Consider the following 230686-nt stretch of genomic DNA (forward strand, 5'->3'; position numbering starts at 1 on the left):
ATGCGCCAGATCTGGTAGCCGACCGGCGTCGCCCCGGCGACCACCACGATCGCCGCGCGCCGCGCCCACGACTGCGGCACCGCGACCACCATGAGCAGCGCGAGCGCACCGACCAAGACCAACTCCGGACGCACCAGCGGCGACAGTCCGCCCCAAAAGGCCAGGAACAGCACCGACCCGAGGCCGGGCCGAGTGGACCGGTCCGCCCACCGCAGCATCGCCCACCACAGCACGGCGATCCAGAAGATCACCAGGCACGTCTCGAGTCCCGACGTCGCGAAGTCGCGAGCCGGGGGAACCGCGATGTAGACGACGGCGCCGGCGGGCAGCAGCACCACCGCGCGACCGGTGTACAACCGCATGGTGCCGAGCATCGCGACGACCACCGCGGCCGTGGTCAACACCAGGGCGATGCTCAACACCACGTACTCGAGGCGCACGTCGGTGAGCCAGGAGAAGAACCACACCACGTAGGTCCACGCGGTGCTGGTGTTCGCCTCGACCCGCTCGCCCGCGTTGAAGACCGGTCCGTTGCCGGCCAGCAGGTTGCGCACGGTCCGCAGCACGATCAGACCGTCGTCGGCGATCCAGCGTCGCTCCCACGCACCGAGGAACGCCACGACGCCGACGACCAGCACGCCGACGAACCCGATGACGCGCGCCCAGCGCGGCCCCGAGGTCTCGTCGGGGTCGGCCGACTCCGTGTGCGTCGTCCCCCTAGGCGAGGTAGACAGCGACACCCACCACTCCGATCCACGCGATGGCGAGCAACTGGAGCACTCGATCGCCGAGGGCGATCTCCTCGGGCTCGCCGGCTTCACCGCCGTCGACGTCGACGGCGTATCGAAGGATAGCGACGGTGAACGGAACCATCGAGATGGCGAACAGGGTGCTGTCGTTCTTCGCGTCCTGGTCGAAGGCCCACAGCCCGTAGCAGATCACGACGGCGGTGGCGCTCAGCGTCCAGACGAAGCGCAGGTAGGTGGTGGTGTAGTTCTCGAGCGACCGGCGGATCTTGGCGCCGGTGCGTTCGGCGAGCTGCAGTTCGGCGTAGCGCTTGCCGGCCGCCATGAACAGCGACCCGAAAGCCATGATGAGCAGGAACCACTGCGAGAGCGGGATGTCCGCGGCCACACCGCCGGCGATCGCCCGCAGCAGGAAGCCCGACGAGACGATGCAGATGTCGAGCACGGCCTGGTGCTTGAGCCCGAAGCAGTACGCGAGCTGCACCCCGATGTAGACGGCCATCACCACGGCGAGGTTCCAGTTGGCAAGGAACGACAGCGCGATCGACCCGCCGAGCAGCACGACCGCCATGGCGTAGGCCAGCTGTACCGGCAGGACACCGGCCGCGATCGGCCGGAAACGCTTGGTCGGGTGAGCGCGGTCGGCCTCGACGTCCATCGCGTCGTTGACCAGGTAGATGCCCGACGCCGCCATGCAGAACACCACGAACGCGAGGGCGACGGGCACCAGCACCGACCCCTCGGTGACCGACCCCGCGGCCAGCGGTGCCGCCAGCACCAGGACGTTCTTCACCCACTGACGGGGCCGCACCGCCTTGACGATGCCGGCCGCCAGATTCGCCGGCGGGCGGCCGACCTCGGTGGGTTCCTCGCTCATGACGCCGCCTTCTCGAGTCGAACCGCGACCGCTGCGCTCACGGCGCCGAGAGCGGCACCGCTGAGTACGTCGGACGGGTAGTGCACGCCCAGGACCAGCCGCGAGAGCAGCATGGTGGGCACCAGAACCGGGGCGACCGGGAGCCCGGAGGCTCGCCCGATCAGCACCGCGGCCGCCGTCGTCGACGTCGCGTGCGACGACGGGAAACTGAACTTGCTCGGGACGCCGACGCCAATCCGGACGTCGGGATGCGTCGGCCGGCGACGCCGTACGACACGCTTGACCGCGATGGAGGCCGCGTGCGCTCCGACGGCCCCGACGACGACGGTCGTCCACTGCGGGCGTCGGGACCGGTCGAGTGCCGCGCCGAGACCGCCGACGGCTATCCAGCCGAGAGCGTGTTCGCCGAGATGCGACAGACCGCGCGCGGTGCGCACGGCGCCCGGCAGCGCGCCGACGGTCCGCTGGACCGCGAGCAGCGTGCGGACGTCGGCGTTCGGAGTCGGCAGCGTCACCTGTGGCGAGCCGGCCGCGTCGTCAGCCGACCGGGGTAGAGAAGACACGTTCCCACCGCTCCTTGCTGGTCAGTTCGGGGACGGCGCGACGATACTGCTCCGACACCTCGGGGAAGCGGCGGAGCAGCTCCCGGCGCAGCGCGAGCGCCTCGCGGCCCAACGTCGCGGCGACGGCCCGATCCCGCTTGCGGTAGACCACTCCGCGGCCGTCCGCGGTGGTGACCGTGACGCCGTCGACCTGCGAGAGCAGGAACCAGCGCGAATCCATGGTCGGCACGTTCAGCTGGGGCGTCTCGTGATGCCCGTCCTTGGCCGGGCGCAGGCCGTGGACCAGGCCGCGGGCGAGTCGAGAGACCTTCGCGACCGCGCCGACGGGCATGCTCACGTCGGGCACGTCGGCACCGCTCGCGGGCGGCAGCGCCGTCGACGACGGCAGCACCACGGCGTCCGGGTACTCCCGTCGCGCGCGGTGCACGTCGCCGAGTGCGGTCGGCAGGATGTCCACCAGATGGTCGGGCCCGGCCAGGAAATCGCGGACGGCCATGTTCTGGATCGCGACGGTGGAGTACTCCAAGCACAGCAGGTGCTTCGTGGTCGCCTTGAGGGTGTCGAGGACCAGTCCGCGCGCGGACTCCGGCGAGTGCAGGGCGGCGACGACCAACCGGTTGCGCAGGTGGAAGTACGCCTGCCAGTCGATGGCGTCGTCCTTGTCGCTCCACGCCATGTGCCAGATGGCGGCACCGGGCAGCGTCACCGTGGGGAAGCCGGCCGCGCGAGCACGCAGGCCGTACTCGGCGTCGTCCCACTTGATGAACAGCGGCAGCGGTTGCCCGATGGTCTCCGCGACGACGCGCGGGATGAGGCACATCCACCAGCCGTTGTAGTCGACGTCGATGCGGCGATGCAGGAGCGCCGACTCACGCAGCGGCTTCTCGGCGAAATCATGGTCGTACTCGACGTTGTCGGCGCCGCCCCACATGAAACGGGACCGGTCGATGCGCTCGCCCATGACGTGCAGGTGGCTGCGCGCCTGCAGGTTGAGCATCTGCCCGCCGACGAGGGTCGGCACGGTGGCGAAGCGCGCCAGGGCGAGTGCCCGCAGGATCGAGTCGGGCTCGATCTCGATGTCGTCGTCCATGAACAGGATGTGATCGGCGTCGGTCGTGGTCAGCGCCTCGTACATGATGCGGCTGTATCCGCCGGACCCGCCGAGATTGGCCTGGTCGTGGATGCGGAGGCGGTCACCGAAGTGCGCGGCCACGTCGTCGAAGTCGGGCCGATCGCGCACCTTGCGCGTGCCCTGGTCCGGCACGATCACCGCGTCGACGACGTCCATTACCAGTGGGTCGGACGCGATCGCGGCCAGGGCGGCGACGCAGTCGGCGGGACGGTTGAACGTCGGGATCCCGACGGCGACACGGCCGGCTCCCGGTGCGGGCACCGTCGCGTACCACCCGGCGGCGTCGACGCGCACGTCGTCGTAGGTGGTGACGTCGAACCAGATCCATCCGCCGTCCTCGAACGGCCCCAGGTCGATCTCGAACTCGAGCGCGGTCGCGCCGTCGGTGGCGGCGCCGTCGACGTGGATACGAGAGCCGTCGGCCTTCGAGCGGTAGACGTCGATCCGGCACTCGCCGGCCAGTTCCACCCGCAGCACGACGGAGGTGAGCACGCTCCACCGTCGCCAGTAGCCGGCCGGGAACGCGTTGAAGTAGGTGCCGAAGGACACCTCGGACTCGGCGCCGATGGCCACCGAGGTCCGTGAGAGCGAGTGTGCCCGACGGGGGTTGGTGACGGCCTCGTCGGTGTAGAGCGATCGCACGTCGAGCGGTTCCCCGGCCCGCGGCAGCAGGATCCGGTGCAGCAGTGCGCGATCGGTCACGACGCGCCGTCCGCCGTCGCCCCCAGCGGGGCGCCGGACTCGAGGTGCGGACGCAATGTGTTCTCGAAGGTGGTCAGCGCGCTGGCGATGGCCATGTGCATGTCGAGGTACTGGTAGGTGCCCAGGCGACCGCCGAAGATCACCCGGTTCTCCGCCGTCTCGCGCTTGGCCCGCTCGCGGTACGCGGTGAGCTTGCTGCGATCGTCGGGCGTGTTGATCGGGTAGTAGGGCTCGTCACCGGACTCGGCGAACCGCGAGTACTCGCGCATGATCACCGTCTTGTCCGCGGGGTAGGACCGCTCGGGGTGGAAGTGCCGGAACTCGTGGATGCGAGTGAACGGAACGTCCGCGTCGTTGTAGTTCATGACCGGCGTGCCCTGGAAATCACCCGTCGGCAGCACCTCGGTCTCGAAATCGAGCGTGCGCCACCCCAATTCGCCCTCCGCGTAGTCGAAGTAGCGGTCCAGCGGGCCGGTGTAGACGACGGGCGCCGACGGGCTCTCCGCACGCAGGGCGTCCCGCACGTCGAACCAGTCGGTGTCCAGGCGCACCTCGACGAGCTCGTGCGACGCCATGTTCTCGAGCCACGCCGTGTAGCCGTCGACCGGCAGACCCTCGTACGTGTCGTTGAAGTACCGGTTGTCGAAGGTGTAGCGCACGGGCAGCCGCGTGATGTTGCCCGCGGGCAGATCCTTGGGGTCCGTCTGCCACTGCTTGGCGGTGTAGTCGCGGACGAACGCCTCGTAGAGCGGTCGGCCGATCAGTGCGATCGCCTTCTCCTCGAGGTTGGCCGCGTCGTCGACCGAGATCTCGCTGGACTGCTCCTCGATCAGCGCTCGCGCCTCCGCCGGCGTGAAGTAACGGCCGAAGAACTGCGACACCAACCCGAGGCCCATCGGGAACTGGTAGGCCTGGCCCTGGTGCAGTGCGAACACCCGGTGCTGGTAGTCGGTGAAGTCGGTGAACCTGTTGACGTACTCCCACACCTTCGTGTTCGAGGTGTGGAACAGGTGCGCGCCGTACTTGTGCACCTCGATGCCCGTCTCGGGCTCGGGTTCGGAGTACGCGTTGCCGCCGAGGTGCGAGCGCCGGTCGAGAACGAGCACGCGCTTGCCCAGTTCGGTGGCGCTTCGCTCGGCGATGGTCAAGCCGTAGAAGCCGGACCCGACAACGATGAGGTCGTACCGGCCGTGCGAAGAATCGGTCACGGGTGATCAGGGTATCCGACGCCCTGTAGTGGAGCCGCAACGCGCAGTTCGGCCGCGCGGGAGAGCGTCGTTCGAACACCTGGCCGAACCCTCTAGTAGAGGTTGATGGTTGACGGTTCTGTGGTTACTGTGACGCATGTTGCGCACCAGAAGCCACTTCCGTCACATCCGTGACAGCGATGACCGGTGCGCAGCGACGTCTACCAGGGGAGTACAGCAGTGCACCGTCGCCCGAAGCCCGCGCTCGTCATGGGTGTCGTCGCCGCGCTGGCGGTGACCACCCCCGTTGCCGTCCATCTCGTGCGGCAGCAACACACCGACGTGCAGACCGCCACCGATTCGGCCGTCGTGGTCCCCACACAGATCGCCAAGCTCGCGCTGGCCAGCGCGCCCGACATCGTCATTCCGCTCGAGGAGCTCACCGGTCTCCCGCTGCCCGACATCGACCTCGGCTCGCTACGCGACCTGCCGATCCCGGACAACCTCGAGATCCCGGCCATTCCCGGCCTCACCGCGCCCGTCGCTCCGGCCCCGCTCGCACCGGGCGACGTCGCAGGGGCCGTGGAGATCCCGGCCAACGGGGCCGTGGTCAAGGAAGTCGCGCAGGACACCCCGTTCAGCATGGTCGCGCTCACCGCCGAGCAGCTCGGCAACGCCGTCGCTCGCGTGCGCGCCCAGCTCGAGGACGGCTCGTGGGGTCCGTGGAACGAGACGCAGCCCATCGACACCGGCCGCTCCGATTCCGACGTCCCCACCGCCGCCGCGGGCACGGAGCCGATCTACGTCGGCGAGACGAAGCGCGTGCAGTTCCTGCTCACCCCCACGGTGCCCACCCCGGCCGCGAATCCGGCCGATCCCGCTTTCCCGGTGCCGCCGGCTCCCGCGCCCGCAGACCCCGTGCCCGCTCCCGCCGAGCCCGCTCGGCCCGCCGCAGACCTCGGCTACATCCCCGCGTCGTCGTCGAGCCCCCTGCGGACGCAGCCGGCCGACCAGTCCGCACAGACTCTCGCCGACGCGGCAGCCGTCCTCATCACCCCGGGGACGTCGGCCGCCGACGCGACGCTGACGGACATCGCGACGCCGCTCGCCGGATCCGGCCCCGCGGTCATCTCCCGCGCCCAGTGGGGAGCCGACGAGTCGATTCGCTGCGGCAGCCCCACCTACGACGACTCGTTGGGCGGCGCGACCATTCATCACACCGCCGGCAGCAACGACTACACCCGCCAGGAATCCGCGGGCATCGTCCGCGCGATCTACGCCTACCACGCGAAGACGTTGGGGTGGTGCGACATCGGCTACAACGTGCTGGTCGACAAGTACGGCCAGATTTTCGAGGGGCGCGCCGGCGGACTCGACCGCAACGTCGAGGGTGCCCACGCGGGCGGGTTCAACGAGAACACCATGGGTCTCGCGCTGATGGGCGACTACAGCCGCGTCGCCCCGACGCAGGAGTCCATCGACGCGGCCGGGCGGTTCCTCGGCTGGCGGCTCGGCAAGGCCGGCCTCGACCCGATGGGTCGGACGACGATGTACTCCGAGGGCACGCAGTACACCTTCGTCCCGCAGGGCAACGCCATCGATCTGCCGGTGATCTTCGCGCACCGCGACGTCGGCAACACCGAATGCCCGGGTGACGCCGCCTACGCCCGGCTGGGCGACATCCGCACCATCGCGGCCGCCAACCTCGGGGGCGGCACGACGACATCCCCCGTCACCTCGCCCGACACCGTCGTCGGCGGCGGCACCGTCCCCGCGCCGCCGAGCACCGACGCCTCCGGCCGGGACAGCAGCGCCGCCCTGCGCGGCCTGGTGTCCGACCTCCTGCGCATGGGCGTGCAGAACCCGGTGGTCCAGAAGTGGGTCGCCGAGGGCGGCGAGAGCGGACGCCTCGGCGCCGCGCTGACCGGGCTTCTGCCCATCGCCGACGGACTCGAGAAGGCGGACTTCGTCAACGGCTCGATCTACACGACGCCGACCGGCCAGGTGGTCTCGGTGCTGGGCAAGATCTACCAGCAGTTCGTCGCGCAGGGCTCGGAGTCCGGTTCGCTCGGCCTGCCCACCACCGACGAGTACGACATCCCCGGTGGAAAGCAGACCGACTTCACCAACGGCTCGCTGATCTTCGATCAGGTCACCGGCATCGTGACGACGGTGATGAAGACGTTCGTCGACACCTACACGACGGAGATGAACGCCGGCGCCCCGGCGGCTCCGGCACCCGAGGCAGCTCCCGCTCCGGAGGCAGCTCCCGCACCGGAGGCCGCCCCGGCCCCCGAGCCGGCCCCGGTGGGCTGACCCGGCCTCATCCCCACCAACGTTCGACGACGCGGGCCACCCCGTCGTCGACGTTGGTCGCGGTGACCTCGTCGGCCGCGGCGATCGCATCCGGATGGGCATTGCCCATCGCGACGCCGTGGCCGACGGCCGTCAGCATCGGAACGTCGTTGGGCATGTCTCCGAACGCCACCATCTCCGACGCCTCGATGCCCAGCGTCCGGCCCACCTCGAGCAATCCCGACGCCTTCGACACCCCGGGCGCGCTGAGTTCGATCAGCCCGTTGTCGGTGGAGAACGTGACGTCGGCCAGATGCTCGACGTGCGTGGTGATCGCCGCCGCCATCGCCCCGCTCGTCATCGACGACTGGCGAACCAGGAGCTTCACCGCCGGCGCCGACAGCACGTCCTCGGCCGAGGTCTCGGTGTTGTCGGGATTGAGCCAGGCGTGCTCGTAGCCGGGCTCGCTGACGAACTGCGGCGTCGCGGAATCGTGTGCGGATTCGCCCACGCGCTCCACCGCGAGACCGCATCCGGGCAGCAGGTCCCCGACGACGGCGGCGATCTCCGCCAGTGCCGTGACCCCGAGCGTCCGGGCGGAGATCACCCGGTCGGCCTCGCTGTCGTAGAGCACCGCACCGTTCGCGCACACCGCCCGCGGAGCCAGGCCCAGCTGCTCGACGACGGGGGTGATCCACCGCGGCGGTCGACCGGTCGCGAGGACGAACACGTCTCCCGCCGCCACGACCGCGTGGACGGCGTCGCGGGTGCGGGCACTGACGCGCTCGTGCCGGTCGAGAAGCGTTCCGTCGACGTCGGAGGCGACGAGGCGCGGTCGGTTGGGCTGCATCGTTCGAGTCTGCCCGACCGCACCGACGCGCCCGAATATCGGGTGACTCCTGCCGGGGTGCCGCCGTACGCTGATCGCCCGTGGCTCATCTCGAACTGGTCGACGTCGACCTCGCGCTTCCCGACGGTCGGCCGCTCCTGAACGGTGTCTCGTTCCGGGTGGGAGACGGCGCGAAGACCGCCCTGATCGGTCCCAACGGAGCCGGAAAGACCACCGTCACACGACTTGTCGCGGGGGAGATCGAGCCCGATTCCGGGACGGTGACGCGATCGGGCTCGCTCGCGGTGATGCGCCAGTTCGTGGGCAAGGTCCGAGACGAGACGACGGTCCGCGATCTCCTGCTCTCCGTGTGCGCCCCCGGGGTACGGACCGCCGCACGCGCCCTCGACGACGCGGAGAACGCCATGATCGAGCGGGACGACGAACGCACCCAGATGGCCTATGCCACAGCCCTGTCCGACTGGGGTGACGCCGGCGGCTACGACCTCGAGCCCTTCTGGGACGAGGTCACCACGGCCGCTCTCGGCATGCCCTACGACCGCGCGAAGTGGCGGGCGGCCGCGTCGCTCAGCGGCGGCGAGCAGAAGCGGCTCGTGCTCGAGGCTTTGTTCGCCGGGTCCGACCGACTGCTGTTGCTCGACGAGCCCGACAACTATCTGGACGTGCCGGGCAAGCGGTGGCTCGAACGCACCATCGCCGCGTCCGACAAGTCGATCCTGTTCATCAGTCACGACCGAGAGTTGTTGTCCCATGCGGCGACTCGCGTGGTCACGCTCGAGCCGGGTGCGGCCGGGGCGTCGGCGTGGGTGCACGGCGGCGGGTTCGGCACCTACGCCGATGCGCGAATCCGACGCACCGAGCGTCTCGACGAACTCCGCGCACGGTGGGACGAGGAGCGCGCCAAACTGCAGGCACTCGTGCTCCGGCTGCGCGAGAAGGCGAAGTTCAACGACGGTGTCGCCTCGCGGTACCAGGCGGCGCGAACCAGGCTCGCGAAGTTCGAGGAGGCCGGCCCACCGGAGGCGGTTCCGTTGCGGCAGAACGTGTCCGTGCGCCTGACGGGTGGGCGCACCGCCAAGCGGGCCGTCGTCTGCACCGGGCTCGAGCTGACGGGCCTGATGGCGCCGTTCGACACCGAGATCTGGTACGGCGACCGCGTCGCGGTGCTGGGCTCGAACGGATCGGGCAAGTCGCACTTCCTGCGTCTCCTGGCCGGCGGGGGATCGGATCCCGCACCCGAGCACCGTCCGGTCGACGAGCTCGACCTCGCGGCCGTCTCGCACACCGGCACCGCCGTCCTCGGTTCTCGGGTGCGGCCCGGTCTGTTCGCGCAGACCCACACCCGACCGGACCTCGAGGGGGCGACCCTGCTCGAGATCCTTCATCTCGGAACCGCGCATCGGCCGGGGATGGGACGGGAAGCGGCGTCGCGCGCGCTCGATCGCTACGGGCTGTCGCGACAGGCCGAGCAGAAGTACGACGACCTGTCCGGCGGCCAGCAGGCACGCCTGCAGATCCTGCTGCTGGAGCTGTCCGGGGCGACCCTGCTTCTGCTCGACGAGCCGACCGACAACCTGGACCTGGAGTCGGCGGACTCGCTTCAGGATGCCATCGCCGCGTTCGACGGCACCGTGATCGCGGTGACGCACGATCGGTGGTTCGCCCGGAGCTTCGACCGGTTCCTCGTGTTCCGCTCGGACGGACGTGTCACCGAGTCGGACGAGCCGGTGTGGGAGGAGGCGCGAGTGCAACGGCAACGGTAGGTCGCCGGTGGGTCCTTCCGTTCCGCTGGGCGGACGGAACGTGACGATTGGGACACGGTGCCCGTGCGTTCGACTCGGGTGCCGACCACCGGACCTTAGGGTCGGGTCACACCGAGGAGAGGAGTGACCGCGTGGACATCATGGAACCGGCGTACGGAACCGCGTACCTGCTGACCGTCGCGGCCGTCGCCGTCGCCGTATTGCTCGTCCTCATCATGAAGGTGCGACTGCACCCGTTCCTCGCCCTCGTGCTCGTCAGCATGGTCACGGCCGTCGCGGCCGGTATTCCGCTCGCCGATGTCCCGGACACCCTGCTGGCCGGATTCGGCGGCACGCTCGGCAGCGTGGCGTTGCTGGTCGCCCTCGGCGTCATGCTGGGGCGCTTGCTCGAGAAGACCGGCGGCGCACAGGTACTCGCGAACACCCTGATCGCGCGCTTCGGCGAGAAGCGAGCGCCGCTGGCGCTCGGTATCGCAGCCCTGATCTTCGGCTTCCCCATCTTCTTCGACGCCGGACTGGTCATCTTCCTGCCCATCATCTTCTCTGTGGCGCGGCAGTTCGGGGGCTCGGTGTTGCTGTACGCGCTGCCCACGGCCGGCGCGTTCGCCGCCATGCACGCCATCGTGCCGCCGCATCCCGGACCCGTCGCCGCGGCCGACCTGATGGGTGGCGACATCGGACTCACCCTGATCGTCGGCGTCCCGGTGGCCGTCGTCGCTTGGTTCGTCGGCGCCTACCTTGTCGGTACCCGACTCGGTCGACGCATCGTCACCTCGCCCGCCGCGATGTTCGGGGACGCGTCGGACGGCGACGATCGCATCGCCGCGGATCCCCCGAAGTTCGTGGCCGTCCTGGGTCTGCTGCTGTTCCCCCTCATCCTGATCTGCTTGAACACCGGGATCTCGACCCTGCAGACGTCCGGCACGGTCCCCGAGGACGCGGCCTGGGCGGACGCGCTCGTTCTCCTCGGTCAGACTCCGGTGGCTCTTCTGCTCACCGTGCTGTTGTCACTTGTGGTGCTCGCACCCGGCCGGTTCTCCATGCAGCGAGCCACGGCGCTCATGGACGACGCGCTGGGCCCGATCTGCGCGATCATCCTCATCACCGGGGCCGGCGGCATGTTCGGCGGCGTGCTCCGCGCCAGCGGCATCGGAACGTCGCTGACGGAGTCCCTGTCGGGACTCGGCTTCTCGCTCATCGTCCAGGCCTTCCTCATCGCGACGGCTCTCCGCGTGGCGCAGGGAAGCGCGACGGTGGCGCTCACCACCACGGCGGGCCTGGTGTCGGCGCAGGTCGCAGCGCAGGAACTCGACGATTTCCACGTTGCCCTGCTGGTGTTCGCCATCGCCGCAGGCTCGACCGTGTTGTCCCACGTCAACGATTCCGGCTTCTGGCTGGTCGGCCGATTCTTCGGCATGGACGTCAAGACCACCCTGAAGACGTGGACGGTGTTGGAGACCACCCTCGGTCTCGCCGTCTTCCTGCTCGCTGCACTGCTCTGGGTAGTGTTCTGAGGTGATCACCGATACCGGCGCCGCCGACACGGACGCCTCGACCGGCCCACCTCGCCACATCGTCGTGATGGGGGTGTCGGGCACCGGGAAGACCACGGTGGGGAAGCGCGTCGCCGCCGAGCTGGGAGCGACCTTCGTCGAGGGTGACGCCCTGCACCCGAAGACCAACATCGACAAGATGTCGGCCGGCCATCCGCTGACCGACGAGGATCGGGCTCCCTGGCTCGCCGCGATCGCCGACGAAATCCGGCGGATCGCCGATGCGGGGGGAACCTCGGTCACCGCGTGCTCGGCGTTGCGGGTGACGTACCGGAATCAGTTGCGCACCGGATTTCCGGACCTGTTCTTTCTTCATCTGCAGGCGGATTACGACACGCTGTTGACGCGGATGACCCGTCGCAAGCACTTCATGCCGCCGTCGCTGCTGCAGTCGCAGTTCGACACGCTCGAAGAGCTTCAGACCGGCGAGCACGGCGCCGGCATTCAGGACGTGGACGGCATCGACACGGTGGTCGCGGCCGCGCTCGAAGCTCTGGGCGTTCGGCGCTGACGTGGGCCCCTTCGGCCGATCGGCACTGCGAGACAAGCAAATTCGATGACCGGGCCTGAAAAGCACGACACCCCCCGACCGGGTGGTCGGGGGGTGTCGTGGAATGGTTGTTCGGCGGTGTCCTACTCTCCCACACCCTGTCGGGTGCAGTACCATCGGCGCTGGAGGGCTTAGCTTCCGGGTTCGGAATGGGTCCGGGCGTTTCCCGCTCCGCTATGGCCGCCGTAACTCTGTGAAACTGTCACATCCCCCCGTGCTGATGGGGGCGGTGTGTTGTTTCAGATACTGCACAGTGGACGCGTAGCTTCTTCGTGGTAAGTCCTCGGCCTATTAGTACCAGTCACCTGCACCCATTGCTGGGCTTCCAGTTCTGGCCTATCAACCCGGTGGTCTGCCGGGGGCCTTACCCCCTCTGGGGGGTGAGAAACCTCATCTTGGAACAGGCTTCCCGCTTAGATGCTTTCAGCGGTTATCCCTTCCGAACGTAGCCAACCAGCAGTGCTCCTGGTGGAACAACTGGCACACCAGAGGTTCGTCCGTCCCGGTCCTCTCGTACTAGGGACAGCCTTCCTCAAGTTTCTTCACGCGCGCGGCGGATAGAGACCGAACTGTCTCACGACGTTCTAAACCCAGCTCGCGTGCCGCTTTAATGGGCGAACAGCCCAACCCTTGGGACCTACTCCAGCCCCAGGATGCGACGAGCCGACATCGAGGTGCCAAACCATCCCGTCGATATGGACTCTTGGGGAAGATCAGCCTGTTATCCCCGGGGTACCTTTTATCCGTTGAGCGACACCGCTTCCACTTGCCGGTGCCGGATCACTAGTCCCGACTTTCGTCCCTGCTCGACCTGTCAGTCTCACAGTCAAGCTCCCTTGTGCACTTGCACTCGACACCTGATTGCCAACCAGGCTGAGGGAACCTTTGGGCGCCTCCGTTACATTTTGGGAGGCAACCGCCCCAGTTAAACTACCCACCAGGCACTGTCCCTGAACCAGATCATGGTCCGAGGTTGAGGTATCCAATACGATCAGAGTGGTATTTCAACAACGACTCCACACACACTGGCGTGCATGCTTCACAGTCTCCCACCTATCCTACACAAACCGAACCGAACACCAATACCAAGCTGTAGTGAAGGTCCCGGGGTCTTTTCGTCCTGCCGCGCGTAACGAGCATCTTTACTCGTAATGCAATTTCGCCGAGTCTATGGTTGAGACAGCTGAGAAGTCGTTACGCCATTCGTGCAGGTCGGAACTTACCCGACAAGGAATTTCGCTACCTTAGGATGGTTATAGTTACCACCGCCGTTTACTGGGGCTTAAATTCTCAGCTTCGCCACCACAAGGGTGGCTGACCGGTCCTCTTAACCTTCCAGCACCGGGCAGGCGTCAGTCCGTATACATCGTCTTACGACTTCGCACGGACCTGTGTTTTTAGTAAACAGTCGCTTCTCACTGGTCTCTGCGACCCACACCAGCTCGGGAGGAAAACTCCGTCACCAGCAGGGGTCCCCCTTCTCCCGAAGTTACGGGGGCATTTTGCCGAGTTCCTTAACCATAGTTCTCTCGATCGCCTTGGTATTCTCTACCTGACCACCTGTGTCGGTTTGGGGTACGGGCCGTGTACCAACTCACTAGAGGCTTTTCTCGGCAGCATAGGATCACTGAATTCGCCTCATTCGGCTACGCATCACCTCTCAGGCTCATGTGAACGGCGGATTTGCCTACCGTTCGCCCTACAGGCTTACACCAGTACAACCACTGACTGGCCCAGCTACCTTCCTGCGTCACCCCATCGCTTGACTACTACCAGGAAAGGTCCCGTGCATCACTCCACCAGGCACCCGAAGGTGCTCACGGAAGATCTGGACGGTTAGTACTCCTGATTCGTCATGGGCGCGGATACACGGGTACGGGAATATCAACCCGTTGTCCATCGACTACGCCTGTCGGCCTCGCCTTAGGTCCCGACTCACCCTGGGCGGATTAACCTGGCCCAGGAACCCTTGGTCATTCGGCGGACGAGTTTCTCACTCGTCTTTCGCTACTCATGCCTGCATTCTCACTCGCGTGGCCTCCACACCTGGATCACTCCGGCGCTTCCCCGGCCACACGACGCTCCCCTACCCACCCACACACCTGGCCCACCATCCGCAGACGATGGACGGGATACATGTGAGTGCCGCGGCTTCGGCGGTGTACTTGAGCCCCGCTACATTGTCGGCGCAAAATCACTTGACCAGTGAGCTATTACGCACTCTTTCAAGGGTGGCTGCTTCTAAGCCAACCTCCTGGTTGTCTTCGCGACTTCACATCCTTTTCCACTTAGTACACGCTTAGGGGCCTTAGCCGGCGATCTGGGCTGTTTCCCTCTCGACTACGAACCTTATCGCCCGCAGTCTCACTGCCGCGCTCTCACATCCTGGCATTCGGAGTTTGGCTGATTTCGGTAAGCTTGTGGGCCCCCTAGACCATCCAGTAGCTCTACCTCCAGGATGAAACACGCGACGCTGCACCTAAATGCATTTCGGGGAGAACCAGCTATCACGGAGTTTGATTGGCCTTTCACCCCTACCCACAACTCATCCCCTCAGTTTTCAACCTAAGTGGGTTCGGGCCTCCACGACGTCTTACCGTCGCTTCACCCTGGCCATGGGTAGATCACTCCGCTTCGGGTCCAGAGCATGCGACTGATGATCGCCCTATTCGGACTCGCTTTCGCTACGGCTACCCCACACGGGTTAACCTCGCCACATACCACTGACTCGCAGGCTCATTCTTCAAAAGGCACGCCATCACCCACCACACCGAAATGTGCACAGGCTCTGACGGATTGTAAGCGCACGGTTTCAGGTACTATTTCACTCCCCTCCCGGGGTACTTTTCACCTTTCCCTCACGGTACTAGTCCGCTATCGGTCACCAGGGAGTATTCAGGCTTATCGGGTGGTCCCGACAGATTCACAGCAGATTTCACGGGCCCGCTGCTACTTGGGCATTCATCACGACAGTCGCACAGTTTTCGTCTACAGGACTCTCACCCTCTACGGCAGGCCATCCCAGACCACTTCGACTAACCACACGATTTCTCACTGTCGGCCGATCCGGCAGAATCGACAAGACAAACCCCACAACCCCACACGCACAACCCCTGCCGGGTATCACATGCACATGGTTTGGCCTCTTCCGCGTTCGCTCGCCACTACTGACGGAATCACTGTTGTTTTCTCTTCCTGTGGGTACTGAGATGTTTCACTTCCCCACGTTCCCTCCACACACCCTATATATTCAGATGCGGGTAACACGACATCACTCGTGCTGGGTTTCCCCATTCGGACACCCTCGGATCTCAGCTCGGTTGACAGCTCCCCGAGGCTTATCGCAGCCTCCTACGTCCTTCATCGGCTCCTGGTGCCAAGGCATCCACCGTACGCTCTTACACACTTACAACAAAGATGCTCGCGTCCACTGTGCAGTTCTCAAACAACACACCCTCATCGAACCAACCTCGGCACCATGCCCACCCGAAAGTGCGGTATGCCCGACATCCGACAAGAATCGTCCTTCAACCAGAGAAGAAACACTCGCGTGTTCTCTCAGGACCCAACAGTGCATCGATATAACCCTCGACCCCACCGGCACACGGGCCGGCAGTCAACGTCGAAGATGAGTTGTCAGTGTTCCACCCATGAGCTCCCACCCGACCCGCGAACGGGGCCGGCGTGGTCTCTGCGTCGTTTCCCTCCCACCTGTGCGAGTGGTACTCCGACGAGACATGCTCCTTAGAAAGGAGGTGATCCAGCCGCACCTTCCGGTACGGCTACCTTGTTACGACTTCGTCCCAATCGCCGATCCCACCTTCGACGGCTCCCTCCACAAGGGTTAGGCCACCGGCTTCGGGTGTTACCGACTTTCATGACGTGACGGGCGGTGTGTACAAGGCCCGGGAACGTATTCACCGCAGCGTTGCTGATCTGCGATTACTAGCGACTCCGACTTCACGGGGTCGAGTTGCAGACCCCGATCCGAACTGAGACCGGCTTTAAGGGATTCGCTCCACCTCACGGTATCGCAGCCCTCTGTACCGGCCATTGTAGCATGTGTGAAGCCCTGGACATAAGGGGCATGATGACTTGACGTCGTCCCCACCTTCCTCCGAGTTGACCCCGGCAGTCTCCTGCGAGTCCCCACCATTACGTGCTGGCAACACAGGACAAGGGTTGCGCTCGTTGCGGGACTTAACCCAACATCTCACGACACGAGCTGACGACAGCCATGCACCACCTGTACACCGACCACAAGGGGGGCCGTGTCTCCACGGCTTTCCGGTGTATGTCAAACCCAGGTAAGGTTCTTCGCGTTGCATCGAATTAATCCACATGCTCCGCCGCTTGTGCGGGCCCCCGTCAATTCCTTTGAGTTTTAGCCTTGCGGCCGTACTCCCCAGGCGGGGCGCTTAATGCGTTAGCTACGGCACGGATCCCGTGGAAGGAAACCCACACCTAGCGCCCACCGTTTACGGCGTGGACTACCAGGGTATCTAATCCTGTTCGCTACCCACGCTTTCGCTCCTCAGCGTCAGTTATTTCCCAGAGACCCGCCTTCGCCACCGGTGTTCCTCCTGATATCTGCGCATTTCACCGCTACACCAGGAATTCCAGTCTCCCCTGAAATACTCAAGTCTGCCCGTATCGCCTGCAAGCCAACAGTTGAGCTGCTGGTTTTCACAGACGACGCGACAAACCGCCTACGAGCTCTTTACGCCCAGTAATTCCGGACAACGCTTGCACCCTACGTATTACCGCGGCTGCTGGCACGTAGTTGGCCGGTGCTTCTTCTGCAGGTACCGTCACTCACGCTTCGTCCCTGCTGAAAGAGGTTTACAACCCGAAGGCCGTCATCCCTCACGCGGCGTCGCTGCATCAGGCTTGCGCCCATTGTGCAATATTCCCCACTGCTGCCTCCCGTAGGAGTCTGGGCCGTGTCTCAGTCCCAGTGTGGCCGGTCGCCCTCTCAGGCCGGCTACCCGTCGTCGCCTTGGTAGGCCATTACCCCACCAACAAGCTGATAGGCCGCGGGCCCATCCTGCACCGATAAATCTTTCCACCACACGGCATGCACCGCGCAGTCCTATCCGGTATTAGACCCAGTTTCCCGGGCTTATCCCGAAGTGCAGGGCAGATCACCCACGTGTTACTCACCCGTTCGCCACTCGTGTACCCCGAAGGGCCTTACCGTTCGACTTGCATGTGTTAAGCACGCCGCCAGCGTTCGTCCTGAGCCAGGATCAAACTCTCCGTTGAAGACTCTTATCAACCCCACCCCAGAAAGAGCGGAGTCAATGAAAACTAGAGAGCCGAATCCAGCAATAAAACTCACGCCAGCACACAAAAAATGTACTGACAAAGCCGATCCTCCTCCGACGGGAAGAAGGAGAAGAACCGGAACCAAAAAAAAATTTGGCACTGACATTCATCGACACACTGTTGAGTTCTCAAAGAACACACGCACACCACCACCAGCCACACAATGTGAACCGGATCCGGGGCAACCGTTCCAGACTAACCACCACCCGACACCGCAGTCAAACCACACCGCCGGGAAGGCTTCGAACCAGAAGTTCTGGACTGTACGCTCAGCCTACACCACGTGCAGACGAACCTTTTCTGTCCGAATCAGGCGACCCCGTACTGCCTCGTTCACCCCAGCCTCTCGGCTCCGGGTCGGCGTCCGTGTCGCTCTGACTCGACAAAAGTTACGCACCCGAACCCCACAACGCAAATCGCCTGGTCAGACGCGGTGTTTCTGCGTCCACGCGTCGGCATCGCTCACATGCACCGCTCCGAATACGGGTTGTGCGCGTCCGCGGCCCGACCGTCGGGCGGCCCGCGCACGGAGAGCGAGCAACCCGTGCCCATCGCAGCGACCGACTACAACCACGTTCGGCTGACGGTTCGAGACATCGACGTCTCCCGCAAGTTCTACGACGACGTCTTCGGATTCGAGGTGGCGTTCGAGCTTCCGCCCAACCCCGACGCCGAGACCCGAGAAGCACTGGGCTTCCTCTTCGGTGGGGTGATCTACAAGTTCGCCGGTGGCCTGCTCGGACTGCGTCCGGTGGCGCCGGCCGGCGACACCTTCGCCGAGGACAGCGTCGGACTCGATCACCTGAGCTTCACGGTGGCCAGCCTGCAGGACGTGCACGATGCCGCGGCCGTCCTCGACGAACTGGGGATCGACCACGAGCCCGTCAAGGACCTGGGCGACGCCGGCATGGCGATCCTGGAATTCCGCGACCCCGACAACATCGCGTTGGAGATCGCCGGCCCCAACAGCTGACGGACCGGACAGGCGGGGCCGCCGGTCGGGAGTTCGTCCCGACCGGCGCGTGCGGAGGGCGCTGTTCTCAGGCGCCGTCGAGTCCCTGGCCACGCGCTTCACGTGCGGCGTTCCTGGCCTCGACGTCGGCGGCGTCGAGTGCATCTGCTTCCTCGAGCGTCGGAGCGCTACCACCGAGACGCGCGGGAACCCAGTACGCGCCGGCGGGGTGCTCGTAGTTCTTCTGCGCGTCGAGCAACAGCGCCTGCATCGTCGAGCGGAGACGCTCGGTCAGTTCGGCGGCGGGCAGGTCCGGCTGGATCGGCTCCCCGACACGGATGGTGATGGGGGTCTTGGTGCGCCCCAACCGTTTCGGATGCCCCTTGGTCCACACCCGCTGCGCTCCCCAGATGGCGATCGGCACCAGCGGCACGCCGGCCTCGATCGCCATGCGGGCGGCACCCGACTTGAACTGCTTGATCTCGAAGCTGCGGCTGATGGTCGCTTCGGGGTAGACCCCGACCAACTCACCGCGGGACAACGCATCGACTGCGGCGCGGTACGACTCGGCACCGTCCGCGCGGTCGACGGGGATGTGCTTCAGGGCCCGCATGATCGGACCCGACTTCGAGTTGTCGAACACTTCCTTCTTCGCCATGAAACGGATGTACCGCTTGTGACGGCGAGCCGGCAGGCCCGCGTAGGTGAAGTCCAGGTACCCCGTGTGGTTGATGGCGATCACCGCCCCACCACGTGCCGGGATGTTGTCGGCGCCCGTGACGTCGAACTTCAGTCCCTGAGCGGCGAAAACCGTGCGCGCGATGCCGATGACGGTGCGATAGACGGGGTCCACGAACCGCAGCCTATCGGCTCACGACGCCGATCCGACGTCGTGAGCCGGATCGGGTCAGGAGCCGGTGCCGACGCGGACGACCATCTTGCCGGTGTTCTCGCCGCGCAACATGCCGAGGAAGGCATCGACGGTGTTCTCGATGCCGTCGACGACGGTCTCGTCGAACTGCACGCGGCCCTCTCGCAGCCACGTCCCCATCTCCTGCGCGAACGACGGGAATCGATCGAGGTAGTTGCCGACCGTGAACCCGACCAGGGACAGCCCGCGCGTGACGATGTTGGCCATGTTGTTCGGCCCGGGCGTCGGGCCCTCGGTGTTGTACTGCGAGATCGCGCCGCAGAGGGCCGCCCGACCGCCGTCGCGGAACTCGGCGAGCGCCGCCTCGAGGTGGTCACCGCCAACGTTGTCGAAGTAGACGTCGATGCCGTCGGGTGCGGCCTCGGCCAACTGCTCACGGACCGATCCCTGCTTGTAATCGAAGGCCGCGTCGAAGCCGTACTTGCTGGTGAGCAGCTCGACCTTCTCGGCCGATCCCGCGGACCCGATGACCCGGCTCGCGCCGAGGATGCGGGCGATCTGACCGACGGCCGACCCGACCGCGCCGGCGGCACCGGAGACGAAGACGACGTCGCCGTCGCGGAGGTGCGCGATGTCCTGCAGGCCGACGTACGCCGTCAGCGCGGTCATACCGAGAATGCCCAGGTAAGCGGACGACGGCACCCCGTCGAGGGCCTCCATCACGCGGAACTGTGCGGCGTCGGCCTGCGCGACGTCACGCCACCCGAGTTGGTGCGAGACGAGGCTGCCCACGGGGTGTTCGTCGGAGGTGCTCTCCACGACACGGCCGACGGCCCCGCCCGTCATGGTCTCGTTCAGAGCGAAGGGCGGAACGTAGGACTTCACGTCGTTCATCCGGCCGCGCATGTAGGGATCGACGGACACGAATTCGTTGACCACCCGCACCTGTCCGGGCTCGAGCTCGGGCAGCTCGACGGTCACGGTGCGAAAGTTCTCGTGCGTCGGCCACCCCGTGGGACGGGACACCAGCTGAATCTGCGTGCTCTGCACTGCGGTCACCTCTCGGTTCGTCTGGAACGACGGTTTTGGATCGTTCGGTACACTAAACCGTACGCTTCGACTCCGGGAGGTGTCACACCATGGGCAGACGCCCGACGTTCGACACGGCGGACGTGGTTCGCGCGTCGCGAGACCTGTTCTGGGACAAGGGGTTGGACGGCACGTCCCTCCCCGACCTCGAAGCGGCGACGGGACTCGCCCGATCGAGCCTCTACCACGCGTTCGGCAGCAAACGGGGCCTGTTCGACGCCGCGGTGGACGACTACCTGTCGGAAATCGTCGCCCCGCGCCTCGCCCTTCTCGCGGGCCCCGGCGGACCGGACGCCTACTTCGCCTCCCTGGCTCGCGATCTCGCCGCAGCCGACGATCGCCGACGCGGGTGCCTGCTCGTCGACACCACCGCCGGCCCCGCGGCACGTGACGACGCTCTCGCGGCCGTCGTCACGTCGTACCGCCGTCGGCTGTTCGACGCCTTCTGCGCCGCACTGACCGCGCGGGGCGACCGCGATGTCGAGACAACTGCCCGCGTCCTGACCACGATGAACATCGGCGCACTCGCCCTCGCGCGCGTCGACCGCGACGAGGCCGTCGCCGTCGCCCTGGCTGCCCGCCGCATCGCCGCGCCGTCCGACGTCAGCGAGGCTCGCGCGCCAGAACGATGAGCAGGACCGTCGCCACCGCGAGCAGCGCGGTCGCTGTCACCGGGGACGGCCCGACCGCGTACCAGCCGACCACGAGCAACCCCGCGCCCTCCGACGCCACACCGGCGACCGACATGACCGTGGCGCGGGACCTCCCCGTGATCGCGTCCTGCAGGCGAGCTTCGGCGACGATCGAGAGCGCCCACAGAATGCCGGTGGCGACACCCAGAGCGACGAACGCCCCGATCGACCCCACCCACGACACCACCGCCAACCCCGCGGCGGCCACGACCGGCAACGCGGCGATCGTGCGCGACGAGGCCCGTGCCGCCCGTCCGGCGAGCGCGGTCCCGACGATTTGTCCCACCATCGGAATCGCCAGGAGAAGCGGGATGGTCTCCGTCGGCGCACCCAGATCGTCCGCGATCAAGGGGGCGTACTCGTCGACCACGAGCACCCCCGCCACCGCCGCGACCAGCATCACCCCGCGGGCCACCGCCCGAGACGCGACGACTTCCGCCGTTCCGGAGCGCAGGGCGTCGAGCCATCCCGGCTGGTCCTCCGCATCCTCGTCCGACGTGCCGCGCGGCGGGTCCGGCAGGCGTCGGGCCACCAGAGCGGTGATCAGAGCGGCACCGACGCTGGCCCAGCCGACCAGCTCGAACGATCCGGTGGCGAGCAGCGGGCTCGCCACCAGGAGGGCCACGAGGGTCGATGTGGTCGAGGCAGCCTCGGCCGTTCCGGCCAGGCCTGCGTAGGACGACGTCCGCCCGTCGCGAGCCAACGCGTCGTAGATCAGGGCCTCGAACGTCCCCGACTGCAGAGCTCCGCCGATGCCCCAGAGCACGAACCCGACGGCGAATCCGAGATAGGTCGGAACGAGGATCCACGTCGCGAACGACGCGGCCGCGAGAAGGGCGGCGAGCACGAGCAACAGACGTCGGGACACGACGTCGGCCAACGCACCGGACGGCACCTCGAGCACGAACGAGACGAGCGTCCAGATCGCGAACAGCGAGGAGATCTGGGCGACCGACAGGCCGGAGTCGCGGAACAGCAGCGCATAAACCGCGTACAGCGGCACGAATTCACGCGATGCGGCGTACAGCACCACGGACACGTCGAGGGCGGGTGGGCGTCGTCAAAGCATGCCGGGATGCTACGACGGAGTCGGCGGCGGCGCACCCGGAATCGGTACCGTCGGCGCAGTGGACATCGATCGCTGGCGCAGTCGCCTCCCCGTCACCCGCGCGTCCGACGGCGAATTGGTCGGGTGGACCGTGTCCGACCTCGCGGCCGACGACGGCGAGCTTGTCGACGCCGTCAACCCGGTGGGGCACGTGATCGCCGCCGACGTCCGGCTCGACCGTGCCGTCGACGTGTTGGAGTCGCAGGGACTGTCCTCGCTGTCGCGGCCGTACTGGGCGCGCGCTCCGCTCCCGGTGGCGAGCGAACTCGATCTTCGTCGGCCGCAGCACGATTGGCGGTGGCGACGCATGGTCATGACCCAGCTCGACGACACGCGAGTGTGGATTCGACCGGCGTACCCGTCCTACCCGGAGCGCATGGTCGAAGTGGCACTGTCCCTGCCCGCCGACGACGTGCTGGTCACCGAGCCACCGTCACCGGGCGAGTGAGGGCCCGCTACTTCTTTCCGCGGCCGACTCCGAACAACCCGCCCTCCTGGCGAGTGCCGCTTCGCGGCCCGACGGACGCAGCGCGTTGCGCGAACGCCTCGGCCGGGATGCGACCACTCGATGCTGCCTCGGCCGCCTTCGCCGATCTGCTCCCACGTCCGGTGTTCTTGGGCATCGGTCCTCCTTGTGGAAAAGCTTACGCCCGAAACAGGCCGACGGAGCTCAGGCGATACGAAACGAATAGAGATAGACGACGGTGACCGTCAGTACTGCGAGTGCCACACAGAGAACCACGGTGCTGCGCACCCGCAGACGAGAACCCAATGTGGATTGCTCTCGGCCGACGAGAACGGACGCGGCCAGTGCCGCCGGCCCTCCCAGGAGCGCCAGTGTTCGAAGGTCGAGATCCGGCGTGGCCATCAGAGCCAACGACAACAGGACGACGGACCCTGCAGCGAAAAACGGTACGAGCTCCAGACGTCGGAGGAGCGCGAGGCGGAGGTCCACTCGGACGCGGTAGTCACGGTTGGGGTCGTGACTGTAGAACGCGACGAACTGATCGTTCCGTCGTGTGACCGACGTACCGACCGCGAGCTCGGAATCCCCGGCCCGGAATGCGTCCGCTCGGGAGATCCTCACGTTCGGGTCACGGACCGTCACCGTCACATGGTTGCTCCGTGCATCGGCGATGACGAGATCCTGATGACCGGTGTTGCGCCTGCTGTCGAGCCGGAGGTCACGCCGCTCGGAACACTTCACGACGAACGGCTCGTCCAGCGGAATCCTCACCGCCGCCATCAGGTCGTAAGTGTCGGCGTAGTCGCCCAACGCAGCGAGGAATTCGCCGGCGATCGGAGCACGATCGTCCCGGCCGAAGGCCGTCTGCGTTGCCACTCGCACCAGGTCGCGATAACCCGCGAGCATCGCCGAACCCTCGGACTCGCTCTGCCAGAAGCCCATTCGGGCCAGGGCGGACATGGCGACCGCCGGGTTCGTGACAGCCGTCTCACCCAGCGCCGCCACATACGGTCCGAGCATGCGGCCGCAGTCAGCAGAAACACGAAGCCATTCCCGCCGAGCCGCTGGTCCGACGCTGTCCAGCACCGGGTCGTCGAACAGGTCCGCGTGGTCCGTCTCCGCGTCCGCCCAGCCGAGCACCTCGACGAGAAGGGCACGCACCGACTCGGTCACCGTGACGCCGAGCTGAGTCGCGAGACCCTCCAAGTACAGCGCCTCGCGTGTGGCGGTTTCCGCGCGAGGGATGAGTGACGCCGGGCCCGACGGACCGTCGATGTCGAAGTCGAGCAGAGGTCCGCGGGGAAACGGGGCGATGGGGAGACCCACCACGGCGTGCGTCCACGGTCCTGCCTTCTCCACACGTGGCAGGTGAGGCGCGAGGAGCGCGCGCATCGGTGCAATCTGGAGAGACCGTGGACGAAGGCACGTACTGGCCGCGTCCAGGACGACGGATTCGACGGCGCGCACCCTCCACTCGAGCTGGTTCGCCATGAGGTGAACCGTCAACGCACGTACGTCGATCGCCAGTGCAGTTCTGTCCCCCACGACGCCCCCGACCATCCGGCAGCGCCCCCCGACGCCACATCGGCGGTGACGGTACGGGAGGGCACCGACACCGCGGACGAACGGCCGATCAGGCGGGGCGGAGCACGTCCGTTCCGACGAAGGGAACGAGCGCTTCGGGCACCCGGACACTGCCGTCGGGCTGCTGGTGGTTCTCGAGAATCGCGGAGATCCAGCGGGTGGTGGCGAGGGTGCCGTTGAGCGTCGCGGCGATCTTCGGCTTGCCGTTCTCGTCGCGGTACCGCACGCCGAGGCGTCGTGCCTGGAACGTGGTGCAGTTCGAGGTCGACGTCAGCTCACGGTAGGTGTTCTGCGTGGGAAGCCATGCCTCGCAGTCGAATTTGCGGGCGGCCGACGAGCCGAGGTCGCCGCCGGCGACGTCGATCACGCGGTAGGGAACGTCGATCGCGGCCAGCATCTCCCGCTCCCAGGCGAGCAGGCGCTGATGCTCGGCGTCCGCGTCCTCGGGCCGGCAGTAGACGAACATCTCGACCTTGTCGAACTGATGCACCCGGATGATGCCGCGGGTGTCCTTGCCGTAGCTGCCCGCCTCGCGGCGGAAGCAGGACGACCAGCCGGCGTACCGCTTCGGCCCGGCCGAGAGGTCGAGGATCTCACCCGAGTGGTAGCCGGCCAGCGGGACCTCGGAGGTACCGACGAGGTAGAGGTCGTCCTCCTCGAGGTGGTAGATCTCCGACGCGTGCGCACCCAGGAAACCCGTGCCCGCCATGATCTCCGGGCGCACCAGCACCGGGGGGATCATCATCGTGAAACCGTTGGCGACGGCTTTCTGCGCCGCGAGCTGCAGCATGCCGAGCTGGAGCAGAGCGCCGTGGCCGGTGAGGAAGTAGAAGCGCGCACCGGACACCTTTGCCCCGCGCTCCATGTCGATCAGACCGAGAGCCTCACCGAGCTCGAGGTGATCCTTCGGGTTCTCGATCGCGGTCGGCTCACCGACGGTCTCGAGGGTGACGAAATCGTCCTCGCCGCCGGCCGGAGCGCCGTCCTGGACCAGATTCGAGAGCGCGCGATGAGCGGCGTCCAGGCGGGCGTCGGCCTCGTTCTGCGCCGCCTCAGCCGCCTTCACGCGATCGGCCAGCTCGGACGCACCGGCGAGCAGCTCCGTCCGCTCCTCCGGCGTCGCCTTCCCGATCCGCTTGCCCAGCGCCTTCTGCTCGGCCCGCAGGTCGTCGGCAGCCCCGACGGCGGCGCGACGAGCAGCGTCGGCCTCGAGCAACGCATCGACCAGGGACGGGTCCTCGCCACGGGTGCGCTGCGACTGACGGACGGCGTCGGGGTCCTCACGGACGATTCTGAGGTCGATCACGGGACGTCAGCCTACTGGGCCGGACGTGTCCGATCGGCCGAGGAGGTCCAGGTAGTCGTCGCGGCCGAACATCCGAGCGGCGTCCAGGGCGGACGGGTGACCGGCCCGCGGGTCGGCGCCGGCGTCGACGAGCGCCCGCACCACGTCGTCCTCGCCCTTGAAGACCGCCCCGGCGAGGGGCGTCTGGCCCCGGTCGTTGGCGCGCCCGACGTCGGCACCGCGATGGATCAGCGCGGTGACGGTCTCGGGATGGCCGTGATAGGCGGCGAGCATGAGGAGGGTGTCCCCGGCCTCGTTGGTGAGGTCGACGGGGACGCCGGCGTCGACGTACGCGGCGAGGGTGGTCGCCTCACCCGTGCGCGCCATGTCGAACACACGCGTCGCCAGGTCCGTGACGTCGGCCGGGATCGCGGCCTCCGGGGAGTCCGGTTCCCCGGGATTCGCACCACTCATACCGTCGGAACCTACCTGCAGGCATGATGGTGCCGATGTCTCCGAAGCCCGACGACTCCTCGTCTCCGCAGCCCGGCGACCCCGCGACCCCCCCGTCGACGGAGTCGACCGACTCGAACGCTGCGTCGACGGAGTCGACCGACTCGCCTACTGCATCGACCGAGGGCAGCGAGCCGACGGTGGAATCCTCGGCGGTGAGCAGTGAGGCTGCATCCACCGACGCCCCGACCACCGAGGTACCGCCCACCGAGCCCGGACCGTCCCGACGCACCGTGCAGGCCGCCAAGGCCCGCCGCCTGTTGGCCCTGGTCGCGATCGGGGCCGTGGGAGCGGCGGCGGTGACCATCGGCGTGTCCGGTGGCTTCGACCGCAGCGAGAACCTCCCCGCGCCGACAGCGGCGGGCTCGTCGGCGGGCACCGTGTCCTTCGACTCCTCCGACGCCGGCGACTGCCTCCAGTGGACCCCGACGGACGACCCGGACACGGACCGTCAGGACCTGGCCGAGGTGTCCTGCGCGGAACCGCACCGATTCGAGGTGGCGCGGACGGTGAACCTGGCGACGTTCCCCGTCGCCGAGTTCGCGACCGGGTCGCCGTACCCCGACGCGTCGCGTTTCGCCGCGCTGCGCGACGAACACTGCGTCGCGGCGGTCCAGGACTACACGGGCGGTCGATTCGACCCGACCGGCCGCTACTCCGTGGGCCTGATGTTCCCCAGCCAGGCCGGGTGGGCCAACGGTGAACGCTCCATTCGCTGCGGGATCCAGCAGACGGGCGCCACTAGTGCGCTGCAGGAGATGGTCGGACGCGTCGCCGACCAGGATCAGTCGACGGTGTGGGACGCCGGGACCTGCGTGGGCGTCGAATCGGGCGTGCCCACCGATCCCGTCGACTGCGGCACGGCACACGCCTTCGAGGTGGTCTCGGTGGTCGATCTCGGGGCGCAGTTCCCGGGTGGACTGCCGTCGGTCGACGATCAGGACCGCTACCTCGAACCCACGTGTACACAGGCCGCCGAGGCGTACCTCGGTGGTCCCGACGTCCTGCGCGACAAGACCCTGACCTTGTTCTGGGACAACGTGGACGCCTCGAGCTGGATGGCGGGCAGCCGACGGGTCAGTTGCTCGGTGGGCAAGGAAGTCGAGTCCGGTGGATTCGCGGCGATCGTCGGCTCGGCGAAGGGCGACATCACCATCGACGGTGTCGCGCCGGTGCCGCCGCCGCCCGTGCCGGACGGCCGCAGTCTGCCGACGCCGCTTCCGGGTGCGGCCCCGCTGCCCGGAGCCTGACGTGCCGGTCTCGATGACCGACGCGGAGTTCGACGAGGCGGTGAACGACGCCCTCGACTCCCTGCCCGACGAGCTGATGTCGCGGCTGGACAACGTCGTGGTGCTGGTGGAGGACGAACACCCCACCGAGGACCTGCTGGGGCTCTACGAGGGCGTTGCCCTGACCGAGCGGTTCGAGTACAGCGGGCACCTTCCCGACGTCATCCACATCTATCGCCTGCCGATTCTCGACCTCGCCGAGGACGAGGACGACGCGCGGCACGAGATCGCGGTGACCGTCGCGCACGAGATCGGCCACCACTTCGGCATCGACGACGAGCGGTTGCACGAGCTCGGCTTCGGCTGAGCGACCTGCCCGAACCGGAGCAGCTCGAGTCACACCCCCGTTGACCTGCGGGGAACCGCCGGGGCCGTCCGTGCGTCCAACACGACGTCCCCCTGCTCGTCCGCCAGCCCGCCGCGCCCCGGCCCCGGTTCACCGGAGGCCGCCCGACGCGGGGAACGGAGAAACGTCGTGGCCGGTCACGTGATCGTCGACCCCGCCGCCCTGCTCGCCGCGGCCGCCGAACTCGAGGCGGCGGCGTCCCGGCTCGGCGGTGCGATGGCCGGCGTGGACGCCGCGTTGCGGCCCGTTCCGGCCGGCGCCGAGGAGGTCTCGGTCCTCGCCGCCCACCACTTCTGGTTCGCGGCCGAGTCGGTCTCCGCGGTGGCCGCAGCCTGTTCAGCGGAGCTGCACCGCACCGCGACGGCACTACGGGTGCAGGCGGAGGCGTATCGCGCGACGGACGCCGGCTTCGGCGCCGCGCTCACGGACGGCGGGCCGCGATGACCGCCGGGCCCACCGGGGTGGTCTGGCTGCCCCGCACCGCAGCGGTCAACTCGGCGGCGTTGCTCGCCGGGCCCGGGCCGGTTCCCGCCACGGCGGCGGCCACGGCCTGGTCCGGCGCCGCCGGCGCGTTCGCGGACGTGGCCGCCACGCTCTCCCGCGTCGGACTCGCACTGGGCGCGGCGTGGGACGGAGTCGCCGCGGACGCCGCGACGGGGGGCCTGACGGCGACGGCCGGCTGGGCGTCCGTCGTCGCCGACCGGTGCGCGGTGACGGCCACCCGCGCCGGTGCCCACGCCGCCGCCGTGTCCGCGGCGCGCCTGACTATGCCGACGCCCGTCGAGATCGCGGCGGTGGAAGGCACGAGGGCAGCGGCCTACTCCACCGGCGGCGCGGCCACCGGTGCCGCGCAGGCCGCCGATGCGGCGCGGCTGGCCCTCGACGTGCGCGCCGCGGCCGTGATGGAGGTGTACGAGGCGGCAACGGCGACGCTCGCGGCACCCGAGGTGTTCGACCCACCGCCGCCGGTCACGTCAGGGGCACCGGGGGTCGCGCCGACGTCCGTCACCGCAGTGCCGCCGTGGCTCGTGGACGCCGGCCGGGACGCGCATCCCGGATCCCCGGCGCGGGGCGACGACCGGGAATTGCCGCGGGGCGACGACCGGGAATTGCCGCGGGGCGACGACCGGGAATTGCCGCGGGGCGACGACGGTGGGTCTGCACCCGACTCGGAGGAACTCGAGCCGGCGAGCACCCGACCCGAGGACCACCGGGTACTGCCGACCGATGGCGAGGAGCCGGCGCTGACCCGCGCCGCGTCGAGCGCGCTGCAGAGCGGCGGCCAGACCGGCCATCAGATGCTGCAGCAGGTCGGACAGGCGGCCCTCGGGGGAGTCGGCGATCGTCCCGGTCTCGGCACGGGCGGCGTCGGCAGCGGTGTGCTCGGCGGCGGCTCGGGGTTCGCCGGGCCGATCGGAGCCGGCGGACCGGCGTTCACCGCACCCGCCGGCCGCGGCGGCGTCGGGCTCGGGGAGTTTCGGCCGGTTCCGTGGGCGGGCGACGGGGCGGTGGGCCGCGTCGCCGAGTCCGCGGGCGGGGGACCCGCGGAGACCAGCACCGCCGGGACCGACCGGTCCGGCCACCGCGCGCCGTTCGGTACCGTGCCGACGGCGATGCGGCCGGCCGAGGAGGACACCCCACCGGACCGGCCCGCACGCCCGGGCCGCCCGAGCATCCTCGACGATCGTGACGGACTTCCGGCCGTGCTGCCCGTCATCGGGGAGGCCCCTACCCAGTAAGCGGCCTACGCGACGGGCGGCGGACCCGACGGGCGCGGACCCGCTCTAGCCCATCGGATCGTCCGGCGTCCGACTGCCTTTCGCCTCGAACGGGGGTGTGTAGCTGCCCCACCGGACGCACTCCCACGTCCCGTCGGCGCGGGGGTGCAACTCGATCGACCCGGTGTTGTCCAAGTGGTTGTCGGCGGCGAAGTCCGCATCGACGTCCGACACCGCTGCCGTGACCAGACGGATCGCCGCGCCGTGGCTGACGACGTGCACGGACGCGTCGTCGTCGGTCAGGTATTCCCGGCGCAGATCTTCGAGCACCGGGACGTACCGGGCGAGCACCTCGTCGGCGGACTCGCCACCCGGAATGCGAGCGCCGGTGTCGCCGTGCAACCACCGCTGGTAGACCTCGGTGAAGCGGGCGTGGTCCTCGTCGCCGGTCCGGTCCTCGAGTTCCCCGACGTGCGTCTCCTGGAGACCATCGCGCACGAGGTGCGGTGCGCCGGTGATCTCGGCGATGTGCGCCGCGGTCTGTCGTGCCCGCACCGCCACCGACGACACCACGACGGTCGGCGACGTCGTCAGCGCCGTCGCGTACTCGCGGGCCTGCCGGTGGCCGAGCTCGGTCAGTTCCGCTCCCGGCGGCCGGGTGTCGAGCCGACGGGCGACGTTGGAATGGGTCTGACCGTGCCGCACCAGAATCAGTCGAGAAGTCACGAGGTGCCTTCGCCGCGGCGGATGTCCTCGAGCCAGCGCGCGCTGTCCTCGCCCGCGACCGACCCGGAGGTTGCGGAGACGTGGTGGCTGGGCCAGGACCCGAGGAACCGTGTGTCCATCTGCTCGTGCAGCACCCGGAGGGCGTCGGCCACCGCCAGGTCGTCGAGGTGCCCGACGCAATCCAGGTAGAACCGATACGTTCCGAAATGTGTTCGCAGGGGGCGTGATTCGATGAAGGTGAGATCGATCCCCCGCGTCGCGAAGACGCTCAGCGCTGCCACCAGCGTGCCGGGTCGATTGTCCGGCGTGAGGACGACGGCGGTGCGGTCCGACCCCGTGCGCGCCGGAGGCGGGCACGGGCGAGTCACCAGAACGAAGCGAGTCCGGGCGTTCCCCACGTCCGCGACGCCGTCCGCGAGCACCGGCAGGCCGAACCGCTCTCCGGCGAGACCGGTGGAGACGGCCGCATCGGCCAGTCCCGACGCAACGTCCTCGGCCGCAGCGGCATTCGAGGCGGCGAACTCCACCTGCGCCTCGGGCATCTCGCGCTCGATCCAGCTCTGCACCTGCGCCGCCGCGTGCGGGTAGGCCCGCACCGTGCGGACCTCGGGCAGCACGACCCCCGGCCGACCGAGAATGGTGAACGCGACGTCGAGTTCGGTCTCCGCCACGATCTGCAATCGGTCCCCGATCGCGAGCGCGTCGAGCGTCGGCGGCACCGACCCCTGCACGGAGTTCTCGATGGGAACGACGGCTCCGTCCGCCTCGCCGCGGCGCACCGCCTCCAGAGTCGCGGGAGGACTCGACGCCGACACCCGCTCGACGCCGGGGCCGACGACACCGTCGGATTCCAGCTTGGCGAGGGCCATCTCGGTGAAGGTTCCCGACGGGCCGAAATAGGCGATACGCACGCCGCCAGGCTACTCGAGCGATCCGTCCCCGCGACCGGTTCCGGCGTCGGCCCACTCGGGGACGCGGCGTGAGAGGTCGGCGATCACCTCGGCCGGACGGGGCACCTCGACACCGAGCAGCACCGATCGGGTGGCCTCCACGGCGTCGGGGTGCAGGCGCAGCAGGGCCGGAACGTCCGGGGCGGCCAGGGCGTCCCGCACGTCGTCGCCACGCAACGACGCCACGACGCCGGCGAGCGCCGCGACGACCTGATCGGCGGTCTCGGCGATCACGTAGACCCCGTGCGCGACGTGGGCGGCGAGGGAGAGGGCGTCGGCCGCGCGGTCCGCGGCACCGCCGGGTGCGGTGTCCGCCAGATCGACGACGTCGACGGCACCGTGGTGCCCGGCCGCGTCGACAGCCTGCGCGACCTCGACCACGTCACCGCCGGTGCATCGGACGATCAGTGGGGACGGCAGCGTCAGCGCGAGCGCGTCGTCGAGGTGCTCACGGGGAACGTCGACCCGGTACGCACGCGCGGCGGGCGCGGGGTCCGGCAGTTGGACGTCGAGACGGACGATCGTGTCGGCGGCCGGCGGCTCGGGATCGCGGATCACACTGCTCGCCGACACGGTCCTGCCGCCGATCCAGGGGTGGTCCGGGACGGGGTCCGCGTTCTCGGACACCCCGGCGATCAGCAGACCGGTGAGGAGGGCGCGCGGATCGCGTCGCGGACGCGGCCCGGACAGCACGAGGGGGACCGAGGGCACCGCCGAAGTCTAGTTCCGCCACCTGTTGCACAACCCTCGCCGTACTGGTTAGCTAACCCTTACCTAATTCGAACAGCTCCACCACACCGAGGGGGGACCGAGATGGCCGGCGCCACCACCACCGCCACCGCACCGTCGACCGCCGAGCGGGTGCGCAGCGTCTGCCTGCGCAGCGACACGTCGGTTCTGGCCGCATCGGGCAGCGCCCCCGTCGCCACCTCGATGCATTTCCTGCGCGAGCCCGGTGAGGTGGTCGTCGTGGTTCCCGCCGACAGCACCGTCGGTGCCCTTGCCTTCCAAGCCGGACGCGCCGGCATCCCGGCCGTCCTCGAACTCACCGACCACGCCCCGCTCGAGCTGGGCGAACGCGTTCGGTCGCTGGTGTGGCTGCGGGGCGAGCTGCGCCGCGTCCCCGAGACCGCAGAGCGGTCGGTGGCGGCCGCCGTCGCGTCACAATTCCCGCATCCCGGCCTGCTCGACGTCGGCCACGGGGGTGTGCTGCTGCGGCTGATCCTCGATTCCGTGGTCGCGGCGGACTCCACCGGCGCGGAACCGGTCCCGGTCCGAGACCTCCTGCGCGCGGACCCGGATCCGTTCTGGGAGATCGAGGGCGACTGGCTTCGTCACCTCGACACCGACCACGCCGAGATGATCGCCGCCATCGCGCGTCGTCTGCCGCCGTCGCTGCGGGTGGGACGTCCGCGTCCGCTGAGCCTCGACCGCTTCGGCATCGGTCTGCGCATCGAGAGCGAGACCGGTGACCAGGACGTGCGCGTGCCGTTCCCCCATCCCGTGGCCGACAGCACCGAGCTGAGCCGGGCCCTGCGGATCCTCGTCGGGTGCCCGTTCATGAACGGACTGCGCGCTCGCGACGGCAGCTGACTGCTGCACAATCGATCCGGTGACCACCCGCCCGCCGGATCCGAACTCTCCCCGCGCGATCCGGTGGGAGATCGCCGTCGTCCTGCTGGTCACGTTCGGGCTCAGTGGATTGTCGTCGATCCTCTCGCTGATCGAGAGCTCGCTCGAATCGGGCGCGCTGTCCGAGCAGAGCGTCGCGATCAACGTGCCGCAGTCCACGCTCGGACCCATCGACTTCCTGCGCCAACTGCTGTCGGTGCTGCGCCTTCTCGCGTGGAGCGGTCTCGGCCTGTACTTCCTCTGGCGCAGCGGACTCGGATCGCGCGCCATCGGATTCGCCCGTGCCCGGTGGCGACCCGACGTGCTGCACGGTGTCGGGCTCGCCGCCCTGATCGGCCTCCCCGGCCTGCTGTTCTACCTCGCCGCCGTAGCCCTGGACCTCAACGTCACCGTCCTGCCGAGCACCCTGAACGACGTCTGGTGGCGGCCGATCACCCTGATCCTCTCCGCGATCGCGAACTCGGCCGCGGAGGAAGTGCTGGTGGTGGCGTGGCTGCTCTCCCGGCTGCGCGCACTGGGGTGGAGCGACAACCGGTCCCTGGTGGCGTCGGCCCTGCTCCGCGGCAGTTACCACCTGTACCAGGGCTTCGGCGCCGGACTGGGCAACGTGGTCATGGGCCTGATCTTCGGCCGGTACTACCAGCGCACCACGCGGCTCTGGCCGCTGGTGATCGCCCACGCCCTCATCGACGTCGTCGCCTTCGTCGGGTACTCGACGCTGCGCGGCCATCTGTCCTGGCTTCCCGGCTAGAGTCGCGTCGTGAGTCAGCAGCCTCCGTTCGACCCCCGGCGGCGGCCGCCTCCCGATCCGCGCCGGTCGCGATCGGAGGAGCCGCCGGTGGTACGACGGCGGTCGGGAACGCCCCCGGACTGGACCCCGCGCCAACCTCCGCGCCGGCAACCCCCGCCACCCCCGCAGGGTGACCCGCGCGCCTGGTCGGCGGTTCCCGACACGCGCCGCGACGACCGGTACCGCACCACCGACCGTCCTCGCGACGACCGACGTCCCCCACCACCCCCGCGTCGTCCCGCGCCGCCGGCACCGGTCGGTCCCCCGCCCCGCCCCCGTCGTCGACCTCGGTGGGGACGACGGATCGCCCTGACGCTCGGACTCGTCGTGGTGCTGCTGCTCGGCGGACTGGTCTGGGCCGACACGTCCCTGAACCGCGTGCCCGCGCTGGCGAACTACGACGGCCGCCCGGCCGCGACGCCCGGCACCACCTGGCTGCTGGTGGGATCGGACAGCCGTACCGGCCTGACCCCCGAGCAGGAAGCGCAACTGGCCACCGGCGGCGACATCGGGACCGGCCGTACCGACACGATCCTCCTGATCCACGTGCCGTCGTCCGGCCCGACGACCGTGGTCTCGCTCCCCCGCGACTGGTACGTGCCTATCCCCGGCTACGGCAGCGACAAGCTCAACGCGTCCTTCTCCCTCGGCGGAGCGCCGCTGCTGACGCGCACGGTCGAGGAGGTCACGGGCGTACGCATCGATCACTACGCCGAGGTGGGCTTCGGCGGATTCGCGGACATGGTCGACGGGCTCGGCGGGGTCGACCTGTGCGTGCCGTACGACATCGACGATCCCCTCGCCGGTCTCACCGTCTCCGCGGGATGTCAGGAGCTGACCGGGGCGCAGGCCCTCGGCTTCGTGCGCACGCGCGCGACACCGCTCGGCGACCTCGACCGGATGAACAACCAGCGGCTGTTCCTGTCGTCGTTGTTGTCGAAGGCGACGAGCCCGACGACGTTCCTCAACCCGTTCCGCGTGGTGCCCCTGACCCGCGCGCTGGTCTCGTCGCTCCAGGTGGACGAGGGCGACCACATCTGGAATCTCGCGTCGCTCGGCTGGGCGCTGCGCGGCGAGACGGTGACCACGACGATTCCCATCGCCGGATTCGAGGACGTCGAGGGCTCGGGGAACGTGGTGCTCACCGACCGGGAGCGGGCGAGCCGGTTCTTCGACCTGATCGCGCAGGATCAGCCGCTGCCCCCGGATCTGCTCAGCGGAGGGTGACCTGCCGGCTGCGCAGTCCGTCGCGGGCGCGTCGCTGGTCGGGCGTGAGGTCGGAGGTGTCGGCGAGCGTCTCGTCGAGACGGCGACCGAGCTCGGCGGTGGCCTCGGCCCACTCGTCGGGATGACGCTCCGGATCGAGGTCGAACACGGGCACCAGCAGACCGTGGGTGCGGAACGATCCGGCGAACCGCGAGCCCTCCCCGACGTGCAGCTCTCCCCGCGCCGACAACCGCGCGAGGGCGATCATCAGGGCGTCCTCGTCCTCCGGGCGGACCCAGCGGATGTGGGCCTTGTCGCCCGCGTCGACCCACCACGCGGCGGACACACCGTCGGCCGACAGCCGCGCCGACGGCAGGATGGCGCCGTTCGCGCGCTCGATGGTGGCGGCCACCTCGGCGTCGGGTTCGACGCCCTCGGGAACCCACCAGGAGAAGTCCTTGTGGACGGTGATCTCGAGCGGCGTGTCGGCGACGACGACGTCGCGCAGCGCGGGGGTCTCGCCGGTCGGCGACGACGCCTGGAGAGATGTGCCCGGTTCGGCCGTCCGCGTCCACTCCACCGACGCGGCGAGGTCCGCCGACAGATCGGCGGAGAACGTCTGCACCTGCATCGCGACGAAGGCGTGGCGCGCCTCGTCGTCACGGACGAGCGCACCGACGGCGCCGGGCAGCACCGTGGCGATCGTGGTGGGACGGTCGCCGTCCGTCAGCGGTAGCGGCGCGGTCGCCGAGGCGACGAACTCGCGCATCGCCACCAGGTCGCACTCGAACGCCAGCCCCTCGAACGGCCGCGTCGGCGTCGCCGCCAGCGCCTCCCGCTCGGCCCGGCGCTGCGCCGTCAGCTCCGCGCGACGACTGTTCGGCTTCGGTCCACTGTTCCGCTTGCTCTTGCCCACGACCGCTGAACCTACCGTGCCCGGGCGTCAACCCCGCCGAGGCACCGGGCTCTCGTCGAGCCACGCCAGCACCTGACCGGGGTGGTCGGTCGCGATCCACCGCACCCCGAGGTCCTGGCACAGGTGCGCGTCCTCGGCCGTGTTGACCGTCCAGCAGTAGGTGGCCCGGCCGGCCGCCGCCGCGCGGTCGACCAACGCGGGTCGATCCCGCAGCGTGCGAATCGACGGGCCGATCGCCGTCGCCCCCACCGTCGTCGCCGCACCACCCCCGATGTAGCGAGATGCGTTGCCCAGCAACACCGTCGGCAGCATCGGCGCCGCTCGGCGAACCCGCCACACGGCCGTCGGCGCGAAGGACATGACCACCGCCCGCGACATCGACGCGGACGGCGGCCGGCCGATGCCGAAGCGATGCAGCTCGGCCAACACCGCGTTCTCGATGAGACCGCCGTAGCGCACCGGGTGCTTCGTCTCGACGAAGATCCGCGCGGGCTTGGCCTTCCACTGCAGCACCAGATCCAGCAGGTCGGAGAACAGCAGGACCTCCGCCGGATCGTCGACCGTGCCGTAGTCGTGTCCCGCCATCGCCTCGTAGGTCAGGGTGCTGACGATGCCGGACCCGCTCGAGGTGCGGTCGATGCGGCGGTCGTGCACGCACACCACACGCCCGTCGCGGGTCAGACGCACGTCGCATTCCACGCCGTCGGCGCCCTCCCGCAGGGCCTGCTCGTAGGCGACGAGGGTGTGTTCCGGCCGCATGCCCGACGCCCCGCGGTGCGCCACGACCAACGGTGCCAGGCTCATCGGACTGCCTCCGCCTTCTCGGTTCGCTCGGCATCTCCCGTCGCGAGAACCCACCGGGTCGGCACGCGCCGGTCGCCGCGCGTCGTGCGGTCCTCCGCGCGGCGCATGACGACGAGCGTGATCGCGGCGAGTCCGGCGGCGACGACGTCGGTCAGGGCCGCGGCGACGACGCCGTTGGCCTGCGCCTGGATGCCGTCGCCGAAGCGGAAGGCGGTGGCGATCGCCAGCATCGCCCAGTTGGCGATCCACACCGTCCACCACCACGGGACGACCGGCGTCACCCTCGGCCCGTGCCGCGACACGCGCGCGAGCTCGGTGAGGAAGATCCCCGGCATCACGAGGTTGACCAGCGGGATCAGTGATCCGGCGTACAGGGTTCGCAGTCGGCGTGGATCGGCGGCACCGACGGCGGCGTAGGCGTCGGACCGGGCCCGACGCAGCCAGGCGACCGAGGCGACGGCGGCGGCAATGCCGACGCCGGTCCCGATGACGGCGAGACACCAGACGGCGGCGTCGGACAGCGCGAGCACCGCGGGGGCGATCAGCCGCTCCCGATTGACGAGCAGTACGCCGTACCGGCCGAACTCGGCGAGCGCCGCAGCGGCGAAGAGGACGACGGCGGCCGCGAGCAGCCGCGGGGCACGGCCGGCCAGGCGGTCCGCCCTGTCCGGCACCTCCACGGGCGGCGGCACCTCGGTGGGCAGACCCCAGCGCGGGATCTCGGCGTACGACGGGGTGGGACCGGGCGGCGCGACGCGGAGGATCGGACGCCGACCGCCCGGCCGGGTGGCCACCCAGCGGAAGTTCCGACGGACCGCACCGGGCGGGGCTCCGACCGGAATCGGGGAGAGCAGGACCCCGCGGCACAGCGGGCACCACTGCAACGGTCGGGCTCCAACGTCGATGCGGTGGCGGCACCGCGCGCAGATCTGGAAGTAGATCATCGGGACCGTCTCGTCCGGGTCCTAGTAGACGGTGGCCGGTCGGCCGGCGTCGTCGACCACCGGCAGCCCGGCCTGCTGCCAGGCCACCATGCCGCCGTCGACGTTCACCGCGTCGATGCCCGCGTGCTGCAGGTACTCGACGACCCGCGCCGACCGCCCGCCCTGGCGGCACACGACGTACAACTCGCCGTCGACACTGATCTCGGCGAGCCGCGACGGGACGTCACCCATCGGAACGTGGACGGCGCCGGGGGCGTGGCCCTGCTGCCATTCGTCGTCCTCGCGGACGTCGAGCAGCGTGGCCTCGGCCCGGCCGGGCACGTCGGCGACCGACACGGACGGTATCCCCTGGCTCACGCCGTCGATCCTGTCACGCCGCGCAGGGCTGTGCCACGGTCCGTCGTTGGGCCGGCCGCCGAGCGGCGGGTGACGACCGACCCGGGCCCCGACCTACGCACCAAAGCCAAGCCCGAGCGCCAGTGGTCGAACAGCCGTCGAGTCACAACCGGACGTCGCAATGGCGTATTGGCCCGATCTCCCCCGGCTCACTTGCGCAGTGCGGACCTCAGGCGCGTTCGGCCAGAACCTCACGGGACGCGCGCAGCCACCGGCGCAGATAGGCCGAGGAAGATGCGAGGTCAGGGTGGTCCGCGAGGTAGTCGATGAACCAGCTCGACAGGCCATCCCAATGCTGGACATCACCGGCATCGTGCAAGCTCCATCCCAGTTCACTCAGTGTCCAGTGCGCCTTGGCGGAGTTGCGCAGCATCGAAGTGGTAACCCAGTTCGAGGCGTCGTCTGCGCCCCCGCGTGCGACCGGGTGGAGATGGTCGATCGTCGGGAACAGCTCCCACAGCGCGAAGTGGGTCTCCGTCAATTTCCCGTTGGGGTGTGCAGGGAACTCCCTTGGCATCACTATCGACAGGGTGCGGAGCGCGCCGGGATGGACCAGCCGAGTGCCGGAGTATCGGTCGAGGAAACCGTCGCGGTAGAACGTGCGCATCGCCTCGGTGAGGGTGTACTTGCGTTGCGCTTTCGTACCGATGGACAGGGGATAGTCGGTGTCGATGATCGCCTTGGCCGTGTCGGCGTCACCAGCGCTGAGTGCGGCGCACGCCCGCGCCAGGACGTCCGCTTTGTGCGGCGGCTCGGCAGGGCCGGTGGCCATCGTCATCTCCTCCGTCGCGGGGACAAGGCGCGGCCGGCCTGCCAGATTGCGTGATCGACTTCCCATGCGGTGGTGCGCAGTCGCCTGCCAGGGGCGTCGTTGATGCGGTCGAACAATTCGTGAACGATGGCGGTGGCGTCGGCCATGACTGCACGATCGTGGTCGATGGTGTCGATGCCCGCGCTTCGGAATATATCGATGTGCTCGAGTGTGGCATGAGCCTTGGTGGTGCCGCCGCGGGTGGAGGTCCGCTGGCGGTTGGTGCGGGCAGTGAGCGAATCCAGGTCGAGTCGCGCCCGGAAGCGGCCCAAGTGGCGACCCGGCGACTGCTACGCCGAGGATGCGCCGAACCTTCATGGCAGCGTCGTCGAGGTCGGAGCGCGGGTCACGCGTCCGGTCTGTGTTGCCGAAGACAGTGCACCTAGTGTCCTTTACCGCCCCTATGGGACCTCTGCCATAGAACTCCATAATTGCCTAAACTGGCCATATGGACCCCGCCCTGAATCCGTTCAAGCCCGGCTCCGGTCTTCGACCACCCGCTCTGGAGGGGCGCACACGGCAACGCGAGGAGTTCGATCTACTCGTCGCGCGCAGCAAGAACCGCATCTACGACCGAGGCATGGTGTTGTCCGGGCTACGCGGGGTCGGCAAGACCACCCTGCTCAACAGTCTGGCCGAGCACGCCGAGCGGCAGGGATGGCTCGCGATCGGCATCGAAGCGCGACCGAACGAAGCGGGTATCGCCGCCGTCCGGGCCAAGCTGGGTAACGAACTCGCATCCGGGTTGCGCCGATACAGCCGCAGACGGCGCATGCAGAAGGTCGCCGACGAGCTGATCGCACTCGCCCGGGGCTTCACCCTCGGAGTGGGTCTGGGACCGGCGAAGGTCGAGCTCGCCCTGGACCGCCCCGCCGCCAGCGGCGACATCGACATCGACCTCGAGGAACTCGTCGAGGCGATCAGCGACGCCATGAAGAAGGACGGCACTGCCTTCGGCCTGTTCATCGACGAGATGCAGGACCTCGACAGCGACCTGCTCGGTGCCCTGCTCGCCGTCCAACACCGCGCCAGTCAACGAGAGTGGCCGTTCTTCGTGATCGGCGCCGGCCTCCCCAGCCTCCCCGCAGTGCTCGCGGAGAACCGCTCGTACGCCGAGCGGCAATTCACCTACAGCACCATCGGCCCCCTCTCCCCCGCCGACGCCGCCGACGCCCTCGACGTCCCGGTCCGCAACCACGGAGGCTCGTTCACGCCGGAAGCGCTGGAGATCCTGGTCGACGCCAGCGGCGGCTACCCCTACTTCCTGCAGGAGTTCGGCAAAGCCGTCTGGAACGTTGCCCCGAGAGCACCGTTCGACGACGAAGACGCCCACATCGCCGTCGACGAAGGTCGGCGCGCCCTCGACGACGGCTTCTTCCCCTCTCGATGGAACCGCTCCAGCGAACGCGAACGCCGCTACCTACGCGCCATCGCCGACACCGGCGAGGACCAACCACGATCCGGACGCGTCGCCGCCGCCATGGGTTCGACCACCACCGCGGTCAGCGACGTGCGCGACTCCACCATCCGCAAAGGCCTCGTGTGGTCCCCCGAACACGGACGCGTGGCATTCACCGTCCCGGGCATGGCGGACTTCATCCGCCGGCAACCCACCGACTGACCGCGGACCTGCACCGCATACTGGGGCCGTGGCACCGAACTCGAAGCGATCAGTGGTCAGCAACGGTGAGGACTGGGTGTCCCTCTTTCACGACGGCCGCGTCAAAGTCGCCTCCCGCACGCACCTCTGGGACATCGTCGCCGTCGAACGGCACAACGCTCTCGGGCAGGCGGTGACACTCGCGCCCGGACGCACCATCGACGACGGCGGCAGAACAGCCAGCGCCGTGACTCCGGACCACTGCGTCGCCCTCACCCCCGCTCGAGGAGACGCCGTGGCAGGTGTCGTCGCCGCGACCAATGGCACTTTCGTCGACTTCCTGCACAACGGCACTGTCGTGGTCGGCAACGACGGACGAGACATTGCCGAGACGTTCAACACCGCACGCGAGGGCCTCGAAGGGGGCGCCTCGGGCCGAGGCGGCGCCGTCATGGTGACCTTCCAGGGAAGCTACCGACCCCGAATCCAGCGCCGCTGCGACTTTCTCGTCGAGATCCCCGAGCCCGAACGCCCGGCCCACAACCGCCTGTACCCCGGTGAATACGAGGTCATCGACGGGAAGATCGGCGGCTGAGCCACATCCCGCTCCATCCGGTCGACCCGGACGGGCGGTGGGTCTCGCATCTCCGTCCACACCCCGGTGGATGCGCGACCGCACGCGTGCCGGATCTGCCAGGAGGAATGCGGCGGGGCCACGTGCGATGTCGTCGACAGATGACCCTGCCGCCCACTGGGAAGGGCACAGCCCGTGGGTGCGCGGCCTGTTTCGTTGGCGCGCTCACGCGCTGCGCAGGGCTGTGCCACGGTCCGTCCCGGGGCCGACCGCACGACCAGCCCGCGCGCCGAGTTATCCACATTCTCCACAGAAACATCCACAGAAACCGACCCGAAACCCGTTCCGTCCTGGATTCCGGACGGAGGAACGCCCCGGCGCTTCGTGCGCCGTCCAACCCGACGTCTCCTACAGTCGAGGCATGGACCTCCGCATCTTCACCGAACCGCAGCAGGGCGCGACCTACGACGACCTTCTTCGAGTCGCCCGCGCGGCCGAGGACCTCGGATTCGATGCATTCTTCCGGTCGGATCACTACCTCCCGATGAACGTCGACGGTCGCCCCGGGCCCACCGACGCCTGGGTCACCCTGGCCGGGCTGGCCCGTGAGACGTCGACCATCCGCCTGGGGACGCTGGTCACCTCGGCGACCTTCCGCTATCCCGGCCCCCTCGCGGTGTCCGTCGCACAGGTCGACGCGATGAGCGGTGGCCGCGTCGAACTCGGACTCGGTGCCGGCTGGTACGCGGAGGAGCACGCGGCGGGGGCCATCCCGTTCCCGCCGGTCGGGGAACGTTTCGATCGCTTCGAGGACACCCTGGCCATCGTGACCGGCATGTGGGCCACGCCCGAGGGCGAGACCTTCGACCACCAGGGCCACCACTTCTCGGTCACCGGGTCGCCCGGTCTGCCGAAGCCCGCGCAGGACTCGGTGCCGATCGTCATCGGCGGCGGCGGCAAGAAGCGGACGCCGGCGTTGGCCGCGCGCTACGCCAGCGAGTTCAACCTGCCCTTCGCCGACGCCGAGACCACGGCCACGCAGTTCGACCGCGTCCGGGCGGCCTGCGCCGAGGCCGGGCGCGACCCGTCGTCGATGACCTTCTCCAACGCCCTCGTCCTGTGCTGCGGGTCGTCCGAGGCCGAGGTGGCCCGACGGGCCGGGGCGATCGGGCGCGAGGTCGACGAGGTGATCCGCAACGGTGCGGCCGGATCACCTGATCAGGTGGTGGACACCCTCGGACGGTTCGCCGAACTCGGCTCGACCCGCGTCTACCTGCAGGTGCTCGACCTGCACGACCTCGATCACCTGGCGCTGGTGGCCGAGCAGGTCATGCCGCAGGTGGCGTGACCTTCGGATCCGCGGCGGGCGTCCCGCTGCCGGCGAAGCGCTTGGCGATCCACGCCGAGGCCGGCGTTTCGACGTAGCGGTACACCACGTCGGACAGGATGCCGACGACGAGAGCGAAGACGGCGACCGCGGCGGTGGGGCCGAGGTGCGGCTCCACCCACTCGTAGATCCGATAGAGCACCAGCGTGTGCACCAGATAGATGGTGTAGCTGCGCGTCGCCAACCAGTGCACGACGCGGCTGCGGCCGAACGCGGTGTCGGTCGGCGCGACGAGCACGACCGCGACGATGAGGACCAGCACCGTCCACAGGTGGCCGCGTTGACCGACGTGGAACGCGTCGACGGTCATCGCGAACTGGATGACCGCGAACTGCGCCAGTGCCGCGCCGACCAGAACGCGCCACGACGCGATCCGTACGAACGCGAAGTAGGCGATCTGACCGAGGAAGACCGTCGGCAGCGTCGCGGCGACCTTGTCGAGCATCGGGATCGTCCAGTCGTACGGCACCAGGTCCGTGTAGAGCAGGACCAACCAGCACAGCGCGGCGCCGAGGGTCGGCACCAGAACCGGTCTGGTCATGAGAAGACGACGCAGCGCGACCGCGTAGCCGTAGAACACGAACTGCACGATCAGCGTCCAGGTGACGCCGAGGACCACCACTTCGGGACGCAGGAAGAACCCGCCGAGCACGAAACTCATCGCGGCTTCGGCGTTACTGATCCCGACGGTCTGGGAGAACATGCCGTTCACCCCGAGTCGAACCAGCACGACGGCCGCGAGGATCGACAACCAGAACACCGGGAGCAGGCGCGCCGCGCGACCCACCAGGAACGAGCGCGGCGAGTTCCGCGCCACCGACGCCGTCGACACCAGGCCGGTCAGCATCATGAAGAACGCCACCCCGACGAACGAGAGGTGGTGATTGAGCCCGCCGACGTCGATCAGGGTCGCGGTGACGGCGTCGATTACCCACCAGGTCCCGCCCACGTCGTCGACCAGGTAGTACGAGATGTGGGAGTACACGACGGCGAGGACCGCGACCGCGCGCAGCACGTTCAGGCCGGGGAACCGCACGCTCCGCAGACCGGCGGCGCGCGCGGGGGCGGCCACCTCGTCGGAGTCGCGGGCGGGAGACATGGCACCCGATCGTAAGGTCCGGTTCACCTGTGGGTCGAATTCAGCGGCCCGCTGGTCCGGGTCGAATTCGACGACGAGGCAGGTCGGCATCTGGTAACGGGCCGTCGGGTGCGCGGGCCGGTGCGAGGTGTACGAATGACGGGGTCAGGGTAGGCCAGACCCCGACGGGTCCGTCCGACCGACGGGCCGAAACCCATCGTCGGCTCCGACGTGCGAGTCGACGGACAGCATGAGAAGGGAACATTCGTGTCCGAGTACACATTGCCCGACCTCGACTACGACTACGCCGCTCTGGAGCCCCACATCTCGGGCGAGATCAACGAGCTGCATCACTCGAAGCACCACGCCACCTACGTCGCCGGCGTGAACACCGCCCTCGAGAAGCTGGCCGACGCCCGCGACAAGGAGGATCACGGCTCGATCTTCCTGCTCGAGAAGAACCTGGCCTTCCACCTCGGCGGCCACGTGAACCACTCCATCTGGTGGAAGAACCTCTCCCCCAACGGTGGCGACAAGCCCGAGGGCGAGCTCGCCGCGGCGATCGACGACCAGTTCGGCTCGTTCGACAAGTTCCGTGCGCAGTTCACCGCGGCCGCCAACGGCCTGCAGGGATCCGGCTGGGCCGTCCTCGGTTGGGACACTCTCGGCAAGAAGCTGCTCACGTTCCAGCTGTACGACCAGCAGGCCAACGTGCCGCTCGGCATCATCCCGCTGCTGCAGGTCGACATGTGGGAGCACGCCTTCTACCTGCAGTACAAGAACGTCAAGGCCGACTACGTGAAGGCGTTCTGGAACGTCGTCAACTGGGCCGACGTCCAGCAGCGCTTCGCCGCCGCCACCTCGCAGACCTCGGGCCTGATCTTCCCCTGATCGTGCCCCGGCCCCGTGAGGGGTCACTCGGAACGCCGTCCTCGCCTGCGCGGGGGCGGCGTTCTCGCGTGCGAGGGCCCAGCCCGCGCCTGGCACTCGATCCCTCTTGTGTGCCAGATGGGGCGCGTGGTGTTCTTCCCTCCCCGGACCGGAGGTGCAGTCATGGACGTACATCGCGGACCCATCGCCGTCGCGCCGTTCCAGGCAGGCGGGACGCTGCGCGGCTTCGTGGTCTCGGGCCGATGGCCCGACACCACCAAGGAGTGGGCGCAACTGCTCGCCTTCACCGTGCGGGTGGCGTCGACACCCGGCCTGCTCGGCACCACGACCGTGTTCGGCGTTCGCGAGGAACTACCCGACGATCCCGCCGAGGGCACCGTGGGCCTCGTCGTCGCCGAGGGACCGGTGGTCGGCGACGCCGCGGTCACCCCGGAACGCTTCGCCCACCACTCGCCCGCCGCGCTGATGATGCTGCATCCGCCGTCGGAAACCATGCCCACGCTGCCCGAATGCGCCGGCGCCGCCTCCGGGTGCGTGCTGCTGCCCGGCCTGCCGCACCTCGGGCTCGACCATCGCGCGGCCTGGGTGGAGGCCGAGGCCGACGGCACGGTGACCTCGCTCATCAGCCGCGTCGGGCTCGACCCCGGCAGCGATCCCGACACCGCCGTCCTGGCAATGCTGCTGGCCGCCTGACCCGGTCGGAGCCGGCGGATACAGTCGAGGTCACACGCTCCCGCCGGAAGGATCTCCGATGATCGACACCCGCGCCGCCCTCGATCTCGCCGGGATCGACGACCTGCTCTCCGCCGACGAGAAGGCGGTGCGCGACTCGGTGCGGTCCCTGTGCGAACGCCGCGTGGAGCCCTACGTCGGCGACTGGTTCGAACGCGGGGAGATCGACGACATCCGCGGGTTGGCGAAGGAGCTCGGCGCCCTCGGCGTGCTCGGCATGCACCTCACGGGGTACGGCTGCGCCGGCATGAGCGCGACGGAGTACGGACTGGCCTGCCTCGAACTGGAAGCGACGGACTCCGGGCTGCGGTCGCTGGTCTCGGTCCAGGGATCGCTCGCGATGTACTCGATCTGGAAGTACGGCTCCGAGGAGCAGAAGACCGAGTGGCTCCCGCGCCTGGCCGCCGGCGAGGCACTCGGCTGCTTCGGCCTCACCGAGCCCGACGCCGGATCGGACCCGTCGTCGATGCTGACGCGGGCCCGTCGGGACGGCGACGACTGGATTCTCGACGGACGCAAGATGTGGATCACCAACGGCAGCGTCGCCGACGTGGCCGTGGTGTGGGCGAAGACCGACGACGGCGTGAACGGCTTCGTCGTTCCGACGTCGACGCCGGGCTTCTCCGCCCCCCGCATCGAGCACAAGATGTCGCTGCGCGCGTCGGTGACCAGCGAACTGGTGCTCGAGGGAGTGCGGCTGCCGGCCTCGGCGGTGCTCCCCGAGGCGCGCGGGCTCAAGGCTCCGCTGGGGGCGCTCAACGAGGCGCGGTACGGCATCGTCTGGGGCTCGCTCGGTGCGGCGCGATCGTCCCTGCAGGCGGCGCTGAGCTACGCCTCCGAGCGCACCCAGTTCGGCCGGCCCCTCTCCGGGTTCCAGCTGACCCAGCAGAAGCTGGTGGACATGAACCTCGAGCTGACCAAGGGGCTGCTGCTCGCACTGCACCTCGGCCGCCGCAAGGACGCGGGCACCCTGCGCACCGAGGAGATCAGCCTGGGCAAGCTCAACAACGTCCGCGAGGCGCTCGACATCTGCCGCACGTCCCGCACGATTCTGGGCGCCAACGGAATCTCGCTCGAGTATCCGGTGATCCGCCACATGAACAACCTCGAGTCGGTGCTCACCTACGAGGGCACCGTCGAGATGCACACCCTCATCCTGGGACAGGCGATGACCGGGGAGAACGCGTTCCGCTGACGGGCCGCCGGAGAGCCACGCGGCGGGGTCCGACACGGTTTTCTTCGGCCCGCCGAACTGCGATTTAGGAAGTTGCACACACCTGACCAGCACTTTAGCGTGGTGGGCAGCGAAGGGGAGTAGCCCCCAATCGTCGAGTCGACATACTGGCGCGGCGCCCGTACGGGCCGCTCCCGGCTCGGCGAACCGGCCGTCCGGCGGGTGGGCGAGACCTTCGGTCCGATGACCGTACGGCGCCGCACCCCGGCGCCGAGCGCCGGCCGATCTCTCCCCTCGCGGAGGCCGACGCGCCTGCCCACGGAGGTATCAGTGCTCGCCGCCCTGCTGCTCAGTTTCGGCGTCATCTTCGTCGCCGAGCTCGGTGACAAGTCCCAGCTGATGGCGATGACGTTCGCCCTCAAGTACCGCTGGTGGGTCGTCATCGGCGGCATCACCCTCGCCACCACCGTCGTGCACCTGGTGTCCGTGGCCGTCGGTCACTCCCTCGGCGTCGCGCTGCCCACCCACCTCATCGGCATCGTCGGCGGCGTCGCGTTCCTCGTGTTCGGCCTGTGGACCCTGCGCGGGGACAGCCTCGACGAGGAGGAGAAGAGCAAGGCCGACCGCGTCACCAAGTCCGCGTTCATCGCCGTCGCGTCGGCGTTCTTCCTGGCCGAGCTCGGCGACAAGACCATGCTCGCCACCGTCACGCTCGCCTCCGACAACGACTGGGTGGGCGTCTGGATCGGCTCGACCCTCGGCATGGTCGCCGCCGACGCGCTGGCCATCGTCGTCGGCGCCACGCTGGGCAAGCGCCTCCCGGAGCGGCTCATCACGCTCGGTGCCGCCACCCTGTTCTTCGTCTTCGGTGTCTGGCTGATCCTCGAGGGCGTCTTCCCGACGTCGTCCATCGGCATCGTCGGCGCCGTGGTGGTGCTGGCCGTGGGCAGCGCGCTCACCACCTGGCGGATGCGCAAGCCCGCGCCGGCCGCGGAAGCGGCACAGCCCGGTTCCCGCTGACGCTGCGCGCGTTCACGGACGGTGCACCGTCAGCACACGGAGGAGCGATCAGCGGGAAGCGCCCCGGTGGTGCAGCTCCCGCATCACGGGGACCAACTCGTCGGCCGGACCGTCCACCTCCAGGCCCGGGGCGACCTGCTGGATCGACAGCGGCGTCACCGGCGCGGCGGGCACGCCCCACTCGCGCTGCCAGGCCCCGAGCTGCGCTCCCGACACCGCGTAGACGATGCGCCCCAGCCCCACCCAGGCGTGCGCGGCCGAGCACATCGCGCAGTGCTCCCCCGAGGTGTAGACGGTCGAGGCGGCGCGCTCGGCCGGCGTCAGGTGGTCCGTCGCCCACTGCGTGATGGTGAACTCGGGATGCAGGGTGCGGTTGCCGCCGCTCACCCGGTTCCGGTCCTCGAACAGCACCGTGCCGTCGGCACCGACCAGGACGGAGCCGAACGGCTCGTCGCCCGCGTCGAGCGCCTCCCGGGCCAGGGCGACACAGCGGCGCAGGAGGACCAGATCGTCGGCAGTCGGGGTCATGACCCGAGTGTGCCCCAACCGACTAGGGTGCATTTCGGTAAGTCGTCACTAACTCGGGTGGCGGCTGCACGACGAGAGGACCGACTCATGGAGATGGCAGGATCCGCAGCACTGGTCACCGGCGGCGCATCGGGACTGGGTGCCGCCACCGCGAAGCGCTTCGCCGAGAACGGGGTCACCGTCTTCGGTCTGGACCTGCAGTCCTCCATCGACAAGGCCGGCGACTCGGTGCCCGACGGCGTCACGCTGATCGCCGCGGACGTCACCAGCGACGAGGAGGTCCGCGCGGCCCTGAAGACCATCGGCGAGGCCGGAGTACCGCTGCGCATCGTCGTCAACTGCGCCGGTGTGGGCTGGGCGGGCCGCATCCTGTCGAAGAAGGGTGCGCACGATCTCGAGCTGTTCCGCACCGTCATCACCATCAACCTGCTCGGCACGTTCAACGTCATGCGTCTGGCCGCCGAGCACATGCAGTCCCTCCCCACCGTCGACGACGCCGGTCAGCGCGGCGTGGTCATCAACACCGCGTCGGTCGCGGCGTTCGAGGGCCAGATCGGCCAGATCGCCTACTCCGCGTCCAAGGGCGGCGTGCACGGCATGACCGTTCCGGCGGCACGTGACCTCGCGCAGGTCGGTATCCGCGTCAACACCATCGCCCCCGGCATCGTGGACACCCCGATGCTCGCCGGCGTCACCGAGGAGTACCGCCACGGCCTCGAGGCCGGTGTGCCCTTCCCGTCGCGCCTGGCCCAGCCGACCGAATACGCGCAGCTCGCGCAGATGATCGTCGAGCACGATTACCTCAACGGCGAGACCATCCGCATGGACGGCGCGCTGCGTATGGCCCCGCGCTGATCTTCTCGGAAAGTTTTCGCGCCGCCACCCATCCATGGGTGCCGTAGGCCCGAAGACACCCTGAGGCGTCCCCTCGCTGCCGACCCCCGACTCGCAGCGAGAGGGCGCCTCTCTCGTGTTCGGGGGTCCCACTCAGCGGTACGCGCGGGCCAGATCCGCCGCCGTCGGGAGCCGGAGCACGTCCTCGCCGGCCATCCACACCCGCAGCGCGTGGGTGGCGCGGACGTCGTCCTCGTTGTACTCGAGCAGGCGCTCGCGCTGGGAGAGGTCCGTCGTGATCAAGGCGCCGTCGGATTCGGGCGCATCGTCGTACCCGACGGCCGCGCGGTACCAGGCCATCGACGCCTCGCCGCCCGCCTCGTCGTCACGCCAGGTGAACCCGGCGACGGGCGCCACCTTCTTCAGACCCTTGCCGTCCGGACAGACGAAGTTCTGAGACACCGCGATGTACATGTCGACCCACTCCGGGCCGTCGATGAACTCCCGCACCTGCGCCTCGGTGGGCACGCCGTCCATCCCGGCGAATCGCCGCGCGGACCCGATCAGCCACTTGTCCTCCGCCGCACGGGAGTAGCAGTAGGCGGCGAAGGTCCGGCCCGACTCGTGCGCCTCCGCGCGGACGCCCATGAGCCACGTCCAGAACTCGCCGAACGAGCGGGCCTCGTCCATGGTCGGCACCGGCTCCCACGTGGTGAACGCCCGGTACCGCGGGGCGGATCCGTCCCGCCGGTCGAGCAGCGTCCCCCACATGTACGCGCCGTGCTCCTGGTAGCTCTCCATGTCGACGTCCACCTCGACATCGGCGCGCTGCACCGCGACGGTCTCCGTACGCCGCACCAACGGGGCCTGCGCCAACCACGCCTGCGCGACGACGACGGCTTCCGCGAAATCCCCGTGCGGCCACTCCTCGGGTGGGGCGTCGGAAGTCCACGCGGCGAGCTCGTCGATGGTACGAATCCCCGCGGCGTACAACGCGTCCGCTCGTGACCCCGCGGCGACGAGGCTGACGTCACGCGTCCGGCGCAGCGTCTCCCCGCACTCGGACCACCACGGACAGGACCGGCACTCGGACACCTTGACCGGCGCGGTGACCGCCTCCCCACGCGCGATCGCGAGACGGTCGGCGAACCGCGCGTCGTACGTGGGGCCGACGGCGAGCAGATCGTGCACCAGGATCACGTCCCCGCCGAAGCCGATCGCACCGCCGACGGCGGACCTCCCGTCCTGGCCGAGGGAGGCGAGCAGGCGGTGCACGTGGACCGCGCCGAGCTGGTCCCGAAGCTGCGGACGGACCTTCCGCGCCACGTCGGCATCGGGCTCCCACCGACCGAACGGGCTGGTCATGGCCCCGGAACCGGGGTCGGTGACCTTGTGGTTGACCACCAGCACCGGGATGTACCCCCCGGCGGGATCCGCGATCAGCAGATCGCAGCGGCCGCGCCGGCCTGCCTCGGCGTCGTCGGCGAACGTGGCGTTCCAGACGTACCGGGCCCCGTCCTCCAGCGCCCGCGTGGTCCGCCGTACCCGCTCGGCATGCGACAACTCCGACGGGACGACCACCCAGCCCACGGGATCGGCCGCCATCAGCGCGTCCTTGACCACCAGCCGGTGCACCGCGGCCGCTTCCCGCCGCATCTGCACCCCCGTGTCCTCCGGCACGTCGGCGATCAGGGACCGGTACGCGGTGTCGAGGTACACGCGGTGACGGCACCGCGTCAGCGTGGCGGCGTCGATCATGGCGGAAGGGGACACTCTCGCAGCGTAGATCCACCCGCCGACACGGCAGTCCGGACCGATAGGCTGGGCTGCACGAGGCGCCGTCGCGGCGCCGCAGGTGGGCGCCCGGCGCGCCGTCGGACACGAAGGGGCAGGATCGACCATGGGTCTGCTGACGAAGAAGTCACGACGCGCCACTCGGAAGGCCACCCGTAAAGCGGAGGCGAAGGCCCTCCGGCACAAGGCCGGACTGGAAGCGAAGTACTCCGCCCGCAACGAGCGCAAGCATCTGAAGAAGCTGGCCAAGAACGACGCCAAGGCGCTCGCGAGCCAGCAGAAGACCGACGAGGCATACCGCAAGGCCCTCGCCGCCCGTGAACAGCGCGCCCGCGAGGGCAAGGTCAACCCGGCCAAGGTGCGCAAGTGGGTCGGCATCGGCCGCGTGCTCGCGCCCGTCCTGGTCCCCATCGCCTACCGAGCGGCGACGGCCGTCCGTGGGCAGCTCGACCAGTCCCGCGCGGCGCGTCTGGGTGTCGACGTCAAGGAACTCGGCCAGTACACCGGGCACGGCGCGAAGCTGAGCGCGCGCATCGTCGGCGCCGAGAAGTCGCTGAAGGAACTCGAGACCACCCACCGCGACACCGAGACCGGCCGCTTCGTCGAGGCGTCCCGCGCCCGGCTGTCCGACCTCACCACCGCCGTGCACGCGGCCGAGCAGATGCCGCCCAAGCGGCGCAGCCTCGCCCACGGCGCCATCTCCGACGAGATCGACGGCATCGAAGCCGACATCCTCGCGCGCCTCGGCGTCCGCTAGGACCGCTGTGACCGAGCGACGACGCGCGTTCCGGGGGGCCGCCGTCGGCGCCCTCACCGGGGCCCTCGCCGTCGCCGCCCACGCCACCGCCGACGGCGGGACGCCCGACTCCACGTCCCTGACCCTCGTGGCCCTGGTGTCCGTCGCGCTCGGGCTGACGGCGTCGACCGTCGGGACCCGGCGCGACGGCCGGATCCCCATCGCCGGCTGGCTCGCCGCCGGCCAGGCGATCGCCCACCTCGTCCTGGTCCTGGCCACGGGGCACGCCCACCCGGTGGGTGCCCCCATGCTGGCGGCGCACGCGGCCGCGGTCGTGGTCGGTGCCGTCCTCGTCGCGTCGTCGGAACGCCTGGCCGCGGTGGTGGGTTCGGTGCTGCGGGCCGTCCGCTTCGTCCCCCTGGTTCCGGCCCCGGCCGCGGGACCGCCACTCCCCGGCCACCTCTCCGCCGTGGTGCCGGTGCCCCTGCTGCCCGCTCTCTCGAGGCGCGGACCGCCGAGCGCCTGACGCTCCCGGTCCTTTCCCTTCCTCACTCAGAGAGACAACCTCATGAACCGCACTGTCACGCGTGCCCTCGGCACGGGTGCCCTGTCCGCCGCCGCGATGATCGCCGCCGCGGGCGTCGCCTCCGCTCACGTCACCGTCGTCGCTCCCGGCGCGGCGCAGGGCGGGTACACCGTCCTCACCGTCCGGGTGCCCACGGAGTCCGACACCGCGTCGACGGCGTCGGTGACGGTCGACCTTCCGAACCTCACGTCCGCGCGCACCGAGCCCATGCCGGGCTGGACCGCCACCGTGGAGCGCTCCGCGGACGACAAGGCCACCGGCGTCACGTGGACGGCCGACCCCGGCAACCCCGGCGTCGGACCGGGCCAGTTCCAGCAGTTCGTCCTGTCCGCCGGCCCGCTGCCGGAGGAGGACACCGTGTCCTTCCCGGCACGGCAGACCTACAGCGACGGGCAGGTCGTCGCGTGGGATCAACCCGCCACCGACGGCGCCGAGCCCGAATACCCGGCGCCCACACTGGAACTCGCCGCCGCGAGCGCCGACGATCACGCCGGACACGGTGGGCATTCCGCCGCCGCGTCCGACACCGCGACGACCACGGCCGCCGCTGAATCGTCGTCGTCCGACGACACCGCGCTGTGGGTGGCGGGCGTCGCCCTGGTGCTCGGTGCGCTCGGCGCGGCGCTCGGACTCGGCAGCGTGCTGCGGGGTCGACGCTCGTGAGTCGGATCCGCACGGTGCTGCTTCTCCTCGCCGCGCTGCTGTTCGTCGGAATGCCCACGGCGGCTGCGCATTCCGTGGTGGTCGGGAGTTCGCCGGAGAACGAGAGCTCGGTCGACGCCGGTCCCGCGACCGCGTCGGTGACGTTCAACGAGGCGGTGCAGGAGCAGTTCGCCTCCCTCACCGTCGTCGGGCCGGACGGCAATCTGTGGTCCGAGGGCGACCCGCGGGTCGAGGGTCCGACGGTGACCGTCGACCTGCGCGAGCTCGGCCCGGCCGGGACGTACACCATCGCGTACCGCGTCACCTCGGCCGACGGCCATCCGGTGAGCGGCACGCGCACGTTCGAGTTGACGACGGCCGGAGCGGGCACCCCCGGTCCCGCCGCGAACGCGTCGGCGTCGTCCGAGTCGGGGGGCGGAATCCCGTTGTGGCCGTTCCTCGTCGCGGCGGGCGTGGTATTCGTCGGCGCGCTCGGATTCTCGCTCCGCTCGCGTCGGTGACGCGAGCATGACGGGAGCCGGGACGACGGAGGGCGCCCGCGAGCGGTGGTTGCCTCTCGCCGTCGTCCCGGCTGCCGCGCTCGGGGTCCTGGTGGCGGTGATCCTCGCGCGAGGGGACACCGATCCGCCGGACAGCGGCCTGCGCGCGGTGGCCGATCTCGCCGCCGCGACCACCCTCGGTCTGGGCGTGGTGCTGCTCGTCGGCGCCACCTCCCGGCACGTCGACGACCCCCGTGCATGGCGGGCCGTGGTGGTCACCGCCGCGACGTGGTGCGTCACCGAGGCGGCGTTGCTCCTGCTCGGCGCGGCGCGGTCCCAGGGCGTCGTCGCGTCGGACCTCACGACGGCCGGATTCGCGGACTATATCGGCGGCGTCGTCGGGGGTCGGCTCGGAGCGGCCGTCGTCCTGATCACCGCTCTGCTCGCGGCGGGGGCCGTCGCGGTGGTGCGGACCGGCGCCGACGTCTCGGGGGTGCTCGTGGTGGTGCCCGTGGGCGTCGCCGTGGTGATGCGCCCCATCACGGGCCATCTCGGGCAGCAGGCGTTCGGGGCACCGATGATCGCCCTGCACGTGCTGGCCGCCTCCGTCTGGCTGGGCGTGCTGCTGGCCCTCGCCCTCACCCTGCAGAGTCGGGGCGGATGGGCGGAGATGCTGCCGCGCTACTCGCGGTCCGCCGGATGGTGCGTGGGCGTCGTCGTGATCACCGGGGTGGTCGCCGCCGCCGGTCGACTCGGCTCGGTGTCCGCGCTGGTGGCCGACGGCTACGGGCGGCTGGTCCTGGCCAAGGCCGCACTGGCGGTCCTGCTGGTCGCGGGCGGGTGGTGGCGTCGTCGCAACTGGGTGGCCACGATCGGCGATCACCGAACGCCGGCCCCGGTGTCGGTGCGCCGCGCGGTGGCCGAGTGCGCGCTCATGGCCGTGGCCTTCGGAGTCGCCTCGACCCTGGCGACCACGGGCTGACCCCGGCCGAGACGAACGCGAATGGCTCCCGCGTTCCGGTCCGGCACCCCCGATCGGAGGCGCCGGACCGAATCCGGGGTGCAGGTCGCGTCAGGCGCGCGCGGGTTCCGGCGACGGCTCCGCGCTGGGCAGCAGCCGCACGAGCACGTCGGACAGGGTGATCACACCGAGCACCGCCCCGCCGCCGTCCCGCACCACCGCGAGGTGGTTGCGCGTCGAGCGCATCTCGGCCAACGCCGTGTACACGGTGCGGTCGGCGGCGAGCTCGAACGCCGGACGCACGAACTCCTCGATCGGCCGAGTGTCCTCCGCCTGCAACGTGTCTCGCACGTGCACCACGCCCACGACGTCGTCCTGCGAGCGCACCAGGATCCGTAGGTGACCCGTTCGGAGCGACGCGGCACGGACGTCCGCGACCGTGGCACCGACGGACACAGCGGTAGGGTCACCGCCGCGCAGCAGGTCCGCGACCGTGAGGCTTTCGAGCTCGAGCGCCCGGGTGATCTGGTCCGAATACTCTCGGTTCAGCGACCCCACGCTCACGGAATGAGCGACCAATTGCGCCAGATCGTCGGGGTTCTGACCCGACACCACCTGATTGGCCGGCTCCACGCCCGCCTTGACCAGCAGCCAGTTCGCCATGTTGTTCAGCGACACCAGGATCGGGCGGGTGAACCACATGAAGACGCGCATCGGCACCGCCAACAGCGTGGCCGAGCGCTCGGGGTGCGCGATGGCCCAGGACTTCGGGGCCATCTCACCCACCACCAGGTGCAGGAACGTGATGATCACCAGCGCGAACACGAACCCCAGCACGTCCGCCGCCCAGTAGGGCAGGCCGGTCGAGGTGAACAGCGGCCGCAGCCAGTAGTGCACCGTCGGCTTGGAGAACGCACCGAGAGCCAACGCGCACAGCGTGATGCCGAGCTGCGAACCGGCCAGCAGCACCGTCAGTTCCGCCGAGCTGCGCAGCGCGGCGCGGGCCGAGCGGCTGGTGGCGGCCGCGTCCTCGAGCCGGTGACGCTTGGCCGCCAGCAGCGCGAACTCGACGGCCACGAAGAACGCGCTGAGCGCGACGAGCGCCGTGGTGACCACGAGGAAGACCAAGGGATTGCTCATCGGTTGTGCTCCGTTCCGGTCGCCGGGGCCGCGACCTCGTCGGCGTCGCGCTCCCCGAGCTCGAGCGTCACCTGCGACGGCACGTGGTTGTCGATGTCGCGCACCGTGGCCACGAGGTACCGGCTCACCGGCTCGTCGTCACCGGCCAGCTCACCGTGATCCATGGGCAGGTCGATCTCGACGGTGTCGCCCACCTCCGGCAGGGACCCGTACTCGGCGATCACCAGACCGGCGACCGTCTCGTAGTCGCCGGACGGCAGATCGCGGCCCAGTGACCGCTCCACCTCGTCGAGGTGGACGTCGCCGGCCACGGTCCACACGCCGTCGGCGTCCTGAACGGGGTCGACGGACAACTCGTCGTCGTGCTCGTCGGTGATCTCGCCGACCAGTTCCTCGGCCAGATCCTCGATGGTGACGACGCCGGTGAAGGAACCGTATTCGTCCACCACGCACGCCATCTGGTTCTTCGACGTCCGCAGCTCACCCATCGCATCGGGCAGCAGCTGCGATTCCGGCAGCACCAGCGCGGGCCTGACCAGCTCGGTCACCGGCGTGTGTGCCGGCAGGTCGGTCTGCATCACGTCACGCAGGTGTACGACGCCGAGGATGGAGTCGTCCGCAGCCATCACCGGGTACCGCGAGTGCTCGACACTCATCAGCGCCCGGACCTCGGCGATCGTCGCGTCGTCCCGCACGGTGGCGACGCGGGACCGCGGGATCATCGCGTGGCCCGCGGTGCGCGTCGGGAAGTCGAGGATCCGGTCGAGCAGCGTGGAGAGCTCCTCCGGGAGATCGCCGGTGTCGCGGCTCTCGGCCACGATGTGCTCGAGGTCGCGGGCCGTCGCGGAGTGTTCCACGTCGTGCACCGGCTCGATCTTCAGCGCGCGCAACAGGGCGTTGGACGACGCGTCGAAGATGCGGATGAGCCACCCGAAGAGCTTGAGGTAGATCGTCGTCGACAGCGAGAGCCAGCGCGCGACCGGTTCCGGACGGGCGATCGAGTAGTTCTTCGGGAACAGCTCGCCGAAGAGCATCTGGACGAACGTCGAGACCACCAGGGCCGTGACCGCGCCGACGGCGATGCCGATTCCGGCCGGCACCCCGACGCCGCCGAGCAGCGTGCCCAGCGACTGTCCGATCAGGGGCTCGGCGAAGTTGCCGACCAGCAGGGCCGTGACGGTGATGCCGAGTTGGGCGCCCGAGAGCATGAACGACGTCCGCCGGGTCACACCCAGCGTGCGGGCGGCCGTGGCGTCACCGGCCTTGGCGCGGGCCTCGAGCCGGGACCGGTCCACGGTCATGTACGAGAATTCCTGCGCCACGAAGTAGCCCGTGGCGACAGTGATGCCGACGACCACGACGATGCCCAGCAGCAGGGTCAGGAAAGCTTCGATCATGTGCCGGTCACCTCCCTGGTCGTATCCGTCGATACGCGGGGAGCCGTGACCGGCCCGGGTCTGTCGCTGTCCATTCGTCCTCTGTCGGTTCGGGTGTTTCGCCCGAATCTACCGGATGCCCGCGCCGCAGGCACAGCGCGGAACGTCAGCGTCCGGGGTAGTACTTCATGGCTCGGATGAACACCGGCAGCGCCTTCGCCCACAGCTTCGGCGGGAGACGCCGACCACCGAGGTTGATCAGACGCGTGGTCGAGACCGTCTGCGACTCGGTGAACTTGAGGATGCCGTCGACCCCGTGGCGGCGGCCCACACCGGAGACGCCCATGCCGCCCATCGGGGCGCCCGTGCTGCCCCAGGTCGGCGCGTAGCCCTCGTCGACGTTGACCGTGCCGGCACGCAGGCGCGCGGCGATGGCCTCGCCCTCGGCCTTGGTCCGTGCCCACACGCTGGCGTTGAGGCCGTACTCGGTGGCGTTGGCGCGCTCGACGGCCTCGTCGACACTGTCGACGGGATAGATCGAGACCAGCGGGCCGAACGTCTCGGTGGCGGCGCACTCCATGTCGTCGGTGACGTCGGTCAGCACGGTCGGCTCGTAGAACATCGGTCCGATGTCCGGCCGCGCGCGGCCGCCCGCGAGCACCGTCGCGCCCTTGACCTTGGCGTCGTCGACGTGGTTCGAGATGGCCTTGACCTGGTCCTCGGAGATGAGGCTGCCCATCTCGACGCCGAACTCGTACGTCGCGGCCAGCGTCATCCTCTTCACACGCTCGGCGAACGCGGCCGTGAACTTCTCCGCGATGGCCTTCTCGACGTAGATGCGCTCGATCGAGATGCACAGCTGGCCGGAGTTGGAGAAGCAGGCGCGCACGGCGGCGTCGACCACCTCGGGGATCTTGACACCCTTGGTGACGACCATCGCGTTCTTGCCGCCCAGCTCCGCGGAGAAGCCGATGAGCCGGCGGCCGGTCTGCTCGGCGAGCAGCTGGCCCGTCGCGGTCGATCCCGTGAACATGAGGTAGTCGGTGGTGTCGACGATCGCGGTGCCGACCACCGAGCCAGGTCCGGGCACGACGGCGAACAGGTCCCGCGTGACACCGGCCTGATACAGCAGCTCCACGCAGGCCAGGGCGCAGTACGGCGTCTGGCTGTCGGGCTTGAGCACCACGCCGTTGCCGGCGAGCAGCGCGGGGATGGCGTCGGACACCGCGAGCGTCATGGGGTAATTCCACGGCGAGATGATGCCGATGACGCCCTTGGGCTGATAGTTGATGCGCGTCTTGGTCAGCACCGGGAGCATGCCGGGCACCCGCTTGCTCTTCAGCAGGTCGGCTGCGGTGCGCGCGTAGTGCCGCGACGTCATCGCGATGTCGAGCACTTCCTCCTGGGCCGCGGACCGCGACTTGCCCGTCTCCGCCTGTGCCATGTCGATGAGCGACGCGCGATGCTTCAGCACCAGGTCCCGGTACTTGTGGAAGACCTTGGCCCGTTCCGAGACCGGCGTGGCGGCCCACGCCTTCTGGGCGGCGCGCACGGTCTCGACGGCGGCCAGGACGTCGTCCCGAGTGCCCACCGGAACGGTCGCCATCTCGCGTCCGGTGAAGACCTCGACGACCGGCCGGGTCTCGCGACCTGCGGCGACGTCGACGAAAGCAAGGGCGACCAGGCGGTCGAAGGTGGCGGCGGTCGGCGCAGGCATCGTTCTCCCCGGGAGACTCGGTTCACGGCTCACGTCGAGCTGTGTGTGACGGGCGTTGACAAGTACCGGACCACGGTACTCCACCAGTGCGTCACGTCACAGCCCCGAACCGGGTGCCGAGGACGGAACGGCCTTGACCCTCACGCGACGGGAGGAATCACAGTGAGCAGCGTGAACGATGCACACGGACACCGCACCGTCGGCGCGGACGCGCGACAGTTCCGCACCGTCGGCGCGGAGGCGCGACAGTTCCGCACCGTCGGCGCGGAGGCGCGACAGTTCCGCACCGTCGGCGCGGTCGCCCGACTCGCCGATGTCAGTGTCCGCACGCTCCACCATTACGACGCGGTGGGGTTGGTGGTGCCGTCGGGCCGGACGGGCGCGGGCTACCGCACCTATTCGGACGACGACGTCGAGCGGCTCTTCGCCGTGCTCGCCTACCGCGAGCTCGGGTTTCCGCTGGACGAGATCAGGACGATTCTCGACGATCCGGACGCGGATGCCCTCACGCATCTGCGGCGTCAACGGGACCTGCTTGCCGAGCGCATCGATCACCTGCACGCGATGGCGACCGCCGTCGACACACTGATCGAGGAGAGAACCATGGGAAACGAGGTCACACCCGAGCAGTTGCGCGAGATCTGGGGCGACGACTGGACGGGTGAAAAGTACGAGGACGAGGCCCGCGAGCGGTGGGGGGACACGGACGCGTGGGCGCAGAGCCGCGAGCGCACCGCGCGGTTCACCGCCGAGGACTGGACGGCCGTGAAGGTCGAGTCCGAGACGCTGGAGGCGGACCTCGCGGCGGCGATGGCCGCGGGGGTCCGGCCGGGCGACCCCGCCGCGAACGCCCTGGCCGAACGCCACCGGCTGTCCATCGACCGGTTCTACGACTGCGACCACGCGATGCAGGTGTGCGTATCGGCCATGTACGTCACCGACGAGCGGTTCCGCGCGCACTACGACGAGCGGGCCGAGGGTCTGGCGCAGTGGTTGGTGGACGTGATCGCCGCGAACGCGGCCGAGCACGGCGGGTAAGCGCTCGGGATTTCTGCTCCCGGTGCGTCCTCGGTAGGCGGGATCCTGCTCCTCGACGGCGCGAGGGGAGCAGGAATCCTGCGCCGCGCTACCCGAAGAATCCGGCGATGCGCCCGATCAGGCCGAGGGCCACGAGCACGACGATGATGCCGACGACGGCCAGAAAGATGACGGCCGGGGTTCGGGTGCGTTGCGGCGGTTCGTGATTGGGTCCGCCCGCGGACGTGGAAACGGGTGGGGTGTCGCCGGGGGCGACTCCCCCGCCCTTCTCCAGTCCTGCGACTTCGGTGGGCTCGGGGTTCTGGCCGGACATCGGTGATTCTCCTCCGGGCTGTCGGCGCGTTCCGTCGTCGCCGCTGCTTTCCTGACTCGTTGTCATCGGTCACGTATTCCCCCGCTGCGGCAGGTCCAACCGAGCGACACGTCTCACACCCGGTCCCACACCCGGCCGCCCTATCCTGTGCAGCCATGAGCACCTTCATCGCCACGGCCGATCTGGCCGACGCCATCGGTCCGGACATCCGCAGCTGCGACACCCAGTTCCGCCAGCTCGGTGCCGTCACCGAGTTCTGCGGTCCGATCACCACGATCCGGTGCTTCCAGGACAACCTGCTGGTCAAGCAGACCCTCTCGGAGCCGGGTCACGGGGGCGTCCTCGTGGTCGACGGTGACGCGTCGATCCACACGGCCCTGGTGGGCGACATCATCGCCGGCCGCGGCGTCGAGAACGGGTGGGCCGGCGTGATCGTCCACGGCGCGGTCCGCGACTCGGCCATCCTGCGAACGCTGTCCATCGGGGTGAAGGCCCTCGGCACCAACCCCCGCAAGAGCACGCAGACGGGATCGGGCGAGAGGAACGTGCCCGTCGAGATCGGCGGGGTCACGTTCACGCCCGGCGAGTTCGTCTACAGCGACGACGACGGCGTGGTCGTCACCGCGGAGCCGCTGCCGGCACAGGACTGACGGTCGGGGCGGTGACGGTCACTCGGCGATGACGCGCGCGGACTGCCCGCCGACGGTCACGACGTCGTCGACGCGCAGTTGGCGTCCGCGCCGCGTCTCCACCTCGCCGTTGACCTGGACCGACCCGTCGGCGATCACCGCCTTGGCCTCCGACCCGGAGTCGATGAGGTTCGCGAGTTTGAGGAACTGTCCGAGGCGGATGACCTCGTCGCGAATCGGGATGTCCATCATCGAGCGGAGCCTGCGGAGCGAGCGGGGGACCCGAAGGTCACCCCCTGGGCGAGAGGAAGCTCCGAGCTGTAGTTGACGGTGTTGGTGGTGCGGCGCATGTAGGCCTTCCAGGCGTCGGAGCCGGACTCGCGCCCGCCACCGGTCTCCTTCTCGCCGCCGAAGGCCCCACCGATCTCGGCGCCGGACGGCCCGATGTTGACGTTCGCGATGCCACAGTCCGATCCGGACGGCGACAGGAAGCGTTCCGCCTCGCGCAGGTCGGTGGTGAAGATCGACGACGACAGGCCCTGCGGGACGTCGTTGTGGACGGCGATGGCGTCGCCGAGGTCGGTGTAGGTCACGACGTACAGGATGGGCCCGAAGGTTTCCCGACGCATCACCGCGGTCTGCGCCGGCATGCGGACGACGGCCGGGCGCACATAGACGCCGCCGGCGGCGCCATCGGCGCTGCCGACGCCGGGGCCGTCGACGCGCTCGCCTCCCGTCACGACGATCCCGCCGTCCGCACGGGCCTCGTCGAGGGCGGCGGCGAACGCCGTGTACGCGTCCTCGTCGATCAGGGGTCCGACGAGGGTGTCCGGGTCGAGCGGGGAGCCAATGGGCAGCGTCGCGTACGCGGCTGCGAGGCGATCCACGAGGTCGTCGGCCACCGATTCGTGCACGATCGCCCGGCGCAGCGACGTGCAGCGTTGGCCCGCCGTACCGACCGCGGAGAACACGATTCCGCGGACCGTGAGGTCGAGATCCGCACTGGGACAGACGATCGCGGCATTGTTGCCGCCGAGTTCGAGGAGAACCCGGCCGAAGCGCGCGGCGACGCGAGGCGCGACCTCGCGGCCCATGCGGGTGGAGCCGGTGGCCGAGACGAGCGCGACGCGCAGATCGTCGACCAGCGCCTCCCCGGCGTCCCGCTCACCGAGGACGAGCTGGGTGACGGGGAGGTCGACGCCGGCACGTCGGGCAGCCTCGTCGGCGAGGGCCTGCACCGCGATCGCGGTGACGGGCGTCTTCTCGGACGGCTTCCACACCACGGTGTCCCCGGCGACCAGGGCGAGCACGGTGTTCCACGACCACACCGCCACCGGGAAATTGAAGGCCGTGATCACGGCGACCACGCCCAGCGGGTGCCACTGTTCCATCATGCGGTGGCCGGGTCGCTCCGTCGCGATGGTCGACCCGTGCAGTTGGCGGGACAGGCCCACCCCGAAATCGCAGATGTCGATCATCTCCTGGACCTCGCCGAGGCCTTCGCTGACGATCTTGCCGGCCTCGATGCTGACGAGCTCGCCCAGCGCGGACTTGTGCTCGCGCAACAATTCTCCGAGTTCGCGCACCACCGCTCCGCGCACCGGGGCGGGAACCGTCGACCACTCGGCGAACGCCGACGCCGCGGCCGTGACGGCCTCCTCGGCGGTCACGGTGACAGGCACGAGTCCCAGCGTCTCCCCCGTCACGGGGCTGCGCGCGGCCCGGGCCTCGCCGGAGTTCGGCGCAGACGGCAGAAGCGGCTCGGCGCCGAGAGAGCGTAGAAGCTCGGAGGTGCGGTCGGCCAGGCCGGCGGTGGTCGTGGCGGTCATATGTCGAGTCTCCCTCATGGCCATGTCAGGATATTTTCCGTTTTAGTACCGTCTTGACAGGATTTTATCGCATAGACTGACCTTCATGACCCGGGTACTGCCGCCTCCGGCCCCTCAGAGTGCGCTGTCCGTCCAGGACAGCCTGGCCCGTCACCTGCTCGTCGACGGCTTCGATCTGGTGCTCGATCTGCAGCGATCACGCGGCGCCACGCTCGTCGACGAACGCGACGGGGCGACGTACCTCGACATGTTCACGTTCTTCGCCTCGAACGCCCTGGGCATGAACCACCCGGCGCTGACCGAGGACGAGCAGTTCCGCGACGACCTCCTCACCGCCGCGTTGCACAAGCCGAGCAATTCCGACGTCTACACCGAACCGATGGCGCGCTTCGTCGACACTTTCGCCCGCGTCCTCGGCATCCCGGAACTGCCGCACCTGTTCTTCGTGGAGGGCGGCGCGCTCGCCGTGGAGAACGCACTCAAGGTCGCCTTCGACTGGAAGAGTCGGCGGAACGAGGAGGCGGGGCGCGATCCCCGGCTCGGCACCCGAATCCTGCACCTGGAGCACGCCTTCCACGGCAGGTCGGGGTACACACTGTCGCTCACCAACACCGATCCGATCAAGGTGGCGCGCTTCCCCGCGTTCGACTGGCCGCGCATTCCCTCCGCCTACGTCCGAGACGGCGCGGACATGGACGCGCTCGAGGGCCGGTCCCTCGCGGCCGCGCGCGAGCACTTCGACCGTCACCCCCACGACATCGCCGCCCTCGTCCTCGAGCCGATCCAGGGCGAGGGCGGCGATCACCACTTCCGGCCGGCGTATCTCCGCGCCCTGCAGGATCTCTGTCACGAGTACGACGCCCTGGTCGTCGTCGACGAGGTCCAGACAGGCGTCGGCATCACCGGAACCGCCTGGGCGCACACGCAACTCGGCCTCGAGCCCGACGTCGTGGCGTTCGGCAAGAAGACCCAGGTCTGCGGCATCATGGCGGGCCGCAGAGTCGACCTGGTGCGCGACAACGTCTTTCGTGTCGGATCCCGCATCAACTCGACGTGGGGCGGCGGGTTGGCCGACATGGTGCGCGCGCGGCGCATCCTCGAGGTGATCGAGCGGGACGGCCTCGTCGAGTGTGCCGCGCAGCTGGGCGAGGTCCTGGGCGACGAGCTCTCGACGCTGGCCGTGCGTCATCCCGTGGTGTCCGAGGTGCGCGGTCGCGGCCTCATGAGGGCGATCTCGTTGCCCGACACCGAGACCAGGGACGCCGTCGTCACCGACCTGCGCGAGCGCGAGCACGTCCTCATGCTCGGCTGCGGCTCGCGGAGCATTCGATTCCGCCCGGCCCTCACCGTCACCGAGGGCGAGCTCCGCGGCGCCGTCGACGCCCTGGACCGCGTTCTCTCGGAGCAGCACACCCGGCACCCCTGACCGTGCGGGACGCGCGTCGGTGTGTGACCGTGGGTCCGGTGACGCCCACTGCGCCTCCCACCACGACGACGCCGCCCACCCTCGCCGACGACCACGTCTCCGACATCGACGCCCGGCACGTCTGGCACCCGTACAGCGGGTTCGACGTGCCCGGCCGCCCCGTCGCCCGTCCGTGGGTCGTGCGGGAAGCGTCCGGCGTCCGCCTCCATCTCGCCGACGGCCGCTCCCTGATCGACGGCATGAGTTCCTGGTGGGCGGCGGTGCACGGCTACCGCCACCCGGTGCTGGATGCGGCGGTCACGGACCAGCTCGGCCGCATGAGCCACGTGATGTTCGGCGGTCTGACACACGAGCCCGCAGCACGGTTGGCCGAGCTCCTCGTGACCGTCACCCCCGACGGCCTGGACCGCGTGTTCTTCTGCGACTCCGGTTCCGTCTCCGTCGAGGTGGCCGTCAAGATGTGCCTGCAGTACTGGCGTGCCCGCGGTCGGCCGGAGAAACGGCGGCTGCTGACGTGGCGGGGTGGGTACCACGGCGACACGTTCACCCCGATGAGCGTGTGCGATCCCGAGGGTGGGATGCACGCGGCGTGGTCGGGCGTGCTGACCGAGCAGATCTTCGTCGACGCTCCACCACCCCACCGCGACGACACCTACGCCGACCTTCTCACTCGCGCCGTCCACGACCGCCGTGACGAGATCGCCGCGGTGATCGTCGAACCCGTGGTGCAGGGCGCGGGCGGCATGAGGTTCCACGACCCGTCGTACCTCGCCACGCTCCGACGGGCCTGCGACGACGCCGGCGTCCTGCTGATCTTCGACGAGATCGCCACCGGATTCGGCCGGACGGGGACACTGTTCGCGGCCGACGCGGCCGGCGTGACTCCCGACGTCCTGTGCGTCGGCAAGGCTCTCACCGGCGGGTACCTGTCCCTGGCCGCGACGCTGTGCACCGCCGAGGTGGCGACGACGATCAGCGCGGGCCCGGCCGGCGGCCTGATGCACGGGCCGACGTTCATGGCCAACCCGCTCGCGTGCGCGGTGGCGGTCGCATCCACCGAGCTGCTGCTGAGCCGTGACTGGCGGTCGGAGGTGGCGCTCGCGGAATCGGAGCTGCGGACCGGGCTCGAACCCGCGCTCGCCCTCGCCGGGGTGCGCGACGTTCGGGTACAGGGTGCCATCGCGGTCGTCGAGATGGAGACGGCCGTCGACGTCGGGCGGGCTGCCGCGGCCGCTGCCGCGGACGGGGTGTGGCTGCGGCCGTTCCGCAACCTGGTGTACGCGATGCCGCCGTACGTCTGCACGCGCGCCGAGGTCCGGGCGATCGCCGGCGCGATGGTGCGGGCAGCGGCGGTGGAATCGGAGGCTGCGGAGAGCTGACCCGGACAGGCACTTGAACAATGTTCAAGTTGGTGCGTAAGCTGCGTCGACGTGACCGCTTCCGTACACACCTCCACGGCGCTGTCGTGGTTGGACGGCGACGCGCAGCGCCGACGCGATGCCGGTCTGCAACGCGTGATCCGGCCGCGGACGGACACCACGGCGCTCCTCGACGTCGCGTCGAACGACTATCTGGGGCTTGCCCACCACCCGGCGGTGCGCGCCGGCGCCCATGCCGCGATCGACGGGTGGGGGTGCGGAAGCACGGGCTCACGGTTGGTGACGGGAACGACCACCGATCACGAGGCCCTCGAGGACGAGCTCGCCGAGTTCGTCGGCGCCCGGTCCGGGTTGGTGTTCTCCAGCGGTTACACGGCCAATCTCGGCGCGGTGACCGCGCTGGCCGGCGCCGGGTCGCTGATCGTCTCGGACGCCCTCGTCCACGCCTCGATCGTCGACGCCGCCCGGCTGTCCCGCGCGCGGGTCAGCGTGGCTCCGCACCGGGACGTCGCCGCGGTGGTCGACGCGCTCGCGAGCAGGAGCGAAGCCAGGGCACTCGTGGTCGTCGATTCGGTGTTCAGCGCCGACGGCGACCTCGCCCCCCTGCGGGAGTTGTACGCCGCCGCTCGACGGTTCGGCGCCGTCCTCCTCGTCGACGAGGCGCACGGCCTCGGGGTTCGCGGCCGAGGCGGCCGCGGCCTCGTCGAGGAATGCGGCCTGGCCGGCGCCCCCGACCTGGTGGTGACCGCGACGCTCTCGAAGGCCCTGGGCTCCCAGGGCGGCGTGGTCCTCGCCGAACCTGCTGTGCGCGAGCACCTTCTGCACGCCGCGCGGACTTTCGTCTTCGACACCGCACTGGCACCCGCCGCCGTCGGCGCCGCGCGCGCCGCCCTCCGCGTCCTGCGTGCGGAACCCGACCGGGCGCACGCCGTGCTGCGCCACGCCGACCGTCTGGCCCGCGCCCTCGGTCGGAGCGAGGTGCCCGAGTCCGCCGTCGTTCCCGTCGTGCTCGGTGATCCCGATGCCGCCGTGCGCGCGGCCGAGCGCTGCCGGGCGAACGGAGTGCTGGTCGGCTGCTTCCGCCCGCCGTCCGTTCCGCGGGGTGAGTCGCGATTGCGCCTGACCGCACGCGCCGACCTCACGGACGACGACATCGCCACGGTGGGGGACGTCGTCACGTCGGCGGTCGCGGCCGTATGACCGTCATCGTGGTGACCGGCACCTCGACCGACGTGGGGAAGACCGTGGTGACCGCCGCCGTCGCCGTCGGATACGAGCGAGCGGGCGCGAGCGTCGCGGTGTGCAAGCCGGCCCAGACGGGGGTGGCCGCCGACGAGGACGGCGATCTCGCCGTCGTCGCCCGACTGTCGGACCCGCAGCGCCGCAGAGAGTATCGAGAATGCGCCCGCTACCCCGACCCCCTGGCACCGTCGGTCGCCGCCCGTCGCTCCGGACTTGCATTCGTCACTGTCGCGGAGATCGTGGACGCGGTCGACGATCTCCGGTCGCGCTCCGACGTCGTGCTGGTGGAAGGCGCGGGCGGAGTGGCGGTCCCGTTCGACGACGTCGGCACCACCCTGCTGGACGTCGTGACCGCGCTGACGGCGTCGGTCGTCGTCGTCACCCACCCCGGCCTGGGCGCGCTGAACCACGCCGCACTCACCGTCGGCGCTGTGCGACAACGGGATTCGTGCCTCCTCGGTCTCGTCCTCGGATCGTGGCCCGACGCGCCGGATCTCGCGGCCGCCACCAATCGAACGGAGCTACCGGCGGTCACGGGCGTGCCGATCATCGGCGCGGTGCCGTGCGGCGCCGGCACCCTCGACGCCGCGATGTTCGTCGACCGTGCGCCCGACTGGATCGACCGCTCGTTCCTGCCCCTCGATCCCACCCCCGACCTCAGGAGTGCCCCGTGACCATCCTCGACGACGTCGACCGCATCGTGCTGCAGAACGGTGACCCACTCACCGCTGAGCAGGTTCTGGCCGTGCTCGAACTCCCCGACGAGGCCGTGGCCGACGCGCTCGACCTCGCGCATCGCGTCCGATTGCGCTGGTGTGGCGAGGAAGTCGAGGTCGAAAGCATCATCAGCGTCAAGACCGGTGGCTGCCCGGAGGACTGTCACTTCTGTTCGCAGTCCGGGTTGTTCGCCTCCCCGGTACGCGCGGCGCGCCTCGACATTCCCCAGCTCGTGGCAGCGGCCAAGGACACCGCCCGCTCCGGCGCGAGCGAGTTCTGCATCGTCGCCGCGGTCCGCGGACCCGACGCGCGCCTGATGGACCAGATCCGACTCGGCATCGACGCGATCCGCGCCGAGGTCGACATCGACATCGCCTGTTCCCTCGGCATGCTCACTCGCGACCAGGCGGCGACGTTGGCGGGCTGGGGCGTGCACCGCTACAACCACAATCTCGAGACGGCGCGGTCCTACTTTCCGCAGGTGGTGACCACGCACACCTGGGAGGAGCGGGTGCAGACCCTGCGGCTGGTCTCCGAGTTCGGCATGCAGGTGTGCTGCGGCGGCATTCTGGGGATGGGCGAAAGTCTGCGCCAGCGAGCGGAATTCGCAGTGGAACTGGCCGCCGTGGCGCCGCACGAAGTGCCGCTGAACTTCTTCGACCCCCGTCCGGGCACCCCGTTCGCCCATCTCGACGTCCTGCCCGCGGTCGACGCCCTGCGCGCGATCGCCGCCTTCCGCTTCGCCCTGCCGCGCACGGTCCTCCGCTACGCCGGCGGTCGGGAGATCACCCTGGGCGATCTCGGTGCACGACAAGGCATTCTGGGTGGAATCAACGCGATCATCGTCGGCAACTACCTGACCACGCTGGGTCGACCGGTCGCGTCGGACCTCGACATGCTGAAGGACCTGTCGATGCCGGTGAAGGCGCTCGATGCCGCGATCTGAGACCGCTCGCTTCGATCACCGGACCGGCGCATCCGTCGGTGCAGAGACGGTGAGGGCGCCGCTCGGGTACGAGCCACCGCGGTTCTGCGCGCTGTGCGGTCGGCGCATGGTGGTGCAGGTCTTCCCGACGGGGTGGACGGCGGCGTGCTCGCGACACCCGCTGCTCCGGGGTTGACCCCGACATCCTGTGACCACCCGTCACAGGAATTGTTCGGGCCCGTCTACGATCACCAGCCATGACGCTGAAGTACGACGTGGCCGGTCGCGGCCCCACCCTCGTCCTGGTCCACGGTGTGGTCCATCGTCGCCAGGCGTGGGACGCCGTACTGGACCGGCTCACTCCGCACCGGCGCGTCATCACCGTCGATCTGCCCGGCCACGGAGAGTCGGACCCCCTGCCCGAGGACGGGGAGGACGCGATCGAGTACATGGTGTCGGAACTCATCGCCTTCGTGCGCGAGGTGGAGGAGCCCGGTCAGCAGGTGCACATCGCGGGCAATTCCCTGGGTGGCTACCTCTCGCTCGTCCTCGCCGCCCACGGCGAGGTGGCGTCCGCGACGGCGCTGTCCCCCGCCGGGTTCTTCCTGGGTCACGCCGATCAGGCGCGCACCATCAACACCTTCAAGGCGATCCGGCAGGTCGCCCGCGCCTTCGGCGATCGTGCCCCGGCCGCCATGCGGTACCGCGCCGTGCGCTACCCGTCGCTGCTGCCGTTCTTCGCCCACCCGTCGCGCGTGGCGTACGAGGCGGCGGTACACGACGTGCACTCCCTCACGACGAATCCCATGATCGACGCGGGCATCGAGGCCGACTTCGCGTTCCCGCAGGCGACGGAACCGCGCGTCCCGGTCACCGTCGCGTGGGGCACGCGAGACCTGATCCTCCCGTACTACCAGTCGCGACGCGTGCGGTCGGTGTTCCCGAACGCCACGGTGATCCCCGTGCCCGGCGTGGGCCACGTTCCGATGACGGACAACCCCGCGCTGATCGCGTCGATTCTGTTGGCGGGCAGCGAACTACCGGCCTGAGCGCGCTACCGGGTCGACGTACCCGGGGCTCAGGCCGTCTCCATCTCCGCCACCACGCGGCGCACGATGTCCGCGGCGGGTGCCGCGGTGACGGCCCGCCAGCCGGTCCCGGCCCACAGGTTGGGGACGTCGGCGCGGCCGGCCTTGGTGGCGGCGGTCCGTAGCGGCCCCGTCAGCGCGTTGACCTCCGGATAGCCCGCGGGTGCCGACGCCGTGTGCGACGCTGCGAACTCGTTCTCGAGTCCGCGGGCGGGGCGGCCGGAGAAGGACCGCGTGACGACGGTCCGCGAGTAGGTCCGGTCGAGCAGCGCGCGGCGGTGCACGGCGGACGTGCCGGCCTCGTCGGCGCAGAGGAACGCGGTTCCCATCTGCGCGGCGACCGCGCCGAGACCCAGCGCTGCGACCACACCGGAGCCGTCCATGATGCCGCCCGCGGCGATGAGCGGGACATCGACGGACAACCCGACGGCCACGAGCAACGACGGCAGGGACATGGCCTCGCCGCCGCGGGGCGACGTCGGATCGTCGGCGAACACGCCGCGATGACCACCCGCCTCGCTGCCCTGCACCACCAGCAGGTCCGCGCCGTCCTCGGCCGCCATCTCGGCTTCGGCGACCGACGTGACGGTGCCGATCATCAGCGCACCGATGTCGTGCACCCGCCGGGTCAACTCGCGACCGGGACGCCCGAACGTCACCGACACCGCGGCGGGACGGTGACGAAGGACGATCTCGATCTTCTCCTCGATCGCGTCGTCGCCGTGGACGGCCTCGCCCGGGGTCACGCCGAGTTCGGCCGCGAGCGGTTCCAGACCGCGGCGGTAGTCGGCGAGCGCGGCCTCGGACGCGATGCGCGCGGACGGCAGGAAGAGGTTGACACCCCAGGGCCCGTCGGTCGAACGTTCCAGTTCGGTCAGGTTCGCCTCGAGCGCGTCCGGGGTGGAGATCGCGCCCGCGAGAATGCCGAGGCCGCCGGCCGAGCTGACCGCCGCGGCGAGCGCGGGAGTGGAGGGTCCGCCCGCCATCGGGGCGCAGACGACGGGTAGGGACGCGGGATAGACGGCCATGGAACCGAGGGTATCGACGTGAAGCGGGTGGGTCAGGTGTCACAGAAGCACGTTCGCAGTTGCGCAGGTTCCGGTCACCCTCACCGGTTGCAGCCCGTGCAGGTGGCGGGAACCCGTGCACCCAACGAGAACCCGCGCGGGTGGCGGAACGCTGCGCAGATCGCGGTGCGCTGCGCAGCCGGGCGGTGCCCCGGCCCCCACAACCTGCCGGACCCGAAGCAGGTTCACAGCAACCCGGGTTACACCCCGACCTGCGTAGATCACCGGCCGCAGCCGACACCGACCCCGCCCACTGGGACGGGAACCGACGACAAGTCGGCTTTCTCGGGACGAAGCACCACCGATGCCGGTTATCATCGTCGTCGCAGTGAGAATGACGGCGTCGGGGCCGTACCGAGTCCGGGAGTACACCCATGCACGTCGACCCCTGTTCCACGCCGCGGCGATCGTCCCCAACGTGAGCCCGTCCGACCATCGGCAGCGTTCCGCCACGCCCCCGCAGGACCTCCGCGGTCGTCGGGCTCGGCGCGGTGAGCCGCATCCCTGGCAGGGCCCGGGACGCCACTCCTCGCCGGAGCAGCGCGCGGCCGACGCCCGACGGGGTCGTCGCGCCGCCGCCTTCGGTGGCCGCATCGCGACGGGACCGGTCGCCGTCTTCCGTCGCTGGTTGACCACCCCACACGACTTCGACTGGATCTTCGTCCACCGCTCGACCCGGCCACTGCACGGTCTGATCAAGGGCGTCGTGGTGTTCGGGGTCGGACTCAACGCGCTCGTGTCGATGCTCATGCTCGGCTCGCCCTACGGACCGTCGGGAACCGCCGAGGTCACCTGGGTGATGATCGTGTTCGCTGCGCAGATCTCCGTGATCGCGTGGGTGATCTTCGCGCCCACCCCGACCAAGAAGGCGCAGTTCCTGGGACTGCTGCTGTTCGGAGATCTGGGCATCACCTCGGTGATCCTCCTGGACACACCGACCAGCGCCCTGATCGGCACGTTCCTCTTCGCCCTCAACGGTGCCCTCTGCACGTTCTTCCTCAGTGCGCGCATCCTGCTCGCGCACCTCGCCTTCGTGAACGTCGTCATCGCCTGGATCGGGGTGCAGGCGTATCTGCAGGGACTCTGGGGCGTCAACGACGCGGTGGCGGCCGTGCTGGTCGCGAGCGGCTCCGTCAGCGGCGTTCCCGTGTTCGCCCACATCGCCTGGTCGCTGGTCTCGGCGGACGCCCGCGCATCGGAATTCGACGAACTCACCGGGGTCGCCAACCGTCGGGGCCTGCAGAACGCGGTCGACGAACTGTGGGACGTCGCCCGGTCGCGCGGGGTGCCCGTCGCGGTTCTCCTGGTCGACATCGACCGGTTCAAGGCCGTGAACGACCGCTACGGCCACGACCGCGGTGATGCCGTCATCAAGACCGTCGCCTCCCGGCTCCACGCGCTGCTCGGTTCTCACGGCATCCTGGCCCGCACCGGAGGCGAGGAGTTCGTCGGCGTCGTCGTCGACACGGACGGCGACCTCCCCGACCTCGTGAATCGCGTCACCGCGACGGTCCACGACCCCGCCGACGACGTTCCCGTGACGGCCAGTGTCGGCGTCGCCGTCATGACGCCCGATTCACCGTCGTGGCAGGTCGGACCGGCCGCGGTCACCCGCGCGACCCGCGCGGCGGACTCCATGATGTATCGGGCGAAGGCCGCCGGCGGCGACCGTGTGCTCACGACGCGGGTCTGACGGACCGGGCAGACTCGATTCCCATGACCTCCGTGTTCCATGGCCTCGTCGCGATGAATTCGCTCTTCGCGGCGTCGGCGTGGTGCCTCGCTCGCCCCACGCGCCTGTCCGCGGCCGCCGCCGCCGTCGCGTCCGTGGGGTGGCTGTTCTTCAACGGTCCGATCGAAGGACGCGTCCTGGTCGTGTTCTCCCCCCAGCACGGCATCACCGAGTCCGACCTGCTGTCGGTGGTCGGCGTCGCGATCGCGGCGACCGGGTGGTGGCGATGGCGACGCGCGAGGGACCGCGCGTCCTCCTCCCGCTGACCCGGGCGCACGCACAATCCGCGCGCGAACTGCGTGGACGGCGCATAGTGTTCCCATGTCGATCCAGGAACATCCGCGCCCGACGACGCCGTCGGCGACGCGAGAGGTGCCGTCCGACACACCGTCGCAGAGTGGTCGAGCCGCGGGCCGACCCGCACGTCGGTCCGGTACCTCGACGGAATTCCGCCACGAGGTCCCGCACTATCTCGGCCTGGCGGTCGGGATCTACTCGGCGGTGGTCTTCCTGTGGTCGCTCTCGCCCGCCCTGCGCGCGCTCACGCACCACCCCCGCGAGTGGCTCGACGACTACGTCCTCGACGCGCCGGACACCAGCCTCTCCTTCGCCCTCGTCGTCGCCCTGCTGGCGGCGGCGCTGTCGACTCGCAAGCGGGTCGCGTGGTGGATCGCGACGGTGTACGTGGCGGCGTCGATCGTGGTCAACGCGCTGATCCTCGTCGACGATCCGGGCACCCCGGGGTCCTGGATCGGCGGTGCGCTGCAGCTCGCCGCGCTGGCGCTGCTCCTGTGGTCCCGCCGCGAGTTCGACACCCGGGTGCGGCCGGGCGCGGTGTGGAAGGCCCTCGGCGTGCTGCTCCTCGGCCTCACCGTCGGCGTGATCGCGGGCTGGGGACTCCTCGAGGCGTTCCCCGGGTCCCTCGATCGCAGCGAGACGATCTTCTGGTCGCTCAACCGCGTCGCCGGGCTCGCGGTGATCGACAACGAGCAGTTCGACGGACGTCCCCACGGCTTCGTGAACTTCCTGCTCGGCCTGTTCGCGTTCCTGGCTCTCGCCGCGGCGGTGCTGACGTTGTTCCGGTCGCAGCGAGCGGTCAACGCGCTCACCGGCACCGACGAGTCCGCCCTCCGCGGTCTCGTGGCCGCCTCCCCCGACGACTCCCTGGCGTACTTCGCCACCCGCCGGGACAAGGCCGTCGTCTTCGCGCCGTCGGGACGAGCGGCGGTGACCTACCGCGTCGAGATCGGGGTGTGTCTGGCCAGCGGTGATCCGGTCGGCGTCCGGTCGGCGTGGCCGCAGGCCATCGAGGCCTGGCTCGACCTGGCGTCGCGGTACGGCTGGGCACCGGCCGTGATGGGGGCGAGCGAGGCGGGTGCCGCGGCCTACCGCGCGGCGGGGCTCGGCGTGCTCGAGCTGGGCGACGAGGCCGTGCTGCAGACCCGTTCCTTCGGGCTCGGTGGCCCCGACATGCGTCCCGTCCGGCAGGCGGTCACCCGCGCGAAGGCGAAGGGCGTGTCCGTCCGGATCCGTCGGCATCGGGACATCGGGGCGGACGAGTGGCCGGCCATCGAGAAGCGTGCCGACGACTGGCGGGACACCGAGACCGAACGTGGGTTCTCGATGGCCCTCGGCCGACTCGGTGATCCGCTGGACGGCGACTGCCTGCTGGTCGAGGCGGTCCACGACGAGACCGGCAATGTGGGCGGCGGCGGGGTGGGGGACAACCCGGGCGGCGGGGTGGGGGACAACCCTGTCGGCGGGGTGGGGGGAACCGTCGTCGGCATGCTCTCCCTCGTGCCGTGGGGGCCGGCGGCCGCGTCGCTGGATCTGATGCGTCGCGCGCGGACCGCACCGAACGGCACCGTGGAGTTGATGGTCGCGGAGCTGGCCACGCGGTCCGACACGGTGGGCATCACCAAGATCTCGCTGAACTTCGCGGTGTTCCGATCCGTCTTCGAGGAAGGCGGGCGACTCGGCGCCGGACCGGTGCTGCGCCTCTGGCGGGCCCTGTTGGTGTTCTTCTCCCGATGGTGGCAGCTCGAGGCGCTGTACCGGTCGAACCTCAAGTACCAGCCGGAATGGGTGCCGAGGTACCTCTGCTTCGGGGACGGACGCGACCTGCCGAAGGTGGGCACCGCGTCCGCGATCGCGGAGGGCTTCCTCAGCCTGCCGGGCCGACGCGGCATCACCGATCCCGGTGGCCGCGGCGTCGTCGACCACACCGGCACCCACACCGCGGTGCCGGCTGCGGTCGCCGCGCACGGGCTGCTGCACGCCGACGGCAGCGAGCCGGACGGACTGGTGACCGCGACGGGCCCCGAGCGCCGCCGACCCGAACAGGTCCGGGTCCGCCTGGCCAAGTTCGATCGGCTGGAAGCCGAGGGCGTCGATCCGTACCCCGTCGCGTACCCGCCGACGCACACCGTCGCGGAGGCGACGGCGTCCCCCGACGGCACGACGGTCCGCGTGTCCGGCCGCATCCTGCGCATCCGCGACTACGGCGGTGTGGTGTTCTGCCTGTTGCGCGACTGGAGCGGGGACCTGCAGCTCCTCCTCGAGCGCGACCGCGTCGGGACGGAGCTGTTGTCACGCTTCGCCACCGACGTCGATCTCGGCGACCTCGTCTCGTGCAGTGGCACCCTCGGCCGATCGCGTGCCGGAGCTCAGGCGCTGCTGGTGTCCGACTGGCGGATGAACGGCAAGTCACTGCACCCGTTGCCGGACAAGTACCGCGGCCTGACGGACCCCGAGGCGCGGGTGCGGCAGCGCTACGTCGACATGGCGATCAACCCGCAGGCGCGGGAGCTGATGCGGGCGCGCAGCGCGATCGTGACGTCGCTGCGCGACACCCTGGGCGGCCGCGGCTTCCTCGAGGTGGAGACCCCGATCCTCCAGCAGGTGCACGGCGGCGCCAACGCGGCGCCGTTCCTCACCCACATCAACGCGTACAACCTCGATCTGTACCTGCGCATCGCGCCGGAGCTCTACCTCAAGCGCCTCTGTGTCGGCGGCATGGAGAAGGTCTTCGAAATCGGCCGGGTGTTCCGCAACGAGGGCGCGGACTTCAAGCACAACCCGGAGTTCACGATCCTCGAGGCCTACGAGGCACACAGCGACTACGAGCGCTGCATGGTGCTGTGCCGCGAACTCATCCAGAAAGCCGCGGTGGCCGCGCACGGCCGCGAGGTCATCCACCGACCGGACGAGAACGGCACGCTCGTCGAGATCGACATCTCGGGTGAGTGGCCGGTCAAGACCATGCACGGCGCCGTCGCCGAGAAGATCGGGGCGGACGTCTCCCCCGCGACCCCGCTCGCCGAGCTGCAGCGGCTCTGCGACCTGCACGGTGTGCCGTACCAGTCCACGTGGGGCGCCGGCGCGGTCGCGCAGGAGATGTACGAGCACCTGGTGGAGGACTTCACCGAGTTCCCGACGTTCTACACCGACTTCCCGACGTCGATGTCGCCGCTGACGAGGCCGCACCGGTCGATCCCGGGCGTCGCCGAGAAGTGGGACCTGGTGGCGTGGGGCGTGGAACTCGGCACCGCGTACAGCGAGCTGACCGACCCCGTCGACCAGCGACGACGGCTCACCGAGCAGTCCATGCTGGCGGCGGGCGGCGACCCCGAGGCCATGGAACTCGACGAGGACTTCCTCCAGGCTCTCGAGCACGGTATGCCGCCGACGGGCGGCCTGGGCATGGGTGTCGACCGCGTGGTCATGCTCATCACCGGTGGCAGCATCCGCGAAACACTGGCCTTCCCGCTGGCGAAGCCGCGCGGAGAATGACGACGGGCGGAGCGTCGGTCACTGTTTCACATGAAACCGTCACCGTGCTCGGGAGCGCGGTCCACGTGGCGCGGGTGCACGGCGACTCCGCGCCGGTGGTGCTCTGCGGCGGGCTCGGCAGTTCCTGGCACGACTGGGTGGACGTGCTCACCCTCCTCGGCGACGCCGGGTGCAGCGCGTTCGCTCTCGATCGCCCCGGCTTCGGAGACAGCGAGCCACGACCGGGAGACGTGCCCACCGTCGCCGGCGAGGCCCGCCGCATCGTCGCGGTGCTCGATGCGCTGGGACTGACGCGGCCGGCCGTGCTGGTCGGCCACTCCATGGCCGGGTTCTACGTCGAGGGCGCCGCGCGCCTCGAGCCGGACCGCGTCGGCGGCCTCGTCCTGCTCGACTCCAGCGTCGAGAAGTCTCCGGGCGCCTTGATACCCCGCCGCCTGCGCATGCCCGCGGCGCGCGCCCTCGCCCGCACGTCCTCGGCGGTGGGGCTGCAAGCGCTGGGCGCCGACGCCGTGCGCCACCTGGTGGTGCAGGCGGTCCCGCCCGGCGGCTACCCGCCCGAGCGCATCGACGAGCTCCGACGCCTCTACCGCGAACCCGCCTACCTCGAAGCCGCGACGGTCGAGTACTTCGCCTACGCCGATCTCGCCGTCGAACTGAACCGACTGCGGCGAGCCACTCCCCTCCCGGCCCTGCCCGTCGTGGTCGCCGCCGCCCACACCTCCCACCGGACCCCCTGGGGCGCGCGGTGGATCAGGAAGCAGCGGCGGCTCGCGTCGTATCTCGGGGGACGGTTCGTCGTCGTCTCGCCCTCGCACCATCACGTGATGATCGACCAGCCGGCGGTGGTGGTTCGAACCGTCGACGCGGTGCTGCGGGACGCTTCCGGCCGGGCATAGTCCGGAAACCGGAAAAAGCGGACATTTCTGTGCGACGTCCACACAGAGAGCGCTCCGGTTGGGACCGACGACGGGGATCCCGTGAAAACGCGGTAGAAAACTCGCTCGAACACGAACATCACGCGAACTCCATGTGAACACGACGGCATTTCGTGCATTGTTTTCGTTCCGACCGAACCGTACGTTTGTGATCGACGACTCGAAAAATTGCGGGGTCGGGAATTGTCCGGAAGATCGAATACATGACGTCCCCGTACTCGATCGACCGAGAAACCGCCGTCGGCGCCGAAGCGCGGCTGTCCTGGATCCTCGCCGGGGTCGCCGGGATGCTCGGCGCGGTGGCCTTCCTGCATTCCGCGGGGTACTTCGTCACCTTCATGACGGGCAACACCGAACGCGCCGTGGTCGGCTGGTTCGGTCACCCCCAGGGCAAGGAAGTCGCGCCTGGCGCAACACCTTTCGTGGCCCTGACGCTCATCATCGCATTCGTGGCCGGCGTCGTCCTCGCCTCGTTCTGCCGTCGTCGCTACTGGGACAATCACCCGCACGGTGCCACCGTGGTCACCACGATCGCGTTGGCCCTGGCCGGGATCATCGACATCGCCGTGTCCGGATGGTCGTCGGCGGACGTCAATTTCTACCCGATTCTTCTGGTCGCATTCGCACTCGGCGCTCTGAACACGGCATTCACCAAGAAAGAAGAGACGTACATCCCGCTGAGTTACGTTACCGGCACCGTCGTGAAACTCGGCCAGGGAATCGAACGGCACCTGACCGGCGGCGGGACCAAGTACGACTGGCTCTGCTATCTGCTGCTGCTCGGGTCCTTCTCCCTCGGCGGCGCGGTGGGCGCGGCCGTGGGCGTGCTCATCACCGGTCCGCAGGTGCTCCTGCTCGCCGCCCTGCTCAGCTTCGGGGCCACGATCTTCACCTTCACCCACACCGAACGGCGCACGGTGTTCGGCTGATCCGGTCTCACAGCAGGACCGGTCTCACAGCAGGGCCGATCTCACAGCAGGGCCGATCTGGTCGCAGGATCGAATCCGTTGCAGTACTGACGATTCGTCGATTCCGAACGCGATTGACAGCGCCGCACCCCCAAACCGACGATTCCGTCGACAACAGGGGGCCCGCTGCGTGACCACCTTCGATGTGAAGGGTGTCGGGCACCGCCCCGACCACCCACCGGCTCTTCGGAGAGGTTCATGAGCGACGGCGACAACACCCGGTCCTCGACCACGGACGATGTGGACGTCCTGATCGTCGGACTCGGACCCACCGGTGCGACGGCAGCGAATCTATTGGGACGAGCGGGAATTCGCACGATGGTCGTGGAGCGCGACATCGACATCTATCCCCGCCAGCGAGCGATCGCCTCCGACGAGGATGCCCACCGGATCTGGCAGGGACTCGGCCTCTTCGATCGGATGCTCGAGACCATGTCCACCGACGTTCGCGTGCATCTGCGGCACCGCGACCGCACCTTCCTGACCACCTACTCCGCGCAGAGCTACGACCAGGGCGTCCCGGGTATGGCGTTCTATCACCAGCCGGAGCTGGAACGCATTCTCCGCGAGGGCATCTCCCGCTTTCCCTGTGTCACCGTGGCCGCGGGCCTGGACGCGGTGGGGATCACCCAGGACGCCGAGGGCGTCGAGGTCACGTTGCGACCGGTGGACGGGGGCGGCGAGCGGACCGTGCGCGCCCGGTACGTGATCGGTGCGGACGGCGGTTCGAGCCCGGTGCGCAAGATGCTCGGTATCGCACTGCCCGGCAGGCACATTCAGGAGCAGTGGTTCGACATTCAACTGCGCGCCTGGTACGACCTGCCCACCGAGGCGCCACTGGACTTCACCTTCTTGTCCGACCCCTACCGACCGGGTGTCGACTGCCCGTGTCCGATGGGCTACCACCGCATCGAGTTCCGCGTCAACGAGGGTGAGACGATCGACTACTTGCAGTCCGAGGCGGGTCTCCGGGCCCTGTTGGCCGAGCGCGGAATCGATTACGACCGGGTCGAGATCCACCGCAGCTGGGCGTACACCTTCCACATCCGCCAAGCCGAGCACTGGAGTCGAGGCCGCGTGTTCCTCGCGGGCGACGCCGCCCACATCATGCCCCCGTTCGCCGGCCAAGGCGTGTCGTCGGGAGTCCGCGACGTCGCCAACCTGTGCTGGAAGCTCGACGCCGTCATCACCGGGGGCGCCGACCCGTCGCTGCTGGAAACCTACGAGCCCGAGCGGCGTCCGAACGTCGTCGCCCTGACCAGATTCTCCCTGCGTATCGGCCGCATAGTGATGCTGCGGAACCCCACTGCGGCTCGGGTGCGGGACGCGATGTTCCTCGCGGCGTCGAGGACCCCGGGCTTGCGGTCCTGGCTGTCGCGGATGGGCATCAAACCGATGTACGCACTCGGCACCCGTCGCGGGTTCTTCACCGAGAACCCCGGCCGCGGAAGCCTGGCCGGAGCCTTCGTCAAGCAACCGTGGGTGGTGGTGTCGGGCTCGACACCGGTACGCCTGGACACCCTGACGGGTGGCCGCTGGACCTGGATCGGCTTCCCGGACGCGCCGATACCGCCTGCCCTGGCTCGCGCCGGCGTCGCGGAGATCGTGCTGGAACCCGCGTCCGCTCTGGCGACGCATCGCGTGCCGACCGGTCACGTGGTCGACGGCGAAGGCATCCTCGAGCGGCAGTTCCGCCGCGCCGGCGCGGCGGGCGTGCTCGTGCGCCCGGACGGGTTCGTCTTCGGCAGCGACCGTGAGCTCACAGCGTCCGATCACGACCGCGTCGCGCGCGTAGTCGTCGCCGCGACCGCGGGAGATTCCACCCACCCGGCACTGACACTGCTTGCAACCGACGGGACCACCGCATCATGACGCTTCTTCTCTCATCCGACTCCGACGCGGCGCAGTGGGGTGACCGCGTGACGGCACTGGTCGGTTACGGCCGCGCCGCCATCGGGATCGCGCACATGATCGCCCCGACGCGTGCCAACGACCTCATCGCCGGGACCGATGCGGCGTTGCCGACGACCCGCGCATCCGCGCGCACGTTCGGTATTCGGGAGATCTACATCGGCGGAGGGCTGATCGCGGCCCAGCGCGCGTACCCGGCCGCCGTCGGCCCGCTGCTCTGCGCCGGGGTGGCGGTCGACATCTGGGACACCGCCGCGTTCGCCCTCACCGCCCAGCTGCCCGCTCGCACCCGCGTCGCCGGATGCCTGGTCGCGGGGGGTTTCGCCGTCGCCGGTGCACCTTGACCTCGTTGGCGAAGACGTACCAGGAAGCGAAACGGATTCTCGCCGTCGACGCGCCCTACCCCGGCATCCGGGGAACCCTGCGATTCGAGAACCCCCTGGGTGCCTATCTGCCGAACCAGGACGAACCTCGGTGGTTCGACGACCGCGGGCCCTCGTGCTACGACACCGTCACCGAGCCCGGCACATTCTTTCCCGCCGACCCGGGCAGCGGGCGCAACGACGGTTCGTACCAACCGCCCAGCCGTAACCAGGGGCCGGCCCACCTGGTTCCCGCAACCCCTGCCCAGAACTCACCGGCCCCGGGTTACGCCGGGTCGAGCGTGGAACGAGACACCCTCGCCGTCGTGTACGGACGGGGCAGCGGACTCGACCCCGCGGACGTTCCGGCGTGGACGACCCTCGTCGGGGCGCCCGCACTGCGAGGCCACGACGTCGACGTCGAGTGAACGAGGTCAGATCGACGTGGCCATGCGCCGCAGGAGGCCGACCGCTTTCCTGATCCCATATGCCACGACGGTCTTTCGTCCGTCGTCATGGCGCCATTCGAGGAGTGCGGACCCGTCCTCGACCGATCCTTCGAGCACCGTGGGCGCGCCGGCGAGAGGCAGGGGTCCGACCACCTTGATCGCCAGACCGGCCACCTCCGTCCAGAAGTAGTCGTCCGTCGGTTCGCACCGCGGCGCAACTCCCAGAGCCGACGCCGCCGCGACCTTGCCCTGCGCGATCGCGTTGGACCAGAACGGACTTCGGCCCGGCGCGCCGTCCCCGTCACGGAAGCAGGTGACGTCCCCGGCGGCGTAGATGCCGGGCAGCGAGGTGGCACACCGTGTGTCGATGCGGATGCCGGACCGGTCGGCGAGTCCGGTGCCGGCCAGCCAGTCCGTGCCGGGCACCTCGCCGGCGCACGTGACCACCAGATCGGCCGTCAGCACGTCGCCGTCGATCCGGACCCCCTCCACCGGATCGCCGACGAGCTCCACCGGAGAGCCGGCCCGCCGGAACGCCACCGAGCGCTCCGTCGCCCGCGCGAGGATCGCCTCGGACAGGTACGGCCCGAGCAGGCGCTGCAACGGCGGGTCGACGTCGACCACCGTGGTCGGCACCCCGTGCGCCACGCAGGCACTGGCCACCTCCATTCCGAGGAAGCCTCCTCCCACGACGATCGCGGATTGCGCGGCAGCGATACGTTCCCGCACCGAGGCGGCGTCGGCGAGGGTGCGGACCACGTTCTCGCCGCTCTGCCCGGGGGCCGCGAGCCGGCGAGCGTCCGCACCGGTCGCCACGATCAGAACGTCGAAGGACACGGACTCACCACGGTCGATCGTGACCACGCGAGCGTCGGGGTCGAGACCGACCGCGCGGGCGGCGATCGTCGTCACCGACAGGTCGGACAGATCCCACCGGTCCGACGACTCGACCCCCTCCGCGAGAACACGTTTAGACAGCGGAGGTCGTGCGTAGGCACCGTCCGGGTCGCCGGCGATCATCGTGATGCGCCCGTCGTGACCGAGCGCCCGCAGTTCGCGCACGGCGGTGCAACCGGCGATCGAGTCGCCGACGATCACGATGTGCCGGTTCGTCGCGGCAGCGTCGATCGTCACGATGCAGTCCCCTCTGCGGCGACCAGTCTCAGGGGGAGCCGGTCGAATCGATGGATCACGTTGTTGACGGCGTAGGACGCGGGTCCGGCCGGCTCGATGCGCTCGACCCGCGTCGCGAGAACCTCGAGGATCGTCCGGGTCTCCAGTCGCGCGAGCCCCTGGCCGGCGCAGCCGTGAACTCCGGATCCGAATCCGAGTTGGGCCGAGGCATCCCGGGTGATGTCGAACTCGTCGGGGTCCTGCCACTGCCGACGATCTCGGTTCGCGGAGGCGTAGATCACCAGCACGCGCGCGTTCCGGGGAAGGGTGACCCCGCCGACCTCGACGTCCCTCGCGGCGCGGCGGGAGAACGCGCGCAGCGGGGAGGTGTACCGCACGACCTCGTTGACGGCGTTCGGGAGCAGGCCGGGATCCTGCCGCACCGCCTGCCACTGGTCGGGATGGCGAGAGAAGAGATGCAGCGCACCGGAAATGGCGCCGATGGTCGTGTCCAGCGACGGCGCGAGGTAGTCGATCATCAGGGCGGGGCACTGCGAGCGCTCGATCCTGTTCTCGTCCGCGGCGGCGAGGACGTCGGCACCCATGCTGCCGGGCAGCACCGACCGCTCACGAACGACGCGGCGCGAGAAGGCCATCATCTCGGCGGAGGCCTTCGCCGACCCGAGGGCGTGCCGATTGAACGGGCCGAGGGAGTCGAACGTCGCGCCCGCCCACCGCAGCAGATTCTCGCGCCCGTCCTTCGGCCACCCCACCAGATCGGGCACGATCGACGTCGGGAGCGCGGTGGCGAGATCCTGCACGCCGTCGACCCACTGTTTCGCGATCGCGGCGTCGACGATCCGTTCGGCCTCGTCCTGCACGGCCCGCCCCATCGTCCGCAGGGCTTTCGGGGTCAGGCGATGCGCCAGAACCGAGCGCTTGAGGGCGTGCTCGTCGCCGTCGCTGTTCAACGTCGTTCCTCGGCCCAGACGGTTCGCCAGCGCGTTCAGCGCGACACCGTCGCCCGAGACGAACGTCTCGTCGTCGAGCAGCACCTGCTTGCACTCGGCGTACCGGGCGACGGCGTACACCTTCTGCTTCGTGAGCCACACCACCGGACCGAGCTCCCGCAGCTCCGCGTAATGCGGATAGGGGTCGAGAATCGCTGCGGTGGAATAGATGTCGGCCCCGTAGCGGGGAACGGTGATGCTCATCTCGGCGCTGCTCTCCTCGGGCCCGTGACGTTGCCTGACGATATCGTCACCTATGACAACTTCGACAGTCAAGGGTCGGTCGATCGTCCGAGCACCTCGGCCCGCACGGACTCGATCGCCCCCGTGACGAACCCTGGCACCATGGCGTCGGTGAAGCGCACCGTCTCGGCCGCCCTCGAGGTCACCGTCACCGATCCGACGAGTCTCGAGTTCCAGATCGCCGCCGCCCGCGTCCCCGGCCTGGTCATCGACGAGCAGTTGACGTTCGAACTCGACGGCCGCGCCCTCGCACCGGTGGAGATCACCGCGGAGCACGGCAGCCGCATCCACGGCTTCGACTGCGATCGCGGCCACCTCAGCGTCCGCTACCGCGCGACGGTCGACGGTCACGCCGAGCCGCCGGACGTCGTCGATCGGGACCTGTCGGTGTACCTGCGCCCGTCGCGCTACGCCGAGTCGGACACGCTGACCGGTTTCGCCGCACGGGAATTCGGCCACCTGCGGTCCGACGGCGAGGTCCTCGCCGCCGTGACGACCTGGGTCGCTCGGCGGCTGCGGTACGTGCCCGGCAGCAGCGACCCGATCGACGGCGCATCGGACACGCTCCTCGCCGGGGCCGGCGTCTGTCGGGACTACACCCACCTCGTCGTGGCTCTGCTCCGGGCGCGGCAGATCCCCGCCCGCCTCGTCGCCGTGTACGCGCCGGGGTGCGACCCCATGGACTTCCACGCCGTCGCCGAGGCCTGCATCGACGGGGTGTGGCGCGTCGTCGACGCGACCCGCCTCGCCCCCCGGCAGTCGCTGGTCCGTATCGCCACGGGACGAGACGCCGCGGACACCGCCTTCCTGGACAACCATGACGGCTATCTCACCCTCGACCGGTTGGACGTCCTCGCCGTCGTGGACGGCGACCTCCCCGTCGACGACGTCACCCGCGAGGTCTCGATTTCCTGACCCGGCAGGGCTACCTTCTGCTGGCATGGCCCACCCCGTGCGGTTCGACGACGACGACGCGTTGCTGCGACGTGTGCGGGAGCTGGCGCTGGGGTTCCCGGGGGCCGCGGAGAAGGTGAGCCACGGTCGGCCGCAGTTCTTCACCACGAAGACGTTCGCCGTGTACGGGGCGACGGTGAAGGGCGACCATCACTCGTCGCGGTGGGCGCGCTCCCTGCAGTTCCTCCCCGACCCCGACGAACACGACGCCCTGGTGGGCGACACCCGGTTCTTCGTTCCCGCGTACTGGGGGCCGGCCGGATGGCTCGGCCTCGACCTCACCGTCGCCGAGCCCGACTGGGACGAGGTCCGCGAACTGATCGACATGTCCTACCGACGCACGGCCACGAGGCGGCTGGTCGCCGAGCTCGACGCCCGCTCGTGACAGCATCGACCCCGTGCAGCTGCTCCTGATCCGTCACGCACTTCCGCTCCCGTCCACCGACGGAGCCGACCCGGATCTGTCCGATCTCGGCCGGGACCAGGCCGCCCGCCTCCCCGACGCCCTTGCGCCGCACGGCATCGTGCGCATCGTGTCGAGCCCCCAGCGCCGCGCACTCGACACCGCTGCGCCGCTCGCGGCCGCGCGCGGACTGGACGTCGACGTCCGGGACGGTCTGGCCGAGTACGACCGCGACCATGCCGGTTACCTGCCCATCGAGCAGGCCCGCGAGCAGTTCCCCGAGCAGTACGCACGCATCAAGGCCGGGTATCTGCCCGACGGCGTCGACGCGGACGCGTTCGCCGGCCGCGTCGAGGACGCACTCGCCCGGGTGATCGGCGAGACCGACCCCGACGCGTCCGTCGCCGTCGTCGCGCACGGCGGCGTCGTGAACGCCGTGCTGCATCGGCTGCTCGGCACCGCCACGCCCCTGACGTTCCCGATCGACTACTGCTCGATCACCCGCGTGCTCGTCTCACGGAGCGGTCACCGCACCGTCGCGTCGGTCAACGAGACCCAGCACGTGGTGGACCTGCTTCCCCGGTACCGGATGCGATCCTCATCGACTTCTCAATGAGCCTGATCAGGGACAATTTTCGGCGTTCCCGAGCCCTCGGCGCGTCCGCGTGTGTCCGAGGGTGTCCGCGGCGACCGTTAGCCTGAGCCCTACTATGTCTGCTCCCTCCGCGCACGGCGCGCCGCGGTCCGGCCCGCTCGCCGTCCTGTCCCGGCCTCTCGTGGCGCTCCTCGCGATCGTCCTGCCGCTACTGATCGCCGGCGGATACGCCGTGGCCAGCGGGCACGACGTCGATCCCGTCGCGTCCTCGAGCACGTCCACCACCGGTGCGGCGGGCGGCGAGGGCGGCGACGATGCCGCCGCGCAGCCCGGAGCGGACCCGCTCGCGAAGACGCGCTCGGCGCTGACCCAGACCCAGCTCCCGCTCAGTCTCCTCTCGGGCGGACTGACCCAGCTCACCGACGGTGCGCCGCTGCTCTCGGGCGGAGTGAACCAGCTCTCCGACGGGCTGGGGCAGGCCCGCGACGGTGCGCAGCAGCTCGCCGACGGCAACGGCCAGCTCGCCGGCGGTCTCGGTCAGCTCCAGGGCGGCGTCGTTCAGCTCGGCGACGGGGCCACGCAGATCAGCGGCGGAGTGAACCAACTGACGACGCCCCTGCTCGCCCTCGGCGAGAAGCAGGCGTCCGCCACGGCGGCCATCGCCGACGTCGCGAACCGCATCGAGACGCTGAACAACCCGATCACCACCGACGCCGCGCGCCAGCTGCGGGAGCTGATCGACACCCTGAACGCCCAGGGCCTCGGCCCCGACACGGTCTCACAGATCAACCAGCTGCGCGACGGTGCCGAACTGCTCGCCTACCAGTTGAGCGACCCGTCCAGCGAGTTCGTCACCGGCGTCGCCACGGCGGTCGACGGCTCGAACCAGCTGGCCACCGGCTCGGCGCAGCTGCGTGACGGTCTCGTCCAGCTCGACGACGGCGGCCGCCAGCTCCGTGCGGGCACCGACCAGCTGTCCTCTGGCATCGAACCCATCGAGGGCGTGGTGACCAGCCTGCAGAACGGCGTGCGCAACGCCACGACGTCGCTGCCCGGCGCCACCAACGTCACCGCGACCACCACGACGTCCGACGACGGCACCGTCTCCACCACCGTCGTCGCCTCAAGCCGGGACACCACCACGTACTACGTCATCGCGGCACTCGTCGCGGTGGCCGCCGTCGCCGCGGTGAGCCTGCTGCGCCGTCTCCGACCGGGTGCCCGCGTGGTCCCGGTGGTGGCCGTCGTCGCCATCGCCGCGGCCGCCTCGCTCGTCTACTGGGTGGTCGGCGACGGCCGGTCCGTCGGGACCCTCGTCGGCGGCGTCGCCTTCCTGCTGCTGGCCTCGGCGGCCTTCGTCGCGGCCGCCGGAGCGGTGCAGATGGCGTTCGGCCGCGTCGCGGGGCAGTCGGTGAACCTCGTGGCGCTGCTGGTCCAGCTCGCGGTGGCCGGCGCGGCACTCGTCGCCGCCCCCGACAGCCCGGTCTTCGGCCGCCTCGCCTCGTTCACGCCCGTTGGATGGCTCGCCACCGGCCTCGACCGCATCGGAGCCGACGCGATGGACGCCACCGGCTGGCTCGCCGTCGTCGTCACGGTGGCGCTGCTCGGAGTCGCCGGCATCGTCTGGTCCGTCGTGGCCCGGTCGCACCCGGCCGGAACCGTCGACGACCGCGCGTACGCGGGAGCCTGAGCGTCCCGATCGAGAGCGTCGAGGCTCAGGCGGGTGGGGTGAACGCGTCGATCACCGACGCCATGTCGTCCGATCCATGGCCTCGCTCGCTCGCGTCGGCGAACGCCGATCGCACCGCGCCGAGGAGACGTCCCGCGCCGGTGTTCCTGCCGTCGGCGTCCGTCGCGTCGGTGGCGTCGATCATGAGGTCGAGATCCTTGACCACGCCGTCCACGCCGAACGACGGGGCGAACTCGCGCTCGATCATCGCGGTGCCCTTGAGCTGGGTGTAGGGCGCGCCGATCGGGCCGCCGTCGAGTGCCTGCAGGAACAGCGCCGGGTCCACGCCGAGGTGCCGCGCGATCGCCACGGACTGCGCGGTGGCGGCCGTCAGCGTCGCGACCATCGCATTGCACGCGAGCTTGAGGGCGCTGGCCGCACCGGGCTCCGTGCCCGCCCACACCGTCTTCACGGCGATCGCCTCCACGACCGGTCGCACGGTGTCGAGGAGCGACTCGGGGCCGGAGATCAGCGCGGTGAGCTTCCCCTGCTCGGCCGGGGCCTTCGTGCCCAGAACGGGCGCGTCCAGCGTCGCGACGCCGTGCCGGCCGGCCAGGTCGGCCAACCGCACCGCTCCCGCCGGCCCGACGGTGGCGCTCTGCATCCACACCGCGCCGTCGCGCATCGCGGGCAGGAACGCGGCCGCGGCGTCGGTGGTGGCCGCCTCGTCGTAGAGCATCGTGACGACCACGTCGGCGTCGCGCACGCAGTCCGCCGGGTCGGTGGACCCCCGCGCCCCGGAATTCACGAGATCCACCGTGCGCTCCGCGGTACGGTTCCAGACGGACACGTCGTGGCCCGCCCGCAGGATCGACGCGGCCATGCCCGCGCCCATGGTGCCGGTTCCGATCACTGCCACTCGCACGTGCGACCTCCCTCACGATGACGACGACGCATTTCGTCCCGCCCGTGCCGGTGTGTTCCCATCGAGGGTCGAGATCAATCGTGACTAACGGTAAGGACCGCGCATGACCAGCCCACACGCCGCTGCATCACCCCGAGCCGGGCTTCGGGAGTGGGTGGGGCTGGCCGTTCTGGTCATGCCCATCCTGGTGGTGTCGATGGACATGTCGGTCCTCTATCTCGCCCTGCCGTCGCTCACCGTCGACCTCCAGCCGAGCAGCGCCGAACAGCTGTGGATCCTCGACATCTACAGCTTCATGCTGGCCGGCCTCCTGGTGACCATGGGCTCGCTCGGCGACCGCATCGGCACCCGGCGCCTGCTCATGATCGGATCGGTCGTCTTCGGCGTCGCCTCCGTGCTGGCCGCGTTCTCGCAGAACCCCGAATCGCTCATCGCCTCCCGCGTGCTGCTGGGTATCGGCGGCGCCACCCTCGCACCGTCGACGCTGTCCCTGCTGCGCAAGCTGTTCGTCGACCCGGTGCAGCGCGGCATGGCCGTCGGCGTGTGGACGGCCGGGTTCGCCGGCGGCGGATCCTTCGGGCCCGTGGTCGCCGGATTTCTGCTCGAGCACTTCTGGTGGGGGTCGGTGTTCCTGATCAACCTGCCGATCATGGCCCTGCTGCTCGTCGCCGCGCCGCTGATCCTGCCCGAGGCGAAGAACCCCGACCCCGGCCGCTTCGACCTGCTCGCCGTCGCGGGATCGATCGTGACCATGCTGGCCCTCGTCTTCGCTCTCAAGCACACCGCACAGGACGGCGTCGACTGGCAGGCCGGTGCCGCGCTCGTGGTCGCCGCCGTCGTCGGCACGTGGTTCGTCCGTCGTCAGCGGGCGAGCACCCACCCGATCATCGACTTCCCGCTGTTCCGCAATCCCGCGTTCTCGGTCGCCGTCATCGTGATCCTGGTGTCCGTCTTCGTCATCGCCGGGTTCAACCTGCTGCTCTCGCAGTTCCTGCAGCTCGTCATGGGCTTCAGCACCCTCGAGGCCGGACTGTGGTCGCTGATCCCGGCCGTCGCGACCGCGGTCGCCTCGCTCACGGCACCGTTCGTCATGAAGCGGCGGCCGCCGTCGGTGATCCTGCTCGGGTCCATCTGTGTCGCGGCCGTGGGCGCGGCCGTGGTCGGCCTCGTCGGGCTGCCGGGGTCGGTGACCACCGGGGCCGCTCTGGCCGTGCTGTTGTGCGGCATGGTGATCGCCTCGCTCGGCGTCGGAACGGGCACCACGCTCGGCTCGGACCGCGTGCTGGCCACCGCTGCACCGGAGAAGGCCGGGGCTGCGGGCGCCGTCTCCGAGACCGGCGCCGAACTCGGCGGCGCCCTGGGTATCGCCGTACTCGGATCGATCAACCTCGCCACCTACCGCCTGGCCCTCGGCGGCGACGTACCGCCGGACAGCACGCTCGCCGGTGTGCTGTCGGACCCGACCACCGGCCCCACCGTGGCCGACCGCGCCCGTGAGGCGTACGTGGACGGCATGGTCGCCGCGGCCGGGGCGACCGTCGGGATGCTGGTGGTCGCGGGTCTGGTGTCGGCCTACCTGTTCCGCCGAGCGGCTCGGACCGCCGCGGCCGAACCCGAGCGCCTGCCCGCAGCCTGACCCCCGCGAGTTTTCCCACACGATCGGCGCCCGTTCCGCGGATTCGCGGTTCTCGGCGCAATCGTGTGGAAGAACTCGCAAAGGACACCCGACACACGTCAGCACCCCCTCCCATGACGACGGGAGGGGGTGCTGACGGTGGTTCTCGCTAGCGCTGCGCCATCTGCGTCGGCGTGATCGGCGCCGGCAGGGCGGTCTTGCCCATGAGGAAGCTGTCCACCGCGGAGGCGGCGGAACGGCCCTCGGCAATGGCCCACACGATCAGGGACTGGCCGCGGCCCATGTCACCGGCCACGAACACGCCCTCGACGTTGGTGTTCCACTTGTCCGTGCGGGCGACGTTGCCGCGCTCGTTGAGGTTCACACCGAGGTCGGTGAGCAGACCGGGCTTCTCCGGACCGGTGAAGCCCATCGCGAGCAACACCAGGTCGGCCTCGAGGTGGAAGTCTGACCCCTCCACCTTGTGGAAGCGACCGTCCTTGAACTCGACCTCGTGCGCGTCGAGCCCGGTGACGATGCCGTTCTCGCCGGTGAACTTCTCGGTGTTGACCGAGAACACCCGCTCGCCACCCTCCTCGTGAGCCGAGGACACGCGGTACACCAACGGGTACGTCGGCCACGGCGTGGAGTCGGCACGCTCCTCGGGCGGGCGCGGCATGATCTCGAACTGGTGGACGCTGGCCGCACCCTGACGGTGCGACGTGCCCAGGCAGTCCGCGCCGGTGTCGCCGCCGCCGATGATGACGACCTTCTTGCCCCGCGCGGTGATCGGCGGCTGGCCGTTGGCGTCGGTGACGGCATCGCCGAGCTGCACCCGGTTGGCCCACGGCAGGAACTCCATGGCCTGGTGGATGCCGCCGTACTCGCGGCCGGGCACCTCCAGATCACGGGCCTTGGTGGCACCGCCGGAGAGGACGACGGCGTCGAACTGCGCCCGCAGGTCCGCGGCCGTGATGTCGACACCGACGTTCACGCCGGTGCGGAAGATGGTGCCCTCGGCCTCCATCTGCGCGATGCGGCGATCGATGTGCCGCTTCTCCATCTTGAACTCGGGGATGCCGTAGCGGAGCAGACCGCCGATGCGGTCGGCGCGCTCGAAGACCGTGACCGTGTGACCGGCCCGCGTGAGCTGCTGCGCCGCAGCGAGTCCCGCCGGACCCGAGCCGACCACAGCCACCGTCTTGCCGGTGAGGTACGTCGGGTAGACGGGCTGGACCCAACCCTCGTCGAAGGCGCGGTCGATGATCTCGACCTCGACCTGCTTGATGGTCACCGGATCCTGGTTGATGCCCAGGACGCACGACGCCTCGCACGGCGCCGGGCACAACCGCCCGGTGAACTCCGGGAAGTTGTTCGTGGCGTGCAGCCGGTCGATGGACTCGCGCCACCGGTCCTTGTACACCAGGTCGTTCCACTCGGGAATGAGGTTCCCCAGCGGACACCCGTTGTGGCAGAACGGGATACCGCAGTCCATGCAGCGGCTGGCCTGCGTCCGCAGCGTGTCCGTCGAGAAGTCCTCGTAGACCTCTTTCCAGTCCATGAGACGCAGGTCGACGGGACGGCGCTTCGGCAGTTCCCTGGACGTGTTCTTCAGAAATCCCTGCGGGTCACCCACGAGCTGCCTCCATGATCGCCTCGTCCACGTCGGCGCCGTTCTTCTCGGCTTCCGAAATGGCGAGCAGTACCTTCTTGTAATCCCGCGGCATCACCTTCACGAAGTGATTCACCTGCTGCGACCAATCGGCGAGGATGCGCTCCGCGACCTCGGATCCGGTCTGGTCGCGGTGGCGGGTGACCGCGTCCTTGAGCCACGCGAACTCGTCGCCCTCGAGGGCTTCGATGTCCACCAGCTCGGTGTTCAAGTTGGCCTCGAAGGTCGAGTTCGGATCGAACACGAACGCCACGCCGCCGGACATGCCGGCACCGAAGTTGCGGCCGGTCTCGCCGAGAATGACCACCTTGCCACCGGTCATGTACTCGCAGCCGTGGTCACCCACACCCTCGACGACGGCGGTGGCGCCGGAGTTGCGCACCGCGAACCGCTCGCCGACGACACCGCGAATCAGCGCCTCGCCCTCGGTGGCCCCGAAGAGAATGACGTTGCCGGCGATGATGTTGTTCTCCGCGACGAAGTCCGGGTTGGCGTCGCGCGACGGGCGCACGACGATCCGTCCGCCCGACAGACCCTTGCCGACGAAGTCGTTGGCGTCACCCTCGAGGCGCAGCGTCATGCCCTTCGGCACGAACGCACCGAAGCTGTTGCCGGCGGACCCGGTGAAGGTGATGTCGATGGTGTCGTCGGGCAGGCCGTCGGCACCGTACTTCTTGGTCAGCTCGTGGCCGAGCATCGTGCCCACCGTGCGGTTGACGTTGGTGATCCGCGTGGTGAACTGCACCTTCTCGCCCGAGTCCAGGGCCTCCCGGCTCTGGGTGATGAGCTGCTGGTCCAGCGCCTTGTCCAGCGAATGATCCTGGGTGCCCGTGCAGTACAGGTCCTGGTTCATGAACGCCGACTCGGGCTGGTCCAGGATCGGCGACAGGTCGAGCTTCGACGCCTTCCAGTGCTCCTTGGCCGCGGTGGTGTCGAGCAGGCCGACCTGACCGACGGCCTCGTCCAGCGTGCGGAAGCCGAACTCCGCCAGGTACTCCCGGACCTCCTCGGCGATGTAGAGGAAGAAGTTCTCGACGAACTCCGGCTGGCCCGCGAACCGCTTGCGCAGCACCGGGTTCTGCGTGGCGACGCCCACCGGGCAGGTGTCGAGGTGGCAGACGCGCATCATGATGCAGCCCGAGACCACCAGCGGGGCGGTGGCGAAACCGAACTCCTCGCCGCCGAGCAGGGCGGCGACCATGACGTCGCGGCCGGTCTTGAGCTGGCCGTCCACCTGCACCACGATGCGATCGCGAAGTCCGTTGAGCAGCAACGTCTGCTGGGTCTCGGCCAGGCCGAGCTCCCACGGCGCACCCGCGTGCTTGACGGAGGTGAGCGGCGTCGCGCCCGTGCCGCCGTCGTGGCCCGAGATGAGGACGACGTCCGCGTGAGCCTTCGACACGCCGGCGGCGACCGTGCCCACGCCGATCTCGGAGACGAGCTTGACGTGGATGCGTGCCGACGGGTTCGCGTTCTTCAGGTCGTGGATCAGCTGCGCGAGATCCTCGATCGAGTAGATGTCGTGGTGCGGGGGCGGCGAGATCAGACCCACGCCCGGCGTGGAGTGCCTGACCTCGGCCACCCACGGGTACACCTTGTGCGCCGGAAGCTGGCCGCCCTCACCGGGCTTGGCTCCCTGCGCCATCTTGATCTGGATGTCGGTGCAGTTGGTCAGGTAGTTCGAGGTGACGCCGAAACGGCCCGACGCGACCTGCTTGATCGCCGACCGCCGCGAGTCGCCGTTCTCGTCCGGCGTGAAACGCGCGACGTCCTCGCCGCCCTCGCCGGAGTTCGACCGACCGCCGAGGCGGTTCATCGCGATGGCGAGCGTCTCGTGAGCCTCGGCGGAGATCGATCCGTAGCTCATCGCACCGGTGGAGAAGCGCTTGACGATCTCGCGCGCCGACTCGACTTCCTCGAGGGGAATCGGGTTCCGACCCTCGGTACGGAAGCGGAACAACCCGCGCAGCGACGCCAGTCGCTCCGACTGGTCGTCCACCATCTGCGTGTACTCCTTGAACACGCGGTACTGACCGGTGCGCGTCGCGTGCTGGAGCTTGAACACGGTGTCCGGGTTGAACAGGTGGTACTCGCCCTCGCGACGCCACTGGTATTCGCCACCCGTCTCGAGCTCGCGATGGGCGCGCTCGAACTTGTTGTCCAGGTAAGCAATACCGTGGCGTGCCGCCACGTCGGCGGCGATCTGGTCGAGGTCGATGCCGCCGAGCGGCGAGGTGACACCGTGGAAGTACTCGTCGACCAGGTCCTGCGACAGACCGATGACCTGGAAGAGCTGCGCACCGGTGTACGACGCGAGCGTGGAGATGCCCATCTTCGACATCACCTTGAGCACACCCTTGCCGGCGGCCTTGATGTAGTTGCGCACGGCGGCGTCGTACTCGACGCCCTGCAGGTTGCCGCGCTCGATCATGTCCTCGATGGACTCGAACGCCATGTACGGATTGACCGCGGCCGCACCGAATCCGACGAGCGTGGCCATGTGGTGCACCTCGCGGGCGTCACCGGCCTCGACGATCAGACCGACCTTGGTGCGCGTCTTCTCGCGCACCAGGTGATGGTGGACCGCCGAGGTGAGCAGCAGCGACGGGATCGGCGCCAGCTTCTCGTTGGACTCGCGGTCCGAGAGGATCACGATGCGGGCGCCCCCGGCGATGGCCGCGGACACCTGCGCACGGATGATCTCGAGCGAACGACGCAGTCCCTCACCGCCTTCCGCGACCGGATAGAGCCCGCGGACGACGACCGAGCGCAGCTCGTCGAGGTTGCCGTCGTCGTTGATGTGGACGAGCTTGGCCAGCTCGTCGTTGTGCAGGATTGGCGAGTTGAGCACGATCTGGCGGCACGCCTCGGCGGTGGGCTGCAACAGATCCCGTTCCGGACCGATGGTGCCGCCGAGGCTGGTCACCACTTCCTCGCGGATGGCATCCAGCGGCGGGTTGGTCACCTGCGCGAAGAGCTGCGAGAAGTAGTCGAAGAGCATGCGGGGGCGAGCCGAGAGCACCGCGACGGGCGTGTCGGTGCCCATCGAACCGACGGCCTCGGCACCCGTCTTCGCCATGGGAGCGAGGAGAACGTTCAACTCCTCGGTGGTGTAGCCGAAGATCTGCTGACGGATGAGCACGCGATCGTGCGACATGTGCACGTGCGGCCGCTCGGGCAGCTCGTCGACCGTGAGCAGTCCCTGGTCCAGCCACTCCTGGTACGGGTGCTCCGCCGCGAGTTCGTCCTTGATCTCGTCGTCGCTGACGATGCGGCCCTGCGCGGTGTCCACGAGGAACATGCGGCCGGGCTGCAGACGGACCTTCTTCACGATGCGCGACGGCTCGATGTCGAGCACGCCGACCTCGGACGCCATGACGACCAGGCCGTCGTCGGTGACCCACAGTCGCGAGGGACGCAGGCCGTTGCGGTCGAGCACGGCGCCGATGACGGTGCCGTCGGTGAAGCACACCGATGCGGGGCCGTCCCACGGCTCCATCAGCGTCGAGTGGAACTGGTAGAACGCCCGACGGGCGGGGTCCATGGTCTCGTGATGTTCCCAGGCCTCCGGGATCATCATGAGCACCGCGTGCGGCAGGCTGCGGCCACCCAGGTGCAGGAACTCGAGCACCTCGTCGAACCGCGCGGTATCGGAGGCGCCGCGCGTGCACACGGGGAAGATCGCGTCGAGCTTCTCCCGGCCGCCGAAGGCGTCCGAGTCGATCAGCGCCTCCCGAGCGCGCATCCAGTTCTCGTTGCCGGTGACGGTGTTGATCTCACCGTTGTGCGCGACACGACGGAACGGGTGCGCGAGCGGCCACGAGGGGAACGTGTTGGTGGAGAAGCGGGAGTGCACCAGACCCAGGGCGCTCTCGACGCGCTCGTCCTGCAGGTCGAGGTAGAAACCCTTGAGCTGCGGCGTCGTCAGCATGCCCTTGTAGACGATCGTCGACGGGGACAGCGACGGGAAGTAGACCGACTCGCGGCCGGGACCGTCCTTGCCCGGGCCCTCGGTCCCGAGCTCGTGCTCGACGCGCTTGCGGGCGACGAATGCCCGGCGCTCGAGGTCGAGCCCGGTGAGCGACCGATCCGGTGCGGCGACGAAGATCTGCCGGAACGTCGGCATCGCGTCGCGGGCCAGCGCGCCGAGCGACGTGTCGTCGGTCTCGAGCGTGCGCCACCCCAGGACCTCGAGGCCCTCCTCGACGACGATGCGCTCGACGCCCTCGACCGCCTCCTGCACCGCGGCGCGCGCCTGCGGGAGGAAGGCGATACCGGTGGCGTAGGCACCCTCGGCGGGCAGCTCGAAGTCCACGACGGCGCGGTAGAACGCGTCGGGCACCTGGATCAGGATGCCGGCGCCGTCACCGGTGTTGGGCTCGGCGCCGGCCGCGCCGCGGTGTTCGAGATTGACCAGTGCGGTGATCGCCTTGTCGACGATGTCGCGGCTGCGACGGCCGTACATGTCGACGACGAACGCGACGCCACAGGAGTCGTGTTCGTGGGCGGGGTCGTAGAGGCCCTGTGCTGCTGGGTACCGGTGACCGGGAATCTGCATGGTGTCTTGCCTCACTGCGAGTCGAGCCAGAATCCGCGTCGTCGTCCTGGACTCCTCCGGCACGCTCGTCGAGACGAGAGGGAGCGCACGAGGCGATCGGGAGCCGCCGCGGGGCGGTTCGAGAGCGGGTTCGCCGTTGAACACACACTCGGATCGGGCTGTCGGCCGGCGCGAACGCCCCGCTCGATGATGGTGCTCGAGCAGCGCGCCGAACGCTCGGCCGGGTGTTTCCGGGCAGGGGGGAGTGCTTGTGGGTCCACCCCGCGAGGAAAACGATAGGTCAGCACCCCGACGAATTCACAAACAAGGGTTACCTTCACGGCCCTCACCTGCGACGACGTCGAAAGCTACGACGGTACGTGGGCCGCCGGGCGTCGTTGCACGGCGTCGTGACCATTCGGTCCACCCGCCGACGTGGGCGGTCCGGGTGGCCGACCCGGTCTGCACGGCCCGGGAATCGGGCGAATGCGGACACGGTCACGCAACACCGACGATACCGGGACGACACGCAGCGCAACAGAGAGAAGAGCGCCACAACGCAGAGCGAACGAGAGCAACCGAGAACGGGACCGCCGGATACACCCGGAAACGACTACTGGCCGCAGCGATGAGAATCAGCTACGGCCAGCGTGGTGGGCGAAGGGGGACTTGAACCCCCACGTCCCGAAGGACACTGGCACCTGAAGCCAGCGCGTCTGCCATTCCGCCACTCGCCCGAGCGACCCGAGAACGGTAGCACGGCCGTCGTCGCGGGCCGAAATCGCCGGGAGCCGCGGTGGTCCGTCCGGACCGTTCGCCCGTTTCTCGGGGTCGCGGCCGGGTCGACCGACGGATTCCGGCGTATAGCATGAATGTGCCGTCCCGGACCGCCGGGACACGCAGCCGTGTCCGAAGCACAGCCGTGACCGAGAAACAATCGGCCCGAGCACGATCGAGGGAGGGTGACGTGGGAGTGGTTCAGCGGTTCGAGCGGAAACTGCAGAGCGCCGTCGGCGACGCCTTCGCGCGCGTGTTCGGCGGCGGGGTGGTGCCGGCGGAGGTCGAGGCCGCGCTGCGGCAGGAAGCCCTGAGCGGTGTGCGCACCCTCGACGGTGGTCACGTGCTCGCCCCCAACGACTTCGTCATCACCATCAGCCCGGCCGATCACGAGCGCCTCGCCTCCGATCAGGATCTGACCACGCGCGCCTTCTCCCGGCACCTACAGGACTACATCACCGAGCAGGGGTGGCAGACGTACGGCACCGTCGCCGTGCATTTCGAGGCCGCACCGACCCTCCACACCGGCCAGTTCCGCACCGCCGGCCGCGTGAATCCGGATGCGGGGACCGACCACGGCCCCGCCGCCGACGCACGTCAGACTCGAGACCGACCCCACCGCCCCACCCCGTCGACATCAGGAGCCGTCTCCATGACTCAGAATCCCGGGAATCGCACCGAGGGCGACGAGCCCGACCGCGAGGCCGGATCCGTCACCCACGGCCCACGCAACGGCAGCGCCTACCCGGGCGAGACCGCGTCGGGCGTTGAGTCGGAGAACCGCGTTCGCCCGCCGGCCGGCTACCCCGGTCGGCCCGCGGCGGATGCGCGTCCCCGCGGTGGCGTTCAGCCTCCACACGGCGCACCGGGTCCGGACCGCGGCGATCGCGGCGGTCACGAACAGGGTGCCTACGACCAGGGCGGCTACGAGCGGGATCCGCGCGGTTACCGGCCGGGCGGGTACGAGCAGGGCGGCTACCCGCCGCCACGCGGTCACGAGCAGGGCGGCTACGACCAGCGCGGCTACGAGCACGGTGGCTACGACCAGCGCGGCTACGAGCACGGTGGCTACGACCAGCGCGGCTACGAGCAGGGCGGCTACGACCAGCGCGGCTACGAGCAGGGCGGCTACGGTCGTCCGGGTCCCGATCCTCGCCCGTACGGCCGGCCCGATCAGGGTTACGGCCAGCAGGGTTACGGCCAGCAGGGTTACGGCCAGCAGGGTTACGGCCAGCAGGGCTACGGGCAGGACTACGGCCGGCCCGACTACGGACAGCAGGGGTACGGCCGGCAGGGTTACGGGCAGGACCACGGCCGGCCCGACTACGACCGGCAGGGTTACGGCCCGGGCTACGGCCGGCCCGACACCGACGACCGCGACTGGGACCGGCAGGCGTACGACCGGCCGGGGCACGACCAGCGTGCGTACGGCGCCGCCTACGACGCAGCCGCCGCGGACGAGGGTCCGTCGACGCAGGGATACCGGGCTCCCGACCTGCACGACGCCCCCGCCGGGACCGCTACGGCGACCCTGTCGCTCGAGGACGGCAGCGGCCGGCAGTTCCAGTTGCGCGACGGGGCCAACATCGTCGGCCGCGGTCAGGACGCCCACTTCCGCCTGCCCGACACCGGGGTGTCGCGTCGCCACTTCGAGGTGCGCTGGGACGGTCGCGTGGCGACGTTGTCCGATCTTGGTTCCACCAACGGCACCACCGTCAACGGTTCGCCGGTGCAGGACTGGCAGCTCGCGGACGGCGACGTCGTGCGGGCCGGTCACTCCGAGATCCTGGTGCGCATCGTCTGATCCGGTGCACGGGGAACGCCACCGCGTCCCGGTGCGCGTGTGACCTCGCTGTCACCCCCTGCCCCTATGATGCTGCGAGATGGCACACGTGACGCGTGCGCCGGAACGTCCGTGTCGGCGCATTGCCGTCGACGTCGCCCGCGCCGACGGCACACCGTCGGCCGACCCACCGGTGGAACGAGGAGGTGATCGCTGTGCAAGGACTCGTTCTACAACTCACGCGTGCGGGTTTCCTGGTGGTGCTGTGGCTGTTCGTCTGGGCAGTCCTGCGCACCCTGCGCTCGGACATCTACGCCGCGTCCGGACTCCGCGTTCCCCCTCGGTCGCGGAAGACACCGGTCTCCCTGCCGGGCCGTAAGCAGAAGGTGGCCAAGTACCTGGTGGTCACTCAGGGCTCGCTCGCCGGTACCCGCATCACCCTCGGCACGCAGCCGGTGCTCATGGGGCGGGCGGACGATTCCACGCTGGTACTCACCGACGACTACGCGTCCACGCGCCACGCCCGTCTGTCGCCGCGCGGGAGCGACTGGTACGTCGAGGATCTCGGATCGACCAACGGCACGTACCTGGACCGCGTGAAGGTGACGACGGCCGTGCGGGTACCGCTGGGAACGCCCGTCCGCGTGGGCAAGACCGTGATCGAGTTGCGCCCGTGACCCTCGTTCTCCGCTACGCCGCACGCAGCGACCGGGGCCTCGTACGGTCCAACAACGAGGACTCGGTGTACGCCGGCGCGCGCCTGCTGGCCCTGGCCGACGGCATGGGCGGCCACGCCGCGGGCGAGGTCGCCTCGCAGCTGATGATCGCCGCGCTGGCGCATCTCGACGACGACGAGCCCGGCGACGACCTGCTGGGCAAGCTCGAGCGCGCGACCCGCGAGGGCAACGCCACCATCGCCGAGCAGGTCGAGGAGGACCCCGAACTCGACGGCATGGGCACCACCCTGACCGCGATCCTGTTCGGCGGACGCAAGATCGGCCTGGTCCACATCGGCGACTCGCGCGCCTACCTGTTGCGGGACGATGAGCTGACCCAGATCACGCGCGACGACACCTTCGTCCAGTCGCTCGTCGACGAGGGTCGTATCACCGCCGAGCAGGCCCACTCGCACCCGCAGCGCTCGCTCATCATGCGGGCGTTGACGGGCAACGAGATCGAACCCACGCTGACCGTCCGTGAGGCGCGTGCGGGCGACCGCTACCTGCTGTGCTCGGACGGTCTGTCCGACGTGGTGAGCAGCGAGACCATCGCGGACACCCTGCGCGAGGGCGAGAACGACGTGTGCGCCGACCGGCTCATCGAGCTCGCGCTGCGCAGTGGCGGGCCGGACAACGTCACGGTCGTCGTCGCCGATGTCATCGACCTCGACTACGGCCAGTCGCACCCGATTCTCGCCGGCGCGGCGTCGATGGACGACGACGAGGACGCTCCGCCGCCCAACACCGCCGCCGGCCGCGCAGCGGCGATGCGCCCCCCGCGGTCGACGCCGAAGCGGGTCGCGCCGGCCCCGCCGCCGGAACCGGAGAAGAAGTCGCACAAGCTCCGGTGGATCCTGACGTCGGTCGCGCTGGTGGCCCTGCTCGCCGCCGGCGCCATCGTCGGTTGGTCACTGCTGCAACGCAATTACTACGTCGGCACGGACGACGGACGGGTCGCGGTCATGCGCGGCGTGCCCGGTTCCGTGCTGGGGTACTCGCTCCAGACCGTGGACCTGGTCGGCTGCGTGCGCGAGTCGCCCACCGAATCGTCGTCCTCGGCCACCACCACGACGACCCCGACGCCGACCACGCCGGCCCCGGTGCCGGGTGCCGCAGCACCGACCGACGCGGCCCCGACCGGCGAACCGACGCCCGCGCCGGAACCCGAACCGGAACCGGAGCCCGCGACCGTCGAACTGCGGTCGCCGTCCGATGCGGGCGACTGCCGCATCCTCGGTGTGGACGATCTGCAGCCGTCGGCCCGCGAGCAGGTGCGGTCCGGACTGCCGTCCGGCACGCTGGACGACGCGCGTTCCCAGGTCACTCGCCTGGTGTCGACGGATCTGCTGCCGGTGTGCGAGGAATCGCCCACCACCTCCACCGTCCCCACCACGACCGGCCTTCCGACGCCGGCCCCGGGTGACCCGGCGGCCCCGCCCACGGAGACCGCACCGCCCACGGAGACGGTCACGCCCACGCCGACCCCCACCCCCGTGGTGGGCCAGACGTGCCGGGTGGGCACTCGATGACGGCACCCTCGCAGTCCTCGCCGTCCTTCCCCAGCCCTCCCGGTGGATTCGCGCCGGCACCGCCGCAGTCCACGCGGCGTGGTGTCGAGGCCGCACTCCTCGCGGCGGCGACTTTGATCACCACGCTGTCCTTCGTGCTGGTCGAGGCCAGCCAAGAGCAGGCCGTGACCTGGGACCTGGCGAAGTACGGTCTGGCGTACCTCGCGATGTTCGTCGTCGCCCACGCCGCGGTGCGCCGGTTCGCCACGCACGCTGATCCGCTGCTGTTGCCCATCGTGGCGCTGCTCAACGGACTCGGCCTGGTGCTCATCCACCGACTCGACCTCGCCGCGGAAGAATCCGCGCGGTACCTCGGCACGGATGCGCCGTCACCGGACGCGAACCAGCAGGTCCTGTGGACGGCCCTCGGTATCGCGTGCTTCGTCGCGGTGCTGGTCCTCGTCCGCGACTACCGCACCCTCGCGCGCTACGGCTACACCCTCGGCCTCGGCGGCCTGCTCTTCCTGGCGCTGCCCGCCGTCCTGCCGGCTTCTCTCTCCGAGGTCAACGGGTCCAAGATCTGGATCCGGCTGCCCGGCTTCAGCATTCAGCCCGGTGAGTTCGCCAAGATCGCGCTGTTGATCTTCTTCGCCTCCGTCCTGGTGGCCAAACGTGAGCTCTTCACGACCGCCGGCAAGCACGTGTTGGGCATGGATCTGCCCCGAGCGCGCGATCTCGGTCCGATCGTGGTCGCCTGGATCGTCTCCATCGGGGTCCTCGTGTTCCAGAAGGACCTCGGCACGTCGTTGCTCATCTACTCGACGGTGCTGGTGATGATCTACATCGCCACCGAGCGCGTCGGGTGGATCGTCGTGGGGTTGACGCTGCTGCTGGCCGGATTCGTGCTCGCCTACAACACCTTCGGGCACGTGAAGATCCGTACGGACACCTGGCTCGACCCGTTCGCGGACTACAACGACACCGGGTACCAGATCTCGCAGTCGCTGTTCGGTCTCGCCACCGGGGGCATGGGCGGCACCGGTCTCGGCAGCGGTCGCCCGTCGCAGGTGCCGTTCGCCAACACCGACTTCATCATCGCGACCGTCGGCGAGGAGCTGGGCCTGATCGGGCTCGCCGCCGTGCTCATGCTGTACCTGTTGTTCGTCCTGCGCGGCGTCCGCACCGCCCTGGCCGTGCGCGACAGCTTCGGCAAGCTGCTCGCGGCCGGACTGTCCGTCATCATCGCCGTGCAGCTGTTCGTCGTGGTGGGCGGGGTGACCAAGCTGATCCCGCTGACCGGTCTCACCACCCCCTTCATGTCCTACGGAGGCTCGTCCCTGCTCGCCAACTACGTTCTCGTGGCCCTGCTGATCAAGATCTCCGACGCTGCCCGCGCGCCCGTCGTTCCGCAGAAGCGCGGACCGACCGGCCCGCAGATCGGTGACGCACCCACCCAGGTGGTGAAGCGCCCGTGAACACACCCCTGCGCCGCGTCGCGATCGGCATCATGGCCATGGTCGTCGTGCTGCTCGCCAATGCCACCTACGTCCAGGTGATCAAGGCCGACGATCTCCGGACCGATCCGCGGAACTCGCGTGTTCTGTTGGACGAGTACGCCCGTCAGCGCGGACAGATCTCGAGCGGCGGCCAGGTCCTGGCCGCGTCCGTCGCGACGGACGATCGGTACAAGTACCTGCGGACCTACCCGTCCAACCCCGCAGCGCCGTCGAGCGCACTGGCCAACGCGCCGGTCACCGGCTTCTACTCGATGCTCTACTCGAGCACGGGGCTCGAGCGGGCGGAGGACCCCATCCTCAACGGGTCGGACAACCGGCTGTTCGGCAAACGGTTCTTCGACCTGCTGGCCGGCCGCGACCCCCGCGGTGGCAACGTGGTCACCACCATCGACCCCGTGATGCAGCAGGTCGCCTACGACCAGCTGACCAGCAAGGGCTACACCGGATCCGTGGTGGCCATCGAGCCGTCCACGGGCAAGATCCTCACGATGGTCTCGACGCCGAGTTACGACCCCAACGAACTGGCGTCGCACGACGGTGAACAGACGGCCGCAGCCTGGGAACGGCTCAGCCAGGACCCCACCAACCCCCTGGTGAACCGGGCGATCTCGCAGACCTACCCGCCGGGCTCGACGTTCAAGGTGGTCGTCACCGCAGCCGCCCTCGCGGACGGCGCGTCCCCCGACACGCAGCTGACGGCGGCACCGGACATCACGCTGCCCGGTACCTCGACGACGCTCGAGAACTACAACGGAGCGACCTGCGGCGGCGGCGCCACCGCGTCTCTGCGCGAGGCTTTCGCGCGATCGTGCAACACCGCCTTCGTCGAGCTCGGCATCGACGCCGGTGCGGGCGCCGTGTCCGACACCGCGGCGGCGTTCGGCGTGGGCGAGAGCCAGTCCGTGCCCCTGCCGGTCGCGCCCAGCACCGTCGGGGACATTCCCGACGACGCCGCGCTCGGGCAGTCGAGCATCGGCCAGCGGGACGTCGCCCTCACGCCGCTGCAGAACGCCGAGATCGCCGCGACCATCGCGAATCGTGGTGTGCGCATGGCCCCGCATCTCGTCGCGCAGCTCCAGGCACCCGATCTGTCCACGCTCGACACCACCGAACCGACGTCGCTGGGCCAGGCCGTCTCACCGGAGGTCGCCGGCACCCTCACCGACCTGATGATCGGAGCGGAGAACAACTCCGGTTCCGAGGGCCGGATCCCCGGGGTGCAGATCGCGTCGAAGACAGGCACCGCCGAGCACGGCAGCGACCCGCGCAACACCCCGCCGCACGCCTGGTACATCGCGTTCGCACCCGCGGAGGATCCGAAGATCGCGATCGCCGTCATCGTCGAGGACGGCGGTGACCGCGCCCTCGCGGCCACCGGCGGGTCGGTCGCGGCTCCGGTGGCGCGGGCCGTACTCGGCGCCGGATTGCAGGGGAGGTGAGCCACGGGATGAACGGTGGACTGAACAACGGTGCCCTCGTGGCGGACCGCTACCGGTTGATCCGACTCATCGCCACCGGCGGTATGGGCCAGGTGTGGGAGGCGACGGACAACCGTCTCGATCGTCGGGTCGCGGTGAAGATTCTCAAGCCCGAGTTCTCCGACGATCCGGAGTTCGTGGAGCGGTTCCGCATCGAGGCACGCACGACCGCGCTGCTCAATCACCCCGGCATCGCCAACATCTTCGACTACGGCGAGGTGCGCGACCCGAGCGGTCAGTCGCTGGCGTACCTGGTCATGGAACTCGTGATCGGTGAGCCGCTGAACGCGGTGCTCGGACGCATGGGGCGGCTGCCGCTGGTGCACGCCCTGGACATGCTCGAACAGACGGGCCGCGCCCTGCAGGCGGCCCACCGAGCGGGCATCGTGCACCGCGACGTCAAGCCGGGCAACATCATGATCACGCCCGACGGCACGGTGAAGATCACCGACTTCGGCATCGCGAAGGCGGTCGACGCCTCCCCGGTCACACGCACCGGCATGGTGATGGGGACCGCGCAGTACATCGCGCCCGAGCAGGCGTTGGGTCAGGACGCCACCTCGGCGTCCGACGTCTACAGCCTGGGTGTCGTGGGATACGAGGCGGTCTCGGGTCACCGTCCCTTCGTCGGGGACGGCGCACTCACGGTGGCCATGAAACACGTCCGCGACGCCGCCCCGCCGTTGCCGGCGGACCTGCCTCCGCAGGTGCGCGAGCTGGTCGAGATCACCATGACCAAGGACCCGGCGGCGCGGTACGCGAACGGCGGCGAGTTCGCCGACGCGGTCGCCGCGGTGCGGGCCGGTCGTCGCCCCCCGGCGCCGGGCACGCCCCGGTCCGCCACCGGAACCACCCGCGTGGTGCCGCCGGTCGCCGCGGGCGGTCCGAGCAGCACCCGGATGATGAGCACCGCGGCCGGTCGGTACGGGGCCGCGGCTCCGCGTGACCCGGAGCCCGATCGTGGCGGCATGTCGCCCGGCCAGAAGGCGCTGGCCTGGGCGGCAGCCGGACTCCTGCTTCTCGCGGCCATCGTCGCGTTCGGCTTGTTCGTGTTCTCCGAGAGCGGCGGCGGACCCACCGTCCCGGTGACCACGTCGACCACCACGGTGGCACCGACGACGACCGAGCCGACCACCACCACGACCCGGCCGACGACCACGACCACCACCACCACGACGACCACGACGACCACCACCGAGCCCACCACCACGGAGCCGACCACCACCGAGCCCACCACCACGACCACCACCACGACCACCCCGGGCGGACTGTTCGACATCCCCGGACTCGGCGGCATCGGCAACGGCGGCGGGAACGGCAACGGCAACGGGAACGGCAACGGACCGGGAGGGGGACGGTGACGACCCCTCGCAAGCTGTCCGCCCGGTACGACCTGGGCGAAATCCTCGGCTTCGGCGGCATGTCCGAAGTGCATCTCGCCCGGGACGGACGCCTGGACCGCGATGTCGCCATCAAGGTGTTGCGTCAGGATCTCGCGCGTGACCCCACGTTCTACCTGCGGTTCCGGCGCGAGGCGCAGAACGCGGCCGCGCTGAACCATCCCGCCATCGTCGCGGTGTACGACACGGGCGAGGCCGAGACCGAGACGGGCCCGCTGCCGTACATCGTCATGGAGTACGTCGACGGCGAGACCCTGCGGGACATCGTCCGATCCGAGGGACCCATGGCGCCCAAGCGCGCGATGGAAGTCATCGCCGACGTCTGTGCGGCGCTCGACTTCAGCCACCGCAACGGCATCGTGCACCGGGACGTCAAACCGGCGAACGTCATGATCAACCGCGCCGGTGCCGTGAAGGTGATGGACTTCGGCATCGCCCGGGCCATCGCCGACAGCTCGAGCCCCATGACGCAGACCGCCGCCGTGATCGGCACGGCGCAGTACCTCTCGCCCGAGCAGGCGCGCGGCGAACAGGTGGACGCTCGATCCGACGTGTACTCCCTCGGCTGCGTGCTCTTCGAGATCCTCACCGGCGAGCCGCCGTTCACCGGTGATTCCCCGGTCGCCGTGGCGTACCAGCACGTGCGCGAGGACCCGCGCCTGCCGTCGTCGGTGAACACGGAGGTTCCGGGGGCACTCGACTCGATCATCCTCAAGGCGATGAGCAAGAACCCGGCCAACCGCTACCAGAGTGCGGCGGACATGCGGTCGGACCTGATCCGCGTCCTCGGCGGGCAGCGCCCCAGCGCTCCGGTCGTCATGAGCGACGAGGATCGCACCACCATCTTCGGCGGCTCGGACACCGGGCGCGCGCCGGACCGCGGGCCGACCGACGCACCGCCGCCCCGCGCGACGGGTCGCCACGCCGAGCCGGAGCCCGACGACGGGCCGCGTAGCCGCGTCAAGGTCGTGCTCGCCGCGGTGGCCGCCATCGTCGTCGTCGGCATCGTCGGGTTGTTCCTGTGGAACCTCGGCCCCGGCGCCGATCCCCGCTCGGTGACCGTCCCGGACGTCTCGGCCCTCTCCCCGGACGACGCGCGCACCACACTGGAGAACGCGGGCTTCCGCGTGGACGTGCAGCAGCGCACCGATCCGACGGTGCCCGAGGGCGCCGTCATCGGGACCCGGCCGGTCTCCGGCACCACCGTCGACGAGAACAGCACTCTCGTCCTCGAGCTCTCGACCGGCCCCGAGCAGATCCAGGTTCCCTCGCTGACCGGGCTGACCAGCGACGCCGCGGCCGCAGCTCTCGATCAGGCGGGCCTGACGCTCGATCCCGACGTCGGGCGGGCGGCGTCGTCGCGCGACCAGATCGACAAGGTGGTCTCCCAGGAGCCCGCCCGCGGGTCGACGATGGTGCAGGGGTCGGCCGTGCGCATCACGCTGGGGTCCGGCCCGCGGCAGATTCGGGTGCCCGACGTGGTCGGTCAGAACATCGAGGTGGCGCAGCCGAACCTCGCCGGCGCGGGCTTCGTCGTGGATCGCCGCAGCGTCGACTCGGCCCGCCCCGCCGGTGAGGTGGTCTCGACCTCGCCGGCCGGTGGCGGTACGGCGAGCGAAGGCGACACGGTCTCGGTGTCGGTGTCCAATGGGAGCCAGTTCACGGTTCCGGACATCACCGGGCAGACACCGGTGCAAGCCGTCGACACCCTGCGTGCCGCCGGGTGGCAGGGCACGGTGTCCGACCTCGACCAGGTGGACGTGCCGACCCTCGACACCGGTCAGGTCAATCGCATTCAGCAGCAGGCGGTTCCGGAGGGACAGCCGCTAGGGAAGACCGCGCGGATCGGGGTGTCGATCGGTCGGTTCGGCATCTGAGGCTCGTTTTTTCGCACGGCCTCAGATCCGGACGGCCCCCTCGAGGGTGTCGACCAGCGTGTCGGACGGGCCCTCGCCGCAGACGGCGAGCCAGTTGGCCAGCATGCGGTGACCGCCCTCGGTCATGACCGACTCCGGATGGAACTGCACACCGTGGACGGGCAGTTCGCGGTGCCGCATGGCCATGACGATGCCGGTCTCGGTGGTTCCGGTGACCTCCAGCTCGTCGGGGATCGTGTCCGGACGCACCGTCAGCGAGTGGTAGCGGGTGGCGGTGAACGGGTCCGGCAGGCCTGCCAACACGCCGAGACCCGTGTGGTGGACCCGGCTGGTCTTCCCGTGCAGCAACTCGGGAGCGCGCTCGACGACTCCGCCGAACGAGGCTCCGATCGCCTGGTGGCCGAGGCACACCCCGAGCACCGGCGTCGCGGTTCGTGCGCACGCCTGGACCATGTCCATCGTGACGCCGGCCCGATCGGGCGTTCCCGGCCCGGGGCTGAGCAGAACGCCGTCGGCCCGCGCGACCGCGGCGTCCACGTCGAGGAGTTCGGGATCGTCGTTACGCAGCACGGTCGGGCGCGTGCCGAGCTGACCCAGGTACTGGACCAGGTTGAACACGAAGCTGTCGTAGTTGTCGACCACGAGGATGCGCATACGACCAGCCTAATCGCGAGGTCGGTGCCCGCCGTGTCGGCGTCGTCGGGCGCGACGCACCGCCAGGGCGACCGACCCGATCACGACCATCACTCCGAGACCCTGGAGGCCCGGTGAGTCGTCGACACCGCCGGCGATCACGGCCGCGACGCCGACCGCCACGACGACGACGGTGACGACGGCGTCCACCCACCGCAGCGTCATTCCTCCTCCACCCACTCGAGCAGATCGCCCGGTTGACACTCCAACACCCGGCAGATCGCCTCGAGGGTGCTGAACCGGATCGCCCGTGCCCGCCCGTTCTTGAGCACGGCCAGGTTGGCGGGCGTGAGGCCGACCTGCTCGGCGAACTCTCCGACACCGATCTTGCGACGGGCCAGTTCCACGTCGAGCCGCACCACGATGGGCATCAGATCACCGTGTCCAGATCGGACCGCAGATCGGTGGCCTGCCGCAGCAGAGCCCGCATGACGACCATGAGGAGAGCGGCGACCGCGACGACCACGACCAACAGGAAGAGCAGCAGCGGCAGTCCCGGATCGGTCGCGGTGAATCCCACCGCCAGGAACACGACCACCAGGACCGCCCAGGCGGCGACGATGGCGCCGAGGATGGCGTTCACCCACCGTCGCGACGACGTCGTGAAGATCGTGTTCCGCTGCACCTGCGTGAGCAACTTCCACGTGGCGACCACCACGACCTGGATGCAGAGCACCCAGTAGATCGACACGGCCGTGAGCGGCCAGCGCAGGCCGGCGTCCGCCGGTGACTCCTCCGCGAGGTGCGCGAACTGTCCGGGCAGGGAGAAGACCTGCAGGAAGACCAGCACGGCGAACAGGACGACGAGAACGAGACGCAGCAGCGGCACCACTCGATGTTCGATGGACATGCATCGACTATCGACGCAGAACTATCGATTGTCAATCGATTGGTTCACACGTCTTCGCTCCTCGCCCGGAGCCGAGGGCACGCGGCGATAGAGTGTTCTGCGAGGTGAGAGCCACCGAAAGCCCCCCACCGAGAGCCCGCCCCACCGAGAGCAGAGGAAGTCCGATGCCGAAGTCGAAGGTCCGCAAGAAGACCGATTACACGCTCGATCCGACCAACCGCACGCCCGTCAAGGTCAAGGCCGCGCCGTCGAGCACTCTCTACCTGTCGGTGATGTTCGGTTTCATGCTGCTCGGTTTGGTGTATCTCATCGTGTACTACCTCGCCCAGGACAGCATCGGATGGATGGCGGACCTCGGGGCCTGGAACCTGCTCATCGGTTTCGGCTTCTGGATCATCGGTCTCGTCATGACGATGAAGTGGCGGTGACCGGCGGTAACGACGTCGTGCGCGCGCGAATGACATCGATGTTGTTCATCAACAGTGTGGATAACTCCTGTGGATGAATTGTCCCCGGGCCCGGTTCGCGCGTGGGGAACGCCACCGGCCCTGATCGTCGTTCTGGCGCTCGGCGGGCTGGCGCTGCTGGTCGCAGCCGTGATGACCACGGGTGACACCCCGGGGCAGGTGTTGATCGGACTTGCTGCGCTCTGCGCGCTGGGACTGGCCGGCGTCGGGCTGCGCCGTCGCCCCCAGCTCTCGCTCACGGACGACGCCTTGCACGTCAAGGGTCTGCGCGGTGTCCGCACCTACCGCCGCGGCGACGTCGACACCATTCGACTGGTGCCGTACCCGCGCCTGGGGCGGCGGGTGCCGATGATCGAGATGGATCTCCGCGAACCCGACGCCTCGGAACGGCTGGTCATCCTCGGCCGGTGGGATCTGGGCACGGATCCGCGGACGGTGTTCGACGAGCTCGACGACGCCGGGTGGGTTCCCGAGGGCTTCTCCTCCCGCTGACGCGGCAACGACAGCCGTGCGCTCAGCCGAGCAGCACGCCCGCCCGCACCACGATCGCGAGAACGGCCAGCAGGCCTACTGCGCCCACTCCGATCCACCCGAGCACTCGTGTCCGCGCGGGGTCACCGCCGCGCAGGAACAGCACGGCCGCGGTGGCGGCCGCTCCCGCGGCGAGACCGCCCAGGTGTCCCCACAACGAGATGCCGGGGATCGCGATGGACAGCACAACATTCAGTCCGATGACGGCGAGCACGGGCGTCGGACTCCGACGCAGCCGCACGAGGATCACGGCCTGGGCGCCCAACAGTCCGAACACCGCCCCCGAGGCGCCGACGGTGGCGGAGACGGGCGATGCCAGCCACATCACGGCCGCGGCGCCGCCGAGCAGGGAGACTCCGTACACCGCGAGGTAGCGGGCGCGGCCGAGCACGGGCTCGCAGTCGCGGCCGATGATGTACAGCGCGAACATGTTCACGGCGAGGTGCACGATGCCCGAGTGCAGGAAACCGCTGCCGACGACGCGCGCGTAGTCGCCGTCGGCGACCAGGATCGGCACCAGCGCGAACGACCGGAACAGCGAACTCGCCTGATTCCCGACGCCGCCCGCCTGCGCGGCGGTCAGGGCGTAGACGACGACGTTGATCGCCATCACCACGTAGGTCACGACGGGCGTCGCGACGCCGGTGCGCAGTGTGCCGCCGGCCATCGTGCGGGCCCGCGGGACCGAGGCCTCCGCGGCGGCGACGCAGTCGACGCAATGCTGACCCACCGAGGCGGCGCGCAGACACTGCGGACACGCGGGACGCCCGCAACGGGTACAGGACAGCCCGGTGGGAACGTTCGGATGACGGACGCAGCCCGGCTGGGGCGGCATCGGAGCGCCGCCCCAGCCAGGTGTGGTCATCAGGAGATGGTGACGCGCTCGATGACGACGTCGTCGACCGGACGGTCACCGCGTCCCGTGGGCGTCACGGCGATCTCGTCGACGACCTTCTGCGACGCCGGATCGACGACCTCGCCGAAGATGGAGTGGCGACGGTTCAGGTGCGGGGTCGGTCCGACGGTGATGAAGAACTGCGATCCGTTGGTGCCGGGGCCGGCGTTCGCCATCGCCAAGAGGTACGGGCGGTCGAAGGACAGTTCCGGGTGGAACTCGTCAGCGAACTTGTAGCCGGGACCGCCGGTGCCGGTACCGGTGGGGTCGCCACCCTGCAGCATGAATCCGGCGATGACGCGGTGGAAGATCGCGCCGTCGTAGAACGGGCCCTCCGACGTGCCGGCGGCGTTCTTGGTGGTGTACTCCTTGGTGCCCTGCGCGAGCCCGACGAAGTTCTCGACGGTCTTCGGCGCGTGGTTGCCGAAGAGCGCGATCTGGATGTCGCCGCGGTTGGTGTGCAGCGTCGCTGTCTGGGTCTGAAGAGGTGAAGTCACGTCGTCCATCGTGCCAGGCGTCCGATGTGCGAAGGTGAAGGCATGACGACAGCACCGGATCGTGCGACCGCGAAGAAGGCGCTGGGCATCGCCCGCGAGACGGCGACCACCCTGGCGAAGGGCCCGGCTGCCACGGGATTCGTGGTGACCCGCAAGGGTGTGCAGGTTCTGCGAGCGCGCCGCGCTCGGGCACGCGACGAGAGTGCCGCGTCGGCGCCGGTCCGCGCACCGCGGCCCGCCCGGAAGCGCCGGTCGGGTCGGTCCCGCGTGGTCCGGTGGGGTCTGCTCGGACTGGCTGCCGCCGCGGCAGCGGGCGCGGTGGCCGCCGCTCGATCGCGGCGCACGGAATTGCCGCCTCCGGCAGCCGAGCCGCCGCGTCTGGACACGCCCGTGAACGGGTCGCGCCCGACGCCGCAGCCGTAGTACCCGGGTCCTCGACGGGCGTCGTCGCTCACCACAGCCTCAGCAGGAAGCGGAGTACGTCGGCGACGTCGGTCGAGCGCGACCCCCGCACCACCTCCGTTCCTGCCACGACGGCCGCGACGTTGGACGCGGACACACTGCCCTCGTCGAGATAAGCGCCGTGCCCGACGGCTCCGTCGGTCGCCAGGACGGTCGCGGTGGGAAGTTCGCTCGGATCGGTGCCGAATCGGCCCAGATCGGCCACCGGGTCGGTCGCCACTTCCAGCACGTACGGCGCGGGAGCGTCGGGCGGCGGGTCGTTCCACCCCGGCGACCCCATGAGCACCACCGCGTCCGCCGAACCGCCGTCCCGGAGGGCCTCCGCCGCCAGGACCGTTCCGTACGAGTGCGCGACGATCGACACACGGGGACCGTCGTCGACATCGTGCCGCGGCAGGTCCAATGCCCGCAGAGCATCCGCCAGTGCGGCGGCACCGGCACGCGCCGGCCCGAGGCCGGCCACCGAGCGGGCAGGATCGACGAGTTCGGCGTTCCAGGCCGGCGCCTCGTACCCCAGCCACGTGATGCCGGCGACCGCGGAGACGGCGCGCCGCCCGGCCTCGGCCACGATTCTCGCGGTCTCCGCGTCGCGCTCGGCCAGATCTCCGCCCACCGTGGTCCCGGCACCCGGGACGAACACGGCAACGCGATCGGCCGACTCCACCGCTCCCACCGCGACGGCCACCGTGGTGCGGTGCGGCCCCTGCTCGTAGTGCACGAGTCGACGCCCGGGCAGTGCCAGCACGGCGAGCGTGGCCTCGAGAGCGGCCAGCCGATCACGGGTCTCGGCCAACCCTGCGTCGGCGTCGGTGAAGACCCCGCCGAGGAAGGACCGGTCGACCTCGGCGGCGAGATCCCGCTCGACCTCCCGGAGCGAGTCCCGGTCGGCGGCCAACCTGGCCCTCAGGACCGCATCGAGCACGTCGGCGGCATCGACCGCGACGCCGTCGTCCGGCCGCTCGGCCCGAGGCGAGCCGCCGGGGTCGACCACCGTCTGCCGCAGCGCCCCGGCGACGCGCGCATCCAGTTCGGCGAGCACGTCCGCGTCCGGTCGGCCCCACCGATCGAGCGACGCCCGCTCGTCACCCGCGTCGGTCACGACGGCTTCGACGCGGCGCAACGACGACACCGCCTCCTCGAAGCCGGCGACCAGCGTCGTCGACTCGGCGGCCGCGGCCGTCGCGGCCGCTCCGGACCACCCCGCCACGCGCGTCGTCGTCGCCACGCGATCGCGCACGGTCTCGAGGCCCACCGCCGCCACCATGAGTGCCCGCCCCCGCCGCCACATGTCCTGTGCCTGCCACACGAATCCGCCCCACCTCACCGTCTCGACGACCCCCGTACGTCCAGTGGACAGCACAGCGCCGACGACGCGAGCGGTTCATCCCCGGGGCGCGCGGTTGTCCCCGGGCAGGCGAAATTCCGACGTCGTCAGGTCAGGAAGGAGGCCGGCGAGTCACGTCGAGGGGAGCGCCGGCGTCCTCGACGACGGCCCGCGGCACGGGACGGTCCGTCCGATCCGCCCCCCGCGCCCGCTTGGCGCGGTACAGCTCGGCGTCGGCGGCGCGGTAGATCTCCGACCAGCGCCGCACCGTCGGCATGCAGACCAGGCCGACGCTCCATTCCGCGGAATGGGCGAGGCGCAGTTCGTCGAGGAGCGCGGCGGCGTCGTGCTCGGTGGTACCGGGCATGAACAGCACGAACTCGTCCCCGCCGAGTCGTCCCAGCACGTCGCCCTTGCGCAACCGCGCACGCCACGACGCGGCGACGCGCTCGAGCAGGACGTCCCCGGCGATGTGTCCGTACCGGTCGTTGACGGTCTTGAAGTTGTCCAGATCCAGCACGGCCATGCTGACGGGCAGACCCCGCGCGGCGTACGTCGGCAGCAACTTCTCCACGCGCGCCTCGAGACCCTGCCGGTTGAGCAGGCCCGTGAGGGGATCCCGGTTCGCGGAATGTCGCATTCGCCGACTGTGATTGCCGAAGAATTCCGCCGCGGCGACGATGCCCAGCGCGGTCAGCAGGTACGCGACGGCGGGCATGGTGGACGGGGACAACGCGGCGGCGACGACGCATCCGGCGAGGAGCACGACAACCCATACCCAGCCACCGCGCTCGCTCCAGTACCCGGTCAGTTGCATCGCGAGGAGCATGGCCGCCTGGGTCAGGAGCAGGTAGGCGACCGCGCCGTCGGACGTCAGGAACACCGCCCACAGGCCTCCCACCGCGACTCCCGTGGCGATTCCCAGGGTGCGGGTGGGAGTGGGGTGCGGGCCGAAGTGGACGAGGGCCGCGGCCACGGACTGCGCGACACCGACGACGATCATGACGACCGTGCCGGACGTGGTGCCGGAGAAGGCCACGGCCCCCGCCACGAAGAGGATCGACGTCAGACCGAGATACGCCACCAGGGCGGTGGACGCTTCGAGGCGTCGCGCTGTGTTCACGTGAGCCAGTATCGGGGACGGCGGGTGATCACGTCACACCGCGCACATGGTGAATAGTCGGTAACCGACCGTGAGGTCCCGGGCGAACGACCGACGGCGCGGCGTTCCGGGGGGATACGAAGAAAGTGGAGCCTAGGAGATTCGAACTCCTGACATCTGCCTTGCAAAGGCAGCGCTCTACCAACTGAGCTAAGGCCCCGTCTCGGTGTCCGGCAGCGAGTGCCAGACGCGACTCTCGCGCACGATGGCGCGGACCGCGGCCGCCGCGGCGACCACCACGAGTGCGAGGACGAACTTCATCGGTGACCTCCACACTCGTTCGTGGGCCTAGGAGGACTTGAACCTCCGACCTCTTCCTTATCAGGGAAGCGCTCTAACCGCCTGAGCTATAGGCCCGCACGTCGGCTCGGCACACGCTGCTGCGCTTTCCGAACCGAGGCACGAGATTACCGCACCGCGCGGCCAGGACCAAAACGCTTCTCGGCCCCGACCGTGCGATCGGTCAATCCCGGTCTGCCAGAGTCACTTCCAGTCCGCCGACCAGATCGGAGGACAGGTTGTAGACGAAGGATCCGATGGTGGTCAACGCGGTGAAGAGCACCACGTTGATCAGCCCGATCACCGCCGCGTAGCCGAAGATCTGACCGGCCGACACCAGCCCGGCGTCCCCGGACGACGCCACGATGTCGGAGAACGCATTGTTCAGTCGGTCCCACACACCCATGCCGTCCAGCACCAGGTAGAGCAGGCCGACGGCCACCATCCACACGAAGAAGAGCGACACCGAGATCACCAGAGACAGCTTCAGCATCGACCAGGGGTCGAGCTTGCGTACCTGCACGGTTGCCCGGAGCGGTTCCCCGGGTGCGGCAGGACGCGGAGTGGCCACCGGAGCGACCCGCTCGGTCCGGGCCGGCTCGGGCGCGGGATGCCGAACGGTGGACAGGTCCGGCATGTCCGTCGGCAAATCCTTGCGCTCGATGTTGCGCGTCGGCCCGTCGATGACCGCGGCCTTGCCGGCCGCTGCGGCGCGGTCGGGCCGACCCTGCTGGCCCGGACCACCGGCCGGTGTACCCGCCGGTCCACGATCTCCGGTGGCCGGCGGACGGGGACCGGTCGGCGTCGACCCGGCCGACGCAGGACGGCCCGTGCCCGGATGCTGAGACAGGTTCGTCTGCGGCTGCCGCTGCGGTCCCTGCTGCGGGAGTCGCTGCTGCGGACCCGACTGCTGGGGGCCCGACTGCTGGGGGCCCGGCTGGTTCGGTCCCTGCGGCCGGGAACGCTGCGGCGAGGTGCCCGGCTGGGCCGATTGCTGCGGTCCCTGCGGCCCGGAACCCTGCGAACCGGATCCCTGCGGTGCGGACGGACGAGCCGACGTCGAGTCGGACCGCTCGGTTCCCGGCGGACGCGGAGCGTCGGAACCGGTCGGCGCGGCGTCGGTCCGCGGGGAACGGCCGGTGTCGGGCGTGTCGGGACTGGTCACGGTTCTACGACTCCTTCGATCCGTCGGTGTCTCCCGTGGGGAGATCCTCCGGCTCGTCCGCGTTGCGTGCGATGGCCAACAAGGTGTCGCCGTCTCCGAGGTTCATCAGACGCACGCCCTTGGTTTGGCGCCCGGCCCGTCGAACCTGCTTCGCCGCGGTGCGGATGACACCGCCGCTCGAGGTGATGGCGTAGAGCTCGTCGTCGTCGTTCACGATGAGCGCTCCCACCAGCGTGCCACGGCGCGGGTCGAACTGGATGGTCAGCACGCCCTTGCCGCCGCGGCCCTGCGGCGGGTAATCCTCCATGGCGGTGCGCTTGGCGTAGCCGCCGGAGGTCGCGACCAGCAGGTAGGTGCCCTCCTTCACGACGTTCACCGAGAGCAACCGGTCCTCGCCGTTGAACCGCATGCCCTGGACGCCCGACGTGGCGCGACCCATCGGTCGCAGGACCTCGTCCGTGGCGGAGAACCGGATGGACTGGCCCTGCGCGGACACGAGCAGCAGATCGTCGTCGGCGCTGCACAGCACCGCACCCACCAGCTCGTCGTCACCCCGCAGGTTGACGGCGACGATGCCGCCGGACCGGTTGGAGTCGAAGTCCGACAGCTTGGACTTCTTCACCAGGCCGGCCTTGGTGGCGAGCACGAGGTACGGAGCGTCGTCGTACGTCTTGATCTGGATGATCTGCGCGATGCGCTCGTCGGGCTGGAACGCGAGCAGGTTGGCGACGTGCTGACCGCGTGCCGTGCGGTTGGCCTCGGGCAGTTCGTACGCCTTCGCCCGGTAGACGCGGCCCTTCGTGGTGAAGAACAGAATCCAGTCGTGCGTCGAGCACACGAAGAACTTGCTCACGATGTCGTCCTGCTTGAGGCCGGCGCCCTGCACACCCTTGCCGCCGCGCTTCTGCGAGCGGTACAGATCGGTGCGCGTGCGCTTGGCGTAGCCGGTCTCGGTGATGGTGACGACGACGTTCTCCCGCGCGATGAGGTCCTCGTCGCTCACGTCGCCGTCGCTGGCGATGATGCGGGTGCGTCGATCGTCACCGTGCTTCTCGACGATCTCCGCGAGCTCGCTGCGGACGATCTCGCGCTGACGCTCCGGCCGCTCGAGGATGTCCTTCAGGTCGGCGATCTCGAGCTCGATGGCGGCGAGGTCGTCGATGATCTTCTGACGTTCGAGGGCCGCCAACCGGCGCAGCTGCATCGCCAGGATGGCGTCGGCCTGGATCTGGTCCACGTCGAGCAGGTCCATCAGGCCCTGGCGCGCGACGTCGGCGTCGGCGGACCGACGGATGAGGGCGATGACCTCGTCGAGTGCGTCGAGCGCCTTGACCAGTCCGCGCAGGATGTGGGCGCGTTCCTCGGCCTTGCGCAACCGGTACCGCGTACGCCGGACGATGACGTCCAACTGATGGCTGACGTACAGCCGGATCATCTGGTCGATGCGCAGCGTGCGCGGCACGCCGTCGACGATCGAGAGCATGTTGGCGCCGAAACTCGTCTGCAGCTGGCTGTGCTTGTAGAGGTTGTTCAGCACCACCTTCGCCACCGCGTCGCGGCGCAGCTTGATGACGATGCGCATGCCGACACGGTCCGAGGACTGGTCCTCGATGTCCGAGATGCCGGCGATACGACCGTCTTTCAACTGCTCGGCGATCGAGGCGATCATGTTGTCGGGGTTGACCTGGTAGGGCAGCTCGGTGATGACGATCTGCGTCCCGCCGCGCTCACCTTCCTCGATGTCGACCACGCCGCGCATGCGGATCGACCCGCGGCCGGTGCGGTACGCGTCCTCGATGCCCTGAGATCCGACGATCAGCCCGTGCGTGGGGAAGTCGGGCCCCTTGATGCGCTCGATCATGGCCTCGAGGGCCACGTCCTCGGGGGCGTCGTAGTTGTCCAGCGTCCAGTAGACACCCTCGGCGAGTTCCCGAAGGTTGTGCGGCGGAACGTTGGTCGCCATGCCGACAGCGATACCGCCGCTGCCGTTGGCGAGCAGGTTGGGGAAGCGGCTGGGCAGGACCGTCGGCTCGAGCGTGCGACCGTCGTAGTTGGCGACGAAGTCGACGGTCTCCTCTTCGATGTCGGCCAGCATCTGCATCGCGAGCGGCGTGAGGCGACATTCGGTGTAGCGCATGGCCGCCGGGCCGTCGTTGCCGCGCGATCCGAAGTTGCCCTGACCGTCGACCAGTGGGTAACGCATCGACCACGGCTGCGCCATGCGCACCAACGTGTCGTAGATCGAGCTGTCACCGTGTGGGTGGTAGTTGCCCATCGTTTCCGCCACGGGCCGTGCGGATTTCACGTAACCGCGGTCCGGGCGGTAGCCGTTGTCGAACATCGCGTAGAGCACGCGACGGTGCACGGGCTTGAGGCCGTCGCGCACCTCGGGCAGCGCGCGCCCGACGATCACGCTCATCGCGTAGTCGATGTAGCTGTTCTGCATCTCCTGCTGGATGTCGACAGGTTCGATGCGATCCGAGGTGGGGCCGTCCCCACCGGTCGGCGGGAGGGTGGTGTCGGTCATGCTGATCTCCTTGCGCGAGACCGCATCCCGCGCGTCGGCCGACCACCCCGGAGGACGGTCACCGCGCGCGGGCGCGGAGGGTCGCTACACGTCGAGGAAACGAACGTCCTTGGCATTACGGGTGATGAAACTGCGACGAGCCTCGACGTCCTCACCCATCAGGATGGAGAACAATTCGTCGGCGGCAGCGGCGTCGTCGAGGGTGACCTGCCGCAGCACGCGCACGCTCGGATCCATCGTGGTCTCCCACAGCTCCTTGGCGTTCATCTCGCCGAGGCCCTTGTAGCGCTGGATGCCGTCGTCCTTGTTGATCTTCTTGCCCGCGGCGAGGCCGGCCTCGAGCAGACCGTCGCGCTCGCGGTCGGAGTACGCGAACTCCGGGTCGGCGCCGCGCTGCCACTTCAGCTTGTACAGCGGCGGCATCGCGAGATAGACGTAGCCGTGCTCGACGAGCGGGCGCATGAACCGGAACAGCAGGGTGAGCAGCAGCGTCGAGATGTGCTGGCCGTCCACGTCGGCGTCGGCCATGAGCACGATCTTGTGGTACCGAAGCTTGGCGATGTCGAACTCGTCGTGAATGCCCGTGCCGAACGCCGTGATGATCGACTGGACCTCGGTGTTCTTCAGCACGCGGTCGATGCGCGCCTTCTCCACGTTGATGATCTTGCCGCGCAGCGGGAGGATCGCCTGGTACATCGAGTCGCGGCCCGACTTGGCGGAGCCGCCGGCGGAATCGCCCTCCACGATGTAGATCTCGCACTTGCTCGGATCGTTGGACCGGCAGTCGGCCAGCTTGCCGGGCAGTCCACCGATGTCGGTGGCGCTCTTGCGCCGCACCAGATCTCGTGCGCGCCGCGCTGCGGTACGTGCCTGCATGGAGGCAACAGCCTTGCCGACGATCAGCTTAGCCTCGGCCGGATTCGCCTCGAACCAATGCGTCAGGTGCTCTCCGGATGCCTTCTGTACGAAGGACTTCACCTCGGTGTTGCCGAGCTTGGTCTTGGTCTGACCCTCGAACTGCGGCTCGCCGACCTTCACGGAGATGATGGCGGCCAGACCCTCGCGGATGTCGTCGCCGCTGAGCTCGCCGTCCTTCTCCTTGACGAGCTTCTTCTCCTTCGCGTACTTCTTCACCACCGTGGTCAACGCGGTACGGAAGCCCTCCTCGTGGGTGCCGCCCTCGTGGGTGTTGATGGTGTTCGCGAAGGTGTGGACCGACTCGGTGTAGGTCTGGTTCCACTGCATGGCGATCTCGAGTTCGTGGCCGGTGCCCTTGGCCCCGAAGCCGATCACCGACGGATGCTGCGCCGTCTTGGACTTGTTGATGTACCGGACGTAGTCCTCGAGACCACCGGGGTAGTGATAGGTCTTCGTCTTGATCCGCGATTCGCTGTCGCCCTCCGGCTTCGGCGCCTCGGCGAGTTCGCTGTCGGCGGTCTCGTCGGCGATGCGCTCGGCGTCGGACGCCCGCTCGTCGGTGAGAACGATGGTCAGTCCCTTGTTCAGGAAGGCCATCTCCTGCAGGCGGCGCGCCACCGTCTCGAACTTGAAGACCGTGGTCTCGAAGATGTCGGGGTCCGGCCAGAAGGAGATCGACGTACCCGTGCGGTCGGTCGGCTCGCCCTTCTTCAGCGGCCCGGGGACGGACCGGTCGTAGGTCTGCGTCCAGTGGTGACCGGCGTTGTCGACCTCGGCCAGCAGCGTCGTGGACAGGGCGTTCACCACGGAGATGCCGACGCCGTGCAGGCCGCCGGACACCGCGTAGGAATCGGAGTCGAACTTGCCGCCGGCGTGCAGCTGGGTCATCACCACCTCGATGGTGGGCATTCCCGACGCGTGCATGCCGGTGGGGATACCGCGGCCGTCGTCGACCACCCGGACGCCGCCGTCGGCGAGCAGGGTGACCTCGACGGTGGTGGCGTACCCGGCCATCGCCTCGTCGACGGAGTTGTCGACGACCTCCCAGATGAGATGGTGCAAGCCGCGCTCACCAGTGGATCCGATGTACATGCCGGGGCGCTTGCGCACCGCCTCGAGCCCCTCGAGGACGGTGATCGACGATGCGTCGTATTCCTTGGACTTGTCGCCGGGTTTGTCGCTCTTCCCCGAATTCCGGTCAGCCACGGTCAGCTGTTCTCCTTCTCGCCTCGTCCGCTCCCCCGCGCGCACCGGGACTCGGTGGCGGCGGCAGAGGACCTCGACCGAATGCGCGCGGCGCCACGACGGGGCCGCGCTCGGTGGTCTGTACCGGTCCATCCTACCGGTAACAGCACCCGAGGAGCGCACCTTGTCGCGCGAAACGCGGCCTCAGTGCCACAGAGACGGACTTTCGCGGCCTTCCGCGGGTCGGATCGTGGGTCCGTGGGGCTGCGTCCCGTGTCCGGGCGCACGCGTGACGGTCGACGCGCCGCCCGGCGGTCAGAGATCGAGGACCAGCGAGTCACCCTCGGCGCGCGAGACGCAGATCAGCATGTGGTCCTCGCGCTCGGCCGGGGAGAGGCGCCGGTCCCGGTGCTCCGGCGTTCCCTCGAGAACACGGACCCGGCACGTCCCGCAGAATCCCTGGCGGCAGGAGTACGGAATGCCCGGCCGCTGCTCGCGCAGCACGTCGAGCGCCGTGCGGTCGGCCGGCACGTCGACGGTCTCCTCGGACCGCGCGAGAGTGATCCGGAACGGCTCGCCCGCCACCACGGGCGGCGGTGAGAACCGCTCGAGATGCAGCCGGGTCGCGCCGGTCTCGGAAATGCCCTGCCGCACCAGATCCATCATCGCCGGCGGACCGCACGTGTAGACCGACCCACCGTCGGGTGCGTGGCGCAACAGATCGGCCGCCGTCGGCAGACCGTCGACGTCGTCGCTGCGGACCGTCACACGCTCCGGCTCCCAGGTGGAGATCTCGTCCAGGTACGGCGTCGCCTGCCGTGACCGACCGGTGTGGACGAGGTGCCAGTCCATGCCCACCGCGCGGGCACGCCGCACCATCGGGAGGATCGCCGTGATGCCGATGCCGCCCGCGACGAACAGGGCCGACCCCGCAGCGACGAACGGAAAAGCGTTGCGCGGACCGGTGATCACGATGCGATCGCCGACCTCGAGATCGTGCATCTCCCGCGAACCGCCGCCGCCGTCCGGGATCAGCCGCACCGCCACCGTGTAGGCATCCGACTCGAGCGGGTCACCGCACAACGAGTATTGACGTCGTCGACCGGACGGGAGTTCGACGTCGACGTGGCATCCCGGATGCCACGCGGGGACGTCCTCTCCGTCGACGCGGCGGAAGGTGAACTCGACGACGTTCTCGTCGACGCAGACCGTGCGCCGGGCGACCAGCGTCATGTCGATCCGACGCACCACGGAGGGCGCGGCGACACCGCGGTACTCCGACAGGTCGAGCATCGCGAACACCTTGTCGAGTCCGTCGGTGATCTGCGCGAGCGCCTCGTCCTGGTCGTCGCCGCCGAACAGGTCCTTCGGAATGGTGCGGGAGGCGCGGTAGCCCCGCACCGTCTCGAGAACTCGGGCTGCCTTGCGGCGGCGGCCCGTCACCGTTCCGCGGCCCGCGCCGCGGGCGACGTCGCGAGATAGTTGACAGCCAGTGCGGTGGAACTTTCCTGCGAGGGGTGGAAGTCCTTCGCGAAGTAGCGCAGCGACGCCCGTCCGATGTCCTTGAAATTGGGGAACAGACCCGACGACATGACGCGGTAGACGTCCCGGAGCCGCGCCTTGCGCTGCGACGGCGGCAGCGTCGGATCGTTCTCCATCATGAACTTCAGGCCGCGGCCCCACATCGAGATGATCGACGGCGTCACCATGATGTAGGTGCGGACGCGGCGCCACCGACGGGTGTCGAAGTACTGCAGGACGTCGAACGCCACGGACCGGTGCTCGACCTCCTCGGCCCCGTGCCACCGGACGAGGTCGAGCATCATCGGGTCGATGTCGGCCTTGTCGAGGGCCGGCTCGGTGAGCACCCAGTGTCCGAGGAACGACGTCAGATGCTCGATCGCCGCGATCAGCGACAGTCGCTCCACCAGGCTGTTCTTGGTGTCGGTGGGACGTTTGTCCAGAGCCACCCGGAACAGGTACTCCATGTGCTGTACGTACGGAGTCGGATCCAGGCCGTTGCTGCGCAGCCAGTCGTGAATACCGGTGTGGGCCTGGGCGTGCATCGCCTCCTGGCCGATGAATCCGATGACGTCCTGCCGGAGCTTCTCGTCGTGGATCATCGGTAGCGCCTCGGTGAACACTCGCACGAACCATTCCTCGCCTTCCGGCAGGAAGAGGTGCATCACGTTCATGAGGTGTGTGGAGACGACGTTGTCGTCCATGTAGTGCATGCGCATGTCGTCCCAGCGGAACTCCACGTCGCGCGCTGTCAACGTCACAGGCCCCGGATCATCGGTCACCGACGTCATTGTTCCTCCTCTGCCCTGGTGTGCGGTAGTCGAGGGTCATGCGGTTATTCGGTCCGAGACCACCGGTCGGATCGGTACGGGGGCCGCGTCGACGACCGCGTGTCCGTCCCCGTCTCTGCACCCGACCGTACGACCGCACTCCGGAGTGATCAACAACTGTTGAGCATCGTCAGCGACTTCACCGCCGCGTGTTGTGTCCGGTCGGACACCCGTTGATCCGTACCCCCCGACCGATCAGCCGTAGGTGTCCCGAGGCCCCCGTCCCGACACGTGCCGCTCGCCCTTTCGCCAGCTCGGGGCGGCAGGACCGGTGATCCGCAGGCTCGTGACCACGCCGTGTCCGACGGCCGCGGCGATCCGTCCGAGAATCTGCGACTGCATCAGCCTCAGCTGCGTCGCCCACGCCGTCGACTCGGCCGTGACGGCCAGGACCCCGTCCCGCAGCGTGGTCGGCTGCGCGTGCGCGGCGATGTCGGATCCGACCACCGACTCCCACCGCCCGAGCACCGTGCCCTCGTCCACCTTCGTCGACCACCCGCGCGACTTGGCGAGCGACGCGGCGAGCGCACCCAGCGCCTGGGGATCACGATCGTCTGGGCGGGCCGACGACCAGGTGCGCGTCCGCCGAGGACGACGCACCACCGACGCCCGGCCGTGACCCACGGCCTTGCCGTTGGCCTTGGCGGCGGCCCGCGCGGCCTCGAGGGCCTGCCGCGCGATGTCCGACCCGCGCGGTGCCGGCGGATCCGACGGTGTCTCGCTCATCGGTCCTCCTCCGTCTCGGTCCGAGTCTGCACCCGCTCACCGACAGGATCAGCGGAGCCGCCGGCGCGCTCCGACGCGACAGCGCCCTCCGCACCGACAGCGCCCTCCGCACCGTGCCGGGTCGCCACCGACGCCCGACTCGGAACTCCGTCCGGACCGATCACCTCGTGCGCGCGGACGTCGATGCGGACGGCGTCGAGTTCGGCCGGGACGTCTTCACCCACCGCCGCGGTCACCAGGACCTGCTCGGCCGTCGCGGCCACCCGGGCGAGGGCCGTCCGACGGGCTCGGTCGAGCTCGGCGAACACGTCGTCGAGCAGCAGCACCGGATCGCTTCCCTCGCCGCGCAGCAACCCGAATGCCCCGAGCCGTAGGGCGAGAGCGAAGGACCACGATTCACCGTGACTGGCGAATCCCTTCGCCGGATCCGTACCGAGCATCAAATCCAGGTCGTCACGATGCGGCCCCACGAGGGTGGTCCCGCGCTCGATCTCTCGGGCCCGAACCACCGAGAGTTGCTGCAGGAAGGCCGCTTCGAGCACCTCGCCGTCGTCGGGTGCCTCGGGCCGAGCCAGGTCGAACATCTCCGGCGGCGCGGACTCGGCGAGGGACGAGCGGTAGGCCACGTACGCCGGCCGTGACGCGGGTGCGATGTCGCGATACGACTGCGAGACATGGGGTCCCACGTCCCGGGCGGCCCGCAGTCGGTGCAGCACGATCTCGGCACCGAACGCCGCGAGACGGCTGTCCCACACCTCGAGGGTCGCCATGGCCGACGCCCCGTCCTCGGAAGCCGCGCCGCGTCGCAGGGTGTGACCGCCGGTCTTCAGCAGTGCGGACCGCTGCCGCAGCACTTTCTCGTAATCCGCTCGCACAGCGGCCATTCGAGGCGACCGCGCGACGATCAGCTCGTCGAGGAACCGGCGTCGCTCGGTCGGTTCGCCGCGCACCATGGCCAGATCCTCGGGGGCGAACAGCACCGTGTTGAGCACACCGAGGATCTCCCGTGGACGCCGCACCGGCGTGGTGCCCAACCGTGCCCGGTTGGCACGCCCACCCGCGATGTCGAGATCGACCGTGAGCTCGCGACCGTGATTGACGACGGTCGCCCGCACCAGGGCGCGCTCCGCTCCGGTTCGCACCAACGGCGCGTCCGTGGCCACGCGGTGCGACGACAACGTCGCGACGTACCCGAGGGCCTCGAGAACATTGGTCTTGCCGTGACCGTTCGGACCGACCAGGACGGTCGCTCCCGGCGTCAGATCCAGCGAAAGCCGTTCCCAGGAACGGAAATCGACGAGCGTGGCGGAACGGACGAACACCTACGCACCGGTGGTCTCGGTGTTCGGAGGGCGCTGCACCGCGTGGCCACCGAACTGGTTCCGCAGGGCGGACACGGCCTTCATGGCCGGCGAATCCTGTTGCCGCGACGCGAATCGCGCGAAGAGCGCCGCGGAGATCACCGGAGCCGGAACCGAGTGGCGGATGGCTTCCTCGACGGTCCAGCGACCCTCACCGGAATCCTGTGTGTACCCGGAGATCTCGGAGAACGCGGGGTCTTCCTGGAGTGCCTTCACGAGGAGATCGAGCAGCCAGGAGCGCACCACGGTGCCCTTGGTCCACGCCCGCACCACACCCGTGACGTCCTCGATGAGGTCCTCGGCCGCGAGCAGCTCGTAACCCTCGGCGTAGGCGTGCATCAGGCCGTACTCGATGCCGTTGTGCACCATCTTGGCGTAGTGGCCGGCCCCGACCGGACCGGCGTGGACGAACCCGTCCGCCCGCTCGCCCTCCGGACGGAGAGCGTCGAAGATCGGCATCGCGCGGTCGACGTCGGCGGCCGCACCGCCGACCATGAGGCCGTAGCCGTTGTCCAGACCCCACACGCCGCCGGACACACCCGCGTCGAGGTAGCCGATTCCCTTCTCCGCCAACAGGTCCGCGTGCACAGCGTCGTCGGTGAAGCGGGAATTGCCGCCGTCGATCACCAGGTCGCCCTCGGCCAGCACACCGGCGAGCTCGGAGACGGTGTCGCGCGTGACCGGTCCGGACGGCACCATGACCCACACGATGCGCGGCGCGGGCAGGGCCTCGGCGAGCGCGGCGAGGGACGCCACGTCCGTCACCTCGGGCCGGGGGTCGTACCCGACGACCTCGATGTCGTGGCGGCGCAGCCGCTCACGCATGTTGAACCCCATCTTGCCGAGTCCGATCAGACCGATCTTCATCCGTGGTGTCCTTTCAGGTGGTCCCGCGTCGCCGTCGACGGCGTGGCGTTCGAATCCGTGGTAGCTCGCGTCAGCCCGGAAGACGCACGGGCATCAGCAGATACGTGTACTCGCTGCGCGGCGCCGCGAACGTTCCGCTCTCGTCGGCCGTGAGTTCCTCCTCGCCGGCCGGACGGAGCACGGCGGGACGGCTGGGGGTGGTGAAGCCGAACGACACCCGCTCCGAGTGCAACGACGTGAGACCGTCGATCAGGTAGCCGGGGTTGAACGCGATGGTGAGCGGCTCGCCCTGGAAGTGGGCTTCGATGGACTCCTCGGCGCGACCGGCGTCGTCCCCGCCGGCGGACAGCGTGACGGTGTCGGATGCGAACTCGAGTCGGACCTGCGCACCGCGCTCGGCAAGCAACGCGACACGCTTGATGGCGTCGAGCAGCGGAGCGATCGGCACCGTGGCCACGGCGGTGTGCTCGGCGGGCAGCAACTGGCGGAACTTCGGGAACTCGGCGTCGAGCAGTCGCGTCGTGGTGCGTCGACCGTCCCCCACGATGCCGAGCAGGCCGTCGTTTCCGACGTGCGATGCCGATCCGAGTGCGAGCTGGACGGCCGAATCCCCGCCCGTACCGATGCTTTTCGCGGAATCGGACAGCGTCTTCGCCGGAATCAGCACGGCTGCCGTGGTGCCCGCGGCAGCCGGACTCCACTCGAGTTCGCGGACGGCGAGGCGGAAACGATCGGTCGCGGCGAGCACCACGGCGTCGCCGTCGATCTCCATCCGGATACCGGTCAGCATCGGCAGGGTGTCGTCCTTGCCGGCGGCCACCGCGACCTGGGAAATGGCTTCGGCGAAGACCTCGACGGGCAGCGTGCCGGTCTGCGACGGCAGCTCCGGCAGGGACGGGTAGTCCTCGACAGGCATCGTCGGAAGCGAGAACTTCGCGCTACCGCAGGTGATGAGCACCTTCGTGCCGTCGACCGTGACGTCGACGGGCTTCGCGGGCAGCGAGCGGGTGATGTCGGCGAGCAACTTGCCCGACACCAGCACCTGACCGCTGCCGGCCACCTCGACCGGGACGCGGACCTGGGCGGACACCTCGTAGTCGAAGCCGGAGACGGTCAGACCGGAATCGTCGACGGCCAGGAGCACGCCACCGAGCACGGGGACGGCCGGGCGAGACGGAAGCGAGCGAGCCACCCACGCGACGGAATCGGAGAAATCGTCTCGAGCGACTCGAAACTTCACGGTGCCCAGCTCCATCGCTCGGGTGATCCTCTCGGTCGTCGCGGGTGTCGTCGCTCGGCGGCCGCTGCGGAAGCGGCGACGGACCGAGCGAGGTCGGGTGGGTCGGTACGGCACCGCTGAAGGGGCGGTGGGCACAGCACACGCTATGCGCTCGGCGGCTCGCTGGAAAGTCGGGCCTCGGTCGGACGCGTCCGAATCCCGACGCGTGGCGGGGGGTGTGCATCGATCTGTCCCCACGCTCTTTTGAAAGAAGGGTTCTTGGAAAGAACTACAAGCAACAGTCATAGGTCCTGTGGAAGCTGTGGACCGACGGTGTCCGGTGCTGGTGACACGGCGTGGCGGCTCGAGGATCGACCCGGGAGTGGATTCGGGACCCCGGCGGGCGGGGTGTGGACGGTCGGTGACCCTCGGGAGAACTCCACGTTTCATCCCCGGGGAATCCACGTTATTCACACAGTTGTCCACAGGTGTGTATCGACGTCGAGTCGAGGGAAAGACGACGGCCCCCGATCGATCCGCACGGCGGAGATCGGGGGCCGGAGGGTGTTAGGGGTCACCGAGTGGAGCGTTGCTTGATGCGCGCGGTGAGTTCCTGGACCTGATTGTAGGTCCGATGGCGCTCGGTCATCTCCTTGCGGATCTTCTTGTCGGCGTACATCACCGTGGTGTGGTCGCGACCGAAGGTCTGGCCGATCTTGGGCAGGGAGAGGTCGGTGAGCTCACGGCACAGGTACATCGCGATCTGCCGGGCCTGGGCGATCGCGCGCGCCTTGCCGGGCCCGCACAGCTCCTCGATGGTGGTGTCGAAGTACTCCGCGGTCACCGCCATGATGGTCGCGGCGTTGATCTCGACGCCCGGGGCGTCCGGGATGAGGTCGTGCAGGACCACCTCGGCGAGCTTGGTGTCGAGGGTGTGACCGTTCAGGGAGGCGAAGGCCGTCACCCGGATCAGTGCGCCCTCGAGCTCGCGGATGTTGCGCTCGATGCGGCTGGCGATCAGTTCGAGTACGTCGTGCGGCACGTCGAGCCGGTCCATCTGCGCCTTCTTGCTCAGGATCGCGATGCGGGTCTCGAGCTCGGGGGGCTGGACGTCGGTGATCAGACCCCACTCGAAGCGGGTCCGCAGCCGTTCCTCGAGGGTGGCCAGCTGCTTCGGCGGTCGGTCGGACGACACGACGATCTGCTTGTTGGCGTTGTGCAGCGTGTTGAAGGTGTGGAAGAACTCCTCCTGGATGCCTTCCTTGCCCTCGATGAACTGGATGTCGTCGACCAGCAGCACGTCTGTCTCGCGGTACCGCCGCTTGAACGCCACCTTGCGGTCGTCGCGGAGGCTGTTGATGAAGTCGTTGGTGAACTCCTCCGTGGACACGTACTTCACGCGCATCCCGGGGAACAGACGCTGCGCGTAGTGGCCGGCGGCGTGGAGCAGGTGAGTCTTGCCCAGTCCCGACGAACCCCACACGAACAGCGGGTTGTACGCCCGAGCGGGGGCTTCGGCGATGGCGACGGCGGCGGCGTGCGCGAACCGGTTGGACGCCCCGATGACGAAGGTGTCGAACGTGTACTTCGAGTTGAGGCTCGTCCCGCTCGACGCGGTCGTGCTGGTCCGCGGCGGGGCGGTGTAGGACGTCGGCCACGAGTTCTGGACGGCGGCGACGGCGTCCCGGTCGTCGTCGACTTCCTCCAGGTCACCGCCCTCGGTGTCCGAGGGGGAGCCGGAGGCCGAGTCGCCGGAGAACCGGCGGCGGTACACCGGTCCGGACGGGGCGGGCTCGTACTTGTGGTCGGGCTCGTCGTCCTCCTCGTCGTCGGAGGGCGGGGCGAGCCGGACGCCGAGCCCCTCGACGGGGACGGCCAGATGCCGGCCGAGGGCCGTGAGGATCGGCTCGCGCAGGCCACGCTCGACGGCTTCCTGAGCCAGCGGGGACGGCACCGAGAGCAGAGCGAATCCCTGCGTGAGGGTGATGGGGCGCACCAGCGCCAGCCAGGCCTTCTGTGCTCGGGAGAGTGCGGCGGACAGGTCCGAGCCGTCGGTGAGTTCGGCCACGACATCGGGCCACACTCCGGCCAACACGTCCGGATCGTCCTGCACGATGTCCCTCCCGGTCGGGCCGTGGATCATCCGCGGCCGAAGTGACACGAGCTCCGTTCGAGCCGGCGTCGACACCCGCGAATATGCCACCCGACCAGTGTTTCCACATAATTATCCACAGCTGTGGACGAACGACACGGGTGTAGCCCCGTCGCCGTCGGTGGCGTGTGCAGTCGTCCCGCCGGGGGTCGGCCCGACACCCGTCGCCAGGGCCCCGACCAGCAGCGATACCGACGACACCGGGTATCGTCGAGACCTCGCGCTCGGCGCGGATCTCGGCCCCGGCGCGGTGACCGGTCCCGGGCTGCGGGTGATGGTTCTCCCCTGCCGGGGGCGAATCGGCCCCCTCCCGGGGGAGAAATTAGCACCCCGGACGGGGCCCAACAAGACGAACGGGCCGACCGGTTCGATCCGCGGGGCTTCGTGCGTCCGATTCGGGGTTCGCGCCCGTCCGATGCGCCGTGGTCGACCGGCGGTTTGACCCGATTCCCCGGCGTCAGTACCCTCGAACGGTCACCTGCTGCGCACATGTGCGGTATGCGAATCCGCCACGGCGGCCGCGCGGGTGGCCACCCGAACTCGAGTTCACCGAACTCGCGACCATCAGCACACCATCGACGCCCCGGTGCGGGCGTCGACGTATCGAGGAGTTTCACCGTGGCCAAGGGCAAGCGGACGTTCCAGCCGAACAACCGTCGTCGTGCACGCGTGCACGGCTTCCGTCTGCGTATGCGCACTCGGGCCGGCCGCGCGATCGTGTCCGCTCGGCGCGCCAAGGGCCGCGCGTCCCTCACGGCCTGATCTCGCCTCGGCGACGCACAGGCATCCTTCTGGCGCGGTGATCGGAGGCTCGGGTGTTACCTGAGCAGCACCGCCTGCATCGTTCGGCCGACTTCCGGGCGACGACGCGCGGCGGTCGGCGGGTAGGACGGCGCGACGTGGTCGTGCACGTGGCCACCCGTCGTTCCGACGTCCGGCGGGACCCGGGAGGCCCGCGCGTCGCGCGAGTGGGATTGGTCGTCAGCAAAGCAGTGGGGCCGGCGGTGACTCGACATCGAGTCGCTCGCCGGCTTCGTCATGTCTGCGCCTCGATGGTCGCGGACCTCGATCCGAACACCGACGTCGTGGTGCGCGCGTTGGTCGGATCCGCGACCGCGTCGTCGTCCGACCTCGATCGCCAGCTGCGGTCCGCGTTGCGACGACTCGGCGCGTTCGACGAGTCGCCCGCCGTGCCGAGCGCGTTCGACGAGTCGTCCGCTGTGCCGAGCGCGTTCGACGAGTCGCCCGCTGTGCCGACGTCCGGCCGCGGGCCGTCCGACCGGTGACGCCGCCGTCCGCGGCGCCGTCGTCGCACCGTCTCCGGGCAGTGGTGTCGTTCCCCGCCCGTGCCGCGATCGCGATCATCGAGCTCTATCGCACGTACGTTTCGCCTCTGCGCCTGCCGACCTGCCGATTCACACCGACCTGCAGCGAGTACGCCGTGGAGGCGCTGCGCACGCGCGGGCTGGTGGTCGGTACGGTGCTCGGCATCGTCCGACTGCTCAAGTGCGCGCCCTGGCACCCTGGTGGGTGGGACCCGGTGCCGCAACGGCGGCGCCGGAGTGCCGCGCCGGCAGCCGAGCGGCGCGACGACGAGTCCGGTCCCGATCATCCGCACGTGGATGGAACGAACATAAGGAGTACCTAGAGTCGTGCTCGACTTCATCTATTACCCGGTATCCGGAATCCTCTGGGTCTGGCACAAGGTGTTCGGTGCCGTCCTCGGCGCGGACTCCGGTTTCGCCTGGGCCCTGTCGGTGGTGTTCCTCGTGTTCACGCTGCGACTGCTGCTGTACAAGCCGTTCGTGAAGCAGGTGCGGACGACCCGCCAGATGCAGGAGCTGCAGCCGCAGATCAAGGCGCTGCAGAAGAAGTACGGCAAGGACCGGCAGAAGCTCGCGCTCGAGATGCAGAAGCTGCAGAAGGAGCACGGCTTCAACCCGATCATGGGCTGCCTTCCCGTGCTGGCACAGGCGCCGGTGTTCATCGGCCTCTTCCACGTGCTGCGGTCCTTCAACCGCACCGGCACCGGTCTCGGACAGCTGGGTCTGAGCCCCGAGGTCAACGCCAACACTCCGAACTATTTCTTCAGCGTCGACGACGTGCAGTCGTTCCTGTCGGCCCGTCTGTTCGGTGCGCCGATCTCTGCGGCGATCACCTCGCCCGACTCCGTGCTGATCGCGTTCGAACCGTTCGGCGGCATCCCGTCGGTCTGGCCGATCGTCGCGGTGTCGGTTCCCCTCATGATCATCGCGTCCGTCGCCACGCACCTGAACTCGCGGGCGTCGGTGGCGCGGCAGTCCGAGGCCGCGGCCGCGAACCCGCAGGCCGCGATCATGAACAAGCTCGCCCTGTACGTGTTCCCGTTGGGTGTGCTCGTCGGTGGTCCGTTCCTGCCCGTCGCGATCCTGCTCTACTGGGTCAGCAACAACGTGTGGACCTACGGGCAGCAGCATTTGGTCTTCGGCCGGATCGACAAGGAAGAGGCGGCCGCCAAGGAGGCTGCCCTGGAGCGACGGAACGAGAACGCGCCGAAGCCCGGTGCGCGCCCCGAGCTCACGAAGAAGAAGCCTGCGCCCGGTGCCAAGCCGGTCCGCCCGGCGGCCTCGTCGGACGGTGACTCGACGGCAGCGTCCACCTCGTCGTCTTCCTCGTCCGGTAACGGCGGCGCGACCACACCGAAGAAGAAGAAGACCCCGCCGGGGAAGGTGCGGCCGAAGAATCAGCGACGTCGGTGATCGCGCTGATCGGCTCTCCCCCACACCACTCGGAACCACCCAGCCCGATCGGTCTGCGCACCGATCGACGATGCGAACGGAAGCTGCCACTGTGACCACCGATGCACGGACCGACCCGGCCGAGCCGACCACCGACCAGACCACCGACCCCTCGGTGGTCGCCGACTCCGACACCGACGACGGCGAGGACTACCTGGTCGAGGAAGGCGAGATCGCCGGCGATTACCTCGAGCAGTTGCTCGATGTGCTCGATTTCGACGGTGACATCGATCTGGACGTCGAGGGCGATCGCGCCGTGGTCTCCATCGACGGGGGGAAGGATCTCACCAAGCTCGTCGGCCGTAAGGGCGAGGTGCTCGATGCCCTCCAGGAGCTGACCCGGTTGGCCGTGCAGCAGAGCACGGGCGAGCGCAGCAAGCTGATGTTGGACATCGCGGGCTGGCGCGCGGCGCGTCGGCAGGAACTCACCGAGCTGGGGACCGCGGCGGCGCAGCGAGTCGCTCGCGACGGGGGCCGTGAGGCGCTCGACCCGATGACGCCGTTCGAGCGCAAGATCGTGCACGACGCCGTGGCAGCCGTCTCCGGGGTCACCAGCGAGAGCGAGGGCGCCGAGCCGCAGCGGCGGGTGGTCGTCGTCAAGGAGTGACGACGACGCGGGATCAGACGAGATCCCGGAGCTTCGAGGACGGGGTGCGACCGAGGTCGCACCCCGTTCGTCGTTCACGGACGGTCTCGGTTCGGACATGTCGTGCCCTGCCATTACAGTGCGACGGTGCGCCTTGGCGCGACGTGACGGTGAATGACACGAGTGTGATTTCACGCGCCCCGAGACGACGCGAGAGGATGTTTCACGTGGAACACGACAGCACGGACGAATCCGCGGAGTGGGTGCACGATGCCATCGAGCGCGTGTTCGGCGATCGTGCGGACCTCGCGCGCCAGTACTGGACCTCGCTCGGTACCGACGGTGTCGAGCGGGGACTCATCGGTCCTCGCGAGGTACCGCGCTTGTGGGAGCGACACTTGCTGAACTGTGCGGTGGTGGGTGAGCTCGTACCGGACGGTGCGTCGGTGGTCGACGTCGGCAGTGGGGCCGGTCTCCCCGGTATTCCCCTCGCCATCGCACGGCCGGACCTCACGGTGTTCCTCGTCGAGCCTCTCCTGCGACGGTCCGTGTATCTCGCGGAGATCGTCGACGCGCTCGGTCTGACTGCCACGGTCGTACGGGGTCGCGCCGAGCAACCCGGGGTGGTGAAGGAGGCCGGCGGCGCCGACGTCGTGACCTCCCGTGCCGTCGCGCCGCTGGAGAAGCTGGCCCGATGGTCACTTCCCCTCGTCCACGAGGGCGGTGTGATGGTGGCACTCAAGGGGAGCACAGCGCAGGACGAGATCGATCGCGATCGGACTGCACTGACCCGACTGGGGGCTGTCAACCCGGAGGTTGTGGTCTGCGGTCAGGGAGTCGTGCAGACACCCACTATCGTGGTGCGTGCGGAGCGCGCGCATCGTAGCCATCGCCCCGCACGGCGGTCCGCCGGGAACTGACGGCGCATGCGGTTTATCCGCCCGCAGTCACCAAAGCTATGAAGGAGCCTGCATGTCGGGTGAGTCGACCAACCACGTTTCACGTGAAACACCTCGTACCGTTTCACGTGAAACGTCGGCGGGGACCCGCGGTAGCGAAGGTGCCGGCGATCCGTACGGCTACTCGCCGATAACCACCGACGACACTCCCATCGGCGCCGCCGCCCAGCGCGCCAGCGAGGTCTTGCATCCGGGTGGTGCATCTCTGCCGAAGCCGGCCCGCCGCCGCGTTCTCACGATCGCCAATCAGAAGGGCGGCGTCGGTAAGACCACGACCGCGGTCAACCTCGCTGCCGCCTTGGCCCTTCAAGGTTTGTCGGTGTTGGTCGTCGATCTGGACCCGCAGGGCAACGCGTCCACGGCGCTGGGTGCTGACCACACCTCGGGCACGCCGTCGAGTTACGAGCTGTTGCTCGGTGAGATCACGGCCACGGAGGCCATCCAGCGCAACCCCAAGAACCCACGTCTCATGTGTATCCCCGCGACGATCGATCTGGCAGGTGCCGAGATCGAGCTCGTGTCGATGGTCGCGCGGGAAGGCCGTCTCAAGACTGCCCTCGCCGACAGCGCACTCGACGGTCTCGGTATCGACTTCGTCCTCATCGACTGTCCGCCGTCGCTCGGATTGCTCACCGTCAACGCGATGGTGGCGGCCTCGGAGGTACTGATCCCCATCCAGTGCGAGTACTACGCGCTCGAGGGCGTGGGGCAGCTGCTGCGCAACATCGAGCTGGTCCAGGCCCACCTGAACCCGGCGCTGCACGTCTCCACCGTCATTCTCACGATGTACGACGGCCGGACCAAGCTCGCCGATCAAGTGGCCGACGAGGTTCGCGGGCATTTCGGCAGTGCCGTTCTGAAGTCCGTGATTCCCCGCAGTGTGAAGGTGTCGGAGGCACCGGGGTACGGGATGACCGTGCTGGACTACGACCCGGGTTCACGGGGAGCGATGTCGTATCTGGATGCGGGACGTGAGATGGCGGCACGCGCCGCGGCGAACGACGGTCGGAAGGGTGAGGCATGAGCCAGACGCGCAAGGGCGGCTTGGGCCGAGGTCTCGCGGCGCTGATTCCCACCGGGCCGGGTCAGGGTTCCGGGCTGGGCACGGCGGCCGCGGACGTCGTCATCGGGGGCGATCCGACGGCAGCGTCGGCCCCGACCCCCACTCCCCCGGCCGTGATCGCCGAGGAGGATCTCGCTCCCGCCGGCGCCACCTACCGTGAGATCCCGCCGAGCGCGATCGAGCCGAACCCCAAGCAGCCGCGCACCGTCTTCGAGCGGGAGGCTCTGGACGAGCTGGTGCACTCGATCCGTGAGTTCGGGTTGATGCAGCCGATCGTGGTGCGCGACATCGGCAGCGGACGGTTCCAGCTGGTCATGGGTGAACGCCGGTGGCGCGCCAGCCAGGAGGCCGGACTCACCGCGATTCCGGCCATCGTCCGCGACACCGCCGACGACACGCTGTTGCGAGACGCACTGCTCGAGAACATTCATCGGGTGCAGTTGAACCCCCTCGAAGAGGCCGCCGCCTATCAGCAGCTGCTCGAGGAGTTCGACGTGACTCATGATCAGTTGGCGGCTCGATTGGGCCGCTCGCGTCCGGTGATCACCAACATGATCCGTCTGTTGCGACTCCCCATCGCCGTGCAGCGGCGCGTCGCGGCGGGCGTTCTGTCCGCCGGACACGCGCGTGCCCTGCTGTCCCTCGAGGCCGGTGCCGAGGCGCAGGAGGAACTGGCTGCACGCATCGTTGCGGAGGGGCTGTCTGTTCGGGCCACTGAGGAAGCCGTGACGCTGGCCAATCGAGAGGGTCCGGCCGGGCCGGCACCGGCGCCGCGCCGCAAGCCGATCCAGATGCCGGGGCTGCAGGACGTGGCCGAGCGGCTGTCCAATTCTTTCGACACCCGTGTGACGGTGAGTCTGGGCAAACGCAAGGGCAAGATCGTGGTCGAGTTCGGCTCGGTGGACGACCTCGAGCGCATCGTGGAGATGATGGAGCGTCAGAAGTCGTCCTGATCGCGACAATCCTTGGTGCCGAGACACCGGGTCGAATCGTCACTGTGACGATACGTGGTTGTGTGGGATGTAAGCCGTTGTCCCACAACGGGATCGGATGATCCGTCGCCCGTGCACGAGACAATGGGCACCATCGCCTATTCTGAAGTGCGTCACATCGGTGCGGAGCCCGTCGGCTCCGCGCGTCGGGGTACGGAGGGTGAGTCCACGCGTGTCCATCGTCGTTTCCACACTCACGCTCGGCGGGTTCGATGCGCTTCCGGCGCACGATCGGCGGTGCGCCTTCTGGACGATGGATCCGACGGCCGACGTGTCGGTCGACTCGCTCGATCCAGAGTTCGAGAAGGAAGCATGGCTGTCCATGCTGATGCTGCAGTGGGGACCGTGCGGACAGGTGGCCACCGGCGGCACCGACTCGGCGGTCCCGGCGTCGTCGGATGCGCTCGGGTGTGCGCTCTACGCGCCGCCGGACTCGGTCCCTCGGGTCACCCACTTCCCCACCGCACCGGTCAGTCCGGACGCCGTGCTCCTGACGTCCCTCTCCACCCCGCCGATCGACGACGCCGGCCACGCCGACGATGTGCGGGAGGCGTTGCTCGGTGCCGTGGTCCGCGATCTGATCAACCGCGGTGTTCGCGCGCTCGAGTCCTTCGGGCTGCGGCGTACCGAGGACGACGCGGTCGCGTCACCCGACGGCCGATCCGTCACGCCGTGTGGTCCGGCCACGTGCATGACCGACGCGGGCTACCTCGAGAAGTACGGGTTCGAGGTGATCGCCCCGCACCACCGCTACCCCCGGCTACGGCTCGAGCTCGACCGGGACCACGGGTGGAAGGAAGACGTGGAAGCAGCGCTCGACCGTCTGCTCGAGGCCGCCGCCATCACGGTGGTGGAGCAGGACGCCCGCGTGGCCGTCGGCGTGCGGTGACCGCCGCTCAGGCGCGCTCGGCCGCGGCCAACTCGTAGGCCAGCAGCTCCGCGAAGGTAAACGTGCCGGTCGGCTGATCGTCCTGACCGAGCAGGTAGAGCCGCTTCACCGCCACCAGAATTGCCTCGGCGAGGATGTCGCGCTGGCGTGGGTCGGTGAGCACCGCGACGTCGTGGTCGTTGGTGAGATAACCGAGGTCCAGCTGGACCGTCGGCATGTTGGTCAAGCGCAGCAGGTCCCATGTGCGTCCGTGAGAACGGCAGTCCTGCAACGAGGTTCGCGCCACGATCTCACGCTGGATGTACCCGGTGAGAACCTGACCGATGAGCGAGGCCGAGCCGTGGGAGTTGCCGAAGTGGAAGCTCGCGACACCCTCCGCCACGGGGCTGGTGTGAGTGCTGCAGCGCAGCGAGATCATGAGATCCGCGCCGATGGAGTTGGCCGTCTCGGCGCGCTGCGCGATGCTCGGATCCGTGCCCCGCGCCCGGGAGAGGTAGGTCTCCATCCCGGTGGCGGCCATCCGGCCCTCGAGCCGACCGGCCAGATCCCAGAGGATGGCCTCCTCGGTGGTCGTTCCGTCGGCGGTGGTGACCACGGCGCCGGTGTGGTCGCCGCCCAGGCCCGGATCGATGACGATGCGCTTGCCCGTGAGCTGAGGTCCGGAGCTGCGCACCAGCTCCTCCTCGGAGATGGCGTGCGGTGAGCCGCCCGTGACGCGCGGTCCCAGCAGTTCCAGCGCCCGCAAGGTGGCCGGCCCGCAGATGCCGTCGGCCGACAGCCCGATCTCTTCCTGGAACGACGACAGGCTCTCGTGGGTCTGCGCGCCGAAGTACCCGTCGACACGGCCGTCGTAGAAGCCGAGGTCCTGCAGGCGGCGCTGCAGGGTGGCGACGTCGTCGCCGTAGAGCGGTGCGGCGAGCTGGTAGATCAGCGTGCGCGCGCCGAGCCGGAAGGACGCTTCCTTGATGGAGCGGTAGGTGGCGGTGTCCACCTCACCAGTCACCAGCAGGCCGCGCTGCTGCTGGAACGCCCGCACGGCCTCGTCCAGCCGCACGTCGAAGGTGACGTCGGGTTCGGTCCACGCCGCGCCGGCCTGCGCATGTGCCGCGTCGACGGGAGCCAGGAAACCGAGGGTGCTCAGAATGTCCCTGATCTCCGCGACGGCCGGGCCATGATCGCCGTGACGGAGTGGTTTCATGCTGTTCGACCCTTTCCTCGTGTCCACCGGACTCTCACACCTCCGGTGTGAACCGGACTCTGCACTCTCTCCGGTGTCCACCGGACGCGGACACCGTCCGTCGTGTGCAACCGTCCGATTGTCTCAGACGATGATGCGCGTCCGACAATCGTCGGCGGCACCTAGGGCACGACGCCCGGCGTGTCGCGCACACCGGGCGTCGTCGACGAAGCAGAACGAGCAGTCAGGACAGGACGTCCTCGAGGTCGCGCAGGAGCGCGGCCTTGCCCTTGGCACCGACGATGGTCTTCACGGGCTCGCCGCCCTTGAACAGGATCATGGTCGGGATCGACATGACCTTGAAGTCCCGCGCGGCCTTCGGGTTGGCGTCGATGTCCAGCTTGGCGACGGTCAGCTTGTCACCGTGCTCACCGGCGATCTCGTCGAGGACCGGGGCGACCATCTTGCACGGGCCGCACCAGGTGGCCCAGAAGTCCACGAGCACGGGCTTCTCGCTCTGCAGGACCTCGGAGCCGAAGGTGTCGTCGCTGATGGTGACGGTGTTGGTGTCGGACATGCGCTTCTCCATCGAGGGGTCGGGTGTGCGGGGTGAGGAAGGGGTGGGACTAGACGCTCACGGCGTCGACGTCACGGTCGGCGTTCTCGACCGTGTTCTCGGTGATCTCGCCCTGCTCGGCGAGCCACCGCTCGGCGTCGATGGACGCCGAGCAGCCGGTCCCGGCGGCGGTGATCGCCTGCTGGTAGACGTGGTCCACCAGGTCACCCGCAGCGAAGACGCCGTCGATCGACGTGGCCGTGGTGGGGGCCTGAACCCGCACGTAGCCATCGTCGTCGAGGTCGACCTGTCCGCGGACGAGCTCGGAACGGGGGTCGTGGCCGATGGCGACGAAGATCCCGGTCACGTCGAGCACGCGCTCCTCGCCGGTGACGGTGTCCTTGATCTTCAGCCCGGTGATGCCGGTGTCGCCCTGCATCTCGAGCACCTCGGCGTTGGTGACGAAGGAGATCTTCTCGTTGCTCTTGGCCCGCTCGAGCATGATGCGGGAGGCGCGGAACTCCTCGCGGCGGTGCACGATGGTGACCGAGCGCGCGAACCGCGTGAGGAACGTCGCCTCCTCCATCGCGGAGTCGCCGCCGCCGATGACGGCGATGTCCTGATCGCGGAAGAAGAAGCCGTCGCAGGTGGCGCACGCGGACACACCGCGGCCGAGCAGTTCCTGCTCACCGGGAACGCCGAGGTAGCGGGCGGCGGCACCCATCGCGAGGATGACCGCGCGAGCGGAGTACACCGTGCCGTCGACGGTGACGGTCTTGACGTCGCCGGTCAGGTCGAGGGCCTCGACGTCCTCGGTCCGGATGTCGGCTCCGAAGCGCTGAGCCTGCTCACGCATCTGCTCCATGAGGTCCGGGCCCATGATGCCGTCGCGGAAGCCGGGGAAGTTCTCCACCTCGGTGGTGGTCATGAGAGCGCCACCGAACTGGGTGCCCTCGAACACCAGCGGCTTCAGCTCCGCTCGGGCCGCGTAGACCGCCGCGGTGTAGCCGGCCGGGCCGGACCCGACGATGATCAGGTCGTGGATGTCCGAAGTCGTCATCTTCGCCTTCCGTGGTGAGAGTGTCGCGTACGAGGACGCGGTCGGCAGAACACGCGGTGTACCGCCCGTGATCGCCTCAACACTAGGTCAGCGGTGATTGTTCCCCGGTCAGCCGATGTCGGCCCGCGCGACGGTGTCGGGGAATCCGGGTCCGCAGCGGGGTCCGACGGCGAGCGCGACCAGCGCACCCGGAGCCCCGCCCGGTAGCACCAACAGCGTCGCGTCCCGTCCGTCGAGCGAGATCGGGCCGGACCCCAGAACCCGGGTGTCGGCGGCGACCTCGTTGGCGGCGAGACACGCCGCGAGGGCCGACGGGTCGGCGAGCGGCCCGTCGTCACGCCGACCGATCAGCGTTGCCACGTCGGCGCGGGTGACGGACTCGGGCGCGGCTACCGTCGTCGGCGCGGGGCCGGATCGTGGCCACCACGTGAGCAGGGCACCGACGCCGATCACGAGGGCCACGGCGGCCGCGGCGGCACCGATCGCGTGGCGACGCGGGAAGCTGGGGATGGGTGCGGCGGCGAGCGCCGCGTGCACTCGCGCCTCCACCCCGGGCGGAATCGGTGCAGTGGCGGCGAGGTCACCACCGCGCTCGCGCAGGAGGCGCTGCACCTCGTCCAGGCTCTGCAGGTACTCCCTGCTCTCCCGGGAGGCCAGGAGGCGCGGGCGCAGGTGCGCGACGTCGGCGTCGGAGAGGGCGCCGGCGTGCAGGTCGGCGAGCTCGTCACGCCCGGGTGCGGAGTGCTCCGCCGGCTCGCCGAGCCGCTCGCCGTCACTGGTCATGCCCTATTGGACGCACCACCGCCGGATTCGGTTCCCGCCGACGGACGAGTCGATCCGGGACGTGCGGGGGAGAGAGTCCCGGAATCCGAGACAGCAGCGGCGCGCGGATCCTGGCCCGTACCGTCGTCCGTCCGCACCGTGCGGAGCACCTCGGCGAGCTTCTGTCGCCCGCGGGCGCAGCGGCTCTTGATCGTCCCCGGCGGCACCCCCAGCGCGGCGGCGGCATCCGCGACGGAGTAGCCCTCCATGTCGACGGCGACGATCGCGGCTCGCTGGTCGGGTGGGAGGGTGAAGAGAGCTCGCTCGACCACCATCGACAGGTCCAGATCGGCGTAGTGATCGGACGGATCCCGCGGTTCGCGCACGTCGTCGTCCAGCGGGACGGTGGGTCGGACCCGATTACGTCGGATCCGATCGAGGCAGGCATTGACCACGATGCGGTGGAGCCAGCTGCGGACGGCGGCGTCGGCCCGGAACGAGTGGGCGGTCCTATGGGCGCTGAGCAACGCGTCCTGTAAGGCGTCGGCGGCGTCCTCGGCGGAGTAGCTCGCCCGCCGCGCCGTCAGCCACAGGTGATCCTGGTGTCGGCGGACCAGGACGGCGAACGCCGTCCTGTCCCCCGCGATATGCGCCGCCAGCAGCTCGCCGTCCGTGGCGTCACCCCCGGCGACTCCCCCCATGAGTCGCACGCGCGGAGACTAGCCGAGAACCGAACCGTCCTGGCGGTACGACGATTTGCTTGTGACCGCGCACGACGCGGCGCCGACCGGTCAGCCCGCGGTGACGGTGATGTCGGCGATCGAGCTCTGGTTGCGGCCACCCTGCGTGCTGAGGTCCGTGATCCACACGAGCAGGTACTCCGTGGGCCCGTCCGGCGTGACGGCGATGTCGGTCCGGCCGTTACCCAGCGTGGCCTGTCCGATCACCTGGGTGTCGTCCAGCGTCGGTGAGGCCGACGACGCACTCCGAATCTCCACGACCGTGCCCGGCGAGGGCGAGTCGATCGACACCGAGGCGGGGGTGACGTCGCCGTCGAGCGTGGCCAGGATGCCGACACCGCTCTTGAGCGACGGGAACGGGTTGAAGTAGGAGTCCGTCTGCCAGACGGTCGCCGGATCGTTGTCGAGCACGTTGTCGACGGTCGCGGGACTGTCCGCGGTGCCCTGCGGTGAGAACACCTCCACCGAGGAAATGGCCACCGGGGTGGGCGCCGCGGGCGCCGCCGGTGCGCCCGGATCCGCGGGCGCGACCGCGGAGGTGGTCAGGCCGAAGTTCTGCTCGGTCAGCGGCTCGTCCGTCCCGCCGCCGGCGAGCAGGTTCGCGAGCCACCAGCCCACGAGCCCGAGGACCAGGACCGTGAGCGCACCGAGCCCGGCCAACACGATCAAGGTCCGGTTGGACTTCGGGTCCGGCTCGTCGGGATCGGCGAGGGCGTGCCCCGTCGCACCCGGCGGCCGCTGGCCCAGGCGCAGCGCCGGGATGTAGTCCGTCTTCTCGTTGACGACGGCCGCCTGGCCCAGGATGTGCTGCACCGTGGCGGCCGTACGGATGCCGCTGTTCTGCTCGAGGGCACGCACGGCGACGGCGGACACCTCGAACGGAATGTCGGAGCGGATCTCGCGCGGGTCGACGGGCGCGCCCGCGGCGGTGCGGTCGGCCAACGCCATGCCGCCGACCGATCCGGTCTCGCGCGGATCGCCGAGCGGCCATCGGGCGGTCACCAGCGCGTACAGCATGGCACCCAGGCCGCGGACGTCGGAGCTGGGATCGGCGTCGGCGAACGTCGCCGGGAACGCCAGCACCGCGTCGCCCTTGACGCTGATCCGCACTCGGTCGGGATGGTCGATGGACAGGGCACCGCCGCTGCGGTGGGCCTGCTCGGCGGCCGCGGCGAGGGATTTGATGGCGTTGGCCGCGCCGAGCGGCGACGGCGTGGTGTCGGCCATCTCGCGCAGCGATCGTCCCCGGGTCCATTCGGCGACGACGATGCCGCCGGAGCTGCCACGCACCACGTCGAGCACGCGGGCGAGACCCGGCGAGGAGATCCGGCCCAGTCGTAGGGTGCGGGACAGGACGGCCTGCGGGCCGTCGCCGCGGGTGTCGTCCGCACCGCCGTCGGCGCGTTGTTCGGAGTCGACGAAGGTGAGTGCCACCTCGCGGTCGAGTTTGACGTCGTGGGCCTGCCAGAACTTCAGACCGCGGGCGCCGCCGTGGGGCGCGAGCAGACGGTAGCGACCGCCCGCGACGGACGCACCCGGCACCAGCTTGGGTCCGCGCAGCGGGGCTCGCGGCGCGTCGGCCGGAGTTACGGCGGGCGGGAGCGGCGGGGATCCGGCTCCGGGGACGCCCGTCGTGGCCGCATCGAGCGGGGTCTCGGTCGTCTCGGCCTCGTCGGCCGCACCGGTCGCATCTCCCCCCGATACTGCTCCCCCCGACACGGCCGGACCCGAGTCGGTGGCGGCGGCGTCGTCGTCGTCCGGCGACGGGGATGCGGCATCGACGGTGGTCGGGGCGTCGTCCGTGCGGTCGGTCTTCACGCCGCTGTCGGGCCGGGCGGGGCCGTCGTCCCGGGTCGCCTGACCGCGGGTCGCCTCGTCGTCGGTCACGGACACTCCTTCGTCACGTCTGGTGGAACCGGTGGGGACCACCGGGAGAATCGTGGTGAGGGATTCGTCCGGGGGCACGTTCTGCACCCGTCGGACCGAACCTCGGTCACCGGCCGTCCCGGGGGCCTCACGACCCACAGGGTACGGGAGCGGTCCGCCCCGGGGCGCCGGACCGAACCCGCCGGTCGGTCGACCGACCGGCGGGAGATCGGGGCTGCCAATCGCGGGGATGAGCTCGGTCTCGGCGAACATCTGCGCATCCGCCGGGGGCGCCGGTGCTGCGCGCCCGAGGCGCCGTCGCACGGCGACGATCACGGCGTCGATCTCGGGGATCCGTGCCCGCACGAGACACAGACCGGTGACCAGCAGCATCACGGCGCCGTCGAAGAGCACGCGGAGCAACGCGGCCGGCCCGGTGAGGCGATCGAGGCCGAGGAGGGTGTCGGCCAGCACCACGGTGAGCATGCCGGCGGCCGTGGCGAGCGCGGTGACGACGACGGTGCGCCGGACGCCGTCGAGACGCAGGTCGCCGAGGGTGCGGCGCAGGAGCATCCACCCGATGATCGCGCCGGTCAGGTACCCGAGGCCGTTGGCCGCACCGAGCAGCAGCACCACGGACCGATCCGACGACGCGACGAGCGGCGCCAAGGCGGAGAGGCCGACCTTGACGGCGGTGATGCCGAGCACGATCCACGTGGGGGTCCACGCCTGCTCGCGCGCGTAGAACACCCGCAGGTGGATGAGGACCAGGGAGTACGGCACGAGCGTGAAGGCGGACCAGCTGACGGCCTCGCCGAGCCGGGCGGCGTCGGCGCTGCCGAAGTTGCCGTAGCCGTACAGCGCTTCGCCGACCTGCGGTCCGGCGACGGTGAGAAAACCGATCACCGGAACGAGGGCCAGCATGGTCAGGCGGGTGGCGACGGACAGGTCGTCGACGACGGCGGGGACGTCGCGAGCGGCGGCGTTGCGGCTCAGTCGCGGCATGATCGCGGTGAGCACGGTGACGCCGAGGACGCCGTAGGGCAGCTGCAGGAGGATCCAGGCCTGGTTGTAGATGACGGGCCCAGCGGGGTCGACGTGCGAGGAGATGCGGGTGGCGACGACCATGCCGATCTGGCTGATCACCACGTAGAGCACGATCGCGACGGCCATGCCGCCGAAGCGCCGCAGCCGATCGTCCAGACCCCACAGCGGACGGAGATCGATCCGGTTGCGGCGCAGCGCCGGGATCAGGCTGGTCGCCTGCACCACGACGCCGAGGGTGATACCGAACCCGAGGACGAGCAGTTTGGGGTCGCTGATTCGCACCGGGTCGAGCGAGATCTCCCCCGGCATCAGCAGGTACACGACCAGGACGGCGAGGACCACGAGGTTGTTGAGCACCGGCGCCCACGCCCCGGGCTTGAAGTTCTGGCGGGTGTTGAGGATCGCCGTGAACAGCGCCGACAGCCCGTAGAACAGGATCGCGGGCAGCAGCAGGAACAGCAGGGCGGTGGTGAGGGCCGTGTTCACCTGGCCGTCGTCCGAGAGGAAGACGTAGCGCGTGAGCAGCGGCGCGGCGGCCGTCGCCAGGACGGCGGCGATCACCAGCATGGTCAGTGCTGCCGTGAACAGGCGGCGGACGAACGCGCGTCCGCCGTCCGCGTCCTCGGCCTCCGCGCGGACGAGGACCGGCACCACGATCGCGGTCAGCACCGCGCCCAGCACCAGCTCGGCGATCATGTTGGGGATCAGACTGGCGACGGTGTACGAGCTGGCCACGGTGACGCCGAGGACGGTCACCAGGAGCAGCTGTTTGACGAAGCCGGTGATCCGGCTGCAGAGCGTCGCGAACGCGATCGCGCCGGTCGCGGACAGCAGTCGGGAGCCGCCGCCCCTCTCCACGGCACGCGTGTCCGCGGCGCCCTGGTCTGCGGCGCTCGTCTCGGCGGACGTGGTCCCGCTCATCGCGTCCTCACTGTTCGTCGGCGGGGTCGGGTTGCCCGCGGAACCGATGCCACAGGCGACGTCCCACCAGCAACACCAGCAGTATCCCGGCTCCGACTGTGATCAGAGCCAAGGCACGACCGTACGCATTGGACCGAACGGTCACCTCGGCCGGTTGCCCCAGCTCGACTCCGTCGCTCGTGCTGAGCGAGAACTCGACGACCATCTTGCGCGAATCGCTGACCCGCGCCGGCACCTGGAGCGAGCGGCTGCCGCGAGGCGGCAGTTGTTGCGGGCCGATGTCCTCGACCTCCATGGCCTGCGGGGCGTCGACCGTCAGGTTCACCGCGATGCCGATGGGGAGGTCGTTCCGCGCGACCAGCAGCAGCGGGCTGGCCTCCGACGCGAGGGTGAAGACGCCGCCGGGGGCGAGGATCGTCACCGCCCCGTAAGCACGGTCGATTCCGGCGACCACAGCTGCGGCGCGGACTCGCGCGGCGTCCTCGACGGCGGCCGGGTCGGTGCCGCCGCGACCGGCCGTACCGAGAGCGCGCAGCAGATCCTCCCGCAGGGGCGCGGCGAACAGGGCCGGGGTGAGCGACGAGCGGGGGTCCTGCACGAGCGCCGACTGCAGCGCGGTGATACGTCCGCCCTGCTCACGGGCGGTGTCCACGAGACTGGCGTCCGGTACCCCGTCCGATGGCGACACCAGCGTCGCGGGCTCGGCGGGTGGGGTCACCCCCAGGAGATCCGCCAGGGGCCGGGGGGTCGCGAGGCCGCTGCGCAGCAGTCCGGCCACCGTGCCGAGGACGGCCGAGGCCTCCTCCCGGTCCGGGGTCCACGTCTGCGGCGGGACCACCACGAGCGAGCGCGGCCCGCGGTCGAGCCGCGGCGTCGTGCCGGGCGCACCGGAGGGGAGCAGTGCCTCGTACTGCAGCGCACCCAGCGCGTCCTGCAGTCGCGCCGTGCGGGAGTCCGCCGTCAGGTCGAGCCGCTGGGCGTCGGGCGTGAACGCAGGGGTGACGGGGTCGGCGCCGACGCCGGCGAGGGCGCTGCTCACCTCGTCGCCGAACAGCACGGCCCGGTCGGACGCTGCCGTACCGGCGAGCAGAACGGTGTCCGGCGAGGTGCCGGCGTCCACGACGTCGACGGCGGACCGCGCGAGCAGCAACGACCGTCCCGAGTCGGTGGCTCCGGGCGCCGACGCGGGGGTCGCGGCGACCATGTCCGCCGCGGCGGTGTCGACGGTCCCGGCCGCGGGCCACACGACGTCGCGTCGCGACGAGACCCCGAGCAGCGAATCGACGACGTCCGGCGGGGACGCGACGGCGGCCTGTGCCAGGGCGGCGTCCCCCGTCGCGGCGACGGCCGAGAGGTCGGCCTGCGCGAACGGCACGGCGACGACGCACCGATCCGCGACCAGCGCGCGCAGACGATCGAGCCAGGCGACGGCGGCGTCGGTGCCCGTCCCGTCGCGGGCCGGTCCCGTCGGGTCGGCGGCGTCGACGACGAGGTAGCCGCGGGTCATCGCCGCGACGGTCACCAGCAGGTCGGGGTCGACGGCGACGCACGTGGACGCGGCGAGGGCACCGTCCGGGTCGACCGAGGGTTGGATCGCGAACTCGAGCGCGGTGAGCAGACCGTCGAGTCGTCCGCCGGTGTCGAGAGACGTCGCCAAGTCGTCGTCGATCAGGCGCACCTTCTCGTCGACGGTGCCGGGCAGTCCCGCCGCGAGTCGGGGCCGGTCGGCGAGGGGCCACAGGACGGTCGCGGCGACGGGGCGACCGGTGTCGGGGGGCAGCGGAACGCCCGTCGGTGCCGCGAGGTCGGGCACCGTGGTGTCGCGCGGGAGGCCGGCGACGGGCAGCAGGAACGTGGCGTCGTCGAGCCGGGCCTGCTGGCCGTAGTCGGGGGTGCCGTTGACGTTGACCAGCATCGGATAGATGCCGGGGCGGTCGATGCCGAGCGAGAGGGTGCCGTCGGCCGCGCGGAGCGGAAGCGACAGCGTGAACGGCAGGTCCTGCCCCTGCGCCAGGGGTTCACCGTCGGCGAGTTCGTCGAAGTTCCCGACGGTGTCGAAGACGTCTTGGTCGTCGGCGAGCGCCGAGCGCAGGCCCGCGTCGGTCCGCACGGCCGGGGCGCGTTGCAGGCGGACGCCGATGTCGGAGACGGGCCGGTCGCCGACGTTGGTGACGGTGCCGCGGACGGTGACCTCGGGCGGTGAGGTGGTGGTGACCGTGGTGGGGGTGACCTCGTCGACGGAGATACGGAGGAACGTGCCGTCGACGGAGGTGTCGGGGGGCGTGGTCGGTTGCGCGGCCGCGGGGCCCACCGCGACGGTGAGGCCGACCGCGGCCAGCGTGGCGACGAGGGCCAGGAGCAGGGCGAGAAGGCGGGTGGCGGCGGGCCTCATGCTTCGGCGATGCCGCGGCCGTCGGCCGGGAGGGTGAAGCCGGCGGGGTCCGCGGCCATCCGATCGATCATGTCCCCGGCACGCTCGGCGAGCTTGCGCTCGTCGGCGTACGCGAGCCGCGTGTGGAGCTCGGCGAGCGGGACCCAGGCGACCTCGGTGACTTCGACGTCCTCGTCGGACAGTTGGCCTCCGGTGAAGCGTAGGAGGTAGTGGTGCACGGTCTTGTGCACCCGTCGACCCTCGGTGACGAACCAGTAGTCGATGCTCCCGAGCGGGGCGAGCACGGTCCCGTTGATACCGGTCTCCTCCGCGACCTCGCGTTCGGCGGTCTGCTCGGGGGTCTCGCCGCGTTCGATGTGGCCCTTGGGCAGCGACCACAGAAGACGTCCGCGCCGGTCGGTGCGGCCGATCAGCGCAGCGCAGAGGCGCTCTCGCGGCCCGCCGAGACCGTCGACCACGAGCCCGCCGGCCGACGTCTCGCGCACGGTGCGCAGGGCGGGCCGATCGCCGGTCCGTCCGGTCGCGTCGCCGCGCCCACGCCGTCGCACACCGCGACGGGTTCGCTTGGCTCGTTCGGGACCGGACACCCGATCGATACTAGTTGCCGATCGGCGTGTCTCCCGTGTTCGTCGCCCCGGTCGGGTGGTGGGGGGACGTCGGTAGGGTGTTGCGACGTGTCCACTTCCGTTCCGGATCCCGAGAGGCGTGCGCGTCTGCTGGCGTCGGGTGCCGTGGCGCTTCGGGCGCACGACGACATTCTGCGGCCGTTGGGCGCGCTGTTCGCGACGGCCGGGTACGAGTTGTTCCTCGTCGGCGGGAGTGTGCGCGACGCGCTGCTCGGTCGGCTGAACACGGATCTGGACTTCACCACCAACGCCCTGCCGGAGCACACGCAGGCTCTCCTGGCGGGGTGGGCGGACCATCAGTGGGACACCGGCATCGAGTTCGGCACCGTGAGCGCGGTGCGGAACGGGCGGCAGATCGAGATCACGACGTTCCGCAGCGACGCGTACGACCGCGTCTCGCGCAATCCGGTGGTGCGGTACGGGTCGACCCTCGCCGAGGATCTGGTGCGGCGCGACTTCACGGTGAACGCGATGGCCGTACGGGTCGACGGCGACGGGCCGGGCGACCTGGTCGATCCGCTGGGCGGGTTCGACGCACTGCTCGAGGGGGTGTTGGACACGCCCACCGAGCCCGAGGTCTCGTTCGCCGACGATCCGCTGCGGATGCTGCGGGCGGCGCGCTTCGTGTCCCAGCTGGGCTTCACCCTGATGCCGCGGGTGCGGACGGCGGTGCGCGAGATGGCCGAGCAGATCGATCGGATCACCGTCGAGCGCATCACCGCGGAACTGGACAAGCTGATCCTCGGCGAGCACGCCGTCGACGGGGTGGAAGCGTTGTGCGACACGGGAATCGCGCAGCGCATCATCCCCGAGGTGCCGGCGATGAAGCTCGAGATCGACGAGCACCACCAGCACAAGGACGTGTACTGGCACTCGCTGACGGTGCTGCAGCAGGCGATCGACCTCGAGGAGGGCGACCCCGATCCGATCCTGCGGTGGGCGGCGTTGCTGCACGACATCGGCAAGCCGGACACCAAGCGCAACGAGCCGGGCGGCGGGGTCAGTTTCCACCACCACGAGGTGGTGGGCGCCAAGATGGTGCGCCGTCGGTTGCGTGCACTGAAGTACCCGAAGAAGGCGACGGACGACATCGCCCAGCTGGTCTTCCTGCATCTGCGCTTCCACGGGTACGGCAAGGGTCAGTGGACGGATTCGGCGGTGCGGCGCTACGTGACCGACGCCGGTGATCTGCTCCCCCGCCTGCACAAGTTGGTGCGGGCCGACTGCACGACGCGCAACAAGCGTCGCGCGGCGGCCCTGCAGGCGACCTACGACGACCTCGAGGCGCGGATCGACCGGCTGGCTGCGCAGGAGGACCTGGCGCGGGTGCGTCCGGACCTCGACGGCAACGCGATCATGGAGCTGCTCGACATCCCGGCGGGTCCCGAGGTGGGCCGGGCCTGGCGGTTCCTCAAAGAGCTCCGTCTGGATCGGGGTCCGCTGGACCGCGACGAGGCGGAGCGAGAGTTGGTGACGTGGTGGAACTCTCGTCGATCGGCGGAGCAGGCCGAGTGACGGGCGAGCTCGCGACGATCACGGCGGCGACGAGGTAGAGCGCCGCGCCGACTCCCACGGCGACGAGCGCCACGGCGCCGGACGCGGTACTCACCGGGCCGAACGCGACGGCCACGGCGGCCACCGCCGCGACGAACGCGGCGTTGAACACGGTGTCCTGCAGGGCGAACACGCGGCCTCGGCGGCGATCGTCGACGTCGGTCTGCAGGGCCGCGTCGGCGCTGAGCTTGACGGTCTGGCCGGCCACGCCGAGGACGAACGCGGCGACGACGAGCAGGTCGGGCTCCAGCGTGATCACCAGGGTTCCCTGGACGACGGCGGCAAGAATCAACGCCGAGGCCGTCAGCCGGCGGGCCCCCAGGCGGGGGCGCAGGATCGGAGTGGTGAGGGCGGCGACGAACAGTCCCGCCGCGGTCGCGGTGACGGCCAGGCCGAATCCCGCGATGCCCACCGGCAGCACGGTCGCGTCCTCGGTGGTCGCCGCGTCGCGGAGCACCAGGATCGTCACGACGGTGTCGATCCCGAAGACGACGCGGTGGGCGCCGACGCCGAGCAGCGCCGAGCGCACGGTCGGCGTCGCGACGACGGTGCGCAGACCCGTCGCGACGCCGCGTCCGACGCCGACGATGCCCCCGGCGTCGCCGCGCTCGGCGGTGCGATTCCCGGCCGGACCGAGACGACCGGCCGGGAACCGCCGGGCGAGAAGGGCGGCGACGACGGCGCCGAGAGCGGACACCCCGGTCGCGACGGCGGCCGGAACACCCGTCGGACCGGCGAGGGCGAGGACCGTGGTGGCGACGGCGGCCCCGGCGGCCGCGGTCACCGCGCCCAGGGTGACCAGCGCGGAGTTGGTCGGGACCAACGCGTCCGTCGCGACGACCCGCGGCAGCGCGGCCGACATCCCCGCGAGGACGAAGCGGCTGATCCCGACGAGGACGAGGGCGGTCACCAGGACGGCCGCGGTCGACGCGTCCACCAGCAACAACACCGTCGCCAGCACGATCAGCGCGGTCTTGGCCAGTCCGGCCCCGATCAGTACGCCGCGGCGGTCCAGGCGATCCAACGCGACGCCGGCGACGGGCCCCACCAGTGAGTACGGCAGCAACAGGACGGCGAAGCCGGCGGCGATCGTCAGGGGGTCGGCGGCCCGCGCGGGGTCGAAGAGCACGACTCCGCCCAGCGCCGCCTGCACCATGCCGTCACCGAACTGCGTCGCCAGTCGGACGAGCGCGAGGCGGCGTGCGTCGGGGTCGCGCACGACCGCTCGCACGGTGGCCGCGATCACGCTCATTCGCCCTGCCCGGTCTCGCGGCGCGGGGCGATCACCGGTGCCATGATGAGACGGTGGCACACGCAGAGGACCCGGAGGACCGGACGGCGACGCCCGACCACGCCGTGCGGCCCGGAAGCTTGCTGATCTCGTCCACGGAACTGGTCGAACCGACGTTCCGACGCACGGTCGTGTACGTGATCGAACACAACGACGCCGGCAGTCTCGGCGTGGTCCTGAACCGTCCGAGCGACACGGCGGTGCACGACGTCCTCCCGCAGTGGGCACCGCTGACCAGCGCGCCGAAGGCCCTGCACGTCGGGGGTCCGGTCAAGCGTGATTCCGCGCTGTGTCTGGCGACCCTGCGTCCGGGGGTCTCCACGGAGAACGTGCCGGGGTTGCGCCGTGTCGACGGTCGGGTGGTGATGGTGGACCTGGATTCCGACCCGTCCGTCGTCGCGTCGTCGATCGACGGCATGCGCATCTTCGCGGGTTACTCGGGGTGGACGCTCGGCCAACTCGAGGGCGAACTGGAGCGTGACGACTGGATGGTCGTCTCCGCGTTGCCGACGGATGTCGTCGGGTCCGGCCGGGTCGACCTGTGGGCGCGGGTGCTGCGCCGGCAACCGATGCCGCTCGCCATGCTGGCCACGCACCCCCTGGACACGTCCACGAACTGACTCACCGGCCCCTGCGCCGGAACGCACGCCGGTCAGTGGGCGAACGCGCGGGCGTGCGAGTGACCGTCGCGGCCCCGCAGAGATGTCACCACCTCGTCGATCGCGTCGCACAGTTGTCGGGCCAGATCCGCCGAGAAGCCCTCGCGCACCACGATTCTCAGCACCGAGACATCCTCCGCGCGAGCGGGCATCGTGTAGGCCGGGACCTGCCAGCCGCGCGCCCGCAGCTCGTGGGAGATGTCGAACACCGTGAAGCCCGGGTCGCCCCGCAGGGCGAAGGCGACCACCGGGAGGGCCACGCCGTCGCCGATGACGTCGAACGTGTCCGAGGCGGCCAGCCGGCCGGCGACGCGGGTGGCCGTCGCGCGGAGCGAGGCCATGACGTCGGTGTATCCGCGGCGTCCGAGGCGGAGGAAGTTGAAGTACTGACCCACCACCTGGTTGCCGGGACGCGAGAAGTTGAGGGTGAAGGTCGGCATGTCCCCACCGAGGTAGTTCACGTGGAACACCAGGTCGTCGGGAAGGTCCTGCGATTCGCGCCAGACCACGAAACCCAGTCCGGGATAGGTCAATCCGTACTTGTGGCCGCTGGCGTTGATCGACTTGACCCGCGGCAGCCGGAAGTCCCACAGCAGATCGGGGTCGAGGAACGGGACGACGAATCCGCCGCTGGCGGCGTCGACGTGCACGGGTACGTCCGGACCGCCCGCCGCGGCCACGTCGTCGAGCGCCTCCGTGATCTCCCTGACCGCCTCGAGCTCACCGGTGAAGGTGGTGCCGAGGATGGCGACGACGCCGATGGTGTTCTCGTCCACGGCGTCTCGGACCTGGTCGGGAGTGATGACGTACCGACCCGGTTCCATGTCGAGGTACTTCGGCTCCACGTCGAAGTACCGGCAGAACTTCTCCCAGACCACCTGAACGTTGGTGCCCAGCACCAGGTTCGGTCGGGTCGCGTCGTCTCCGGCGTCCTGACGCCGAGCGCGCCACTGCCACTTCAGCGCCAGCCCGGCGAGCATCACGGCCTCGGACGATCCGATCGTGGACACCCCGGTCGCGCTCGACGGATCGGTCGCGTCGAGGTTCGGCGCGTTCCACAGATCGGCCACCATGTTGACGCAGCGCTGCTCGATCGCGGCCGTCGCCGGGTACTCGTCCTTGTCGATCATGTTCTTGTCGAACGTCTCGGCCATGAGCTTCTCGGCCTGCGGTTCCATGTACGTGGTGACGAACGTCGCCAGGTTCAACCGCGAACTGCCGTCGAGCATCAACTCGTCGTGCACGAAGCGGTAGACCGCGTCGGGATCTGTGCGGTCGGTGGGAAGCCGAAGGGCCGGAACGGGATCGTTCGCCAGGCGGCCCGTGTACGCAGGCGCGATGGTTCCGTCGGGGTGCGTGTCCGTCACCCTCGCCACGCTACTGCGAATCGGGACGGCGCGTGGGTCACGTCAGGAGGCCGGCCGCCACGCGGAGGTCGGCGACCAAGCCGTCGAACGCCGCGTCGCGCTCGGCGTCGTCGGTCCGCAGGACGGCCGACGGATGCACGGTGGCGACGGCTTTCGCGTCCCCGAGCGCCAGGATCTCGCCGCGGCTCGCCCCGATCCGGAACGACGGGCCCATCAGGGCCTGTGCCGCCGTGGCACCCAGCAGGACCACCACCTCGGGGTCGACGGCGCGCAGTTCCGCCTGCAACCACGGGTGGCACGCCGTGACCTCCGAGCGCAGCGGCTTCTGGTGAATGCGCCGCGGGCCCGACCCCCGCGTGAACTTGAAGTGCTTCACCGCATTGGTCACGTAGGTGACCTCCCGGTCGATGTCCGCCTGCGCCAGAGCGCGATTCAGCAGGATGCCGGCGGGTCCGACGAAAGGTGCGGCCCGCCGGTCCTCCTGGTCACCGGGCTGTTCGCCGACGAGCATCATGCGCGCGCCTGCCGAACCCGCGCCGAACACCACGTGCTCGGCCGGCTCCCACAGATCGCACCCCCGGCACTCCCGCGCCGACATCGCGAGATCGTCCAGATCGAGGGTGTCGGGCACGAACGTGGCCGCGCCGGGGAACTTCGCCATGGTTCGGCGAGTACCCGGAGTGCCGATCGCCACACCCCGAGGGCGGCGTTTGCCACCGGGACCGGCCGGGCATGCGGCAGCAACGACCCGATGGAAACCACCCGTCGCCTCCGTTCCGATTCCGCCCACCACCCCCCGGTTGGAGCATTGCCGTGACCGATCAGTACACCTTCACCGACCCCGTGACGCAGTACCGGCAGGAGGGGTTCCCGGAGCAGCATCAGGACCCGCCCGGCCTCGCCGCCGATCTCGAGCCCCGTGCCGACCACGGCGAACGGTCCTACCGCGGCACCGGCCGGCTGACCGGCCGCAAGGCGTTGATCACCGGTGCCGACTCCGGCATCGGGCGTGCCGTCGCCATCGCCGTCGCCCGTGAAGGCGCCGACGTCGTCCTCAACTACCTCCCGTCCGAGGAGCAGGACGCACAGGAGGTCGCCGACCTGGTCCGCGAGGCAGGCCGGACCGCCGTCCTCGCCCCCGCCGACCTCACCGACGAGCAGGCCACCCGCGGCCTCGTCCGCACCACCGTCGACGCCTTCGGTGGCATCGACCTGCTCGTCGCCGTCGCGGGCAAGCAGCAGTACGTCGAGAAGCTCGAGGACCTCACCCCGGAGCAGTTCGACGCCACGTTCAAGACCAACGTCTACTCGTTGTTCTGGATCGTCCAGGAGGCCGTGCCGCACATGCCGGCCGGCTCGACCATCGTCACCACCAGCTCGATCCAGGCCTACACGCCGTCGCCGGGACTCGTGGACTACGCGACCACCAAGATGGCCATCAACACCATGAGCAAGGCGCTCGCCCAGCAGCTCGCGCCTCGCGGCATTCGCGTGAACGTCGTTGCGCCGGGGCCGTTCTGGACTCCGCTGCAGGCGTCGGGCGGACAGCCGACCTCGGCGCTGCCGGAGTTCGGACAGGAGACGCCGCTGGGCCGCGCGGGTCAGCCGGCCGAGCTGGCCGCCGCCTACGTCTACCTCTCGTCCGCCGAGTCGAGCTACGTCACCGGTGACACCCTCAACGTCAACGGCGGTATGCCGACGCCGTGACATCGGGCGTCGGCGGGCCGACGCCGTAGCACTCCACGCCTACCCTCGATGCCATGACCGACGACGCCACCACGCCCACCGACTCCACGCCCTCCGACCGCGAGGTGCTCGAGACGGTGGTGGCGCTCACCGCCTCTCGCCCCGCGCTGGCCGCGGTGCGGGAGGCGGCGTCGTCTCTGCTCGCGAGTCCGGAACCCGGCGTCACCGTCGACGCGGAGATCGTCGACGACCCGGTGGGCCCGCCGGTCGGAGTGGGCGTCACCGAATCCGGCCTCGCCGCGCCGGGCGCGGTGGAAGGATCGACCTGGACCGCGAACGGCGTCCCCACCTGGGACGGGGTGCGCGAGCGGGTCGAGGGACGATCGGGCTCCGCGATGGGTGCGGCCGAGCTGGACGCCGAGAGCGCCGCCGGCCGCACGGAGGCCGAGAAGTTCGCCGAGCGCGAGCGGGCCGGCAAGGCGCGGCTCGAGGAGATCAGGAAGTCGATGCGGCGTCCCTGATCGCCTGCCGTTCGTACCGCGCGGCCAGCACGGCGCACACCACCAGTTGGATCTGGTGGAAGATCAGCAGCGGCAGCACGATGATGCCGACGGGTTGTCCGGCGAACAGCACCGAGGCGATCGGCAGCCCGCTGGCCAGCGACTTCTTGGAGCCGCAGAACAGCACCACGATGCGGTCGGCGCGGTCGAAGCGACACAGCCGCCCGATCAGTACGGTCGCCCCCAGCACCACCGCGAGCAGGACGCTGCACACCGCCACCACCGCGGCGATGCGCCACGGCGAGAGCACCGACCACACGCCCTGCACGCGGGAGACGCTGAACGCGGCGTAGACGACCAGCAGAATCGACCCGCGGTCGACGAGCTTGGTGGCCGACGCGTGCCGCTGTACCCACCCCGCGATGCGTCGGCGGGCGAGTTGGCCGAGGAGGAACGGGACCAGCAGTTGGAGGAGGATGTCGCCGATCGCAGAGGCGTCGACGCTCGCCTCACCCGTCGTCGTCACCAGCAGGACGACCAGGAGCGGCGTGACGACGACGCCCAGCAGGTTGGACACCGACGCGCTGACGACGGCGCCGGCCACGTTGCCGCGGGCGATCGAGGTGAAGGCGATCGACGACTGGATGGTCGACGGGACCAGGCACAGGTAGAGCATGCCGGTGTACAGCTCGTCGGTGAGGACGGTCGGCGTGAGCACCCGCAGGACGAGTCCGAGCAGCGGGAACAGCAGGTACGTGCACCCGAGGACGACGGCGTGCAGCCGCCAGTGCGTCAGCCCGTCGAGGGCGTCGCGCGGGGAGAGCCTGGTGCCGTAGAGAAAGAAGAGCAGCGCGATCGCGGCGACGGTGACGGCGTGCAGGACGTCGGACGCGGTGCCCGACGCCGGCAGCAGGGTCGCGAGGATCGCGACGCCGAAGATCGCGAGGACGAAGCCGTCCAGAGCAGCGGCCACGCGCCGCAGCACCCCCACGTCAGGCGGGCTTGCAGGCGTCCTTGAGGCTGCAGGAGATGCAGGAATGGCCGCAGCCGCCCTGCTCGTCGGGTGCGGGCGCGGCGGCGGCTGCGGCGCGGGTGCCCATGGTGCCGCCGTACGCGGCGGAGACGAGTGCGGCCGCCGTGGTGACGGCGGCGGCGATCACGCCGAACAGACCACCAGGTGCGATCGCGGCGACCGCGCCGAGCAGCAGCATCACGGCGGCGGCCGCGGTGGTGGGCGCCGCCACCTTGTTGGCGAGGGCGAAGGACTCGTCGCTGGCCATGCTCGCCTCGGTGCGCACGCCGACCAGAGCGTTGCGACGCAGGCGCCCGCGCAGCCCGAGGGCCGCGACCACGCCGAGAGCGACGGCGGCGGCCAGGAGCAGGACGAACAGAATCACGGACACGACGATCACGACCCCCAGTTTACGGTCCGTCGGTGACCGGGCCGATCACGGCCCGGGGCACGCTTTACGCTGGTCGCGTGACTTCGCAGCCTGACACCACCGCCGAGACGACCCCCGGACACCGCTACACGGCGGACCTCGCGGGCTCCATCGAGGCGCGGTGGCAGAAGCGCTGGGCCGACGAGGGGACGTTCGCGGCGCCCAACCCGGTCGGGGACCTCGCCACCGACGGCGACCTCCCGGCGGACAAGCTGTTCGTCCAGGACATGTTCCCGTATCCGTCGGGTAGCGGCCTGCACGTCGGGCACCCGCTGGGGTACATCGCCACCGACGTGTTCGCCCGTTATCACCGCATGCGGGGGCGCAACGTGCTGCACACGCTCGGCTACGACGCCTTCGGGCTGCCGGCGGAGCAGTACGCCGTGCAGACCGGTACCCACCCGCGCACCACGACCGAGGCGAACATCGCCAACATGCGTCGCCAGCTCGGCCGTCTCGGGCTGGGCCACGACATGCGCCGGTCGGTCGCGACGACGGACGTCGACTTCTACCACTGGACACAGTGGATCTTCCTGCAGATCCACGGGGCCTGGTACGACGCCGAGGCGGGCCGCGCGCGTCCGGTCGCCGAGCTGGAGGCCGAATTCGATTCCGGGACGCGCACTCTCGACGACGGCCGCGTCTGGTCCGAGCTCACGCCCGCCGAGCGTCGTGAGGTCATCGACGGGTATCGGTTGGTGTATCAGTCGAATTCGTTGGTCAACTGGTGTCCCGGTCTGGGTACGGTGCTGGCCAACGAGGAGGTCACGGCGGACGGCCGCAGCGACCGCGGCAACTTCCCGGTGTTCCGGAAGAACCTGCGGCAGTGGATGATGCGCATCACCGCGTACTCCGACCGGCTGATCGACGACCTCGACCTGCTGGACTGGCCGGAGAAGGTCAAGACCATGCAGCGCAACTGGATCGGGCGCTCGCGCGGTGCGCAGGTGCGGTTCGACGCCCAGCTGCCGCACGGCACGGGGACCGCCGGCATCGAGGTCTTCACCACGCGTCCGGACACGCTGTACGGCGCCACCTACGTCGTGCTCGCCCCGGAACACCCTCTGGTGGACGACATCACGGCCGTCGCGTGGCCTGCGGACGTCGACGCGCGGTGGACCCTCGGGGAGGGCACTCCCCTCCAGGCGATCGGCGCGTACCGCCGCGCCATCGCCGCGAAGTCCGACCTCGAGCGGCAGGAGAACAAAGAGAAGACGGGTGTCTTCACCGGGTCCTACGCCGTCAACCCCGTCACCGGCGAGTCCGTGCCGGTGTTCGTCGCCGACTACGTGCTGACCGGCTACGGCACGGGCGCGATCATGGCGGTTCCCGCGCACGATCAGCGCGACTGGGAGTTCGCGACGGTGTTCGGTCTGCCCGTGGTGCAGGTGATCTCGGGTGGCGACGTCACCGAGTCGGCGTGGACCGGCGACGGAACACTGGTCGCGTCGGGCGATCTCGACGGGCTGACGGTCGACGAGGCCAAGACTCGGGTGATCGCGCAGCTCGAGGAGAAGGGAACGGGGCGCGGCACCATCCAGTACAAGCTGCGGGACTGGCTGTTCGCCCGGCAGCGGTACTGGGGCGAGCCCTTCCCGGTGGTCTACGACGCCGACGGCATCGCTCACGCCCTGCCCGAATCCGCACTGCCGGTGGAACTCCCGGACGTCGAGGACTACGCGCCGGTGTCGTTCGACCCCGACGACGCCAACAGCGAGCCGTCGCCGCCGCTGGCCAAGGCAACCGACTGGGTGCACGTCGACCTCGATCTCGGTGACGGTCTGAAGACCTACACGCGCGACACCAACGTCATGCCGCAGTGGGCGGGCAGCTCGTGGTACCAGCTGCGGTACATCGACCCCACCAACGCCGACACACTGTGCGCCCCGGAGAACGAGGCGTACTGGATGGGCCCGCGCCCGGACGTCCACGGCGAGACCGATCCCGGTGGTCTCGACCTGTACGTGGGCGGCGTGGAACACGCTGTGCTGCACCTCCTCTATGCACGCTTCTGGCACAAGGTGCTCTTCGACCTCGGGCACGTGAGCTCGAAGGAGCCGTACCGGCGCCTGTACAACCAGGGCTACATCCAGGCCTACGCGTTCACCGACGCTCGCGGCGTGTACGTCCCGGCCGACGAGGTGGTCGAGCGCGACGGGCAGTACTTCTTCCAGGACCAGCCGGTGACCCGCGAGTACGGGAAGATGGGCAAGTCGCTCAAGAACTCCGTTTCCCCCGACGAGATCTTCACCGAGTACGGCGCGGACACCCTCCGGGTCTACGAGATGTCGATGGGCCCGCTGGACACCTCGCGGCCCTGGGCCACCAAGGACGTCGTCGGAGCGCAGCGATTCCTGCAGCGCGTGTGGCGGCTCGTCGTCGACGAGGAGACCGGTGCGCTGCGGGTGACCGAGGACGTCCCCTCGGACGACACCCTGCGTGCGGTGAACCGGGCGATCGAGGGCGTGGACGCGGATTACGCTGCGCTGAGGGACAACACGGCCGGTGCGAAGCTGATCGAGCTGACCAACCACCTGACCAAGGAGTACCCGGCCGGCGCCCCACGCAGCGCCGTCGAACCGTTGGTGCTGATGCTCGCGCCTCTGGCGCCGCACATCGCCGAGGAACTGTGGACCTTGCTGGGCCACAGTGGATCTCTCGCGCACGGCCCCTTCCCGGTCGCCGACGAGACGTGGCTGGTCGACGACACCGTCGACTACCCCATCCAGGTCAACGGCAAGGTCCGCAGCCGGATCAGTGTGGCGGCGGACGCGTCCCGCGAGGCCGTGCAGTCGGCGGCGCTGGCCGACGAGAAGATCGTCGCGTTGCTGAACGGCGGGGAGCCCAAGAAGGTGATCGTGGTCCCCGGCCGCATGGTCAACGTGGTGCTCTGACGCGACTCACTCTGCGGCGGAGTGCATCTCCCAGATCAGGATCTCGCTCGGCGCCGTTGCCGTGATGCGGGGCGAGCCGCCGCCGGTGAGGCGGACGGCGTCGCCCTGGCGGAGCTCGACGCCGTCCATCGTCGCGTCGCCGCGCGCGAGGAAGACGTGGACGAACGGCGCGTCCGGCACGGTGATCGACTGCCCCGCAGCCGGTCTCGCGACGTGCAGGGCCGCGTCCCGGTTGCCGAGGGTGATCGCGGTGCGGTCCGCGTCGCGGGGCAGGCCGGACGCGACCACGACCAGGTCGCCGCCGGCGAGGGCGTCGGACACGTCGCGTTCCTCGTAGGACGGTGCGGTGTCCGGGGTGCTCGGCGGAATCCACATCTGCACGACGCGTAGCGGCTGTCGCGAGGTGTAGCCGTTGTCGTTGCGTTCCGAGTGCAGGACACCGGAGCCCGCACTCATCCGCTGGACCACCCCGGGCCGGAGAACACCGGTGTTGCCCACCGAATCCTCGTGGCGCAGCACCCCGTCCAGAACCCAGGTGACAATCTCCGTGTTGCGGTGGTGGTGGCGGTCGAACCCCTCGCCGGGCGCGACGGTGTCCTCGTTGTGCACCAGCAGCAGCCCGTGGGCGGCACTCGCGAGGTCGAAATTGCCGGTGACGGGGAAGGACTGCCAGGAGTCGATCGCGCCGTCCCACCAGTGCTTCCGGTCGGCGCTGCGGACGATGCGCGCGGTGGTGCCCTCGGTGGTCATGTCGAGGTGCCCTCGGTGGTCATGTCGAGCGGAACCCCAGCGCTGCGGTCGCCATTCCCGTCACCGTTCCAGCCGAAGGTCCTCCGGGCCGGTCAGCTCGATCCATGGTGTGGGCCGGGCGGCGGGAACCGGGGCGAGACGGTCCGCGTTTACGAGCAGCGGCATGGCGAGTTCGGTTGCGGCGGCGATGTCCGCGATCGGCACCTGGTAGGTGCGGTACGCCCCGAGCGCGGGGACGTCCGCGGCCCGGACGCCGCGCTCCAGAATCGGGCTCAGTGACGCCGTCTGGTCCAGCACGTACCCGGTGGCGGCGAGGTCGTCGTCCTGCGCCCACGCCGCGATCTTGAAGAACCGCCGGGGGATCGAGACACCCCGATACACCGGATCGCCCGACTCGAACAGGCACCCCGTGAACACCGAGAGCCGTTCCCCGTACTGCCGGGCGTGGTCCAACACGTAGTCCTCGAGGCCCAGCCACAGCGTCTTCGACTGATTGAGGGTCGCCGTCTGCGGGGCGCACACCGTGTAGTGGAACGTGTCGGCGTTGGCGCGCTCGGCGTTCTCACCCCACACCGGATCGCGGCGTCGAACCAGGTGACCACGATCGAGGTCGTTGGCGGAGTACAGTTCCGGACCCGCCTGCTGCGTCTCCGGCAGCCGGGGGTCGAGCCGCCAGTCGTCCCCTCGCTCGACGTCCCGCAGGTCACTGCCGTCGATGTTCACCGCGGTCACGGCGGCCAGCCGACGCCCCGTGTCCATCGACACCGCGAAGTGCGTGTAGTCGAGGGTGACCAGGCCGTCCCGCGACGGGATCGGGAGGGCGTCGGCGGTGACGAGGAAGCTCGCGTCGTAGGTCATACGACCCAGTCAGCCACACCGCGGTGACGGTGGGGTGAACTGCGCCCGCCGGACCTGCGTGGCTGCACACAGGTCGACCGCACGGGCGGGATCCCGGCGACTCGGCCGTCCTGTGTGCACGGAGGCAGGTCGGGCTCAGAGGCAAGTCGGGCTCGGAGCTCAGAGGCCGAAGGCCGCCGCGTACCGGAACCGGCCAGCCACCGGGTCGTCGGTGAGCACGAGTGCCTGGAAGTGCTGCCCCCACGAGGCGACCGGGGCCTCGATGCCGTTCCGGGATGCGGGGGCGAAGTCGAACCGTTCGTAGTACGCGTTCTCGCCGAGCAGAACCAGGGCCGGTTCGTGCCGTGCTTGCGCCGCCCCGATCAGCGCCCACATCAGCGCCGACCCCACGGCCCTCCGCTGGTGCGCCCGGGCCACGGCCAGCGGTGCGATGCCGACGGCGGGTGTGTCGCCGATGTACCCGCGGGTGCCGATCACACAGCCGGCCACGTCCCCGCTCACCACAGCAACCAGGGAGAACTCGGGAATGTACCCGGGGTCGTCGAACAGGGCTCGGGTCAGCGCCACTTCCCCGGGCTCGTCGGGGCCGCCCTCGAACGCCTCGTGCACGACGCGCAGGACATCGGGGCGGTCGGAGGGCTGCTCACGTCGTATCCGCACCGGCCGAGTGTCCCAGACCTGCCCCGCTGCACACAGGTCCGTCGAACGGGCGGGATCCCGGAGATACGACCGTCCCGTGTGCACGGAGGCAGGTCTCCCCGACGACACGCAGGCTGCCCCCGACGCAGCGCAGGCCGTCACCGACCCGCGGTGACAGCCTGCGCGCGTGAGGCCCGAGCTAGAAGTCCACCCGCCGCCGGGACCGCACCTTGGTCACCGCGGAGAACACGACCGCGATGATCATCAGCGTGTAGAGCACGACGGTGATGCCGCTGCCGATCAGGATCGTGGCGTCGCCCTCGCTGACGGCCAGGGCGCGGCGGAGCGAATCCTCCGCGAGCGGGCCGAGGATGACGGCGATCAGCACAGGCGCCAACGGAATACCGAAGCGTCGCAACATGAAACCGATGACGCCGAGTCCGAGCATGAACATCAGGTCGACCACGGAGGCGGACGAGGCGTACACACCCAGCGAGGCGAAGACGGTGATGCCGGCGTACAGGTAGTTCTTCGGGATGCGGAGCAGCTGAGCCCACAGGGGAGCGAACGGCAGGTTGAGGATCAGCAGCACCACCATGCCGACGAAGAGGCTGGCGATGAGCGCCCAGACGATCTCGCCGTTGCGGTCGAAGAGCAATGGCCCGGGCTGAATGCCGTACTGCTGGAACGCCGCCAGCAGGATCGCCGCGGTTGCCGAGGTCGGCAGACCGAGGGCGAGGAGTGCGCCCATGGCGGTGCCGGCCGTCGAGTTGCCGGCGGCCTCGGGCCCGGCCACACCGCGGATGGCGCCCTTGCCGAACATCGGGTTGGGGCGGCGACGGTCCAGTCGCCGCTCCGTGCCGTAGGCGAGGAAGCTGGGCACCTCGGCGCCGCCGGCCGGAATGACGCCGAACGGAACGCCGAAGGCGGTGCCGCGCATCCAGGCCGGCAGCGCCTCGCGGAACTCCGACCGGGTGAGGAACGGACGACCCTTCGACGGGATGAGCGTGGTGTCGTCCGGCTTGCCGATCTTCGACGCCACGTGGATCACCTCGCCGAGCGCGAGCATGGCGACAGTGATGACGACGATGTGAACTCCGTCGAAGAGCGACGGGACCTCGAACGTGAAACGCGATGCGCCGGAGGGCCCGTCGATACCGATGACGGCCAGCGTGAGACCGATGAGCAGCGCGGACAGGCCTTTGAGCACGGAGTCGGAGACCACCGCGGAGGTCGCGATGAACGCGAACACCGCGAGGGCGAAGTACTCCGCCGGACCGAAGTTCGTCGCCAACGAGGCCAGGGTCGGTGCGAAGAAGACCACCAGCGTGGTGGCGACGATGCCGCCGATGAAGGCACCGATCGCGGAGGTCGCGAGAGCCTGCGGGGCGCGGCCGTTCTTCGCCATGCGATGGCCCTCGAACGTGCCCGCGATCGCCGTGGAATTACCCGGCGTGTTCATGAGGATGCCGGAGATCGAGTCGCCGAACAGACCGCCGAAGTAGACGCCGGCGAACATGATGAGCGCGGACGTCGGTTCGAGGGTGAAGGTGACCGGCAGCAGCAGCGCCACGGCCATGGCGGATCCGAGGCCGGGGAGCACGCCGACGGCGGTGCCGAGCAGCGCGCCGACCACGACCCACACCAGGTTCATGGGCGTGAGGGCGGTGCCGAAGCCCTCGAAGAGGTTGCTCAGAGCGTCCATCAGAACACCGCCGCGAGGATGCCGCCGGGGAGGGTCAGGCCCAGCCCCCCGGAGAAGACCAGCTGGACCGCCGAGGACACGAGCAGTGCGACGGCGGCGTCGAAGACGTAGCGCCGTCCGCCGAGCCCGATCGAGACGCCCCAGAAGAGGAACGCACCCGCCAACACCCAGCCGAGCGGCTCGAGCAGCGCGATGAACAGGGCGACGGTGCCGACCGTGATGCCGACGCTGCGCCAGTTGGAGAACGTCCCGGTGTTCGGGCGTCCGTCGTCGTCCACCCCGAGGTCGACGGGCTCGGGCCGACGGATCAGCTGCACCGTGACGAGGACGGCGACGAGGAAGCAGAAGCCTGCGACGATGGCGGGGAAGACCTGCGGGCCCGGCGAGGTGGCGGTGTCCGGGACCTTCATGGTCACGGTGCCGTAGACCAGGAAGAGGCCGAGAGCCACCAGCAGCGCGGGCACCACCAGGCCGCTGCGGCCGGTGAGGGCGCCGGCCCGGGTGCCGGTGTCCGGCGGGTCGGTGGTCACGCTGTTGCTCATATCAGACCCAACTCTCGGAGGATGTCGCTGATGCGGTCCTGTTCGACCGCGAGGAACTCGCCGAACTCGTCGCCGGTCAGGAGGGATTCCTTCCACCGGTTGCGCTCGACGGCGGTGGCCCACTGCTCGGTGTCGACCATCTCGGTGACGATGTCGATCAGGGTCTGCCGGTCGGTCTCGGAGACTCCGGGCGGTGCGACGAAGCCGCGCCAATTGACCAGGTCGACGTCGTACCCCTGTTCGATGAACGTGGGCGTGTCGATGCCGGGCACCGGCTCCGGCGCGGCGACGGCGAGGGCCCGGACGTTGCCGGCCTCGATCTGGTCGCGGAAGTCGTTGTACCCGCTGACCGCGATGCCGACGGTGTTCGACAGCAACGACGTCAGGACCTCGCCGCCACCGGAGAACGCGATGTAGTTGATGGCGGCCGGATCGATGTCGGCCTGCTGCGCGAGCTGACCGGACACGATGTGGTCGATGCCGCCGAGCGAGCCGCCGCCGATGGGCAGACCGCCGGGGTTGGCCCGCCAGGCCTCGAGGAAGTCGTCGAGATCCTGGTAGGGCGAGTCGCGCGGGACGACGAACACTTCGAAGTCCTCGGCCAGCCGGGCGATGGGCACGGTGTCCTGCAGGGTGACGGGCGAGTCGTTGATCGCGATGCCGCCCAGCATCACGGTGCCGGTGACCATGACCGTCGTCGGCTGGCCGGTGAGCGTCTCGAGCTGGCTCAGCCCGATGGTGCCGCCGGCGCCGGGGACGTTCACCACCTGCGCGTTGTTGACGATGCCGTCCGATCGGAGCGCCTGCTGCGATTCGCGGGCCACGAGGTCCCAGCCGCCGCCCGCCGCGGCGGGGGCGATGAGGGTCAGCTTCGCCCGTGCGTCGGAGCCGCTGGCGCTGCCGGCGGCGTCGATACCGGCCACCGTGACGGCCGCGGCGACGGCGACGGCGCCCAGGGCGCGGGTCAGTGTGATCTGCATGAGAACGAAATTCGGGAAGTGGTGTCGGTCACAGGCATGGACGGTATGACCCAGCTGTCCGTTTGGTCCAGACAATCCGAATTGTGCGCATAGTGTGCACGGCCCGGTTCGGCGAAACGGCTACCGAATCACCCCGATTCGGGCAACCCTGGTGCCTGTCCGGCCCGGGGCGGGACCGACGACGACACCGAAAGGCACACCATGACCGTTGCAGTGGCGATGAATTCGACTCCCGAGGGTCGCGAGGCGCTCGTGAAGGGGGGCGCCGAGGCGCAACTCCGGGGGGACGCCCTGGTGGTGCTCTCGGTGCTGGACAGCGACGAGGTGACGGCGACCGACCGCGAGGCCGTCGACGCGCAGGTGCGCGAGGTGCTCGGGGACGTGGAGTTCACGGCGCGGGTCGAGCCCGACGGCGGCGACGAGGCGGGCGCGATCGTCGATCTCGCCGCCGAGGTCGGGGCCACGCTGGTGGTGATCGGATCCAAGCGTCGCAGCGCCGTCGGCAAGTTCCTCATGGGCAGCACGGTGCAGCGTGTCCTGCTCGACTGCCCGGTTCCCGTGCTGGTGGTCAAGGCCGCCGATCGCTGACCCGCGAATTCAGCGGGGGCGCAACACGATCTCGGTCGGGTGCGCGTCCGCCGGGGTGTCGATCGCCTGGCGGACCGCACGCGCGACCGTGTCGACGGACAGATACTGCGAGTCGTCGTACGACTTGCCTTCGCCCGCGACGATCGCGCGCTGCATGTCGGTGTCGATCCGGCCCGGATGCACACTGGTCACCCGGATGTCGGGCTCTTCCTGGCGGAGGGCGTCGCCGAACGCGCGCAGCGCGAACTTGCTCGCGGCGTAGGCACTCCAGCGCGGGTTTGCGCGCAGACCCGCCCCCGAATTGATCAGCACGACGTGGCCGTGTGCGCGCCGCAGGGCGGGCAGCAGGAGGCGGGTGAGTTCGGCGACCGCGAAGACGTTGGCCTCGAACGTGTGTCGCCAGTCGGCGAGCGTCAGGTCCTCGACCGTGCCGAGGTCGGCGACGCCGGCGTTGTGCACCAGGACGTCGAGAGAGTCGACGTCGGCGGTCGCCGTCCGCAGGGCGTCGGCGTCCGTGAGGTCGACGGGCCACGGCGTGGCTCCCAGCTCCTCGCTCACCGCGGCCACGGAGTCGGCCGTCGTGCCCCCGATCAGCACGTCGTGGTCGGCGGCGAGCAGACGGGCGATGCCGGCGCCGAGCCCGCGGCCGGCTCCCGTGACGAGGGCGGTGGGTGACATGGCTCGAGCCTACTGGCGGGCGTTCTTCTGAATGTGGGTCCGCATCGCGGAGTAGACCCGGCCCAACGTCTCGACGTCGTCCGGGGAGAGCACGTCGAACATCGACGCGCGGACCGCGTCGACGTGGCCGGGGCTCGATGCGGCCAGCTTCTCCATGCCGGCGTCGGTGAGCTCGGCAGACATGCCGCGACGGTCGTCCTCGCATTCCACGCGCACGACCCATCCGGCGTCGACCAGTCGCGTGATGGCGCGCGTGACGCCGCTACGAGTGGTGGTCACCGCGTCGGCGAGATCGCGCATCCGCATGCTGCGGTTCGGCGCCTCGCTGAGCTTGACCAGCAGTTCGAAGTCGGTGAAGGAGATGCCGGACTCGCGGACCAGTTGGCGGTCGAGGGTCTGCAGAAGCAACCGGGTCGAGTCGAGGTAGGCCCGCCAGGCGAGCTGTTCGTCGTCCGTCAACCAGGTCGTCATGTCATCAGTCTACGCCAGATAGTTGACGGCGCAATTATTTCCGCTACGGTGGTGTTCGTTGACGACGCAACGATCCGCGATCGGGAAGGCGACACGATGAGTATCGACAGCAACGGCCCGGCCGAAACGTCCGAGCGGGCCGCTCGCGGTGAGTCCGAGCGGGCCGAGTCCGAGCGGGCCGCTCGCGGTGAGTCCGAGCGTGAGCGTCTGCGCGGCCTGCACCTGCAGCCCGCCGAGTCGCGTCCCACCTCGTCCGCTCGCGGACTGCACCACACCGCGCTGATCAGCAGCGACGTCGAACGCACCATCGAGTTCTATCAGGGCGTCCTCGAGTTCCCGCTGACCGAACTCATCGAGAACCGGGACTACCCCGGCTCGTCGCATTTCTTCTTCGACATCGGCAACGGCAACCTGCTCGCCTTCTTCGACTTCCCCGGCCTCGACGTCGGGCCCTACGCCGAGGTGCTCGGCGGTCTCCATCACGTCGCCGTCAGTGTCGAGCAGGAACGGTGGGATCACTTGCGCGTCAAGCTGATCGACGCGGGAGTCGAACTGGTCGAGCACAGCGAGGTTTCCCTCTACTTCCGCGATCCCGACGGCGCCCGCCTCGAACTCATCGCCGATCCGCTCGGCGAGATGTACGGCCAACACGTCCTCTAGCCCCGAACCATTCTCGTCGAACACCCCGGAAAGAAAGGCACACCATGACCAAGATCGCCGTTCTCTACTACTCCGCTACCGGCCACGGCACCACGATGGCCGACATCGTCGCCAAGGCCGCCGAGGCCGCCGGCGCGGAGGTCCGCGTCCGCCACATCGCCGAGACCAAGGATCCCGCCACCTTCGCCGAGAACCCGGCCTGGACCGCCAACTACGAGGCCACCAAGGACCTGCCGGCCGCCAGCGGCGACGACATCGTGTGGGCCGACGGCGTGATCTTCGGTTCGCCCACGCGCTTCGGCAGCACCACCAGCCAGTTCCAGACGTTCATCGACTCGCTCGGCGGCCTCTGGGCGCAGGGCGCGCTCGCGAACAAGGCGTACGCCGCGTTCACCTCCAGCCAGACCGCGCACGGCGGCCAGGAGACCACCATCGTCAACCTCTACACCTCGCTGATGCACTTCGGCGGCGTGCTGGTGCCCCCGGGCTACACCGACGGCCTGAAGTTCGCCGACGGCAACCCCTACGGCGTCGGCCACGTGACCGGTCCCGAGAACAAGAACGAGATCGACGACGCCACCCGCAACGCCCTCGAGCACCTCGCGACCCGCGTCACCGGCATCGCCGCCAAGCTCGCGAGCTGACCTCGCCACCCCTGCAGCGCCTCCCCGGAAGGTCGTCATGACTGCCTCCACCTCCCCCGTGCTCGACGTGCGACGGGCCGACACCCGGCCGCACACCCGGATCGAGTGGCTGGATTCGCACCACTCGTTCTCGTTCGGGCATCACTACGATCCGGACAACACCCACCACGGGGTGCTCATGGTCAACAACGACGACATCGTCGCTCCGGGAACGGGTTTCGACACCCACCCGCACCGCGACATGGAGATCGTGACCTGGGTGCTGCAGGGGTCGCTGGTCCACCAGGACTCCATCGGCCACAACGGCGTCATCTACCCGGGCCTGGCCCAGCGGATGAGCGCCGGCACCGGGATTCTCCACTCCGAGAAGAACGACGCGTGGCGACGACAGGACGCGGCCGACTCGTCCGCCGACCCCGTGCACTTCGTCCAGATGTGGGTGGTCCCGGACGAGGCGGGCGTCACGCCGGGATACGAGCAACTCGAGATCGACGACGAGTTGCTCTCCGGCGGACTGGTTCCCGTCGCGTCGGGCATGGACGCCTACCGCGACCACTCCGCGATCCGCATCCGCAACAAGTACGCCGCGATGCACGTCGCGCGCCTGCGCGCCGACGGGGTTCCGCAGACCCTGCCCGACGCGCCCTTCCTCCACGTCTTCGTCGCGCGCGGCGAGGCGTCACTCGAGGGCGTCGGGGTTCTGCGCGAGGGTGACGCGGTGCGCGTCACCGGCGGCGGGGGTCAGCGTCTCGGCACGACGTCGGCAGCCGAGGTCATCGTGTGGGAGATGCACGCGACCATCGGGCGCTAGCGGGTGTCTCCCGGCGCCTACCCGGGGGTCGGTTCCAACCGGGACCGCCGCCGGGAGTACCCGAAGTAGAGCGCCGACGTCGCTCCGAGCCAGATCGCGAAGAGAATCCACGTCTGCACGTGGAGGGTGCTGATCAGGTAGAGGCAAGCGGCGATGGAGAGCAGCGGCAGCACCGGGTAGAACGGAACCTTGAATCCGCGGTCGATGTCCGGTTCCCGTCGCCGCAGCACGATCACCCCGGCGGAGACGACGAGGAACGCCACGAGCGTGCCCATCGACACCAGGTCGGCGAGGAAGTCGAGCGGCAGCAGCCCGGCGAGCAGGGCCACGCAGCACGCCACGATGATCGTGTTCTTCGTCGGCACGAGGCTGCGCGGCGCCACCTCGGAGAAGATCGACGGCACCATGCCGTCGCGACTCATCGCGAACAGAATGCGGGTCTGGCCGTAGAGCGTCACCAGCGTCACCGAGAAGATCGAGACCACGGCGCCCGCGGACAGCACGATCGACGGCCAGCTCGAGCCGGTGACGAACGACAGGATCTCGGCGAGGCCCGCCTCCTGGCCCTCGAACTCGGTCCACTTCTGCGCGCCGACGGCGGACAGGGTGACCAGCAGGTAGATCAGCGTGACCACCACCAGGGCGCTGATCAGCGCGATCGGCAGGGTGCGTCGGGGATTCTCGACTTCTTCCCCGGCAGTCGACACGGCGTCGAGGCCGATGAACGAGAAGAAGATCAGGCCCGACGCCGCGCCGATACCGGCCACGCCGAACGGCGCGAAGGGCTCGAGGTTGTCCAGGCTGAATCCGGTGAAGCCCACCACCGCGAACATGGCCAGAATGCCGATCTTGACGATCACCATGATCACGTTGGCGCGCGCCGATTCGCTGGTCCCGCGGATCAGCAACACCGCGCACAGGCCCACCAGCACCACGGCGGGCAAGTTGACCCCGAATCCCTCGCCCCCGCCGGGTGCGTGCGACAACACGTCGGGAATGCGAAGTCCCACGGTGCGATCGAGCAGATCGTTGAGGTACTGCGACCACAGCACCGACACCGCGGCCGTGGAGACGCCGTACTCGAGGATGAGACAGGCACCGACGAGCATCGCGACGAACTCGCCGATGATCGTGTAGGTGTACGTGTACGTCGATCCCGACGCCGGTATCGACGACGCGAGCTCGGCGTAGCAGAGCGCGGTCAGTCCGGCCGTGATCGCGGCGATGACGAACGAGAAGATCACGGCGGGTCCCGCCACCGGCACGGCCGACGAGAAGATGAAGAAGATGCCGGTGCCGACGGTCGAGCCGACGCCGATGCAGGTCAGCTGGAACGTGGTCATGGACCGTTTGAGGTCGCTCCCGCCCTGCGTCTCCAGCGCGGCGATGTCCGCCAACGGTTTACGGCGGAGCAAGCTCCGTCCGGAGCCCGAGGCACTGCGTTCGCTCATGGTGTCTCCTTCGACGAGTGCGCCGGGCGCGCGGACCCGAGGCGACTGCCCCGCGGTACCACGATCACCGGAACGGGACTGTGTCGGACGATCTTCGACGCCGTCGACCCCAAGAAGACCCGGGCGACCGGGCCGGGCCGGGACGACCCGAGGACCAGAACGTCGTCGTCCCCCAGGTCGACCGACCGGAGGACGTCCTCCCATCCTCCCCCGACGCCGACCGCGCAGGTCGGGGCGAGGGTCGGATGGCTCTCGGCAACCCGCGTCGCGGCGGCGCGCAGCAGGGCGGTGGCCTGCTCGGCCCACTGCGCGGTGACCAGGTCCTCGGCGCCGTACCCGCCCAGCGGTGGGAACGTCGTCGTGCGGCGGGGTGCGAACGCGACCAGGTGCAGGGGAATCCCCCACCGATCCGCCAGGACCGCGGCGGTGTCGACGGCGTCCTCCGACTCCTCGGTTCCGGTGTAGGCGCAGGCCAGACGGCGAAAGGGGCCACGCCGCTCGGCGTAACCGCGGGGGGCCAGGGCGAGCGGGACGCGCGACGAGTGGAGCAGGGCGTCGCTCGTGCTCCCGCTCGTGAACCTGCCGGGCGGGCCGTCGGTGGAGCCGAGCACGACGAGGTCGGTGTGGTGTGTTGCGGCGGCGCCGATGAGGCCGGCGGACTCGGCCGGGTTGTCGACGTGGAACGCCGCCGGCTCGTCGAGTTCACCGGGGTCGAGAAACTCGGTCAGGGTGTCGTGCGCGGCGCGCACCGACTCGTCGCCCCGTTCGCGCACCCAGCGGCGATAGTCGGCGTCGGCCGCGTTGGACGTGGGGAACGGCCAGGTGCGGGGCAGGACCGTGCAACAGCGCACCCGGACGACGGACTCCGCGGCGCGGGCCGTCGCGGCCGCCCGCGCCGCCCAGGCCACCGAGTCGCGCCCCGCCTCGTCCGGCAACCACCCGACCAGCACCGACGTCGTCGCCACGGCCCCTCCTTCGTTGCCTCACGATCCGTGACCGTGAGTATGCGCCAGGAGGGGCCGCGAGGGGTGACGAGTGGGTGACGTGTGGGTGCTGCGCCGATCAGACCTTCCAGACCGCCACGACGGACGGGCGCGGCTGGGAGTCACCGCCGTCGGGCCAGTGCGAGGCCGGGGCGTCGGCGCTGGCGTCGTCGAGCTCGCCCGGGTGCTGCACCGACACCACGACGCGCTGCTCCTGCACGATCGGCCCGCAGGTCTCGGCGCCCTTCGGCACGGTGAGGAACTGCTTGGTCTGCCCGCGGCGCTCGCCGTCGAGCACCACCGAGAACAGGCCGTCGTTCGATTCCAGCGCGTTGCCGTCGGTGGAGACCCACAGGTTGCCCGCCGGGTCGAACGCCAGATTGTCCGGGCAGCTGATGGGGCTGACCTGCGACTTGTCGAACCCGCCGAAGTACGTGTCGGCGGCCTCGGGGTCACCGCACACCAGGAGCAGGTTCCACGTGAAACTCGTTCCCGCGTGATCGTCGTCGAGTTCGAGGACCTGGCCGTTCTTGTTCTTGTTGCGGGGGTTGGCCTCGTCGGCAGGGGCCTTGCCCTCGGTACCGCGGTTGGAGTTGTTGGTCAGCGCCACGTACACCTTGCCCGTCACCGGATTGGGCTCGAAGTCTTCCGGCCGATCCATCTTGGTGGCGCCGACCTTGTCCCCGGCTTGGCGGGTGAACACCGCCACCTCCTCCGCCGACATGCCGTCGACGAGGGACTCCCCGCGTCCGTCCTCGCCCGTGCGCAGCAACGGGATCCACTCGCCCTTGCCGGCGAAGGTGCCCGAGGCGGGCAGCGTTCCGCTGCCGTCGATCTCGTCGGGCGAGTCACCGGTGAGCTTGGCGACGTACAGGGTGCCCGCGTCGAGCAGCGTCAGGTTGGACCGCATGGCCGCAGGTCCGGTGCCCTGCATCATCTTTCGCGACGAGACGAACTTGTACATGTAGTCGAAGCGCTCGTCGTCACCGCTGTAGGCGACCACGGTGCCGTCGTCGGTGACGTGAATGGTTGCGGCCTCGTGCTTGAACCGTCCGAGGGCGGTGTGCTTGATCGGGGTCGACGTCGGATCCCACGGGTTCACCTCGACCACCCAGCCGAAGCGGTTGACCTCGTTGGGCTCCTGGGCCAGGTCGAAGCGCTTGTCGAAACGCTCCCACTTCCGTTCGGACGCAGCACCTTCCACGCCGTACCGAGCCAGACGTGCCGCCGCCGTCGGATCGGTCACCGACTCGGCGTTGGCGAAGTACTGGTTGATGTTCTCCTCGCCGGAGAGCACCGTGCCCCACGGCGTGAGACCGCCCGAGCAGTTGTTGAACGTGCCGAGGACCGTGGTGCCCGTCGGATCGGCCGAGGTCTTGAGGAAGTCCGAACCCGCGGCCGGACCGGTGAGCACGAACTCGGTGGTGCCGGTGATGCGACGGTTGTACCGACCCATCTGCGGCGTGAGGCGTCCGGATCCGTTCTCGCCCTTCACCTCCACGACGGACAGGCCGTGGGCGGCGAGGCCGATGGCGGCCTGCTCGGCGGTGGGGTTCTCGGCGTCGTACCCCCGGAAGAGGAACGGTTCCGTCGTGTACTCGTGGTTGACCACGAGGAGGTAGTCCGTGCTGGACCCGTCGATCGGCAGGAGTCCCGCGAAGTCGTTGTTGAAGCCGAACTGCTTCTCCTGGGCCGCGGCGGTCTGATTGTCGAAGTCGAACTCCGGCGCACCCGCGACCACCGGGTCACCCCACCGGATCACGACGGCCTGCTCGTGGCCCTCGGGGATCACCACGGCGTCCTCGGTGTTGGGCGCCACCGCGGCGAACTCGAGACCGCGCGGCTCGGGGGGCAGGGTGGACGACGGATCGGCCGTCGTCGCCGTGCCGGACTCGTTTCCGCCGCCGCACGCCGCGAGGGCCGTGGTCGCGCCGACGGCCACCACGGCCATCGCCCCGCCCTTGAGAATGCCGCGTCGCGACATCGCCGTCTTCACGACGTCGCCGAAGTACTCCCCGGTCGAGGTGTTGGGTACCTCGTGGAAGCAGGCGTCGCCGCACTTGTAGCGGCAGGTGAGGTTCGAGCGCGAGGAGCGGCCGTCGTGGGCGTGCACGACGTGCAGGGACAGCGGAATCGTGGTCACCGGCAGACCGTAGGAAATCCAGGCAAAAGACAGCCGGAACGCAGGCGACGGCGGAGAACCCGACAGGTGAACGGAAAGCGAACACGTGTCACGTTTCGATGCGTCGGGTATGCGAAGGCAACGCGCTCGCAGAGCGGTAGCCGACGAAGGAGACGCCATGCCCATGCTCTCGGTGGGAGTCGAGAACGACACCCCGATCGACCTGCACTACCAGGACCGCGGCGAGGGCGCTCCCGTGGTGCTCATCCATGGCTGGCCGCTGAACGCGCGGTCCTGGGAAGCGCAGATCACCTCCTTGCTCGACGCCGGCCATCGCGTGGTGACCTACGACCGTCGCGGATTCGGCAGCTCGTCGCAGCCCGAGTCCGGCTACGACTACGACACGTTCGCGGCCGACCTGTCGGTGCTGCTCGAGACCCTCGACCTGCGGGAAGCCACCCTCGTGGGCTTCTCCATGGGTGGCGGCGAGGTGGTGCGGTACCTGGCCAAGTACGGCAGCGAGCGCGTCGCCAAGGCCGTGCTGGCCGGAGCGGTACCGCCGTACCTCTACAAGACCGACGACAACCCGGACGGCGGACTCGACGACGAGACGATCCAGGGCTTCCTCGACGGCGTGGAGAACGATCGGAACGCGTTCATCGACGGCTTCGCGACCAACTTCTTCAGCGCGAACGGCGAGCTGAAGGTCAGCGAGGAGACCCGGCAGTACGCCGTCGACATGGCTGCGGAGGCCTCCACCACCGCGATGCTCGGCTGCGTGAAGGCATTCTCCTACACCGACTTCCGCGACGATCTGCCGAAGATCGACGTTCCCACCCTCGTGATCCACGGCGACGCCGACGCGATCGTGCCCTTCGAGGTCAGCGGCAAGCGCTCGCACGAGGCGATCGCGGATTCCTCCCTCGTCGTGGTCGAGGGCGGGCCCCACGGGTTCAACGCCTCGCACCCGGACGAGTTCAACGCCGCCGTGCTGGAGTTCCTCGCGCGCTGACCTGCCTGCCTGCACACGGAACGCCCCGATCGACGGGAAACCGCCGATCGGGGCGTGCTGTGTGCGGTGGCGCAGGTGTCAGGCGGCGCCGAGCAACCCGTGCGGGTCGAGCACGAACTTGGTGGCCTCGCCGCGGTCGAAGTCGGCGTAGCCCTGCGGGGCCTGCTCGAGGCCGATGGCCCGGGCGTTGACGGCCTTCGCGATCTGCACGCGGTCGTGGAGGATCGCCATCATCAGCCCGCGGTGATATTTCATCGTGGGGCACTGGCCGGTGGTGAAGGCCAGCGACTTGGCCCAGCCGGTCCCCAGGCTCAGCGACAGGGATCCCTTCTTGGCGGCCTCGTCGGATGCACCCGGGTCGCCCGTGACGTACAGGCCGGGAATGCCGAGCGATCCGCCCGCCGCGGTGATGTCCATCAGCGAATTGAGCACGGTGGCCGGCGCCTCGGTCGCACTGCCGTCACCGTGTCCGCGGGCCTCGAAGCCGACGGCGTCCACGCCGCAGTCCACCTCGGGGACGCCGAGGAGTTGCTCGATCTGGTCCGCCGGATCACCTTTCGACACGTCGACCGTCTCGCAACCGAAGCTCCGCGCCTGTGCGAGTCGGTCCTCGTTGAGGTCGCCGACGATCACCACGGCGGCGCCGAGGAGTTGGGCGCTGGCGGCCGCGGCGAGGCCGACGGGTCCGGCGCCGGCGATGTAGACCGTCGACCCCACTCCGACACCGGCGGTGACGCACCCGTGGAACCCGGTGGGGAAGATGTCCGACAGCATGGTCAGGTCGAGGATCTTCTCCATGGCTTGATCGCGATCGGGGAACTTCAGGAGGTTCCAGTCCGCGTAGGGCACCATGACGTACTGCGCTTGACCGCCGACCCAGCCGCCCATGTCGACGTAGCCGTACGCGGCACCGGGCCGATCGGGGTTGACGTTCAGGCAGATTCCGGTCTTGCGCTCCTTGCAGTTGCGACACCGGCCGCAGGCGATGTTGAACGGCACCGAGCACAGATCGCCCACCTTCACGAACTCCACGCCCGGTCCCACCTCGACCACCTCACCGGTGATCTCGTGGCCCAGCACCAGGCCCTCCGGGGCCGTGGTCCGACCACGCACCATGTGCTGATCGCTGCCACAGATGTTGGTGGACACCACTTTCAGGATGACGCCGTGCGGGCATTCGCGGCCCACGCTCGCCGGGTTCACCCCCGGCCCGTCCTGCAGGGTGAAGCTGGGGAAGTCGATATCGATCACCTCGACCTTCCCGGCTCCGGCGTAGGCAACGGCTCTGTTGTCCGACATGGGTTCTCCCGTCTCGTCGATCACGATGGCCGGTGCAGGCATGCCTGGATGCGCATGCCGGCACCGATCTCGACGGTACGGGAGTCGGTGTGATGCCGGTCACGAACGGAGGCGGTCGACGGCCCTCGCCCGCTGACCTGCCTGGCTGCACACAACACGCCCCGATCGACGGGAAACCGCCGATCGGGGCGCGCTGTGTGCGGTGGCGCAGGTTGTCAGAGCACCTCGGAGAGGAACCGCTTGAGACGGTCGGTCTCCGGGTCGTCGAAGAGCGCGGCGGGCGGGCCCACCTCGACGGCGCTGCCGTGGTCCATGAAGAGCACGCGGTCCGACACCGAGCGGGCGAAGCCCATCTCGTGGGTGACCACGACCATCGTCATGCCGCCGGTCGCGAGGTCGGCCATGAGCGCGAGCACGCCCTTGACCAGCTCCGGGTCCAGGGCGGAGGTGGCCTCGTCGAAGAACATGACCTGCGGGGTCATGGCCAACGCCCGCGCGATGGCGACGCGCTGCTGCTGACCGCCGGAGAGGTTGCCGGGACGCGAGCCCGCCTTCTCCTTCAGCCCCACCTTGTCGAGTTGCTCCAGGGCGACCTCGCGGGCCGCCTCCTTGCTCTGCCCCTTGAGCTTCCACGGGCCCAGCGCCACGTTGTCCAGCACGGTCCGGTGCGGAAAGAGGTTGAACTGCTGGAACACCATGCCGATGCGCTGACGCAGCGCGTCGGGGTCGTCCTTCAGCACGGACTTGCCGTCCAGCAGGATGTCGCCCTGCTCCGGTTCGTGTAGGCGGTTCAGCACGCGCAGAAGCGTCGACTTCCCGGAGCCCGACGGGCCGATGACGGTGGTGGTGGACCCGGCGGCGACGTCGATGCTCACGCCCCGCAGGACCTTGTTGGCGCCGAAGGACAGATGCAGGTCGTGTCCGGCGAGGGAGACGCCGGTGAGTGTCTCGGTGGTCATGTCAGCCTCTTTCCACGACGATGGCCTGCTCGACCGGGTCGAGGGTCTTCTCCGCACGGCCCGTGCGGAGGCGCTTGTCGATGTAGTTGACCAGGTGGGTCAGCGGAACGGTCATGGCCAGGTACACCAGGCCGGCGGCCACCAGGGGTGACAGGTTGCCGGTCTGCGCGTTGAGGTCGCGGCCCACGGCGAACAGCTCGCGCTGGGTGGCGAGCAGGCCGAGGAAGTAGATCAGCGAGGAGTCCTTGATCAGCGAGATGAACTGGTTCACCAGAGCCGGCAGGACCCGTCGCACACCCTGCGGCACCACGACCAGGCGCATCGCGCCGCGGTAGCCGAAGCCGAGGGCGCGTGCCGCCTCGAGCTGACCCCGCTCGACCGACTGGATGCCGGAGCGGAAGATCTCGCCGATGTAGGCCGCCGCGAGCAGCGAGAGCGCCAGCGCGCCGAGCCAGTACGGGTTGTTACCGGTCAGGCTGCTGGTCACCGGGCCGATGCCCAGGCCGATGATCAGGATGATGACCACGGCGGGCAGGCCGCGGAAGATGTCGGTGTACACCCGCGCGGGCCAGCGCAGCCAGCGCGAGCGGGACAGACCGGCGAGGGCGAGCAGCATGCCGAGCACGGTGCCGATGACGCCCGACGCGAGCGCCAGGATCAGCGTGTTCGGCAGGCCGGTCTTCAGCAGGTCCGGGATGGCCCGCTTGTAGAGCTCCCAGTCGAAGAACGTGTCCCCGAGCTGCTGCAGCGTCGACTTGGGCGCGACGGCCCTGGCGGCCGGGGCGGCGGCGTCGTTCTCCGCCGCGATGGCCGCGAAGTCGGGGAGATCCGGCTGCGGGGCGGCCTTGCTGCCCGGCTTGAATCCCTCGGGCAGCTCGCGCGGCACCCAGTCCGAGTACAGCTGCGCCCACGTGCCGTCGGCGATCACGGCGTCGAGTCCGGAGTTCAGCGCGTCGATCAGCGGCTGGTTGTCCCGCGCGACGGCCCACCCGACGAAGTTGTTGAGCGAGAACGTGTTCTGCGTGATCGCGGTGCCGTCCTCCGGCTTCACCAGACCTTCGGCCTGCTGCGACGGAGCGACCCACGCGTCGATCTGCCCGGTGCGCAGGTTCGCGTAGGCGGTGTTGTAGTCGGGGAACTTCACCGGGTCGAGGCCGAGGGTGTTGACGACGTAGTCGTCCTGCACCGTGCCCTGCACCACGCCGATGCGGGTGGTGGGGCCGAGGTCCTCGAAGGCGGTGATGGGGCCGCCGGCCTTCGCGACGAGGGAGAAGTAGCCGAAGTCGTACCCGTTGGTGAACCCGACCGTGTTGCGACGCTCGTCGGTGGTGGTGATCGACGACGAGCCGACGTCGAACCGTCGCCCCGCCACCTGCGCGAGCAGGCCGGAGAACTCGGTGCCGGAGAACGTCACCTGCAGGCCGAGCTTCGCCGCGACCGCCTTCAGCAGCTCGTTGTCGTACCCGGTGTACGTGCCCGAGCCGTCGACGCAGATGCTCGGCGGGGCGTCGGACAGGGTGCCGACGGTGAGGGTGCCCGGCGTGATCAACCCGAGTTGCGCGGTGTCGATGCGATCGAGCGGCGTCACGGACGGCGTGGTGTACCGGTCCTCCGACGCGGCGGCGGCCGCGGCGTCGAAGTTGGTGGGCACCGACGACGCACTCTCGACGCCTGGGGGCGCGCAGAGTTCGGTGGGTGCGGAGGCGGCCGCGGTGTCGCCGTCCGACGACGACCCGCACCCGGCGAGCAGACCCGCGAGAAGAAGGACGAGAACCACGGCGACGGACGTTCGCCCCGTGCGGTGCGCGTGCATGCCGAGAACAGTAGGTCGCGTTCGCCGGAATCACCGAAACGGTGATCACGCAATGGTTCGGCTCAGTGATCTCCTGCCGTTCCTTGTCCGTGACCGGGGGTCTACTCTCCGTCGGGGCGCGGGCGACGGGTCGGAACGACGGCAGGGCCGGCGCCGGGGGACGAGAGGCGATCGTATGAACACCGGTCTCGACTATCCGGTCATGGGTTCACCGGACGCGGGCAACACGGCGTGGGTGCTGGCGAGTGCGGCGATGGTGCTGCTGATGACTCCGGGGCTCGCCTTCTTTTACGGCGGCATGGTCCGGGCGAAGAGCGTGCTCAACATGATGATGATGAGCCTGTCGGCCATCGGCGTCGTGTGGGTGCTGTGGGTTCTCTACGGCTATTCGATGGTGTTCGGCGAGAGCAGCCTCGGCGGCTGGATCGGCGACCCCCGGCAGTTCGCCGGCCTGACCGAGCTGGTCGGTGGCACCTACTCCGCCGGCAGCGGCCCGGTGGACATTCCCCTGGTGGGTACCGTTCCCGCGCTGGTGTTCGTGGCGTTCCAGGCCGGGTTCGCCATGGTCACCGTGGCCCTGGTGTCCGGTGCGGTGGCGGATCGGATGCGCTTCGTACCGTGGGTCGTCTTCGCGGGGGTGTGGGCGACGCTGGTGTACTTCCCGGTCGCGCACTGGGTCTTCGCCCTCGACGGTCTGACGGCGCGGACCGGCGGGTGGATCGCGAACGAGTTGAGGGCGATCGACTTCGCCGGTGGTACCGCCGTCGAGATCAACGCCGGCGCCGCCGGACTCGCGCTCGCGGTGGTCGTCGGGAAGCGGCGCGGCTGGCCGCGCGAGGCGATGCGACCGCACAACCTGCCCGCCGTGATGGTGGGCGCGGGCCTGCTGTGGTTCGGCTGGTTCGGCTTCAACGCCGGATCGTCGTTGGCGGCGGACGGTGTCGCCGCAGTGGCCTTGATCAACACGATGGGCGCGGGCGCGGTCTCGATGGTGGCCTGGCTGGTGGTGGAGAAGATTCGCGACGGGAAGGCGACGTCGTTCGGTGCCGCGTCGGGCGTCGTCGCCGGGTTGGTGGCGATCACGCCGTCGTGCACGGCCGTGACGCCGATCGGGGCGCTGGGTGTCGGCGCCGCCGCCGGCGTCGCGTGCGCCCTCGCCATCGGTCTCAAGTACCGCTTCGGTTACGACGACTCGCTCGACGTGGTCGGGGTGCACCTGGTCGGGGGCGTCGTCGGCACCCTCATGATCGGCCTCCTGGCCAGCAGTTCGATGCCGCCCGGCGTCGACGGCCTGCTCTACGGCGGCGGCCTCGCGCAACTCGGCCGTCAGGCCGTCGCGGTCGTCGTCGTCCTCACCTACTCGTTCGTGGTGACGGCGGCCATCGCCGCGGCGGTGAAGCTGACCATCGGGGTCCGAGCGGACCCGCAGCACGAGGTCGACGGGATCGACGAACACGAGCACGCGGAATCCGCGTACGAGTTCGCCTCCACGCACGGCGGCGGCGGACTGTTCGGGAAGACCGCGCCGCCGGCCTGACCCGCGGCGCTCAGCCCCGGTGCGACCGCGCCCAGGAGATCGCGCCGGTGAGCTCGGAAAGGTCGTAGTCCGGCCCGTTCACCCCGACGGTGAAGAGGGTTGCTCCGGCGTCGACGAAGTCCTGCGCGGTGTCCGCGCCCGGCCAGGCCACCGACCGTTCGATCTGCGACACGTCGCGGCCCACGGTCTCGCCGTGCTCGGCGAGGACGCCGGACTTGTGCTTCAGCGCGTCGAGGTCGGCGAAGCTGTGCCAGACGTCCGCGTACTGCGCGACCATCTTGAGCGTCTTCTTCTCGCCGCCGCCACCGATGAGGATCGGAATGTGGCGGGTGGGCGCGGGATTGCCGACGTCGAGGCGATGCGCGATACGGGCGAGGCTCTCGTTCAGCAGCGCCAGGCGGGAGCCGGCGGTGCCGAAGTCGTACCCGAAGTTGTCGTAGTCCTTCTGGTTCCAGCCGGCGCCGATGCCGAGGATCAGCCGCCCGCCGCTGATGTGGTCGACCGTCCGCGCCATGTCGGCCAGCAGGTCCGGATTGCGGTAGCCGCCGCCGGTGACGAGGGCGCCGATCTCCACGTTCGAGGTCTGCTCGGCCCAGGCGCCCAGCATGGTCCAGCACTCGAAGTGGGCGCCGTCGAGGTCGCCGTACAGCGGATAGAAGTGGTCCCAGTTGAAGACGACGTCGACGCCCGCGTCCTCGGCGCGCAGGACCGCATCGCGGATCAGCCCGTAGTCCGGGGCGTGTTGGGGTTGAAGTTGGACTCCGATGCGCACACGAGTGTCGGCCACCCGCCCGACACTAATCCGCCGCGGGCGTCGGCGTCGGAAAGTCGCGCGTCAGCATCACCGGGACCCCGTTGAAGACGGCCGTTCCCGTCACCGGGTCGACGCGGGCCGGGTCGGTGACCTCGTTGACGTTGGGGCCGCCGAGCATCGCGGCGACCGTGAGCCCGTCGCCGCGGTCACGGCCGTACCCGTGCGGGAGGCTGACCACGCCGGGCGCGAGGTCGTCGGCGGCCTCGACCTCCACCGTCACCGAACCGTGCGCCGACGTCAGGACGGCCGCGTCGCCGTCGACGAGACCGCGCGCGGCGAGATCGGCGACGTGGGCCTGGAGGCGGTGGCGCGGTGTGCCTTTCGTCAATCGGGGGAGATTGTTCATCCACGAATTGGTGCTGCGGAGGTGACGACGCCCGATCAGCAGGAGTGCGGCGGGGTCCGGCCGCGCGTCGAGTTCGCCGGCCAGGGTCCGCGCCGCGTCCCCGAAGGTGTGGGGCACCAGGCGGATCCGTCGGTCCGGTGTGCGGAGCCGGGCGGGGAGCGACGACTCCAGCGGGCCCAGGTCGACGCCGTGCGGCGCCTCCCGCAGCGTCCGCAGCGACACCCCGCGTCGCGACGCGGCGAGGAGCAGCCCCAGCGTGCGCATCGGCGTCAGCCGGAGCATGACCCCCCGTAGCCACCACCGTGGGTGGCGTGCGCGCCGCGGGGTCCGCCGTCGCAGGCCGAGGGCGAGGTCGCGATAGATCTCCCAGTCGTGCCGTTCGTCGGCGGACCGGGGAAGGATCGGCCCGTTGACCCGGACGGTGTTACGCACGGCCAGGTGGGCGTGGAAGACGTCGACCTGCTCGCGCTGGACCGCCGAGGTGGGCGGCAGGATCACGTCGGCCAGGCGGGTGGTCTCGGTCCGGTAGGGATCGACGGCGACGACGAAGTCCAGTCCGGCGACGGCGTCGCGAACCCGGTCGCCGCCGGGTGCGGACAACACGGGGTTGCCGGCGATCACCACCAGCGCGCGGATCGGCCGCTCCGGATGGGCGAGTTCCTCGGCGAGCGCGGCACTGGGGAGTTCGCCACCGAACTCCGGCAGGCCGCGGACCCGCGTGCGCCAGCGTCCCGACGCGCCGGCCTCCATGGAGTCGGTGGCCACCAGATCGGCGGCCGGGTGCGGGATCAGGGTGCCGCCCGGCCGGTCGAGGTTGCCCGTGATCGCGTTCAGGACGTGAATCGCCCACTGGCACAACCCACCCCATCGCTGCGTGGACACGCCCATCCGGCCGTGGGCGGCCGCGCGCGGGGCGGCGGCGAAGTCCCGCGCCAGGCGGACGACGGTCTCCGCCGAAACACCGCTGAGCGCCGCGACGCGGTCGGGTGCGAACGGCGCGACGACGGCGGCCAGCTCACCCAGACCGTCGACGTACGACGCGGGTGTCGCCACACCGTCGTCGAGGATCGTGCGGATCATCGCCAGCAGGACGGCCGCGTCGGTGCCCGGGCGGACGATAACGTGCTCGTCCGCGGCGGCGGCCGTCCGGGTGCGGCGCGGGTCCACCACCACGAGGCGGCCGCCCCGCGCGCGGAGGTCGCGCAGCCGCTGCGCGACGTCGGGAACGGCCATCATGCTGCCGTTCGACACCAGCGGGTTGCTCCCGAACAGCAGTAGATGGTCGGTGCGGTCGATGTCCGGAACCGGCGCCAGCAACTGATGTCCGTACAGGGCGCGGTGCACCATCAGATGCGGCCGCGAGTCGAGCGAGGTGGCGGAGAAGACGTTGCGGGTGTTCAGCTCGGGCAGCAGACCGCCGATGCCGTGGGTGAGCCCACCGAGGTTGTGCGCCACCGGGTTTCCCCAGTAGACCGCCACGGCGTCGTGGCCGTGGCGGTCGCGGATGTCGCCCAGTCGGCGGTGCACCAGGGCCAGTGCGTCGTCCCACGACGCCTCGCGCCAGGTGTCCCCCACCCGGATGAGGGGACGGCGCAGACGGTCGGGATCGGTGTGCAGATCACCGAGCGCCGTCGCCTTCGGGCACAGGTGGCCTCGGGACAGCGGATCCTCGGCATCGCCGCGCACGCTCGTGATGCGGCCCGCGGACACGGTGAACTCGAGGCCGCACATGGCCTCGCAGAGCGGGCAGGTGCCGAGGCGACGCGCGGTCTTCCCACCCCCGGCGTTCCCTGCCCCCGTCATGTGCGGTCCCGCCGTCGTCAGAGGTGGGCCATCGCGGTCAGCCGGTCGGCCCATTCGACGCGGGCGGCTCCGATGCGCCGCAACGTGCGCGTGTAGCGCGGCAGCATCTCCGCCGGTCGATACCGGGCGGCGTCGACCAGCCACTCTCCGGCGTCCTCCGCCGACAGGGTCGGAACGTCCCGGTAGCGCGCGGTCGGCTCGATCATCGGGGTACGGATCAAGGGGAAGTAGACGGTGGTGACGCCGACTCCGGTGCGCGCCAACTCGATCGCGATGCTGCGGCCGAACATCGACAACGCACTCTTCGATCCCGCGTACGCGGAGAACTTGGGCATCGCCCCGCCGGGAACACCCCAGGTGGAGACGTTGACGAAGTGCCCGCTGCCCCGCTCCACCATGGCCGGCGCGAAGCCCAGCGTCAGCTGGACCGGGGCGAAGTAGTTGATGGCCGCGGTGCGTCGGTAGTCGTGGAGCCGGTCGGTCGAGTCGAGCATGCGGCGCCGGATGGAGCGGCCCGCGTTGTTCACCACGACGTCGGGGGCACCGAACTCGGCCAGGACCTTCTCGATCAGCCGGGCGGCGTCGTCCTCGTCGGCCAGATCCGCGGTCAGCGCGACGGCCGACCCACCGGCGTCGACGATCTCGCGCCTGATCTCGTCGAGAGGCTCGGCCGACCGCGCCACCAGCAGCACCGTGGCGCCCTCCTCGCCGAACCGGCGAGCCGCCGCAGCACCGATACCGGACGACGCCCCGGTGACCAGCACCGTCGAGCCCTCGAGCGTGTGCCCACGCGCGATCAGCTCGAACACTGGACGCGGCCGCTGCAGACCGGCACGGTCGAATCGTGCGGCTCCCCGCCGATACGTGCCGGTCACGGCCCCCCACACGTCCATCGCACTTCCCTTCCACCCCGACGGCGAACCCCGTCACGTCCCGGTTCGACCGACCGAGGTTAGCCCACGCGGACGTCGTTGCGGCCGTAGATGCACCGCAGGACGAACGCCGCCTCGGGCCCCACCACCCGATCGAGAAGGTCGAGCAGCCGTGCCGTGAACTCCGGTCCGTGAGCGGCGTGGGGGGTGGTCTCCGGATCGCGATCCTCGAGGTGGTGGGCGATCTCGTGCAACACCACCAGTTCCCGCATGGCCCACGCGTGACCGGCGACGTGCAGCGGCACCGCGATGACGGCCGCGTCGTGCTCGTAGTGCGCGGCGCCCTGGCCGGCGCGGGCGCGGACCCGGCAGCGGCGCGATGCCCGGGGGTAGCGACGGCGGACGTCCTCCAGGGCGAGCACAGCGTCGACGTAGGTCTGCACCGAGTCGATCGAGGCGAACCGACGCTCGATCGGCAGGGTCACCGTCGAGCCGGCAATCTCCACCGACCGGCCCGCCTCCGCGGCGTCGGCACGATCGATCATGGTGCGCAGCAACGTTTCCGACTCGTACACACGAGCGCGTTGCGAGTCGCGGACGGGCACCGCGACTCAGCGATCGATCGCCCCGCGCGGAGATCCGAGCTCCGCGTCGGTCCCGAGCCGCGCCCGCCGTCCGGCGTGGTCCCCGGCGCGTCGAGCGGCGCGCGAGAAACTGGTGGGTGCGGCATTGCCCCGCCACCGGCCGCGTGCCGTCGACGTGCTGCGGTAGAAGTCGGTGAGGGCGAGATCCTTGTCGCGCAACGCCAGCGCCGTGCCCGTAGTGGCGTCCGCCGTCCGCACCGCCTCGGCGGTGATCTCCTCCTTCACCGCCGCGAGCCGCGCGCCGATCCGATCGGCGAACGCGGACTGGAACTCGATCCGCGCCGTGACCGCGGCGAGCGGCTTGCGTTCTACCCGCGCACGGCCGTACGCGGGCCGCACCACGCGGTCGACCGTGGCCTCGCGGTAAGCGCCGGAGGCGATGTACGCGTCGGACGCGCGGACCATCTGCACGACGAGCGACGCGTAGAGCGCCTGCGTGGTGTCGATGTCGGACGCGAAACCGTAGGCGTAGACCTGAGTGGACGTGGACAGCACGTCGCACGTGACGTCGTTGGCCGCGGCGATGGCGACGAACAGCCGCACGTAGGTCTTCAGGCCCCGCTTGCCGCGCTCCCCGATCTCGACCGTGCGCTGCACCGGACCGCTGCGCGACTGCCCCGCGGCGGTGTGCGACCGCGCGACCGCGAGATCGATCGACGCGGCGGTGGCCAGCCGCTGGGCCGCCTCCATGAACGCCTCGGCCTCGTGCGGATTGTCCGTGGACTCCGCCTGCCTGAGCAGCCCCCCGATACGGGTGAGCATCCTGTCCTGACTCACGTCGGCGACAGTACGCCCGGACGGCGACAGGCCCCCGGTCGTGGACCGGGGGCCTGTGGATGAATTCGTGGAGCCGGGAACGTCAGTCGTCGGCACCGATGATGAACGCCTCGAGCTGCGCCCGAGCGGTGTCGTCGGCCATCTGCTCCGGCGGGCTCTTCATCAGGTACGCCGAGGCCGGCAGGATCGGGCCGCCGAGGCCGCGGTCCTTGGCGATCTTCGCCGCACGCACGGCGTCGATGATGATGCCGGCGGAGTTGGGCGAGTCCCACACCTCGAGCTTGTACTCGAGGTTCAGCGGCACGTCACCGAAGGCGCGTCCCTCGAGGCGGACGTAGGCCCACTTGCGGTCGTCGAGCCACTCGACGTGGTCCGACGGGCCGATGTGCACGTTCCGGTCCGAGATCTTGTCGGCCAGCGAACCGGTGAGGTTCGAGGTGACGGCCTGGGTCTTCGAGACCTTCTTGGACTCCAGACGCTCGCGCTCGAGCATGTTCTTGAAGTCCATGTTGCCGCCGACGTTCAGCTGGTACGTGCGATCGAGAGCGACACCGCGATCCTCGAACAGCTTCGCCATCACCCGGTGGGTGATGGTGGCGCCGACCTGGCTCTTGATGTCGTCGCCGACGATCGGGACACCGGCGTCGGCGAACTTCTTCGCCCAGACGGGGTCGGAGGCGATGAAGACGGGGAGCGCGTTGACGAAGGCGACGCCCGCGTCGATGGCGGCCTGCGCGTAGAACTTGTCGGCCTCGTCCGAGCCGACCGGGAGGTAGGAGACGAGCACGTCGACCTGTGCGTCACGCAGCGCCTGCGCCACGTCGACCGGCTCGGCGTCGGAGAGCTCGATGGTCTCGGAGTAGTACTTGCCGATGCCGTCCAGGGTCGGTCCGCGCTGGACCGAGACGTCCGTCGGCGGCACGTCGGCGATCTTGATGGTGTTGTTCTCGCTGGCGAAGATGGCCTCGGAGAGGTCGAAACCGACCTTCTTCGCGTCCACGTCGAACGCGGCGACGAACTCGACGTCGCGGACGTGGTAGCGGCCGAACTTCACGTGCATGAGGCCGGGAACGGTGGCGTTCTCGTCGGCGTCCTTGTAGTACTGCACGCCCTGAACGAGGGACGACGCGCAGTTGCCCACGCCCACAATGGCCACGCGCACCGCAGTGCTGTTGTCACTCATGGTCGGGATCTCCTTTGCTTTCGTGTCGGCGGGTCGAGGTGTCGGTGGGGGCCGCATCTCGGTGCCCGGGTACCGCGACCGGGGGGTCGGTCGCGGGTGCGGACGGCGGACCCTCCGAGCTGATCGCCAGTGCCTCGGCAGCGATCAGTTCGTTGAGCCACCGCACTTCGCGCTCACTCGACTCGAGGCCGAGTTGATGCAATCCGCGCGTGTATCTGTCCACCGGCCCGGTTGCTCGGCCGATGGCGTCGCGAAGCCCTTCCCGGCGCTCCTCGACCTGACGTCGCCGACCTTCGAGAATTCGCATCCGCGCCTCGGCGGGGGTGCGTCCGAAGAAGGCCAGGTGAACGCCGAATCCATCATCGGTGTAGTTCTGCGGACCGGTGTCGGCGACGAGTTCGGTGAACCGTTCTCGGCCGGCGGGAGTGAGCTCGTAGACCCGGCGCGCCCGGCGGACGGTGCCGCCCGACGCCTGGTTCTCCACGATCAGTCCGTCCGCCTGCATGCGGCGCAGGGTCGGATAGAGCGAACCGTAGGAGAAGGCCCGGAACGCACCGAGCAGGCCGGTGAGTCGTTTCCGGAGCTCGTACCCGTGCATCGGAGAGTCGAGGAGCAGCCCGAGAACAGCCAGTTCCAGCACGGCCCGTCCCCCTTCCCGTCCGATGGTTCGTCCACCTCCGCAGTGATGACTCGTCGATCATAGCTCTCGTATGTATCGGGCCGATACATACGGGTACGCGTAACTCACCGAGACAGGAACAAGTACCCCGTCTCGCCGGAACCCAATCAGCGGTTCGGGCATGCCGGGCTGCACAGAAGTCGGCCCGATCGACGGAATCCCGTCGATCGGGCCGAGTCGTGGACGCTCACGCCCGCTCGATCAGTCCGGCAGCACCGCCACCACGGCCCCCGCCGGGTCCACCACCACGGTGCCGACGCCGTCCCCCCGCGCATCGACCACGTCGAGACGGATCTCCGGGGTGCCGAAGTTCCGCAGATTCACGGTGTCGACCACGCCGTCCGGTCGGCCGAGGGAGGTGGGTGCCCCGGCGAGGTGGCCGGCGAGAGCGTCGACGTTCAGCGTGGTCCAGTCGAGGGTGCGTTCGCTGTCGGAGGGCTCCGAGGTCGAGTCCGACGGGTCGAACCCGCCCATGACGTTGACCTGCTGCTGCCGTCCGTTCTCCACCGGACGCGTGACGGAGGCGCGTCCGTCGCCGAGGTCGACGTACATCGAGTAAATCTCCGGGGACCCGAAGCGCTGGATCCACCGCTCGCGGAAGTCGGCGAGCCCCGCGGCGGTGTCGAACACGAACGGCTGCGCGACGATCGGCGAGACGTCGGGCGGTAGGTCGGGGGCCGGTGCCACGGCGACGGGTGCGCTGGTCGGGGCGGGATCCTCGTCGCGCCCGAGCAGCCACCCGCCGACCGCGACCGCCGCGGCGGCGGCGACCACCAGGGGCCACCGCCTTCGCGGTCCACGCGTCCGCCGGGGCGTCTCGGGCTCGGGCAGCGGGACGTCCGACTGCAGGTCCGAGACGAGCGCGTGCAGGTCGCCCACCGTCCGGGCGGACCGCGCCGACGCGCTGCGCGCCCGGTGCTCGTCGAACGTCAGCTGACCGTCGGCGTACGCACGGTCGAGCGCGGTCGCCGTCACCGCCCGGTCGACGTCACGCGCCCGCAGGTCCGATCGCGGCGTGGTCATCGCTCGGCCTCCCTCACTCGTCCGGATCGAACCGGTCGACGTACACGAACGCGCCGTCCGGGCCGGCCGTGAAGTAGCCGTCCTCGTTGTCGTCGTTGCTCGCATGGAGCATCACGCGCGGGCCGGAGTCGTCGGCGCCGAGGGAGAAGTACATCGAGTCGATGCGGTCGAGATTCAGCGACTCCGACGCGCCGGCCACCAGCCCGCCGAGCACCTCCGGCCGGAACACGGCCAGGTCGACGGCGACGGTGTCCGACGATCGGTCGCCGGCGAAGCCGTCCCGCCATTCCCCGTCGCGGTAGGTGTACGAGACGTCCTTGCGCGGCGCGTCGGGATCCTGGACGTCGACGATGACGTAGTCCGGATAGAACAGCACCGAATCGACCGTCGTGGTGCCGGTCCGCGTCGGGACGGCGGCGAGCACGTCGGCGATGGCCTGCGGGGCGAGGTAGCCGGCCGACCCGTAGACCGACGTCGGATCGTCGCTGCGAACGTAGGCCCGGATGCCGGCCGCGATCCCGACGATCGTCAGGATCACCACCAGGACGGCGACGGCCACGACGACGAGGACGCCGCGTCCCGACACGGCGCCGGGCGGCAGGGCTCGGGGCAGCACGACCGGCGCGAGCCGCGAGTTGCCCTGCAGATCGTCGACGAGGTCGTGGAGGTCCCCCAGGGTCCGGGCGTCGGTGGCCAGCCCGATGCGCAGGGCATGTTCCTCGGCATCGAGTTGCCCGTCGTCGCGCGCCCGGTCGAGTTCGGCGCAGGCGTCCACGCGGTCCTGGTCGCGGGCCCTCGTACCCGCAGGTCGGCCGATCGCCACGCGGAGATACTACGACCGAGCGGCGGTCTCAGTCGAAGGTCGTGACGTCGAGATACAGCGGGAGTTCGCCGGTCCGACGCCCGGTCTCGGTGGTGGACGTGGGCACGGGTCCACCCGTGCGCTCGAGTTCCTCGATGCTGTCGTCGCCGACCACCTGACCGGTGAGGTCGAACGCGGTGAACACGAACGGCAGTCCGTTGGACGCGAGGGGGTCGGGCCCGTCCATGACGTGGAAGTGCAGGTGCGCCGACGACGAGTTGCCCGAGTTGCCGAGCTTCGCGATCGACTGTCCCCGGGTGAGCGAATCCCCCGGCTGCACCGTGATCGATCCCGGCTGCAGGTGCGCGTACAGCGCGTAGTTGCCGTTGCCGAGGTCCTGCACCACGTGGTTGCCCGCGTACTCGGTGACCTTCAGGCCGCTGGGGTTGCTGCCGGGCGTCTGTTCGGGCAGGTCGTCGACCACCGCGACCACCGGCCCGTCCCCAGCGGCGAGGATGTCGGCGCCGAAGTAGGGATAGGACTCGTTCCGTGTCGGATCTCCGACGTAGAGCTTGCCGTCGGCGTCGAGTTGCACGTAGTCGATCGCGAAGCGTTCGGCGGCCCAGAACTGCCCGGCCAGCGGACTGACGGCCCCGCGGTGCGCCGAGACCACGCAGCACCCGTTGCCGTCGAGCCACCCCGGACCGCGCACCGGCGGGGCGACCTCGATCGGGGTGCGCGTCGAGACGGCGACGGGCGCGACGGTCTCGGTGATCGTCTCGGGAAGCAGCGGGTCGGACGGCGTCTCCGGAACCACCGTCAGGACGTGCTCGAGCGACGTCGGCGCCGTCGCACCCTCGTCCAGCGCGACGTCCAGCCACAATCGGCCGGCCTGGCCGGGACCGAAGGTGGCCGTCGGCTCGGGTTGCCCGAACACCCGCATCCACTGGGGAAGCGCCTCGGCGTCCAGGGTCAGCAATTCCTCGCCGTCGGCGCGCACGACGGCCTCGCGCACCGTCATGTTCTGCGAGGTGGCGTTGGTCAGTTCCACCTCGTAGACGAGATGGGTTCGGCCGTCGGTGGCCGGGACGGGGACCGGCTCGTGCAGCACCGAGCCGACGACGGGTGTGATCGTCACCTCCGCGGCGGACGCCGCGGCCGAGGCGGTGGCCGACGACGCGGACGCGGTGGTGCTCGATGCGGTGGTGCTCGATGCGGTGGAGTTCTCGGACGGAGTGACGGACGACTCGGTCCCACAGGCGACGAGGAGAATCCCCGCCACGGCGACATACCCTGCCGCCAGAGGGTGACGACCCCTGGTGAACATGGCGAACAGTGTGCGCCACCAGCGGCGAACCCGGGTCGGAACGATCGGTCCGATCGTCGATTCATCCGGTCGACGGACGCGGACCCGGGGTCCGTCACGGACCGGCAGCGACGGGGCGCACGTACTCTGGACGTCGTGCGATTCGAACGGCAGGTGGTGGACTACGCGTTGCAGCGCAAGTCGCTGCTCGCCGAGGTGTACTCGGGTCGCACCGCCGTCGCCCAGGTCTGTGATGCGGATCCCTACCTGCTGCGTGCGGCCAAGTTCCACGGGCGCCCCTCCACGGTGGCCTGCCCGATCTGCCGCAAGGAACAGCTCACCCTCGTGTCCTGGGTGTTCGGGGAGAAGTTGGGCCAGATGAACGGCTCCGCGCGATCCGCCGAGGACCTGGGCCGACTGGCCGCCACGCAGGAGGAATTCTCCGTGCACGTGGTCGAGGTCTGCCGTACGTGCAGTTGGAACCATCTCGTCCAGTCGTATGTACTGGGCAGTGCACCGGCCCCCACCCGCCCTCGCACCCGTAGTACCGGCCGTCGCCGCACGGCCAGCGAGTGACCGGGAGAGGTGATCGGCGGTACCGTCCGCCGAGAACCGACGGGCGGGCACCCCAGCCGGGACCCGCTCGCGCTCAGCGGACAACCGACGCCGACGTCCTCGTCGTGCGTCCCGACAGTGGAGTACGTCAGTGACCACCCCCTACGACGGGTCCCGCGACGACGGGGCCGGCGCGGGTAACGACCGTCCTCGCAGCGACGGCCCGGGCTACGACGACCGCTACCGCGACGACCGCGACGACTACCGGCCGCGTCACCAGCTGCCCGACGACCAGCCGCCGCGTCCCCCGATGCCGCCCCGGCGGGGCGACGGCCCGGGGCAGTACCGCGGGTCGTACGGCCCCCCGCCGCAGGGGCGCCCGCCGCAGGGTCCGCCTCAGGGCCCGCCGCCGCAGTACCGGGCGCCGCGTCCGGCGTACGGGACCGGGGAGACACCACCGAGGTACGACGACGGCTACCGCGCGCGCCCGGCCGGCCCGCCGCGGGGGCCACGTCGGTACGACGACACCGGATACATCGCGGGCGCCGGTGCGGTGGGGGGCGCCGGTGCGGCGGGAGCCGCGTACTCGCAGGCCCGCCCGCCTCGCGACGACGCCCCGACGTCCGGTTACGGACGCGGCGAGTACGACCGTGACGACAGGGCCCCGTCCGGCCGTGACGACAGGGCCGCGTCCGGCCGTGACGAGGACAGCTCCCGGTCCGGTGGAGGACCCACCGAACCGCCATCAGGAGGTAGGACCACGAAGACCGCGAAGAAGTCCCCCTGGCGCACCGTGCGACGCACGGCCTACGCCCTGGTCGCGCTCGGACTGATCGTGCCGATCCTCGCGTTCATGGTGGCGTACGTGATCGAGGACGTCCCACGTCCCGGTGACATCAAGACCAACCAGGTGGCCACGATCCTGGCGTCCGACGGGACGTCCGTCCTCGGCACCGTGGTGCCGCCGGAGGGCAACCGCACCGACGTCGAGATCGGCCAGATCCCCGAGCACGTCCGCAACGCGGTGCTGTCCGCGGAGGACCGGGACTTCTACTCCAACCCGGGCTTCTCCGTGTCCGGCTTCGCGCGCGCCGCGCGGGACAACGTCCTGGGCCGCGACAGCGCCGGCGGCGGCTCCACCATCACCCAGCAGTACGTGAAGAACGCGCTGGTCGGGTCGGAGCGCACGCTCACCCGCAAGATGCGGGAGCTGGTCATCTCCTCGAAGATGGCCCGGCAGTGGACCAAGGACGACATCCTCGCCGCCTACCTCAACACCATCTACTTCGGTCGCGGCGCGTACGGCATCGCCGCCGCGTCCAAGGCGTACTTCGACAAGCCCGTCGAGGCGCTCAGCGTCGAGGAGGGCGCGGTGCTGGCCGCGATCATCCAGCAGCCCTCGGGTCTCGATCCGGAGAACAATCCGGTCGGTGCCCAGAGCCGATGGAACTACGTGCTCGACGGCATGGTGACCATGGGTGCGCTCGACCAGGGCGCACGGTCGGCCATGCAGTACCCCGCCACCCGGCCGCTGGCGTCCGTCAACAGCGGCGACGCCACCGACGCGGGCCCCAACGGGTTGATCAAGACGCAGGTGTTGCGCGAGCTGTCGTCGTCGGGCATCAGCGAGCAGGACCTGAACACGGCCGGGCTGCAGATCACCACCACGATCGACCCGCAGGACCAGCAGGCCGCGATCGACGCCGTGAACAGCAACATGGAGGGCGAGCCGTCGGAGTTGCGGACGGCGTCGGTGTCCATCGATCCGCGCACGGGTGCGGTGAAGTCGTACTACGGCGGGGCCGACGGCCGCGGCTTCGACTTCGCGCAGTCCGGTCTGCAGACCGGCTCGTCGTTCAAGGTGTTCGGTCTCGCCGCAGCGCTCGACCAGGGCATCCCGCTGTCGCAGATGTACGACAGCTCCCCGCTCACCGTCAACGGCATCTCCATCGGCAACGTCGAGGGCGAGTCCTGCGGTACGTGCACCATCGCCGAAGCGCTCAAGCGCTCGTTGAACACGAGCTTCTATCGCCTGCAGCTGGGTCTCGACGGCGGCCCGCAGGCCGTCGCCGACATGGCGCACCGGCTCGGTATTCCGGAAGAGGTCGAGGGCATCGGACCCACGCTCACCGAGCCGAACGGCGCCGGACCCAACAACGGCATCATCCTGGGCCAGTACCAGTCGCGCGTGATCGACATGGCCAGCGCGTACGCGACCCTGGCCGCGTCGGGCACCTACCACGCACCGCACTTCGTGCAGCGCGTCGTCACCGCCGACGGCACCGTCCTGCTCGACCGCGGCACCGAGCCCGGCGAGCAGCGGGTCGACCCGAACGTCGCGGACAACGTGACCGCCGCCATGCGGCCCATCGCCGGCTACTCCAACGGCCACAACCTCGCCGGCGGGCGGCCGTCGGCCGCCAAGACGGGCACCGCGCAGCTCGGCGACACCGGGGAGAACAAGGACGCGTGGATGGTCGGATACACCCCCTCGCTCGCGACCGCGGTCTGGGTGGGCACCGAGCAGGGCCTGCCGCTGCGCAACGTCTACGGCGGGCCGATCTACGGATCCGGTCTGCCCTCGGACATCTGGAAGGACACCCTCGACGGGTCGCTCGAGGGCACCGAGGTCGAGTCGTTCCCCGCCCCGGGAGCGATCGCCGGGCAGGCCGGTGTGCCGCAGTACTCCGCGCCGGCCCCGACGCGGGCGCCGGTGGCCACCACGTCCGAAGCGCCGTCCGCACCGCCCACGACGGAGGCTCCGCCCCCGCAGGTCGTCGTCCCCTCCCAGGTCGAGATCCTGCCGGGTATCACCATTCCGGTACCCGGACTCGCACCGGCGGCCACGACCACCGCGCCGGGTGCGGAACCGGGTGCCGGTGCCGGTGGAGGCACCGGAGCGGGTGAGGGCACAGGCGGTGGTGCCGGTGCCGGTGCGGGTGCCGAAGGTGGCGCCGGTGCCGGTGCGGGCCAACCGCCGGCCGCGTCGCCCGGCGGCTAGGGGTGACCAGTTCGGCCGGTCCGGAGGCCGGTCGTGGGGTGGCTGGGTCGGCCGGTCCGGAGGTCGAGCAGGCGTTGCTCGCGAGTGCGGGCACGTTGGCGAAGGACCGCCGCTCGGCCCGCTGGCGTGACCTGCCGAGCCGGACGGACCCGATGGTGGCGGAGTTGTCGTCGGTGGTCGGCGGCCCGGTCGGTCGGCACGCGATGGTCGGACGTCAGCGTCGGATCACGCCGCTGCGCGTGATTTTCGCGTTCACCGTGGTGTTCCTGGCGCTCGGGTGGTTCGGCAAGGCCGCGTGTATCCAGCAGGCACCGGGCGGTCCGGACGGTCAGCTCGGCCTGGACTGGAGCGGCAGTCGGCAGTACACCGCGATGTGTTACTCGGACATCGTTCCGCTGTACGGCGCGGAGCGGCTGAACGAGGGGGCGCTGCCCTACAAGAAGTCGTGGGAGGAGACGGGTCCGTACGGGACCACGATCACCCGCTACATGGAGTATCCGGTCGTCGCCGGGATGTACCAGTACGTGTCGATGCAGGTGGCGCACGCGTGGGCCGCAGTGCCGTGGCTGCCGCAGGCGCTCACGGTCGCTCTCTACTTCAACGTGGTGGCGTTCGGTGCGGCGCTGGCGTGGATCGTCACGATCTGGGCGACGACGATGCTGGCGGGTCGACGCGTGTGGGATGCCGCGCTGGCCGCCGCCTCACCGCTGGTGGCCGTTCACGTCTTCACCAATTTCGATGCTCTCGCCACGGCGTTCGCGTCGGGCGGTCTGCTGGCGTGGGCGCGTCGTCGACCGGTCCTGGCCGGGGTGTTGCTGGGATTGGGCGGGGCGACCAAGCTGTACCCGCTGTTCCTGCTCGGCCCCCTGCTGGTGCTCTGTGTGCGCACCGGGACGCTCGCCTTCTGGGCGCGTGCCACGGCGGCGGCCGCGGCCACGTGGTTCGCGGTGAATCTGCCGATCGCACTGCTGTTTCCGCGCGGGTGGGCCGAGTTCTTCCGGCTGAACTCCGATCGCGGTGCCGATCCGGATTCGATCTACAACGTGATCTCGTCGTTCACCGGGTGGTCGGGATTCGACGGTCCGCTCGGTCCGGGGGAGAAGCCGGTGATCCTCAATGCCGTGACGGCCCTGCTGTTCCTGGCGGTGTGCCTCGCGGTGGCCTACGTGGGGATGACCGCGCCGCGACGTCCGCGGGTGGCGTCGTTGTGCTTCCTCGTGGTTGCCGGGTTCCTGCTCACCAACAAGGTGTGGAGTCCGCAGTACTCGCTGTGGCTGGTGCCGCTGGCCGTGCTCGCACTGCCTCATCGCCGAATCCTGCTGGCGTGGATGACGATCGACGCTCTGGTGTGGGTGCCGCGCATGATGTACTACCTCGGGGTGAGCAACAAGGGTCTGCCCGAGCAGTACTTCACCGGGACGGTCCTGCTGCGGGATCTCGCCGTGATCGGTCTGTGCGCGATGATCGTGTGGCAGATCTACCGTCCCGCGGAGGATCTGGTGCGCCGCAGCGGTGACGACGACCCCGCCGGCGGGGTGCTCGACGAGGCGCCGGACGCCTACCCGGATCGAATTCCTGCGTGGCTGCGGCCGCGCGCCGTCACGGCACCACCGTCACGGGCCACCGCCCCAGTTTGACCAGCCGCACGGCCACCGACCCGAAGATGCGATGGCCGGCGCGTTCGCTGGTGCCCACCACGATGGCGTCGGCCCGCAGTTCGTCGGCCACGGCCGCCAGCCCGGTGGCGGGGTCGCCCCGGAACGTGCGGAACTCCCACGAGACGTGTTCCTGCTCGCCGAAGCGCAGCACGTGCTCCTTGATCTCGCCGAGCAGGTCGTCCGCGGCCTGGGTGCCCGAGTCGTACAGCACCCCGGACGCCTGGGCGAACGCTCCCGCACCGAGCGTCTGGACGTAGACCAGCACCAGCTTCGAGCGCTGTCGGCGGGCGGATCCCGCAGCGTATGCCGCTGCGCGCCAGGACGAGTCGGAGCCGTCCAGACCGACCACGATCAGCTTCGGCCCGTCCACGCCGTACTCGAACCCCGTCACGGGTCCACCCTACGACTGCAGCGGCAACGGGCGGCACCCCGATTGCGGGGCGGCGCCCCCGATCGGGGGAGCCCGATCGGAACCGAGGAGCTACTGGAGGTAGGGCGCCAGTTGCGGCAGTGCCTCCCCGGCGTGCTTCGCCTGGATCCCGTCGCCGATGGCCTGCAGCTTCCACGTCCCGTCGGCCCGATAGACCTTGGCCATGACCAGGCCCGTGTACGGCATGCCGCCCTGCAGGGTGAAGCGCGCCAGCTCGGACCCGACGGGGGCGTCGACGAGGCGGGTGAAGGCGTTGGCCACCTGCTCGAACGTCTGCCCGCGGTACGACGTCACGATGAAGACGATGGACGTCACCTGCGCAGGGACGCGGGTCAGATCGACGGTGATCACCTCGTCGTCACCCTCGCCGTCGCCGGTCAGGTTGTCGCCCGCGTGCACGATGGAGCCGTCCTTCGACCGCAGCTGCCCGAAGTAGACGACGTCGGCATGGCGGGTTCCGGCGAACATCAACGCGGAGGCGTCGAGGTCGATGTTGGCTGTGCGACCACCGAAGAATCCGCCCGACTTCTTCACCGGGTCCCACCCGAGGCCCATGCGGATCGTGGTGAGGGCGACGCCGCCGTCCTTCTTCAGGGTCACCTTCTGGCCCTTGGACAGACTGACCGGGCGAGCCTTGGTCAGGCTGACCTCGGGTGGGGTGGTGGGAGTAGGCGCAGGCGGGGTGGTGGGAGTAGGCGCAGGTGGGGAGGTGGGACTAGGCGCGGGCGGGGGTGTCGGTGCGGGCGGGGGCGTCGGCGCCGGCGGGGCCGCGGGGGCGGGTGGCGGGGTGGGCGCAGCCGGCGGGGTCGGTGTAGGCGCGTCGTCCACGCTGACTCCGTGGTCGCGCACCAGGGCCGCGAAACCGCCGGCGTAGCCCTGGCCGACGGCGCGGACCTTCCATCCGTCGCCGCGACGGTAGAGCTCGAGGGCGATGACGATGGATTCGGATGACAGTCCGTCGATGCGGTAGGCGAAGAGCTGCGCCCCGGACCCGTCGAGGACGACGGCGGTGGGGGCGTCGAACCGGCCGAAGGTGGCCGTGGCGTCGTCGAGTGTGACGACGACGCGAATCTGCGCCACGTCGGCGGGAACGTCGGTGGTGGTGACGACGACCTGCTGGCCGTCGAGCCGGACGCCCGGTCCGGTGGGTTGGTTGAAGAAGACGAAATCGGCGTCGCTGCGCACTTTTCCGGCGTCGGTGACGAGCAGCGCGGAGACGTCGGCCGGTGCGGACAGCTGCACTCCGACGCGCACGACGGGCGTGGTCAGCGGTGCGTTCTGGCCCTTGGTCAGCGGTGTGGACACGGTGCTCCTACCTCGTGACGGTGGTGGTGTCCCAGCCTACGTGGCGGCGGCCGTCGGAATCCGGTGCGCGAACCACTGCAGGATTTCCTCGGCGGCGCTCCCGCCCGACGCGGCGGTGACGCCAAGGCCGGGGCATTCCCACCCGAGCGCGTGGAGCTCGCCGTGCCGCGGCCGCACGGCTGCATCCGCGGCGCGCAGCATCTCCGCGTCGAGTGCGCCGTCACCCGCGGCGAGGATCGGGGCGGTGTCGGGCAGGGTGCCGTCGGCGATGAGGCGCGCCCGCACCTCGGCGACGGCCCGCGACTTGCACACTGCGTCGGGCATCGCGTAGATCTTCCGGCCCTGTTGCGAGACGTTCCAGCCGCGCTCGGCGCACCAGTGCCCCCAGTCCGACACGAACGACGACGGGAGGGTGGCGAGGTCCACCACCAGGTAGCAGAACAGGTCGTCCGCGGTGCGCCGCTTGAGGATCCACTCGGGGGTGCCGAGTCGGTCCAGTTCGGCACCGATGTCGGCCAGGGAGGCCGCCGAGTCCCGGACCGCCCGATCGACGCCGGCACGCCAGGCGCGGTCGGGCTCGCCGTTCGCGAGAATCGCGCCGCCGTTGCTGGTCACGGCGTAGCGCCACGGTGCCCCCGGCAGGTCGATCCGCCGGAACTGTTCGACGGTGCGCGTCGTGGTCGGGAGGACGACGGCCACCCCGGTCAGCTCCCGGAGAAGATCGGCGGCGCGAACGGTCATGTACGACAAAGGTTGTCCGTCGAGGTGCTCCACGCAGACCGTCGGAGAGTCGGGGTCCGAGCCCTCTGCCAGCGCGCCCGCGCTGTAGATCAGGGTGCGGTCCAGATCGGTGGCGACGAGGGCGGTCACGCCATCTCCTTGATCAGGCCCACGCAGGAGTAGGCGAGGTCGGGCACCACGTCCACCGGGACACCGCGAGCGTCGGCGAGCAGACGGATGTGCTGGTGTTCGGGGGCGTCGGCGTCGCGGACGAGCACCCGCCACGGCACCCGGCGGAGCAGCACCCGGGTGGTCTCGCCGACGCCGGGTTTGACGAAGTTGACGCTCGCGATTCCGTAGCGTTCCCGCACCTGCTCGACCGAGTGCCACCCGGACCACGTCGGTGTCCGGTCGCCGGCCCTCACCTCCCGCGCGCCATCCTCGACGGCATCCCGAACCTCGTCGAAGAAGTCGGAGACCGTGTCCAGCAACAGATTCGATACGTCGACGTCGGCCAGCTCGGCGTAGAACTTGGCGCCATGAAACTCACCGGGGCCGATCAGCGCGTCGTTCAACACGGTGCGGGAGACCAGGCCCGACACCGTGGAGTTGAGGCACGCGGACGCGATGAGGAAGTCGTCACGGGTTCCGTACGTCGTGACGCAGTGGCCGGGGTCCGCCAGGACGGCGAGACGGTCGTCGAAGCGGGCCCCACCCGCGGCGGCGTGCGCGTCCAGGGCGGCGGTGAGTTCGCGGGCGATGGCGCCCTTCCCCGTCCACCCGTCGACGAACACGACCGACGACGGGTCGTGGTGTCGGCTCAGGTACTCCAGTGCAGCGCTGTCGATTCCGCGGCCACGGACGATCGAGACCGTGAAGTGCGGCCAGGTCTCACGGTGCACGTGGCGGGCCCAGCGGCGGATGAGGATGCCGATCGGGGTTCCGGCGCGCGCCAGGGAGGCCAGGACCGGGTGCGGGCCACGTTCGGCGCGGATCAGCTCGGTGACGATACCGACGGCCGTCGCCAGGCGGGGTGCGGTGTCGGCGAGGACCGCGTCGAAGAGAGCGCGGTACTGCTCGTCGGGTTGATACTCCACGGGGAGCGACTCGGCGTAATGGGCTGCGCCGGACTGGATCCTGCGTTCGCGCTCGGCGGTGGGCGCCTCGAGGTCGACTCGGGACAGGTCCTGCAGCAGCCAGGACACCTCGTCGGGCGCGTAGGAGGAGAAGGCCGGCCCGTACAGCGGCGTGGTCATCGGCGCCGCTCCGCGGTGAGGTGCGCCGGGTCGACCGGAACGACGGCGATCACCACGTCGATGCCCGACGACGTCAGCGCGTCGACGACGCCGTCCGGCGCGGTGAGGTGGTCGGTGTCGGCGGGCGGGTCGAGCACGAGGACGACCGTCGCGTTCTTCCCCTGCACCGTGGCGTTGTACAGGTAGCGACGCCCGTCGCCACCTTCCGGGGGTCGGAACGACCAACCCCGACGCAGGGGGTAGCCCGGTGCGTCCAGCACGTAGGCCGGTGAGCGCGACGTGGTCTGGAACACCGCCGGAACGCCGATGCGCGCCAGCGAATCCGCCAGCCGCAACGGCAGATACATGAGTTCCTCGTGTCCGACCACGACGACGGGGCCATCCCCCACCACCGCGCGCAGCGCGCCGGCCGCCTTCTCGACCGCCCGGTCGAAGGCCGGTCGGTCGCTCGCGCGGAAACCGTGGCGCCCGCCGTCGGGCACGCCGTCCGGCCAGGGCAGATCGACTCTCGTCGCGCTCCCCCGCCGACCGGCGGGTACGGGGTCCGGCGTCGGCGGAAGGGCGGCAACCGCGTCGATCAGCCCGTCGGGCGTGGTGACCCGACCCGTCGCCAGGGCGACGGAGTCGATCCGCACCCCCAGTTCCTCGGCCGCAGCGACCATACGGGCGCGGTCCTCGTCCGAGCGCATGTCGACGAGCGACGCCACCACGTACCGGGTGCGCGGCGCGAGTGCCTGCAGCGCACGGATGGCGTCGAGCGCGGTGGCCCCGGTCGAGATCTCGTCGTCGACGAGGACAAGCGGCAGCCCGGGTGGAAGATCGACGGCGGGGTCGGAGGGCACCAGTGCGTGGTCGGTCGCGTGCGAGTGGCCCTCCTCGAATCCGCCCACCACCGGAAAGCCGGGGACGGACCGTCGAGTGGAGTGCAGGTAGCCGGACGCGTCGAGCGCCGTCGCGACGCAGTGGCCCAGACCCGTTGCCGTCTCGGCGAATCCGAAGACCGCGACGGGCCCCGGTGAGTCGGCGAGGGCGGCGGCGCACAGGTCCCCGAGCCGGACGCCGGCGTCGATCACTCGCGCCGGATCGCACGGGATGTGCTTGCCCAGCACCGTCGACACCAGCAGGTGAGCCCGCTTGGGGTTGCGGCGCAGGCCCGGTTGGACCAGCTCGTCGACACGCAGTCCGATCGGAGAGTCGACGTGGTCGACACGCAGGCCGAGTTCGGCGGTGGCCCGGGGCTCGTCGGTCATCGCTCCCCCTCCGGTGCGGCGAGGGCGCGCATCACGTCGACGAACGACACGCCGTCGGCGGTGACCCCGAAGACATGCGCGCGGCGCAGCGTGCGCTCGGCCCAGGTGCGGTGCGGCCCCGACTCGTTCATCTTGTTGCGATAGTCCGATGCTTGGACCCCGCCGCCTGCCGCGGCGGCGACGTCCCGGGCGTCGCGGTACTCCTCACGGGTGACCACCGACAGGGCGTGCACCGCGGCGACGTGCGTCGGGTGGATCACGGTCTTGCCGTACAGGCCGTTCGCGCGGTCCAGGGCGACCTCCCGGAGCAGGCCGTCGATGTCCCGACTCACCAGGTGCGTCCGGAACCGCACGGCGTCGTGCTCGGCGAAGGGCGTCTGGCGCAGCAACGGCCGGAACAGCCGTTCGTGGTCGGCGAAGTACTCCCAGACCGGGCCGGTGACCACGAAACCCGTTCCGTCCGTGCGCCCGAGGTGGTTGACGATGGCGGCGATGGTGTCCGCGACCACCCGCACGTCGTAGATGGTGAGGTCGCGGTCGCGGCGGATGCCGAACAGCCCGCTCATGTCGGTGGCGCCGATGCGCACGGCGAGGACCCGGTCCCGGTGCCGGCTCAGTACCTCGCGCAGGGCGGAGAGTTCCTCGTCGCGGGTCTCCCGGTGGACCACCTCCGGAGTCTCCACGACCGGCATGACCCCGAAGGGCACACCGAGTTCCTCGGCCCGGTCGGAGACGGCGGTGAGGAACGCGTCGCCGACGGTCGGGCGTACCTTGGGCAGAACGAATCCGGCGGGCGCCGCTGCGGCAGTGCCGATTCCGTCGCAGACCCGGTGCATGTCGTCGACGGTGCGCACGCGGACGAACACGGCGGCCTCGGGCGGATCGTCCGCCAGGTCGCGCAGCGCCCGCACGACCTGGAGGCGGGCGCCGTCGAGATCCTGGTCGGCGACGGCGTCCTCGAGGTCGAGCACCATCGAGCGTACCCCGGCCGCCGCACGGCGCCGGACGGTCGCGGCGAGGTCGTCCCGCGTCGCGGGGACGTAGAGCGTGGCGCCCAGCGCCAGCGCGCGGTCGACGATGTCGCCGGTCGCGGGCACGTCGCTCGGCGGACGGTGGAACAGCCGCGCCCGGACGTCGTCGTCCAGGTGGGAGAAATGCTGCACTCGTGGGCCTTTCGGGTCGGTGCCGGGTGGTCAGCCGCGCCGGCCGCGCACGCGGTCGATCACACCCGCGACGAAGGCGTCGATGGCGTCCAGTTCACGCAGGTACGCCCAGTAGTCGGGCCTGCCCACGGTGAGCCGTTCGCCGGCGCGCTCCAGGCGGGCGAGTTGAGCATCCAGGACCGACCCCCACTCGGCAACCCGTCCACGATCGACCACCAGCAGTTGCGCGTCGCGCAAACGGAACCGCACGCCCTGCTCGACCCGGTCGGGATGGTCACGCACCTCGCGAAGTCGGGCGAGCCGATCCGTGACGGCGTCGACGTCCTCCTCCCCGTCCGCGAGGTGCTGTCGAGCGGCGGCGATGCGGTCCAGCGCGCCTTCCGGATCGCCGCGCCGGGCCGCGACGGTCGCGTCCTCGATGTCCGCGGCCGCGGCGCGCATGTGCTGCTCGCAGCGCTCGCGGGCGCCCGTGAGGTCTGCCGATCCTGCGGCGACGAACTCGCGCAGGAGGGCCGAGTACGCCGGCGCGATGTTCTCCGCCCGCGTGCCGACGGCCTGGAGTCGCGTGCGCACCGAGGCCAACGCCTTGGTGGCGGCGTCGGCACGGCCGGGTGCGTCCGCGAGTGCGGTGCGCAGGGCGTCGGTGGCGTCGCGGGTGCGTGCCGCCGCCGCGACGACGTCGGGACCCAGCCCGGTCGCCTCGGCGCGGGCCAGCGCGTCGAGCGCGGAGTCGACGTTCCGCAGAGCCGTTCGGACGGAACGGAAGTCGTGGTAGGGCTGTGTCCCGTCGACGCGGCCGGCCACCTCTCGGGCGGCGCGCCGCGCGTCGGCGGCCAGCCGCGGAACGGCTGCGTACTCGGCGACGGCATGCTCGAGGCGACCGCGGTACGCCTCGTAGAACCGATCGACGGCGGCGCTGGCTGCACCGAGCTCGGCGATCGCCGACGCGAACGCGGACCAGGCTTCCTCGGAGACGTCGGACTCGGGCCGTTCCGTCGCGGCGAGGTAGGTGGCGCCGGCCGCGAAGCACTGTTCCTCGACTCGACGCCACTGCTCGTGCAGCGAGTCGTCGGCACGGCCGAGCTTCCGGAGCGCGTCGACGCCGCCGGCCGCGATGCTCTGCCGGGTGTCCATGTCCAGGAAGGTGCGCACGGTGTCGCCGCGAATGTCCGCGACCGCCTCCGCGCGGGCGGTCGAACGGCTGAGCCGCCCGGGCCACCGGTGAGTCACGCTCACGATCCTACGGCCGGGTGTCGGGAACGCGTGTGCGTCGTCGGTCGTTGACGGTATGAACGTGCAGAAGGTTCCACCGAGCAGAATCCGATCCAGCGAGCACGACCGAACGCATCGACGAGAGGAAGCATCATGGGCGTCAGCCTGAGCAAGGGCGGCAACGTCTCCCTGACCAAAGCGGCACCGAACCTGACCGCGGTGTCGGTGGGTCTCGGGTGGGACGTGCGGACCACCACGGGCACCGACTTCGACCTCGACGCCAGCGCCATCGCGCTCGGCACCGACAAGAAGGTCGTCAGTGACCAGCACTTCGTCTTCTTCAACAACCTGAAGAGCCCCGACGGCTCCATCGAGCACGTGGGGGACAACACCACCGGCGAGGGTGAGGGCGACGACGAGGTGATCAACGTGGATCTGTCCGCGGTGCCCCCGAACATCGACACCATCACCTTCCCGGTCTCGATCTACGACGCCGACGCCCGCTCGCAGTCCTTCGGCCAGGTGCGCAACGCCTTCATCCGGGTCGTCGACAAGTCGAACGGCACCGAGCTCGCTCGGTACGACCTCAGCGAGGACGCCTCGACGGAGACCGCCATGGTGTTCGGCGAGCTGTACCGCAACAACAGCGAGTGGAAGTTCCGCGCGGTCGGCCAGGGGTACGCGTCCGGTCTCGCCGGTATCGCCCGTGACTTCGGCGTGAACGTCTAGGTCGCCCTGCACCGGGAGTAGAGTCCAGCCACGAGCGGAGCGAACGCCCCGCTCGTCACTCTCGATCTGCCCGCCATCCGACACGGGTGGCGGGCAGTATTCGTCATCGGCTCGGCTCACAGGTGCCGACGCCGCCAGGAAGGCCAGGTCCGGTGCTCAGAATCTTCGGGTGGTCGTTCGCGATCACGGCGGTCTCGATCGTCGTCGCGTTCGTCTACGGCAGTTGGGAAGCCGTCGCCCTCGTGGTGATCCTCGGCATCCTCGAGGTGTCGCTGTCCTTCGACAACGCGGTCATCAACGCCACCGTGCTGCGGCGGATGAGCGATTTCTGGCAGAAGATCTTCCTCACCATCGGCATCGTCATCGCCGTCTTCGGCATGCGCCTGGTGTTCCCGCTGGTCATCGTCTGGGCCGCGTCCGGGTTGGGCCCGGTCGATGCCCTCCGGCTCGCGCTGAATCCGCCCGCCGACGACGCCGCGTACTTCCCGGACGGCAGCCCGTCGTACGAAACGTTGATCACCGACGCGCACCCACAGATCGCGGCGTTCGGCGGCATGTTCCTCATGATGCTGTTCCTCGGGTTCATCTTCGAGGAGCGCGAGCACACCTGGCTCTCCTGGATCGAGAAGCCACTGGCCAAGGCGGGCAAGCTGGACATGCTGCCCGTCGTCGTCGCCGGTGTCTCCCTGGTTCTCGCGGCGGAGTTCCTCGCCGAGGACGAGAAGATCTCCACCGTCATGGTCTCCGGCGTCCTGGGCATGGTCACCTACATCACGGTCAACGGCCTGGGAAATCTCTTCCACGTCCCCGGTGAGGACGAGGAGGAGTCCTCGGGCCCGTCCGACCTGGCCAAGGCGACCGGCAAGGCCGGCTTCTTCCTCTTCCTCTACCTCGAGGTGCTCGACGCGTCGTTCAGCTTCGACGGCGTCATCGGCGCGTTCGCCATCACGGCGGACCCGATCATCATCGCTCTGGGCCTGGGCTTCATCGGCGCGATGTTCGTCCGCTCGCTCACGGTCTTCCTGGTGCGCAAGGGCACGCTCGACGACTACGTGTACCTCGAGCACGGTGCGCACTGGGCCATCGGCGCGCTGGCCGCGATCCTGCTGGTGTCCATCGGCGTCCACATCAACGAGATCGTCACCGGCCTCGTCGGCGTCGTCCTGATCGGCCTGTCGTTCTTCTCCAGCGTGCGACGCAACCGTCGGCTCGCGGCCGAGGGCCATGCCGAGGACGCCAAGGTGGACGTCGCCGGCTGATTCACCAGCTGTCGACGGAGGTGAGGCCGTCCTGGATCGCACGCGCGAACAGGGCGGCCTTCGTCTGTGCCGGGCGACCCACTGCCTCGTACTTCGCCCGAACCCGCGTGATGTGGGTGTGGACGGTGCACGGGGCGATGTAGAGAGCTTTCGCGGTGTCGGTCTTCGAGTCGGCCGCGAACCACGCGAGAAGGACTTCGATCTCCCGGTCGCTGAGGGACGGAATCGCGGCGGGACCGGCGGGCTCGTGCATGTCCTCGATGCTCGCTTCGAGCCGGTCGCACGACCAGCCCGAGCGCGATATCCGAACGAACTCCGAACGCGTATCTGCCGCCGACCTGCGCATCTATAGTCGGCGGCATGAGCTGGGGGGCCGGGCGGGGTTTGGCGTCGGTGGAGACGAGGGAGGACTTCGCGGACGCGCTGCGAGGCCTCCGGCAGGCGAGCGGATTCACCGTCCGCGCCATCGCCGACAGTGCGGACGTCCGCCTGGCGACGGTGGGTGGCTGGTTCAGCGGCAAGCACGTTCCGACGCCGGCCAACCAGGACGCCTTCCGTCGTGTGCTCGGTGCCTGCGGGGTCACCGCCGACGACGCCGACGCGTGGTGGGCCGCGGTGATGCGAGTGCGGCGCGCGACCCAGCGCCGGGCGGCGGCGACGCCCTACCGAGGTCTGGAAGCCTTCTCCGTCGGTGACTCCCGGTGGTTCCACGGCCGGGAGGAGGAGACCGATGCGCTGCTCGACCGAGTTCGGCTGCTGACCGGAGGCGGAATTCTGGCCGTGGTCGGAGCGTCCGGCGCCGGAAAGTCCTCGCTCCTGTCGGCGGGCCTGCTGGCTCGGATCGAGCGCGGCGACCTCGGTGCGCGGACGGCCGTGCGCATCACGCCGTCGAGGCTGCGGAATCCGACGGACCTCGACCCGCGACCGGACATCGTCGTGGTCGATCAGGCCGAGGAACTGTGGGGAGAGGCGTTCGACGCCGGCGAGCGTCGACGGTATCTGGACCGCCTCGAGGGCCTGACCACCGATGGGCGCCACCCCGTGGTGGCGGTGGTCGCGCTGCGCGCGGATTTCTACGCAGTCGCCCTCACGGAGCCTATTGCGGCGGCCGCGCTCGCGTCGGATCCGCTGGTCGTCGGCCCGTTGGACGAGCAGCGGGTGCGTCGGGTGATCACCGCCCCCGCCGAGACCGCCGGTGCGCGGGTCGACCCCGCACTCGTCGAGGTGTTGCTCGCGGAGCTGGGTGTGCGATCGCAGCACGGGTTGTCGCCGTCGACACTCCCTCTGCTCTCGCATGTTCTTCTCGCGACCTGGGAGCGCGCGCGCACGTCCACGTTGTCCATCGCGGACTATCGACAGACCGGGGGGATCGCCGGCGCGGTGGAGCACACGGCGGAAGCGGTGCTCGGCACGTACGACGTGGACGACCGGGCCGTGGCCGAGCGTCTGCTCCTGCGGCTGGTGGACCTCGACGGCCCGACCGTGACGCGTCGCCTCGTGCCCCTCTCCGAAGTGGGGGCCGTCGCGTCCGAGGTGGTCGACGATCTCACCGACGCCAGATTGGTGACCGTCGACGAGCAGTTCGTGACGATCACTCACGAGTCGTTGGTGACCACGTGGCCTCGATTCGCGGAGCTGATCGACGCCCACCGGGACTGGGTGGTGCACCACCGCACGCTGACGCAGTACGCGCACGGGTGGAACGAGACGGGCCGCGACCGTGGCGAACTGTTGAGCGAGACGCGATCGGCCCTGTACGAATCCCTGCTCTCCACCGGCGGCCGACGCGAACACCTCAACGCGCTCGAGACGGAGTACCTCACCGAATCGGCAGCCGAGCATCACCGGGCGGCCGACGCGCGTCGCCGACGGGCCCGTGTGCGGGCGGCGTTGACGTCGGCTCTGGCCGTGATGACGGTGCTCGCGGTGGCCGCGGCGACATTCGCGGTGTCGGCGCGATCACGCGCGGTGTCCGAACGTAACGACGCGGTCGAGGCTCGGGCGATCGCGGACGCACGCGTCGTCCTCGCGCAGTCGCGGCGACTCCGCGACCAAGACCCGGCACTGTCGGCGCAGCTGGCGGTGGCGGCCTACGAGACGGACCCGTCGTTCGATGCCCGATCGGCGGTCCTGGACACCACGGCGTCGGCGTTCCCGACTCGCGTCGTCGGCTCGGCAGGGCCCACCCAGTCCGTTCTCGACGAGGCGGGACGTGTTCTGGCCGTGGGGTATTCCTCGGGATCGGTGGATCTGTATTCCGACGATTCGGACGATGCGAGCGCGTTCGCGCAGGCCCCGCCGGCGCGGTTGAGCACGGATGCGGGCCCCGTGCAGTCGCTCGCGGTAGACGCAGCGGGAACGCGACTGGCGATCGGCAGCGCCACGGGCGTCGCCGTGTACGACCTCGCTGCACTCGACCGGCCGCGCAGGGTCGCGACTCTGCCCCTCGACACGACGGCGCAATCGATCGCGTTCCGTCCGGGAGGTGCCGAGCTGGCGGTGGGGACCGCGGCGTCGACGGTGCTGCGGTGGGCGTACGAGACGCCCGCGTCGCCGACGCGACTCGATCTACCCGGAGCCGGAAACACCGTCGTGGCCTACACGCCCGATGGCGGCCGAGTCCTGGGTGCCGGGAACGGGCGCACGCTCGCCGTGTGGGACGCCGTCTCGGGCGCACCCCTGTTCGCGGTCCCGTTCGACGGCTCGACCTACCGCTACCTCGATCTCGACGTGTCGCCGGACGGAACGACGCTGGCGGCGGGAACCACCGGGCGGGAGGTCGCACGGTGGACTCTCGGCGGAGACGGCGCGCTCACGGCCCTCGCGCCGCTGGGGCGGTTCGACAGCTACGTCTCCTCGGTCGCCTTCGATCGGACCGGGCAGTTCCTCGCCGCGGGCAGTGCGGACGCGTCGACGGTCGTGTGGAACGCGCGCACCGACGACGAGGTGACGGAGTTTCCCGGACCCGCGATCGTCGGCAGCGTCGCGTTCGGCCGCACCGGATCGCTGATCACGTCCGATGGGAGTGGGACCACCCGGCGATGGCGTGTACCCGGCCCCGAACTCCCCGGACCGACATCGAGCGTCTACACACTGGCTCACCGGCAGGGTGGACCGTCGGTACTAGCGGGTGTCGGAGTGCGTGGCGACGGCGCCGTGGTGTGGCGGGCCGGGACCGGTGGCGTCGAGCCGACGCCGACGACGCTTCGTCCCGGCCCGGGGGTGACGTACACCGGGGCGTCGGCGCTGAGCGGGGACAGCTCGACGGCGGCGCTCGGCACGACCACCGGTGGCGTCGAGCTGTGGGATGTCTCCGACCCCGCACGGCCGGCGCGGCTCGGAGCACTCGACGGTGTGGTCCCCCTGCTGGTCGGCGGTCTCGCGTTCACCGCCGACGGCCGGCACCTGCTGCTGTCCCAGCAGGACGCACCCGACATCGCCGTCCTCGATCTGGCCGATCTCACCGCCCCTCGCGCTGTGTCGACGTTCACGGTGACCGGTCTGCCGTCGTTGACGGTCTTCCGCACGGACCGCGCGATCGCGCACGTCGCCACGTCGGCCGCCGCCGTCGAGACGTGGGACCTGACGGATCCGGGCCGCCCGGAGCGGATCGGAACGCTGACGGGACTGCCTGCCGGCGCCAACGCGGTCGCGCTGTCGGCGGACGATGCGGTGCTGGCCGTCGGGACCGCGGACGGGACGGTCACCCTCGTCGACGCGACCGATCCCGCGGAGACGAGGGTGCTGGGCAGGACCGGCGCGGACACGGAGGTGTACTCGTTGGCGTTCGACGCCGACGGCGAACGGCTGGTGGGGGGAACGTCGATCGACTCGGCGTGGATCTGGGACGTGCGCGATCCGACGACGCCTCGGCCCTACGCAGCCTTGAGCGCGATCGGGGAACGGGTGAACGACGCGGTCTTCGTCGGAGCGACATCCCTGCTGGCAGGCGGTGCGGGTGGCACGGTGCGGCAGTGGACGGTCGATCCCGAGTTCGCTGTCGAGAACCTGTGTTCGCGAGCGGGGGCGCTGGTCACCGAGCGGGAATGGGCGGATCTGCTGCCGGGCGTGAACTACGACCCGCCGTGCGACGAAGCAGCGCCTCGGGCCCCTCGCTGACCGCCGGAACGTCGGTCGATCCGCGCCTGGAGAGCCTGTCGGGCGGACCGCCAGTCGTCGTCGGTCATGGCGAACAGCGCGGTGGTGCGCCACGACCCGTCGGACCGCTGACGGTGCTTGCGGAGCAACCCCTCGAAGGTCGCACCGAGCGTGGCAATGGCGGCGCGCGACTGCGCGTTGTGCTCGTCCGTGTGCCATTCCACGCGCACCGCGCCGTGCGCGAAGGCGCGACCGAGCAGCAGCAGCTTGGCTTCCGGGTTGATCGCGGTGCCCTGCGCCGACGTCGAGAGCCACGTGTAGCCGATCGCCAGACTGCGGTGGGCGGGGTCGAGAAGGTAGTACGACGTCGTGCCGACGGGCTCGCCCGCGGCGGTGCGTTGCAGGAACGGCTGCCGCGCGGGGTCGGCGAGGGCCGCGTCGATGTACGCGGCGGCGGCGCTCCGCGTCCGGATCGGGGCGCTGGTCCATCGGAAGATGCGCTCGTCGTCCGCGGCGGCCAGCAGATCGTCGGCATGGTCGGCGGTCAGCTTCTCGAGGGTGACGTGCGTGCCGTGCAGAGTCTCGTGCTCGATCCACCCGCTCATACGGGAACCTCCTCCGATTCGAGACGGTGCATCCTCGGCCTCGTACTGCGGACGGGCGGTGTGCGGACGTCCGCCCGGGCGAAGAGCACGAGCAGGATCACCAGCAGAACGGTGCGTCCCCAGACGCCCAGCACCACCAGGGTCTCCTCGGACCGGGCGTCCTGCCCCGCGGCGAGGGCGGCGAACCAGCGGAACACGCCGACCCCGACCGCCACGTCGGTGAGGAGGTAGGCGCCGACCACCTGCCACGGCACGCGCAGCAGCACGAAGAACGGCAGGATCCAGAGGGTGTACTGCGGGGAGTGCACCTTGTGGAACAGCAGGAAGCCGGTGAGCATGACGGCGCTCGTCTGCACCCAGGGGTAGGAGCCGACGGTGGCCAGGCTGCGCCGACCGACCCACAGGGCGCCGGCGAAGGACAGCAGCACCAGGGTCGGGGACAGCAGGTCGACCGCCGACTGGAACGCGGCCTCGTCGGCGGCGCTCACCTCCGGCGTGGCACCGGGCGTCTCGAAGAGGTACCGCACACCCCAGTACCAGATCGAATTGGTGGTGATGTCCGCCTGCCGCAGGCTCTGGAACGCGAACGACGCCCGCCATCCGTCGTATCCGGCGACGGCGAACGGCACGTTGATCGCGGCGACGGTGATGCCGGCCGCGGCGAGCACGCCCAGAGCGCCGCGCACGTCCCGGCGATCCCGTTCCGTCTCGCCGTGGAGGACGTACGCCGCGAGCGGCAGCACGAACGCGCCGGGGTAGAGCTTGAGGCAGAAGCCGATGCCGAGCAGCACGGCGGCGATCACCGCCCGCACGCGGAGCGGCAACCGGGTCGCCATCACGGCGACCGCACCGACCGCCGTCGCGACCACCGGCAGTTCCCAGTTGTGGAAGGCGTACATCACCAGCGCCGGACTCGCCGACCAGATCAGGGCGACGCGCCCCGCGAGTCGTCCGAGCATCCAGGCGATGAGCGCACCGAAGGGGGCGAGCAGCACGGCGGACCACGCGAGGAAGTCCGCGTCGGTGTCGCTGGCCAGGCCGCCGAGCCACATCAGCATGCCGCTGAGCACCGGGTACTCGACCGTCCCGCCGGTCAGGGAGCCGTCGGGCGCGATGGCCCCGCCGACGTACGGGAACAGGTGGAGGTCGATGCCGCGACCCAGCCACAGGAACTGGATGTCGGAGTAGCAGACGGCGGAGTCCTTGATGCGATCGAAGACCTCGCTGCGCCCGGCGTCGTCGAACGGCGGACCCGCGCACCGCGCCTTGTTGAGATACCCGAGCGCCATCGTCACCAGTGCGACGACCGTGACCGACGCGGCCACGACGGGGCTCGCGCGGCGACGGGTCTCCATGCGGTCAGCCTAGGTGGCGGATGCGGGTGCGGGCGTCCGTCGGGGGTCGCGGATTTCTGTCGCAGCAGGTCCGACAGGTACCCTGGGCGGGTTGCTGACGCAACGACCCTCCTGTCACGGATCGTCCGTGACCGTTTCACAGTCCATAGGAGGTGATGAGGTCTCATGCGTCATTACGAACTGATGGTCATTCTCGACCCCAACCTGGACGAGCGCACCGTCGCCCCGTCGCTGGATACGTTCCTCAACGTCATCCGCAAGGACGGCGGCAAGATCGACAAGGTCGATGTGTGGGGTAAGCGCCGTCTCGCCTACGAGATCGAGAAGCACTCCGAAGGTATCTACGCCGTCATCGACATCGATGCCGAGCCTGCTTCGGTGTCCGAGCTCGATCGTCAGCTGGGCCTGAACGAGTCCGTTCTGCGCACCAAGGTTCTCCGCCGCGGCAAGTGACCTTCCTTGTCGGCGCCCGCCCCTAGGCTGGCGGCGGACACGACACTGCAGGCACTGACGAGGTACGAGAAAGAGGAATCATGGCAGGCGAAACCGTCATCACCGTCGTCGGAAACCTGACGGCCGATCCCGAACTTCGATTCACCCCCGCCGGTGCGGCGGTCGCGAACTTCACCGTCGCGTCCACTCCCCGCACCTTCGATCGCCAGACCAACGAGTGGAAGGACGGCGACGCGCTGTTCCTCCGCTGCAACATCTGGCGTGAGGCAGCGGAGAACGTCGCCGAGTCCCTGACTCGCGGCGCACGGGTGGTCGTCACGGGTCGGCTCCGGCAGCGTTCCTTCGAGACGCGTGAGGGTGAGAAGCGCACTGTCGTCGAACTCGAGGTCGACGAGGTCGGCCCTTCGCTCCGCTACGCGACGGCCAAGGTCAACAAGGTCAGTCGCGGTGGCGGCGGTGGCGGAGGCGGGTTCGGTTCCTCCGGTGGGTCGGGCGGATCGTCCCGTCCGTCGTCCGGTGGCAGCTCGCAGAACGACGATCCGTGGGGCAGCGCCCCGCAGGCATCGGGCTCGTTCGGTGGTGGCAACCGTGGCGGGGACGACGAACCGCCGTTCTGACCGGCACCCCAACACACGTTTCACATCTGATCTGGAGATCGACCATGCCCAAACCGCCGTTGCGCGACAAGGTGATCAAGAAGAAGGTCTGCACCTTCTGCAAGGAAAAGAACACGTCCATCGACTACAAGGACACGACGCTGCTGCGTAAGTACGTCAGCGATCGCGGCAAGATCCGCGCTCGTCGTGTCACCGGCAACTGCGTCCAGCACCAGCGGGACATCGCCATCGCAGTCAAGAACTCGCGTGAGGTGGCCCTGCTGCCCTACGCCGCGACTGCGCGATAAGGGGAAAGGGAAACCATGAAGCTCATCCTCACCGCTGATGTCGACAACCTCGGTGCGCCCGGCGACACCGTGGAGGTCAAGGACGGATACGGCCGGAACTACCTGCTGCCTCGCGGCCTGGCCATCGTGGCCACCCGCGGCGCGCAGAAGCAGGTCGACGGCATCCGTCGTGCGCAGGAAGCCCGCGCCGTGCGCGGTCTCGACCACGCCAACGAGCTCAAGCAGGCCATCGAGGGCCTCGATTCCGTGTCGCTGACGGTGCGTACCGCCGGCGATTCGGGCAAGCTCTTCGGCTCGGTCACCGCCGCCGACGTCGCCGCCGCGCTCAAGTCGGCCGGTGGCCCCACCGTCGACAAGCGCAGCGTCGAGCTGCCGAAGTCCCACATCAAGTCCGTCGGCAAGCACCGCATCACGGTCGCGCTGCACCCCGACGTCACCGCCGCGTTCGATCTCGAGGTCACCGCTTCCTGATCGGCGCCCAGCGCGACGCGACGCCCCGGTCCGCCTTCTCGGCGGGCCGGGGCGTTGTCGTGTCCGGACTCGGTCCCGAAAACGTGGCGCCCGCCCCGGTTCCGGGAAGTGTGAGCCCGGTCATGTTGATAACTTCGGTCCGATGCGAGGTGACACGCCCGAGTTGTCAACCCCTCGGGACACGCCGACGGCGAGTCGATCCCCAGGAAAGAAACTTCATGAACAGCCTCTGACCTGCTCATTCCACCGAAACTTTCTTGCTGTTCCCCAGGCTGTCCACAGGTGGTCAACACCGTGTCCTGCAGTTTGCACAATTCATCCCCGGGTCGGTCCACACGCGCTTTTGCGAAGCCGTATTCGAGCCCCTAACGTCCCTCCGGCACCGATCTCGAGGCCGCTGGATCGGCTCGTCGTGTCGGTGCGTCGAGGTACACAGTCTCGGGGGAGCACCCCGCGACACCGGCGGTCCGGATGCGGCCGTCGACCCGAACGAGAAGGCGGCGAATTTCTGTGGCTGTGGTGGACGATCGCGGGTCGAGCGACTACTCCGGCCCGTCCGAGCCGCCCGGTGAGGACTTCGGCCGCCAGCCACCGCAGGACATGGCGGCGGAGCAGTCCGTGCTCGGCGGCATGCTGCTGAGCAAGGACGCGATCGCCGACGTGCTCGAGATCCTGCGGCCCGGCGACTTCTACCGTCCGGCCCACCAGATGGTCTACGACGCGATCCTCGACCTCTACGGCCGCGGTGATCCGGCCGACCCGGTGACGGTGTCGGCCGAGCTCGAGCGGCGTGGGGAACTCAAGCGCATCGGTGGGCCGCCCTATCTGGTCACGCTGACGCAGACGGTGCCGACGGCGGCCAACGCCTCGTTCTACGCCGAGATCGTCGTCGAGAAGGCCATCCTGCGACGGCTGGTGGAGGCCGGCACGCGCATCGTGCAGTTCGGGTACGCCGGCGCCGACGGCCAGGACGTCTCCGAGGTGGTCGACCGCGCCCAGGCCGAGGTGTACGAGGTCACCGAGCGCCGCACGGCCGAGGACTTCGTCCAGCTCGAGGAGCTGCTGCAGCCCACGATGGACGAGATCGACTCCATCGCCAGCCGCGGTGGCATGTCCAACGGTGTCCCCACCGGCTTCACCGAGCTCGACGAGGTGACCAACGGTCTGCACCCGGGGCAGATGATCATCGTGGCGGCCCGACCTGGCGTGGGCAAATCGACCCTGGGAATGGATTTCATGCGCTCGTGCTCCATCAAGCACGGCATGGCCAGTGTCATGTTCTCTCTCGAGATGAGCCGCACCGAGATCGTGATGCGTCTGCTCTCGGCCGAGGCGAAGATCAAGCTGGGCGACATGCGCTCGGGCAAGATGACCGACGACGACTGGACGCGCCTCGCCCGCCGCATGAGCGAGATCAGCGAAGCGCCTCTGTTCGTGGACGATTCGCCGAACCTCACCATGATGGAGATCCGAGCGAAGGCCCGACGGCTCAAGCAGCGGCACGACCTCAAGCTGATCGTCATCGACTACCTGCAGCTGATGTCGTCCGGCAAGAAGGTCGAGTCGCGCCAGCAGGAGGTCTCGGACTTCTCGCGGTCGCTCAAGCTGCTGGCCAAAGAACTCATGGTTCCCGTGGTCGCGATCTGTCAGCTCAACCGTGGTCCTGAGCAGCGCACCGACAAGAAGCCGATGGTGTCCGACCTCCGTGAGTCCGGCTCCCTCGAGCAGGACGCCGACATGGTCATCCTGCTCTACCGCCCCGACGCCACCGAACGCGACGATCCGCGTGGCGGTGAAGCCGACCTGATCCTGGGCAAGCACCGTAACGGACCGACGGCCACCATCACCGTGGCCCACCAGCTGCACCTGTCGCGGTTCGTGGACATGGCGCGGGGGTAGACCGTCGAATTGTGGAATCCGCGCCCCGGAAAGCGGGGCCGAGGATCCACTATTCGAGCAGCGCTCTCACAACCCCGCGTCGAAGGTGACCACGACGTCGTCGACCACCTTCATGGCGCCGAACATCTGCGAGTAGGGCTCGATGCCGAAGTCGGTCTGGGTCACCGTGGTCTCGAAGGACGCCCGCCACTGCTCCTGCACCCGTGCCACCCGCAGGTCGACGGTGTGGGGACGCTCGGTGCCGTGGACGGTGAGCGTCCCGGTCAGCCGGTAGCCCTCGTCCGTGCCCGTCACCTCGGTGCTGACGTAGTGGATGGTCGGGAAGTCCTTGCTGTGCAACGTCTTCAGCGCGTTGGAGCGCGCCATGGCCTTCTCCGGCCCGAACATCGGCGTGACCCCGCCCTCGCCGTCGGTGACGGTCAGCGAGTCCACCTCCACCGTCACGTCCACGCCGATCAGCTCGCCGGCCTTCTCGGAGACGGTCGCGGTCCACTCCCGCATCAGCAGAGTCAACCGATGCCCCATCGACGACGCCTTGCCGGTGACGCCGGTCCGTACTTCCAGGACGTTGTCATCGGAGGCTCGAAGGGTCCGCATGTCGGTCATCTTCGGACTGTAGCCACGCGGAGCCAGGACTACTCGAGGGCGCGCGGACCCGAATCGGACGGGAAGCCGCCGGCCCGGCCGAGCAGCGCGGGCACACCCTCGCCGAGGGCCGACCCGAGCCAGCCGGCGGCGTCCACAAGCCGGGCCATGTCGACACCGGTCCGCACCCCGGACCGGTCGAGCGCGTAGATGAGGTCCTCGGAGGCAATGTTGCCCGTCGCCGCGGGGGCGAAGGGGCAGCCGCCGAACCCGCCGATCGAGGCGTCCAACGCCGCGGCTCCCGTCTCGAGCGCGGTGAGGGCGTTGGCGTAGCCGGTGTTCCGGGTGTTGTGGAAGTGCCAGCGCTGCGGAACGCCGGGTGCGTTCGCCGTCGCGACGTCGGCCAACGTGCGTACCTGAGCGGGGACGCCGACGCCGATGGTGTCGGCGATCGCGATCTCCGACGGCTCGGCCTCCGCGACCTGCGCGAGGATCCGGCCGATGTGCGCGGGATCCACCTCGCCGGAGAACGGGCAGCCGAACGACGCCGCCACGGTGACCGTGGCGAACACCCCGGCGGCTCGGGCGTCGCGCACGATGTCGACGGCCGCCGCGATGCCCTCGTCGACCGAGCACCCCTGGTTGCGACGGCTGAACTCCTCGGTGGACACCACGACCACGTTGACCTCGTCGACGACGGCGGCGAGTGCGCGGTCGAGCCCACGCCGGTTCAGCACCAGCCCGATGTACGACGCCCCCCGGTCGCGGGGGAGTCCGGCCATCACGTCCTCGGCGCCCGCCATTTGCGGGACGCGAGCGGGATTGACGAAGCTCACGGCCTCGACGCGGCGGACGCCGGCGTCGAGCGCGCGCACGATCAGCTCGACCTTCTGCTCGACCGAGAGCACGGTCCTCTCGTTCTGGAGCCCATCGCGCGGGCCGACTTCCACCAGTTCCACCGCAGTCATGCGTCGATGGTCCACCGACCATCCGTTGCATGCAATAGCGGGAGTAATTTCGCTACTTATGCGGACAAGCGTCGTCACGACCCCTACATTGTGAACAATTCACCGATCCGAAGGCGGGACCGCTCGATGACCAGGGCAGTGGACAGGGTGTACGCGCACCTGCGGGACGGCATCATCGCGGGCTCGTACGAGCCCGGGTCGCGCCTCGGAGAAGTCGAGATCGCCGAGCTCACGGCCACGTCCCGCACCCCCGTCCGGGAGGCGCTGCGCCGCCTGGAGATGGAAAGCCTGGTCGAGGTGCTCCCCCACCGCGGGGCGCGGGTGCGGTCCTGGACCGCCGACGACCTCGACGAGATCTACGACCTCCGCATGAACCTCGAGGCGATGGCGGCCTCCCGCGCGGCGCGTCGCATCGACGGCAAGGACCTCGACCGGCTCGCCGAACTCTGCGACCTCATGGAGGCCGCGGCCGCGCAGGGCGCCGAGCAGCGGCTCGATCTCATGGCTCAGCTGAACGACGAGTTCCACGCCATCGTGCGCACCGCCGCGGCAAGCAGCCGATTGCTCTCGATGCTGGGCTCGGTGATCCAGCTGCCGCTGGTGATGCGAACGTTCCACCGCTACGCGCCGGCGGACCTGGCCCGGAGCCACGCCCACCACCGCGACCTGGTGGCGGCGCTGCGCGCCCGTGACGAGACGTGGGCGGACTCGGTGATGCGTGCGCACGTCCGCGCGGCCAAACACGTTCTGCTGCAATCCCTCGCACCCCCCGAGAACCCAGACACCACCCAGGAGCCCCGACGATGACCGAACCCTCCCCCGGCCCCCTGTCCGACCTCCGCGTGGTGGAGATGGGTCAGCTCCTCGCCGGTCCGTTCTGCGGCCAGTTGCTCGCCGACTTCGGCGCCGAGGTGATCAAGCTCGAAGCCCCCGGTGTCGGTGACCCCATGCGCCAGTGGGGCCGTGAGAAGCCGCACGGTCGCTCGCTCTGGTGGCCGGTGGTGGCGCGCGGCAAGAAGTCCGTCACCTGCAACCTCCGCAGCGAGGAGGGCCAGGATCTGGCCCGCCGGATCATCGCCGACGCGGACATCGTCGTCGAGAACTTCCGCCCCGGCACGCTCGAGCGGTGGGGGCTGGGCTTCGAGCAGCTCCGGGAGATCAACCCGCGTCTGATCATGGCGCGGGTGACGGGCTACGGCCAGAACGGGCCCTACGCTCCGCGCGCCGGCTTCGGCTCCATCGGCGAGGCCATGGGCGGAATCCGCTACGTCACCGGCAATCCCGATCAACCGCCGTCGCGTGCAGGTATCTCGCTGGGGGACTCCCTGGCGGCGGTGTTCGCGACGATCGGTGTCCTGTCCGCCCTGCACCACCGGGAGCGCAGCGGGCGCGGACAACTCGTCGACTCCGCGATCTACGAGGCCGTCCTCGCGATGATGGAGTCGCTTCTGCCCGAATGGGAGATCGGCGGCTACCAGCGCGAGCGGACGGGTTCGGTGCTGCCGAACATCGCCCCCAGCAACGTCTATCCCACCGCCGGTGGCGAGATGATTCTCGTGGCGGCGAACCAGGATTCGGTGTTCTCCCGGCTCGCGACCGCCATGGGACGGACCGACCTGATCGAAGACCCGCGGTACCGCGACCACGCCTCGCGCGGAGTGAACATGGAGGAACTCGACGGCCTGATCGGGGAGTGGACCGCGGCGCAGAAGACCGACGAGGTGCTCGACATCCTCCACGAGGCCGGGGTGCCCGCCGGCCGGATCTACACCGCGCGAGACATGTTCGCTGATCCGCACTTCGCCGCGCGCGAGGCGATCGTCCGTCTCGCCCACCCCGAACTCGGCGACATTCCCATGGCCGGGGTGGTGCCGAAGCTCAGCGACACCCCCGGCTCGGTCCGTCACGCGGGACCCGAACTGGGCGAACACAATTCCGACGTCTATGGCCGCCTGCTCGGCCTGTCCGACGCCGACCGCGACGCTCTTGCCGCCCGCGGCACCATCTGACCACCCCGAGACCGGAAACCGGGAGAACCCCATGCGCTATCGACTCGGCGTCGACGTCGGCGGCACCTTCACCGACGTGCTCCTGCTCGAAGAATCCACCGGTACCACCTACCGTGCCAAGACGGCGTCGACGCCGTCGGACCAGTCCGTCGGGGTGCTCAACGGCATCGCGAAGGTCTGCGACGAGGCGGGCATCGACCCGTCCGACGTCGGCCAGGTCCTGCACGGCACCACCGTCGCGACCAACGCGATCCTCGAAGGACGCGGCGCGCGGGTGGGGCTCGTCACCACCGACGGCTTCCGTCAGGTCCTGCAGATCGCGCGGTCGTTCGTCCCGGGCGGGCTGGCCGGGTGGATCATCTGGCCCAAGCCGGAACCCCTGGCGGCCCTGGAGAACACGGTCGAGGTGGTCGGCCGCATCGCCGCGGACGGCAGCGAGGTCACCGCCCTCGACGAACAGCAGGCGCGGGCGCAGCTGCGCACCCTCGCGGGCGCCGGCATCGAGGCCCTGACCGTCTCGCTCATCAACGCCTACGCAAACGACACGCACGAGAAGCAGGTCGCGGCGTGGGCGGCGGAGGAGCTGCCGGGCATCCCCGTCTCGCTCTCCAGCCACGTCCTGCCCGAGATGCGGGAGTACGAGCGCACGCTCACCACCGTCGCCAACAGCTACGTCCAGCCCGAGGTCTCGCGCTACGTTCGCAACCTGGACACCTCGCTGCAGGACCGCGGCATCACCGCTCCCCTGTCGATCCTGCGGAGCGACGGCGGCCTCGTGCAGTCCGCCAAGGCGGCGGAAGATCCGGTCTCCCTGCTGCTCTCGGGTCCGGCGGGTGGCGTGACGGGCGCCGTGTGGTTCGCCGAGCAGGCCGGCTACACCGACTTCCTCACGTTCGACATGGGCGGGACGTCGACGGACGTCGCGCTGGTGCTCGGCGGCGAACCGCGGATCGGGCGGGAGACGAAGGTCGGTGATCTCGCGGTCCGCGCGACCAGCGTCGATGTACGCACCGTCGGTGCGGGCGGCGGATCCGTCGCCCACGTCCCGGAGCTGACGAAGGCCCTGCGCGTCGGACCGCAGTCGGCCGGTGCCGATCCCGGCCCCGCCGCGTACGGGAACGGCGGTACCGCGCCCACGGTGACCGACGCCAACGTCGTGCTGGGGTACCTGCCCGGCGCGCTCGCGGGCGGCGAGGTCGCGCTCGACGTCGAGGCCAGCCGCCGCGCCGTGGCCACCATCGCCGATGCGATGGGACTGGAGAGCCCCGAGGCGGCCGCATCGGGCATCGTCGACATCGTCAACGAGAACATGTTCGGCGCCCTGCGCCTGGTGAGCGTGCAGCAGGGCTACGACCCCCGCGACTTCGCGTTGGTGTCCTTCGGCGGGGCCGGTCCGTTGCACGCCAACGCCCTCGGCCGCCTCACCGGCTCGTGGCCGGTGATCGTGCCGCCGTCACCGGGCGTGCTCTGCGCCTACGGCGACGCGACGACGTGTGTGCGAGACGAGAGCGCGCGCACCATGATCCGGGCGTTCGCCGACCTGAGCGACGACGACCTGTCGTCCGCCCTGCGTGACCTCGCGCGAACGGCGTCGGATCGACTCTCGGCGGACGGCGTGCCGACGGATCAGCAGACGGCGAAGTATCAGGTCGACTTGCGTTATCAAGGGCAGGGTTTCGAGATCCCCGTCGATCTGGACGCCGACGCCCTCGACGGTCCGGGGTTGCTGACGACCCTCGGCGAGGCCTTCGACGCCGAACACCAGCGACTCTTCTCCTTCCTGCTGAAGAACGAGCGCGAGGTGATCAACCTCCGCGTCACGGTCAGTGGGCCGCGCCCGGACGTGACGGTGGCGCCGCTCGCGGAGGCCACCGGTGACCCGGAACCGGTGTCCACCAGCGAGGTCTGGATGGACGGCGCCGTCGTCACCGCTCCGGTGTACGACCGCGGCGACCTGCTCGCCGGTCACGTCGTCACGGGTCCCGCCGTGATCACCGAGATGGACTCGACCACCTTGGTGCTGTCCGGACACGCCGCCACCGTGCACGCCAGCGGCAGCCTTCTCCTCGCCCCGGTGGACCACGCCGGACCCGAATCGCGCTGAGTCGCAACCCGATCAGGAGCATCCACCATGGCCACCATCGTCGAGACCTCGCAGACACCGTTCACCACCGTTCCCGTCGATCCCATCACCCTCGACATCATCGAGAACGCCCTCCGCAACGCCCGGGCGGAGATGGACGAGGTGCTCTTCCGCACCGCGCTCTCCCCCGGCATCCGTGAGCAGCACGACGAGTTCCCGCTCATCGCCGACCCCAGCGGCAAGATGGTCGTCGGTCAGTTCGGATTGTCCGTCCCGGACTTCCTGGACAACTTCGACGGCACCGTCGGCGAGGGTGACATCCTCCTCACCTCGGACCCGTACGCGTGCGGCGCAGCCATCAGTCACGCCAACGACTGGCTGATCGTCATGCCGATCTTCCACAGCGGCCGGGTGGTCGGCTGGTCCTCGATGTTCGGGCACATGTCCGACGTGGGCGGCAAGACGCCGTCGTCCATGCCGACCGACGCGCACACCATCTACGAAGAGGGCGTGATCATTCCGCCGTTCAAGCTCTACAGCGGCGGCGAGATGAACGACACCGCGCTCGACATCATCCTCAACCAGGTGCGCAAGCCCGACTGGAACCGGGCGGACCTCAACGGGCTCGTGGCGGCGTGCAGCACGGCCGCCCGGCGCATCGTCGAGCTGTGCGATCGGTTCGGCGTCGACGTCTACCTCTCCGCCCTCGACGCGCTGCTCGAGCGGAACTACCAGGCGATGAAGGTGCTGCTGGCCACGCTGTTCGTCGACGGCGAGACCATCGAGTTCTCCGACTTCATCTGCGACGACGGATGTGGATACGGGCCCTACGAACTCACCATCGAGCTGACCCGGCACGGCGAGAAGATCCACCTCGACTTCTCCAAGAACGCACCGCAGGCCGTCGGGCCGATCAACTACTTCATCAACGAGAACCTCGTGCGGATGTTCTTCGGCATCTACGTGATCACCGTGGCCGATCCGCAGATTCTGTGGAACGACGGCTTCTACCCGCTGATCGACGTCACCATCCCGGAGGACTCGTTCTGGAAACCCCGGTACCCGGCGGCGCTCAACGGCCGCAACCACGGCATCGGACGCGTCTTCGACCTCTTCGGCGGGCTGCTGGGCAAGAACAATCCCAGCATCCTCAACGCGGCCGGCTTCTCGTCGTCCCCGCACTTCATGTACTCGGGTCACTACGACGGCGGTCCGCGCGACGGGGAGTGGTTCCAGCTGTACTCCATCGGATTCGGCGGCATCCCGGGCCGGCCGATGGGCGACGGTCCGGACGGGCATTCGCTGTGGCCGTCGTTCGTCAACATCCCGTGCGAGTACCTGGAGTCGTACTACCCCTTACGAATCGAGCGGTGGGAGACCATCGCCGACACCGGCGGCGCGGGCCTGCACCGCGGCGGCAACGGTGTCGACGTCGCCTACCACTTCGACGAACCGGGCACCATCGCCATCCACGACGACCGCTGGCTCACCTACCCGTGGGGCGTCAACGGCGGCAAACCCGGTGCGCGCGGGCGCAAGTGGATCGAGCGGGCGGACGGCACCACCGAGATCCTCGCCAGCAAGGTGCACGATGTCCCGGTGGGGCGCGGCGACGTCCTGCACTTCGTGACGTGGGGCGGCGGCGGGTGGGGCGACCCCACCGAACGGGACCCGGAGCTCGTCGCCCTCGAGGTGCGTCGCGGCTTGATCACGCCGGACGGCGCGGCGTCGGGCTACGGCGTCGTGTGCGACGCGGCCGGCACCGTCGACGTCGACGCGACCACGGCGCGTCGGGCCGAGCTGGTCGAGGCGCGCGGTGAGACCACGGTGTTCGACAAGGGACCGGACATCGCCGACATCCTCGCGCGCTGCGAGGAGGAAACGGGCCTGCCCGCCCCGCGCCCGCCGGTGAACGTGCGGAAAGCGGTGCGCGCGTGAGCGAGCCGATGGAGTCCTACCGCGCGTCGGGCTTCGGTGGCGAGCTCGGCCCGGGTCGACGCGCCGCGGTGCTGGTGATCGATGTCGTCCAGGCCTACCTGGTGGACTCGTCGCCGCTGCGGGCGCCGGTGGACGACGCGGTGGCCGCGGCGGCCCGCCTGGTGGAGGCGGCCCGGGCGCACGACGTGCCCGTCGTCTTCACGCGGGTGAGCTACGGCAAGGGCGGGGTCGACGGGGGTCTGTTCACCCGGAAGATCCCGTCGCTCAGCGTCTTCGAGGACGGCTCGGCGCTCGCGGACTTTCCGGCGGAACCCGCCCCGCTCCCCGGCGAGGTGGTGGTGACCAAGCAGTACGCCAGCGCCTTCTTCGGTACGTCGCTGGCCGCCACGCTGACCGCGGACGGCATCGACACGCTCTACCTCTGCGGGCTGACCACCAGCGGCTGCGTGCGGGCGAGTGCGACCGACGCGCTGCAACACGGCTTCCGTCCACGGGTCGTGGCCGACGCGTGCGGTGACCGGGCGGGCGGCATGCACGAGGCGAACCTGCTCGACCTCCGCGCCAAGTACGCCGACGTGATCGGTCTGGAGGAGGCACTCGCGGCTCTGGCCGGGTAGCGGACGTCAGGCCAGGGTCACCGCGACGACGGTGTTGCGGCCGCCGCGCTTGGCCTCGTAGAGCGCGCGGTCGGCGGTGTCGAGCAGCGGGGACACCGACGCCGGCGCCGCGGGCGCCCAGGCGAGACCGATGCTCACCGTGGCGGTGCGGGTGCTGAGCAGGTGAAGGCGTTCGTGGTCGCGGCGAATCGTGTCGGCGACGGCGGTGGCGTCCTCGTGGTCGGCCATCGGGAGCAGAACCGCGAACTCCTCGCCGCCGATGCGTCCGGCGACGGCGCCGTGGGGCAGGGCGGACAGAATGCAGCCGGCCGAGCGGACCAGGGCGATGTCGCCCGCCGCGTGTCCCATGGTGTCGTTGATCGTCTTGAAGTCGTCGAGATCGAGCATGAGCAACGCCACCGGCTGCGAGGCGTCGACGAGGGTGTTCAGGCGACGCTGGCTGCGTCGGAGGAAGGCGGCACGCGACAGGGTGCCGGTGAGGCTGTCGTACTCGAGGGCCTGGTGCAGCTTGTTCTGCACCGCCATCCGGTCGAGCGTCACCGCCGCGACGAGCAGGGGGCCGAGCGCGACCAAGGCGACGGAGAGGGTGGCGACGGGACTCTGCGTGGCCTCCCCGGCGCCGAGCACACCGACCCGTCCCGCGATCAACAGGTTCCATCCGGCCCAGCACGCGGTGAGGAGGGCCGTCCCGGAAAACGGAATTCGGGTGGCGCACCACAACAGCGCCGGCAGGGGGAGCGCGACCAGCAGCGGCCCGTCGGCGACCATCCCGGCGATCATGAGGGTGACGGCGACCAGGACCGGAACGGTCACGGTCCACCGAACCGAGTCGAAGTATCGCGGCGAGGGCGGACGCCACGGCCCGCCCGCGCGAACGGACAGCAGAATCGTCGTCAGGAGGAGATAGCTGACGAACTCTGACGAGAACCACGCCGTGGGAGACACGGCGGGCGTCACGTCGACCAGCAATCCCGACAGGCAGGTCGCGACGGTGGCCGACACGACCGAGGCCACGACGATCCCGACCGAGAGGCGGGCGAACGCGGGAGAACCGGTCAGCAGGAGCGGCTCGGGGCGGCGCCAGCGAATGGTCAGCGCTCCCGCGACGACGCCGACGGCGTTGGCGGTGTTGAGCACGGCGGCTGCGTAGGGCTCGGTTCCGCTCAGCAGATCCGCGGCCACGCACCCGACGAAGAGGGCGAACACCGACGACGCCCGGAGGTGGCGCGGCCAGCGGACGACGAGGGCGAGCGCGACGGCGTTGGCGAACCAGATCGACGCCAGGAGTCCGGGAGGGCGGGTATGGATCCCGAGGAGGGCGACCAGGAAGACGACGACCGCCACCGACGCCGGATCGAGAATCGATCGCGGTAGGGGTGGTCGCGGCACCTTCGGCACCTCCGGCGCAGACATCGGGAGTCCTTCGATCGAGAAGGAACCCCCGGTACCCGCCCGTCACTGGTGACGGGTGAATTGTTCCCAGCTCAGCCGTTGTGGTCCCGCACAGTATTCACGACTGTGCAGCACCGGTCCACTCTCGCCGGGTGGCCTGCACACGGGACCGTCGAGGACGCTGACACTGAGCGGTATGCACATCTCGACGGGGTCGTTGCCGACTCGCCTGACATTGCTGATCGTCGGTCTGTTCCTGTACGGCTTCTCGATGGCGATGATGATCGCCGGCGGGCTCGGACTGAATCCGTGGGACGTGCTGCACCAGGGTCTTGCGCACCGCACCGGCGCCAGCTTCGGCACGATCACCGCCTGCGTGGGCGCCGTCGTCCTCCTGCTGTGGGTCCCGCTGCGTCAGCGTCCGGGCGTCGGCACCGTCGCGAACATCGTGGTCATCGCCGTGTCCGTCGACCTGGCGTCCGCGTGGCTGCCCGACGACGCCTCGCTTCCGGTGCGTTCCGCTCTGCTGATCGGCGGTGTGGTGATCAACGCCGCCGCCACCGCGATGTACATCTCGGCGGGCATGGGCCCCGGGCCGCGCGACGGTCTCATGACGGGCATCGTCGGGCGCACCGGGTGGTCCGTGCGAGTCATCCGCACCGGAATCGAGGTGTCGGTGCTCGCGGTGGGGTGGCTCCTCGGCGGCACCGTCGGCGTGGGCACCGTGCTCTACGCGCTCGCGATCGGGCCCCTGGTCCAGATGTCCGTGTGGGTTCTGGCCCGTCGATCCCGTCCGGTCGGTCTCACCTCGCCACCCGTCGGAGGTCGATCCTGACCTCGTCGCGCGACGCACCGTCGCGCACCTCAGTGCAGGTGTCGGAGGTGGATGGCGACGTCGAGGGCGAGGCGATCCCACCCGTGACGCGGATCGAGTCCGGTGAGTTCTCGTGCTCGCCGTAGCCGATACCGGAGCGTCTGCGGGTGGAGGTGGAGAACGGCGGCCGCTTCCGTGGCGGTGCCGGTGGCGATGAACGCCGCGAGGCCGTCGAGGACGTGCCGTTGGGAGTGGTCGACGAGCGGTCCGAGAATGCTCGTCATCACGGCGATGGGGTCCACGCCGGGCTGTGCCGCGAGCAGAGAGAGCAGGTGGGAATCGCCGTCGCGCAGGACGGCCCGCTTGTCGAAGGCGTGGACCGGCGCTGCGGTGAGGGAGCGAGCGACGCGGCGGAAGGTCGTCGCGACGTCCGGCAGCGCGCAGGTCGCAGCGGATCCCCGGAGGCTGGCTCGTCGGCACACGTCCTCGAGGGCGTCGAGCCGCGCGACGGGCGCCGCCAGGACGACGACGGTCGTATCGCGTCGGGTGGTCAGAACGTCCGTTGTGGCGTCGGGGGCCGCGTCGACCCGCAGCGCCGCGCCGAGCGCCTCGACATCGTCGTCCGGCACCGGGCCGTCGTCTCCGGCGCGGACGAACGCGAGGAGGGAGACCGTCGCGGGGAGAGCGAGACCCAGCTCGCGCGTCCGGTCGGCGAGCGCGCCCGGTGAACTCTGACGCCCCACGAGGAGGTCGTCGAGCAGAGCGGCGCGGGCTCGACCGCGGTCGTTGGTCAGGTGATCCCGGGCGTCGGACCAGCCGCTGATGATCTGCTCGTACACGGTGTCGATGGCGGAGAGGGCGACCAGTCCCAGATCGGCGACGTCGGTCGTGTCGAGATCCGTCAGGTAGGTGTCACCGATGTGTCGGAGGAGCGACTCGACCGCCACCCGATACGCGCGCAGCACATCGGACAGGGGGCGCCCGTCGTAGGCGCGGGCGGATCCGACGGCGCGAAAATGGGCGTGATCCGCCGCGTCGACGGCAGTGTCCGGCGACACCCACAACTGCAGCAGTCGGCGGAAGGACCAGAACGCGATGCCCTCGACATCGGCGGCCTGTTCCCGACTCAACGTGCGATACGTCGGGATCACGTCCGCGATGTCCCGCACGGCGACAGCAACGATGGCGGGCAGGTCACGCTCGATGCGCAGAGCTGCGGTGTCCCGTCCGAGTGTCACCTCGGTTCCCTCCTCGCGTCGCGACCACGACTCGACGATGCCGCTGTGTCCGCACGTGGTCCCGGAGAACCGTACGGAGCCGCCGGCGCGCCCGCCGAACCGGCGTCCCGGTCAGCCGATCCGGGCGAGGGCTCGGCCGGCCTGACGGCCACCGAAGATGCACCCGCCGAGGAAGGTGCCTTCCAAGGACCGGTACCCGTGCATACCGCCTCCGCCGAAACCGGTGATCTCCCCCGCCGCCCACAGTCCCTCGATCGGTGTCCCGTCCGCGCTCAGGACGCGGCCGTCGAGGTCGGTCTGGATGCCGCCGAGCGTCTTGCGGGTGATGATGTTCAGCCGGACGGCGATCAACGGGCCGGCCTTCGGGTCGAGGATCTTGTGCGGCGTCGCGGTGCGAGCGAGGCGCTCCCCGCGTGAGCGCCGCGAGTTGTGGATCGCGGAGACCTGCAGATCCTTGGTGAACGCGTTGTCGAGCTCACGGTCGCGGGCCTCGATCTGTCGACGCAGGTCCACCGGGTCGATCAGGTCCTCGCCCGTGATGCGGTTCATGCCGGCGACCAACTCGTCGAGGGTGTCGGCGACCACGAAGTCCTCGCCGTGCTCCTTGAACGCCTCGACCGGTGCGCTCGCGCCGGGAAGGACGCGCCGCAGCACCAGCTTCCAGTCCTTGCCGGTGATGTCGGGGTTCTGCTCGGACCCCGAGAGGGCGAATTCCTTCTCCGCGATCTTCTGGGTGAGGACGAACCAGGAGTACGGGTAGCCGGTGGCCTGGATGGCTCCGAGGGTGCCGAGGGTGTCGAAGCCCGGGAAATTGGGGGCGGGAAATCGTCGACCGCGGGCGTCGAACCACATCGACGACGGACCCGGGATGATGCGGATGCCGTGGTTGGGCCAGATGGAGTTCCAGTTGCGGATGCCCTCGGTGTAGTGCCACATGCGATCTCGGTTGACCAGTCGGGCGCCGGCGGTCTCCGCGACACCGAGCATGCGGCCGTCGACGTGCTCGGGGACGCCGGAGATCATCGACGCCGGCGGGGCTCCGAGCCGCGCCGGCCAGTTCTGGCGCACCAGGTCGTGGTTGCCGCCGATACCGCCGGCGGTGACCAGCACGGCGCCGGCCCGCAGCTCGAAGTCCTCGACGGCGAGGCGGGACGTGGCCGCTCCACGCTCCGCGGCACTGGGCTCGAGGACGACGCCGCGCACTCCGTCGATGCGGCCGCCGGTGGTCGTCAGAGCGTCCACGCGATGACGAAAACCGAAGCGTACGAGTCCCGTTCGAACGCCGTCGCGCACGAGCCGAACGAACGGCGCGATCACCCCGGGGCCGGTTCCCCAGGTCAGGTGGAAGCGGGGAACGGAGTTGCCGTGGCCCTCGGCCAGGTAGCCGCCGCGTTCGGCCCACCCGACGATGGGAACCCAGCGGACCCCCCGTTCGTGCAACCAGGAACGCTTCTCGCCGGCGGCGAAGTCGAGGTAGGCCCGCGCCCAGCGGTGTCCCCAGTAGTCCTCGCCCGCCGGATCGTCGATGCCACGATCGAACGTGGCGCTGCCGAGCCAGTCCTGCCAGGCCAGCTCGGCCGAGTCCCTGATGCCCATCCGTCGCTGTTCCGGGGTGTCGACCATGAACAGCCCGCCCAGCGACCAGAACGCCTGACCACCCAGATTCTGCTCCGGCTCCTGGTCGAGCAGCAGGACCCGTCGGCCGGCGGCGATCAATTCCGCCGTGGCGACCAGGCCGGCCAGACCCGCTCCGACCACGATCACGTCTGCGTCCACGACGACCTCCTGTCGGCAGGACGACGTCCGTGCCGCCCTCGGGAGCGACAGTGGCCGACGGGGCCGACGTCGAACAACACCGTTGCGCACTGTGCGACAACACCGTTGTCGTCGGGTGACAAGGCGCACGCGAGTCGCCCCGAAACGGATCTCTCCTCGGGTCACGCTGGGCGCCGACGTGCCGGATTGGCTTTCGACCGGCCGTCCGGGGGTGCCTTCCGAAACCCCCGACACTCTCGTCGACACGTCAGGTAGGTGCACCGCATGCTGGGCAGAACCCGTTCGCTTCTGACCGTCGCCGTCCTCGGCGCCGCTCTCGTCCACGGCGGGGCGACCGCGACGGCGGAGCCGGTGCACGACCCCTTCTTCCGCTACGGCGGCACGGTCCCTCTGGAGCGGTACGCACCCGGTGACGTCCTCGCGGTCCGCACCGTGCCGTATCACCTGCTGAACGTGCCGACCCCGCTGACCGCGACACAGATCCTGTATCGCTCCACCGATGCTCGGGGGCGACCGAGCGCCAACGTCACGTCCGTGCTGCGGCCCCCCGGCGCCCGGTCGGACAGGGTGGTGTCCTACCAGTCCGCCTACGACTCGTTGAATCCCGACGACGGTCCCTCCCGCGCCATCGCCGGCAACACCCCTCTGCTCACGGCGACGCCCACCGGCGGCACTGTGGCGATCGGCGGCACCGCTGCCTCCGGCGAGGGCGCGGCACTCGCCCCGTTCCTCGCCCTCGGGTACACCGTCGTCGTCGCCGATACCCAAGGGCCGACAGCGGATTTCGCCGCCGGTCCCGAGTACGGGATGATGACCCTCGACTCGCTGCGCGCGGCGCAACGCGTCCCGGACAGCGGAGTCACCGACTCCTCGCGCATCGGTCTGTACGGCTACTCCGGTGGTGCCATTGCCACCAACTGGGCGTCGATCATGGCCCCCGATTACGCCCCCGACGTCGCCGACAATCTGATCGGTGCCGCTCAGGGCGGTCTCCTCGTCAACCCGGCCAACAACCTCCGCTACGCCGGCGGCAGTGCCGCGTGGGGCGGTGTGGTGGGCATGGCCGTCGTCGGTATCGGGCGCGCCTACGGCATCGACTTCGGTCCCTACATCAACGACTACGGCCGCGAGATCATGGCGCGATTCGACGACGCGTCCATCCTGAACGTGCTGGGTCAGTATCCGGGCCTGGAGTGGGCCGACCTGGTGAAGCCCGAATACCGCGATCCGAACACCGTCCCCGAGTACGTCGACGTGGTGAACGAGTTGAACATGGGCTCCGCGCCGGTGCCGCGCATCCCGATGTTCGTCGCCCAGGCCACCAACGGCACCGTCGAGGGCACCCGGCCGGGGCCGCCCGGGACGGGCGCCGGCGACGGCATCATGGTGGCCGGGGACGTCCGCTCACTGATGACGACATACTGCGACGCCGGCCTCACCGTGCAGTACGACGAGTACGACACCCTCAGCCACATCCCCGGCGCCGCGCTGTGGTTCCCCGGCGCGCTCGGCTGGCTCCTGGACCGGTTCGACGGCAAGCCCGCACCCGAGAACTGTGGTCGGATCGCCCCCGGGAACTCACTCGAACCCCAACAGCACGCGCCCCGCTGACGGGTGTCCGTCGCCGTGGTCAGCCGACGGCGCGCTTGTGTCGGTAGAGGTCGGCGTCGGCGTCGGCGAGCAGGTCCGCGAGGTGCGTCGGGCCCGTGCAGACCGCGACGCCGACACTGACCGTCACCTCGACGTCGTGATCGTCGTGGACGATGGGCTCACGCACGTCCGCCTCGATCGCCGCGCCGACCTTCTCCGCCGCGTCCCGAAGACCGGACGCCGGGCGGGCGAACAGGCCGACGATGAACTCGTCGCCCCCGATCCGCCCGAGCACGTCGTAGGGTCCGCAGTGCTCAGTCATCCGTTGGGCGACCGTACGCAGGACCAGGTCGCCGACGGCGTGCCCGTGGGTGTCGTTCACCGCCTTGAAGTCGTCGACGTCGACGAACAGCAGGGCTGCCGACCCCGACGACTCGGCGAGGTGGCCGGCGAGGCGTTCGAGCAACGTGGCGCGTCCGAGAACACCGGTGAGGTCGTCGTACCGGGCGCGGTCGAGAATGGAGCGGTACGAGTCGATCAACCGCGACGTCTGTTCCACCTGGTCGGTGACGTCGCGGAAGTCGAAGGCGACGTTCCCGTCGACGTGGTTCGCGGTGACCTCGACGGTGCGTCCCGGCGCGTAGAGGGACGGTGTTCGCAGCGTGGCCGGCCGGCGGGTGGTGAGCGCTCGGGAGTGCAGCTCGTCGAGGAACGACCCCTTCGTCAGCGGGAGGGCGTCGTGAACGTGTCGGCCGAGAACGTCCTCCCGGCGCACTCCCAGGTGATTCTCGCCCTGCGCATTGAGGTAGACGAGGGTCATGTCCGCGTCGAGGACGGCGAAGCCGAGCGACACCCGATCGAGGACCCGAGTCAGGACGGTGTCCGACGCGACGGCCGGGTCGACCTCGAGCACGATGGCGGTGAGCACCCCTGGCCGGTTCGTGTAATGCCGGTCGATGAACATGCTGCGGGTCAGGACGTAGCGGGTATCACCGTCGGGGACGACGATCCGATAGAGACATTCCGCGCCCAGGGACTCGACGCAGTCCGCGTACATGGTCCCCACCAGCGCGAGATCCTCGGGATGAACACGTTGTAGCCACACCTCGAGACCGGGCCGTCCGACCGGTGCCTCGAAGATCTCGCGAGCGCGATCGTCGAACTCCAGCGTTCCGGCCTCGGGGTCGTACCGGGTCGTTCCGATGGTGGTCGGAATCACGCCGTCGATGTCGGACACCCTCGACCTGGTTCCCGACGGTCTCGGGCGCAATCCGTTCATCGAATCCAACCTTGTCGCGTGAGACGGCACGGCCCCGAAACCGTTGTCGATACCGTTTTACGCCCGTCCATCGGTCGGCGACACCATTTCGTTGCACCGTTGTCGACGAGGTCGGCGGTGTCGAGGGTGTCGGCGCCGGTCGCCGCTCAGTCCGAGGTCGGGTCGATTCCCGCCGCGAGCACGCCCACCGACACACCGTAGGGAAGGAAGCGGACCTTGCGACGCGGGTCGACGTTGTCCCGGTGCGCCCGCAACGCGTCGAGCTCGGTGGCGAAGACCTGGTCGATACCGGCCGACCCGTCGTCGTCGATCGTGTAGATCACCCACACGCCGTCGCCCTTCTCGCCCGTCGTGGTCGGTGCGGGGGCCGGGGTCGGCGTCCTCGCCGGGGCGGCGGTGAACATGCCGACGAGGTTGCCCAGCGGGTTCCCGCCGGTGTCCGCGTTTCGCATCGCCTGCCCGAAGAGGTCGCGCAGGCCCTCGCTCGCCTCGCGGGCGACGCGCTCGAAATCCTCCGGGTCGAATCCGAACTGTCCGTTGCCGCTCATGGTGCACCTCTCGGGGGGATCGGGATCTGCCGTTCTTCCCCGATCAACGTCCGTCGCCTCTTCCGCGTTCCCCGCGGCGGATTTCCGGGTATGCGATGTGCGGACCCTGCTTTTCCATTCTCGACGGATCGAGGACTTCTCTCATGACGACGTTGCTGTTCGTGGTGACCGGCGCCGACCACTGGACTTTGAAGGACGGATCGACGCACCCCACCGGCTACTGGGCGGAGGAGCTGGTCGCCTCGCATCGCACCTTCGTCGATGCCGGCTGGGACGTCGTCGTCGCCACCCCGGGCGGGGTGCGCCCGACGGTCGACCAGGGCTCGCTCGCCGTCGACGCCAACGGTGGCGACGAGGCCAAGGTCGCGGAGTTGAAGCAGTACCTCGCCGACATCGAGGACGTGCTCGCCGCACCGGCGAAGCTCGAGGAGCAGACGGCGGCGTCGTTCGACGTGGTGTTCGTGCCCGGTGGGCACGGCCCGATGGAGGACCTGGCCGTCTCCCCGGAGTTCGGGTCGTTGGTCACCGAGTTCCTCGACAGCGGCAAGGTGGTCTCGGCCGTCTGCCACGCGCCCGCCGCGCTGCTCGCCGCGACACGTGACGACGGCTCGTGGCCTTTCGCCGGCTACGAGCTCACCGGCTTCACCAACACCGAGGAGGAGCAGGCCGGTCTCGCCGACAAGGCGCCGTGGCTGCTCGAGACCCGCCTGCGGGAGGGCGGCGCGTCGTTCTCCTCCGGCGAGGCGTGGTCGCCGCACGTGGTGGTGGACCGCACCGTCTACACCGGCCAGAACCCCGCGTCGACCGCTCCGCTGGCCGAACGGGTGGTGGCTGCGCTCAGCTAGGCCTCGGCGGGCGAGTTCTCCCACACGATCACGGCGGATTTCGCGGATCCGCGAGTTCGCGGTCGATCGTGTGGCAGAACTCGCGCTTACCGTGTCGGCCTGGTCGGAAGCGTCCAGTGCGCGACGACGGCGTCGAGCGAGGCGGCGCGCTCGGCATGGTACAGCGCGTAGGGGTCGTGGATCGGGCGGTCGACGGCCCCCTCGAGCCACGCGAGATCGACTGCAGCACCGTCGGACTCGTCGTCACGACGGCTGCTGCCGGTGAGGTTGGAGCGGAAGATGCCGGCGGCGGACGCGGGCAGGAAGTCCTCGTAGACGACGGGCGTGGCGACGGCCCATCCCCCGTCGAGCAGATCGGCCACGGTGGACGGTGGTGGTCCGTCCGGGCGCTTCTCGGTGGGCGCGAGGGTGAAGTAGGCGAGGTCGGCGTCGAGCATCCCGCGCTCCGTGGCGGGAGCGGCAGCCCGCCAGTTCGCCGCTGCGTCACCGGGTTCGACGAGCAGGCGGTCGTAAAGTTCCCGTCCGCGCGGCGTCGCGGCCAGTCCTCGTGCCTCCACCTCGCCGAAGCGCACCCGCAGCGTGTCGTCGGTGATGCGGCCGTCCGGCTCGCGGAAGCGTCGTGGTTCGGCCAGGGCGCGGAAGGACGTCTGGCGGAGCAGCAGGTCCGGCCCGCCCCAGCGCGGGGGACCCTGCACGGTGTCGATCATCTCGATGCCGCGGGCCTGCATCCGCGTGTAGAGCTCGTCGATGTCGAGCACGCGCGGCGTCAGATGGTTGATGTGGGTGCTGGTGACACCGCCGATGTCGGCGGCCACCGAGGAGACGCGGGAGAGTTCGGCGTACCAGTTCCGATCGACCGGCTCGGGGGACAGGGCGAACGCGGCGGTGGCGGCGGACAGGAATGCCTCGGCGTCGTCGGCCTCCAGCCCGCCTTCCTGCGTCGCGCGGTCCGCCAGCGCGAGCAGCGACGGCGGGAACAGCGTTCTGCGGGA

General features: G+C 69.8%; 206 protein-coding genes, 3 tRNA genes, 3 rRNA genes and 1 pseudogene (2 of these 213 running past the window's edge). 98 read left to right on the forward strand and 115 right to left on the reverse strand.

Annotated features, from left to right (window positions below):
- The 5 genes in view from zomB to glf are tightly spaced (at most 28 nt apart) and all read right to left on the reverse strand, a layout consistent with a single transcriptional unit that may run on beyond the window.
- Positions 1–740: the 5' end (the start) of a flagellar motor control protein ZomB gene (gene zomB, locus A3Q40_RS17850; RefSeq protein ID WP_068104248.1), read on the reverse strand. The gene continues 1135 nt to the left of window position 1, outside the view; 740 of the gene's 1875 nt are visible here — the first part of the coding sequence; it begins with the start codon at positions 738–740; its stop codon lies off the left edge, out of view.
- Positions 718–1623, reverse strand: a complete 906-nt coding sequence (locus tag A3Q40_RS17855; protein ID WP_068104250.1) for a decaprenyl-phosphate phosphoribosyltransferase — start codon at positions 1621–1623, stop codon at positions 718–720. Before A3Q40_RS17855 ends, zomB begins: the two co-directional genes overlap by 23 nt.
- On the reverse strand, positions 1620–2132 hold the full coding sequence (locus A3Q40_RS17860) for a phosphatase PAP2 family protein (RefSeq protein ID WP_068106589.1): 513 nt from the start codon (positions 2130–2132) through the stop codon (positions 1620–1622). Before A3Q40_RS17860 ends, A3Q40_RS17855 begins: the two co-directional genes overlap by 4 nt.
- Before the next feature lie 28 nt (positions 2133–2160).
- Complete coding sequence (locus A3Q40_RS17865) at positions 2161–4020, reverse strand: glycosyltransferase (protein ID WP_068104252.1); 1860 nt, start codon at positions 4018–4020, stop codon at positions 2161–2163.
- The gene (glf, locus tag A3Q40_RS17870; RefSeq protein WP_068104254.1) at positions 4017–5228 is read right to left on the reverse strand and encodes a UDP-galactopyranose mutase; all 1212 of its coding nucleotides are present in this window, start codon (positions 5226–5228) and stop codon (positions 4017–4019) included. The genes A3Q40_RS17865 and glf overlap by 4 nt, the downstream gene beginning before the upstream one ends.
- 249 nt (positions 5229–5477) lie before the next feature.
- Here glf and A3Q40_RS17875 point away from each other — a divergent pair, with 249 nt between their 5' ends.
- Positions 5478–7523, forward strand: coding sequence for an N-acetylmuramoyl-L-alanine amidase (locus tag A3Q40_RS17875; protein ID WP_201133126.1), 2046 nt, complete (start codon positions 5478–5480; stop codon positions 7521–7523).
- A gap of 7 nt (positions 7524–7530) precedes the next feature.
- On the opposite strand, the gene A3Q40_RS17880 is transcribed toward A3Q40_RS17875, so the two are convergent.
- Complete coding sequence (locus A3Q40_RS17880) at positions 7531–8352, reverse strand: Cof-type HAD-IIB family hydrolase (RefSeq protein WP_068104257.1); 822 nt, start codon at positions 8350–8352, stop codon at positions 7531–7533.
- Between the two features lie 80 nt (positions 8353–8432).
- Between A3Q40_RS17880 and A3Q40_RS17885 the strand changes: the two genes are divergently transcribed.
- The 3 genes from A3Q40_RS17885 (at position 8433) to A3Q40_RS17895 (ending at position 12179) form a co-directional block, all read left to right on the forward strand.
- Positions 8433–10115: an ABC-F family ATP-binding cassette domain-containing protein gene (locus tag A3Q40_RS17885; protein ID WP_068104259.1), complete on the forward strand. Its 1683-nt coding sequence runs from the start codon at positions 8433–8435 to the stop codon at positions 10113–10115.
- A gap of 131 nt (positions 10116–10246) precedes the next feature.
- Entirely contained in the window at positions 10247–11629 is a 1383-nt protein-coding gene (locus A3Q40_RS17890; RefSeq protein WP_068104261.1) for a GntP family permease, read from the forward strand.
- Position 11630: 1 nt separating this feature from the next.
- Positions 11631–12179 carry a gluconokinase gene (locus A3Q40_RS17895; protein ID WP_235606353.1) on the forward strand — a complete coding sequence of 183 codons (549 nt, stop codon included), beginning with the start codon at positions 11631–11633 and terminating at the stop codon, positions 12177–12179.
- 109 nt (positions 12180–12288) lie between these two features.
- On the opposite strand, the gene rrf is transcribed toward A3Q40_RS17895, so the two are convergent.
- The 3 genes from rrf to A3Q40_RS17910 form a co-directional block, all read right to left on the reverse strand.
- Positions 12289–12406 (reverse strand): 5S ribosomal RNA (rrf, locus tag A3Q40_RS17900).
- 83 nt (positions 12407–12489) lie between these two features.
- Positions 12490–15630: ribosomal RNA gene (locus tag A3Q40_RS17905) — 23S ribosomal RNA — on the reverse strand.
- Positions 15631–15966: 336 nt separating this feature from the next.
- Positions 15967–17483: ribosomal RNA gene (locus tag A3Q40_RS17910) — 16S ribosomal RNA — on the reverse strand.
- Together the 16S, 23S and 5S rRNA genes form the textbook arrangement of a ribosomal RNA operon.
- Before the next feature lie 607 nt (positions 17484–18090).
- Here A3Q40_RS17910 and A3Q40_RS17915 point away from each other — a divergent pair.
- On the forward strand, positions 18091–18519 hold the full coding sequence (locus A3Q40_RS17915; protein WP_068106595.1) for a VOC family protein: 429 nt from the start codon (positions 18091–18093) through the stop codon (positions 18517–18519).
- A 67-nt stretch (positions 18520–18586) separates the two neighbouring features.
- On the opposite strand, the gene A3Q40_RS17920 is transcribed toward A3Q40_RS17915, so the two are convergent.
- Together A3Q40_RS17920 and A3Q40_RS17925 are read right to left on the reverse strand one after the other, a co-directional pair.
- Positions 18587–19351, reverse strand: a complete 765-nt coding sequence (locus A3Q40_RS17920; protein ID WP_068104263.1) for a lysophospholipid acyltransferase family protein — start codon at positions 19349–19351, stop codon at positions 18587–18589.
- A gap of 54 nt (positions 19352–19405) precedes the next feature.
- Entirely contained in the window at positions 19406–20428 is a 1023-nt protein-coding gene (locus A3Q40_RS17925; RefSeq protein ID WP_082833999.1) for an NADP-dependent oxidoreductase, read from the reverse strand.
- Between the two features lie 80 nt (positions 20429–20508).
- Between A3Q40_RS17925 and A3Q40_RS17930 the strand changes: the two genes are divergently transcribed.
- On the forward strand, positions 20509–21090 hold the full coding sequence (locus A3Q40_RS17930; RefSeq protein ID WP_068104265.1) for a TetR/AcrR family transcriptional regulator: 582 nt from the start codon (positions 20509–20511) through the stop codon (positions 21088–21090).
- Here the strand turns inward: A3Q40_RS17930 and A3Q40_RS17935 are convergent.
- Entirely contained in the window at positions 21062–22189 is a 1128-nt protein-coding gene (locus tag A3Q40_RS17935) for an MFS transporter (RefSeq protein ID WP_068104267.1), read from the reverse strand. The two genes, A3Q40_RS17930 and A3Q40_RS17935, sit on opposite strands and share 29 nt — an antisense overlap.
- 88 nt (positions 22190–22277) lie before the next feature.
- Here A3Q40_RS17935 and A3Q40_RS17940 point away from each other — a divergent pair, with 88 nt between their 5' ends.
- Positions 22278–22706 carry a hypothetical protein gene (locus A3Q40_RS17940; RefSeq protein ID WP_235606354.1) on the forward strand — a complete coding sequence of 143 codons (429 nt, stop codon included), beginning with the start codon at positions 22278–22280 and terminating at the stop codon, positions 22704–22706.
- Positions 22707–22928: 222 nt separating this feature from the next.
- On the opposite strand, the gene A3Q40_RS17945 is transcribed toward A3Q40_RS17940, so the two are convergent.
- From A3Q40_RS17945 to A3Q40_RS17955, 3 genes are all read right to left on the reverse strand, one after another.
- The gene (locus A3Q40_RS17945) at positions 22929–24083 is read right to left on the reverse strand and encodes a hypothetical protein (protein ID WP_157889672.1); all 1155 of its coding nucleotides are present in this window, start codon (positions 24081–24083) and stop codon (positions 22929–22931) included.
- 274 nt (positions 24084–24357) lie between these two features.
- Positions 24358–25614: a serine--tRNA ligase gene (serS, locus tag A3Q40_RS17950; protein WP_068104273.1), complete on the reverse strand. Its 1257-nt coding sequence runs from the start codon at positions 25612–25614 to the stop codon at positions 24358–24360.
- A 6-nt stretch (positions 25615–25620) separates the two neighbouring features.
- Positions 25621–25980: an ankyrin repeat domain-containing protein gene (locus A3Q40_RS17955; protein ID WP_261777319.1), complete on the reverse strand. Its 360-nt coding sequence runs from the start codon at positions 25978–25980 to the stop codon at positions 25621–25623.
- Between the two features lie 281 nt (positions 25981–26261).
- Between A3Q40_RS17955 and A3Q40_RS17960 the strand changes: the two genes are divergently transcribed.
- From A3Q40_RS17960 to A3Q40_RS20660, 4 genes are all read left to right on the forward strand, one after another.
- Entirely contained in the window at positions 26262–27356 is a 1095-nt protein-coding gene (locus A3Q40_RS17960; RefSeq protein ID WP_068106600.1) for a septum formation family protein, read from the forward strand.
- Between the two features lies 1 nt (position 27357).
- Positions 27358–27702 carry a metallopeptidase family protein gene (locus tag A3Q40_RS17965; protein ID WP_442971296.1) on the forward strand — a complete coding sequence of 115 codons (345 nt, stop codon included), beginning with the start codon at positions 27358–27360 and terminating at the stop codon, positions 27700–27702.
- A gap of 168 nt (positions 27703–27870) precedes the next feature.
- Entirely contained in the window at positions 27871–28185 is a 315-nt protein-coding gene (locus A3Q40_RS17970; RefSeq protein ID WP_068104276.1) for a PE domain-containing protein, read from the forward strand.
- A complete protein-coding gene (locus A3Q40_RS20660) occupies positions 28182–29480 on the forward strand; it encodes a PPE domain-containing protein (protein WP_068104277.1) in 1299 nt (432 codons plus the stop codon). Before A3Q40_RS17970 ends, A3Q40_RS20660 begins: the two co-directional genes overlap by 4 nt.
- Positions 29481–29525: 45 nt before the next feature.
- Here the strand turns inward: A3Q40_RS20660 and A3Q40_RS17980 are convergent, their stop codons facing one another.
- From A3Q40_RS17980 to A3Q40_RS17990, 3 genes are read right to left on the reverse strand one after another with little or no spacing between them, the layout of a single operon-like run.
- Positions 29526–30185, reverse strand: coding sequence for a histidine phosphatase family protein (locus A3Q40_RS17980; RefSeq protein ID WP_068104278.1), 660 nt, complete (start codon positions 30183–30185; stop codon positions 29526–29528).
- The gene (pheA, locus tag A3Q40_RS17985; protein ID WP_068106606.1) at positions 30182–31054 is read right to left on the reverse strand and encodes a prephenate dehydratase; all 873 of its coding nucleotides are present in this window, start codon (positions 31052–31054) and stop codon (positions 30182–30184) included. The genes A3Q40_RS17980 and pheA overlap by 4 nt, the downstream gene beginning before the upstream one ends.
- Before the next feature lie 51 nt (positions 31055–31105).
- Positions 31106–31846 (reverse strand): hypothetical protein, encoded by a 741-nt coding sequence (locus A3Q40_RS17990; RefSeq protein WP_068104279.1) that lies wholly within the window; start codon positions 31844–31846, stop codon positions 31106–31108.
- A 102-nt stretch (positions 31847–31948) separates the two neighbouring features.
- Here A3Q40_RS17990 and A3Q40_RS17995 point away from each other — a divergent pair, with 102 nt between their 5' ends.
- The 3 genes from A3Q40_RS17995 to A3Q40_RS18005 all read left to right on the forward strand — a co-directional run bounded on the left by A3Q40_RS17995 (position 31949) and on the right by A3Q40_RS18005 (position 34784).
- Positions 31949–32728, forward strand: a complete 780-nt coding sequence (locus A3Q40_RS17995; protein WP_068104281.1) for a DUF2470 domain-containing protein — start codon at positions 31949–31951, stop codon at positions 32726–32728.
- Positions 32729–32738: 10 nt separating this feature from the next.
- A complete protein-coding gene (locus tag A3Q40_RS18000; protein WP_068104283.1) occupies positions 32739–33518 on the forward strand; it encodes a CPBP family intramembrane glutamic endopeptidase in 780 nt (259 codons plus the stop codon).
- 366 nt (positions 33519–33884) lie between these two features.
- Entirely contained in the window at positions 33885–34784 is a 900-nt protein-coding gene (locus A3Q40_RS18005; RefSeq protein ID WP_335340805.1) for an LCP family protein, read from the forward strand.
- On the opposite strand, the gene A3Q40_RS18010 is transcribed toward A3Q40_RS18005, so the two are convergent.
- The 6 genes from A3Q40_RS18010 to A3Q40_RS18035 form a co-directional block, all read right to left on the reverse strand.
- The gene (locus tag A3Q40_RS18010) at positions 34771–35679 is read right to left on the reverse strand and encodes a DUF5926 family protein (protein ID WP_068104285.1); all 909 of its coding nucleotides are present in this window, start codon (positions 35677–35679) and stop codon (positions 34771–34773) included. The two genes, A3Q40_RS18005 and A3Q40_RS18010, sit on opposite strands and share 14 nt — an antisense overlap.
- 27 nt (positions 35680–35706) lie before the next feature.
- Positions 35707–36483, reverse strand: a complete 777-nt coding sequence (locus A3Q40_RS18015) for a glycerophosphodiester phosphodiesterase family protein (protein ID WP_068104288.1) — start codon at positions 36481–36483, stop codon at positions 35707–35709.
- Positions 36480–37427 carry a DUF4328 domain-containing protein gene (locus tag A3Q40_RS18020; protein WP_068104290.1) on the reverse strand — a complete coding sequence of 316 codons (948 nt, stop codon included), beginning with the start codon at positions 37425–37427 and terminating at the stop codon, positions 36480–36482. Before A3Q40_RS18020 ends, A3Q40_RS18015 begins: the two co-directional genes overlap by 4 nt.
- Positions 37428–37448: 21 nt before the next feature.
- Positions 37449–37784 (reverse strand): rhodanese-like domain-containing protein, encoded by a 336-nt coding sequence (locus tag A3Q40_RS18025; protein WP_235606355.1) that lies wholly within the window; start codon positions 37782–37784, stop codon positions 37449–37451.
- Positions 37785–37992: 208 nt separating this feature from the next.
- Positions 37993–38595, reverse strand: a complete 603-nt coding sequence (locus A3Q40_RS18030; protein ID WP_068104294.1) for an HNH endonuclease — start codon at positions 38593–38595, stop codon at positions 37993–37995.
- 2 nt (positions 38596–38597) lie between these two features.
- Entirely contained in the window at positions 38598–38906 is a 309-nt protein-coding gene (locus tag A3Q40_RS18035; protein ID WP_068104295.1) for a hypothetical protein, read from the reverse strand.
- 176 nt (positions 38907–39082) lie between these two features.
- Here A3Q40_RS18035 and A3Q40_RS18040 point away from each other — a divergent pair, with 176 nt between their 5' ends.
- The 3 genes from A3Q40_RS18040 (at position 39083) to A3Q40_RS18050 (ending at position 42156) form a co-directional block, all read left to right on the forward strand.
- Positions 39083–40255, forward strand: a complete 1173-nt coding sequence (locus A3Q40_RS18040; RefSeq protein WP_068104298.1) for an ATP-binding protein — start codon at positions 39083–39085, stop codon at positions 40253–40255.
- Positions 40256–40283: 28 nt separating this feature from the next.
- Positions 40284–40829, forward strand: a complete 546-nt coding sequence (locus tag A3Q40_RS18045) for a hypothetical protein (protein WP_068104300.1) — start codon at positions 40284–40286, stop codon at positions 40827–40829.
- A gap of 400 nt (positions 40830–41229) precedes the next feature.
- Entirely contained in the window at positions 41230–42156 is a 927-nt protein-coding gene (locus tag A3Q40_RS18050; protein WP_068104302.1) for an LLM class F420-dependent oxidoreductase, read from the forward strand.
- Here the strand turns inward: A3Q40_RS18050 and A3Q40_RS18055 are convergent.
- The gene (locus A3Q40_RS18055) at positions 42137–43294 is read right to left on the reverse strand and encodes an acyltransferase family protein (protein ID WP_082834200.1); all 1158 of its coding nucleotides are present in this window, start codon (positions 43292–43294) and stop codon (positions 42137–42139) included. The genes A3Q40_RS18050 and A3Q40_RS18055 overlap by 20 nt on opposite strands.
- A gap of 246 nt (positions 43295–43540) precedes the next feature.
- Here A3Q40_RS18055 and A3Q40_RS18060 point away from each other — a divergent pair, with 246 nt between their 5' ends.
- The 4 genes from A3Q40_RS18060 to A3Q40_RS18075 all read left to right on the forward strand — a co-directional run bounded on the left by A3Q40_RS18060 (position 43541) and on the right by A3Q40_RS18075 (position 47090).
- Entirely contained in the window at positions 43541–44164 is a 624-nt protein-coding gene (locus A3Q40_RS18060) for a superoxide dismutase (protein ID WP_068106616.1), read from the forward strand.
- A gap of 162 nt (positions 44165–44326) precedes the next feature.
- Positions 44327–44857 (forward strand): peptidase, encoded by a 531-nt coding sequence (locus A3Q40_RS18065; RefSeq protein ID WP_068106619.1) that lies wholly within the window; start codon positions 44327–44329, stop codon positions 44855–44857.
- Positions 44858–44915: 58 nt separating this feature from the next.
- Positions 44916–46091 (forward strand): acyl-CoA dehydrogenase family protein, encoded by a 1176-nt coding sequence (locus A3Q40_RS18070; protein ID WP_068104304.1) that lies wholly within the window; start codon positions 44916–44918, stop codon positions 46089–46091.
- Between the two features lie 309 nt (positions 46092–46400).
- Positions 46401–47090 carry a TMEM165/GDT1 family protein gene (locus A3Q40_RS18075; RefSeq protein WP_068104306.1) on the forward strand — a complete coding sequence of 230 codons (690 nt, stop codon included), beginning with the start codon at positions 46401–46403 and terminating at the stop codon, positions 47088–47090.
- A 48-nt stretch (positions 47091–47138) separates the two neighbouring features.
- On the opposite strand, the gene A3Q40_RS18080 is transcribed toward A3Q40_RS18075, so the two are convergent.
- Positions 47139–47618 (reverse strand): nucleoside deaminase, encoded by a 480-nt coding sequence (locus tag A3Q40_RS18080; protein ID WP_068104308.1) that lies wholly within the window; start codon positions 47616–47618, stop codon positions 47139–47141.
- A gap of 87 nt (positions 47619–47705) precedes the next feature.
- Here A3Q40_RS18080 and A3Q40_RS18085 point away from each other — a divergent pair, with 87 nt between their 5' ends.
- On the forward strand, positions 47706–48473 hold the full coding sequence (locus A3Q40_RS18085; protein ID WP_068104310.1) for an SDR family NAD(P)-dependent oxidoreductase: 768 nt from the start codon (positions 47706–47708) through the stop codon (positions 48471–48473).
- A gap of 132 nt (positions 48474–48605) precedes the next feature.
- Here A3Q40_RS18085 and A3Q40_RS18090 read toward each other — a convergent pair whose 3' ends face one another.
- On the reverse strand, positions 48606–50210 hold the full coding sequence (locus tag A3Q40_RS18090; RefSeq protein WP_068106622.1) for a TM0106 family RecB-like putative nuclease: 1605 nt from the start codon (positions 50208–50210) through the stop codon (positions 48606–48608).
- 142 nt (positions 50211–50352) lie between these two features.
- Here A3Q40_RS18090 and A3Q40_RS18095 point away from each other — a divergent pair, with 142 nt between their 5' ends.
- From A3Q40_RS18095 to A3Q40_RS18115, 5 genes are read left to right on the forward strand one after another with little or no spacing between them, the layout of a single operon-like run.
- Positions 50353–51003 (forward strand): DUF6474 family protein, encoded by a 651-nt coding sequence (locus tag A3Q40_RS18095; RefSeq protein WP_068104312.1) that lies wholly within the window; start codon positions 50353–50355, stop codon positions 51001–51003.
- 7 nt (positions 51004–51010) lie between these two features.
- Positions 51011–51508, forward strand: coding sequence for a hypothetical protein (locus tag A3Q40_RS18100; protein WP_068104315.1), 498 nt, complete (start codon positions 51011–51013; stop codon positions 51506–51508).
- Positions 51509–51550: 42 nt separating this feature from the next.
- Entirely contained in the window at positions 51551–52231 is a 681-nt protein-coding gene (locus A3Q40_RS18105) for a YcnI family copper-binding membrane protein (RefSeq protein WP_068104317.1), read from the forward strand.
- A gap of 50 nt (positions 52232–52281) precedes the next feature.
- On the forward strand, positions 52282–52731 hold the full coding sequence (locus A3Q40_RS18110) for a copper resistance CopC family protein (RefSeq protein WP_068106625.1): 450 nt from the start codon (positions 52282–52284) through the stop codon (positions 52729–52731).
- Between the two features lie 7 nt (positions 52732–52738).
- Positions 52739–53692, forward strand: a complete 954-nt coding sequence (locus A3Q40_RS18115; protein WP_068104319.1) for a CopD family protein — start codon at positions 52739–52741, stop codon at positions 53690–53692.
- 90 nt (positions 53693–53782) lie between these two features.
- Here the strand turns inward: A3Q40_RS18115 and A3Q40_RS18120 are convergent, their stop codons facing one another.
- The 3 genes from A3Q40_RS18120 to A3Q40_RS18130 all read right to left on the reverse strand — a co-directional run bounded on the left by A3Q40_RS18120 (position 53783) and on the right by A3Q40_RS18130 (position 57904).
- On the reverse strand, positions 53783–54811 hold the full coding sequence (locus tag A3Q40_RS18120) for a hemolysin family protein (protein ID WP_170851475.1): 1029 nt from the start codon (positions 54809–54811) through the stop codon (positions 53783–53785).
- On the reverse strand, positions 54808–56208 hold the full coding sequence (locus A3Q40_RS18125; protein ID WP_068104321.1) for a hemolysin family protein: 1401 nt from the start codon (positions 56206–56208) through the stop codon (positions 54808–54810). The genes A3Q40_RS18120 and A3Q40_RS18125 overlap by 4 nt, the downstream gene beginning before the upstream one ends.
- Positions 56209–56353: 145 nt before the next feature.
- Positions 56354–57904, reverse strand: a complete 1551-nt coding sequence (locus tag A3Q40_RS18130; RefSeq protein WP_068104323.1) for a succinic semialdehyde dehydrogenase — start codon at positions 57902–57904, stop codon at positions 56354–56356.
- Positions 57905–58075: 171 nt separating this feature from the next.
- Between A3Q40_RS18130 and A3Q40_RS18135 the strand changes: the two genes are divergently transcribed.
- Complete coding sequence (locus A3Q40_RS18135; protein WP_082834201.1) at positions 58076–58942, forward strand: MerR family transcriptional regulator; 867 nt, start codon at positions 58076–58078, stop codon at positions 58940–58942.
- Positions 58943–59030: 88 nt separating this feature from the next.
- Here A3Q40_RS18135 and A3Q40_RS18140 read toward each other — a convergent pair whose 3' ends face one another.
- Entirely contained in the window at positions 59031–59255 is a 225-nt protein-coding gene (locus A3Q40_RS18140; RefSeq protein ID WP_068104326.1) for a DUF6480 family protein, read from the reverse strand.
- Positions 59256–59410: 155 nt separating this feature from the next.
- On the opposite strand from A3Q40_RS18140, the gene rraA reads away from it, so the two are divergent.
- A complete protein-coding gene (gene rraA, locus A3Q40_RS18145) occupies positions 59411–59905 on the forward strand; it encodes a ribonuclease E activity regulator RraA (protein ID WP_068104329.1) in 495 nt (164 codons plus the stop codon).
- 18 nt (positions 59906–59923) lie between these two features.
- Here rraA and A3Q40_RS18150 read toward each other — a convergent pair whose 3' ends face one another.
- Positions 59924–60136, reverse strand: coding sequence for an RNA-binding S4 domain-containing protein (locus A3Q40_RS18150; RefSeq protein ID WP_068104331.1), 213 nt, complete (start codon positions 60134–60136; stop codon positions 59924–59926).
- The gene (amaB, locus tag A3Q40_RS18155) at positions 60133–61713 is read right to left on the reverse strand and encodes an L-piperidine-6-carboxylate dehydrogenase (RefSeq protein ID WP_068104333.1); all 1581 of its coding nucleotides are present in this window, start codon (positions 61711–61713) and stop codon (positions 60133–60135) included. The genes A3Q40_RS18150 and amaB overlap by 4 nt, the downstream gene beginning before the upstream one ends.
- Positions 61714–61798: 85 nt before the next feature.
- On the opposite strand from amaB, the gene lat reads away from it, so the two are divergent.
- From lat to A3Q40_RS18185, 7 genes are all read left to right on the forward strand, one after another.
- Positions 61799–63139 carry an L-lysine 6-transaminase gene (gene lat, locus A3Q40_RS18160; protein WP_068104335.1) on the forward strand — a complete coding sequence of 447 codons (1341 nt, stop codon included), beginning with the start codon at positions 61799–61801 and terminating at the stop codon, positions 63137–63139.
- A 38-nt stretch (positions 63140–63177) separates the two neighbouring features.
- Entirely contained in the window at positions 63178–64518 is a 1341-nt protein-coding gene (locus A3Q40_RS18165; protein WP_068106630.1) for an adenosylmethionine--8-amino-7-oxononanoate transaminase, read from the forward strand.
- A gap of 51 nt (positions 64519–64569) precedes the next feature.
- Entirely contained in the window at positions 64570–65718 is a 1149-nt protein-coding gene (locus A3Q40_RS18170; RefSeq protein ID WP_068104337.1) for an 8-amino-7-oxononanoate synthase, read from the forward strand.
- Positions 65715–66434 (forward strand): dethiobiotin synthase, encoded by a 720-nt coding sequence (gene bioD, locus A3Q40_RS20485; RefSeq protein WP_068104339.1) that lies wholly within the window; start codon positions 65715–65717, stop codon positions 66432–66434. The genes A3Q40_RS18170 and bioD overlap by 4 nt, the downstream gene beginning before the upstream one ends.
- Positions 66431–67423: a biotin synthase BioB gene (gene bioB, locus A3Q40_RS18180; RefSeq protein WP_068104341.1), complete on the forward strand. Its 993-nt coding sequence runs from the start codon at positions 66431–66433 to the stop codon at positions 67421–67423. Before bioD ends, bioB begins: the two co-directional genes overlap by 4 nt.
- Positions 67410–67598 carry a biotin synthase auxiliary protein BsaP gene (gene bsaP, locus A3Q40_RS20950; RefSeq protein WP_074922094.1) on the forward strand — a complete coding sequence of 63 codons (189 nt, stop codon included), beginning with the start codon at positions 67410–67412 and terminating at the stop codon, positions 67596–67598. Before bioB ends, bsaP begins: the two co-directional genes overlap by 14 nt.
- Before the next feature lie 61 nt (positions 67599–67659).
- On the forward strand, positions 67660–68451 hold the full coding sequence (locus A3Q40_RS18185; RefSeq protein WP_068104343.1) for an alpha/beta fold hydrolase: 792 nt from the start codon (positions 67660–67662) through the stop codon (positions 68449–68451).
- Between the two features lie 29 nt (positions 68452–68480).
- Here the strand turns inward: A3Q40_RS18185 and A3Q40_RS18190 are convergent, their stop codons facing one another.
- Positions 68481–69518: an NAD(P)H-dependent flavin oxidoreductase gene (locus A3Q40_RS18190; RefSeq protein WP_068104345.1), complete on the reverse strand. Its 1038-nt coding sequence runs from the start codon at positions 69516–69518 to the stop codon at positions 68481–68483.
- A 457-nt stretch (positions 69519–69975) separates the two neighbouring features.
- On the opposite strand from A3Q40_RS18190, the gene A3Q40_RS18195 reads away from it, so the two are divergent.
- The 8 genes from A3Q40_RS18195 to A3Q40_RS18230 all read left to right on the forward strand — a co-directional run bounded on the left by A3Q40_RS18195 (position 69976) and on the right by A3Q40_RS18230 (position 79685).
- A complete protein-coding gene (locus A3Q40_RS18195) occupies positions 69976–71250 on the forward strand; it encodes a GGDEF domain-containing protein (RefSeq protein WP_162269860.1) in 1275 nt (424 codons plus the stop codon).
- A gap of 23 nt (positions 71251–71273) precedes the next feature.
- On the forward strand, positions 71274–71555 hold the full coding sequence (locus tag A3Q40_RS18200) for a hypothetical protein (protein WP_068104349.1): 282 nt from the start codon (positions 71274–71276) through the stop codon (positions 71553–71555).
- Positions 71556–71610: 55 nt separating this feature from the next.
- Positions 71611–75081 (forward strand): bifunctional lysylphosphatidylglycerol synthetase/lysine--tRNA ligase LysX, encoded by a 3471-nt coding sequence (lysX, locus tag A3Q40_RS18205; protein WP_082834003.1) that lies wholly within the window; start codon positions 71611–71613, stop codon positions 75079–75081.
- 65 nt (positions 75082–75146) lie between these two features.
- The gene (locus tag A3Q40_RS18210) at positions 75147–75977 is read left to right on the forward strand and encodes an alpha/beta fold hydrolase (RefSeq protein WP_235606356.1); all 831 of its coding nucleotides are present in this window, start codon (positions 75147–75149) and stop codon (positions 75975–75977) included.
- A gap of 242 nt (positions 75978–76219) precedes the next feature.
- A complete protein-coding gene (locus A3Q40_RS18215; protein WP_068104353.1) occupies positions 76220–76945 on the forward strand; it encodes a YoaK family protein in 726 nt (241 codons plus the stop codon).
- Positions 76946–77182: 237 nt separating this feature from the next.
- The gene (locus A3Q40_RS18220; RefSeq protein ID WP_068104355.1) at positions 77183–78856 is read left to right on the forward strand and encodes a bifunctional 3-(3-hydroxy-phenyl)propionate/3-hydroxycinnamic acid hydroxylase; all 1674 of its coding nucleotides are present in this window, start codon (positions 77183–77185) and stop codon (positions 78854–78856) included.
- Positions 78853–79239: a hypothetical protein gene (locus tag A3Q40_RS18225; protein WP_068104357.1), complete on the forward strand. Its 387-nt coding sequence runs from the start codon at positions 78853–78855 to the stop codon at positions 79237–79239. Before A3Q40_RS18220 ends, A3Q40_RS18225 begins: the two co-directional genes overlap by 4 nt.
- 5 nt (positions 79240–79244) lie before the next feature.
- Positions 79245–79685 carry a hypothetical protein gene (locus A3Q40_RS18230; protein ID WP_157889674.1) on the forward strand — a complete coding sequence of 147 codons (441 nt, stop codon included), beginning with the start codon at positions 79245–79247 and terminating at the stop codon, positions 79683–79685.
- A 6-nt stretch (positions 79686–79691) separates the two neighbouring features.
- Here A3Q40_RS18230 and A3Q40_RS18235 read toward each other — a convergent pair whose 3' ends face one another.
- Both A3Q40_RS18235 and A3Q40_RS18240 read right to left on the reverse strand, forming a co-directional pair.
- Entirely contained in the window at positions 79692–80840 is a 1149-nt protein-coding gene (locus A3Q40_RS18235; RefSeq protein ID WP_235606357.1) for an NAD(P)/FAD-dependent oxidoreductase, read from the reverse strand.
- The gene (locus tag A3Q40_RS18240) at positions 80837–82033 is read right to left on the reverse strand and encodes a cytochrome P450 (protein ID WP_068104361.1); all 1197 of its coding nucleotides are present in this window, start codon (positions 82031–82033) and stop codon (positions 80837–80839) included. Before A3Q40_RS18240 ends, A3Q40_RS18235 begins: the two co-directional genes overlap by 4 nt.
- Positions 82034–82174: 141 nt before the next feature.
- Here A3Q40_RS18240 and A3Q40_RS18245 point away from each other — a divergent pair, with 141 nt between their 5' ends.
- The 4 genes from A3Q40_RS18245 (at position 82175) to A3Q40_RS18260 (ending at position 85714) form a co-directional block, all read left to right on the forward strand.
- Positions 82175–82987 (forward strand): transglutaminase-like domain-containing protein, encoded by an 813-nt coding sequence (locus A3Q40_RS18245; protein ID WP_068104363.1) that lies wholly within the window; start codon positions 82175–82177, stop codon positions 82985–82987.
- Positions 82988–83012: 25 nt separating this feature from the next.
- Positions 83013–83411, forward strand: a complete 399-nt coding sequence (locus A3Q40_RS18250) for an MmcQ/YjbR family DNA-binding protein (RefSeq protein ID WP_068104365.1) — start codon at positions 83013–83015, stop codon at positions 83409–83411.
- A gap of 13 nt (positions 83412–83424) precedes the next feature.
- Positions 83425–84045: a histidine phosphatase family protein gene (locus A3Q40_RS18255; protein ID WP_068104367.1), complete on the forward strand. Its 621-nt coding sequence runs from the start codon at positions 83425–83427 to the stop codon at positions 84043–84045.
- A 94-nt stretch (positions 84046–84139) separates the two neighbouring features.
- Positions 84140–85714 carry a hypothetical protein gene (locus tag A3Q40_RS18260; RefSeq protein ID WP_069972987.1) on the forward strand — a complete coding sequence of 525 codons (1575 nt, stop codon included), beginning with the start codon at positions 84140–84142 and terminating at the stop codon, positions 85712–85714.
- 25 nt (positions 85715–85739) lie between these two features.
- On the opposite strand, the gene A3Q40_RS18265 is transcribed toward A3Q40_RS18260, so the two are convergent.
- The gene (locus tag A3Q40_RS18265) at positions 85740–86618 is read right to left on the reverse strand and encodes an NAD(P)-dependent oxidoreductase (RefSeq protein ID WP_235606359.1); all 879 of its coding nucleotides are present in this window, start codon (positions 86616–86618) and stop codon (positions 85740–85742) included.
- 103 nt (positions 86619–86721) lie between these two features.
- On the opposite strand from A3Q40_RS18265, the gene A3Q40_RS18270 reads away from it, so the two are divergent.
- On the forward strand, positions 86722–88254 hold the full coding sequence (locus A3Q40_RS18270) for an MFS transporter (RefSeq protein ID WP_068104370.1): 1533 nt from the start codon (positions 86722–86724) through the stop codon (positions 88252–88254).
- A 148-nt stretch (positions 88255–88402) separates the two neighbouring features.
- On the opposite strand, the gene A3Q40_RS18275 is transcribed toward A3Q40_RS18270, so the two are convergent.
- The 3 genes from A3Q40_RS18275 to A3Q40_RS18285 all read right to left on the reverse strand — a co-directional run bounded on the left by A3Q40_RS18275 (position 88403) and on the right by A3Q40_RS18285 (position 95179).
- Positions 88403–89869, reverse strand: a complete 1467-nt coding sequence (locus A3Q40_RS18275; protein ID WP_068104372.1) for a glutamate synthase subunit beta — start codon at positions 89867–89869, stop codon at positions 88403–88405.
- Positions 89862–94463 carry a glutamate synthase large subunit gene (gltB, locus tag A3Q40_RS18280; protein WP_068104373.1) on the reverse strand — a complete coding sequence of 1534 codons (4602 nt, stop codon included), beginning with the start codon at positions 94461–94463 and terminating at the stop codon, positions 89862–89864. Before gltB ends, A3Q40_RS18275 begins: the two co-directional genes overlap by 8 nt.
- A gap of 630 nt (positions 94464–95093) precedes the next feature.
- Positions 95094–95179: transfer RNA gene (locus A3Q40_RS18285), tRNA-Leu, on the reverse strand.
- 230 nt (positions 95180–95409) lie between these two features.
- Here A3Q40_RS18285 and A3Q40_RS18290 point away from each other — a divergent pair.
- The 7 genes from A3Q40_RS18290 (at position 95410) to pknB (ending at position 105501) form a co-directional block, all read left to right on the forward strand.
- Entirely contained in the window at positions 95410–97023 is a 1614-nt protein-coding gene (locus tag A3Q40_RS18290; RefSeq protein WP_068104375.1) for an FhaA domain-containing protein, read from the forward strand.
- Between the two features lie 194 nt (positions 97024–97217).
- A complete protein-coding gene (locus A3Q40_RS18295) occupies positions 97218–97679 on the forward strand; it encodes an FHA domain-containing protein FhaB/FipA (RefSeq protein WP_068106642.1) in 462 nt (153 codons plus the stop codon).
- A complete protein-coding gene (locus A3Q40_RS18300; protein ID WP_068104377.1) occupies positions 97676–99250 on the forward strand; it encodes a PP2C family protein-serine/threonine phosphatase in 1575 nt (524 codons plus the stop codon). The genes A3Q40_RS18295 and A3Q40_RS18300 overlap by 4 nt, the downstream gene beginning before the upstream one ends.
- Positions 99247–100704: an FtsW/RodA/SpoVE family cell cycle protein gene (locus A3Q40_RS18305; RefSeq protein ID WP_068106645.1), complete on the forward strand. Its 1458-nt coding sequence runs from the start codon at positions 99247–99249 to the stop codon at positions 100702–100704. Before A3Q40_RS18300 ends, A3Q40_RS18305 begins: the two co-directional genes overlap by 4 nt.
- The gene (locus tag A3Q40_RS18310; RefSeq protein ID WP_068104379.1) at positions 100701–102185 is read left to right on the forward strand and encodes a peptidoglycan D,D-transpeptidase FtsI family protein; all 1485 of its coding nucleotides are present in this window, start codon (positions 100701–100703) and stop codon (positions 102183–102185) included. Before A3Q40_RS18305 ends, A3Q40_RS18310 begins: the two co-directional genes overlap by 4 nt.
- Before the next feature lie 8 nt (positions 102186–102193).
- Positions 102194–103585 carry a protein kinase domain-containing protein gene (locus tag A3Q40_RS18315; RefSeq protein WP_082834005.1) on the forward strand — a complete coding sequence of 464 codons (1392 nt, stop codon included), beginning with the start codon at positions 102194–102196 and terminating at the stop codon, positions 103583–103585.
- Positions 103582–105501, forward strand: a complete 1920-nt coding sequence (gene pknB, locus A3Q40_RS18320) for a Stk1 family PASTA domain-containing Ser/Thr kinase (protein WP_068104381.1) — start codon at positions 103582–103584, stop codon at positions 105499–105501. The genes A3Q40_RS18315 and pknB overlap by 4 nt, the downstream gene beginning before the upstream one ends.
- A 21-nt stretch (positions 105502–105522) precedes the next feature.
- On the opposite strand, the gene A3Q40_RS18325 is transcribed toward pknB, so the two are convergent.
- From A3Q40_RS18325 to A3Q40_RS18340, 4 genes are read right to left on the reverse strand one after another with little or no spacing between them, the layout of a single operon-like run.
- Positions 105523–106155, reverse strand: coding sequence for an aminodeoxychorismate/anthranilate synthase component II (locus A3Q40_RS18325; RefSeq protein WP_068104383.1), 633 nt, complete (start codon positions 106153–106155; stop codon positions 105523–105525).
- Between the two features lie 9 nt (positions 106156–106164).
- Positions 106165–106359: a hypothetical protein gene (locus tag A3Q40_RS18330; protein WP_068104385.1), complete on the reverse strand. Its 195-nt coding sequence runs from the start codon at positions 106357–106359 to the stop codon at positions 106165–106167.
- On the reverse strand, positions 106356–106565 hold the full coding sequence (locus A3Q40_RS18335; protein ID WP_068104387.1) for a helix-turn-helix domain-containing protein: 210 nt from the start codon (positions 106563–106565) through the stop codon (positions 106356–106358). The genes A3Q40_RS18330 and A3Q40_RS18335 overlap by 4 nt, the downstream gene beginning before the upstream one ends.
- Positions 106565–107044 (reverse strand): DUF2975 domain-containing protein, encoded by a 480-nt coding sequence (locus A3Q40_RS18340; protein ID WP_068104389.1) that lies wholly within the window; start codon positions 107042–107044, stop codon positions 106565–106567. Before A3Q40_RS18340 ends, A3Q40_RS18335 begins: the two co-directional genes overlap by 1 nt.
- Positions 107045–107208: 164 nt before the next feature.
- Here A3Q40_RS18340 and crgA point away from each other — a divergent pair, with 164 nt between their 5' ends.
- Both crgA and A3Q40_RS18350 read left to right on the forward strand, forming a co-directional pair.
- The gene (gene crgA, locus A3Q40_RS18345) at positions 107209–107472 is read left to right on the forward strand and encodes a cell division protein CrgA (protein WP_068104391.1); all 264 of its coding nucleotides are present in this window, start codon (positions 107209–107211) and stop codon (positions 107470–107472) included.
- Positions 107473–107541: 69 nt separating this feature from the next.
- Positions 107542–108003, forward strand: coding sequence for a PH domain-containing protein (locus A3Q40_RS18350; RefSeq protein ID WP_235606360.1), 462 nt, complete (start codon positions 107542–107544; stop codon positions 108001–108003).
- A 22-nt stretch (positions 108004–108025) separates the two neighbouring features.
- Here A3Q40_RS18350 and A3Q40_RS18355 read toward each other — a convergent pair whose 3' ends face one another.
- Both A3Q40_RS18355 and A3Q40_RS18360 read right to left on the reverse strand, forming a co-directional pair.
- Complete coding sequence (locus A3Q40_RS18355) at positions 108026–108907, reverse strand: rhomboid family intramembrane serine protease (RefSeq protein ID WP_068104393.1); 882 nt, start codon at positions 108905–108907, stop codon at positions 108026–108028.
- A complete protein-coding gene (locus A3Q40_RS18360) occupies positions 108907–109443 on the reverse strand; it encodes a peptidylprolyl isomerase (protein ID WP_139203894.1) in 537 nt (178 codons plus the stop codon). The genes A3Q40_RS18355 and A3Q40_RS18360 overlap by 1 nt, the downstream gene beginning before the upstream one ends.
- Before the next feature lie 33 nt (positions 109444–109476).
- Here A3Q40_RS18360 and A3Q40_RS18365 point away from each other — a divergent pair, with 33 nt between their 5' ends.
- A complete protein-coding gene (locus A3Q40_RS18365) occupies positions 109477–109857 on the forward strand; it encodes a hypothetical protein (protein WP_068104394.1) in 381 nt (126 codons plus the stop codon).
- A gap of 28 nt (positions 109858–109885) precedes the next feature.
- Here the strand turns inward: A3Q40_RS18365 and A3Q40_RS18370 are convergent, their stop codons facing one another.
- The 14 genes from A3Q40_RS18370 to dnaA all read right to left on the reverse strand — a co-directional run bounded on the left by A3Q40_RS18370 (position 109886) and on the right by dnaA (position 127093).
- A complete protein-coding gene (locus A3Q40_RS18370; protein ID WP_068104396.1) occupies positions 109886–111202 on the reverse strand; it encodes an alpha/beta hydrolase in 1317 nt (438 codons plus the stop codon).
- Positions 111203–111332: 130 nt separating this feature from the next.
- Complete coding sequence (locus A3Q40_RS18375; RefSeq protein WP_068104398.1) at positions 111333–112343, reverse strand: GGDEF domain-containing protein; 1011 nt, start codon at positions 112341–112343, stop codon at positions 111333–111335.
- 126 nt (positions 112344–112469) lie between these two features.
- Positions 112470–112542 (reverse strand) — tRNA-Ala (locus tag A3Q40_RS18380).
- 123 nt (positions 112543–112665) lie between these two features.
- Positions 112666–112739, reverse strand: a tRNA-Ile gene (locus A3Q40_RS18385).
- 106 nt (positions 112740–112845) lie between these two features.
- Entirely contained in the window at positions 112846–113826 is a 981-nt protein-coding gene (locus A3Q40_RS18390; protein ID WP_082834006.1) for a DUF3566 domain-containing protein, read from the reverse strand.
- 4 nt (positions 113827–113830) lie between these two features.
- On the reverse strand, positions 113831–116353 hold the full coding sequence (gyrA, locus tag A3Q40_RS18395) for a DNA gyrase subunit A (protein ID WP_068104399.1): 2523 nt from the start codon (positions 116351–116353) through the stop codon (positions 113831–113833).
- 84 nt (positions 116354–116437) lie between these two features.
- A complete protein-coding gene (gene gyrB / locus A3Q40_RS18400) occupies positions 116438–118477 on the reverse strand; it encodes a DNA topoisomerase (ATP-hydrolyzing) subunit B (protein WP_068104401.1) in 2040 nt (679 codons plus the stop codon).
- Between the two features lie 294 nt (positions 118478–118771).
- Positions 118772–119899 (reverse strand): PDR/VanB family oxidoreductase, encoded by a 1128-nt coding sequence (locus A3Q40_RS18405; protein WP_235606361.1) that lies wholly within the window; start codon positions 119897–119899, stop codon positions 118772–118774.
- Positions 119896–120768 (reverse strand): metal-dependent hydrolase, encoded by an 873-nt coding sequence (locus tag A3Q40_RS18410; RefSeq protein WP_068104403.1) that lies wholly within the window; start codon positions 120766–120768, stop codon positions 119896–119898. The genes A3Q40_RS18405 and A3Q40_RS18410 overlap by 4 nt, the downstream gene beginning before the upstream one ends.
- 234 nt (positions 120769–121002) lie before the next feature.
- Positions 121003–121533 carry a DUF721 family protein gene (locus A3Q40_RS18415; protein WP_068104405.1) on the reverse strand — a complete coding sequence of 177 codons (531 nt, stop codon included), beginning with the start codon at positions 121531–121533 and terminating at the stop codon, positions 121003–121005.
- On the reverse strand, positions 121530–122855 hold the full coding sequence (recF, locus tag A3Q40_RS18420; protein WP_069972988.1) for a DNA replication/repair protein RecF: 1326 nt from the start codon (positions 122853–122855) through the stop codon (positions 121530–121532). The genes A3Q40_RS18415 and recF overlap by 4 nt, the downstream gene beginning before the upstream one ends.
- The gene (gnd, locus tag A3Q40_RS18425) at positions 122856–123761 is read right to left on the reverse strand and encodes a phosphogluconate dehydrogenase (NAD(+)-dependent, decarboxylating) (RefSeq protein ID WP_068104407.1); all 906 of its coding nucleotides are present in this window, start codon (positions 123759–123761) and stop codon (positions 122856–122858) included.
- A 70-nt stretch (positions 123762–123831) separates the two neighbouring features.
- Positions 123832–125016 (reverse strand): DNA polymerase III subunit beta, encoded by a 1185-nt coding sequence (dnaN, locus tag A3Q40_RS18430; RefSeq protein WP_068104409.1) that lies wholly within the window; start codon positions 125014–125016, stop codon positions 123832–123834.
- Between the two features lie 538 nt (positions 125017–125554).
- Positions 125555–127093, reverse strand: coding sequence for a chromosomal replication initiator protein DnaA (dnaA, locus tag A3Q40_RS18435; RefSeq protein WP_068106656.1), 1539 nt, complete (start codon positions 127091–127093; stop codon positions 125555–125557).
- A 657-nt stretch (positions 127094–127750) separates the two neighbouring features.
- On the opposite strand from dnaA, the gene rpmH reads away from it, so the two are divergent.
- The 9 genes and pseudogenes from rpmH to A3Q40_RS18480 all read left to right on the forward strand — a co-directional run bounded on the left by rpmH (position 127751) and on the right by A3Q40_RS18480 (position 134398).
- Positions 127751–127894: a 50S ribosomal protein L34 gene (gene rpmH / locus A3Q40_RS18440; RefSeq protein WP_068104411.1), complete on the forward strand. Its 144-nt coding sequence runs from the start codon at positions 127751–127753 to the stop codon at positions 127892–127894.
- 53 nt (positions 127895–127947) lie between these two features.
- Positions 127948–128298, forward strand: a pseudogene (gene rnpA / locus A3Q40_RS19985) (ribonuclease P protein component); the annotation flags it as partial.
- A gap of 116 nt (positions 128299–128414) precedes the next feature.
- Positions 128415–128780, forward strand: coding sequence for a membrane protein insertion efficiency factor YidD (yidD, locus tag A3Q40_RS18450; protein ID WP_082834008.1), 366 nt, complete (start codon positions 128415–128417; stop codon positions 128778–128780).
- A gap of 4 nt (positions 128781–128784) precedes the next feature.
- Positions 128785–129870, forward strand: coding sequence for a membrane protein insertase YidC (yidC, locus tag A3Q40_RS18455; protein WP_068104413.1), 1086 nt, complete (start codon positions 128785–128787; stop codon positions 129868–129870).
- 70 nt (positions 129871–129940) lie between these two features.
- Positions 129941–130516 carry a Jag family protein gene (locus tag A3Q40_RS18460; protein WP_068104414.1) on the forward strand — a complete coding sequence of 192 codons (576 nt, stop codon included), beginning with the start codon at positions 129941–129943 and terminating at the stop codon, positions 130514–130516.
- 197 nt (positions 130517–130713) lie between these two features.
- Positions 130714–131415 (forward strand): 16S rRNA (guanine(527)-N(7))-methyltransferase RsmG, encoded by a 702-nt coding sequence (rsmG, locus tag A3Q40_RS18465; protein WP_068104416.1) that lies wholly within the window; start codon positions 130714–130716, stop codon positions 131413–131415.
- A 52-nt stretch (positions 131416–131467) separates the two neighbouring features.
- Positions 131468–132478, forward strand: coding sequence for a ParA family protein (locus A3Q40_RS18470; RefSeq protein WP_068104418.1), 1011 nt, complete (start codon positions 131468–131470; stop codon positions 132476–132478).
- Positions 132475–133470, forward strand: a complete 996-nt coding sequence (locus A3Q40_RS18475) for a ParB/RepB/Spo0J family partition protein (protein ID WP_068104420.1) — start codon at positions 132475–132477, stop codon at positions 133468–133470. The genes A3Q40_RS18470 and A3Q40_RS18475 overlap by 4 nt, the downstream gene beginning before the upstream one ends.
- Before the next feature lie 211 nt (positions 133471–133681).
- A complete protein-coding gene (locus A3Q40_RS18480) occupies positions 133682–134398 on the forward strand; it encodes a hypothetical protein (protein WP_068104422.1) in 717 nt (238 codons plus the stop codon).
- A 7-nt stretch (positions 134399–134405) separates the two neighbouring features.
- Here the strand turns inward: A3Q40_RS18480 and A3Q40_RS18485 are convergent, their stop codons facing one another.
- The 8 genes from A3Q40_RS18485 to A3Q40_RS18520 form a co-directional block, all read right to left on the reverse strand.
- The gene (locus A3Q40_RS18485) at positions 134406–135596 is read right to left on the reverse strand and encodes an N-acetylmuramoyl-L-alanine amidase (protein WP_068104424.1); all 1191 of its coding nucleotides are present in this window, start codon (positions 135594–135596) and stop codon (positions 134406–134408) included.
- 223 nt (positions 135597–135819) lie between these two features.
- Positions 135820–136152: a thioredoxin gene (gene trxA, locus A3Q40_RS18490; RefSeq protein ID WP_068106661.1), complete on the reverse strand. Its 333-nt coding sequence runs from the start codon at positions 136150–136152 to the stop codon at positions 135820–135822.
- A 49-nt stretch (positions 136153–136201) separates the two neighbouring features.
- On the reverse strand, positions 136202–137191 hold the full coding sequence (trxB, locus tag A3Q40_RS18495; RefSeq protein ID WP_068104426.1) for a thioredoxin-disulfide reductase: 990 nt from the start codon (positions 137189–137191) through the stop codon (positions 136202–136204).
- Positions 137192–137299: 108 nt separating this feature from the next.
- Entirely contained in the window at positions 137300–137974 is a 675-nt protein-coding gene (locus A3Q40_RS18500; RefSeq protein ID WP_068104430.1) for a hypothetical protein, read from the reverse strand.
- Complete coding sequence (gene sigM, locus A3Q40_RS18505) at positions 137971–138654, reverse strand: RNA polymerase sigma factor SigM (RefSeq protein WP_069972990.1); 684 nt, start codon at positions 138652–138654, stop codon at positions 137971–137973. The genes A3Q40_RS18500 and sigM overlap by 4 nt, the downstream gene beginning before the upstream one ends.
- Before the next feature lie 90 nt (positions 138655–138744).
- The gene (locus A3Q40_RS18510) at positions 138745–142527 is read right to left on the reverse strand and encodes a murein biosynthesis integral membrane protein MurJ (protein WP_068104432.1); all 3783 of its coding nucleotides are present in this window, start codon (positions 142525–142527) and stop codon (positions 138745–138747) included.
- 7 nt (positions 142528–142534) lie between these two features.
- On the reverse strand, positions 142535–144919 hold the full coding sequence (locus tag A3Q40_RS18515; protein ID WP_068104433.1) for a DUF6049 family protein: 2385 nt from the start codon (positions 144917–144919) through the stop codon (positions 142535–142537).
- Positions 144916–145506 carry an NUDIX hydrolase gene (locus tag A3Q40_RS18520; RefSeq protein ID WP_068104435.1) on the reverse strand — a complete coding sequence of 197 codons (591 nt, stop codon included), beginning with the start codon at positions 145504–145506 and terminating at the stop codon, positions 144916–144918. The genes A3Q40_RS18515 and A3Q40_RS18520 overlap by 4 nt, the downstream gene beginning before the upstream one ends.
- An 87-nt stretch (positions 145507–145593) precedes the next feature.
- Between A3Q40_RS18520 and A3Q40_RS18525 the strand changes: the two genes are divergently transcribed.
- Complete coding sequence (locus A3Q40_RS18525; RefSeq protein ID WP_068104437.1) at positions 145594–147060, forward strand: CCA tRNA nucleotidyltransferase; 1467 nt, start codon at positions 145594–145596, stop codon at positions 147058–147060.
- On the opposite strand, the gene A3Q40_RS18530 is transcribed toward A3Q40_RS18525, so the two are convergent.
- Positions 146957–148351 (reverse strand): MFS transporter, encoded by a 1395-nt coding sequence (locus A3Q40_RS18530; RefSeq protein ID WP_069972991.1) that lies wholly within the window; start codon positions 148349–148351, stop codon positions 146957–146959. The genes A3Q40_RS18525 and A3Q40_RS18530 overlap by 104 nt on opposite strands.
- 53 nt (positions 148352–148404) lie before the next feature.
- On the opposite strand from A3Q40_RS18530, the gene A3Q40_RS18535 reads away from it, so the two are divergent.
- Positions 148405–149010: a YqgE/AlgH family protein gene (locus A3Q40_RS18535; protein WP_068104438.1), complete on the forward strand. Its 606-nt coding sequence runs from the start codon at positions 148405–148407 to the stop codon at positions 149008–149010.
- Between the two features lie 32 nt (positions 149011–149042).
- On the opposite strand, the gene A3Q40_RS18540 is transcribed toward A3Q40_RS18535, so the two are convergent.
- Both A3Q40_RS18540 and A3Q40_RS18545 read right to left on the reverse strand, forming a co-directional pair.
- Complete coding sequence (locus A3Q40_RS18540) at positions 149043–150416, reverse strand: glutamate decarboxylase (RefSeq protein ID WP_157889675.1); 1374 nt, start codon at positions 150414–150416, stop codon at positions 149043–149045.
- A 37-nt stretch (positions 150417–150453) separates the two neighbouring features.
- Complete coding sequence (locus tag A3Q40_RS18545) at positions 150454–151077, reverse strand: UdgX family uracil-DNA binding protein (RefSeq protein WP_068104442.1); 624 nt, start codon at positions 151075–151077, stop codon at positions 150454–150456.
- Positions 151078–151229: 152 nt separating this feature from the next.
- Between A3Q40_RS18545 and A3Q40_RS18550 the strand changes: the two genes are divergently transcribed.
- Together A3Q40_RS18550 and A3Q40_RS18555 are read left to right on the forward strand one after the other, a co-directional pair.
- Positions 151230–152123 carry a glucose 1-dehydrogenase gene (locus tag A3Q40_RS18550; protein ID WP_068104444.1) on the forward strand — a complete coding sequence of 298 codons (894 nt, stop codon included), beginning with the start codon at positions 151230–151232 and terminating at the stop codon, positions 152121–152123.
- A 53-nt stretch (positions 152124–152176) separates the two neighbouring features.
- A complete protein-coding gene (locus tag A3Q40_RS18555) occupies positions 152177–152623 on the forward strand; it encodes a hypothetical protein (RefSeq protein WP_068104446.1) in 447 nt (148 codons plus the stop codon).
- Here A3Q40_RS18555 and A3Q40_RS18560 read toward each other — a convergent pair.
- Positions 152598–153575 (reverse strand): bile acid:sodium symporter family protein, encoded by a 978-nt coding sequence (locus tag A3Q40_RS18560; RefSeq protein ID WP_235606363.1) that lies wholly within the window; start codon positions 153573–153575, stop codon positions 152598–152600. The two genes, A3Q40_RS18555 and A3Q40_RS18560, sit on opposite strands and share 26 nt — an antisense overlap.
- A 19-nt stretch (positions 153576–153594) precedes the next feature.
- On the reverse strand, positions 153595–154014 hold the full coding sequence (locus A3Q40_RS18565) for an SdpI family protein (RefSeq protein WP_068104448.1): 420 nt from the start codon (positions 154012–154014) through the stop codon (positions 153595–153597).
- Positions 154015–154082: 68 nt separating this feature from the next.
- Here A3Q40_RS18565 and leuS point away from each other — a divergent pair, with 68 nt between their 5' ends.
- The gene (gene leuS, locus A3Q40_RS18570) at positions 154083–156938 is read left to right on the forward strand and encodes a leucine--tRNA ligase (protein WP_068104449.1); all 2856 of its coding nucleotides are present in this window, start codon (positions 154083–154085) and stop codon (positions 156936–156938) included.
- Between the two features lie 6 nt (positions 156939–156944).
- Here the strand turns inward: leuS and A3Q40_RS18575 are convergent, their stop codons facing one another.
- From A3Q40_RS18575 to A3Q40_RS18600, 6 genes are all read right to left on the reverse strand, one after another.
- Positions 156945–157688, reverse strand: a complete 744-nt coding sequence (locus A3Q40_RS18575) for a pirin family protein (protein WP_068104451.1) — start codon at positions 157686–157688, stop codon at positions 156945–156947.
- A 60-nt stretch (positions 157689–157748) separates the two neighbouring features.
- On the reverse strand, positions 157749–158546 hold the full coding sequence (locus A3Q40_RS18580; RefSeq protein WP_068104452.1) for a DNA/RNA non-specific endonuclease: 798 nt from the start codon (positions 158544–158546) through the stop codon (positions 157749–157751).
- A gap of 159 nt (positions 158547–158705) precedes the next feature.
- A complete protein-coding gene (locus tag A3Q40_RS18585; RefSeq protein ID WP_069973066.1) occupies positions 158706–159206 on the reverse strand; it encodes a GNAT family N-acetyltransferase in 501 nt (166 codons plus the stop codon).
- 178 nt (positions 159207–159384) lie between these two features.
- Positions 159385–160890, reverse strand: a complete 1506-nt coding sequence (locus tag A3Q40_RS18590; protein ID WP_068104454.1) for a tripartite tricarboxylate transporter permease — start codon at positions 160888–160890, stop codon at positions 159385–159387.
- Positions 160890–161420 (reverse strand): tripartite tricarboxylate transporter TctB family protein, encoded by a 531-nt coding sequence (locus tag A3Q40_RS18595; protein WP_235606364.1) that lies wholly within the window; start codon positions 161418–161420, stop codon positions 160890–160892. Before A3Q40_RS18595 ends, A3Q40_RS18590 begins: the two co-directional genes overlap by 1 nt.
- Positions 161421–161428: 8 nt before the next feature.
- Complete coding sequence (locus A3Q40_RS18600) at positions 161429–162412, reverse strand: Bug family tripartite tricarboxylate transporter substrate binding protein (protein ID WP_068104458.1); 984 nt, start codon at positions 162410–162412, stop codon at positions 161429–161431.
- 201 nt (positions 162413–162613) lie between these two features.
- Between A3Q40_RS18600 and A3Q40_RS18605 the strand changes: the two genes are divergently transcribed.
- Positions 162614–163000, forward strand: a complete 387-nt coding sequence (locus A3Q40_RS18605) for a universal stress protein (RefSeq protein WP_068104460.1) — start codon at positions 162614–162616, stop codon at positions 162998–163000.
- A 9-nt stretch (positions 163001–163009) separates the two neighbouring features.
- On the opposite strand, the gene A3Q40_RS18610 is transcribed toward A3Q40_RS18605, so the two are convergent.
- Positions 163010–163678 carry an SDR family oxidoreductase gene (locus A3Q40_RS18610; RefSeq protein ID WP_068104462.1) on the reverse strand — a complete coding sequence of 223 codons (669 nt, stop codon included), beginning with the start codon at positions 163676–163678 and terminating at the stop codon, positions 163010–163012.
- A 9-nt stretch (positions 163679–163687) separates the two neighbouring features.
- Positions 163688–164149, reverse strand: coding sequence for a MarR family winged helix-turn-helix transcriptional regulator (locus tag A3Q40_RS18615; RefSeq protein WP_068104464.1), 462 nt, complete (start codon positions 164147–164149; stop codon positions 163688–163690).
- A gap of 96 nt (positions 164150–164245) precedes the next feature.
- Between A3Q40_RS18615 and A3Q40_RS18620 the strand changes: the two genes are divergently transcribed.
- Genes A3Q40_RS18620 through A3Q40_RS18630 form a run of 3 tightly spaced genes read left to right on the forward strand, consistent with a single transcriptional unit; the run spans position 164246 to position 166264 of the window.
- Positions 164246–164809 carry a VOC family protein gene (locus A3Q40_RS18620; RefSeq protein WP_082834205.1) on the forward strand — a complete coding sequence of 188 codons (564 nt, stop codon included), beginning with the start codon at positions 164246–164248 and terminating at the stop codon, positions 164807–164809.
- Positions 164810–164853: 44 nt separating this feature from the next.
- Positions 164854–165453, forward strand: a complete 600-nt coding sequence (gene wrbA / locus A3Q40_RS18625) for an NAD(P)H:quinone oxidoreductase (protein ID WP_068104466.1) — start codon at positions 164854–164856, stop codon at positions 165451–165453.
- A 37-nt stretch (positions 165454–165490) separates the two neighbouring features.
- Positions 165491–166264 (forward strand): pirin family protein, encoded by a 774-nt coding sequence (locus A3Q40_RS18630; protein WP_068104468.1) that lies wholly within the window; start codon positions 165491–165493, stop codon positions 166262–166264.
- A 17-nt stretch (positions 166265–166281) separates the two neighbouring features.
- Here A3Q40_RS18630 and A3Q40_RS18635 read toward each other — a convergent pair whose 3' ends face one another.
- The 3 genes from A3Q40_RS18635 to A3Q40_RS18645 form a co-directional block, all read right to left on the reverse strand.
- Positions 166282–167715, reverse strand: coding sequence for an amino acid permease (locus A3Q40_RS18635; RefSeq protein WP_068104470.1), 1434 nt, complete (start codon positions 167713–167715; stop codon positions 166282–166284).
- Positions 167712–168680: a universal stress protein gene (locus A3Q40_RS18640; protein WP_068104471.1), complete on the reverse strand. Its 969-nt coding sequence runs from the start codon at positions 168678–168680 to the stop codon at positions 167712–167714. Before A3Q40_RS18640 ends, A3Q40_RS18635 begins: the two co-directional genes overlap by 4 nt.
- A gap of 97 nt (positions 168681–168777) precedes the next feature.
- Positions 168778–170832 carry a PhoX family protein gene (locus A3Q40_RS18645; protein WP_371831487.1) on the reverse strand — a complete coding sequence of 685 codons (2055 nt, stop codon included), beginning with the start codon at positions 170830–170832 and terminating at the stop codon, positions 168778–168780.
- Positions 170833–170998: 166 nt separating this feature from the next.
- On the opposite strand from A3Q40_RS18645, the gene A3Q40_RS18650 reads away from it, so the two are divergent.
- The gene (locus A3Q40_RS18650; RefSeq protein ID WP_068104475.1) at positions 170999–171832 is read left to right on the forward strand and encodes an alpha/beta fold hydrolase; all 834 of its coding nucleotides are present in this window, start codon (positions 170999–171001) and stop codon (positions 171830–171832) included.
- Between the two features lie 78 nt (positions 171833–171910).
- Here the strand turns inward: A3Q40_RS18650 and fdhA are convergent, their stop codons facing one another.
- The 3 genes from fdhA to A3Q40_RS18665 form a co-directional block, all read right to left on the reverse strand.
- Positions 171911–173131 carry a formaldehyde dehydrogenase, glutathione-independent gene (gene fdhA / locus A3Q40_RS18655; RefSeq protein ID WP_068106673.1) on the reverse strand — a complete coding sequence of 407 codons (1221 nt, stop codon included), beginning with the start codon at positions 173129–173131 and terminating at the stop codon, positions 171911–171913.
- A 215-nt stretch (positions 173132–173346) separates the two neighbouring features.
- The gene (locus A3Q40_RS18660; protein WP_068104477.1) at positions 173347–174090 is read right to left on the reverse strand and encodes an amino acid ABC transporter ATP-binding protein; all 744 of its coding nucleotides are present in this window, start codon (positions 174088–174090) and stop codon (positions 173347–173349) included.
- A 1-nt stretch (position 174091) separates the two neighbouring features.
- Positions 174092–175903: an ABC transporter substrate-binding protein/permease gene (locus A3Q40_RS18665; RefSeq protein WP_068104480.1), complete on the reverse strand. Its 1812-nt coding sequence runs from the start codon at positions 175901–175903 to the stop codon at positions 174092–174094.
- Between the two features lie 175 nt (positions 175904–176078).
- Here A3Q40_RS18665 and A3Q40_RS18670 point away from each other — a divergent pair, with 175 nt between their 5' ends.
- The gene (locus A3Q40_RS18670; RefSeq protein ID WP_068104482.1) at positions 176079–177440 is read left to right on the forward strand and encodes an ammonium transporter; all 1362 of its coding nucleotides are present in this window, start codon (positions 176079–176081) and stop codon (positions 177438–177440) included.
- A 10-nt stretch (positions 177441–177450) separates the two neighbouring features.
- On the opposite strand, the gene A3Q40_RS18675 is transcribed toward A3Q40_RS18670, so the two are convergent.
- The 10 genes from A3Q40_RS18675 to A3Q40_RS18720 form a co-directional block, all read right to left on the reverse strand.
- Positions 177451–178227 carry an LLM class F420-dependent oxidoreductase gene (locus A3Q40_RS18675; protein WP_068104484.1) on the reverse strand — a complete coding sequence of 259 codons (777 nt, stop codon included), beginning with the start codon at positions 178225–178227 and terminating at the stop codon, positions 177451–177453.
- Positions 178228–178237: 10 nt separating this feature from the next.
- The gene (locus A3Q40_RS18680) at positions 178238–180403 is read right to left on the reverse strand and encodes a molybdopterin-dependent oxidoreductase (RefSeq protein WP_068104486.1); all 2166 of its coding nucleotides are present in this window, start codon (positions 180401–180403) and stop codon (positions 178238–178240) included.
- A 17-nt stretch (positions 180404–180420) separates the two neighbouring features.
- Entirely contained in the window at positions 180421–181296 is an 876-nt protein-coding gene (locus A3Q40_RS18685; protein ID WP_082834012.1) for an SDR family NAD(P)-dependent oxidoreductase, read from the reverse strand.
- 59 nt (positions 181297–181355) lie between these two features.
- Positions 181356–181820, reverse strand: coding sequence for a TIGR04338 family metallohydrolase (locus A3Q40_RS18690; protein WP_235606365.1), 465 nt, complete (start codon positions 181818–181820; stop codon positions 181356–181358).
- A gap of 66 nt (positions 181821–181886) precedes the next feature.
- Entirely contained in the window at positions 181887–182696 is an 810-nt protein-coding gene (locus A3Q40_RS18695) for a DUF2786 domain-containing protein (RefSeq protein WP_068104490.1), read from the reverse strand.
- 82 nt (positions 182697–182778) lie between these two features.
- Entirely contained in the window at positions 182779–183879 is a 1101-nt protein-coding gene (locus A3Q40_RS18700; protein ID WP_068104492.1) for an inositol-3-phosphate synthase, read from the reverse strand.
- A complete protein-coding gene (locus A3Q40_RS18705; protein ID WP_082834013.1) occupies positions 183872–184519 on the reverse strand; it encodes a PadR family transcriptional regulator in 648 nt (215 codons plus the stop codon). Before A3Q40_RS18705 ends, A3Q40_RS18700 begins: the two co-directional genes overlap by 8 nt.
- Before the next feature lie 240 nt (positions 184520–184759).
- Positions 184760–185581, reverse strand: coding sequence for a DUF1707 SHOCT-like domain-containing protein (locus A3Q40_RS18710; protein ID WP_068104494.1), 822 nt, complete (start codon positions 185579–185581; stop codon positions 184760–184762).
- A 13-nt stretch (positions 185582–185594) separates the two neighbouring features.
- Positions 185595–186404 carry a DUF1707 SHOCT-like domain-containing protein gene (locus A3Q40_RS18715; protein WP_082834015.1) on the reverse strand — a complete coding sequence of 270 codons (810 nt, stop codon included), beginning with the start codon at positions 186402–186404 and terminating at the stop codon, positions 185595–185597.
- Positions 186405–186432: 28 nt separating this feature from the next.
- The gene (locus A3Q40_RS18720) at positions 186433–187665 is read right to left on the reverse strand and encodes a M23 family metallopeptidase (RefSeq protein ID WP_235606366.1); all 1233 of its coding nucleotides are present in this window, start codon (positions 187663–187665) and stop codon (positions 186433–186435) included.
- Positions 187666–187845: 180 nt separating this feature from the next.
- Here A3Q40_RS18720 and A3Q40_RS18725 point away from each other — a divergent pair, with 180 nt between their 5' ends.
- The 3 genes from A3Q40_RS18725 to A3Q40_RS18735 all read left to right on the forward strand — a co-directional run bounded on the left by A3Q40_RS18725 (position 187846) and on the right by A3Q40_RS18735 (position 192882).
- Complete coding sequence (locus A3Q40_RS18725) at positions 187846–188265, forward strand: DUF5318 domain-containing protein (RefSeq protein ID WP_068104497.1); 420 nt, start codon at positions 187846–187848, stop codon at positions 188263–188265.
- Positions 188266–188554: 289 nt separating this feature from the next.
- The gene (locus tag A3Q40_RS18730) at positions 188555–191245 is read left to right on the forward strand and encodes a transglycosylase domain-containing protein (protein WP_157889755.1); all 2691 of its coding nucleotides are present in this window, start codon (positions 188555–188557) and stop codon (positions 191243–191245) included.
- Positions 191246–191397: 152 nt separating this feature from the next.
- Complete coding sequence (locus A3Q40_RS18735; RefSeq protein ID WP_082834208.1) at positions 191398–192882, forward strand: glycosyltransferase family 87 protein; 1485 nt, start codon at positions 191398–191400, stop codon at positions 192880–192882.
- Here the strand turns inward: A3Q40_RS18735 and A3Q40_RS18740 are convergent.
- From A3Q40_RS18740 to A3Q40_RS18770, 7 genes are all read right to left on the reverse strand, one after another.
- On the reverse strand, positions 192845–193294 hold the full coding sequence (locus A3Q40_RS18740; protein WP_068104499.1) for a universal stress protein: 450 nt from the start codon (positions 193292–193294) through the stop codon (positions 192845–192847). The genes A3Q40_RS18735 and A3Q40_RS18740 overlap by 38 nt on opposite strands.
- Before the next feature lie 90 nt (positions 193295–193384).
- Entirely contained in the window at positions 193385–194638 is a 1254-nt protein-coding gene (locus A3Q40_RS18745; protein ID WP_201132891.1) for a TerD family protein, read from the reverse strand.
- A 36-nt stretch (positions 194639–194674) separates the two neighbouring features.
- On the reverse strand, positions 194675–195508 hold the full coding sequence (locus tag A3Q40_RS18750; RefSeq protein ID WP_068104500.1) for an HAD family hydrolase: 834 nt from the start codon (positions 195506–195508) through the stop codon (positions 194675–194677).
- Positions 195505–196614, reverse strand: a complete 1110-nt coding sequence (locus A3Q40_RS18755; RefSeq protein WP_068104502.1) for a cysteine protease StiP family protein — start codon at positions 196612–196614, stop codon at positions 195505–195507. Before A3Q40_RS18755 ends, A3Q40_RS18750 begins: the two co-directional genes overlap by 4 nt.
- Positions 196611–197864, reverse strand: a complete 1254-nt coding sequence (locus A3Q40_RS18760) for a phosphoribosyltransferase family protein (protein WP_068104503.1) — start codon at positions 197862–197864, stop codon at positions 196611–196613. The genes A3Q40_RS18755 and A3Q40_RS18760 overlap by 4 nt, the downstream gene beginning before the upstream one ends.
- Positions 197861–199027, reverse strand: a complete 1167-nt coding sequence (locus A3Q40_RS18765; protein WP_068104504.1) for an HpcH/HpaI aldolase/citrate lyase family protein — start codon at positions 199025–199027, stop codon at positions 197861–197863. Before A3Q40_RS18765 ends, A3Q40_RS18760 begins: the two co-directional genes overlap by 4 nt.
- Before the next feature lie 30 nt (positions 199028–199057).
- Positions 199058–200257 (reverse strand): hypothetical protein, encoded by a 1200-nt coding sequence (locus tag A3Q40_RS18770; RefSeq protein ID WP_235606367.1) that lies wholly within the window; start codon positions 200255–200257, stop codon positions 199058–199060.
- A gap of 135 nt (positions 200258–200392) precedes the next feature.
- On the opposite strand from A3Q40_RS18770, the gene A3Q40_RS18775 reads away from it, so the two are divergent.
- Both A3Q40_RS18775 and A3Q40_RS18780 read left to right on the forward strand, forming a co-directional pair.
- Positions 200393–200968 carry a TerD family protein gene (locus A3Q40_RS18775; protein WP_068104506.1) on the forward strand — a complete coding sequence of 192 codons (576 nt, stop codon included), beginning with the start codon at positions 200393–200395 and terminating at the stop codon, positions 200966–200968.
- Between the two features lie 152 nt (positions 200969–201120).
- Positions 201121–202227 (forward strand): DUF475 domain-containing protein, encoded by a 1107-nt coding sequence (locus A3Q40_RS18780; RefSeq protein WP_068104508.1) that lies wholly within the window; start codon positions 201121–201123, stop codon positions 202225–202227.
- A 1-nt stretch (position 202228) separates the two neighbouring features.
- Here the strand turns inward: A3Q40_RS18780 and A3Q40_RS18785 are convergent, their stop codons facing one another.
- Positions 202229–202480 carry a LuxR C-terminal-related transcriptional regulator gene (locus tag A3Q40_RS18785; RefSeq protein WP_068104509.1) on the reverse strand — a complete coding sequence of 84 codons (252 nt, stop codon included), beginning with the start codon at positions 202478–202480 and terminating at the stop codon, positions 202229–202231.
- Between the two features lie 107 nt (positions 202481–202587).
- Between A3Q40_RS18785 and A3Q40_RS18790 the strand changes: the two genes are divergently transcribed.
- Positions 202588–206346 carry an nSTAND1 domain-containing NTPase gene (locus A3Q40_RS18790; RefSeq protein ID WP_157889677.1) on the forward strand — a complete coding sequence of 1253 codons (3759 nt, stop codon included), beginning with the start codon at positions 202588–202590 and terminating at the stop codon, positions 206344–206346.
- Here the strand turns inward: A3Q40_RS18790 and A3Q40_RS18795 are convergent.
- Together A3Q40_RS18795 and A3Q40_RS18800 are read right to left on the reverse strand one after the other, a co-directional pair.
- Positions 206301–206930 carry a GNAT family N-acetyltransferase gene (locus tag A3Q40_RS18795; RefSeq protein ID WP_068104513.1) on the reverse strand — a complete coding sequence of 210 codons (630 nt, stop codon included), beginning with the start codon at positions 206928–206930 and terminating at the stop codon, positions 206301–206303. The two genes, A3Q40_RS18790 and A3Q40_RS18795, sit on opposite strands and share 46 nt — an antisense overlap.
- Positions 206927–208285 carry a glycosyltransferase 87 family protein gene (locus tag A3Q40_RS18800; RefSeq protein ID WP_068104514.1) on the reverse strand — a complete coding sequence of 453 codons (1359 nt, stop codon included), beginning with the start codon at positions 208283–208285 and terminating at the stop codon, positions 206927–206929. Before A3Q40_RS18800 ends, A3Q40_RS18795 begins: the two co-directional genes overlap by 4 nt.
- 165 nt (positions 208286–208450) lie before the next feature.
- On the opposite strand from A3Q40_RS18800, the gene rpsF reads away from it, so the two are divergent.
- The 5 genes from rpsF (at position 208451) to dnaB (ending at position 212012) form a co-directional block, all read left to right on the forward strand.
- On the forward strand, positions 208451–208738 hold the full coding sequence (gene rpsF / locus A3Q40_RS18805) for a 30S ribosomal protein S6 (RefSeq protein ID WP_068104516.1): 288 nt from the start codon (positions 208451–208453) through the stop codon (positions 208736–208738).
- A gap of 80 nt (positions 208739–208818) precedes the next feature.
- The gene (locus A3Q40_RS18810; RefSeq protein ID WP_068104518.1) at positions 208819–209355 is read left to right on the forward strand and encodes a single-stranded DNA-binding protein; all 537 of its coding nucleotides are present in this window, start codon (positions 208819–208821) and stop codon (positions 209353–209355) included.
- Positions 209356–209399: 44 nt separating this feature from the next.
- Entirely contained in the window at positions 209400–209642 is a 243-nt protein-coding gene (rpsR, locus tag A3Q40_RS18815) for a 30S ribosomal protein S18 (RefSeq protein WP_068104520.1), read from the forward strand.
- 15 nt (positions 209643–209657) lie between these two features.
- Entirely contained in the window at positions 209658–210113 is a 456-nt protein-coding gene (gene rplI, locus A3Q40_RS18820) for a 50S ribosomal protein L9 (RefSeq protein ID WP_068104522.1), read from the forward strand.
- A 510-nt stretch (positions 210114–210623) separates the two neighbouring features.
- Positions 210624–212012: a replicative DNA helicase gene (gene dnaB, locus A3Q40_RS18825; protein ID WP_068104523.1), complete on the forward strand. Its 1389-nt coding sequence runs from the start codon at positions 210624–210626 to the stop codon at positions 212010–212012.
- A 66-nt stretch (positions 212013–212078) separates the two neighbouring features.
- On the opposite strand, the gene A3Q40_RS18830 is transcribed toward dnaB, so the two are convergent.
- Together A3Q40_RS18830 and A3Q40_RS18835 are read right to left on the reverse strand one after the other, a co-directional pair.
- Positions 212079–212618 (reverse strand): YceI family protein, encoded by a 540-nt coding sequence (locus A3Q40_RS18830; RefSeq protein WP_068104525.1) that lies wholly within the window; start codon positions 212616–212618, stop codon positions 212079–212081.
- Between the two features lie 29 nt (positions 212619–212647).
- On the reverse strand, positions 212648–213565 hold the full coding sequence (locus tag A3Q40_RS18835; RefSeq protein ID WP_068104527.1) for a hydroxymethylglutaryl-CoA lyase: 918 nt from the start codon (positions 213563–213565) through the stop codon (positions 212648–212650).
- Between the two features lie 126 nt (positions 213566–213691).
- Here A3Q40_RS18835 and A3Q40_RS18840 point away from each other — a divergent pair, with 126 nt between their 5' ends.
- Genes A3Q40_RS18840 through A3Q40_RS18860 form a run of 5 tightly spaced genes read left to right on the forward strand, consistent with a single transcriptional unit; the run spans position 213692 to position 220212 of the window.
- Positions 213692–214372, forward strand: coding sequence for a GntR family transcriptional regulator (locus A3Q40_RS18840; protein WP_068104530.1), 681 nt, complete (start codon positions 213692–213694; stop codon positions 214370–214372).
- On the forward strand, positions 214369–215574 hold the full coding sequence (locus A3Q40_RS18845) for a CaiB/BaiF CoA transferase family protein (RefSeq protein ID WP_068104532.1): 1206 nt from the start codon (positions 214369–214371) through the stop codon (positions 215572–215574). Before A3Q40_RS18840 ends, A3Q40_RS18845 begins: the two co-directional genes overlap by 4 nt.
- Before the next feature lie 31 nt (positions 215575–215605).
- Positions 215606–217678, forward strand: a complete 2073-nt coding sequence (locus tag A3Q40_RS18850; protein WP_068104534.1) for a hydantoinase/oxoprolinase family protein — start codon at positions 215606–215608, stop codon at positions 217676–217678.
- A 27-nt stretch (positions 217679–217705) separates the two neighbouring features.
- Positions 217706–219595 carry a hydantoinase B/oxoprolinase family protein gene (locus A3Q40_RS18855; protein WP_068104536.1) on the forward strand — a complete coding sequence of 630 codons (1890 nt, stop codon included), beginning with the start codon at positions 217706–217708 and terminating at the stop codon, positions 219593–219595.
- Positions 219592–220212, forward strand: a complete 621-nt coding sequence (locus A3Q40_RS18860; protein ID WP_235606368.1) for an isochorismatase family protein — start codon at positions 219592–219594, stop codon at positions 220210–220212. Before A3Q40_RS18855 ends, A3Q40_RS18860 begins: the two co-directional genes overlap by 4 nt.
- 6 nt (positions 220213–220218) lie before the next feature.
- On the opposite strand, the gene A3Q40_RS18865 is transcribed toward A3Q40_RS18860, so the two are convergent.
- Positions 220219–221625 (reverse strand): GGDEF domain-containing protein, encoded by a 1407-nt coding sequence (locus tag A3Q40_RS18865; protein WP_068104538.1) that lies wholly within the window; start codon positions 221623–221625, stop codon positions 220219–220221.
- A 166-nt stretch (positions 221626–221791) separates the two neighbouring features.
- On the opposite strand from A3Q40_RS18865, the gene yczE reads away from it, so the two are divergent.
- On the forward strand, positions 221792–222439 hold the full coding sequence (gene yczE / locus A3Q40_RS18870) for a membrane protein YczE (RefSeq protein WP_371830161.1): 648 nt from the start codon (positions 221792–221794) through the stop codon (positions 222437–222439).
- A gap of 29 nt (positions 222440–222468) precedes the next feature.
- Here the strand turns inward: yczE and A3Q40_RS18875 are convergent, their stop codons facing one another.
- Positions 222469–223656 (reverse strand): PucR family transcriptional regulator, encoded by a 1188-nt coding sequence (locus A3Q40_RS18875; protein ID WP_068104542.1) that lies wholly within the window; start codon positions 223654–223656, stop codon positions 222469–222471.
- Positions 223657–223767: 111 nt separating this feature from the next.
- Positions 223768–225432: an FAD-binding dehydrogenase gene (locus A3Q40_RS18880; protein ID WP_068104544.1), complete on the reverse strand. Its 1665-nt coding sequence runs from the start codon at positions 225430–225432 to the stop codon at positions 223768–223770.
- A 264-nt stretch (positions 225433–225696) separates the two neighbouring features.
- Here A3Q40_RS18880 and A3Q40_RS18885 point away from each other — a divergent pair, with 264 nt between their 5' ends.
- The gene (locus tag A3Q40_RS18885) at positions 225697–227043 is read left to right on the forward strand and encodes a lipase family protein (RefSeq protein ID WP_068104546.1); all 1347 of its coding nucleotides are present in this window, start codon (positions 225697–225699) and stop codon (positions 227041–227043) included.
- A gap of 19 nt (positions 227044–227062) precedes the next feature.
- Here A3Q40_RS18885 and A3Q40_RS18890 read toward each other — a convergent pair whose 3' ends face one another.
- Together A3Q40_RS18890 and A3Q40_RS18895 are read right to left on the reverse strand one after the other, a co-directional pair.
- The gene (locus tag A3Q40_RS18890; RefSeq protein ID WP_162269861.1) at positions 227063–228259 is read right to left on the reverse strand and encodes a sensor domain-containing diguanylate cyclase; all 1197 of its coding nucleotides are present in this window, start codon (positions 228257–228259) and stop codon (positions 227063–227065) included.
- Between the two features lie 188 nt (positions 228260–228447).
- Entirely contained in the window at positions 228448–228849 is a 402-nt protein-coding gene (locus tag A3Q40_RS18895) for a hypothetical protein (protein WP_068104550.1), read from the reverse strand.
- Between the two features lie 143 nt (positions 228850–228992).
- Between A3Q40_RS18895 and A3Q40_RS18900 the strand changes: the two genes are divergently transcribed.
- The gene (locus A3Q40_RS18900; RefSeq protein ID WP_068104551.1) at positions 228993–229694 is read left to right on the forward strand and encodes a type 1 glutamine amidotransferase domain-containing protein; all 702 of its coding nucleotides are present in this window, start codon (positions 228993–228995) and stop codon (positions 229692–229694) included.
- Positions 229695–229780: 86 nt separating this feature from the next.
- Here the strand turns inward: A3Q40_RS18900 and hglS are convergent, their stop codons facing one another.
- Positions 229781–230686, reverse strand: the 3' portion of a protein-coding gene (gene hglS, locus A3Q40_RS18905) for a 2-oxoadipate dioxygenase/decarboxylase (RefSeq protein ID WP_068104553.1). Its footprint extends 468 nt past the window's final position; only the last 906 of its 1374 coding nucleotides appear in the window; its start codon lies off the right edge, out of view — the gene reads right to left on this strand; the stop codon is at positions 229781–229783.

The sequence above is a fragment of the Rhodococcus sp. PBTS 1 genome (assembly GCF_001620025.1).
In the GTDB taxonomy this organism is placed as follows: domain Bacteria; phylum Actinomycetota; class Actinomycetes; order Mycobacteriales; family Mycobacteriaceae; genus Rhodococcoides; species Rhodococcoides kroppenstedtii.

Excerpts from the sequence above, each read along its gene's own strand:
- A3Q40_RS17855 (WP_068104250.1), bottom strand. The coding sequence starts at position 1,623 with ATGAGCGAGGAACCCACCGAGGTCGGCCGCCCGCCGGCGAATCTGGCG.
- A3Q40_RS17875 (WP_201133126.1), top strand. The coding sequence starts at position 5,478 with ATGGGTGTCGTCGCCGCGCTGGCGGTGACCACCCCCGTTGCCGTCCAT.
- A3Q40_RS17880 (WP_068104257.1), bottom strand. The coding sequence starts at position 8,352 with ATGCAGCCCAACCGACCGCGCCTCGTCGCCTCCGACGTCGACGGAACG.
- A3Q40_RS17930 (WP_068104265.1), top strand. The coding sequence starts at position 20,509 with ATGGGCAGACGCCCGACGTTCGACACGGCGGACGTGGTTCGCGCGTCG.
- A3Q40_RS17955 (WP_261777319.1), bottom strand. The coding sequence starts at position 25,980 with ATGGCGCGCACGGGTGAGGCGACCACCCTCGCCGCGTACGTCGACGCC.
- A3Q40_RS20660 (WP_068104277.1), top strand. The coding sequence starts at position 28,182 with ATGACCGCCGGGCCCACCGGGGTGGTCTGGCTGCCCCGCACCGCAGCG.
- pheA (WP_068106606.1), bottom strand. The coding sequence starts at position 31,054 with ATGGCCCTCGCCAAGCTGGAATCCGACGGTGTCGTCGGCCCCGGCGTC.
- A3Q40_RS17995 (WP_068104281.1), top strand. The coding sequence starts at position 31,949 with ATGGCCGGCGCCACCACCACCGCCACCGCACCGTCGACCGCCGAGCGG.
- A3Q40_RS18015 (WP_068104288.1), bottom strand. The coding sequence starts at position 36,483 with ATGAGCCTGGCACCGTTGGTCGTGGCGCACCGCGGGGCGTCGGGCATG.
- A3Q40_RS18020 (WP_068104290.1), bottom strand. The coding sequence starts at position 37,427 with ATGATCTACTTCCAGATCTGCGCGCGGTGCCGCCACCGCATCGACGTT.
- A3Q40_RS18030 (WP_068104294.1), bottom strand. The coding sequence starts at position 38,595 with ATGGCCACCGGCCCTGCCGAGCCGCCGCACAAAGCGGACGTCCTGGCG.
- A3Q40_RS18040 (WP_068104298.1), top strand. The coding sequence starts at position 39,083 with ATGGACCCCGCCCTGAATCCGTTCAAGCCCGGCTCCGGTCTTCGACCA.
- A3Q40_RS18050 (WP_068104302.1), top strand. The coding sequence starts at position 41,230 with ATGGACCTCCGCATCTTCACCGAACCGCAGCAGGGCGCGACCTACGAC.
- A3Q40_RS18055 (WP_082834200.1), bottom strand. The coding sequence starts at position 43,294 with ATGTCTCCCGCCCGCGACTCCGACGAGGTGGCCGCCCCCGCGCGCGCC.
- A3Q40_RS18065 (WP_068106619.1), top strand. The coding sequence starts at position 44,327 with ATGGACGTACATCGCGGACCCATCGCCGTCGCGCCGTTCCAGGCAGGC.
- A3Q40_RS18070 (WP_068104304.1), top strand. The coding sequence starts at position 44,916 with ATGATCGACACCCGCGCCGCCCTCGATCTCGCCGGGATCGACGACCTG.
- A3Q40_RS18080 (WP_068104308.1), bottom strand. The coding sequence starts at position 47,618 with ATGACCCCGACTGCCGACGATCTGGTCCTCCTGCGCCGCTGTGTCGCC.
- A3Q40_RS18085 (WP_068104310.1), top strand. The coding sequence starts at position 47,706 with ATGGAGATGGCAGGATCCGCAGCACTGGTCACCGGCGGCGCATCGGGA.
- A3Q40_RS18090 (WP_068106622.1), bottom strand. The coding sequence starts at position 50,210 with ATGATCGACGCCGCCACGCTGACGCGGTGCCGTCACCGCGTGTACCTC.
- A3Q40_RS18095 (WP_068104312.1), top strand. The coding sequence starts at position 50,353 with ATGGGTCTGCTGACGAAGAAGTCACGACGCGCCACTCGGAAGGCCACC.
- A3Q40_RS18105 (WP_068104317.1), top strand. The coding sequence starts at position 51,551 with ATGAACCGCACTGTCACGCGTGCCCTCGGCACGGGTGCCCTGTCCGCC.
- A3Q40_RS18110 (WP_068106625.1), top strand. The coding sequence starts at position 52,282 with ATGCCCACGGCGGCTGCGCATTCCGTGGTGGTCGGGAGTTCGCCGGAG.
- A3Q40_RS18115 (WP_068104319.1), top strand. The coding sequence starts at position 52,739 with ATGACGGGAGCCGGGACGACGGAGGGCGCCCGCGAGCGGTGGTTGCCT.
- A3Q40_RS18120 (WP_170851475.1), bottom strand. The coding sequence starts at position 54,811 with ATGAGCAATCCCTTGGTCTTCCTCGTGGTCACCACGGCGCTCGTCGCG.
- A3Q40_RS18125 (WP_068104321.1), bottom strand. The coding sequence starts at position 56,208 with ATGATCGAAGCTTTCCTGACCCTGCTGCTGGGCATCGTCGTGGTCGTC.
- A3Q40_RS18130 (WP_068104323.1), bottom strand. The coding sequence starts at position 57,904 with ATGCCTGCGCCGACCGCCGCCACCTTCGACCGCCTGGTCGCCCTTGCT.
- A3Q40_RS18140 (WP_068104326.1), bottom strand. The coding sequence starts at position 59,255 with ATGTCCGGCCAGAACCCCGAGCCCACCGAAGTCGCAGGACTGGAGAAG.
- rraA (WP_068104329.1), top strand. The coding sequence starts at position 59,411 with ATGAGCACCTTCATCGCCACGGCCGATCTGGCCGACGCCATCGGTCCG.
- A3Q40_RS18150 (WP_068104331.1), bottom strand. The coding sequence starts at position 60,136 with ATGATGGACATCCCGATTCGCGACGAGGTCATCCGCCTCGGACAGTTC.
- amaB (WP_068104333.1), bottom strand. The coding sequence starts at position 61,713 with ATGACCGCCACGACCACCGCCGGCCTGGCCGACCGCACCTCCGAGCTT.
- lat (WP_068104335.1), top strand. The coding sequence starts at position 61,799 with ATGACCCGGGTACTGCCGCCTCCGGCCCCTCAGAGTGCGCTGTCCGTC.
- bioD (WP_068104339.1), top strand. The coding sequence starts at position 65,715 with ATGACCGTCATCGTGGTGACCGGCACCTCGACCGACGTGGGGAAGACC.
- bsaP (WP_074922094.1), top strand. The coding sequence starts at position 67,410 with ATGCCGCGATCTGAGACCGCTCGCTTCGATCACCGGACCGGCGCATCC.
- A3Q40_RS18185 (WP_068104343.1), top strand. The coding sequence starts at position 67,660 with ATGACGCTGAAGTACGACGTGGCCGGTCGCGGCCCCACCCTCGTCCTG.
- A3Q40_RS18190 (WP_068104345.1), bottom strand. The coding sequence starts at position 69,518 with ATGGCCGTCTATCCCGCGTCCCTACCCGTCGTCTGCGCCCCGATGGCG.
- A3Q40_RS18200 (WP_068104349.1), top strand. The coding sequence starts at position 71,274 with ATGACCTCCGTGTTCCATGGCCTCGTCGCGATGAATTCGCTCTTCGCG.
- lysX (WP_082834003.1), top strand. The coding sequence starts at position 71,611 with ATGTCGATCCAGGAACATCCGCGCCCGACGACGCCGTCGGCGACGCGA.
- A3Q40_RS18215 (WP_068104353.1), top strand. The coding sequence starts at position 76,220 with ATGACGTCCCCGTACTCGATCGACCGAGAAACCGCCGTCGGCGCCGAA.
- A3Q40_RS18220 (WP_068104355.1), top strand. The coding sequence starts at position 77,183 with ATGAGCGACGGCGACAACACCCGGTCCTCGACCACGGACGATGTGGAC.
- A3Q40_RS18225 (WP_068104357.1), top strand. The coding sequence starts at position 78,853 with ATGACGCTTCTTCTCTCATCCGACTCCGACGCGGCGCAGTGGGGTGAC.
- A3Q40_RS18240 (WP_068104361.1), bottom strand. The coding sequence starts at position 82,033 with ATGAGCATCACCGTTCCCCGCTACGGGGCCGACATCTATTCCACCGCA.
- A3Q40_RS18245 (WP_068104363.1), top strand. The coding sequence starts at position 82,175 with ATGGCGTCGGTGAAGCGCACCGTCTCGGCCGCCCTCGAGGTCACCGTC.
- A3Q40_RS18250 (WP_068104365.1), top strand. The coding sequence starts at position 83,013 with ATGGCCCACCCCGTGCGGTTCGACGACGACGACGCGTTGCTGCGACGT.
- A3Q40_RS18260 (WP_069972987.1), top strand. The coding sequence starts at position 84,140 with ATGTCTGCTCCCTCCGCGCACGGCGCGCCGCGGTCCGGCCCGCTCGCC.
- A3Q40_RS18270 (WP_068104370.1), top strand. The coding sequence starts at position 86,722 with ATGACCAGCCCACACGCCGCTGCATCACCCCGAGCCGGGCTTCGGGAG.
- gltB (WP_068104373.1), bottom strand. The coding sequence starts at position 94,463 with ATGCAGATTCCCGGTCACCGGTACCCAGCAGCACAGGGCCTCTACGAC.
- A3Q40_RS18305 (WP_068106645.1), top strand. The coding sequence starts at position 99,247 with ATGACGGCACCCTCGCAGTCCTCGCCGTCCTTCCCCAGCCCTCCCGGT.
- A3Q40_RS18315 (WP_082834005.1), top strand. The coding sequence starts at position 102,194 with ATGAACGGTGGACTGAACAACGGTGCCCTCGTGGCGGACCGCTACCGG.
- A3Q40_RS18325 (WP_068104383.1), bottom strand. The coding sequence starts at position 106,155 with ATGCGCATCCTCGTGGTCGACAACTACGACAGCTTCGTGTTCAACCTG.
- A3Q40_RS18330 (WP_068104385.1), bottom strand. The coding sequence starts at position 106,359 with ATGACGCTGCGGTGGGTGGACGCCGTCGTCACCGTCGTCGTCGTGGCG.
- A3Q40_RS18335 (WP_068104387.1), bottom strand. The coding sequence starts at position 106,565 with ATGCCCATCGTGGTGCGGCTCGACGTGGAACTGGCCCGTCGCAAGATC.
- A3Q40_RS18340 (WP_068104389.1), bottom strand. The coding sequence starts at position 107,044 with ATGTCCATCGAACATCGAGTGGTGCCGCTGCTGCGTCTCGTTCTCGTC.
- crgA (WP_068104391.1), top strand. The coding sequence starts at position 107,209 with ATGCCGAAGTCGAAGGTCCGCAAGAAGACCGATTACACGCTCGATCCG.
- A3Q40_RS18355 (WP_068104393.1), bottom strand. The coding sequence starts at position 108,907 with ATGACCACACCTGGCTGGGGCGGCGCTCCGATGCCGCCCCAGCCGGGC.
- A3Q40_RS18360 (WP_139203894.1), bottom strand. The coding sequence starts at position 109,443 with ATGGACGACGTGACTTCACCTCTTCAGACCCAGACAGCGACGCTGCAC.
- A3Q40_RS18365 (WP_068104394.1), top strand. The coding sequence starts at position 109,477 with ATGACGACAGCACCGGATCGTGCGACCGCGAAGAAGGCGCTGGGCATC.
- gyrA (WP_068104399.1), bottom strand. The coding sequence starts at position 116,353 with ATGACCGACACCACCCTCCCGCCGACCGGTGGGGACGGCCCCACCTCG.
- A3Q40_RS18410 (WP_068104403.1), bottom strand. The coding sequence starts at position 120,768 with ATGACGTCGGTGACCGATGATCCGGGGCCTGTGACGTTGACAGCGCGC.
- A3Q40_RS18415 (WP_068104405.1), bottom strand. The coding sequence starts at position 121,533 with ATGAGCGAGACACCGTCGGATCCGCCGGCACCGCGCGGGTCGGACATC.
- gnd (WP_068104407.1), bottom strand. The coding sequence starts at position 123,761 with ATGAAGATCGGTCTGATCGGACTCGGCAAGATGGGGTTCAACATGCGT.
- dnaN (WP_068104409.1), bottom strand. The coding sequence starts at position 125,016 with ATGGAGCTGGGCACCGTGAAGTTTCGAGTCGCTCGAGACGATTTCTCC.
- A3Q40_RS18460 (WP_068104414.1), top strand. The coding sequence starts at position 129,941 with ATGCGAACGGAAGCTGCCACTGTGACCACCGATGCACGGACCGACCCG.
- rsmG (WP_068104416.1), top strand. The coding sequence starts at position 130,714 with ATGTTTCACGTGGAACACGACAGCACGGACGAATCCGCGGAGTGGGTG.
- A3Q40_RS18470 (WP_068104418.1), top strand. The coding sequence starts at position 131,468 with ATGTCGGGTGAGTCGACCAACCACGTTTCACGTGAAACACCTCGTACC.
- A3Q40_RS18475 (WP_068104420.1), top strand. The coding sequence starts at position 132,475 with ATGAGCCAGACGCGCAAGGGCGGCTTGGGCCGAGGTCTCGCGGCGCTG.
- A3Q40_RS18485 (WP_068104424.1), bottom strand. The coding sequence starts at position 135,596 with ATGAAACCACTCCGTCACGGCGATCATGGCCCGGCCGTCGCGGAGATC.
- trxA (WP_068106661.1), bottom strand. The coding sequence starts at position 136,152 with ATGTCCGACACCAACACCGTCACCATCAGCGACGACACCTTCGGCTCC.
- trxB (WP_068104426.1), bottom strand. The coding sequence starts at position 137,191 with ATGACGACTTCGGACATCCACGACCTGATCATCGTCGGGTCCGGCCCG.
- A3Q40_RS18500 (WP_068104430.1), bottom strand. The coding sequence starts at position 137,974 with ATGACCAGTGACGGCGAGCGGCTCGGCGAGCCGGCGGAGCACTCCGCA.
- sigM (WP_069972990.1), bottom strand. The coding sequence starts at position 138,654 with ATGGGGGGAGTCGCCGGGGGTGACGCCACGGACGGCGAGCTGCTGGCG.
- A3Q40_RS18510 (WP_068104432.1), bottom strand. The coding sequence starts at position 142,527 with ATGAGCGGGACCACGTCCGCCGAGACGAGCGCCGCAGACCAGGGCGCC.
- A3Q40_RS18515 (WP_068104433.1), bottom strand. The coding sequence starts at position 144,919 with ATGAGGCCCGCCGCCACCCGCCTTCTCGCCCTGCTCCTGGCCCTCGTC.
- A3Q40_RS18530 (WP_069972991.1), bottom strand. The coding sequence starts at position 148,351 with ATGAGCGTGATCGCGGCCACCGTGCGAGCGGTCGTGCGCGACCCCGAC.
- A3Q40_RS18545 (WP_068104442.1), bottom strand. The coding sequence starts at position 151,077 with ATGGCGAAGTTCCCCGGCGCGGCCACGTTCGTGCCCGACACCCTCGAT.
- A3Q40_RS18555 (WP_068104446.1), top strand. The coding sequence starts at position 152,177 with ATGACCGACGACGCCACCACGCCCACCGACTCCACGCCCTCCGACCGC.
- A3Q40_RS18575 (WP_068104451.1), bottom strand. The coding sequence starts at position 157,688 with ATGACCACCGAGGGCACCACCGCGCGCATCGTCCGCAGCGCCGACCGG.
- A3Q40_RS18580 (WP_068104452.1), bottom strand. The coding sequence starts at position 158,546 with ATGACCTACGACGCGAGCTTCCTCGTCACCGCCGACGCCCTCCCGATC.
- A3Q40_RS18590 (WP_068104454.1), bottom strand. The coding sequence starts at position 160,890 with ATGGACGCTCTGAGCAACCTCTTCGAGGGCTTCGGCACCGCCCTCACG.
- A3Q40_RS18600 (WP_068104458.1), bottom strand. The coding sequence starts at position 162,412 with ATGCAGATCACACTGACCCGCGCCCTGGGCGCCGTCGCCGTCGCCGCG.
- A3Q40_RS18605 (WP_068104460.1), top strand. The coding sequence starts at position 162,614 with ATGACCGTTGCAGTGGCGATGAATTCGACTCCCGAGGGTCGCGAGGCG.
- A3Q40_RS18610 (WP_068104462.1), bottom strand. The coding sequence starts at position 163,678 with ATGTCACCCACCGCCCTCGTCACGGGAGCCGGCCGCGGGCTCGGCGCC.
- A3Q40_RS18615 (WP_068104464.1), bottom strand. The coding sequence starts at position 164,149 with ATGACGACCTGGTTGACGGACGACGAACAGCTCGCCTGGCGGGCCTAC.
- A3Q40_RS18620 (WP_082834205.1), top strand. The coding sequence starts at position 164,246 with ATGAGTATCGACAGCAACGGCCCGGCCGAAACGTCCGAGCGGGCCGCT.
- wrbA (WP_068104466.1), top strand. The coding sequence starts at position 164,854 with ATGACCAAGATCGCCGTTCTCTACTACTCCGCTACCGGCCACGGCACC.
- A3Q40_RS18630 (WP_068104468.1), top strand. The coding sequence starts at position 165,491 with ATGACTGCCTCCACCTCCCCCGTGCTCGACGTGCGACGGGCCGACACC.
- A3Q40_RS18635 (WP_068104470.1), bottom strand. The coding sequence starts at position 167,715 with ATGAGCGAACGCAGTGCCTCGGGCTCCGGACGGAGCTTGCTCCGCCGT.
- A3Q40_RS18650 (WP_068104475.1), top strand. The coding sequence starts at position 170,999 with ATGCCCATGCTCTCGGTGGGAGTCGAGAACGACACCCCGATCGACCTG.
- fdhA (WP_068106673.1), bottom strand. The coding sequence starts at position 173,131 with ATGTCGGACAACAGAGCCGTTGCCTACGCCGGAGCCGGGAAGGTCGAG.
- A3Q40_RS18660 (WP_068104477.1), bottom strand. The coding sequence starts at position 174,090 with ATGACCACCGAGACACTCACCGGCGTCTCCCTCGCCGGACACGACCTG.
- A3Q40_RS18665 (WP_068104480.1), bottom strand. The coding sequence starts at position 175,903 with ATGCACGCGCACCGCACGGGGCGAACGTCCGTCGCCGTGGTTCTCGTC.
- A3Q40_RS18670 (WP_068104482.1), top strand. The coding sequence starts at position 176,079 with ATGAACACCGGTCTCGACTATCCGGTCATGGGTTCACCGGACGCGGGC.
- A3Q40_RS18680 (WP_068104486.1), bottom strand. The coding sequence starts at position 180,403 with ATGACGGGGGCAGGGAACGCCGGGGGTGGGAAGACCGCGCGTCGCCTC.
- A3Q40_RS18685 (WP_082834012.1), bottom strand. The coding sequence starts at position 181,296 with ATGGACGTGTGGGGGGCCGTGACCGGCACGTATCGGCGGGGAGCCGCA.
- A3Q40_RS18690 (WP_235606365.1), bottom strand. The coding sequence starts at position 181,820 with ATGATCGATCGTGCCGACGCCGCGGAGGCGGGCCGGTCGGTGGAGATT.
- A3Q40_RS18700 (WP_068104492.1), bottom strand. The coding sequence starts at position 183,879 with ATGAGTGACAACAGCACTGCGGTGCGCGTGGCCATTGTGGGCGTGGGC.
- A3Q40_RS18710 (WP_068104494.1), bottom strand. The coding sequence starts at position 185,581 with ATGACCACGCCGCGATCGGACCTGCGGGCGCGTGACGTCGACCGGGCG.
- A3Q40_RS18730 (WP_157889755.1), top strand. The coding sequence starts at position 188,555 with ATGCCGCCCCGGCGGGGCGACGGCCCGGGGCAGTACCGCGGGTCGTAC.
- A3Q40_RS18735 (WP_082834208.1), top strand. The coding sequence starts at position 191,398 with ATGGTGGCGGAGTTGTCGTCGGTGGTCGGCGGCCCGGTCGGTCGGCAC.
- A3Q40_RS18755 (WP_068104502.1), bottom strand. The coding sequence starts at position 196,614 with ATGACCACGCCGCTGTACGGGCCGGCCTTCTCCTCCTACGCGCCCGAC.
- A3Q40_RS18760 (WP_068104503.1), bottom strand. The coding sequence starts at position 197,864 with ATGACCGACGAGCCCCGGGCCACCGCCGAACTCGGCCTGCGTGTCGAC.
- A3Q40_RS18775 (WP_068104506.1), top strand. The coding sequence starts at position 200,393 with ATGGGCGTCAGCCTGAGCAAGGGCGGCAACGTCTCCCTGACCAAAGCG.
- A3Q40_RS18785 (WP_068104509.1), bottom strand. The coding sequence starts at position 202,480 with ATGCACGAGCCCGCCGGTCCCGCCGCGATTCCGTCCCTCAGCGACCGG.
- A3Q40_RS18790 (WP_157889677.1), top strand. The coding sequence starts at position 202,588 with ATGAGCTGGGGGGCCGGGCGGGGTTTGGCGTCGGTGGAGACGAGGGAG.
- A3Q40_RS18795 (WP_068104513.1), bottom strand. The coding sequence starts at position 206,930 with ATGAGCGGGTGGATCGAGCACGAGACTCTGCACGGCACGCACGTCACC.
- A3Q40_RS18800 (WP_068104514.1), bottom strand. The coding sequence starts at position 208,285 with ATGGAGACCCGTCGCCGCGCGAGCCCCGTCGTGGCCGCGTCGGTCACG.
- rpsF (WP_068104516.1), top strand. The coding sequence starts at position 208,451 with ATGCGTCATTACGAACTGATGGTCATTCTCGACCCCAACCTGGACGAG.
- A3Q40_RS18810 (WP_068104518.1), top strand. The coding sequence starts at position 208,819 with ATGGCAGGCGAAACCGTCATCACCGTCGTCGGAAACCTGACGGCCGAT.
- rpsR (WP_068104520.1), top strand. The coding sequence starts at position 209,400 with ATGCCCAAACCGCCGTTGCGCGACAAGGTGATCAAGAAGAAGGTCTGC.
- rplI (WP_068104522.1), top strand. The coding sequence starts at position 209,658 with ATGAAGCTCATCCTCACCGCTGATGTCGACAACCTCGGTGCGCCCGGC.
- A3Q40_RS18830 (WP_068104525.1), bottom strand. The coding sequence starts at position 212,618 with ATGACCGACATGCGGACCCTTCGAGCCTCCGATGACAACGTCCTGGAA.
- A3Q40_RS18835 (WP_068104527.1), bottom strand. The coding sequence starts at position 213,565 with ATGACTGCGGTGGAACTGGTGGAAGTCGGCCCGCGCGATGGGCTCCAG.
- A3Q40_RS18840 (WP_068104530.1), top strand. The coding sequence starts at position 213,692 with ATGACCAGGGCAGTGGACAGGGTGTACGCGCACCTGCGGGACGGCATC.
- A3Q40_RS18845 (WP_068104532.1), top strand. The coding sequence starts at position 214,369 with ATGACCGAACCCTCCCCCGGCCCCCTGTCCGACCTCCGCGTGGTGGAG.
- A3Q40_RS18850 (WP_068104534.1), top strand. The coding sequence starts at position 215,606 with ATGCGCTATCGACTCGGCGTCGACGTCGGCGGCACCTTCACCGACGTG.
- A3Q40_RS18855 (WP_068104536.1), top strand. The coding sequence starts at position 217,706 with ATGGCCACCATCGTCGAGACCTCGCAGACACCGTTCACCACCGTTCCC.
- A3Q40_RS18865 (WP_068104538.1), bottom strand. The coding sequence starts at position 221,625 with ATGTCTGCGCCGGAGGTGCCGAAGGTGCCGCGACCACCCCTACCGCGA.
- A3Q40_RS18885 (WP_068104546.1), top strand. The coding sequence starts at position 225,697 with ATGCTGGGCAGAACCCGTTCGCTTCTGACCGTCGCCGTCCTCGGCGCC.
- A3Q40_RS18895 (WP_068104550.1), bottom strand. The coding sequence starts at position 228,849 with ATGAGCGGCAACGGACAGTTCGGATTCGACCCGGAGGATTTCGAGCGC.
- A3Q40_RS18900 (WP_068104551.1), top strand. The coding sequence starts at position 228,993 with ATGACGACGTTGCTGTTCGTGGTGACCGGCGCCGACCACTGGACTTTG.